Genomic DNA, 186,341 nt, shown 5'->3' on the forward strand with positions numbered 1-186,341 from the left:
TCCTGGTCCTCGGCGACGCCCGGTATGCGGTCCAGCCCCTCGGAGCCGTCGACGGTGAACCCCTGCACCTCCTCACCGAACTCGGCGCCGTGGCCGACGTAGTACTGGGCCGCGTAGCCGTCGGCGAACTCGGGGAGCACCTCGGTGAGTTCGGGGTGGATCGTGGCGCAGTGGTAGCACTCCATGAAGTTCTCGATGATGAGCTTCCAGTTCGCCTTGACGTCGTACACGATCCGCTTGCCGACCGAGAGGTTCTCGATGTCGTAGTGCTCGATCGATTCGACGTCCCCGAGGCGGCTGACGACATCGCCGACGACGACCTCGTCGAAGGAGGGCGGGTTCTCCGCGAGGCAGACCCAGACATAGCCGAGCCATTCTCGGGTGGCCACGTTCACCAGGCCGTACTCGGTGCGGCCGATGTCGGGCATCTTGGTGAGGTTGGGCGCCGCGACGAGCTTGCCCGTCAGGTCGTACGTCCAGGCGTGGTAGGGGCACTGGAAGGCCCGCTTGACCTCGCCGCTCTCCTCCGTGCAGATCCTGGCTCCGCGGTGCCGGCAGACGTTGAAGTAGGCGCGGACGGAATTGTCCCGGGCGCGGGTGATCAGGATGCTTTCACGGCCCACGTCGACGGTCCGGAAGGCGCCGGGCTTCGCCAGGTCGGACGAGCGCGCGGCACAGAACCACATGGTCTCGAATATGCGCTCCTGCTCCTGGGCGAAGATCGCGGGATCCGTGTAGGCGGTGCCGGGGAGAGTGGCGATCAGGCTGTCCGGCAGGCTGGTCGAGGTCACGGTGCACTCCTCGGGAAACGTCGTGGAGGGGTCATTCACGCGCCGGGAACAGCGACTCCGGACGGCGTTGTGTATGGAGCAACGCTGCGCGTTACGTGCAACCGCAGCATGAGATGCCTCTTGGGTGGCGTCAAGAGGTCGCGACGGCGAGCTGCTTGCGCCAGCGGGTGAACAGCCGCGGCTGGTTCATCCCGAGCACGGCGACCGGATGGCCCGCACGCCGGTAGACGGCCAGGACGTTGCGGTCGTCCGGAGTGCCTTCCTCGACCGTCACGCTGTCGGCGCCCGCCGCGTACCCCGCGAACTGGATCTTCACCCCGTACTGGTCAGACCAGAAGTACGGCGGCCGGGGCACACCCGGTTCCGCCGCGCCGTGGGAGAGCAGCGTCGTGATGGCAGCATCGGGGCGCTCGCGTGCACCGGTCCAGTGCTCGACGCGGCGGTGGGCGCCCGCGCGGGGGTCGTACCAGTTGGCGCAGTCACCGACCGCGACCACGCCGGCCAGGCTGGTGCGGCCGTCCGCGCCGCACTTGACGCCGTTGTCGAGCTCGATGCCGGATCCCTCCAGCCAGTCGACGCACGGCCGCGCGCCCACACCGACCACGACGATGTCGGCCGGGATGCTGCTGCCGTCCTCGAGCAGGACGGCGTCCACCCGGCGCTCTCCGCTCAGCCCCTTGACGCCCACACCGCACTTCAGCCGTACGCCGTGGTCCGCGTGGAGGGCGGAGACGATGGAGCCCATGGTCTCGCCGAGCGGTCCGGCAAGCGGCGTGGGAGCCACCTCGACCACCGTCACGTCGAGCCCGAGGGTGTACGCGGTGGAGGCGACCTCGGCGCCGACGAATCCACCGCCGATCACCACCAGCCGCCCGCCGCGGGCCAGTTCGCCCCGGAGGGCGAGGGCGTCGTCCAGGGTGCGCAGGACGTGCACGCCGGCCAGGCCTTCCGAGCCGGGCAGGGTGCGCGCGGCGGCGCCCGTCGCGATGACGAAGCCGTCGGCGCGGACCTCACGGCCGTCTGCGAGCCGGACGGCACGGTCCGCGTGGTCGAGTCCCGTGGCGCGGACGCCGAGCAGCCACTCCGCCTGGAGGTCCTCGTCGTCCGCCTCCAGAGCGAGCTCCGCCTCGCCGATGGTGCCGGACAGGAACTCCTTGGAGAGCGGGGGCCTGTCGTACGGGCGGTGGAGCTCGTCGCCGATGACGACCAGCCGCCCGTCGTAGCCCTGTTTCCGCAGTGAGCGCGCCGCCGACAGCCCGGCCAGCGAGGCGCCCACCACGGCCACGGTCCTCACGCGAGGGCTCCGGCGAGCCGCGCCGCGACGCAGGGCGGCAGGTTCGGAGCCGCCGTGGACACCCGGACGTAGACCATGCCGTCCTCGACGACGACCTCGTGGGTCCGCACGGGGAGCTTGGCCGGCGGGGCGTCGACCGCACCGGTCTTGAGGTTGAACTTGGAGGCGTGCAGGGGGCATTCCACCTCGCAGCCCTCCAGCCAGCCGTCGGCGAGCGAGGCGTCCTGGTGGGTGCAGGTGTCGTCAATGGCGAAGAGCTCGCCGTCGTCGGTGTGGAACACCGAGACCGGCGGGTCGATGTCGAGCCGGAAGGCCTCTCCTCGCGGGAGGTCCGCGAGACGGCACGCGGGAATCATCATGACACCTCGGTGCGTATAACGAAACGGATTGCGGTGAGCGCAACATCAGTCTGAGGTCGCCCCGAACCCTTGTCAAGGCATTCAGAAGACGAGGAAACCCATCAGCCGGAGTTGCTCACTATGAAACTGTCAGCATGATGCGCAACGTCACACAGGTGTGATCGAACCCGGAATCAGCGCATTCGGCCTGCCCAACGGGGGAATCGAGCCGTCGAGGCCCGCTCAGCGCCGGGCACGTGAACGCATGCCCGCCTCACCGCCCGCAGGACCGGAGAAACGGGCGCGCGGCGTTCGACGGCCGGTGGCCCCGCACAGCGCGCGAGGGCGCCGCCCGCGGGGCCGCCGCCCGCGGTCAGAACCCGCGGTCGATCCACTCCTGAAGGTGCGGCGCCTCGGCGGCGACGGTGGTCGTGTCCCCGTGACCGGTGTGCACGACGGTCTCGCCCGGCAGCGTCAGCAGTCGGTCCCGGATGGAATCGACGATGGTCGGGAAATCGCTGTACGACCTTCCCGTCGCCCCCGGGCCGCCCGCGAAGAGCGTGTCACCGCTGAAGAGGGCCGTCAGTTCCGGCGCGTACAGGCAGACCGCGCCAGGGGCGTGGCCGGGAGTGTGGAGGACGGTCAGCTCGATGCCGGCCACCGTGAGGACCTGGCCGTCGGCAAGGTCACCGTCGGGTGCCCGGTCGGGGTGGGTCTGCTTCCACAGCGGCATGTCGTCGCCGTGGAGGAGGATCGGGGCACCGGTTCGCGCGGCGAGTGCGGGTGCGGCGTCGATGTGGTCGTTGTGGGCGTGGGTGCACACGATGGCCCGCAGGGTGCGCGAGCCGAGGGCGTCGGCGATCGCCTCGGCGTCGTGTGCGGCGTCGATGACGACCGCCTCGGTGTCGTCGCCGACGATCCACACGTTGTTGTCGACGTCCCAGGTGCCGCCGTCCAGCGAGAACGTCCCCGACGTGACGAGATGCTCGATGCGGGCGACGCCCATCAGAGGACCACCACCGAGCGCAGTACGTCGCCGTGGTGCATGCGCTCGAAGGCCTTCTCGACCTCGTCCAGCGCGATGGTCTCCGTGACGAAGGCGTCCAGGTTCAGACGGCCCTGCAGGTAGAGGTCGATGAGCATGGGGAAGTCCCGGCTCGGCAGGCAGTCGCCGTACCAGGAGGACTTCAGCGCGCCACCGCGGCCGAAGACGTCCAGCAGCGGCAGCTCCAGTTTCATCTCCGGGGTCGGCACACCGACGAGGACGACCGTGCCCGCCAGGTCTCGGGCGTAGAACGCCTGCTTGTACGTCTCCGGGCGGCCCACCGCCTCGATGACCACGTCGGCGCCGAAGCCGCCGGTCAGGTCACGGATCGCCTCGACCGGGTCGGCGTTCCTGGAGTTGACGGTGTGGGTCGCGCCCAGCTTCCTGGCGGTGTCCAGCTTGTGGTCGTCGATGTCGACCGCGATGATCTTCGCCGCGCCCGCCAGCTCGGACCCGACGACCGCCGCGGCACCGACGCCGCCGCAGCCGATGACCGCCACGCTGTCACCGCGTCCGACGCTGCCGGTGTTGATGGCCGCGCCGATACCGGCCATCACGCCGCAGCCCAGCAGACCGGCGGCGGCCGCCGAGGCGGCCCGGTCGACCTTCGTGCACTGCCCCGCCGCGACCAGGGTCTTCTCCGCGAACGCGCCGATGCCCAGCGCCGGGGAGAGCTCCGTGCCGTCGGCCAGCGTCATCTTCTGCTTGGCGTTGTGCGTGTTGAAGCAGTACCACGGCCGCCCGCGCCTACAGGCCCGGCACTGGCCGCACACCGCGCGCCAGTTCAGGATGACGAAGTCTCCCGGGGCAACGTCGGTGACCCCTTCTCCCACCGCCTCCACGACACCGGCGGCCTCGTGGCCCAGCAGGAAGGGGAAGCCGTCGTTGATGCCGCCCTCGCGATAGTGCAGATCGGTGTGACAGACCCCGCAGGCCTCGACCTTCACCAACGCCTCTCCCGGCCCCGGGTCGGGCACGTTGATCGTTTCCAGACTGACGGGGGCGCCCTTACCCCGCGCGACAACGGCACGGACCTGGTGCGTCATGGTCACTCCTCGGCTGCTGCGAGACCTGATACTGATGTTGCTCATTACGGCACACATCTCATGAGCCGCAACGAGCAGCATCGGGGAGATGCCGACCCGTGGTCAAGGTTTTGACACCCACCACACCGCGGAGGCCCGCGCCCCGCCGGACAGCGCCGCCTTCGATCGCCGCGCAGGCGAAAGCGGTGCTTTGGACCTACGGTGGTCTGAGACGGACCGACAAGCCGAGCCGGCGTCGCGGAGGAGGCTGCGGTGGAGGAGCACGCGGTGGAGGAGCACTTCGTCTGGGTCACGACACGCCGCGTTCAGCCGGGCGCCCTGAAGGAGTTCGGGCGGGCGTGGCGCCCGGACCCCTATCCGCGGGGGCTGCGCCACGCCTACGCGTACTGGTCCGAGGACGGACAGGAGATCACCGGCGTGTCGTTCTGGGACTCCAAGGAGGCGTGCGACTCCTGGCGGGCCTCCGAGCCGGAGACGCGGCGGCGTGCGGCCATGGCACCGTACGTCGTCGAGGAGCGGGAAGGCTTCTACCGCGGCCGCGAACTCGGGGTTCCCCAGCACTAGCCGTGTCCGTCCCTCACACGCCAGCCGGAGGCGCAAGCCGGTCAGGTGCCGCTCATCCGGCCCGTCGCCGGGTGACACGCCGACCGCGCGGCTCGACGGCCCGGACGCGCCCGTCACCTACCCTCGGGCGCTGTGACGCTGATCGACGGAACATACCGCCTCGGGCCTCCGGCCGGCCGCCTCTTGATCAGGACCGGGCGCGCCGGGCTGGGCCGCAGGGCAGGACACGACCTCACCATCGAGGCCACCCGATGGTCCGGCGAAGCGGTGGTGGCCGTCGGCGAACCGGACAGGTCGTCGGTGAACGTGACGGTCGAAACGGGATCGCTGGAGATCCTGGAGGGAACGGGCGGGCTCAAGGCACTCACCGATGCCGACCGGGCCGAGATCAAACGGACGCTTGCCGGCGCGGCCCTGCTGCACACCGCGGGACACCCCACGATCACCTTCCGCTCCACCCGCGTCACCGGAACGCCGCAGTCCTTCGAGATCACCGGGGACCTCACCGTCAAAGGACGGACCCGCCCTGTGACGGTGCACGGGACGGCGCACGGGAACGGCAGTGACGACGGGCTCCTGCGATGCTGGGCGACCGTCACGCAGTCGACCTGGGGTATCAAGCCCTACACCGCGTTCCTCGGCGCGTTGCGGCTGGCCGACGACGTCCGGATGGAGTTCGAGGCGGTCGGGCTCGAACCGGCGGGCGGGCTCGAAGCAGCGGAAGGGCTCGGGTAGGCACCGCGGGCGCACGTCACGGCGGCCCACCCGAGCCCCGCGCTTCGTCACACGGGCCGCACCACGCTGTGGATCGCCGACTCCCCCGCGTAGAGGATCGGGTCCTCGCGCACGTGGGGTCCCTGACTCGGTGCGTGGACCATCATGCCGTTGCCGACGCAGATGCCGACGTGGCCGGCGTTGTCGGTGAAGAACACCAGGTCGCCGGGCTGAACGTCCGACAGGGCGATCGCACTGCCGGCGTACGCCTGGTCCTGGGCGGTACGCGGGAGCGTCACCCCGGCGGTCTTCCAGGCGGCCCGGGTGAGGCTGGAACAGTCGTACGACCCCGGTCCGGTCGCGCCCCAGACGCATGGCTTGCCGATCTGCGCGCGGGCGAATTCGACTGCCGCCATGGCCTTCCCGCCGGCCCCGGTGACCGGTGCGCCGACAGCGCCGGAGGTTCCAACGGTGCGGAGCGCGCCAGAGGTACCGAGGTCGCCAAGGGCGCCGACGGCAAGACCCGCGCCGAGGGACGGGTCCGTCCCCGCGGGCCAGTCCGTGCCGGGAGACATGACCGTACCGGCAGACGTGGTCGTCCCGGGAGACATGACCGTACTGGTGGACATGGCGGCGCCGGGAGACATGACCGTACCGGTGGACATGACGGCGCCGAAGCCGGACGGGCCCTGTCCCTGCCAGTCGGCCTCGACCTCGGCCACGTGGCGAGCCTGTTGCGCCGTCGCGTGCCAGGCGTCATCGGCCGGCGGCAACTCGATCGACGCCCACGGCGTACTCCACTGCGCGACGTGTCCGGAGAGCAACTCCCGGGCCGCGGCGAGCTTCCTCCGGTTCTTGTCCTTGGCTGCCCTCAGCGAGGACTGCCGGGTCTCATCGGCGGACGCCGGCCGGGCCGCCGAGGCCTTCCGCCCGGTCTCCGGCGCGGCCGGCAGACCGGCCAGGGGTCCCGCGGTGAGTCCCGCCGCGGGAACGGCGGTCAACTCGGTCGCAGGTCCGGCGGGCAGCTCCGCCAGTGGTGCGGCGGGCAGCTCCGCCACTGGTCCCGGGGCCGTCTCCGCGGCAGGTCCCGCCGTCAGCTCCGGAAGGCCCCGGCCTCCAGGTTCCCGCGCACGGTCGGGGCGCACGTCGTCGGGGCGCATGGCCGGGAGCGAGGGCCGGGCCTCGGGCAGGCGGTCCGGCCTGAGTTCCGGTGGCAGCACGGCGGGGACCGTCGGGCCCAGCTTCGCGCGGGCCACGTCGAACCAGGGCTTCACGATGTCGTCGAGGGCGGGATCCATGCGCCCGCGCCCGGCGCCGGGCACGGGCGCGACACGCGTACGCCGCCCCGAGGCCATCGCACGCGTCGCGTTGAAGTTCCCGGTGTCGGTCTCGGCCCGGTCGTAGAGGTTGTGGATCCTCTGCTGGACTTCTGCGCGGCTCGGCTCTTGCGCCATGGGGACGTACTCACTCCTTCCATCCACCGCCTACCGAGTTAGCTGTCGGGTTCGGGCGGATGTCTCCGGAAGGTGTGCCCTACGGTCACCACCCGGTGGGCAGTCGACCGATTCACCCCAATGTCGGTTGGGTCCCCGGTTCCGGCTTCCGCGACGGTGCACCGGATTCGGCGGAGGCCACGCGACCCGACGAGGTTCGCCGGACGGAGTCGTGTGGCCTACCCATTAACTTAGCCAACTTGTGTTCCTTGTGTGAAGATCGGAGCGCGAAATGCCCGTTCCGTCAGTGTGACGTTCACCCCAACACTCCGGGCCGCTCCCGCACTTGACCTGGGCGGCCTGCTTGCCTGGACCACACGACCGGTACGACCACGGTCCCGCCACGGGCCCACCACGGAAAGGACCTGCCCCCATGCGTTACGCCGTCCTCGGCACCGGCATCGTCGGCCGCACGATCACCGCCAAGCTGACCTCCCTGGGTCACGAGGTCACCATCGGCACCCGCGACCCCGCCACCACCCTCGCCCGCACCGAGCCGGACGCCATGGGCAACGAGCCGTTCGCCACCTGGCACTCGGCCCACTCCGACGTGCCGCTGCGGACCTTCGCCGAAGCCGCCGACTTCGGCGAGACGGTGGTCAACACGACCGCGGGCGCCGCCACGCTCGACGCACTCGACGCGGCGGGCGGCGACGCCCTGGCGGGCAAGGTACTCATCGACATCACGAACGCGCTCGACTTCTCCCAGGGCATGCCGCCCACGCTGAACCCGGTCAACACCGACAGCCTCGGAGAGCGGATCCAGCGCGCCTTCCCCGGTGCCCGGGTCGTCAAGACCCTCAACACCGTGAACTGCCTCGTCATGGTCGAGCCCGGCCGGGTCGCGGGAGCGCACAACGTCTTCGTCTCCGGCGACGACACGGGAGCCAAGAGGCAGGTCACCGAGTTGCTGATCTCCTTCGGCTGGCCCGAGGGCGACATCATCGACCTCGGCGGCATCGAGACCGCCCGGGGCGCCGAGATGCTCCTGCCTCTCTGGCTGCGTCTGTACGGGACCCTGGGCCACGCCGACTTCAACTTCCACATCCAGGGCGCCCGCTGACCACCACCGAACCGAACACTCGATCGACTGGACCGGGCGCGAGAGCAGGCGCAGGCTGAGGAGACGGGGAAGGAGACACAGGCAGAGACACACAGACTCAGAGGCAGATCAACCAGGAGTGATCAGGATGGAAGACAAGCAGTGGACCGTCCAGATCCACATCACCGAGGACGGCGACGACACCCAGGCACGCGCCGTGCTGACGACCCCGGACACCTCCACGGTCACGGGACGGGGCGCGGCCAGGCGCAACCCGGTCGACCGGCCCGTCCCGGAGATCGGTGACGAGCTCGCCGCCAGCCGCGCACTGGAGGATCTGGCGATCCGGCTGCACGACGTCGCCTCCGACGACATCGTCCAGCTGACCGGGCCCGTCGAACAGTGACGGCACCCCCTCCCACCGGGGGCTCTCACCCCACGGGCCGCGGGTGATTGTGCCGAGCGGACGCCGCACCGGCCTGCTGGGCACATTGGTCGGCGGGGCCTGGCGGGGGGCCATGAGCGGAGCGCCGCGTCCAGCGCTCAGGCAGCGGCCGCTGCCGGGCGCCGGCCGGCCACGTAGGTCTTCCAGAGCTGGATGAGCAGACGCATGACGATCGCCTCGATCACGGCGACCGCCACCTTGGTGAGGAGCGGGGCGAGCAGGTGCGACACAGCGGGCGGCCTTTCTTGTGCGTGCAGGTCCGTACCGCTCCTTTGTGCGGGCCCGGTGCTTCGTGCGGCCGCTGTTCTGGTGGCGACAGGGTTAACTGTCAGTGACGTCGGGGGGTGACGGCTTCCAGCGCGGCCGGCAGCAGGACGGATCCCGCTGCCGCCGTCAGACCGATGGTCCATCCCGCCGGACCGAGGGGCCGGCTGCCGAAGAAGTGGCTGAGGCCGGGGACGGACACCACGAGGACGAGTGCCACGAGCGACCCCACCGCGGCGAGGGCGACGAGGGGATCGCGGCCCGCGTCCGTGAGCGTCTGCAGGAGCTGGGAGGCCACGAGGGCGACCAGGGCGACCGTGCCGGCCCGCGCCCGTGTGCCCGTCATCCGGGCGACGATCCACGCGCTGCCCGCCGCGGCGGTGGTGATGGTGGCGCGCAGGCGGAGGTGCCGGGTGAGGGCCGCGCCCAGTGAGGCCTCGGGACCTTCCGCGAGCAGCTTCTCGGCGCTGCCCGCCGGGGGCCGGGCGGCGATGGCCATGGCCGGGAGCATGTCGGTGAGGACGTTGACGAGGAGCAGCTGACGAGCGTTCAGCGCGCTGCTCCCGGTGAACACCGTGGTCGCCAGCACGAATGTGATCTCCCCCAGGTTGCCGCCGAGAAGGATGCCGAGCGCCTTGCGGACGGAGGCCCACATGGCCCGGCCCTCCACGATGGCGTCGACGATGGTCTCGATGCGGTCATCGGTGACCACGACGTCGGCGGCGGTACGCGCCGCGGGGGTGGCCCGGGAGCCGATGGCGATGCCGACGTCGGAGATCCTGATGGCCGGGGCGTCGTTGGCGCCGTCGCCGGTGACGGCGACGACGCGCCCGGCCGCGCGCAGCACCGTGACGATCCGTACCTTGTGCGCGGGAGTGACTCTGGCGAAGACCGAGATCCCGGGCAGCGTCCTGGCGAGCTCGGCGTCGTCCAGGGCGTCCAGTTCCGGGCCGGTCATCATCCGCGGTTCCTCGTCGGGCCGCAGTTCCCGGGCGATCGCGGCGGCGGTGCTGGGGTGGTCTCCGGTGAGCATGACGATCCGTACGCCGGCCGACGCCAGCCGGCCGACGCTTTCGGCGGCGGTGGGCCGTACGGGATCCGCGAGTCCCAGCAGGCCCAGCAGGCACAGGCCGCCGACGTCCGCGTCGTCGAGGGACGCGGGAGCCTCCGGGCCGGGAGCCGGGCGGGTGCGTTCGGCGACCACCAGCACGCGCAGGGCCTGCCGGGCGTGCCGGTCGATCTCCCGGTCGATCTCTTCGCGCAGTTCCGCGTCGAAGGGCGTGTCGGTGTCGTTCTGCCGGACTCGGTCGCAGCGGGCCAGGACGACCTCCGGCGCGCCCTTGACGACGAGCAGCGCCCTGCCCGGCTCGCGGTCCCGCTCGGCCGGGGTCTCGCCCGAACCGATCCAACCCAGCACCGCGTGGTAGCCGCGCGCGGGCTCGAACGGCAGTTCCGCCAGCCGCTGCCAGCCGTCCGGCGCCACCAGGTCCGAAGTGGCGGCGGCCTGCTCGGCCCCGTTCGCGATGGCACGGTCCGTGGGGTGGGTGAGCGCCGAGGCCGGGCCCTCCGGAGCCGCGAGGGCCGCCGCCGCCACGACCCGGCGCAGCCGTGGAGTGAGGGCGTCGAGCGGACGCCGTTCACCGCCGTCGGAGACCTGCTGGAGGCTGATCCTTCCCTCGGTGAGGGTGCCGGTCTTGTCGAAGCACAGCACGTCGGTGCGGCCGAGCGCCTCGATGGTCGAGGCGCTGCGCACGAGCGTGTTGCGGGTGGACAGCCGCCGGGCGGCGGCGAGTTCGGCGACCGTGGCGATGAAGGGCAGCCCTTCGGGCACGGCGGCGACACAGAGGCTGACCGCGGCCCCCAGGGCGGCGCCCAGGGGCTGCCGGCGGACCAGGCCGACGACGAACAGGACGACGCCGGACGCGATGGACAGGGGCAGGAACCATCGGCCGAGCGCGTTCAGGCGCCGTTCCACCCCGCTGTCCGGAAGGCCGTCCGACGGGGCCGCCTCCGCGGCGCTGCCGGCCTCGGTGGCGGCTCCGGTGGCGACGACCACGGCGAGCGCGTTGCCCGCCGCCACCGTCGTGCCCTGGTACAGCATGGAGCGGCGGTCCGCGACCGCCCGCGCGGCCGTCGGCGCGGGTGCCTTCACGACGAGTTGCGACTCGCCGGTGAGGCTCGACTCGTCGACCTCCAGACCCGTGGCCTCCACGACGCGGCAGTCGGCCGGGACCGCGTCGCCGGCCCGCAACTCGATCATGTCGCCGCGCACCAGGCGGTCGGCGGCCGCTTCCTTGGTTCTGGGCCGGTCCGCCCTGCGCAGCCGTACTCGGGCGGAGGTCGCTGACACGAGCCGCTCCGCCGCACGGTCGGCACCGAGCCGCTGAGCCCCTCCGACGAGCGCGTCGACCCCGAGTACGCCGCCGATGAGCACCGCGTCCAGTACGGAGCCGAGCGCCGCCGAGATACCGCCGCCGACCGCCAGGATCGGGGTGAGCGGGTTGGCCAGTTCCTCCATCACCCTGCCGATCAGGGTGACGGGAGCGGTCCGTCGTTCGAATCCGTCGAACTGGTGGCGCCGTGCGGCTTCGGCCTCCTCGAGTCCCCTGGACGACGTCCCGAGCCTGCCCATGACCTGACGCACCGTCATGGCGTGCCAGGGCGTCCGCTCCACGGCCACGGGGGCCGGGCGGCTGCGCACCGTCCACCCTTCCCAAGTGCCCATCCCCATCGCGGCGATGGTCATCCCGTCGGTCACCAGACGGGCGCGCGCCCAGGCCCGGGGCAGCGGGACGGCAAGAGCCAGTGCGGTACCCACGAGGGCTCCGGCCGCCTCCACGCGAACGCACTGCCTGCTCAGCCGCAGGGCCTGCGGGGCGGCCGTCAGCAGCAGGTGCGCCACTTCGGGCGGACCGGCGACGTCCGCGTCCCAGGGCACTCGGCGCAACCCCGTGGTCACCCCGATGCCCAGGTCGGCGCGGACGAGGGCGAGGCTGGTCCTGGAGGCGACGACGGCGACCCCGTGGCCTTCCTCCTGGAGGGAGCGGACCAGTGCGGACGTGCGTGTTCCGCCGACGGGAACGGCCTCGTCCAGCTCGAACCGGCGGTGCAGTCCTGGCGGGCCGCCCGCGAGGACGACCCGGCCGCATCCGCGCGCCGCCCGCACCAGGTGGTCGGCGAGGGGGTGCAGCTGAGGGACCAGGTTCGCGACGGCGACGGGTTCGCCGTCGTGGAGCACGAGCAGGACCCTGCCGCCCTGCTCGGCCCATGCCCCGACCAGGGCGGCCGTCTCCCCCGGCAACTCCGTCCCGGCCGCGTGTCCGTCGGCGAGCGGGCGGAGTGCCCAGCCCCCGCGTTCCTGTGGCTGTGAAGGGTCGGCACCGTCGATCAACTCGTGGATCCTGGCGTGGATGTCGTCGACGTCCGAACCCGCGTCCAAATCCGCGTCCAAATCCGAGTACGCAGCCACGTCCGCTGTCCCGTGCGGGCCGGAGGGCGTGTCGCCCACCGCCAGAGGGACCACGGTGCCGACCGTCCAGGTGCCGGTGGCCAGCACGCGAGCGTCGATGACCACCGTGTCGATGCGGTCGAGGCGGCGCAGCGCCGCCGGCCGGAGGACGAGCGCTCCGCGGCCGGAGGCGGCCTGCCCCACCGCGCAGGCGAAGGCCTCGCGGCCGAGCCGGGGACCCCTCGGCGTCCCCCCGATCAGCATGGCCAGAGCGCGGTCATGGCTGCGTGAGAGGGCCGCCATGAGCCCGTAGCTCGTCAGCGCCGAGGGGACGGCCACGTTGGCGTACCGCTCCGCGGGCCCCGGCCTCAGCGGAGTCGGCCGCTCGAGGGCCGGCGCGGCGTCGTGGCGGTACGTACCCTCCCGTTCGCCGAGCCGGTGCGCCCAGTCCTGCCAGGACCGGCGTCCGGCCCTGGCCTCCGTGTACCGGACACGGGACATGAAGGCGGTCACAAGGGGGCCGAGCGGCCGGAACGTCAGCGTGGTGGCGAGCAGATTCGCCATCGCCCAGCCGGTCTCCGCGGCGGCGTCGCCGATGCGCCGGTCGGCCGCGCCGCGCAGCAGCGGTGTGGCCTCCGTGACCTGGATGAGCGCCGGCACGACCGGGGACAGACCAGGGAGCCTGGCGGCCCGGCCCACCACCGCCACGCCTACCGCGGCAAGGCTCGCTCCCAGCTGCGCCGCCGCGCCGGCCTGCCCTTCGGGACCGCCGGGAAAGCCCACGGCGCGTCGGGCCGCTTCCGTCCCCGCGCCGGCCCCGCCCCGCCCCTCCTCGTCGGCCGTATCGCCCGCGGCCACGGCGGCCTCGGCCTCCGCGACGAAGCCGACGACGTGCTCCAGATCCGTTTCGGCGGGATCGCAGCCGACGTACACGCAGCCGAGCGTCCCGTTCACCTCGGCCCGGACCACCCCCGGCACGCCCATCAGCCGTGTCTCCAGATCGCGGGCGGCCCGGGTCGTCCCGGGCCGCCCCAGGTGGTCGACCACGATCTGCACCCCGCCGGGTACCTGCCAGGTCCGCCTCGAACGCGGCAGCAGCCGTCCGAGCTCCGACAAGGCCGTGGGCACTGCGCTCACCGCCTCCCCGGCGGTGCGCGCGGTCCTGGAAAGCAGTGCCCCGATCACATGGCCTCCGCCACGGGTCTTCGGTGGTGCGCGGCGACGCCGCCACGGACGAACCGGGCAAAAGCGTCTTATCCGAGTATGGCCATACCTCTCCGACGCTGTCCTGTCCACGGCGCGGAAGGAGACCTCGCCCGCCTATGCCGTGGGTGTCGGCGTCAGTCCCGCCGTCGGCCGGCTCACCTGCGCCGTCCCGCTCCGGGGCACCGCCTGCGCCAGTCGCCCGCGGATGAGGCGGGCGAGCTGGGTCAGGTTGCCGGAGCTGCAGAGGAGTTCGGCCGGTGAGAGGCGGACGTCGAAGTACTCACGGGCGCGGCTCAGGCCTCCTGCGGGTGCAGCAGCCGGGCCAGCAGGTCGTCGAGGGTGACGAGGCCTGTCAGGCGCCCGGTGTCGTCGCGGACGACGGCCAGGGTGGCGCGGCGTCTGCGCAGCAGTTCGATGGCCTGGCCGACGGTGTCGTGCGGGCTCAGCTCGGGCACGGGGCGGGCGAGTGCGCGTGCGGTGGCGGTGCGGCCCCGGGCACGGGCGATCAGGGCGTCGCGGGCGTGGACCGAGCCGACGACCAGCGGCCCGTCGGCCACCAGCAGGCGGCTGCGGTCGTGCCGTGCGGCGGTGGCCAGGATGCTGTCGAGATCGGCCTCCGCGGGCACCGAGGTGATCTCGGCGGCCGGGATCTGGAGGTCGCGCACCGGCGTCTGCGGTGCGGTGAGCGAGTTGGTGATCAGTTCGGAGTCGTCCTTGCTGATCAGGCCGAGCCGCTCGGACTCCTCGACGAGGTGGGCGAGTTGCTCGCGGTTGTGGACCGAGGCCAGCTCGTCGCGCGGGGTGACCCGGCACAGTCGTACCAGGGCGTTGCTCATCCTGTTGAGCAGCCCGATCAGTGGCCGTACGGTCCTCACGACACCCCGGAAGGGCGGCGAGAGCAGCATGGCCGACCGCTCGGGGTGGGCGATGGCCCATGACTTGGGCGCCATTTCGCCGACGACCATGTGCAGGAACACCACGACGACCATGGCGAACAGGAAGGCCACCACGTAGCTGAGCGCGCTGGGCAGGCCCAACGCGTGGAGCAGCGGGTCGAGTTCGTGCGAGATCGCGGGCTTGGACACCGAGCCGAGGCCCAGGGTGCACACGGTGATGCCGAGCTGGGCGCCGGCCAGCATCAGCGACAGTTCGCGCATGCCGGCGAGGGCAGCCTTGGCACCGCGCCGGCCGTCGGCCGCGGCCTTCTCCATGCGGTGCCGCTTGGCGGCCACCAGGGCGAACTCGGCGGCGACGAAAAAGGCGCTGCCGATCAGGAGCAGCAGGGTGACGAAGAGCGCCATCGGGAAACTCATGCCTGCCCCTCCTCACGCTCGGCCGCGGCGACCGGCTCGATGCGCACCCGCTCGGGCACGTGCCGGTCGAGGGTGCGTACGTCGATCAGCACGCGCCCCGTGCCGGGCAGTTCGACGGTGAGCCGGTCGCCGATGGCGGGGAAGCGGCCGAGGCGGTCGACGACCAGTCCGGCCACCGTGTCGTAGTCGTCGTCCTCGGGCAGCTCGATGCCGGTCGCCTCGGCCACCTCGTCCAGACGGCGCCCGGCGTCGACCAGCCAGCCGTCCCCGTCGGCGACGGCGATCTCGGTGACGATGTCGCTCTCGTCGGCGATGTCGCCCACCAGTTCCTCGGCGATGTCCTCGTAGGTGACGATCCCCGCGACGCCGCCGTGTTCGTCCAGGACGACGGCGAACTCGTCGTCCTGCTCCCGCATCCGGTCGACGGCGTCGGGCAGGGGGAGTGTGTCGGGCAGCAGCAGGGGACGTCGGGCGAGTGCGCCCGCGGTGGTGGCGGCGAGGCGGTCGGCGGGCAGGTGCGTCAGTTCGCGCACGCCGAGCACGCCCGTGATGTCGTCGGGGTGGTCGCCGAGGACGGGGTAGTTGGAGTGGCCGTGCTTGGAGATGAGGTCGACCGCCTCGGCGGCGGTGGCCTCCTTGCGGACGAAGACGGCGTCCGCGCGCGGCACCATCACTTCGTCCAGGATCCGGTCGGAGAACTCCAGGGCGTGGTCGAGCAGGTCGGCGGTGTCCTTGGGCAGTTGACCGTGCTCGTGGGACTCGCCGATCAGGTGGCCGAGCTCTTCGAGGGTGGCGCCGTGGTGGAGTTCCTCGACGGGCTCGATGCCGACCTTGCGCAGCAGCTTGTTGGCCACGTTGTCGAAGACGTGGACGACCGGGCCGACGACCTTCAGATAGGCGAGGGTGGACGCGGCCAGCGACTTCGCCAGCCGCTCGGGGACCGCGATCGCCAGGTTCTTCGGGGCGAGTTCGCCCAGCACCATCTGCACGACCGTGGCCAGCACGAAGGACAGGACGACGGAGATGCCGGAGACCGCGCCGTCGGGGACGCCGAGCCCGCTCAGAGCGGGCTCGAGGAGTGCCGAGACGGACGGCTCGGCGATGAAGCCGACGACCAGGCCGGTGACGGTGATGCCCAGCTGGGCGCCCGACAGCATGAACGACAGCCGTTCCAGCACCGTCAGGGCTCGGGCGGCCCTGCGGTCGCCGGCCTCGGCCTCGCGGGCGAGGGCGAGCCGGTCGGCGGAGACGTACGCGAACTCCTGGGCCACGAAGTAACCGGTCCCGGCGGTCAGGACGAGGACGGCCAGCAGGCCGAGAAGGGCGCTCGCGGCACTCATCGAACGCCACCCCGCTGCGTGCCGCGTTCAGGAAAGACCTGGTGGGGTGGTCGGGGACGGTGCCCCGGGGAGTCCGTCGATCTGGCGGACAAGGTTGGTACTCCTCTGATAGCTCTGGGGCCAGAGAAACGATTCGGGCCGTGTCCGGGTTCCCGGCACGTCCGGGTTCCCCATGCGATCACGGCCGTTTCGCGGCCTTCCTGCCTGGGGGCTGTGCAGAACAACGGAACAACGGGGGATGTTGTGGAACGCACCGGCATGGCCATTCTGACCGTCTTCGGCCTGGTGTGGTGGCTGATGGGTGCGAGCGCCGTCGGTGGGCCGCTGTGGCCGGTGGTGGCTCTCGTCGGATGTGCCGTGGCCGCATGGGTGTGGCGCACGGGACGCAGACCGGGGCACTCCCCCGCCGAGCGGCCTCCTCCGGCCGTGCGCCGTCGCTTCGCCTGGGTCAACGCCGCCCAGTGGCTCGCCATCGTGCTCGCCGGCATCGGTGCGATAAGGAGCGGCGTCCCGGAGCTGATTCCCGCCCTGGTCTCCGTCATCGTCGGGGTTCACTTCCTGCCGCTGGCCTCGCTCTTCCGGCAGCCGCGGTTCCATCTGACCGGGGCCCTGCTCATCGCGGTGGGTGCGGCGGGCTGCGCCATCGGGCTCGCCGGCGGACCGGCGAGCACCGTCCAGATGACCGTGGGCCTCGCGGTGGCGCTCGTCCTGTGGGGCACCGTTTCCCTGGGCCGGCCCAAGAGGGCCGATGGCGCATCTCACCTCGCAAGCTCCTGAGCGCCGCCCCTGGGGGCGAGCGTGGCGGGCCCGGCGTTCGTTCCCGGACACCGCCCGGAACGCCGCCCGGACCGGCGAACTCACCGCGAGCGTGCCAGGTCCTTGGCGTCCCGTTTGAAGGCCCACTCCATCCTGGGTTCCATCGCGAACCGGAAGACGCGCTGCACGGGCGGGGTGCACAGCACGGTGATCACGGCGACGGCGACGACGGTGACGGCGATCTCGCCCAGCGGCTGGTGGATCCAGTCGTGGTCGTACCAGTCCCAGAAGCGGGATCCCTTGGCGAGGAAACCGTGCAGCAGGTAGCCGTACAGCGTGCCTGCCCCGAGCGCCGTGAACCACATCCGGCGCCGGGGCACCCAGGCGAAGAAGCACGCCACCAGGACCACCGAGCAGCCGAACAGGGCCAGGGTCATCACGGCTCCGGTCCAGCCGGGGGCGGCGAGTTCCTGGGCGCTGTCGCGGCGGTAGAACCAGGCCGCGTTCATCTGCGGCGCCACCCAGTACGCGACCGCCAGCGCCCCGGCGAAGACCGGGACGGACAGGAGGCGCACCTCCCGGCGCCGCACCAGCTGGAAGTGCTCCGCCCTCAGGCACAGCCCGAGCACGAAGAACGGCAGGAACTGAAGGACACGCTGGAGATCGAGATCGTCACCGATGTCGGGCGAGACCGAGGCCAGGGCCGCTATCGCGAGGGCCAGCGGCAGTGGCCAGCGGACGGCCTTCCACAGCGGTGTGCTCAGCCGCCAGATGAACAGCGCGCCGAGGAACCACGTCAGGTACCACGGATCCAGCAGGCTGATCGGGTGGCCGGGATCGTCGTCGGCCCACTTCTTGAACAGCGAGTACGCGACCTCGAAGATCACGTACGGGACCGCGATGCCGGTGACCAGACGCCGGACCCGGACCGGGCTCGCGTCGAAGCTGCGTGAGAAGTAACCCGAGATGACGATGAACGCCGGCATGTGGAAGGTGTAGACGGCGATGTACAGGGCTGCCGCGGCCCGGCTGTCACCGCGCAGCGGCTCCCACGCGTGCCCCATGGCGACGAAGACGATCGCCAGGTACTTGGCGTTGTCGAAGAAGGCGTCCCGCCGCTTGTCCGCCGCCCTCGTCTCCTGCGCGGGGACGCGAGCCTCTCCCGCTGGGGGCTGGGGGTGCGGGGACGGTGTCCCGGCCGACCGGTCGGACGCCCGGTTCACCGAGCGCACGCTGTCACTCACAGTCCCTCCCGAGTGAACCCATAACCTCGATTTCGCGTCTTCCCCTGAATGGGGTCGGTGTACCGGCGCTGAACATCCTGAGCACCCTAGCCACACGGACTGGTCACAGCACAATCCCGCAGGGTGTGCGACCGCGCGTATCAGCAGTCCCGCGCCGTCCCGGCCGTCCCCCGCGCCGGTGGGCGCGGGGCAGCCGGGGCGCTCACGCGGCGGCGGGTGCCGGGCCGACGAGTTCGGTCAGAACGTCCTCCATCGTGACGAAGCCGATGACCGCCCCGGTCTCGCCGGTGACCGCGGCGAGGTGGCTGCCGCCGGCGCGCAGCGCGGTGAGGGTGTCGTCCAGCGGGGTGTCGATGCGGACCCGGGTGACCGGGTGGAACGCGCCTTGCGGGAAGGGCCGGTCGCGTTCGGCGACGCCGAGAGTGTCCTTGATGTGCAGGTAGCCCAGCAGGGTGGCGTCGGGGCCGGTGACCGGGAAGCGGGAGTAGCCCGCCTCGGCCGCCGTCCGCTCCAGCTCGGCCGGGGTGACCTCGTGACCGACGGTGCGCATCCTGTAGACCGGGACGAGGATCTCGCCGACCGGGCGCGTGCCCAGTTCCAGCGCGTCGCGCAGCCGTTCGCCGTCGGCGGGCGACAGCAAGCCGGCCTCGCTGGAGTCGACGACCATCCGTGCCAGCTGGTCGTCGGTGAAGACCGCCTCGACCTCGTCCTTCGGCTCCACCTTGAGCAGCCTCAGCAGGGCGTTGGCGAAGGCGTTGATGCCGAACACGACCGGCCGGAGGGCCTGGGTGAGGGCGACCAGGGGCGGGCCGAGCAGCAGCGCGGTGGGCACGGGTGCGGCGAGGGCGATGTTCTTCGGGATCATCTCGCCGATCAGCATGTGCAGGTACGTCGCCACGGTGAGCGCGATGACGAACGCGATCGGGTGCACCAGGGCGTCCGGGATGCGGGCCGCCTCGAAGGCGGGCTCCAGCAGGTGCGCGATGGCCGGTTCGGCGACCGCCCCGAGGACCAGCGAGGAGACGGTGATGCCGAGTTGCGCGGTGGCCATGAGCGCCGAGAGGTGCTCCAGGCCCCACAGCGTCATCCGGGCCCGCTTGTCGCCCTCCTTCGCGCGCGGCTCGATCTGGCTGCGCCGCACGGAGATCAGGGCGAACTCACCGCCCACGAAGAACGCGTTGGTCAGTAGCGTCAGGGCACCGATGGCCAGCTGCAGAACCGTCATCGGGCCACCTCCGGCTGCTCCTCGATCGCCACGGCCGCGGGTTCGGTGATCAGGACGCGGTCGGCGCGGTGGTGGTCGACGTCGAGCACGTCGAGCCGCCAGCCGTCGACGTCGAGCGCGTCGCCCTTGGCCGGGATGCGCGCCAGGCGGGTGGCGACCAGTCCGGCCACGGTCTCGTACGGGCCCTCCGGCGCCGTCAGACCTATCTCGGTGAGCCGGTCGATACGGACGGAGCCGTCCGCCTCCCACGCGGCACGCCCGTCCCCCGCTCTCGGCGCGGGCAGCAGGTCGGGGGCCTCGACGGGGTCGTGCTCGTCGCGCACCTCGCCGACGACCTCCTCGACGATGTCCTCCACGGTGGCGACACCTGCCGTGCCGCCGTACTCGTCGATGACGACGGCCATGGTGCGCATCGCCCGCAGCCGCTCCAGCAGCCGGTCCGCGGTCAGGCTGTCCGGGACCAGCAGCGGCTCCGTGGCCAGCTCGGTCACGGGTGTGAGCTGCCGCTTCTCCGGCTCCAGGGCGAGCACGTCGCGAATGTGGACGGTGCCGACGACCTCGTCGAGGCTGTCGCGGTAGACGGGGAAGCGGGACAGGCCGGTGGCGTACGTCAGGTTCGCCGCGTCGGCCGCCGTCGCGTGGGCCTCCAGCGCCCGGACGTCGACCCTCGGCGTCATCACGTTCTCGGCCGTGAGCTCGCTCAGGTGCAGGGTGCGCACGAACAGTTCGGCGGAGTCCGCCTCCAGCGCGCCCTCGGCGGCCGAGTGCTGGGCCAGCGCGACGAGTTCCTCGGGCGCGCGGGCGGAGGCCAACTCCTCGGCCGGTTCCAGGCCGAAGCGGCGCAGGCACCGGTTCGCGGTGTTGTTGAGGTGCTGGATGAACGGTCCGAACGCGGCCGTGAAGCCACGCTGCGGCGCCGCGACCACCTTGGCCACGGCCAGCGGCCGCGAGATCGCCCAGTTCTTCGGCACCAGCTCACCGACCACCATCAGCACGACCGTGGAGGCGGCCACCCCCAGCACGGTCGCCACCGACGAGGCGGCACCGCCCAGGCCGGCCCCTTCCAACGGGCCGCGCAGCAGCGTCGCGAGCGACGGCTCGGCGAGCATGCCGATCACCAACGACGTGACGGTGATGCCGAGCTGAGCGCCCGACAGCTGGAACGTCAGACGGCGTACGGCCTTCAGCGCCCCCTCGGCACCGCGCTCACCGGCCTCGGCGGCACGCTCCAGCTCGCCGCGCTCGACGGTGGTCAGGGAGAACTCGGCGGCGACGAACACGGCGCAGGCCAGCGTGAGGAGCAGGGCCGCCAGGAGCAGCAGGACCTCGGTCACCGGGCCACCCCCGCTCCCTCACACGCGGGCGGCGCAGGCTGTGGACCGGGCATGGCACGGCTGGTACTGGGAGGTTCACCCATGGCGGGACCGTGACTCCTTCTCAGTTCGGCGGGTCGGGTGGACCCATGGTGGTGGGAGGGCGTCGACACCCCCCTCTCACGGTAAAGGGAGAGTAAAGCATCCCGGTCAAGCCCATGGCAGCCCATGCGTTGCGGCAGTTTTCGGACTTTCCCGGGCGGACGGCCGGGACTCCCGCGTCAACGGGCTCATCACCCCTATGCTTCTACTCGTTTGTAGAGAACGGCCGGGCGATCCCGGTTGTTCCCGCGCGCCGTGACCCCCTCCGGGACCGCTGCGCGGCACGACAAGACGGACGCACGCAGACGACACACGCACGTAAAGGAGTGGACGCCGCAATGGTGTTCAAACGACTGCTCGGCTCGCTCGGCGTGGGCGGCCCCACGGTCGACACGGTCCTCGATCCGGGCGCGGCCCGCCCAGGCGGCAGCCTGACCGGCCAGGTCCATCTCAAGGGCGGCGACTCCGACTTCGACATCGAGCACATCACGCTGGAGCTGGTGGCACGGGTCGAGGCCGAGCACGACGAGGGCGAGAGCGAGGGCGCCGTCGCCTTCGACCGGTTCACCGCGGGGGGCGGCTTCCGGCTGGCGGCCGGCGAGCAGCGCAGCGTGCCCTTCACCGTGACGCTGCCCTGGGAGACCCCGATCACCGAGTTGTACGGCCAGCCGCTGGGCATCGCGCTCGGCGTGCGCACCGAGCTGGCGGTGGCCGGCGCGAAGGACAAGGGCGACCTCGACCAGCTGACCGTGGCCCCACTGCCCGTCCAGGAGGCGATCCTGGAGGCTCTCGGCCGGCTCGGCTTCGGCTTCAGGTCGGCCGACCTGGAGTACGGCCGCATCGGCGGCACTGGTCAGCAACTGCCCTTCTACCAGGAGATCGAGCTCACTCCGGCACCCCAGCACGCCCACCAGGTCAACGAGATCGAGTTGACCTTCCTCGCCACGCCGGGCGGCATGGAGGTCGTCCTGGAGGCCGACAAGCGCGGCGGCCTGTTCTCCTCCGGCCACGACGCGCTCACCCGCTTCACGGTCTCGCACGACCAGATCGAGCACCAGGACTGGAACACCCTGGTCGACGGCTGGATCCGCCAGCTCGTCGAGCACCGTTCGGCGTACGGCTCGCACGCCGCGTACGGACACGAGGGCCACCACGGCCGCGCTCACGACGAGCACCACCACGACGGCCACCGCTCCGGCCCCGGCATGGGTACGGCCGTCGCGGCAGGTGCGGCCGGGCTCGCGGTCGGTGTCGTCGGCGGCATGGTCGCGGCCGAAGTCGTCGACGAGGTCGGTGACTTCTTCGAGGGCGAGGAAGAGGAAGAGGAAGAGGGCTGAGATGGCAACGTCCGGGCGAGCCGGTGAGGCCGGTCGGCTGCCGACCGCGCAAGAAGCGATCCGCCTCCGGCCCGCTCGGACGGCCGGGCCCCCAGGGGCCGTCCGCGACCCGACCCCGCACAGCCGCCGGCACCCAGCAGCGACCCACCCGCCGAGACATTCATTTCTACATTGATGTAGAACTTGATGAGGCATCGGACCGCCGCAGGGGTGGCCGGGCCTTCGATCGACGCATGGAGTTCTCATGGCCCTGTGGGACCGCATCAAGGAGTCCGCATCGACGATGCAGACCCAGCTGACGGCGAAGAAGAACGACCTCAAGAGCGGAGCGTTCCGCGACGCGAGCATGGCGATGTGCGCGCTCGTCGCCGCCGCCGACGGCACCATCGACCCCTCCGAACGACAGCGGGTGGCCCAGCTCATCGCCGGCAACGAAGTGCTGCAGAACTTCGACGCCCTGGACCTGCGGCGCCGTTTCGAGGACAACCTCGACAAGCTCACCGCCGACTTCGACTTCGGCAAGGTCAGCGTCCTGCAGGAGATCGCCAAGGCGAGGAAGAAGCCCGCCGAGGCCCGCGCCGTCATCCAGATCGGCATCGTCATCGGCGGCGCCGACGGCGACTTCGACAAGACCGAGCGGGCCGTCGTCCGCGAGGCCTGCTTCGCCCTCGACCTGCCGCCGCACGAGTTCGACCTCTGATCACCGCCCACAGCGCTCGTGCCGGGCCGCTGCGGCGAGGGGCCCGGCATGCCGCCTCACCCGGGCGGCCCGGGGCCGCGGCATCAGTGAGGATCCGCCCCCGCCCTCGCCCCCGCGACAGCGACAGCGACAGCGACAGCGACAGCGACAGCGACAGCGACACCAACACGAAGGAGAACCGCTCCCCATGTCGGTCAACATGGCCAAGGGCCAGCAGATCAGCCTGAGCAAGGACGACGGCAGTGCCCTGACCTCCGTCCGCATGGGCCTGGGCTGGCAGGCAGCGCCGCGCAAGGGCTTCCTCGCCAAGCTCACCGGATCCGGCAACGACATCGACCTGGACGCCTCGGCCGTGCTCTTCGCCGCCGGGCAACCCACGGACGTCGTGTTCTTCCGTCACCTCACCAGCGACGACGGATCCGTCCGGCACACCGGCGACAACCTCACCGGTGGGGCCGGCGCCGGAGGCGACGACGAGACCATCCTCGTCGACCTGGCCCGCGTTCCCTCCCACATCGATCAGATCGTCTTCACGGTCAACTCCTTCACCGGCCAGACGTTCACCGAAGTGCAGAACGCCTTCTGCCGCCTGGTCGACGAGACCACGGGAACCGAACTGGCCCGCTACACCCTCACCGGGGGCGGCGACCACACGGCCCAGATCATGGCCAAGGTCCAGCGCTCCGGCAGCGGCTGGCAGATGAAGGCGATCGGCGAACCCGCCACCGGCCGCACCTTCCAGGACCTGCTGCCCTCCATCGCACCGCACCTGTGATCACGGGCCGGGACGGCGACACCGCCGTCCCGCTCCTCCCCGATACACTCGGCCCCGCCCGGCCGGGACAACACAAGACAGGACTCGCATGTTCGGACTGAGCGAACTCGCCGTCATCCTCATCGTCGTCATAGCCGTCCTCGCCGCCAAGAAGCTTCCCGACCTCGCCCGTTCAGCAGGCAAGTCGGCCCGCATTCTCAAGGCCGAGGCCCGCGCCATGAAGGACGAGGAGGACAAGTCCGGCGCGGCTCCGCACGTCGTCCAGGGCGAGATCGTCACTCCGGGCGGCAACCAGGCCCCGGGCACGGCCCGGCCGACCGCACGCGAAGCCGAACAGCCCGGCCGCACGGCGGGACCGGCCGGACCGACGGGACCGGCCGGACCGACGGGACCGGCCGGACCGACGGGCGACGGAAACCGGCCCTAGCCGGCCTTCCGCCAGCGGGCGCGCAGGCTGAATGCCGCGCCCTTCGGCCGACGTTCGCGGGTGAACACTCCCTTCTTGTTGCCATCGACACGGAAGACACCGGGCGCCGTGGCGAAGTCGGAGAAGTTCCAGATCTGCTCGCCGACGACCGCGTCGACGCGGTCGAACACGCGGTGGTACACGTCGAGCAGTTCGGTCTGGTACTCCTCGGTCCAGGGGCTGGGCACGACGCTGTGCAGTCCTGGGTAGGTGTCCGCTCCGTACTCGGTGATGACGATGGGCTTGTCGTGCGCGGCCCACTGCCGCAGTTCCGCCTCCAGCTCCGTCTCGGCCGCCGCCAGGTCGTTGGGGCCGAAGTACCAGCCGTAGTAACGGTTGAGGAGCACGACGTCGAACAGGTCGGTGACCACGCACTGCTCCGGTTTCCCCATGAGCGCGTTGACGTAGGCGACCGGCCGTGTGGGATCCAGCCGGCGTGCCTCGGCCGCCAGCGGTGCGAAATAGTCGCGCGCCTCCGGTTGGACATTGTCCGGCTCGTTGGCGATGGACCACAGCACGACACTCGGATGGTTCTTGTCGCGGGCCACCAGCTCCCTGATCGCCTGCAGGTGCGTGCGGTGGGTGCTCTCCCCCACCGTGTCGGGTGAGAACGTGGACACCTTCCGGCCGGAGCCGAAAACGCCTCCCGCGATGTTCAGGTTCAGGCCGACGGCCGCGGTCTCGTCGATGACCACCACCCCCTGCCGGTCCGCGTAGTCGAGCACCTCCTCGGCGTAGGGGTAGTGCGAGGTGCGGAACGAGTTCGCGCCGGTCCACTCCAGCAGGGCGAAGTCGTGCACCATCAGGATGTCGTCGTGCCCCCTGCCGCGCACGGCGGCATCCTCGTGTTTGCCGAATCCCTTGAAGTAGAACGGGGTCCCGTTGATCAGGAACTCCTTGCCCCGTACCTCCACGGTGCGCACGCCCACGGACTGCCGGTAACTGTCGACGAGGTCGCCGGCGCTGCTCCAGAGCGTGGCCTCGAGTTCGTAGAGGTAGCCGTCGCCGGGTGCCCAGGGGTGCACGTCCGGGATCCTGAGGGTCCCCGCCGCCCCTGTGGCGGCATGGACCTCGACTCCGGAGGCATCGCGCAGCGACACACGCACCACGTGCTCTTCGGCCTGCACGGTGCTGTCCACGCGGTAGTCCACGAGGCCGGTCGTGTCCTCGAGGCTCGTTGTCACGGTGATGTCGCTGATATGGACGAGGGGCGTGGTGTACAGCCAGACGGGCCGGTGCAGGCCCGCGTAGTTGAAGAAGTCGTGGAAGTAGTGCTGTACCCGGCGGCCGTCCGCGCGTTCCTCCACGCGGCCGGGCGGTATCGACTCCCAGGTCAGTTCGTTGTTGACCACGACGGTGACGCGGTTCTCGGCACCGGGCCGCAGGTGCCTTGTCACGTCGGCCTCGAAGGGGGTGTAACCGCCTTCGTGCCGGGCGACCTCCACATCGTTGACCCAGGCGGTGGCGCGATGCGTGGCGGCGTCGAAGCGGAGTACCGTCCGTTCCCCGGCCCACCGGGCGGGAACCCACACATGCGTCTGGTACCAGACGTCGCCGACGTGGTCACGGACGGTCGTGTCGGGGAAGATGTCGTTGTAGCTGGCCGGCACCGGGATGTCCACGGCGCCCGCGAGCGGTGAGCGCCACCAGCCGGCGGCACGGCCGGCCCCTTCCGCGTCCAGGCGGAAGCTCCACAGGCCGGCCAGGGAGCGGCGTTCACGAGTGGGACCGTCCTGCGGACGAAGCATGGGTTGGTTCTCCTGTTCGGTGTGCGCGTGGCGGCGCGGCGGTCGAGAAGGCAGGTGTGCGGCGGTCGAAAGGGCGCTATTTGATGCCGGTGTTGGCGATGCCCTGGATGAAGTGCCGTTGCAGGACGAGGAAGAGCAGGATGATCGGTGTGACGACCGTGACCGCTCCGGCCAGCAGCAGGCCGTAGTTGGTGCCGTTGGCTCCCACGGAGAAGAGGGCGAGGGCGACGGGCAGCGTGTAGTGGTCCTCGGTCTGCGCGATGACGAGCGGCCAGAGGAAGTTGTTCCACTGCGCGAGGAAGGTGAGGATCGCCAGTGTCGCCAGCGCGGGCCGTGTCAGGGGAAGGACCACCCTGAGGAAGATCCGGGACTCGCCCGCGCCGTCGAGGCGCGCCGCCTCCACGAGGGCGTCCGGGATGTCCCGGACGAACTGCCGCATGATGAACACGCCGAACGGTGTCACGAGGAAGGGCAGGATGAGCCCGAGGTAGGAGTTGCCCAGGCCCATGTTGCTGACGAGCACGAACAGCGGGACGAAGGTCGTGACTCCGGGGATGATCAGCATGGTGAGGACGAGGGCGAACAGCAGACGCTTCCCCGCGAACTCCATCTTCGCGAAGGCGTATCCGGCCATCGAGCAGAACAGCAGATTTCCCAGAACACAGGCCGTCGCGACGAGTGTGCTGTTCAGGAAGTAGAGCCCGAAGTTCTGCCTCGACAGCAGTTGTTCGAAGTTGGCGATGGTCGGGGACCGGGGGATCCAGGAGCTCGGATGGGCGACGATCTCACCCGTCGGTTTCACCGAGCCGAGGAACATCCAGGCGAACGGCGCCAGCGTCGCGAGGAGACCCAGTACGAGGGCGCAGTAGAGCGCGATACGAGCCGGTGGGACGCGCCTGGACGGTCGCCGCTCCCGGAGGGCCGGTCCTGTCGTCGTGGTGGTGGCGGCGGTCATGTCAGGCCTTCGCTCGGAAGATGCGGAACTGCAGAAGGCTCAGCAGCGCGATCGCGGCGACCAGCACATAGGACGCGGCCGAGGCCGTTCCGTAGTTCCCGAAGCCGAACTGCTCGTAGGCGTAGTAGCTGATCGACGTCGTGCTGTCCAAGGGGCCGCCGCTCGTCATGACGAACGGTTCCTCGAAGAACTGGAGGTAGCTGATGCTGAGCAGCACGGCGACGACCAGCGTGGTGGGCCGGAGCAGCGGCAGGGTCACGCTGCGGAAGACGCGCCAGCGGGACGCGCCGTCCACCACGGCCGCCTCGTGCAGTTCGGGAGGAATCGACTGCAGCCCCGCCAGGAAGATCACCATGGGGATGCCGAAGTGCCGCCAGACCGCCATCAGGATGAGGGCGGGCATGGACCAGTTCGGATCGTTCAGCCAGTCCGGCCCCGAGATTCCTACGACGGACAGGACCGAGTTGATCATCCCGTCAGGCTTGTAGAGGTACCGCCACACGACCGCTATCGCCACGATGCTCGTCACGACCGGAGCGAAGTAGGCGACCCGGAAGAAGCCCTTCGCACGCTGGATCCCGGAGTTGAGTGCGACGGCGACGGCGAGAGAGAGCACCATGGTCAGCGGGATGCCCACAGCGACGAAATAGAGCGTGTTCAGAGCAGCGCGGACGAACGTGGGATCGGAGAACAGGCGGGTGTAGTTCTCCAGGCCGACGAAGTTGACGCTGAAGGGCGTCGCCACGTCCTTGCTGGTGATGTCGGTGACGCTCATCGACAGCGACGAGAAGACCGGCCAGATGCCGAACGTGGCGAACAGCAGGACGAAGGGCGAGCAGAAGCCCCAGGCGATCAGCGTGCGCCGGAGGCGTCCGGCACCGCCCTTCGACCGCTGACTCCTCTGCCTGGTGGAAGACCTCTCGCGTACGGGTTCCACGGAGGTGGTCGTGGTCATCGGGGCTGACCCGTGCCGATCGTGGACGCCTTCGCCTGGACCCGCTCCAGAGCCGCCTTCGGGGACGAGACACCCTTGGCCACCTTCTCGATCTCGGCATCGAGGACCGCGGTGATCTGCTTCCACGTGGTGACGTTCGGGCCGGGCAGGGCGGTCTCCAACTGGGACTCGAAGACGGACAGCAGCGGATCCGACTTGAGCTTCCCCTCACCCCAGGCCGACTGCACGGCGGGAAGATCTCCGGACAGCTCGTACCAGTCCTGCTGGACGTCGGGCCGGGCCAGCCACCGGATGAACTTCCAGGCACCGTCCCGGTTCTTCGCGCCCTTGAACACCGCCCAGTGCCCACCCCCGATGTAGCCGGCGTTGGACTTCGGGCCCTTCGGGAGCGGGGCGATCCCCACCTTGTCCTTGACGAAGTCCCCTCCGCCCGCCTCCTTCAGCAGTGCCGTCTCCCAGGGGCCCGAGACGAGTGCGGCGGTGGAACCGGCGACGAACTGCGGTTCGATCTCCCCGAGGGCCACCGGCCCGTTGCGGGTCGAGAACTTCGAGGTGAAGAACGACTGGTAGAACTCCAGTCCCTTGAGCGCCTCGGGTGTGTCGAAGGTGAATTCGGTGCCGTTCTTGTTCATGAGGTCCGCGCCGGCCTGCCACATGAAGGGCAGGACGCCCTGCCAGCTCGCCGCCACACCGGTGGGCAGCGACAGGCCCCACTTCGCGCCCTGCCTCTGGAGGGCCTTGAGGAACGGCTGGTACTCCTTCCAGGTCCTCGGCGCGGAGACCCCGGCAGCCTCTGCCAGGTCCTTGCGGTAGAAGAGGGAGCGTGTCTCCACATACCAGGGGACGCCGTACGTGCCTCCGTCGTAGATGGTGCTCCGGGCGGCGCCCTGGTAGAAGGACGAGGTGTCGACGAGGTCGGCCGGCACCTGCTCGAGTCCGCCCGTCGAGGCGAAGTTCGTCAGGTCGGCGGCTCCGACGAGGGTGGCGTCCGGCGTGTCCTTGGAAGCGATCGCCGTTTCGACCTTCTTGGCGTAGTCCTGCCACGGAATGGCTGTGACCTTCACCTTCGCGTCCGGGTTGGCCTTCCTGAAGCGCGCGGCCAGCTCGGGCAGGCGCTCACCCTCGGTGCCCATGGCCCAGACGTTGATGGTGCCCTTGGCCGGTGAGGTGTCGACGGGAGCGCCCTTGGCGCCCCCGCCTCCTTGTGTATCGGACCGGCCGCAACCGGCCAGGAGCAGTGCGGCGGTCAGACCGCCGACGAGCGCTCTCGAAGAATGCGAGGTGAACATGGTTGTCCGTCTCCTCTCCACCGAGTGGACGCGCGAGCGGCTCTACCGCACGTCGCGGTGTGGATGAGCGAGACCGTACTCTGAAAACAGAACAGGTGCCATACTTTCATCGGGGTCAGTGATGACGAGCGGATGGCCGGACGCTGTTGCGTACCGCCCACTTAGGCTGGGGGACATGACCGAGAAGACGACGGCACGGCCGGCCACTCGCCGAGGCCCCTACGCCAAGAGCGCACAGCGCAGGGCCGAGATCGTCGCCTCGGCGACCGCCGTGTTCGCGGCGCGCGGCTACCGCGGAGGGTCCCTGAGGGAGATCGCCAAGCAGCTCGACCTCAGCCTGACCGCCGTCGTGCACCACTTTCCCAGCAAGGACGCGCTCCTTGTGGCCGTCCTCGAGAACGCCGATTCCGCGAACACCGACACCTTCGAGGCGGACAGCCGGGACAAGGGGGTGGCCTACGCGGTGCTGCGGTACGTCCGCCGCAATCTGGAACGACAGGAGATGCTGCGGCTCCTCGCCCTGATGGCCGCGGAGGCCTCGACTCCCGATCATCCGGCGCACGAGTGGTTCCGTGACAGGTACGAGCGGGTCGTCAGCGGTCTCACGACCGCGGTACGCAGGGACCAGGACGAGGGTCGCATCTCGAACGGGAGGCATCCCGAGCTGATCGCGGCGGCCCTTGTCGCGCTGTGGGACGGGCTCCAGCTCCAGTGGCTCATCGACCCGCGGCGTGATCTCGTGGCCGGGGTATCGGCCGGGTTGGAGGATCTGCTGGGCGATCCCGCCATCGGCAGTCTGCAGCAGTAGCGGTACCCGTAGTTGGTCCCTCAGGACGCGAGCTGTCCGCACACCTCGGCGGTCAGCCCGTCGGCGGCGTCGAGCGCGGCGCCGAGTGTGTCCGGGGTCGTTCCGGGGGTGGCGAACAGCTGGTGGGCCCGCTCGGTGAAATTCTCGGGCGCGGCCGGGAGTTCGCCCGCCCCCTGGACCGCGCCCTTCTCGTTCACCACCCAGCGCCCGGCGTGAGCGTGCAGGGCCTGAACGAGAAGCCCGACCGCGCGGAAGAGGCAGCCGGCGACATAGAAGGTGTCGCCGCGAGCCGCACCCTTGCGGGCGGCGGCCAGGATGAAGGGAGCCTCCCACCGCGCGTTGGCGATCAGTGTCTCGCGCAGGGGCTCCGGATAGTGGCGGGTCTCCTGCCGCAGGGCGTGCAACTCGTCCCCGGGGTCGGTGAGAACGCGCCCGAGAGCCAGCTCACCGACGTACGCGTGGGAGTACACCCCCAGAGGGTGACCAGCCTGAACGCCGATCTCGAAGTGCCCCTTCCGGCACTGCTGCCAGATCCTGTGCACCCGGTCCAGATCACGGTAGATCCAGTCGACGCGGTGGCCGTCCACGGTCAGCCACGCACCGCCGTCGACCCACGGCCCCCAGCCACCCGGCTCCGTCACCTCGACCGGCCCGCCCGTCAGCTCGGAGGCGAGGAGGCGCAGAGCAGCCGTGTCCAGCGGTGGCCGGTAGTACAGGCCCAGGTCGACATCGGAGTCGGGGTGGTGCCGGCCTCTCGCCCGGCTTCCGCCCAGGCACACCCCGACGATGCCGCTGACCTCGGTCAACCTGTCCGCGATCTCCGTAACCCGATCCACGGCCCCGAGTCTGCAGAACTCCCGCAGCTGCCGCGACCGGATTTCCAGCGCCACGGCGGTCAGAGCTCGCTGTACGCGGTCAGGGCTCGTCGTACCAGGAGACCGCTGCGATGCGCCAGCCCTCCGTGGTGCGGACGAACTGCAGGGTCTTGGTTCCGCCGCCCTCGAACGGTTCACCGTCCAGGGTCCCGGACTTGCGGTACTCGGCGAACCGTGACGCGATGTCTCCCGCGATCTCGGTTCGTTCGGAGGTCTCCCACTCGGAGAACTCGACCAGCCGGCCGTCGGCCAGCAGCCGCCGGCGAGGCTCGATGAACTCGTCCACGGTGTAGACCGTGAACTCCGGGCCGGTCTTGACGATCACGCCCGTGGGAAGAACCAGCCTCTTGATACGTGCCACATCGGCGGTCCGGCCGCCCCGGTTGTCGAAGGCGCCGAAGAACTCGGCGGTCACCAAGTCGATCTCGCTCTTGGACATCGCGCGACAGTAACACGCTGTCCCAGAGCGCGTCTTCGGCTCGGTGGGAAGGTGGCCCGGGCGAGATGCACGGTACGCGGCGCAGGCGGTCAGGGCCGGGTCGCCTCGTCGAGGAGTTCGAGGAGGTGCCGGTAGGGATGACCGGTGGCGCGGGTCATACCGAGTTCGCAGGTGCGGTTGACCGAGGCGTGGGCCGTGGCCGGGTGGGCAAGGACGGCGCGGGACTCGGCCGCGGTGGCGGAGGCCGTCAGCTCGGGGTGCAGCAGCCCGCGGTCGCCGGCGAAGGCGCAGCAGCTCCAGTCCTCCGGCTGTACGACGTCCTCGGCGATCGCCGCGGCCACCCGCAGAAGCGCCGTGTTGAGGCCGAGTTGGGTGGAGGAGCAGGTGGGGTGCACCACGAGCGAGGGAATGCGCCGGGCGGCGGGCAGCCGTGGCAGGACCGTCGAGTCGACGAACGCCACCGCGTCCACCACCCGGATGTCCTCCTCACCCATCATGCGCGCCAGGCCCTCGGTACAGGACGCCGCGTCGACCACGACCGGCAGCGCCCCGTCCTCGGTCGCCGACCGGAGCACGGGAACGACCCGCTCGCGCATGACCGCGTGGCCGGCGGTGAGTCCCTTGGACTTCCACGGTGTGCCGCAGCAGAGGGCGGCGATCCTCTCCGGCACCCGGACCTCGACTCCGGCCCGTTCGCACAGTGCCAGGAAGGCGTCGCGGACTCCGGGGCCCGCGTCCGGGTCGGCGGGCCCGAACACGGTCGACACGCAGGAGGGGAAGTAGACCGCCCGTGGTGTCCGGGCCGCGCGGGGCCGGCGTCGGGCCCCGCCGCGCGGAAGTTCCGGGGACCAGGCGGGCACCACGTCCGGGCCGAGCAGCGCCCTCCCGGCGGCCGTGGCCGCGGAGGGCAGGGCGCCGGGGGTGGTCCGGGCGAGGGTGAGCGCACCGGACGCCGCTCTCGTGAAACCGTCCCAGCGCCGGGCGGCCGAGGCCCACGCCTTCTGTTCGGTCCGGCCTCGTCGTCCGGCGCGCAGCCGCCGGGTGAGGTCGCCGGTGTCGATGAGTACGGGGCAGGCCGTCCGGCACATGCCGTCGACCGCGCAGGTGTCGACGGCGTCGTACTGGTACTCGCGCTCCAGCCGGTCGAGCAGGCCGGTGTCGCCGGCCGCCCGGGCGCGGGCGATCTCGCGGCGCAGCACGATCCGGCGGCGGGGCGTGGTGGTCAGGTCCTGGCTGGGACAGACCGGTTCGCAGTAGCCGCACTCCACACAGCGGTCCACCTCCTCTTCGACGGTGGGGGTCGACTTGAGGTGACGGATGTGGACGCGCGGGTCCTCGGTGAGCAGGACTCCGGGATTGAGCAGTCCGTGCGGGTCGAGCAGGTGTTTGACCTCGCGCATCACGTCGTGGAGCTCGTCGCCGTACTGACGGCGGACGTACGGCGCCATGATGCGCCCGGTGCCGTGTTCGGCCTTGAGGGTGCCGCCCTGGCCGAGGACGAGATCGGCCATGTCCTCGGTGAACGCCAGGTAGCGCTCGACGAGTCGGGGGTTGTCGAAGTCCTCGTTGAGCAGGAAGTGGACGTTGCCGTCCTTGGCGTGGCCGAAGATGACGCTGCCGGTGTAGCCGTGGCGGTCGAACAGCTCGGTGAGGTCCGTGCAGGTGGGCAGCAACGCCTCGACGGGGACGGCGATGTCCTCCAGCAGGGCCGTCGTGCCCGAGGGACGCGCCCCCGCGACCGCTGCGTAGAGGCCCTTGCGGATGTGCCACAGGGCGGCACGGGTGTCCGGCTCGGAACTCAGCGCGCCGTGGGCGGTCAGGGGCAGTGCGCCGAGGACGGGAGCCGCCCGCGCGACACAGACGCGGAGTGCTTCGGCGGTCGGCTCCTGGTACTCGACGAGGAGTGCCGTGTGGTCGCGGACCTCCAGCTCCCGCAGTGCGGCAGTGGCCCCGGGGTCCTGCTGGGCGACCCGCAGGCTGGTGGCGTCGAGGAGTTCCACGGTCGCGAACCCCGCTGCCACGAGCTCGGGCAGGGCGCCGGTCGCCGCCGCGAGGTCGGGGAAGAGGAGCAGTCCGGTGGCCGCGTGCGGGTGGGCGGGAACGGTGCGGAAGGTCGCCTCGGCGACGAAGGCGAGGGTGCCCTCGCTGCCGATGACCAGGTGGGTCAGGATGTCGACCGGGCGGGTGTGGTCGACGAAGGAGTTCACGCCGTAGCCCATGGTGTTCTTGATGGCGTACAGGCGGCGGATCGTCTCGACCGACGCGGGGTTGCCGCGCACCCGGTCCCGCAGTCGCACGAGCCCCTCGTGGATACGTGGTTCGAGCGTGCGCAGGCGGTCGTCCGCGTCCGTGGCGCCGGTGTCGACGACGGTGCCGCTCGGCAGGACGAGGACGGCCGACTCCAGGGTGCGGTAGGTGTTGAGTTCGGTGCCGCAGGCCATGCCGCTGGAGTTGTTGGCGACGACACCGCCGATCGTGCAGGCACTCTCGCTGGCCGGATCGGGGCCGAGTTTGCGGCCGTACCGGGCGAGGCGGGTGTTGACCGCCCGTACGGTGGCGCCCGGCTGGACCCGTACACGGGCGCCCTCGTCGAGGATCTCGACGCCGCGGAAGTGACGGCGGGTGTCGACCAGGATTCCGTCGTTGGTGGCCTGGCCGGAGAGGCTGGTGCCGCCGGAGCGAAACGTCAGGGTCAGCCCGTGTGCGGCACTCGCGCGCAGCAGTCCGGCGACCTGGGTCGCGTCCTTCGGCGTGACCACGGCGTCGGGCACCAGCAGGTAGTGCGAGGCGTCGTGGGCGAAGGAGAGCCGGTCCGAGGCGCGGGCGGCGACCGCGCCCGGTGCCACCGCCTCCAGGCGCGCGAGCAGCGCGGCGTCGGCGGTGAGGAGTCCACCGGCGCGGTCAGTGCGACTCACGGGTCACCTCGGAGCCGCTGGAGCTGACGAGGAAGTCCAGGTCGGCGCCGGTGTCGGCTTGCAGGACGTGATCGACGTAGAGCCGTTCCCAGCCGCGGCGGGGGGTGGCGAAGCCGTCGACCGTGGCCTGATTGGGCTTGCGGGCCGCGAGTTCGTCGGCGGGTACGTCGACGTCGATACGGCGGGCCTCCACGTCGAGGCTGATGACGTCCCCGGTCCGTACGAGGGAGAGGGGGCCGCCCGCCGCGGCCTCCGGGGCCACGTGCAGGACGACGGTGCCGTAGGCGGTACCGCTCATCCGGCCGTCGCAGACGCGGACCATGTCGCGCACACCCTGCTCCAGCAGCTTCTTCGGCAGCGGCATGTTGGACACCTCGGGCATGCCCGGGTAGCCCTTGGGGCCGCAGCCGCGCAGGACGAGGACGGAGTCGGCGTCCACGTCCAGGTCGGGGTCGTCGACGCGGGCGTGGAAGTCCTCGATGCTGTCGAAGACCACGGCCCGGCCCCGGTGCTGGAGGAGGTGCGGGGAGGCGGCGGCCGGTTTGATCAACGCCCCGGCGGGGGCGAGGTTGCCGCGCAGGACGGCTATCCCGCCCTCGGCGACCAGTGGTTCCGCGCGGGTGCGGATGACCTCGCCGTCCCAGATCGGCGCGTCGTCCAGGTGGCTCGCCAGTGGCTCACCGGTGACGGTCAGCGCGTCGGGGTCGAGCAGGTCGCGCACCTCGCGCAGCACGGCGAGCAGGCCGCCGGCGCGGTGGAAGTCCTCCATGAGGAAGCGGCCGGCCGGCTGGAGGTCCACCAGGACCGGCACGCGGGAGCCGATGCGGTCGAAGTCGTCCAGCGTCAGGTCGACGCCCAACCGGCCTGCGATGGCCAGGAGATGGACGACGGCGTTGGTCGAGCCGCCGATCGCGGCCAGCGCGACGATCGCGTTGTGGAAGGACGCCTTGGTCAGGAAGGTCGCGGGCCGGCGGTCGGCGCCCACCATGTCCACCGCCAGGCGGCCGGTGTGGTGCGCGGCCTCCAGCAGACGGCTGTCGGGAGCGGGCGTTCCGGCCACGCCGGGGATCACCGTGCCCAGCGCCTCCGCCACCAGCGCCATCGTCGAAGCAGTACCCATGGTGTTGCAATGCCCGCGGCTGCGGATCATCGCCGACTCCGACCGGGTGAACTGCTCCTGCGAGAGCGTGCCCGCCCGCACCTCCTCCGACAGCTGCCACACACCGGTGCCACAGCCCAACAGGCCGCCTCGGAAGGTGCCGTTGAGCATCGGACCACCGGGCACGACGACCGCGGGCAGGTCCACCGAGGCGGCGGCCATGAGCAGCGACGGGATCGTCTTGTCACAGCCGCCCAGCAGCACCACGCCGTCGATGGGGTTGGCCCGCAGCATCTCCTCCGTGGCCATCGCGGCCATGTTGCGCCAGAGCATGGCGGTGGGCCGTACGTTCGTCTCGCCCAGCGACACCACGGGCAGGTCCAGCGGGATGCCGCCCGCCTCGTACACACCGTTGCGCACCGAGGCCGCCACCTCGTTCAGATGCGCGTTGCAGGGGGTCAGGTCGGAGGCGGTGTTGGCGATGGCGATCTGCGGCCGGCCGGTGAAGGCGTCGCCCGGCACACCGCGCCGCATCCATGCCCGGTGTATGTAGGCGTTGCGGTCCTGACCCGCGTACCACTGTGCGCTGCGGAGCGTCACCCTTGAGCCCCTTCCAATAGTCGGTACGGCGGTCTACTGTTCGGAACGTCATGAAGCGTACGCAGACCTCCGGCGGATCGACAGACCCCGGCGAGGACGGCGCGCCAGGAGCCGGCAACGAGCGTCTCGTGGGCTCCGACCGGGTCCTCGCGGTTCTCAAGGAGCTGTCCCGGTATCCCGACGGTGTGGGGCTGGAAGAGCTGACCCGCGTGATCGGCAGTCCCAAGCCGACCGTGCACCGTGCGCTCGGTGCGCTGCGCCGTGCCGGCCTGGCCGATCAGGACGCCCACGGTCGCTATGTGCTCGGCGACGAGTTCCTGCGCATGGCGTTCGCCCACCACGAGGCCCGTCCCGACCACGTCCGGATCCGTCCCGTACTCGAGGCACTGGCGCACCGGTTCGGCGAGACCGCGCACTACGCGGTGCTCGACGGCCACGAGGTCGTCTACCGTGCCAAGGTCGACCCTCCCACCGGTGCCGTACGGCTGACGTCGGCGATCGGCGGCCGCAACCCCGCCCACACGACCGCCGTCGGCAAGCTGCTGCTCACCCGGCGGCTCACTTCCCTGGAGGAGGTCGAGGCATGGGTCGGCCAGTCCCCGCTGGAGCGCCGGACGTCATGGACCCGGTGCACGCCCGCCGATCTGCACGGGGACCTGACGGCCACACGCGAACGGGGTTACGGCGTCGACGACCAGGAGAACGAGAAGGGGGTCAACTGCCTCGCCCTGCCGGTGTACCTCACCTCGCCGGCCACGCCCTCGGGAGCCGTGAGCATCAGTGCGCTGGCCTACCGGACGCCCGTCGCGACCCTGGTCGACGCGCTCGACGAGATCCGCGTGCTCCTCGGCCCCCTCGGTGAGCCACATCGCTGAGGCCCCGCCGCCCCCTCTTCTCTCACCCGTCACAGTCACCCCGCCGACCGACCTGGAGAAAGACCCGTGTACCTCATGCGCATCGGTGCCCCCGGCGCCGAGAAGCCCGTCGCCCGCATCGACGACGAGACGTACGTCGACCTCTCCGACGTCGTCACCGACTTCGACGAGGCGTTCTTCGGGTCGGGCGGACTCGACCGCGTACGCCCCCTCGTGACCGAGCGAGCGGAGGCGGGCCGCGTGTCCCGCTTCGCCGGGGAGCGCGTCGGTGCCCCCGTCGCCCGCCCGCACCAGATCCTGTGCATCGGGCTCAACTACCGCGACCACGCGGCCGAGAGCGGCATGCCCGTCCCCGACGAGCCGATCCTGTTCACCAAGTCGCCCAACACCCTGGTCGGCCCCGATGACGACGTGCGCGTCCCGCGTGGGTCCACCAAGACCGACTGGGAGGTGGAACTCGGCATAGTGATCGGCCGCCGCACCAGCTACCTGGGCTCGGTGGAGGCGGCACGCGACGCCATCGCCGGGTACGTCGTCGTCAACGACGTCAGCGAGCGCGCCTTCCAGCTGGAGCGGGGCGGGCAGTGGGCCAAGGGCAAGTCCGCCGAGACCTTCAACCCCGCCGGGCCGTGGCTCGCCACCACCGACGAGATCGACGACGTCCTCGCCCTCGACATGTGGCTCGACGTCAACGGGGTGCGCCGGCAGACCGGCAGCACCAAGACGATGATCTTCGACCCGTACTTCATCGTGCACTACCTCAGCCAGTTCCTCGTCCTGGAACCCGGCGACCTGATCAACACGGGCACGCCGCCCGGCGTCGGCATGGGCCTCACCCCGCCCGTGTATCTCCAGCCGGGTGACGTGATGGAGCTGGGCATCAAGCACCTCGGCACCCAGCGCCAGCACGTCCTCGGGCCCCGTTGAGCAGCCCTTTCGTGCGCGCGTTCGTACTGACCGCCCCCGGCGCCTACGAGGTCCAGGACCTCCCGGCGCCGGTGGCCGGCCCCGGCGAAGTCGTCGTCGACGTCGAGCGGGTCGGCGTGTGCGGCACCGACATGGAGTTCTTCACGGGCGAGATGGCCTACCTCCACCAAGGGCACTCCCTCTACCCGATGCGCCCCGGTCATGAGTGGTCCGGCCGTGTGACGGCGGTCGGGGACGGCGTCGACCCCGTCTGGCTCGGCCGCCGGGTCATGGGGGACACGATGCTCGGCTGCGGCACCTGCCGCCGTTGTCTGCGCGATCATCAGCACGTGTGCGAGCGGCGGCAGGAGGTCGGCATCCGTGGTGGCCGGGCCGGCGCCCTGGCGGAGCAACTCGCCGTACCCGCCTCCTCGTTGCACACCCTGCCCGACTCCGTCGACGCCGTGCTCGGCGCGCTCGTGGAGCCGGGCGGCAACGCGCTGCGCGCGGCGCAGGCCGCCGCACCACTCCCCGGGGACCGCGTTCTGGTCCTCGGCCCGGGAACGATCGGGCTGCTGGTCGCGATGTTCCTCCGCGCCGCCGGTGCGGACGTCCACCTCATGGGCGCCCTTGAAGGCTCCCTCGTCTTCGCCCGTTCCCTGGGCTTCGCGCACGCGTGGACGGAGGACACCGTTCCGGACCTGCCGTTCGACGCGGTCGTCGACGCCTCGAACGCGGCCCATCTGCCCAACCGGGCCCTGGAGTTGGTCGAGCCGGCCGGACGCGTCGTGTACGTCGGGCTGGCCGGCGGGCCCAGCCGCATCGACACCCGCACGCTCGCCCTCAAGGACGTCACCGCGGTCGGCGTCCTGTCCGCCTCCCCCGGCCTGGACGCCACCATCCAGGCGTACGCCGCCGGATCGGTCGACCCCAGGCCGCTCGTCGCCGCCACCGTGGGTCTGGACGAGGTGGGCCCCGTCCTCGCCGGCGAACGCCCGGCAGGGGCCGGCCCCGGCCCCAAGATCCATGTGAGTCCCCACGCGGGCGGGTGAGGGCGGGCCGTCCGCGCAGGCGCCGACCCTCGCCACGGGCGCGGTCCGCGGCGACTGTCCGCAGCGGCGGCGGTCTGCGGCGAGCCTCGGAAGCGGCGGCGGTCTGCGGCGATCCTCGCTCGGCATCCGCCCGCCCACGCGCTGATGGCGCCGTCGCACCCTCACCGCGGGCGCGCGCCGCGGCCTAGCGACGTACCACGTGGCGACGTCCCACGCCGCCGGTTCACTGGGTCGCGGACGTCCGTCGCCGCGGGTCGGTCTCTCGCGGGTCCGGTTCGGCCGTGCCCCGCCCGCGCCGTCCCCTCTCCACGGCGACGGCGACGAGACCCGCGGCCAGTGAGGCGAGCCCTCCCACCCAGAGCCCCGAACGCGCGCCCGCCTCCTCGGCGAGCCGGCCGACGAACAGGGCACCCAGCGGAGTGGAGCCCTGGAGGATCAGCGTGTACAGGGCCATGACGCGACCGCGGTACCGCGGATCGGTGCCGAGCTGTACCCGGTGGTTGGTCGCCTGGGCGAACCAGACGGTGGCGAAGCCGGTGGGCACGAGGAGGACCACCGCGGCGGCGAACGTGGGCGCGCACCCCGCCGCGGCCTCCAGCGCGCCGAAGACGAGGGCCGCCACCAGGACCGTACGGGTCGAGGGGCGCCCGCGGCGTGCGGTGGTGGCGAACGCGGCGAAGAGCGAGCCGACGGCCAGCGCGACCGTGAGCAGCCCGAAGGACCCCGCGTCGGCATGGAACTCGGTCTTCGCGATCAGGGGCAGCGTCAGCTGGAAGTTGAACCCGAATGTCCCGATGATCACCAGGAGCGCCAACGGCATGACCAGGTCCCGCCGGGCCGACAGATAGCGCAGCCCGTCGACCACCCGGGCGCGTTCCGGTGTCCCCTCGGCACGGTGGAGTTCCTCCGGCCGCATGCGGGACAGCGCCGCCACGGTCGCGAGATAGCTCACCGCGTTGAGCAGCATCACGGCACCGGTGTCGAACACGCTGAGGAGAAGTCCGGCGAGTGCCGGGCCCACGATCCGGGCGGTGTTGAAGTACGCGGCGCTCAGAGCGGACGCGTTCGGCAGGAGTTCCGCGCCGACCATCTCACTCACGAAGGCGATGCGGGTCGGCGCCTCGACGGCGTTGACCACGCCCAGCCCCAGCGCGCACAGGCACACGTGCCACAGCTGCGCCCGGCCGGCCAGGATCAGGGCGCCGAGCAGGAGCGCCAGCAGGGCCGACACGAGGTTCGCCACGGTCAGCAGGCGCCGCTTGTCGAAGCGGTCGGCGAGCCGCCCGCCGTGCAGTGTCAGCAGGAGCACGGGCGTGAACTGCAGCGCTGTGACCAGGCCCAGCGCGGTGCCGGAGTCCCGGGTCAGGGACAGCACGAGCCAGTCCTGGGCCACCACCATCATCCAGGTGCCCGAGACGGACACCACTTGTCCCACCGTGAAGAGCCTGAAGTTCCGCACCCGCAGGGACAGGAAGGCGGTGGCGAGGGCGCGTCTGATGTGGTCGGGTCGCATCTCACGTCTCGTAGGCCGTCGGCGGGGTGGGCCGTGGGGCCGCCGGAGTCGGCGCCGGGGCCCTGACACGGCCCGTCCGGCGAGGCCCGGCCGAGGCTGACATTGTGTCCGGGGTCCGGGACCGGCCGACGGGGACACGCGGTGCGGCGGGGGGTGTGCGGCAGCTGATTCACCTGGATGACGAGCGTCACCCCGGAGTGTGATTCCGGCGGCCCGCCGTGCCGTGCGCCGCGGCAGAACGGGCGGGCGTGGGCATCGTTGCGGGTTCGTAGAGGGCTTCGGAGCGACGGCCCCGCGGGGCCGCAGGAGGCGCGCATGCTCGGCACAGACTTCACCCATGGATCACCCTGCTGGATCGACCTCGGCAGTCCGGACACCAAGGAGGCGACCGCCTTCTACGGCGGCGTCTTCGGCTGGCGGTTCGTCTCCGCGGGGCCCGAGGCCGGTGGGTACGGGTTCTTCCAGAAGGACGGCAGCACCGTCGCCGCTCTGGGCCCGCTCACCGAGGAGGGCGCGAGCCCCGCCTGGACGGTGTACTTCCGGACCGACAACGCCCGGGTCACCGCCGATGCCGTCGAGCGGGGCGGCGGAACGGTGCGGGTGGCACCCACGGACGTCATGGGCGAGGGGTGGATGGCCCAGTTCACCGACCAGCAGGGGGCCCGGTTCGCGGTGCTGCAGCCGGGCACGACGCCGGGTGGGCTGGACAGGACGTCCGAGGACAACGCCCTGCTGTGGGTGGAGCTCCACGTACCCGACCCGGTGGCCGGAATCGAGTTCTACCGCGGCCTCTTCGGCTGGCGCGCGGAGGAGATGCAGGCGCCCGGGATGACGTACCGCGTGCTCAGTCTCAAGGAGGGCGACCAGCAGGCCACGTCCTTCGGCGGGGCCGCCCCGCTCCAGGAGGGCGGCCACGGGGCGAGCTGGATTCCGTACTTCGCCGTCGCGGACGCGGACGACATCGTGCGCAGGGCGCGGGAGAACGGCGGCTCGGTGCTGATGCCGGCGTCCGACGTGCCGGACGTCGGCAGGATCGCGTGGCTGGCGGACACCTCGGGCGCGGTCTTCGCCGTGCTCAAGCCGAACCCACGGCAGGAGTAGGCGGAAGCGACGGCACGGGGCGGGGACGTTCCTTTGGCGCTTCCCCGGCGGTGGTCGTCGGGACCTTGACACTGCTTTGACGCGCCCGGACCGGTTAAGGTGAAGCCGGTGTGCCGGGAAGTCTGGTCGGCGGGGAGTCAGGGTGGCTTCCACGTGGCCCCAGGGGGACGGCATGCGCGGCGTCGGTACGGTTCTCGCTCTCGTGGTGCTCGCCACGCTGGTCGCGACGTTCGCTCGCCGGTGGCGCATCCCCGCCCCCTCCCTGCTCGTGGTCGCGGGCCTCGGTGTGGCGCTGCTGCCGGGCACCCCGCGGATCGAGATCAGCCCCGAGATCATCGGGCTGGTGGTACTGCCGCCGCTGCTGTACGCGAGCGCCGAGGACATGTCCTGGCGGGAGCTGAGGGCGGTGTGGAAACCGGTCGGCATCCTCGCGATCGGGCTGGTGCTCGCCTCGGCTGCCGCCGTCGGCGCGGTGGCGGCGCTGCTGACGCCCCTGTCGTGGCAGATGGCGTTCGTCCTGGGCGCGGTGCTGGCCAGCACCGACCCGGTGGCCGTCACCGCGCTCGGCCGGCGGCTCGCCCTGCCGCCCAGGGTCCAGGTCCTGGTGCAGGCGGAGAGCCTGTTCAACGACGCGACCTCGCTGGTGCTGGTGCGGGTGGCGGCGGGTGTCGCCGTGGCCTCCGCCGCCGCGAACTGGGGGGCCGCGGGAGGAGAGTTCCTGCTCCTCGCGGGCGGCGGCACCGTGATCGGGGCCGCGGTGGCCGGCGCGATCGCCCTGATCCGGCGCCGCACCGAGGACCCGGTCCTGGAGACGGTGATCGCGCTGGTCACCCCATACGCCGCCTACCTGCTGGCCGAGGCCGCGCACACCTCAGGAGTGACGTCCTGTGTGGTCGCCGGCGTGGTCCTCGGCGGCCGGGGCGAGCAGCTCACCAACGCCCGCATCCGCCTTCAGCTCCACGCCGTCTACGGCACCGTGGTCTTCCTCCTGGAGAGCGTGGTGTTCAGCCTCATCGGGCTGGCCCTGCCCGCCCAGGTGCGGGCCCTGGACGACGGCGACGGGGCCTGGCCGCTGTACGCCCTCGCCATCGCCGCCACCCTCGTCGCCGTACGCATGCTGTGGCTCGCGCCCCTGTCGGCGGTCGTCCAGCGCAAGGGCGGGATCGGCCGCGTGAACTGGCGGGTGCCGCTGGTGCTGACCTGGGCGGGCACCCGAGGGGTGATGCCGCTGGCCGCCGCCCTGTCCGTCCCGGAGGTCATGAAGGACGGCTCGTCTCTCGCCGACCGGCCGCTGGTGCTGGTCCTGACCACCTCGGTCGTGGTCGTCACGCTCGTCGTCCAGGGCTTCACCCTGGCCCCGGTCGTGCGCCGCTCCGGCATCGCCCTGGAACCCGCCCACACCGCGCGCGAGGAGGCCGAGGCCCGCTCCCACCTCGCCAACGCCGGGCTCGCCCGTCTGGACGAGCTCGCGGAGCTGGAGGTCGTACCGGACGTGGTCCTCGACCGGCTCCGCCGTGGCCTGACCGCCCGTCTGGACGACGCCCGCGACCGCCTCACGGAGCAGAACGGCGACGGAGCCTCCACCAAGTCCGCCGACCGGGTCTACCGCCAGCTGCGCCGTGACCTGATCACCGTGGAGACGGTCGAGCTGCAGCGCCTCTACGACGACCACACCATCAGCGACACCACGCGCCGCCGCCTGCAGCGCTCACTCGACCTGGAGGAGGCGCGGCTGACGGACGTCTGACGGAACCAGTGGGGCCGTCCCCTCTGCCGGGCGGTCAGGTGGTCCTCGGGGGCAGACGATGCAGCCGCACCTCTTCGAGCCGGCCGTCCGTCACCAGGGCCGTCATGTACGTGCAGTGGGGCTGGCGTCGGCGGTCGGTCGGTGAGCCGGGGTTGAGCAGGCGCAGGCCGGTGTCCGTGGTGGTGTCCCAGGGGATGTGGCTGTGGCCGAAGACGAGGATGTCGAGGTCGGGGAAGCGTGCGGCGCAGCGGCGTTCGCGGCCCTGGGCGGGGCCCGTCTCGTGGATGACGCCGAGGCGCAGGCCGCCGAGGTCGGCGTACGCCACCTCGGGGAGCCGGGCGCGCAGGGGCGGGCCGTCGTTGTTGCCGTACACGCCGACCAGACGGCGGGCCCGGCTCTCCAGCAGGTCGAGCGTGGCGGTGTCCACCCAGTCGCCGGCGTGCACGACCACGTCGGCGCGCGGGATTTCGTCGAGGAGCGGCGCGGGCAGGGCCCCCGCGCGCTTGGGGAGGTGGGTGTCGGACATCAGGAGCAGACGCACGTCTTCAGGGTGTCATGCGAGGCGGGGGTCCTCCCGGATGGGGATCTCGGCCCACACCTGCTTGCCGCCGCCGGCCGGTACGGTCCCCCAGGCCGACGACATGGCCTCGACGAGGAGGATGCCTCGGCCGCCGGTCGCCTCCCAGGCCATGCTGGTCGGTCTGACCGGGGTGCGCGGGGAGGCGTCGGCGACGGCGATGCGCAGGCGGTTGTCGACGAGCGTGAGGTCGAGGCGGACTTGGCCGTCGGTGTGGACGAGCGCGTTGGTGACGAGTTCGGAGACCGCGAGGAGTATGGCGTCCGCCTCGAAGCGCACACCCCAGGCGCGCAGGGTGCGCCGGGTGAAGCGGCGGGCGTGCCCGACGGCCTGGGGGACCCGCCACACGGTCCAGGTCTCCCGGAGCGGTCGCAGGTCCATGCCGTCGTAGCGCATGAGGAGCAGCGCCACGTCGTCGGCGCGGTTGGCGCCGCCGAGCAGCGCGTCGGCCACGAGCCCCAGGTTCGCGGGGTCGGCGCCGGCCAGGTCCCCGGCGAGCCGGTCGAGTCCGTCCTCGACGTCGGTGTCGGCCGACTCGACGAGGCCGTCCGTGGTCAGAGCGAGCACGGTGCCGGGCGGCAGGCTCAGCGGGGTCATGGGGAAGTCGGCCTGGGTGAGGACGCCGAGCGGTGGGCCGCCCTCCGACTCGACGATCTCGGTGGTGCCGTCCGGGTGGCGCAGGACCGGGGGCAGGTGTCCGGCGCGGACGCACCAGGCGGAGCCCTCCTCCATGTCGACGTCCACGTAGCAGCAGGTGGTGAAGAGGTCGGTCTCCATGTCCATCAGGAGCCGGTTGGCGTGGGAGACCACCACGTCGGGTGGGTGTCCCTCCACGGCGTAGGCGCGCAGGGCGGTGCGCATCTGGCCCATGAGGGTGGCCGCACCGGCGTTGTGTCCCTGGACGTCGCCGATGACGAGGGCGACGTGGTGGTCGGGCAGCGGGATCACGTCGTACCAGTCGCCGCCGACCTCCAGGCCCGCCGTGGTGGGAAGGTAGCGGGCGACGGCCACCGCGCCCGGCAGCGGGGGCAGCCTGCGGGGAAGCAGGCTGCGCTGGAGCATGCCGACCAGTTCGTGTTCGGCGTCGAGGGCGTGGGCGCGCATCAGGGCCTGTCCGGCGAGGCCCGCGGACGCGGTCAGCAGGGCGCGCTCGTCGGGGCCGAAGTCGTGCGGGCTGTCCCAGCCGATGAGGCAGGCCCCGGCCATGCGGTCGCCGGCGGGCAGCGGGAGGACGGCGAGGCCGCCGGGGCCGACGTCGGCGAGCGCGGGTTCCAGGGCGGTCCCGGCGGGCCAGATCGCGGCGCGTCCCTCACGGAGGGCCGCGGCGAGCGTCGGCATGGCGCGTACGGGTGCGTCGGGCCACTCCGAGCGCCATTCCAGGCGCCACAGTTCGGGCCAGGCCTCGGGATCGGGCGGGTCGAGGACGGTGACGACGAGGCGGTCGCCCTCCAGTTCGGCGAGGGCTATGCGGTCGGCCTGGAGGGGTTTGCGGAGGGCGGCGACCACGGCCTGGCTGACGTCACGGACGGTACCGGCGGTGGCGAGTGCGGAGGCGAGGCGCTGGACGCGGGCCACGTCGGTGCGTCCGGAGCGCAGGGTGGAGGCGTCGGCGAGGGTGCCCACGAGGCGGGCCGCGTGGTCCTCCGTCGCGGGCAGCAGCCGGGCGCGCAGCCGCAGCCACGTGGGCTCGCCGGACGGCTGCAGGACTCGGAACTCCAGTTCGCGGTCGCCGAGGGACACCGGCTCCGACTCGACCATGGACATGAGGGAGGGCAGGTCCTCCGGCACGGCCCTGGCGAGCAGGGTCTCGACCCGGCCGTCGAAGTCCTCGGGGCGCAGCCCGAACAGGGCCGGCACCTCGTCGTCGACGGTGACCTTCCCGGTGCCCATGTCCAGGCCGAACGAGGCGCCCGGTGCGGGGCGCGGGCCCGCGATGGCGCCGGAGGCCGCCTCGGCGAGCGGGACGAGGCACTCCCGCTCCTCGGTGTCGAAGCCGTCCGCGCCCTCGCTGACGGCGAGGAGGCAACAGCGGTCTCCCAGCGGCAGCACCCCCAGCGAGAAGACCCCGGCCCCCGTGCGCCGGACATCGGCGTCCTGTCCGAGTTCCGCGGACGTCAGCCACAGGGAGTCACCGGCGCGGCAGGCCTCGGCCACGGGGGACGCTCCGGACGCGGGATAGCTGTCGCGCAGTCCGTACAGCTTTCCGGGCACTCCGGCCGACTCGACCAGACGCAGCAGGTCGCCGTCGTCGTCCGGGGTGTACACGGCGGCGACGGTCGCGCTCGTGTAGGCGAGCGCCAGTTCGAGGACGGAGCGCAGTCGCCCGTGAGGGTCTCCCCTGGTCGAGCGCAGCCGGGAACTCGGAGGAGGGTCGGTTTCGGCGGTCAGGGCCTGAAGGGCGAGTTCGGCGCGCGGCGTTCTCGTTCCGCGCCCCACCATGTCCTCACCCACCACGTCCGCAATTAGAGCGCTTCCCGGGCGGCTGCGCAGCCCTTGTGACAGTTCCGGTGCCTCCGGTGACACAGAACGGTCCGGCCCTCCCGCCGGAGGGCCGGACCGTTGCGCTGCCCGGTCGGAACCGCTGGATACGGCCGGGTCAGCGGCTCATGAGGCCGGGATAGGGATCAGGGGTTGGTGACGCTGATGCCGCCACCGTCCTCGACCTCCACTTCCTGGCCGGCCTGCTCGTTGCCGACGCCCTGCTGCTCATTGCCAGCACCCTGCTGCTCGTCGCCGGCGCCCTGCTGCTCCTGACCGGCACCGGCGTCCTGACCGGCACCGGCCTCCTCGCCCGCACCGGCTTCCTGGCCCGCACCGGCCTCGTCACCAGCACCGGCACCACCGGCACCCGCTTCCTCACCGGCACCGGCGCCGGCCTCGTCACCAGCACCGGCACCACCGGCGCCGGCTTCCTCGCCGCCGGCACCGGCGTCACCGCCGCCGGCCGCACCGCCGTCACCGAGGGTCGCGCCCGTGGCCTCCAGAGCGGTGGTGACCGGCTGGAAGAACGTCTCGCCGCCGGCGGTGCAGTCGCCGCTGCCGCCGGAGGTCAGGCCGATGGCGCTGCCGTCCGCGGTGAACAGGGAGCCACCGCTGTCGCCCGGCTCGGCGCAGACGTTGGTCTGGATGAGCCCGGTGACCGTGCCCTCCGGGTAGTTGACCGTGGCGTTGAGGCCCGTGACCTCGCCCTCGTTGAGGCCGGTGGTGGAGCCCATGCGGGTGACCGCCTGGCCGACCGCGGCCTCCGCGGCCTGGGTTATCTCCACCTGGTTGCCGTCGCCGGTGTCCACGGTGCTGGCCGCCTCGGTGGCCGGGTCGTCGTAGTTGACCAGCGCGAAGTCGCCGTCGCCGGGGAAGGTGGCCGTCTGCGCGTCGACGGTGCCGATCGGCGCGCCGTTCTCCTCCTCCGACCATTCGGCCGCGGCGACACCGCAGTGACCGGCGGTCAGGAACGCCGGGTTGCCCTCGGCGTTGGTGACGTTGAAGCCGAGCGAGCAGCGCGCGCCGCCGCCGAAGATGGCGTCGCCGCCCTCGGCGAACGTCTTGAAGGTGCCCGCGGACTTCTTGACGGTGGCCATGCCCTCACCGAGGGACTTGACCGTCGACTGCACCTTGTCCCACGTGGCACCGGTGACGGTGGAGTCGGCGGTGACCCGGATCTCGTTGGTCTTCGGGTCGACGGCCCAGGCGGTGCCCGGGATCGACGCGTCCGCCTTCAGCGTCTTCTCGGCGGCCTTGATCGCCTCGGTGCTGTTCTCCACCTCGTTCGGAACGGCACCCGCGGACTCGATCTGCTGGATCACCTGGCTGTTGTCGCCGACGACGTTGATGATGATCTGCTGCTTGTCGCCGTCGTAGTACGAACCAGCGAACGCGTCACCGAGCAGTTCTTCGAGCTGACCGGCCACGTCCGGGACGTCGGACGCCGTGAACGTCTTGGGGGCGGCCTTCGTGTCGTCCGACTGCCCAGCCATGGCGTTCGGGATGATAAGTGCCGCCGCTCCGAGCGCCACCACGCTTCCTGCCGCGATGACAGCCTTGCGCTTGGGTGTGCGTTTGTGACTCAACTCTGAACCTCCTGGGGACGGGGGCCAGGGCCACCGTCCGGCAGTGACTGGGGCGCCTGGATGCCTGTTGATACGCACGTGTCGCGTGGGGTGTTCAACGACCGTAAGAATCAGTTGAGAACGCTGACTCGTGCCAGGACAGAGAAGATCATTTCCGGCGACTTCGTCCCACGGGTCCCTGAACTGTGGTTTTCCGCATAGAAGTTGAGTGACCGTCGGGTTGTGGGACGACGGCGGCACAAAGGGACGGCAACCTTCCGTGGGCACGCGCCGAGGACCGCGACCGGCACGGCACCGCGATCGCGGCTCCCACTGGGCGCCGCCCCCGCTCCCACGGCGACGGCCGCGCACCCCGCCCGCTGCACCTGGTTCCAGCACCCCGTCACGGAAGCGAACGTCATGACCGAGATGCCCCGACGGCATTCCGGCCCCCATATGACCGTCATCGGTCCCGAGTTCGCCCCACCCCGGTCTCACTCCGGTCACATCAGCACCCCGAGCGCACTCCGGACCCACCCCACACGATCCGCTACCGATCAGTAGCGATCCGTTCACGACGCGGAGCGGAATCCTGGCTTCAGCGAATCTCCACATCGATTGCGCAACCAAGTCACGGCACGCGGTGAATCGACACACTCCCCCAGGGCGTCGCGCGTCATTGCGTCGGGAGTGTCCTGTTCGTTTTCCCGGTGGCAACGAAGGGGATGCGACGATGCCGCGCCTGGTGTGAAGAAGTCGCCACCGACTCGTGTGCGAGCCTGCACGGTTGAACGCGTCGCGGTCTCAAGTTCCCTGGTGAGGTGCACCGTTGATTGGAAGCACGGAGCGCGACCGTGCTTTGATCCATCGCACCGCGGGAGCCGCCCGAAGGTTCCCCGGGGAACCGACGGGGCCGGCGCCTGCGGGGCGCGGCCGACCGTCTGTTCCAGAAGGGGGCCGCTCTCCCCCTTATGAATATCCATACGAAGGGAAGTTCCAACATGAACTCCACCCCCCAGGTTGAGACCGTCGAGATCTCGGACGCCGACCTCGACACCGTTTCCGGCGGTCTGTCCGTGAACGCGGTCAACAGCGTCACGGGCGCCGTGGACGGCATCGTCCCGCTGTCCTCGACCCTGGACACCGCCGTCGGCACCGTCGAGGGCGTCACCGGCCTGAACACGGCCCCGGTCACCGGCCTGGTTGCCGGTCTCTGATCGCACCTGGTTGCACCTGAGTCCCGGAACCACGCCATGGTTCCGGGGCTCTCGGTTGCCGTAAAACCCGTCCGCCGCACAGGACCCGGTACGTCCCGTCCCGTTCCCGTCGCGCGCGGGCGCCTAACTCCTTCCGAGCAGGTGAGGGAAGTCCCGTGCAGTTCCGCCAACAGGCCCTCGCCAAGCTGCAGTCGCCCGAGGAGCTCGATCTCCCGGTGCGCTTCGCCCGACCCCAGGGCTGGCTGGTGCTGTCGGTGACGGTGGTCGTCATGGCCGCCGCGTCCGTGTGGGCCGTGACCGGATCGGTCGCCTCCACGGTCAGCGCGCCCGCCATCCTGACGCACGGGCAGGGCAGTTACGTCCTCCAGAGCCCCGTCGCGGGCCAGGTCACCGCCGTACTCGCCAAGCAGGGGCAGCGGCTCCCCGCCAAGGCGCCCGTCCTCAAGGTCCGTACGGAGCAGGGCGAGACCGTCGTACGCACCGTCGCCGCGGGCCGGATCACCGCGCTCGCCGCCCAGATCGGCCAGATCATCTCCACCGGCGCCGACGTCGCGGCCGTCGAGAAGGTCGCGGGGGCCGACGACCCGCTGTACGCGACCGTGTACGTGCCCGCCGAGAACGCCGCCACGATCCCCGACAACGCCTCGGTGGACCTCACCGTGCAGTCGGTGCCGACGCAGGAGTACGGCGTGCTGCGCGGCCATGTGAAGTCCGTGGACCGGGCCGCCCAGACCCCGCAGTCGATCACCGCGTTCCTCGGGGACAGCCAGCTGGGCGAGCAGTTCACCAAGAAGGGCCGGCCGGTGGCCGTGCTGGTGCGCCTGGATCCCGAGGCCGCCACCAGGTCCGGCTACCAGTGGTCCTCGCAGGACGGACCGCCGTACAAGCTCACCTCCATGACCATGGCCACGGGTTCGATCCACATGGCCGATCAGCGTCCGATCGATTGGCTGCTGCCGTGAGCCCCTCCAGCGCGTCCCAGGAGACCGCTCCACCCCCCGTACGCGGCCGGAGGAAAGCGGCGCCGAAGCGCCCCGCGCCCAGGCCGAAGCGGAAGCAGAAGACCGTCCGCACCCCGACCGTCCTCCAGATGGAGGCCGTGGAGTGCGGTGCCGCCTCCCTCGCCATGGTGCTCGGCCACTACGGGCGGCACATCCCGCTGGAGGAGCTGCGCATCGCCTGCGGTGTCTCCCGCGACGGCTCACGTGCCAGCAACCTCCTCAAGGCGGCCCGGAGTTACGGCCTGACCGCCAAGGGCATGCAGATGGACCTGGCCGCGCTCGCCGAGGTCAAGGCGCCGGCCATCCTGTTCTGGGAGTTCAACCACTACGTCGTCTACGACGGCATGGGGCGCCGCTTCGGCCGCCGTGGCGTGCACATCAACGACCCTGGCAAGGGCCGCCGGTTCGTGCCCATCGAGGACTTCGACTCCAGCTTCACCGGGGTCGTCCTCGTCATGGAGCCCGGCGCGGACTTCCAGCGCGGCGGACGCAGGCCGGGCGTGCTCGGCGCGATGCCGGCCCGGCTGCGCGGCACCTCGGGCACCATGCCCGCCGCCGTGCTGGCGAGCCTGCTGCTGGTGGCGGTGGGCGCGGCGGTGCCCGCGCTGAGCCGCACGTACATCGACATGTTCCTGATCGGCGGCCAGACCTCCCTGCTGGGCGTGCTGTTCGCGTCGATGGGCGCGTCGGTGGCACTGACGGTCGTGCTGACCTGGCTCCAGCAGACCAACCTGCTGCGTGGCCGCATCATCTCCTCGACGCTCTCCAGCGCCCGTTTCCTTCGCCATCTGCTGCGCCTGCCCGTCACCTTCTTCTCCCAGCGCAGCCCCGCCGACCTGGTCCAGCGGCTCCAGTCGAACGACTCGGTGGCCGAGACGCTCGCCCGTGACCTCGCGGCGGCGGGCGTGGACGCGGTCGTGGTCGTGCTCTACGCGGTGCTGCTCTACACCTACGACCCGCAGCTCACCTTCGTGGGCATCGGCGTGGCCCTGCTCAACGTGGTGGCGATGCGGGTGGTCATCAAGCTGCGCGCGACCCGAACGGCGAAGCTGCGTGCCGACAGCGCCCGGCTCACCAACACCGCTTACACCGGCCTGCAGTTGATCGAGACGATGAAGGCGACCGGCGGCGAGGACGGCTACTTCCGCAAGTGGGCCGGGCAGCACGCCACCACCCTGGAGGAGCAGCAGCGCCTCGGGGTGCCGAGCGCCTGGCTGGGTGTGGTCGCGCCGACGCTGGCCACGCTGAACAGCGCGCTGATCCTGTGGATCGGCGGCATGCGGGCGGTCGAGGGCCACATCTCGGTCGGTCTGCTGGTCGCCTTCCAGGCTCTGGTGACCCGCTTCACCGCGCCGCTCACCCGGCTGAACGGCGTCGCGGGCCGCATCCAGGACTTCGCGGCCGACGTGGCCCGGCTGAAGGACGTGGAGAACTTCCAGGCGGACCCGCTGTACGCCCGCCGGGAGGGGGCGGAGTCCACGCGCCGGCTGCAGGGGCACGTCGAGCTGCAGAACATCTCGTTCGGCTACAGCCCGCTCGACAAGCCGCTGCTCACGGGATTCGACCTGACGGTCGGCCCCGGGCAGCAGGTGGCTCTCGTCGGCGGCTCGGGCAGCGGCAAGTCGACGGTCTCCCGGCTGATCTCCGGCCTCTACACCCCGTGGGAGGGCGTGATCCGCATCGACGGACAGCGCTTGGACGACATCCCGCGCGGCGCGCTGGCCGCCTCGGTGTCCTTCGTCGACCAGGACGTGTTCCTCTTCGAGGGCACGGTCCGCGACAACGTGGCGCTGTGGGACCCCTCGATCCCGGACGACGCGGTCGTGGCCGCGCTGGAGGACGCGGCGCTGTACGACGTCGTGATGCGCAGGCCGGGCGGCATCCACAGCCGGGTCGAGCAGGACGGGCGGAACTTCTCCGGCGGACAGCGCCAGCGCCTGGAGATCGCCCGTGCCCTGGTGCGCAGACCCAGCATCCTGGTCCTCGACGAGGTGACGAGCGCGCTGGACGCGGAGACCGAACTGGTCGTCATGGACAACCTGCGCAAGCGCGGCTGCGCCTGCGTGGTGATCGCGCACCGCCTCAGCACGGTCCGCGACAGCGACGAGATCGTCGTCCTCGACCACGGCACGATCGTGGAACGCGGCCGGCACGACGAGCTGGTGGCGCACGGCGGCGCGTACGCCCAGCTGGTCAGGGAGCGGTGAGATGACGACCGTTCACGAAGGACACCAAGGGCACGAGGGGGACCTCGTCCTCGGCGCGCTCGGCGCCATGGGCACCTACATCGACTGCGCCGGCCTGAGCCGCCTCGACCTGGAGGGCCCGCAGGTCCTGTGGCTGGTGGCGTCGGGCGCGCTCGACCTGTTCGCGGTCGACGCCGTGCAGCAGGGCCACTGGCACCACCTGGGCCGCCTGGAGGCGGGTTCCCTGCTGCTCGGCCCGGTCCCCGGCCCTCAGCACACGCTGGTGGCCCGCCCGTTGCGCGACTGCGTCGTGCGCCGCATCGGCGTGCGCGAGCTGTACCAGCAGCCCGACACCGCGAGCTGGTCGTACGACGAGTACGGCAACCCGCAGTACGTGCCGCCCACGACGAGCCCGCTGGAGTACGCCCTCGCCCTGGGCGTCGGCCGCAGCCTGTCGATCCTCTTCCAGGCGCCGATGGCCACCGAGAACGCGGCCGCGCTCACCGACGACGACGTCTTCTGGATGCAGGTGCCGCCGGGCAGCGTCCAGTACGGCTCGCTGTACGGGGCGGAGGCGGCGGCCGACCTGCTGATGGACCCCGCGGTCTGGCAGGGCATGGTCGACCAGCAGTACCGCCTGCTGTCCACCCTGGACCGGTGGATCGAGCAGATGGAGCGCACCCACGAGGACCGTACTGCCGCCGGTATCAAGGCCGGCGAGGCCGTACGCGCCCAGGCCGACAGAACGCTGCTGGCCTCCATGGGCAAGCCGTCGGGGTCGCGGCGCACGACCTCGGCGGACGCCGACGCCACGTACGCGGCCTGCGAGCTGGCCGCCCGGGCTGCGGGGATCAAGCTCTCCGAGCCCGCGCAGAGCGGCACGGAGAGCGACCGTATCGACCCGGTGGAACGTATCGCGATCGCCTCGCGCGTCCGCACCCGTGCCGTACGGCTCACCGGGCGCTGGTGGCGGGAGAACGTCGGCCCGCTGGTCGGCCACCGTGCCCTGTCGGGCGCACCGGTCGCGCTGCTGTGGCGGCGCGGCGGGTACGTGGCCGTACAGCCGTCCTCGGGCCGCGAGACACCGATCGAGAAGGCGAACGCGGCGGAGTTCGAAGAACGTGCGGTGATGTTCTACCGCCCGCTGCCCGAACGGACGCTGAGCCCATTGCGCCTCATGCGCTTCAGCCTCCAGGGCACGCGCGGCGATCTCGGCAACCTGATGGTCAGCGGCCTGGTGACGGTCGCTCTGGGCGCACTCGTACCGATCGCGACCGGCAAGATCCTCGGCGAGTACGTGCCGAAGGCCCAGGAGAACCTGATCGTGCAGGTGTGCCTGGCCATCTTCATCGCGAGCGTGGTGTCGGCGGCGTTCATGCTGCTGCAGAACCTCACCATCCTCCGCCTGGAGGGTCGTATCGAGGCGACGCTGCAACCCGCCGTCTGGGACCGGCTGCTGAGACTGCCGACGAAGTTCTTCACCTCGCGCTCCACGGGCGAACTCGCCAGCGCCGCCATGGGCATCAGCTCGATCCGCCGCCTGCTCGCGGGAGTCGGTCCGACCGTCGCCCAGTCGGTCACGGTCGGCGCGATGAATCTGGCGTTGCTGCTCTGGTACAGCGTGCCCATGGCGCTGGCGGCGATCGGCATGCTCGTCGTCATCGCCGCCGTGTTCCTCGCCCTGGGTCTGTGGCAGGTGCGCTGGCAACGGCGCCTGGTGGTCCTGAACAACAAGCTCAACAACCAGGCGTTCCAGACCCTGCGGGGCCTGCCGAAGCTGCGGGTCGCGGCGGCGGAGAACTACGCGTACGCGGCCTGGGCGGGCGAGTTCGCGCGCAGCCGGGAGCTCCAGCAGCGGGTGGGCCGCATCAAGAACCTCACCACGGTGCTGGGCGCGGTGTATCTCCCTCTCTGCACGCTGGTGATGTTCATGCTGCTGGCCGGGCCCGCGCGGGGCTCGATGTCGGCGGCCGCCTTCCTCACCTTCAACACCTCGGTGACCATGCTGCTGACCTCGGTCACCCAGCTCACCGGCGCGTTCGTGTCGGCGGTGTCCGCGCTGCCCCTCTTCGAGGAGATCAAGCCGGTGCTGGAGGCCGCGCCCGAGGTGCGGACGGCGAGCACCCGGCCGGGCGTGCTGACCGGGGCGCTGGAGGCCCGGCGGTTGTCGTTCCGGTACGCCGACGACGGCCCGCTGGTCCTGGACGACGTGTCGTTCAAGATCTCACCGGGTGAGTTCGTGGCGATCGTCGGCCCGAGCGGCTGCGGCAAGTCCACCCTGCTCAGGCTGCTCATCGGCTTCGACAAGCCGGTCTCGGGCAGCGTCCTGTACGACGGCCAGGACCTGGCGGCCCTGGACCAGTCGGCGGTGCGCCGCCAGTGCGGAGTGGTGCTCCAGCACGCGCAGCCGTTCTCCGGCTCGATCCTGGACGTCATCTGCGGCACCGAGCCGTACACGCCCGAGGAGGCGATGGCGGCGGCGGAGATGGCGGGGCTCGCCGAGGACATCAAGCGGATGCCGATGGGCCTGCACACGATCGTCCAGGGCAGCGGCGCCGTCTCGGGCGGCCAGCGACAGCGGCTGATGATCGCCCAGGCGCTCATCCGGCGCCCGCGCATCCTCTTCTTCGACGAGGCGACCAGTGCCCTCGACAACGAGACGCAGCGCAAGGTCATCGAGAGCACGCGGGCCCTCAACGCCACCCGCGTCGTCATCGCGCACCGTCTGTCCACGGTGCTGGACGCCGACCGTGTCATCGTGATGGACGACGGCAAGGTGGCCCAGCAGGGCCCGCCCGCGCAACTGCTCGCGGACACGGGCGGGCGACTGCACGAGCTGGTGCGGCGGCAGATGGCGTGACTCAGGTGTCGAGGCCGGGAACGGGGGCGCCGGACGGTACCCCGGCGTCGACGTAACCGCGGTAGATCTCCTGCCAGGGCGCGGTGGCCCCGGCGTGCGGTCCCCCGAGGTCCTCGCCGCGCGCCCACGCGTCCAGGGCGGTCAGGCACACCTCCCAGCCGGCGCCGTTGCGAGCGGCCGTGTCGGTGGCCGCCAGGACGTTGGTGAGTATGAGGCGGGTGCGCTTGTCGTCCAGCGATTCGAGGTCGAAGTGCAGTTCGTCCCCGCCCCAGTCGAAGGAGAGGTGCCGGGGCGGGTCGACCGCGAGGACCGTGCCCGTGGAGTTCTCCATGTTGGGGTCGCCGCTGAACGTGACGGTGCCGCCGGGGCGCAGCTCGATCTCGGCGCGGGACGGGAACCAGTGGGCGAGTTCGTCGGGGTCCGTGACGAACCGCCACACGCGGTCCACGGGGTGGTCGTAGACACGGCTGAAGCGGACGGCGGGGCGGCCGTCGTCGAGGGTGAGATAGGTGCCGGTGAGTTCCGTGGCCATGGTGGATCAGTCCTTCGATGGGGGTTGTTCCGTGGCGTCGGTATCGATATCGGTCTCGTCAGACGTCGCGTCGAGGCGCCGGCCCAGGGCGTCGAGGCGTTCGTTCCACAGTCGGCGGTAGGGGGCCAGCCAGGCGTCGAGTTCGGCGATGGGGACCGGGTCGAGGGCGTAGACGCGGCGCTGGGCTTCCTGGTGTACGCGCACGAGGCCCGCCTCCCGGAGCACCTTGAGGTGCTTCGACGTACTCGGCTGGCTGAGCCCGCACGCCTCCACGATCTCTCCGACCGGGCGCGGCCGCTCCAGCAGCAGGGCGATGATGCTGCGGCGGTGGGGGTCCGCCAGGGCGGTCCAGAGTGAGCCGTCGGGCATGGGTTCAATATGCCTCAGTGGTTATATTCCCGTCAAGGAATACACGGTCTCGTCTGCCGGGTTCTGTTTGTGGCCGGCTGCGGGTGGTGTGTGGCTGGTCGCGCAGTTCCCCGCGCCCCTGAAAGCACTCGGGCGCGCCCGGCATCACGAGGTACCGCGACCGCAACGCACTTTGATGTACCGCACGCCGACCGCGCCCACGACGCACCCTCACCCCACCGCACCCTGACAAACCGCACGCCGACCGTGCCATGACGCACCGGCCCCCCGCATCGCGAGTCGCACGCGCGCCGGAGGCCGTGCTTGACCGCCGGTAGCGCGACGCACCCGCAGTCGCGTACGCGCCGCAGGGGGTGTGTCTGGAGGTGTCCGCCCGCAGCGGCCGGCGTCCGCCGCCGAGAACCTCGCACACCCACCTCAGTCGCCGGACCGAGGACGGAGACCTCCCGGCGCGCCCCCGACCCACGAACCAACCGTGCGCGACGCGCACCCCACCGGCCCGCTACCGCCGCCGTGGCAGAAGCGCCACGGACACGACCGGGATCGTGGCGAGGATGAGCCAGGGCACGGCGGGTGGCAGGCTGGTGTCCAGGAGGGAGCCCGTGGCGGAGCTGCCCACCAGGACGATCAGGCCGGACACCGACGACATCGCGCCCGTGTACAGCCCCAGGCGTCCCTCGTCCGCCAGGTCGGGCACCCAGGCCCGGGCCGCGGGTGCGACGAGCATCTGGCCGAGAGTGAGCAGCACGACGAAACCGGCGGCGGGCAGCAGACCCGCCGTTCCCTTCCAGTCGGCCGGACGCGCCGCCGCCACGACCGCGAAGCCGACCGCGATCAGCAACAGCCCTGCCGCCATGGAGCGCCGCAGGTCCAGCCGGTGTCCCGCCCAGCGGGTGACGGGCAGCTGGGCGGTGACCACGAGCAGCGACGACAGCGCGAACAACCACGCCAGCGCCGCCTGCGAGCCCGTCGCCCGCTCCACCTCGTCGGGGACGATCAGGTACAGCTGGTTGTACGCCAGCAGATACGCGCCGTACGCGCAACACAGCGCGAGGAACCGGCCGTTGCGGGTGAGCGAGCGCAGGCCACCTCTCGCCCGCACGCGTGCCCGGCCGGGTATGTGCTGCGGGAGAAGCCGGAAGTGTCCGGCCAGGACGAGGACGAAGACTCCGGCGCCCGCGAGGCACACCGTGCGGAAGTCCACTTCCAGGAGCAGCGCGCCGAGGAGGGGCCCGACGAAGGCCCCGGCCTGTCCCGCCACCGTGAACAGGGCCAGCACGCTGGTCCGGGAGCCGCCGCCCGTCTCCTCCCAGACCACCGCCTGCCGGGCCACCTCGGACTCGACGGCCGGGGAGAACAACGCGGCCGCGAAGCCGATCAGCAGGACCGCGCCGATGACCGCCCACGACTCCCCCGCGTACCCGAGCCACACGAACCCGGCGATCCGCAGTACGCACCCCGCGAGCACCACGGGCCGTACGCCGTACCGGTCGGCCAGCGCGCCGCCCACGACGAACAGGCCCTGCTGGCTGAACGTCCGCAGCCCGAGGACCAGGCCGACCATCCAGCCCGCCAGGCCGATCGCGGTGCCGAGGTGCTCCGCCAGGAAGGGCAGTACGGCGAAGAAGCCGATGTTGAAGGCGAGTTGGGTGAGGATCAGCAGCCGCAGGAGAGAGCCCAGCCGCGTCCAGGTGCGGGGACGGCGCCCGGTCGCCTTCGTCAGTTGCTCGGTCATCCGGGTTCCCTGACGGTGGTCGTTGCGGGCGCGGCCGCGGCGGTGGCGGTGGCCGGCTTCGGCTGTCGTACGGTCGCGGAGCGCGGACGCGGCAGCCGCACCCCGCCCGCCGACGTGACCGCCAGGACACCGAGAAGGGCGAGCACGGCCGCGGGCGCGAGAACTGCCCAGGGGGCGCGTTCGACGTACGGCTGGTTCTCGGCGAGGAGGAGGCCCCACTCGGGGTCGGGCGGCCGGGTGCCGAGGCCGAGGAAGCCGAGGGCGGTGAGGGCGAGGGCCACCGACGGCAGGCGGAGCAGGGCGTGACGGGTGACCGGCGGGAGGACGGCGGGCAGGAGTTCGTGGCGGAGCAGGTACCACCGGTCCGCGCCGAGTCCCTTCGTGGCCGCCACGTGCGTGGTGGCCCGCTCCTGTTCCAGCAGGGCGGTGGTGTGCGCGGCGAGCGGGGCCCAGGCGACCGCGGCGACGGCGAGGGCGGGCGTCGCCGCGCCGCTTCCGGCGACGCCCGCTGTCAACAGGCCCGCGAGGAGGGGAGGTACGGCGTTGACGGTGTCCACGAGCGGTGCGGACAGCCGGGGCAGCAGTCCGAGGACGACACCGGCGAGCAGGGCGACGGCGCTGATCGCCACCGCGAGGGTGAGCGTGCCGAACGCGCCGTGGCCGATGCGGGCGAGGACGTCACGGCCGAGCGCGTCGGTGCCGAACGGGTGTGTCCAGGAAGGGGATTGGAGGCGGGCGCCGGTGTCCAGGGCGAGTGGGTCGCGGGCCAGGCCGGCCGCGATGACGCCGAGGAGGACTGCCCCGTACAGCAGCGGGGTCGCCTTCGGTGCGCGCGGTGCGGGCCCGTGCAGGGACTGCAGGGCGCCGTCGCGCAGTGCCGGGCCGATGAGGAGGCGGGCCGCGAGACGGGCGAGGGCACCGGCGCCGGCGGCCAGCAGGACGAGGGCGAGCGTCCCGGCCTGGAGGACGGGCAGGTCCTGGGCGATCGCGGCCTGGAGGGTGGTGCGCCCCAGTCCGGGGATGTCGAAGATCTGCTCCACGGCGACCGCGCCGCCGGTGAGGCCGACGACGAACAGGCCGATGTTGGGCAGGAGTCCGGGCACACAGCGGCGCAGTGCCTGCCGGGCGATCGAGCGGGCGGACACGCCCCGGGCGGCGGCGGCCAGGGCCCAGGGCTCGGCGAAGGCGCCGGGCAGCATGTCGTCGAGCATCCGGCCGAGCAGTGCGCCGGCGGGCAGACCGAGGGCGAGGGCGGGGAGCACCGTCCAGCGCGGCCCGTACCAGCCGAGGGCGGGCAGCCAGCCGAGGTGCACGCCCACCACCGCGGCCAGTACGGACGCCGTCAGGAACTCGGGCAGCGCCGCCAGTACCGCCGACGCGCCGCCCCCTCCCCCGCGTTCGTCGAGGCGGCGGCGCGAGCCCAGCCACAGGGTGCGCGCGGTGACGGCCGCCGCGGTGACCGCCGCGACCACGAGCGCGACGCCCATCAGCAGCAGCGAGACTCCGAGGGCCTGAAGGGTTCCGGGGCCCACCTCGTCCCCGGAGATCCACGACCGTCCCGCATCACCGCGCGCGAGCCCGGAGAGCCACTGCCACAGCAGGGGCAACGGGCCCGCGTCCAGGCCGAGTTGGTCTCGTACGGCGGCCAGGACCTCAGGGCTCGGAGTGCGTTCGGCCGAGCGGGCCTTGAGGACGGTGAGCGCCGGGTCGGTGCGGGACAGCCACGGCAGCAGACCTATGCCGCACAGGAGGGAGGCAGCGAGCAGGGCCCGCCAGAGTATCCGGCTCAGCGTCGCGTCCCCGTTCCGACGAGCGTGCGCTCGTACGGGTCGAAGATCACTCCCTGGACGGAGGTGCCGACGCCGGTGATGATCCGCTGGTGGACGAGGGGCACGACGGCGTCCGTGCCGAGGAGCGCGGCCTCCGCGTCCATCGCCGCCTGCTGCCGCTCGGCGTTGTCGGCCAGTCCCTCGGCCTCGCTGACGGCCTTGTCGACCTTCTTGTCGCACAGCAGCGCCAGGTTGTAGGCGCCGTGGCAGGAGTAGTCGCTCGCGAGGACGGACACCGGGTCGCCGGTGTCGAGGAGGCTGTTGCGGGCGCCGACGAACGCGTCGAACCTCCCTGCCAGCGCGTCGCTTTCGAGGCGCGAGTACTCACGCACCTCCAGCTTCACCTTGAACCCGGCCCTCTCCAGCTGCTGCCCGAGTACTTGAGCGACCTCGGGGAGTTCGGGCCGGTTGTTGTACGTGGCCACGGTCACCGAAGCACCGTCCGGATCAGCCGCCTTCGGGCGCCCCGTGGGCTTCACGCGCTTGTCGGCGGCCCAGGTGACCGCGGGCCCGAAGACACCGGCACCCGGGTCGGCGTACCCCTCGTACACGTCCTCGGCGAACACGGAGGTGTCGACGGCCTCGCGTGCGGCGGCCCGGAGCGCCGGGTCCTTGAAGGCACCCTTGTCCGTGTTGAGGAGGAGGCTGGTGGTGCGGGTGGTGGCGGTCTCGTGGCGGGTGCCCTCGTCCAGCGTGGCCGCCTGGGAGACGGGGACCGCCTCGGCGATGTCGACCTGGCGGGTGCGCAGGGCGTTCGTGCGGGCCGTGCCGTCGGATATGAACCTGGCGTCGATGCCGGAGGCCTGGGCGCGTCCGCCCCAGTAGTCGTCGAACCGGTCGAGCGTGGCGGCGGTGGCGCCGGAGACCTTGGTGAGCTCGAAGGGGCCGGTGGCGGTGCCGAGGGGGTCGGGCCTGGTGCCCTTGCCGCTGCTGCCGTCCGTGTCGCCGCTGCCGTGTTCGCTGCCGCCGTCGCCCTTGCCGTAGGCCTTGGGTGAGAGGATCGCGAGGCCGGGGCTCGACAGGCGCAACGGCAGGGCGGGGTCGGGCTCTTCGGTGGTGACGCGCACCTGGTCGCCGTCCGCCCCGGCCGCGCGGGTCGACTTGGTCGCCTTCGTTGCCGCGGCCGCCTTGAGGGTGACGCCGGACAGCGCGGCGGGTACGGGCTTGGCCTCGGTCGCGTGGGTGAGGGCGGCGGCGACGGCGGCCGGGGTGACGTCGGTGCCGTCCTGGAAAGCCGCCTCGCGCAGGGTGAACAGCCAGGTCCGGTCGTCCTCCCGGGTCCACGACTCGGCGAGCGCGGGGGCCGCGGCACCGTTGGCGTCCAGTTTCGTCAGGCCCTCGGTGACGCCGAGGCGGCTGAGGAGGGTGGCGTCGGCGCCGTACGGGGAGAGGTTCTCGGCGGGCGGGAAGGCAAGGGCGACCCGGAGGCGGGAGCCGTCCGCGGAGCCCTGTCCGGCTGTTTCGCCTCCGGAGGCGAAACAGCCGGTCAGCACGGGGGTGAGCAGCAGGCCGGCGAGCAGCCGGCGCCGGGGGACGGAGCGCATGGTCCTCGTGGGGGTGGACGTCATGGGGCAGAGCGTTGTGGGCCGGTGCGTCATAGGGAGGGCAGGGGCTCGGCCCGAAGGTCGCGGACGGTGGCTTCGGGAGGCGAGGCGACGGGCCGGCGGACGGTGGCTTCGGGGTGCGACGCGGCGGGCTGGGAGGAGGCGATCTCGAAGTGCACGACCCGCTGTCCGGTCTCGTGCCGTTCGTCGCACACCACCTCGCCCAGCGACCGCCAGAACGCCTCGGCGCCGGGCACGCCCGGGTCGGTGTGCAGATAGACGGAGCGGTAACCCCCGTCCGCCGCCGCGAAGTCCAGCAGGGCGGCGACCAGCCGACGGGCCAGGCCGCGCCGCCGGTGCTCCGGGCGGACGTAGACGCGCCGAAGTTGCGCGGTCTCACCCGACGGGTAACGCTCCGCCAGCCACCGGGGGTTGGGCGGATGGGCCGGGCCTCTGGAGTCGAGTGCGGCGGTGGCCACCACCTCTCCGTCCCGCTCGTCGACGGCGACCAGCAGGGTGTGGCGCGCGGGCGCCGTGTAGGCACCGTGGAGGTCGATGATGTCGCCGTGCCACCGGGGCACGTAGCCGGTCCCGAAGTCCCGGTAGACGGTGTCGAGCATCACCGTGCGGGCGCCGTCGAGGTCGCCGGGGGTCGCTTCCTTGATGCTGTAATCCTGCACCTGCGCATCATATGCATTAAGGCTCGCGCTTCATGATCGAGGGGGGTGAGTCACCTGGAGGCACCGGTCCGGGGCACGCCCGCGGGACGCACGTGCGGGGTGTGCGCCGTCCGATCGGGGGCGTGCGTCCCGTGCTCGGGGAGTGTGTGGCTCGTATGCGCTGTTGTGCTGCGTGTCCGTGCGCAGCGCACGCGTGTCGTGACCGCTTCCGGGTACTTCGCAGCCATGCGTATCAGCGTGGTGGATGTGGGATCGAACACCGTCCGGCTCGTGGTGGCGGACGCGGAGGGGGGTGTCCCGCTGCCCGTGCACACCGCGAAGTGGCGGCTGAGGCTCTCGGAGCACGTGGCGCACGGGGGCCGTATCCCCGACGAGTCGGTGGAGCGGTTGTGCGAGGCGGTCGCGGCCGCGGGCCGCACGGCCGAACGGTGGGGTGCGGCGGACCCGTTGGCGTACGCCACCGCCGTGGTGCGCAGCGCGCCGAACCGTCCGGAGGTGCTGCGGGCGGTTCGCCAGGAGACCGGGATGGGGCTGTGCACGCTGCCGGGTGAGGTGGAGGCGGAGCTCACGTTCCTCGGAGCGCGGCGCTGGATGGGGTGGCGGTCGGGCCCGCTGGCGCTGCTCGACATCGGCGGGGGCTCGCTGGAAGTGGCGTTCGGGCGGGGGCGGTTGCCCGACTTCGCGGCCTCACTGCCACTGGGGGCCGCTCGGCTGACGCACGAGTTCTTCCAGGGGGAGGACCCGCCCTCGGCGCGGAGCGTGAAGGCGCTGCGGCGGAAGGTCCGCCACCAGCTCCGGGACGTGGCCGCCCGGATCCGGTGGGAGGGGCCGCGCACCGCGGTGGCGACCTCGCGTACGTTCCAGCAGCTCGGACGGCTCTGCGGGGCGCCGCCCGGGCGCCACGGGCCGTTCGTGGAGCGGCTCCTGCACCGGTCGGAGTTGCGCGGGTCGATGGAGAGTCTGGCGGCGCTGCCTTCGACGGAGCGGGCGGCACTGCCCGGGATCTCGGCGCCGCGGTCCGCGCAGAGTCTGGCGGGTGCGGTGATCGCCCACACCGCGATGAAGCTGACCGGGCTGAAGGTGGTCACGATCTGCCCGTGGGCGCTGCGGGAGGGAGTGCTGCTGCGGCACATCGAGGACGGACCGTCGTGGTGGGCGGACGTCAGCCTGCACGACGAGGAGGGGGCGTGGGGCGGCGAGGCGGTGTCGGGGGGCGGTGCGGCCGGGGCCGCGGCGGGGGGCGCGGTGCCGTTGCGGATCGCTACGCCTGCGCGGTGAGCCTCCGGCTGGAACGGATACCCGTGCCGAGAGGTACGAGAGGAAGGAGCCCTCATGACGCAGAACCCCCGGAAGGAACAGAAGGGGCAGCCGGAGACCGCGAGTGAAGAGGTCTTCCGTGAGGCGGAGGACGCCGAGACCCGCGTGGAGGAGACGGATGAGCGCCGCCGGCACCGTGGAGAGGCGGGCGAGGCCATCACGCCCGATCGGCGGGCGCAGGAGGAGTCGCAGGGTGAGCGACGGTGAGTGACTGACGTCAGAGGCCGGGGCGGGGCGGGGCCGGGCCGGGTCGGCGGGGGTGCGCGTCGCGCACGGTTGGTTCGTGGGTCGGGGGTGCGCCGGGAGGTCTCCGTCCTCGGTCCGGCGACTGAGGTGGGTGTGCGAGGTTCTCGGCGGCGGACGCCGGCCGCTGCGGGCGGACACCTCCCGGCACACCCCCTTGCGTGCGTACGCGTACGCGTAGTGCGTACGCGGGTGCGGGTGCGGGTGCGGGTGCGTGGTGATGGCGGGCGGTCACCACTGCCTTCGGCGCGCGTACGGGGCTCGCTGTGCGGTGGGGTGAGGTGCGCGGTGGCACGGTCGGCGCGCAATTCGTCAGGGTGCGGTGCGATGGGTGCGTCGTGGGCGCGGTCGGCGTGCGGTTCGTCAGGGTGCGGTGCGGGCCGGGTACGTCGTGATGCCGGGCGCGCCCGAGTGCTTTCAGGGGCGCGGGGAACTGCGCGACCAGCCACACACCACCCGCAGCCGCCCACAAACAGAACCCGGCACACGCGACCGACCGCCAAACCTCCGGAGGAATTGGGTACCCGAGACGCATGTCAGCCGACCAGCGAGGGCCACGACTGCCGCAGACCCGTGGGAGGCTGTCGGCGGCCGTCGAGGCGTACCTGCGGGGACCCGGGCCCCTCCCCCATGACAGCGACATCCGCGCCGCGGACCCGTACGGCGACGACCTCCAGCTGGCGCTGTACCTCTGCTACGAGCTGCACTACCGCGGCTTCGCAGGGGTGGACCCGGACCGCGAGTGGGATCCGGCACTGCTCGGCGCCCGGGCGGCGCTGGAAGAGCGCTTCCTGGGGGCCCTCCGGGCGGACACCGCGGTGCACGGGACCGTGACCGAGGCGGTGGAGGAACTGCTGGTGGAGCCCGCGAACGGGACCGGTGTCACGCACTACCTGCGGGACGAGGGCAGCTTGGGGCAGGTGCGTGAGTACGCGGCCCAGCGGTCGCTCTACCACCTCAAGGAGGCGGATCCGCACGCCTGGGTGCTGCCCCGGCTGTGGGGGCGGGCCAAGGCCGGGATGGCCGCGGTGGAGTACGACGAGTTCGGCGGCGGTCGCGGAGAGCGGGTCCACGCGCAGCTCTTCGCCGATCTGATGGGTGACCTGGGTCTGGACACGTCGTACGGCCACTATCTGGACGCGAGCCCCGCGCAGATGCTGGCGATCGTGAACATGATGTCCCTGCTGGGGCTGCACCGGCGGCTGCGCGGGGCCCTGGTGGGCCACTTCGCGGCGGTGGAGATCACCTCGTCACCGGGCTCACACCGGCTGGCCGAGGCGATGCGGCGTACGGGCGCGGGGCCGGCCGCGGAGTTCTTCTACGACGAGCACGTCGAGGCGGACGCGGTGCACGAGCAGGTGGTGCGGCACGACGTGATCGGAGGGCTGCTGGCGCAGGAGCCGGAGCTGGCGGACGACGTGGTCTTCGGGCTCGACGTGACCGGGTTTCTTGAGGACCTGCTCGCGGAGTACCTCCTCGCCCGGTGGCGGGCCGGGCAGTCGTCCTTGCGGGCCAGGGCGGATATTCCTCGTATTTCGTGATGATCCGGGTACTTGTCTCACGTGAATCTTCTGGTACTCCCGGGCGTCTACGCCCCACAGGACGACACCGCACTGCTGGCCGGCGCACTGGCCGCCGAACCCCTGCGCCCCGGCGCCCGGGTGCTCGACCTGGGGACGGGCTCGGGCGCCCTGGCCCTGGCGGCGGCGCGTCGGGGTACGCGGGTCACGGCGGTGGACGTGTCATGGCGGGCCGTGTGCACGGCCCGCCTCAACGCCTGGCTGGCCGGACTGCGGATGCGCATCGTCCGGGGGAACCTCTTCCGCCCGGTCTCCGGGCAGTTCTTCGACCTCATCCTGGCCAACCCGCCGTACGTGCCGGCCCCGGCGGCCGAGGCGCGTGGTGCCTCGCGTGCCTGGGACGCTGGTCTGGACGGCCGTCTGGTGCTGGACCGGATCTGCCGGGACGCGCCCGCCCTCCTGGGCGCCGGGGGCGTTCTGCTGGTGGTGCACTCCGTGCTCAGCGGCCCGGGCCACACGGTGGAGCGGCTGCGCTCGGCCGGCCTGAAGGCGGCCGTGGTGGAGCGCCGCTGGGTCGCCTTCGGCCCCGTACTGCGCGCCCGGCAGACCTGGCTGCGGGCGCAGGGGCTGCTGTCCCGTAGCGACGACAAGGAAGAGCTGGTGGTCATCCGTGCCGAACGACCGCGCTGACGCGCCCACCCGGATCACCGTTCAGCGTCCTGGCCCGCTGCTCGTGGAGGGACCGGTGGAGATCGAGCTGGAGGACGGGACCGTCGTCGCCTCGGACCGCTTCCGTGTGGCGCTGTGCACCTGCCGTCGCAGCCGCCGTTACCCCTGGTGCGACACCAGTCACCGGCGGTCGGCGCCCGCTACAGATCGCCGGGGCTAGGAGCCCAGGGCCCCTGCCAGACGACCCACACATACCCGTCGGGTCCGTGGTGGACGCGGAGGTCGCCGGTCACGGACAGGAGCGGGAGGTCGTGGGCCGCGGCTGGGTGAGCCGCCTCCAGGGCGACCGTGGTGTTGTCGGTGGCCGCGAGCGTGACGCCCGACTCGTCCGCGCTGAGGATGACACGGCACAGGTCGGCCGTGGTGCGCTCCAGCAGGCGTCGTGTCACCGCACGGCCCGCGTCGCGTATCGGCTCGAGGAACGATCCGGGGGCGTCGATCACCCCGGTCACCGAGGCCGTGGCGGCCTCCGCGGCGGGCTCGCCGTCCGCACGGGCGAAGTGGGCCGTGAACTCCATCTTCAGCGCGGGCGCCATCAGCCCGCACTCGGTCAGCAGTGACTGGCCCTCGACGGGCGTACGTACCGGCGACACGAGCGCCAACCCCCTGGTTCGACTTGCGTGCGGATCCGTGCGGCCGGGGGCTGGGGCAGCACAGCGACGACTCTATGGCGTCAACGTCCGCTTGACCAGGGCGCCTTGAATCAGCAACTCCTCGCAAAAGTCAATACTTCGGATCGAAGTTCACCTTGTCGAGTGAACTAGATCTTGCGGCCGGTGCGGCAGGGATGGCGCCGCCCGGGCCGGGGTAGCTACCGGGATCCAATGTGCGCCCTACCGTCCCGAGGTGGAGCCGAGATGCCACCGGAAGCCCACGACCGTGCCGCCGACCCGCCCGAGGGCACGGCCGCCGCGTCAGGGCCGGACTCGGCGAGCCCCCACGCGCAGCCCCCACCGGCGAACCCCCACGCCCACAGCCGCCGGGCCGGACCGTTCACCGTGGTCGCGCTCTCGGGCGAGATCGACATGGCGACCGAGGGCTTCGTGTCCGAGCACCTCGACGTCGCCACGGCTCCACCGGAACCCGACGTTCTCGTCGACCTGCGCGGGGTGACGTTCTTCGACTGCTCGGGCCTGCGCCTGCTGTGCCGGGCCGAGACCAGGGCGAGAGAGCGCGGGGGCCGGCTGCGGATCGTCTCCGACCTGCCCCGCATACGGAGCCTGCTGCGCGCCGCCGGACTGCTCAGACGCTTTCCCCCGCTGGAGGAACTTCCTCCACCGCGCCGTCCGGAAAGCGAATCACCACAGCCCCCTCCCCCGTGACCCGCGCGCCCGCCCCGCGCGCCCCCTCCGGATCGGCGCCGAGCATCACCAGGGTGACCATCAGGTGCACGCCTCCGGGGTGAACGGGCAGCACCAGGTGGGGAGTCGCGGAGTACGTCCCGTACGCGTTGGCCTCCCGCGTGTGCGCGACCACCCCTGGAGCCTCGGGGTCCCAGCCGTGCAGGGCGATGACCGTGGAGGCGAGCCCGTCCGTCCGCCGTGTCCACGCCCATCCGGGCCCCGCCGCTTCCTCCAGCGGCCCGGTGTCGTCGGCCGGCGCCCATCCGCCTTCGCGCACGGCGGCCCCGTGCGGTCCCTCCACGCGGTGCACCCGCACCTCCCAGGGGCCGTGCACGACGCTGGTGGTCTCGATCCGGTGCTCCTGTCCCGCCAGGGACGCCGAGTGCCAGGAGGACGCCCGGCGGCCGGTCACCCCGAGCGGGTGGATGCGCCCGCGCCGGGAGGCGGTCCCGTCGGGGGCGATGAGGGCGATGTCGTTGTCGGTCCCCGGTCCCGCGGTGTCGGGGGCCGCCGCGCTCGCGTAGGCGAACCGCGTGTAGTGCGGGTTGTCCTCGGACGCGGCGGGCGGTGGGGGCAGCCGGTCGCTGCCGTGGTTGACGAGCCGTACGATCCCGTCGGCGGCCGTGGAGTGCAGCAGCCAGCCCGGGGCGGGCAGCGCCAGACAGGTGTCCTCGGTGTCGACCGGGCCCGGTTCCTCGGGTGCCGTCCACACGGGGTGGTCCTCGGGCAGCAGCAGACCGAGGAAGGCCTTGCTCGCCCAGTACGGGGAGGCCGGGCCCGAGTACCGCTGGGTGACCGGGAGGAAGGGCCGGTACCAGCCCAGGCTCAGCAGGCCGTGCTCGTCCGGGACTCCGTGGCCGGCGAAGTGCTTGAGCGCCCCGGAGGCGAGGCGGCGGGTGCGGCCCGGAGGCAGGGGTGTCGCGTCCACCAGCGCCCCCGCCCACAGCGGGGCCGTGACCGCGAAACGGTAGGTGAGCGAGCGGCCCTGGTGGACGGGTGCGCCGTCGGAGCCGAAGAAGTGCTGGTAGACGGAGAGGAATTCACGCAGTCGGGCCCGGTACCGGTCCACCTGGACGGGGCTCGCGCGCGGCCCGGCGATGCGGGCCCACAGGATCGGGTAGAGGTGCAGGGCCCAGGCGTTGTAGTAGTCGAACTTGCGGCCGTCGCCGTCGGTGTACCAGCCGCCGCCCCGGTACCAGTCCTCCAGCCGGGCGAGTCCGCCGTCGATCTCGGCCCGGCTGTGCGGGGCGCCCACCGAGGCCAGGAACTCCTCCGTGACGACCTGGAACAGGCGCCAGTTGGAGTCGTTGGCGGTCGCGCCGACGAAGCCGCCCAGCCAGTCGGTCACCCGTTCCCGGACGCCGTCGTCGAGGTGGTCCCACAGCCACGGCCGGGACTCGTGCAGGGCGATCGCGAGGGAGGCGGCCTCGACCATGGGCTGGTCCCGGTCGGTGATCGGCGGCCAGCGTTCGTCGCTGTACGGGTCGGTCCCCGCGGCGAGCCCGGCCGCGTAGCGTTCGATCAGCTCCGGGCCGACGCGCCCCCGGGAGCCCGCGATGCGGAAGGCGGCCAGCAGGAAGGAGCGGGCGTAGCCCTCCAGGCCGTCGGACAAGGGGCCCGAGTAGCTGGCGCGGCCGGGCAGCCGGTACTGGGCGAACCCGGGTGAGGCGTACGGCAGGAGTCCCTCCAGGAGGCGGTCGGCCGTCGCCTCCCAGTGGGCGCGGGTCCAGCCGGTGACCGGTGAGCGGGCGGGGTCGAGGGGCGGCAGGCCGGTGAGCGACACGTGCGGCGCGGTCATACGGGGGCTGGTCCTCCGTCAGTTGGGGGTGGCTGGACGCTGTCGCGGACGACGATGTGGGTGCCGAGCAGGTGGTGCGTGCCCGCGGTGTGGTCCGGGTCGCGCAGCGCGATGCGCACGGCGGCGCGGCCGAGTTCCTCGGCGGGGGTGCGGACGGTGGTGAGCGGCGGGTTGAAGTCCTCGGCGAGCGGGATGTCGTTGTAGCCGACGACGGAGATGTCGTGCGGTACGCGCAGTCCCGCGTCGGCGATGGCGCGCAGGGCTCCGGCGGCCACCATGTCGTCCCCCGCGAAGACGGCGGTGAACTCCCTGGTGGCCTTGAGGAGTTCGGTCATGCCCCGGTGGCCCGCCGCCCGGCCGAGACCGCAGTCGACGACATGGGCGGCCTCGGTCGGCAGCCCGTGTTCGGCGAGCGCGGCCCGGTAGCCGGACACGCGTGCGTCGAGGGCCGTGTTGCCGGGCAGTCCGCCGAGGAAGACGATGCGGCGGTGGCCTGCCGAGAGCAGATGGCCGGTGATGGCGCGGGCACCGGCCTCGTTGTCGAACTCCACGACGAGCGCGGGGATGTCCGGGTCGGGGGCCGGACGGCCGCACAGCACGAGGCGGGCGCCGGTGGCGTCGAGGGCCTGCGCGTAGTGGGCGACGCGCTCGCGGTAGGCGTCGTCCTCCACGACCCCGCCGACGAGGATCACCAGCCGGGCGCCCTCCTCCCGCATCAGTTGCACGAACTCCAGCTCACGCGCCGGGTCCCCGCCGGTGGTGCCGACCAGGCAGAGCCAGCCGCGGGCGGCGGCCTCCGCCTCGACACCTTCGGCGACCTGGGCGTAGAAGGGGCTGGTGACCTGGCGCAGGACGACGGCGACCATCTTGCGGCCGCCGCCGACCAGGGCGCGGGCGTGCGCGTTGGCGACGTAGTCGAGGTCGCGGGCCGCGCGCAGCACCCTGGCCCTCGTCGCGGGCGGGACAGGGTAGTTGCCGCTGAGCACGCGTGAGACGGTGGCCACGGACACGCCCGCCCGCTCGGCGACCTCGCGGATCGTGACCCGTCCCTTCGACACCATGTCGTTTCCCATCCCCCGCGTCTCCCTCCGGCCGTCGGTCGCCGCACGTCAGCTGTTGGCCGCGTGGTCCTCGGCGAATTCCTCGGCCATTCTGTCGCCGCCGCGCTCCCGCCACTTCTTCACGGCCGCGTCGTACTCCGAGAGCGGGACGCGGCCGGCGATGATGCCGGTCGCGGTGTCGGTCATCAGGGCATCCAGGGTGGTGCCCTGGGCGGTGTAGGTGCGGGACTGCAGGCCGTAGCGGGCGTTGCGGATCGCGTGCGGGACGGTTTTCTGCTGCCAGGCGTGCAGGGCCTCTACGGCGTCGGGCATCCCCGGCACGAAGAGTACCTGCGGGCCCTCCGCGAGGTACTTCAGCGGCAGGTTGGTGTTGTTCTCGACCTTGCCCAGCTCGGTGGGTTCGGGTGAGCCGTCCTTGGCGCGGGTGAAGTGGGTGCCCTCGACGCCGTAGTGGACGAGTTCCCACTCCTTCGAACCGAAGGGCGCGGCAAGGTGGTTGAGGATCCGCAGCAACAGCTCGACGCGTTCCTTCTTGGCCTTCTTCACGATGGTGTAGCCGAAGGAACGGCGGGCCGCGACGATGCCGCCCGGCTCGCCGCCGACGCTGTACGGGAGCGCCGCCGCCGGAGTCAGCAGCCCCTTCGAGTCGAGGTACTTGGGCAGGTAGGCGCCGAAGCCGTCCTGCATGGAGCCGACGGTCCCGTTCAGCCAGAGGGTGACCAGGTCGGGCTGGGAGAGCGAGGTGGCGTCGGGGTGGTAGGAGCCGTTCTTGCGCAGTTGGGCCTGGTAGGCGATGGCGGCCTTGTAGCGCTCGTCGGTGAAGTTGGGGTGGAACGTGCCGTCCTTGTCCGCGGCCCAGCCCTGCGGGGCGTTGTGTGCGGCGGAGTGGTAGCCGTTGCCGAAGACGGACCCGGTGGCGGCCCCGAGCGCGTACTTCTTGCCGCCCGTTCCCTTCTTCGCCACAGCGGCGAAGTCCTCCGAGGTCCAGCCCTCCTTCATGCCCGCGTCGGTGAAGAAGCCCTGGTTGACCCAGAGGGTGGAGCCGGGGAGCGGGCGCTCCAGCGGGATGCCGTAGATCTTGCCGCCGATGCGGCCCATGTCGCGCCAGGCGTGGGTGGGGATGTTGGCCAGGTTCGGGTACTTCTTGACGCCGTCGCCGGACAGGAACGGGGTGAGGTCCTCGGCGCGGCGCTGGACGAACTGGGCCTCGCGGGGCAGGACGAAGCCGGAGAAGATGTTGATGATGTCGGGCAGGTCGCCGGCGTCACCGGCCATCACGGTGCCCATCTTCTTCTGGTAGTCGGTCTGCGAGATGATCGTGTACTCGATCTTCACGCCGAGCGCCTTCTCGACGGCCGCCCAGAACTTGTTGGCCGAGGCGGGCTTGGGCGGCACGCCGAAGGACACGGACATGACCCTGATCGTCGAGCCGTCGCCGGGCTTGTCGGGGACGGCGGTCACCAGGTCGGACGGGTACGCGGTGTAGCCGGCCTGGACGCCCGCGTCGGTGGGCGCGAGGTCGGGCTTCGGGCCGGAGAACGGGACGTAGGCGGGCCAGGGGGCCAGCTTCTTGCCCGCGTTGGAGACGTCGCCGTCGTCCGAGCCCGAGGAGCACGCGGTGAGGGTGCCGGGGACGGCGAGTGCGGCTCCGCCGACGGCGATCGAGCGCAGCAGAGTGCGCCGGGACATGGAGGACATGGGCGACCTTTCGTAGCGACTCTTGACGGGTCGTCAGCTCTTGGTGGTCAGCTCTTGATGGCGCCGGTGAGCACGCCCTTGGTGAAGTACTTCTGCAGAAAGGGGTAGACGAGCAGGATCGGCACGGTGGCGATCACGAGAACGGCCATCTGCACGGTCTGCGGCGCGTTGACGGTGGCTTCGCCGGTCGTCGTGTCAGTGATCCCGGAACCGGCCACCACATAGGTGCGCAGCACCTGCTGGAGCGGCCAGTGGTCGCTCTCCAGGTAGAGCGAGGCGTAGAACCAGGAGTTCCAGTACGCCACCGCGTAGAAGAGGCCGACGACGGCGAGCGCCGCCTTGGACAGCGGCAGGACCACCGACCACAGCACGCGCCAGTCGCCCGCGCCGTCGAGCCGGGCCGCCTCGTACAGCTCCTCGGGGATGCCCTGGAAGAAGCCGCGCAGGACCACCAGGTTGAAGACGTTGACGAGGACGGGCAGGACCAGGGAGCCGTACGAGTCGAGCAGTCCGAGTTCCTTGACCACCAGGAAGCCCGGGATCATGCCGGGAGGGAAGAGGAAGGTGAACAGGACCAGCAGCAGGACGGGTTTGCCGCCGAAGACGCCGGGGCGGGAGAGGGCGTAGGCGAGGGTGACCGTGCAGGCGAGGCTGAGCAGGGTGCCGATGACGGTGCCCCCCGCGCTGACACCGAGGGCGTGGGTGACGATGCCGCCGTCGAGGATGTCCTCGTACGCCTTGAGGGTCGGGTCCGTCGGCCACAGCACCCAGCCGCCGTTCGCGATGACCTCGCGCTGGGAGGCGAGCGAGGTGGACAGGATCACGAGGAACGGCACGCAGACCAGCAGGACGACCGCGGCGAGCGCGAGGATCTTGGCCGCCTGGGTGACGGGCTTCGGCTTCTCCATCCAACCAGGGCGGGCCTGAGCACTCACTTGTATACCCCCTGTTCGCCGAGGCGGTGGGCGACCTTGTTGGCCGCGTAGACGAGCAGGGCGCCGACCACGCCCTTGAACAGGCCCGCGGCCGCGGCGAATCCGTAGTCGCCGCCGACGATGCCCTGGTAGTAGACGAAGGTGTCGATGATCTCGGCGGCCTCCGGGCCGACGGCGTCGCGCTGGAGCAGCATCTGCTCGAAGCCGACCGACAGGATGTCGCCGAGCCGCATGATGAGCAGCAGGACGATGACCGGCCGGATCGCGGGCAGGGTGACGTGCCAGAAGCGCCGCCAGGGCCCGGCCCCGTCGATGGCGGCGGCCTCGTAACTCTGCTCGTCGACCTGGGAGAGGGCGGCGAGGAAGATGATCGTGCCCCAGCCGGCGTCCTTCCAGATCACCTGGGCGACGACGAGCGGCTGGAAGGCGTCGGGGTTGCCGATGATGTCGACGGTGCTCAGTCCGGCGTCGCCGAGGTAGCCGTTCACCAGGCCCGTGTCGCCGAGGACCTGCTGGAACAGCGCGACGACGATCACCCAGGAGATGAAGTGCGGCAGGTACGCCACCGACTGTACGAAGCGGCGGACCGTGCTCCAGGTGAGCGTGTGCAGCAGCAGGGCGAGGGCGAGAGGGACGGGGAAGTAGAAGACGATCTGGAGGAGCGCGATCCAGACGGTGTTGAGGGTCGCGTCCCAGAACGCCTCGTCCTCGAACATCCGCTGGAAGTTGCCGAGGCCGACCCACGGGCTGCCCCAGATGCCGTCGAAGGGCACGTAGTCCTTGAAGGCGATGACGTTGCCGACGAGCGCGCCGTAGTGGAACACGAGGAAGTACGCGAGCCCGGGCAGCATGAGCGGGAACAGCGTCCGGCTCTTCCGTCCGTGAAAACCTTTTCGCTTGGTACGAGCGCGGGTCGGGCGGTGTCGTGAAGGAGTCACCGACGTCCTACCTGTGCGCTCCCGCAGCAACGCCGCCACGGAGCCTCCTCACCTCGGGGTGTCGGGTGAGGGGAAGTTAAAACGTTTTCAGAGCTGGGTCAACACTTCTGACAAGACTCGGAGTTGACGGTCCGACAGCACGCGCGCGGCCTGTACCGACACGACTCAAGCCTCAAAGGGCAGTTCAATGAAACGATTGAAGGAGGTGCCGGCAGGCGCCGGGACGATCCGGAGAGGGAGGCGCGTACGTGAAATTCGTTCTCGAAGTCGAGCTGGACGGAGCGGACTGGAACGAGGGCACCACCGTGCAGGAGTTGAGCCGGATCCTGCGGTACTGGGGCGGCAACCTCCACCACTACGACCTCAATCCGGGGGACGGCTCGGCCGTGTACGACTCCGGATACCGCGAGGTCGGGCACTGGACCGTCGCGCCCGAATGACGCAGGGGCCGGCCGACGGCCCCACTCCGTCGGCCGGCCCCCGATGGGAGATCGCATGGTTCCCGTGCCGGGCTCGCACTCCCCATCCGCGAGCCCTCGGTCGCCGCTCACGGGAACCGCGCGACCTCGTTCCTCAGAAGACCCCCGCTTCTCAGAACGAGAAGACGACGCTCCCTGAGGAGTTCTTCACGCACTCGTTGGAGAAGGTGCGTTCATGGGCGACGCGCCGGCCCTGCCAGACACCCTCGACCGTCACGGTCACGGGGTCGTACTGCTTGGTGCAGGCCGCGCCGCCTCTGTCGGCGAGGGCGCCGAAGTCGCCTCCGGCGGCCCGGATTTCGGCGCAGGCGTCAGCCGCGGCCGGGTGCGTGCCGGAGGAGGTCGGAGCACAGGTCAGCGTGACCGCGCGTTCGGGGGCGGCGGTGGTCGCGCTCTGGCCGTGGCCCACGGTGAGCACGAGGGCGGACGGGGCGTAGAGCCCGGCGGCAGCGCCCTGCGGGGAGGCGAGGGCGCTGCCCGTCAGGGGGCCGCAGACGGCCGTGGCCGTCAGGGTGAGAGTCGCTGCCCAGCGCGCGGTGTTCGGCATGGTGTGCATCCTTCCGCTCGGTCGGAATGCCGGGCCGCCCGCGGTCGGGTCACGATCGCGTCGGGCGGTCCGGGCGGGTGCCGGATCGGCGAGCGCGAGTCTGCCGAGTCCCGCCCGTAAAGGCACGTCGACCCCACGGGTTTCAGTAACTTTCAGTATTGAATCAGTGGCGGGATGTCACGGATCTTGATCGCTTGAGGCCCGGAACTGAGCGGCCGCCGATCGCCCGGGGCTCTCACCTGGCTGGATTCGCACGGCTCAGCAATCGGCCTGAAACCTTCCGCTTCCACCCGCTGTGAGCCCTCCGCGAACACCTCCCGCACCTCTTGCGTTCATGTGAAAGCGGAGTAATCGTCATTACATGATTACTACAGAACAGCACGAGAAACTGCGCGGCTGGTTCACCGGCCGCCTGCCGGACGATCTCTTCGAGGGCCTCGTGGAGGTGACGGTCGACCGCGAGGAGATCACGGTCATCGGCCGCGTCCCCGCACCCCGTCTCGCGGAGAACACCTCGGCCGCCGAGAAGGAGGCGGCCGTGCGGGCCCGTGTCCAGGAGTTCCGCGAGCGCACCCGCGAGGAGCGGATGGCGGTGGCGCGCGAGGCGGAGCACCGATTCCGCAGGAAGGTCTCCTGGGGCGTGGAGTGCGCGGGTGAGCGCGCCCTGTTCACGCACATCGCGGCGCCCGTGATGACGCGGCTGCGTCAGTCGGAGCGGCAGGTCCTCGACACGCTCATCGGGGCCGGCGTCGCCCGCAGTCGCAGCGACGCCCTCGCCTGGTGCGTGCGCCTGGTGCAGCGTCACACCGACGACTGGCTCACGGAGTTGCGGGAGTCGCTGGAGCATGTGCAGCGGGTACGGGGGCGGGGGCCTGACCGGGAGGGGGACGCGGCGGAGCCGGAGGACGAATCGCCTGGTGAGGAGTGAGTGAGAACGACGCGCATTCAGTACAGCCCCGCGCCCCTCACGGGGTACGCGTACCAATGATCCTGGGACGAGAGGCGGGACGTACACATGGCCAAGCACTGGGCCGACTTCCAGTACGAGATCTATCTGAACGGCCTCGGGGGTGCCGTGCCGCGGCTGCCCACCGATCTGACGCGGCTGGAGGAGCTCACCGAGCAGCGGCTCGGGCCCGGTCCCGTGGGCTACGTGGCGGGCAGCGCGGGTGACGGCAGCACCGCCCGCGCCAACCGGGCCGCGCTGGAACGGCGCAGGATCGTGCCGCGGATGCTGCGGGACGTGCACGAACGGGACCTGTCCGTCCAGGTGTTGGGCCGTGCGCTGCCCGTGCCCCTGGCACTGGCGCCGGTGGGCGTGCTGTCGATCATGCACCCGGAGGCGGAGTCCGGAGCCGCCCGGGCCGCAGCCGCGCAGGGCGTGCCGTACGTGCTCTCGTCGGCCTCCAGCACGCCCATGGAGCAGGTCGCGGAGGCGATGGGCGACGCGGAGCGCTGGTTCCAGCTGTACTGGTCGAAGGACCGGGAGGTGGCCCGGAGCTTCCTGAACCGGGCGAAGGCGGCGGGGTTCTCCGCTCTGGTCGTCACCCTCGACGCGCCGTTGCTCGCCTGGCGGCCACGCGACCTGGACCGGGGGTACCTGCCGTTCCTGCACGGCGTCGGCACCGCCAACTACTTCTCCGACCCCGCGTTCCAGGCGGGCCTCGCCAAGCCGGTGCACGAGGACCCGAACGCGGCCGTTCTGCACTTCGTGAACCTGTTCGGGGACCCCGGCAAGACCTGGCCGGACCTGCCGTTCCTGCGGGAGAACTGGGACGGCCCGATCGTCCTCAAGGGCATCCTGCACCCGGACGACGCCCGGCTCGCCCTCGACGCCGGGATGGACGGGGTGGTGGTCTCCAACCACGGCGGCCGCCAGGTGGCCGGTTCGGTCGCGGCGGCCGACGCGTTGCCCCGGGTGGCCAAGGCCGTGGGCGACCGGATGACCGTGCTCTTCGACAGCGGCGTCCGCACCGGTGACGACATGTTCAAGGCACTCGCGCTGGGCGCCGACGCCGTCCTCCTGGGGCGCCCGTACGTGTACGGTCTCGCCCTCGACGGGCAGGCGGGCGTGGAGCACGTCATCCGCTGTCTGCTCGCGGAGTTCGACCTGACCCTCGCGCTGTCGGGGCACGCCGGGCCGGGGACGGTCGGCGCCGACGACATCGAGGAGGCCTGAAGCCCTCACGAGACCCGAACCGCCGAGGCGGGACGCTTCCCGCGCACGGCGCCGGACGACGGGCAGAGGCGCCCTGACGGCTGCCAGGGCGCCCCGAAGCCGTCAGGCCAACAGATCGCCGACCGCGACGGCGGGCAGACGCACCGCCGACGGCAGGTCGGGCGCATTGCTCGTGTCATCGGCGCCGGGGGTCGCGTCGCTCGCCGACCCCGTGCCGTCGCCGGCGGACATGACCGTGCCGTCCTCCAGGTGCTCCGACACGCCGGTCACGGCGGGGTCGTCCGCCTGTCCCGGTGCCCGCACCACTCCGCTCTCCCGCTCGGCGAGGGGCTCCCCCGCGGCGGTGGACTCGACCGACGGGGCGTCGGAGCCGGCGATCGACAGCGACTCGGGAGTGGCCGATGTGCCGTCGGTCGCCCAGCGCTGCGTGTCGGAGCCGTCCCGGACCTTGACGACGATGTCGGCCTTCGGGTCCGAGTTGGTGGGCGCGACGGCGAGCTCCTCCTCCCAACGTGGCAGTAACTCGCCCTGCACGGTGAGGTCGTAGCGCACGTCGTCGGCGCGGTCGGACTTCTCCGAGGCGCACTCGCCCAGGACCACGACTCCGGCGTCCACGTGCGAGTCCAGGCAGAATTGCGGGTTGGCGACACTGCGCAGCTGACCGTCGTCCTCGTACGACCACTTCTGCGTCCAGTCGGCCGAGCACACCGCGAGTTCGGTCGCGGCGCCCTTCTTCGCCTTGCCCCCGCGGATGTCGAGGCACAGGTCGGCGGCGACGTTGCGCAGCCGGGTCTGGTCGGGGGTCGTGGGCAGGCCGGCCGAGTCGGGCGGCGGGGACGACGTCGCCGAGGGCGTGCCACCGGGCTCGGGGGCCGTGCTGCGGTCGCCGGTTGCGCTGGTCGACGCTGCGGGGTCGGCGCCGCTGCCGTCGTCCGAGAGCATCGCCACGGCAAGGACGAGCGCGAGCAGGGCGCCCGAGGCGGCACCGACACCGGTGAGCAGGGCCCTGCCGTTGTTGCGCGGTCCGGACGTGCCGCGGTTGCGGCGCTGCGGCGGGATCCGGGACAACAGCCGGTGCCGGCCGCTGTTCGCGGCGCGTCGGCCACCGCCCTGGCGTGAACCGCCGTGCGGGCTGCGGTCCGGCCGCGAGTCGAGGTAGCGGCGCGCGCCCCAGCCGAGCACGGCCTCGGCGAGCAGACCGCCCAGGGAACCCTCGAAATGGCTGAGTTGCTCGGCGGCGTAGCGGCAGTAACGGCACTCCAGGAGATGCTGCTGCACATCGGGGAGCAGAGCGCCGCCTCGCCGAATGGGGACATCCAGCAGCCGGTTGTAGAAGCGGCAATCCTTGGTCGGCGCCAGTTCCCGGTGGGCGCGTACACAGCCCTGGCGGAATTGCTCGCGGGCCTGCTCCAGCGTCGCCGCCGCGGTGTCGGGGCCCATGCCCAGCAGACCGGCGGGAATGGTTATCGGTTCCGCCTCCACCTCGGTGTGCCACAGCAGACACTGGGCGAGCCCGGGCAGGGCCTGGAAAGAGCGTTCCGCGAGCTTGCGATTTTCCGGGGTCATGGACTTCGCGGCACGCATACCGCGGCCCCCGGCGGGTTTTCTCAGGTCCGGCAGAACGCTGGAGAGCTCGTCCTCCGCGGACCACTCCTTGACCATGTCCCGCACGGTCACCAGGAGGCGGGGCCGCAGGGCGACGCCCGATTCCCCCCGTATCAGCCCCTCCAGCACCCGGTGGAAGGAGGCGGCCGTGACCATCGAGGCTACGTTCGCCGAAGAAGCGAGGCAGATGACCGCGTAGTCGTGCGTCGACTGCCAGTGCCGTGACATCAGCACCGCGACGGGATCGCCGGCCTCGCTCTCCGGCCGGCCTCTCAGCTGGGCGGCGAGGTTCTCGTCCGATACCCCGGGTACCACGCCCGGGCGGGGCGGATAGGACGGGCGAGGGGGGTGGGGGGTGTGCACAGAGCGGTTTCCTTCCGAGGCTCAAAGGTGGCACACGAAGATGGTTGCCGAAAAGGCGCGTCCCGCTTGGTGCGGACCTTTTTGGCGATGCGCCGGGAAAGCGGCTCCTGGGGACTGACGGAGCCGCACGGTGGCCGTCGGCCGAGGGCCTTTTGAGCCCGTCGACGAACCGAAAGCCGAGTGGCGTTTCAGACCTGGCCAATGCCCGTACGCAGGGAAGTTCACCCTTGCACAAGTTACTCATGGCTAACAAGGCACTTGGGCAACATCAGCCCCACTGAAGGAAAGTCAGAAGGCACCCTGCTGGACACGTTAAAGGTGAGAACGCCCCGAGGCGCTGGTGACCGCCCGTTCGGAACACTTCGACCCCGTCGTCACCCGGGCGTGTCGCGCGGGCAACTCGTCCACCCCGTACGGGTGTTCACGTGTCAGGTGCCCCGTGTGAACCGGACGCACGCACCAGGGTCGCACACACGCTCCCGACGTCCACGCCCTTCGTAGTCGACTGGGGTCCGGCCACTCATCAGGCCCCGCGTGGGACGGCGGCTCTCCCGCGCGAAATGGGCCGCCGACCCTGATCCTCCCGCCCTGGGTCGGCGGCCCCGAGGGCCGGGCCGGACACCGAATCGCTCGAGGTTCGCGGCTGTTGGGGAGCGGCCGGACGGGGCGACGGTGTCCGGCGCCCTCGGGGGGCGGAGACATGGACGGTGACGTGGGCACGCTGGGCGGGGACGCTCAGATCTGCCAGGACCGCAGCCGGTCCGCCGCGCCGTACACGTCCACCTTGCCGGAGATCAGGTCGCGCGCGAGGTCCACGAGAGCTCCGTACGGCGGGTCCATGCCGACGCCGCTCACGAACATGTACGCCACGGCGGTCGCGCAGGCGAAACGGGCATTGGCGGACGGCAGGGGCTTGAGCAGGGCCAGCGTGTGCAGCAGGGCCGCGGCGCGCCAGGCCGGGTCGGAGTCCACGCCGAGGCGCGGCGGGTCGACGCGGTGGCGGGCCACGGCGGCGACGAGGGCGGAGAAGTCGTTGACCGTCGGCTGGTCGGGCAGGACCTCTTCGTGGCGCTGGAGCAGCCAGGGCACGTCGATGTGGATGACGGGAGGAGTCATCGGTCAGACGGCCCGTCCCTCACGCTTGGCGGCCGGTTCGTCCTCTGGGAAGGCGGCGGCGAACTCGTCCGCGTGCGTCGTGAAGAACTGGCGGAAGGCCTCGGCGCCCTCCTTCAGGGCCCGGTGGCGCACTATGTCGGCCGCGGCCGCCTCGCGCACGAGCGCCTTCATGGACGTACCGCGCTCCTTGGCTATCTGCCGCAGGTCCTCTAGCTCGCGGTCGCTGAACTCCACATTCAGGGCTGGCATGCCGCTCACGGTACCTCGCGGGTACTTACTCGTAAATACCCGCAGGTCACGGCGTATGGACTGCGGTACCAGAAGTACCCAGGGCCACGGGCCCGATGTCAGAAATTCCCGTCGGTTCGGGGGCCGGCCGCGCGGCGGACTCGCCGGGCCAGGCCGACTGGCCCGCTCTGGCCGGGGAACTGGACGCGTACGGATGCGCGCTCACACCCTCGCTCCGCACCGTTTCGGCTCCGGCGAGTACCGCTGCTTCACCCATGCCCTGCCCGCGCCTGTCGCCGCGCCGCGCTCCGCCAGGGGCGCGGTCTGCAGTTCTCGGCGCGACAGGTGCGTCGCAGGCGTGGGGCCCACTTGGATGTACCGAGGTAAAGATCACTCCGCTGATCTGGGGCTTTTGCGCTGGTTGGCATTGAAGCGCGCTTTCTTCTGACGATTCCCGCACGTGTTCATGTCACACCATTTGCGGGTGCGGCTCTGGCTCGTGTCGAAGAAGGCGGCTTGGCAGGTTGGTGATGCGCACAAGGCCAATTTTCCGTCTCGTTCGCCTGCGATGATGCTGATCGCGTCGGCGGCGATCACGCTGAGGGCGTCTTCTACGCAGGAAGCCGAGCTGAGCCGCCATCGCCGCTCACCCTCGGGCGTCAGGATCGCCGCGGCCCGCCCCTGAGCGCTGCAGTCGTTGATGACCTGGACAGCGGACGCAGGGAGAGCGTCCTGGATCGCGGCGGCCGTCGCGACGGCATGGATCGACTCCCTCAGTTCCCGAGCGAGGTCGAGCTGGGCAGGGGTGCAGGAGTCCACGGCGAGGCCGTTCACTGCCAGCCAGTCGACGAGTCGGTGCGGCGTGGGAATGCGCTCCACAGCGTCGCCATGACGCTCCGACAGAGTCCCCGTGAAGCTGGTCGCCAGCACCTTGCCGAGGCGGAAGTCAGGGAACGCAGCACGCATGGAACCACCTTAGCCGGTTGCAGCGTGGCTCGGAGAACTGCTAGAACCGTCTTAGCCGGTTCCGCGATGGCCAGGAGGTCTCATGCCCCGTCCAACCAGCGACGTGCAAGCATTCGAAGCCCACGCAACTGACGCCGACCTCGACGATCTGCGCGCCCGACTGGCCGCGGCGCGGCTACCGGAGGCTGAGACGGTCCATCGCGCCGCGCCCGGCCCTCGCCGATGGGAACAGGGCGTTCCTCTCGCCGACCTCGTCGATGTCGTGAACTACTGGCGCACCGGGTACGACTGGCGGTCGTTCGAAGAGCGCCTTGACCGGATCGGTCAGTTCCGCACGACCATTGATGGTCTGGGAATCCACTTTCTGCATCGACGATCCGCGCGCGCGGATGCCACTCCTCTGATCTTGACGCACGGCTGGCCGGACAGCATTGCTCGATTCATCGATGTAGTGGACGAGCTGGCAGATCCGAAAGACGCAGACGCGCCGGCGTTCCACGTCGTGGTTCCATCGCTACCGGGCTTTGGTTACAGCGACAAGCCGGCCACCACCGGGTGGGGAACCGAAAAGATCGCGGCCGCATGGGTGGAACTGATGGGAAGGCTCGGCTACAGCAAGTTCGCAGCCCACGGCGGCGACTGGGGAGGTAATATCACCACGGTTCTCGGCGGCAGGTTCCCGGCGCACGTTCTCGGCATCCACACAACGTTCGCGGAGGGACCACCCGGGTTGACAACGGACGGGCTGACGGCGGTCGAGCGCAAGTGGGCCGAGGAAAGCCGCGATTTCTGGCGCCACCGCGGGGCGTACGCGAAGCAGCAGGCGACCCGACCGCAGACCATCGGCTACTCGCTCGTCGACTCACCGGTCGGGCTTCTTGCCTGGATCCTCGACAAGTTCGCCGAGTGGTCGGACACCGAAGACAGCCCGTTCGAGAGGATTTCCAGGGACCGCGTTCTTGACGACGTCACCCTGTATTGGCTGACGCGGACCGGCGCATCGGCGGCCCGCATCTACTACGAGAGCCACAACTCACTCGATCCCGAACTTCGGGTCGACGTCCCGTCAGCACTCACCATGTATCCCCGCGACGTCGAGAAGTGTCCGCGCCCCTGGGCACAGGAGCGGTACCGACAGATCGTCCGATGGAGGTCGCCCGAAACCGGGGGACATTTCCCGTCGCTGGAGGTCCCCGAGTTTTTCGTCAAAGATCTCCAAGAGGGCCTCGCGGCAGTGCTGGCCGCTCATCGGTGAACGCGGCTGGGTGCCGGCACTCGGTCACCGCCTGATCCGGCTCAAGGCGTTGCCAGACGCATGACTCCGCGGCCGTGCGGCGGGCGTGTGCCGTCCCAAGCCCGCCGCACGGTGAGGACGCCCAGGTCACGCCTGGGTCTGGTCCGCCACGAACGACGCCATCCGGGCCAGCGCCGCGTTCCAGTTGATCGTGTGCTCGTTCGTCGACCAGGACTGGATGTCGTCGATGTAGCAGAACTGGCCGACGCAGCCCTGGAGTTTGCTCTGCGCGTAGGGGTCCTGGATGCTCGAGTTGGGGCCTCCCGCGAGCGTGCCGCGGGGCGGGTTCGGGAGGTCGGGGTCGAGCTGGTGGGCGTACCAACGGCTGTGCTGGTTGTGCGAGTTGGCCTCGCCGTAGCCCGTCACGTAGGACATGTTCAGGGCGTTGCGGCCGAAGATGTAGTCCATGCTCTGGATCGCCCCGTCACGGTACTTCGAGGCGCCGGTGATGTCGTAGGCGCTCGCGATCACGACCGCGTTGTTGAGGACCTGGTGGCTGGAGCCCCAGTCGTACTGGTTCTTGTCGGGTGCGTACGGCATGCCGTACGGATGTGCCTTCAGGGTGGCCAGGTAGCGGTCGGCGCCCTTGGTCACGGACTGGCGCACCTTGTCGCGGCCGGGCAGTTTGCTCGGGACCAGCGCGAGGTCGAGGCGGCCGGCCGCCGCCGTCCTGGACCAGTCGAAGCCGAGGCCGCCGAAGATGTCGGCCGTGTGGACCGGGGAGTTCAGGACGTGGTCGGCGAACTCCTTCTCGCCCGTGGTGAGGTAGAGCTCGGCGGCCGCCCAGTAGAACTCGTCGGTGGCGTTGTCGTCGGCGTAGGTACCGCCGCCGATGCCGTCGTTCGGGTCGGGGTAGGTGGCGGGGTGTGCGAGGGCCGCCGCCCAGGCCGTCCTCGCCGCCTTGAGCGCCTTCGCCGCGAAGGCGCGGTCGTACGGCTTGTACAGGCGGGCCGCCTGGGCGGCGGTGGCCGCGAGGTTCAGGGTCGCCGTCGTCGTCGGCGGGTGCAGCTCACGCTTCTGCGGGTCGGCGTTCGGCATGAGGGGCAGCCCGGTCCACTGCTCGTCGTGGATCTTGTGGTGGGCCATGCCCGCGAGCGGTTGCCCTTCCGGCACCTGCATCCTCAGCAGGAACTCCAGCTCCCAGCGGGCCTCGTCCAGTACGTCCGGCACCTTGTTGCCGCTCTCCGGGAGGGCGAGCGTGCCGTCGCCGAGCTTGTCGGCCTGCCCGGTGCGGGCCACCAGGGAGCGCTCGTACGTGGACAGCAGCTCCCAGGCGGAGATGCCGCCGTTGACCACGTACTTGCCGTGGTCACCGGCGTCGTACCAGCCGCCCGTGACGTCGAGCGTGTAGTCGCAGACGCCCGGCTGGCAGGGCACGTCCTTGTCACCGCGGTTGGGTGCCACGTTCAGGTGGCCGGCCGCGCGGCCGTAGCCGGGGCGCAGGTCGTCGCGGATCTCGGTGCCGCTGCGCTGGGTGTAGTAGTACTTCAGTGAATCGAGCCGCAACTGCTCGTAGGCGGCCGGGTCGACGTCGAACGGGCGGCTCGTCTCCCCGTCGGCGACCAGTGTGAGGTCCTCGGACCGCTTGCGGTACGCGCCGAAGTCAATGGAGTGGACGTTCTGGCCGGAGGAGGCGTCGAGGCCGCGCGGCACGGTCCAGCCGTGTGCGACCGTGGTTCCCGAGGCGCTCTTGAGCTGCCAGGGCAGCTTCTCGGTGGCGTCGGTGACGAGGGTGGCGTTCTTCGGCCCGGCGGGCAGGTAGGCGACCTGGTTGACGCGCACCCGCGGTCCGGTGTCGGGCTCGTAGACCTCGGGCGGCACCCCGCCGAGCAGGGACACGTCGTCCATGCAGAAGCGGAACGGGTCGGCACCGCCGCCGAGTTGGAGGCCGACCTGCCCCTGGGTGGTGTCGACGGGCGAGGTGAACGTGTACGAGTACGCGTTGCCCGAGACGCTCAGCTGCGGGCTCACCTCGAAATAGGTGTCGTACGGCGCCACGGACAGCCCGACGATCGCCCGCAGCACGTTGCCCTCGGGCGCGCCGGAGGCGGTGAAGCTGAAGCGGTACGACTCCCCCTTCACGAGGGTGATGTCGTTCTGGCCGACGGCGGCGTCCCAGCGGTTGGCGGTGCCTCCGGGGATGTCGGCGCAGAGCCGCCCGTCGGACAGGCCGGCGGTGACGTTGCTCGTCGTCCACCAGGGTGCGGTGGTGGTGTCGAAGGTACCGTTCTTGACCTGCTCGACCTCCTCGGCCTGGGCGGGCCCGGCCGGCAGCGCGGTGATCGCCGCCGCGAGGAGGGCCGTCACGGCGAGCAGGGTGGTTCTGCGTCGTTTCACGTCTGGGCTCCTCGGAGAGGTGGGGCGCACAGAGGTGGGGGCGCGATGGAGGTGGCGCAGGGTGTGGGAGCGCTCCCAGATACGGACGCAGGCCATGCTGTTCGAGACGTGACAGCACGTCAACGGTCCGGACAGGACTGGCTCCGGTCCGGACCGCGACGGCATCGCATTCGGTCAGTGTCGGTCAGTGTCGCTCCACTTCGGTCAGCCGGTCGCCGGCACCTCCAGGCGGCTGATCCGTACCGCTCCCTTGGCGTCGCCCGGGTGGGCGCTGGTCATCAGGAGCCGGAGCCGGGTGCCGCGCACCGCGTCGAAGGTGATCACCGTGGAGGCGTCGGACTCCGTGGCCCATTCGGTCTTCACGCCCTCGACGGGCACGTACCGCCTGCCGTCCCAGACCGAGACCTCGACCGACGCGGGCAGGGTGTGCGCGGCGCCGACGGTGAAGGAGACCTCCACCCGGTCGACCGTGCGGGGCCGGCCCCAGTCGACCGAGACCCAGTCCTCGGCGCGGGCACCGTTGAACGCGGGCAGCAGGGCCGTGGCCGCCTTGCTGAACGCGTTGGACCAGCCGGTGGACGGGTCGCCGTCGAGCATGGCGGCCGGGAGGGTGTCGGGGCGGCCCGAGTAACTGGCGTCGGCGAACGGGTAGTTCGGGGATGACGGATGCTCCGCCTCGAACTCGGCCGGTGGCGTGGTCGCCTTCGAGCGGGCCTGGGTGGCGCGGACGGTCACCGCGCCCGTGCGCAGCCCCTCCGCGCGCGCCGTCACCTTCAGGGAACCGGCCTCGGTACCGGAGCGCACGATCGCGAGTGCCTTGCCGTGGAAGGCCGTCCGGGTGGTGGCCTGGTAGCGTTCGGCGCTCTCCTCGCGCCCGTTGTCGAGGCCCGCGAGCGAGCCGCCGTCGACGTCGAAGGTGATCAGGTGCTCGGCGCCGGGGACGACCACTCCCCGGGCGTCGACCACCTCGGCGGTGACGAAGCACAGTGAACGGCCGTCGGCGGCGAGGGACTTGCGGTCGGAGGTGAGACGGACCGCGTGCGGCCTGCCCGCCGTGCGCAGGACGTCCGTGGCGACCGTCCGGCCGTCACGGCGCGCCACCGCCTTCAGCTCACCGGGCTTGAACGGGACCTTCCAGGTGAGGTGGAGCTTGCCCGCGCTGCCGTTCGGGCTGGTGTAACTGCCCGGGTAGGGGCCGGAGGTGACGGTCTTGTCGTCGCCGCTGGCCTCGGTGGTCTCCAGGTACGGGCGCCCGTCGACGGTCTTCTTCCTGTCGAACTTCCCTGCACCGAGAGACTTGCCGTTGAGGTACAGCTCGACGGTGTCGACGTTGGAGTAGGCCCACACCTCGACGGTGTCGCCCTCCGCGTGGTTCCAGGTCATGGGCAGCAGGTGGACCATGGGCTCGTCGGTCCACTGGCTCCTGAAGAGGTGGTACGTGTCCTTGGGGAACCCGGCGGTGTCGACGGCGCCGAAGAAGGACGCCTTCACGGGGAACACGTCGTACGGCGTGGGCTCACCGATGTAGTCGATGCCGGACCACAGGAACTCCCCGGTGAACCACTTGCGGTCCCGGTCCTTCTTCAGCCCGTACTCGCCGCTGTACGTCCATGTGGCGAGGTTGTTGTCGTACGAGGAGGTCGCGCGCTTGCCCGGGGTGTGGTTCTCGCCCGTGTTGAGGCGCTCCGGCTCCTGGTAGGTGCCGCGGGTCGAGGTCTCCGACGAGGACTCCGACTCGAACAGGAACAGCTTCGGGTAGCGGGCGTGCAGGGCGTCGACCGAGGCGGCCGAGTTGTAGTTGACTCCCAGGCCGTCGAGCTTGGCGAGGATCAGGTCGGCCGGGGAGCCCTCGGCGGGCACGCTGCGGTGCCGGTGGGAGCCGATGATGACGGGGCGGGTGGCGTCGTACTTCTTCACCCCCGCGATCAGCCGGTCCGCGATGGTGAGGCCCGCGGTGGAGGTGAACTCGGAGATCTCGTTGCCGATGGACCACATGATGACGGCGGGCGAGTTGCGGTTCGCGAGGACCATCTCCGCGATGTCCCGGTCGGACCACTCGTCGAAGAACCGGCCGTAGTCGTAGCGGGTCTTGCTGCTGCGCCAGCAGTCGAAGGCCTCCACGATCATGACGATGCCGAGCCGCTCACAGGCCGCGAGCACCTCGGGCGCGGGCGGGTTGTGGGAGGTGCGCAGTGCGTTGACGCCCATGCTCTTCATGATGACCAGTTGCCGCTCGACGGCGTCCACGTGGACGGCCGAGCCGAGGGCGCCGAGGTCGTGGTGGAGGTTGACGCCCTGCAGTTTGACGTAACGGCCGTTCAGAGTGAGGCCGTTGTCAGCGTCAAGGGTGAAGTGGCGGATGCCGAAGGGGGTTTCGTACGTGTCGACCGTGTGGCCGTCGACCCGGAGTTCGGTCCGCAGGGTGTAGAGCCGGGGGGTGTCGATGTCCCACACCTTGGGGTCCGGGACGGCGAGTTCGTGGGTCGCGGTCTCCGGATCCGCGGCGGCCGTGACGGTGGACTCCGCGCGGGCGACCGTGCGGCCCTCGGGGTCCACGACCCGGGATCTCACGGTGATCTCTCCGCCGGTGCCCGACTCGTCGACGACGGTGGTCCGGGCCCGTACGAGGGCGCGGTCGTCGGTGAGCTCCTCCGTCGTGACGTACGTGCCCCAGCGCTGGACGTGCAGGGGATCGGTGACGACGAGCCGGGCCGGGCGGTAGATGCCGCTGCCCGAGTACCAGCGGCTGCTGGGGAGCCGGTTCTGGACCTTGACCGCGATGACGTTGGGGGTGGTGCCGTCGGTGTGCAGCAGGTCGGTGACGTCGAGCGCGAACCCGGTGTACCCGTAGGGGTGGCGGCCGGCCTCGGTGCCGTTGCAGTAGACGTACGAGTCCATGTAGACGCCGTCGAACTCCACCGAGACGCGTTTGCCGGCGAGGGCGGGCGGGAGGGTGAAGGAGACGCGGTACCAGCCGAGGCCTCCGGGGAGGAAACCGGTGCCGCTGGTGGCGCCGAGCTCGGTGGTGGGGGTCTGCTCGATGCTCCAGTCGTGGGGCACGGCCACCTGGCGCCACGCCGAGTCGTCGTAGCCGGGTTTCATGGCGTCGGCGTAGCCGCCGGTCGGGTCCGTGATGCCGCCGGGGTTGACCAGCGCGAAGCGCCAGCCGTCGCGGAGGTCGATCGTGTGCCCCGAGGTGGCGCGGCCCGGCCGGGCCCGGGCCTCGGCGGCGACGGCGGTGCCCGCGAGCGCACCCGCCATCGGCGCGGCGGAACCCGCGATCAGTAACGACCTGCGCGTGACCGTCATGGTCATCCCTTCGTCGGACGTGCGGTTGGACGAATCCGTGGCACACAAGAAGCGCAAGAGCCCACAAGCGCTCACACGCAACTGCTCGTGAGCAAACAGATTCTGACGCTGTGACACACAGACGCGTCAAGGGCCCGTCCCGCCACTTCCGTCCGCCCTGGCGCAGCGCCACCACTGATCGATCCACCCGCTCACACCACATCCCGCGTGCACGGCACGGTGACGCACTAGGCTGGATTTCGCCCGTATGCGCGTTCGGCCCTGCGAAATGGAATATGGCTACGATGAGGAGCCGCAAGCTGACAGAAGGTGACGCCCCGGCGTATTCCTTCGACGGCACTGTTACGGCACGAGCGATCGTGGCCGCCGACGGGTCGGTCGTCGAGTGGAACGAGGGCGCGCGTCGGCTGCTCGGCTGGTCGGAGCCGGACGTCCTGGGCCGCTCCGCCGGGCGTCTGCTCGCCCCGGGCGGTTCCGTCCGGCAGCCGCCGTCCGGCAGCCCCGTGTGGAGCGGCACGGTTCCCCTGCGTCACCAGAACGGCCGGACGGTGTCGGTGTGGCTGCTCGCCCACCTCCGCCGGGCGGCGGACGGTGACGGGGACGGCGGCTGGCTGGTTCTCTGCCCCCTGGAGGACCCCGGCCCGCTCAGTCGCGACGAGCCTCTCTCCGCGGCGCTGATGACCCAGTCGCCGTGCGCGGCGGCCGTGTTCGACGAGCGGCTGCGGCTGCGCGGCATCAACGACGTGATGGCGGACGCCGTCGGCATGCCGGAGGAGAACCTTCGGGGGCTGCACATGAACGAGATCGTGGGCGGCCGGCAGGGCGAGAAACTGGAGGAGCAGCTGCGCGAGGTGCTCGGCAGCGGCCGCCGCAAGGACGTGCAGACCTTCCTGCGGGCCGCCGACGAGGACGGGGCGCACGCCTGGTCGGCACGGATCGCCCCGCTGACCGACACCGACGGCCAGGTCATCGGGGTCTGCGTGACCGGCCACGACATCACCGAGCAGTACCAGGCCCGGCAACGGCTGCAGCTGGTGAACGAGGCCAGTATCCGCATCGGCACCACCCTCGACGTGACGCGCACCGCCCAGGAGCTGGCGGACGTGTGCGTGCCCACCCTCGCCGACTTCGTCAGCGTGGACCTCATGGAGTCCCTGGTCCACGGGGACGAGCCGGCCGCGGGACCGCTGTCCGCGCCGTTCACGCTGCGCCGCGCCGCCCACCAGTCGGTGAACCCGGGAAGCCCCGAGGCCGTGGTCGAGCTGGGAGGCGTGGACGTCTACCCGGCCACCTCACCCCAGGCCGCCTCCCTGACGGCCGGGCGGACGGTCGTCGCGACGGACCCGGCCAGCACGCTCGCGAAGTGGCTCGACTGGGACCCGGTGCGCGCGGCGCGGGTCAAGGAGTACGGCATCCACGCCACGATGTCGGTCCCCATCCGGGCCCGAGGCACGACCCTCGGCGTGGCCGTGCTCACCCGGTTCCAGCGCAAGGACCCGTTCACCCCCGACGACGAGATGCTCGCCGAGGAGGTTACGGCCCGCGCCGGTGTCTGTATCGACAACGCCCGCCGCTTCTCCCGCGAGCGTGAGACCGCGCTGGCCCTCCAGCGCAGCCTGCTCCCCCAGACACTGCCCAGCATGCCCGCGCTGGAGGCGGCGTCGCGCTACCAGCCTGCGGCGAAGGCCGGCGTGGGCGGCGACTGGTTCGACGTGATCCCGCTGTCGGGCATGCGGGTCGCCATGGTGGTCGGTGACGTCGTCGGCCACGGAATCGAGGCGTCGGCGACGATGGGACGGCTGCGTACGGCCGTCCGTACGCTCGCGGACGTCGACCTGGCGCCGGACGAGCTGCTCACCCATGTCGACGACCTCGTCGTACGGCTGTCGCAGGAGGCCGGTGCCCAAGGGGTGACCGAGGTGGGGGCCACGTGCCTGTACGCGGTGTACGACCCGGTCAGCCGCCTGTGCAGTTTCGCGCGGGCGGGACATCCGCCGCCGGTGGTGCTCGCGCCGGACGGACGGCGACTGGACGTGCACGTGCCGGCGGGGCCGCCGCTGGGTCTCGGCGGGCTGCCGTTCGAGTCCACCGAGCTGGAGCTGCCCGAGGGCACGATGCTCGCCCTCTACACCGACGGGCTGATCGAGAGCCGTGACCGGGACATCGACGCCGGCCACGAGCTGCTGACCCTGGCCCTGTCCGGCTCGACCGGTTCCCTGGACGAGGTCTGCCAGGACGTCATGGGATCGATGCTGCCGTCGTCCGGGGCGCCGGACGACGTGGCCCTGCTGCTGGCCCGGACCCGCGGGCTGAAGCCCTCCCAGGTCGCGACCTGGGCGCTGCCGGCCAACCCCGCTGTCGTCGCCCGCACCCGCCAGTACGTCCTGGACAAGCTGGCGGCGTGGGAACTGACCGAGATGGCGTTCACCGTGGAGCTCGTGGTGAGCGAGCTGGTCACCAACGCGATCCGGCACGGCGCGCCACCGATCCAGCTGCGGCTCATCCACGACGACTCCACGCTGATCTGTGAGGTGTCCGACTGCAGCGGGACCGCTCCGCACCTGCGCCGTGCGAAGACGTTCGACGAGGGCGGGCGGGGGTTGCTTCTGGTGGCCCAGCTCACCCAGCGGTGGGGCAGCCGCCACACGGGAGAGGGCAAGACGATCTGGGCGGAGCTGAGCCTGGCGGAGAGCTGAGTGACGGTGGGGCCAGGCCGGCGGGGCGCACACCCGCCATGGGGGTTCTGTCGTAGGGCGGCCACCGGATCAGCCACATCAGACCCGCAGCCGCCGAACAACCCCACCCCTACGGCGGCTGCGCAAGCATCGTCAACCGCCCCTCACTCCATCCCGGTAACCCCCCGGAGGGACCCCGTACCGCTGTCTGAACACCCGGCTGAAGTGGAAAGGGCTACGGAAACCCGAGGCGGCAGCCACCCGCTCGACCGGCAGGTCCGTCGCTTCGAGGAGCCGGGCCGCGTGCACCAGCCGGGCATCGAGGAGCGCCCGCATCGGCGAGAGGCCGAGCTGCTCGGTGAACAGGTGCGCGAACCGGGACGGCGAGAGCGAGACGCGCGCGGCGAGGGAGCGGACGGTGTGCGCGGCGCCCGGGTCCGCGGCGATCAGTCCTTCCGCCCGCAGGATCCGGGAATCGACCTCCGACCGGCCCGATCCCTCCACACGGGCCGTGGCGAGCAGCACGACCTCCTCCAGCGAGCACAGGGCCAGCTCACGGGCCGCCGTGCCGTGTGCCACGGCCACCTCACCGACCGCCGGAGACCCCTCGAGGGCCGGTGGTGCGCCCTCCCCCGTCCAGCGTGCGTCGGCGATCATCCGGCCGAACGCGGTGGTGACGCGGTCCCGGACGCCTCCGTGGGTGTGCGTGACGGCGTAGAGGCGGTCGCCGATCCCGTACGGCCGCAACCAGTCGGCCCATGACGTCCGGGACGGGCAGTGGGCCCAGCAGAACGCCCAGTGCTCGGCGCCGGGCAGGACGGCGTAGCGGTGCGGCACACCGGGGCCCAGGACGACGAGATCGCCCGGGCCCGCGACCACCTCGGTCGCGCCCTGGCGCAGCAGTCCTGCGCCGTCCGTCGTCCAGGTGAACAGCCAGTTGTCCGATCCGCCCGGCCGGTTGATCCGGTAGCCGGGTCCCTGGTCGAAGCGCCCGACGGTCACCAGGCCCGCCGGCGGCGACGGGGCAGCGGTCTCGGACAAGTTGTCAGCACGCATGGGCATCCTCCCGGAAGACGCTCCGACCTAGCGTGGAGCAGGAGGGGCGCCGATGAGAAGGGACACACGGATGACAGTCACGGACAGGCTGGACCGCAGGGCCGACTTCGAAGAGAACGGCTGTCTGGTGGTGCGCGGGCTGTTCTCCGCCGCCGAGATCGACGACCTGTGCGCGGAGTTCGCGGCACTGCGGGCGGGCGGCCCCGTCCCGGGGCACTTCCAGCCCCGGACGAGCGGGGTCGACAACCCCGCGGACCCGCTGAACACCTACCCCCGGGTCATGCACCCGCATCGCATCAACGACCTGTCCCTGCGCGTCCTCCTCGACGCGCGGCTGCGGGAGATCCTCGAAGAGCTGCTGGGCGAGGAGGTCCTGGCCGCGCAGAGCATGTTCTACTTCAAGCCGCCGGGCGCCCGCGGTCAGGCGCTGCACCAGGACAACTTCTACCTGCGGGTGGAGCCGGGCACCTGTGTGGCCGCGTGGATCGCGTGCGACGTGATCGACCGGGACAACGGCGGTCTGGAGGTCGTGCCGGGCACGCACCGCATGGACCTGTTCTGCCCGGAGGAGGCGGACGCCGAACTGTCCTTCGTCCGGGAGTACGTGCCGCCGCCGCCCGGCCTGACCGCCGTGCCCGTCGACATGGAGCCGGGTGACGTGCTGTTCTTCAACGGCAGCCTGGTGCACGGTTCCCAGCCCAACCGCACCGCCGACCGCTTCCGCCGCTCCTTCATCGGCCACTACGTCGGCCGCTCCACCGAGCGCATCGGCGCGTTCTACCACGCCCTCACGATGAGCGGCGATCCCGTCGCCCTGGCGGAGAGCGAGGGCGCGGGTCCGTGCGGCACGGAGTTCGAGGCCGCGGGCGCGCACTGATTTTCGTTCAAGGGCGGGCGCTGCGATCGCTGTTACGGCGACGGCACCATCAGGGTGGAGATGAACTTCCTGCCGGACGTGTACGTGCCGTGCGAGGTCTGCCACGGCGCCCAGTACAACCGGGAGACGCTGAAGGTCCACTACAAGGGCCGCTCCATCGCCGACGTCCTCGCCATGACCGTCGAGGAGGGCCTGGCCTTCTTCGACGGACACCGGATCATCTCCCGTCACGACGTCGGGCTCGGTTACCTCAGGCTCGGCCAGCCGGCGACCACGCTGTCCGGCGGCGAGGCTCAGCGCGTCAAGCTCGCCTCCGAGCTCCAGCGCCGAACGCGCGGACGCCCCTTGTACGTCCTCGACTCCCCGAACCGGTGGCGGCCAGTCCGTTCTCGTACACCGGGCAGTTCCTGCGCCCGCTGCTGGAGGTGGGGTGACGTGAGCGTCACGGACAGGGAGCCGTCCCGGGTCACCCGCGCGGCGTGAACTCCTTGAGCCACTTGGTGAACTGCTTCTCCGGGTCCCCGGTGTACGACCACGGTGTGCGTGTGCCGCGGCGGTCGAGCAGCCGGAACAGCGGTGCGGCGGCGTCCTTCAGTCCGGCCAGGCAGGCGGCGTGTGCGAGGTAGTTGACGTCGCGCAGTTCTCCGGGTTCGACCGGACCGTCCACCCGGTGCGCGATCCAGCGTTGCCAGGTGCGCCGTACGTCGCCCGCGGCGCCCTCGTTGTTCCAGTGCTGGCCGAGGCCGAGGGCGGCCTTCCTTCCCTGTACCTCCTCCTGGAGGGAGCGGTACTCCTCGACGCGGGCGTACTGCACGAGCACCGGCAGCGCCGAGCCGGGCGGTGCCACGCCGGCCGCGTCGCGCGCGAAGTCGTACATCAGGCCGTGCGAGCCGTGCCAGCGCGACGAGTAGTAGTGCAGGACCTGGAGGTGGCCCTCCACGCTGTACGGGTCACGGTCGTACACCTCGTCCCACCAGCGGGCCAGTTCCTGGCGGCGCACCCCTCCGGGGTAGAGCCGTGCCACGGAGATCAGGGAGATCCACGGAGTCGGGTCGTCCGGATACGCGTCCGCGGCGTCGAAGCAGGCCATCGCCGCGCTGTCGACGCGTTGCCGGTCGATGGCGGCGCCCCGGCCCGCGGCGATGGCCAGGTGGAAGGCCCGTGCCGTCTCGGTCGCGGCCCGCAGCACCAGGGCGTCGGCGCTGTGCGGTTCCGCGGACAGCCAGGCCTCCGCCGTCGACGTGCCGGCGCAGGCCTGGGCGAGCAGCCGGACGCGGTGGCCCCGGGGCAGCCACGCGGGGGTTGCGCGCAGCAGCTCTCGCAGTCCCTGCCAGCGGCCGATGACGATGTCCTGCCGGGCGCTGGTGAGGGCCGCGTCCCCGCAGTCGGGGTCGAAGTCGGGTGTGAAGCGCTCTCGCGCCATCGGGGGCCCTCTCAGAAGTCGGTGGGGAGACCCTCGTGGACGCGGGACTGTTCGGCCGCCGCGGCGGCGTACCCGTCTGCGGAGTGGTCCAGGTCGACGGCCTGGGCGGCGTCCAGCCTGGCGGGCCGGTAGTAGTCGCTGCCCTGCTTCCAGTACCAGAGCATCGGGATCAGGCCGACGCCGAGCCCGCCGATACCGATGGCGACGGCCGTGGTGCTCAGCTCGCCGAGCGACTCGATGAAGATCCAGAACATGAACAGGGCGCCGAGCAGCGGCCACAGTCCGCCGAAGAGGAAGTTGGACGGTGACTTCAGCAGCATCTTGCGGTAGGCGACGACGACCGCGAGGCCGGCCAGCCCGTAGTAGACGGCGATCTGCAGGCCGATCGCGGAGATGGCGTCGGAGAGGATGTCGCCGACCGAGCCGAGGGCGTTGGAGGCGATGAACAGCACCAGTGCCACCGCGCCGACGACGGCGATGGCCATCCACGGGGTGTTCCACTTCCGGTGCACCCGGCCCAGTGCCCCGGGCATCGTACGGTCGCGGCCCATCGCGAACAGGGAGCGTGTGACCTGGATGAGCGTGGTCTCCAGGGTGGCGATGGTGGACAGCATCACGGCGACGATCAGCAGCTTGCCACCCCAGCCGGGCCATATCTCGTCGCCGAGGACGGCCAGTACGTTGGCGTCGTTGTCCTGGATCTGCTTGTCGCTGAGGATGACGTTCACCGCGATGGTGAAGACCTCGAAGAGCAGGAAGACGATGGCCACACCGATCAGTCCGGCGAGGCCGGTGGTACGGCGGCTGTCGCGGGTCTCCTCGCTGAGGTTGCTGGTGACGTCCCAGCCCCAGTAGTAGAAGGCGGCGATGAGCGCGCCGGACGCGAAGCCGGTCATGCCGTTGAAGTGGGAGAAGCCCAGCCAGGACCAGTCGAAGGCGCGGGCGTGGCCGCTGTGCAGCAGCGCGCCGACGGCGAACGCTGCCAGGATGACGAGTTCGATGCCGGACATGATGATCTGGGCGCGGACGGTGAGGCGGGCGCCGCCGAGGACGACGAACAGCATGACGAGGAACCAGAAGGCGCCGACCGTGGTGGCCAGCGCGGTGTTGTCCGCGAGGTTCTCGTCGAACAGGGACAGCGTCATGGATCCGGCGGGCAGGGAGCCCGCCACCATGAAGATGGTCGCGGAGATCACCAGGGCCCAGCCGCTGATGAACCCGAGGAAGGGGTGAAGCGTGCGGCCCACCCAGGAGTAGCTGGCGCCCGCGTTGACGTCGATGCGGCCAAGGTAGCTGAAGGCCAGGGCGATGCCCAGCATGGGTATCGCGCAGTACAGCAGCGCGGCGGGGCTGGCGAGGCCCACCGCACCCACGAGCACCGCGGTGGTGGCGGCGATGGAGTAGGCCGGCGCGCTGCCCGCGACCGCCATCACCACCGTGTCGAACATGCCGAGGACATTGGCCTGCAGGCCTCTGCCCCTCAAGTTGCTCATGGGTGCGCCGCTTTCGTGCTCGCACGCGCGCAGGCGGCATCGCCCGTCGGCGTGGGGGGTGTCGGGGGATGGCACAGCCTCGGACCCGGAGGGGGAGGGCTTCGGGCCCGGGGCTGGGAACGGTGACGTGACCGCCCCGCACCGTTGGAATGGACGGACGATCTCCGTGTGTGCGAGCGATGATATCCGTGCTTCTTGACCATTCAAGATAAACCAGTGAGTAATGTGATTCCTTGGTCAAGACTTCACACTTGGTCCCATCGGCACGGTTGATGCCAACGGCCGTCGCCGCGGTGTTTCCCCCGAGTTCAGCGTGTGACGGCGGGCCGGTCGCCGTCCGCGTCGGGGGTGAGCAGATCGAGGGCCCGCTCCCAGGCGAACTCGGCGCGTTCGCCGTTCTGCCGGGGTTCGCCGGAGTAGGGGTCTCCGAACCGGACGCCCATCTCGCGCAGCCGGGCGAGGCTCGCGCGGTAGGCGGGGTGGGCCGCCAGCGCGTCGGCCACACAGGGCAGGACGGCGATCGGGACGCCGAGGCCGTACGCCTCGCAGAGGGTGCCGAGGGCGAGGGTGTCGGCCGTGCCCGCCGCCCACTTGTTGATCGTGTTGAAGGTGGCGGGCGCGACGACCACGGCGTCGGGCGCGGGGAAGGGGCGCGGGTCGCCCGGGGACCGCCACGCGGAGCGGATGGGCCGGCCGGTCTGTGCCTCGACGGCGGCGGTGTCGAAGAAGCCGCCCATGGCGACCGGGGTGGCGATCACACCGACGTCCCAGTTCCGCCCCAGCGCCGCGGTGATCAGCCTGCCGACGTCCGCGGCGATTCCGGCCGCGCAGACGACGACGTAGAGGAAGGGCTTCTCGGCCTGTTCGGTCACCCGGGAACCCTACTGAACTCGCAATCCCTACTGAACGGGGAACGACTGCCCATGCTCCGCCTCCGGCCGGGGCCCGAAGACCCGCCGGTCCTTCTCCTCGATCCGTACGTCGTTGATGCTGGCCTCCCGCCGGGTCATCAACCCGTGCTCGTCGAACTCCCACAGCTCGTTGCCGTAGGAACGCCACCACTGGCCGTCGGCATCGCGTGACTCGTACTGGAAGCGGACGGCGATGCGGTTGCCGTCGAAGGCCCACAGGTCCTTGCGCAGCGCGTACTCCCGCTCGCGCTCCCACTTCGCGGTGAGGAACGCGACGATCTCCTCGCGGCCGGCGACGAAGGTGTCGCGGTTGCGCCAGACCGAGTCCTCGGAGTAGGCGAGCGAGACCTTGTGGGGGTCACGGGTGTTCCAGGCGTCCTCGGCGGCCTGGACCTTCCGCGCGGCGGTCTCACGGGTGAAGGGCGGCAGGGGCGGGCGGTCGGTCATGGTCGCGTCCTTCCGGGGCAATCGTGGTGGACAAGACGGGAGAACGAGCGTTCTCCGGTCCGGCTGCTAACGTAGAGAACGCTCGTTCTCCGGTCAAGGAGTGCCCGTACGAGGAGTGCCCGTACATGGACAGCGCGACAGCCCGCGAACGGGCGCTGGACGCCGCCGAGGAGCTGTTCTACGGGCGCGGTGTCCAAAGTGTCGGCATGGACGACGTCCGCAGCGCGTCCGGCGTGTCGCTCAAGCGGCTCTACCAGCTGTTTCCCGCGAAGGAGCAGCTGGTGGTGGCGTATCTGGAACGGCGCGACGTGCGCTGGCGGCAGCGGCTGGCCGAGTTCGTCGACCGGCACGAGGACCCACGGCGGCGGGTCCTGGCGGTCTTCGACTGGCTGGAGACGTGGTTCGGCGAGCCCGGTTTCCGGGGCTGCGCCTGGATCAACTCCTACGGCGAACTGGGCGCCACCTCGGACGGTGTGGTGGCCCAGGTGCGGGCGCACAAGCAGGCGTTCCGGGACTACCTCGACCACGTCGTGGCCGCCGCCGGCCTGCCGGGCCCCCTCACCGACCAGCTGTTCCTGCTGGCCGAGGGCGCCATGGTCACCGCGGGCATCACCGGGAGCACGGAGCCGGCCGGTCAGGCTCGGAGTGCGGCCGGGGTCCTGCTGAAGGCGTGATCGCTCAGCGGGCGGGAGGCGGGGCAGTGCTGTCGCGGACGACCAGGCGCACCGGGACGACCGGGTCGACGCGCGGCTCGGCCGTGCCGTCGAGCCGGTCCAGGAGGAGCCGCAGGGAGCGGGTGCCGATCTCGGTGAAGTCCGTGCGCACCGTGGTCAGCGGGGGCAGCAGATGGGCCGCCTCGGGGATGTCGTCGTAGCCGACGACGCTGACCTCGTCGGGAACGCGGCGGCCCGCCTCGTGGCAGGCGCGCAGGACGCCGAGTGCCATCTGGTCGTTGGAGGCGAACACCGCCGTGACGTCGGGGCGCCGTGCCAGCTCGCGGCCCAGCGCGTAGCCGGAGTCGGCACTCCAGTCACCGAGGAGGGGTTCGGGGACCTCGGCGCCCGCCGCTTCGAGGGTCTCGCGCCAGCTTGCCCGTCTCAGTTCGGCGGATGTCCAGCCCGTGGGGCCGGCGATGTGCCGGACGGTCGCGTGCCCGAGGCCGAGGAGGTGTGCGGTGGCTGCGCGTGCCCCGGCCCGGGAGTCCGCGCTGACCATGGGGGTGCCGTCCGCGAGGGCGTTGTCGAGCGTCACCAGCGGGGTGTCGAGCCGGGCCTCGGCCAGCGCCCGTCCCACCCAGCGCTGCGGGGCGATGGCGATCACGCCGTCCGCGCCCTCGGCCGACAGCCGGTCCACGGCGCGTACCACGGTGTCCTTGTCGGCCGTGTCGAGGGCGATCGAGCTGACCAGGTAGCCGGCTTCCTGGGCCGCTGTGTTGATGGCGGTCAGGGTGGAGGCGGGCCCGTAGCGGGACGCGTCGAAGGAGATCACGCCGAGCATGCGGGTCCTGCCGCTGGCCAGGGACCGGGCGCTGCGGCTGGGCCGGTAGCCGAGCGACCGCATGGCGTCGAGCACGGCCTGACGGGTCTCGGCCCGCACGGCCGGGTGGTCGTTGAGGACCCGGGAGACGGTCTGTTTGGAGACCCCGGCCAGCCGCGCCACGTCGTCCATCACGGGCCGCGATCCGGCGAAGTTGCGCCTGCTGCGGCCTCTGGGGGCGGCGCCGTCCGTGGCGCTTGGGGTCATGACGGCTGCTTCCTTCGACCTCGTTGCGACGGCCCGACGGCTTCCTCCCGCCCGGCAGACCACAGGATAGGCCGGACGGACGGGACAGGACGGTGAGTCAGGGCGGCGGAACAGGACGGCGGTGCAGGGCGGTGCCCGGGCCCTCAGCCCGCCCTGACCGACCAGGACCGTACGGTGATCCACTCCACCCGCTCGACCGCCGCCACTCCCCCGTCACCCGCCCCCTCGGGCACGTACACGCGGGCGTCGGCGTGCCGGGGCAGGACCCGGAGCCGCAGTCCCCCGGCACGCGGGGCTCCGGTGGGCAAGCGGTGCAGGCCGATGTCCCAGACGCGCCCGGAGTGGAACTGGTCGGCGACCAGGGCGTCCCCCACGTACGCGCGCGCCACGTCGCCCGTCCAGTGGACGCGGAGCAGGGTGCCTGCCGGAAGGTCGTCCGGGATGTCGACGCGGTACTCGGCCGCCGTGGTCTCGAAGTGCTTGTCGGCGGGTGCGCTCGCCCGGTCCAGCACTCCCGTCACGGGCTCGGGTGCCGGTCCCGCGGGCCGGATGCGCGTGACCCGCGCACCGGTGACGCCGGGCACGCCGTCGGCCCGCACCGTGTAGCGGGTGAACACCCCGTCCTCCGTGGCCCGTACGTCCGTCCCGGCCACCACCGGTGTCCGGCCGGGTGCGGGCAGCACGGCGAACGACGGTTCCGGGGACGGGCCGTGGAACCGTACCTCGTCGGCCGCCTCGTCGAAGACGACCCCGTCGGCGCACAGCACCAGCCGCTCGGCGCCCCAGGCCACGCCCCGGTAGACAGTACGGGCCGTGGCCGCGTCCAGCACCAGCAGACCGACGCGCCCGCCCTCCTGGGTGTCCACCTCGACCAGGCAGTCGGTGCCCGGACGCAGGCCGGTGACGAGGGTGCGGTCGCCGATCTGCGCGATGTCACCGGAGGGGGTGCTGACTGACGTCAACGTGCTGGATCCCAGGGCGAGTTCGGGGGTGATGCCGTCGGTGGCGGCCAGGGCGAGGACCGTACGGCCGTGGTCGTCGACGGTGCACACGGGCTGAGCGGTGGCCCAGTCGAGCCGCAGGCCGGCGAGGTCGAGGCGCAGCGGCCAGCAGAAGTAGGCGCCCGCGGGGACCGTGACGGGCGTGCTGGGCAGGGTCAACGGGCCCCTGGCTCCCGGGAGTTCGATGGTGAACGTCGTGTCCGCGTGGTCCGGCAGCGGTTCGTGCGGCTGGTGGTTGGTGACGAACAGGAAGCCGGAGGTGCCGTCGCCGCGCACGGCCCAGCGCAGGGTGTCCCGGTCGTACTGGCCCGTCGGCGGGCGCTCGGGAAGGACGGACTCCATGGGTGCGATGCGGTGGCCGAAGTCCGCCAGCAGCAGGTGCTGGAGGCGCAGTTCGTGGTACGAGGCACGGTACTGGCCGTACTCGCCGAGCGGCGCCTGGAAGTCGTAGGTGAGGACGGGCAGGTCGTTGGGGTAGTCGGTGGCGTGGGACTCCTGCAGGGTCGTCAGCTCACCGGCCGGGTTCGTGCCGCCGTGGAACATGTAGTAGCCCTGCCACACCGATCCGCAGCCGATCTTGGTGAGGCCGAGGGCGCCGATGTCGGCGGCGTCGACGCGCGGCCTGCGGTGGTACGCGACGGCCATGCCGCCGCCCAGCTCGCAGGTGGCCCAGGGGAAGCGGTCCGCGAGGGCGGCCGGGTCGGCGCCCCGCACGGTGGTCGGGCGCAGGTCGGCGCCGATTCCCTCGTCGTCGCGGTGGTGGGTGAAGAAGTAGTGCTTGCGGCAGGTGTCGGGCCAGCCGCCGTCGGCCTCGGTCCAGAACGCCTCCGGGTAGCCGCCGTACAGCGGGAGGAGTTCGTCCGGCGGCAACCGCACCCCGCCCCAGGCGGTCGACGTCCACAGGGGTGCGCTCAGGCCGAGTTCCTGGGCCATGCGTTTCAGGGTGAGCAGGTGGCCGGGCTGGTCGTAGAGCTCGTTCTCGATCTGGATGGCCACGACGGGGCCTCCGTGGGCGCGGTCGAGTCCGCGCAGTTGCTCCGCGACGGCCGCGTACCAGCCGCGTACGGGTTCCAGGTAGGCGGGGTCGTCCGTGCGTGGGGTGCGGGCGCGGGCGAGGAGCCAGTCGGGCAGGCCGCCGCCCCGTACCTCCGCGTGGCTCCACGGCCCGATCCGGGGGATGAAGTCCAGTCCGTGGCGTGCGCACAGTTCGGCGAAGCGGCGCAGGTCCAGGTGGCCGTCGAAGCGGACGCGGCCCTCCACCTCCTCGTGGTGGATCCAGATGACGTAACTGGCGACGGCCGTCACCCCGCCCGCCTTCATCTTCAGCAGTTCCTCCTCCCACTCCCCCGCGGGACAGCGGGAGTAGTGGAACTCACCGGAGACCGGGAACCAGGGGCGGCCGCCGCGGGTGAGCCAGCGACTGGTCACCTCGATCGGGTCGGGCACCCCGGGTGCGTCGGCGAAGGGGAGGTGGCCGCTGAGAGGAGGTGCGGAGGGGGCGGGGACACGGAGCCGGTGCGGGGGTGTCATCGGGGCTTCTCCTGGCCGGGGTCGAGGTGCGGGGCAGGGGACGGAACGGGCTCTGGGTCGGCCTCAGTGAGGGGGGCGCGTGGCCCGGATCAGCCACAGCGTGGCGGCCAGGCACAGCGCGGACACGCCGCACAGCAGGAGCGGGACCGCGCGGATCCCCGACCACTCGATGGCCTTGCCGAGCGCCGGGCCCGCCGCGACACCGCCGGCCATCGACGCGGCGATGACCAGCGCGCCCGCCCTGCGGGCCCTCGGGGCGGCCCTGCTCAGCCACGGCAGTCCGGTGGGGAAGATCGGAGCGATGAACAGGCCGACGCCCGCGTACGCGTACGGGGCGAGCCCGGGAACCGCGGCCAGGAGCAGGCAGACCGTCATGCCCGCGCAGGAGACGGTGATGATGGCCTGGGCCGAGTACCGCAGCGCGAGCGGGGCGACCAGGAAGCGGCCCACCGTCATCATCAGCCAGTAGACGGAGGTGGCCGTCGCGGCGACGCCGGCTCCGTACCCGACCGTCTCCAGATGGGTCGGCTCCCAGCCGCCGACGCCCGCCTCGATGCCCACGTGCAGCACGTAGAGCGCGACGAACACGGCGAGCACCGAGCCGAGGCTGCGCCCAAGGACCTGACCACCGGCCTCCGCCGACGCGGCACCCTCCGGCTGTGGGGCCCGCTCGCGCACGCCGCGCAGGCACAGCAGCAGCGGCAGGTTGGCCGCGGCGAAGGCGAGGAAGACCGCCGGGTAGTGCTCCGAGCCCACGGCGCCGATCAGCGCGGGACCGAGGATGGCGCCGATGCCGAAGTGCGCGTTGAGGATGTTGAGCATCGCGGTCGAGCGGTGACCGAAGCCGACGGCGAACAGCTGGTTGAGGCCGTAGTCGATGCCCCCGAAGCCCAGCCCGGCCAGTAGGGCGGCGGTGAGGCCCAGGGGCCAGTTCGGCGCCAGCGCGAAGCCCGCCGCGCCGACGGCCATGAGGACGTACGAGGCGCCGAGGATCCGGCGGTTGTCGACGCGCCCGAAGAGGCGGTCGAAGAGCAGGACTCCGGCGACACCGCCGACGAAGTGGGCGCTCAGCCCCAGCCCCGCGGCCGACGGGGAGAGCCCGTACTCCTCGCGGAAGGCCGGGATCGCGGGGCCGTACAGGGCCTGGAGCGCGCCGATGAGCACGAAGCCCACGCAGGACGCGACCACCGCGGCCGGGCTGAAGAGCACGGCGCCCGTGGCCGCTGTGGCGCCGTCCGCCGATCGTGCTGCTTCCGTGGTCACAGGGCGACACACTCCTTGACTGGGCGCTGGACCGGGGCAAGAAGTGATGTTACCGGTAACATCCAGCGAGCGACACACAGCCGGTCTTGTTCATGTACGGCGATTACGTGTGAGGTACGGCCGGGGCGGAAACCGGAGTGGATGAATCCCGGGGCGGCTGTTGTTGGCCCTGGGGAGAACCACGTTGCGACGATGGGACGGAAGTCATGCCTCTTGAGGGCGAGTACGTGCCCAGCCCCACGGACTGGGTGCGGGAGCAGGTCGAGTTGTACGAGAGCTCGGGCGGAACCGAGGGAACGACGTTGATGGACACGGGCCTCGCCGTCATCATCCTCACCACGCGCGGCACGAAGAGCGGCAAGATCCGCAAGACGCCTCTGATGCGCGTGGAGCACGAGGGCCGGTACGCCGTCGTGGCCTCACAGGGCGGGGCGCCCAAGCATCCGGTCTGGTACCACAATGTCGTCTCCGATCCGCACGTGGAACTCCAGGACGGGCCCGCACGCCAGGACATGAGGGCCCGCGAGGTCACCGGGGACGAGAAGAAGGCGTGGTGGGAGCGCGCGGTCGCGGCGTATCCGCCGTACGCGGACTACCAGAAGAAGACCGAGAGGGAGATCCCGGTCTTCGTGCTGGAGCCGGTGGACGGCGGCTGAGGCCGGAGGCTGACGGAAGGCGCCCCGGAGGAAAGCCCGAAGAAATCTTCGGTCCGGGACGCATGAACCGTCGGCCGCCGGGCACCCGTGCGTCAGGCCCCGCCGCGCTCCCCCGTCGCGGCGGGGCTTTCCGTTGCCCCGAGGTCCGTGTCCCGGAGGGCCGACGCCTCCGTCACGTCGAGGAAGATCTGCTCGGCCTCGGGGATCGTGTCGGCGATGGAGCGCTTGATGCGTACCGAGACCTCCTCGACCTCCTCGCTGTCGAGGCCGGGGACGAGGTCGACGCGGACGGCCACGAGAGCGGATTCGAGGCCGAGTTGCATGGTCTGGATGGTCTCCACGCTGTCGATCTCGGGCTGCGCCCGCAGCAGGGCGCGGACCCTCCGGCTGAGTTCCGGGTCGGCGGCCCGGCCGATGAGCTGGTCCCTGGCGTCCCGGCCGAGCCAGAACGCGACGTACACCAGCAGCGCGCCGATCGCCAGCGACGCGGACGCCTCCCAGACGACCTGGCCCGTGACCATGTGCAGGGCCATTCCCACCATCGCCAGGGTCACGCCGAGCACGGCGGTTCCGTCCTCGGCGACGACCGTCCGCAGCGCGGGGTCCCGCAGGCCGTCGGCGCCACCGCCCTGCCGGCGCACCTGATGGATGGCACGCAGCAGGGAGGCTCCCTCGGACACCAGGGCGACACCGAGCACGATCAGGCCCGCCACATAGCCGTCCCGCGACTCCTCGGCGCCGCTCCTGAGGGCCTCGACGCCCTGGAAGAAGGAGAAGCAGCCGCCCATGACGAAGATGCCGACGGCCGCGAGCAGTGACCAGAAGAAGCGCTCCTTGCCGTAGCCGAAGGGGTGGCGGCTGTCCGCGGGCCGGCGGCTGCGGCGCAGCGCGGCGAGCAGGAACACCTCGTTCATGCTGTCGGCGACCGAGTGCGCCGCCTCGGACAGCAGCGCGGGCGACGCCGCGAGCACGCCTCCCACGGCCTTCGCCACGGCGATCACGAGGTTCGCCCCCAGCGCGACGAGCACGGTGACGCGCGTCCTGCGGTCCGACCGTGCCTTCCGCTCGGCACGGGCCGTCCGTTTCGAGCGCCGGGTGCCCTCCGCACGCGGCTCTTCCGCGGAGCTCTCCTCGCGCTCCGCGTGTGCGGTGCGATCGCCCGGCGGGGGCCCGTCCGGGGGCGTCATCGCCTGCTCCCCCGGCTGCGGTGGGGACTGCCCCGCGTACGCCTCGCGTTCTTGTGGCGACTGACTGTCGCGGCCTCGGTTTCGGTGGTCCTCCGTCCTTTTCACTCCGGCCGACTGCCCCTGTCGGCGGCGTTCACACCGAGGTACTGACCACGCCCGCCAGGGGTACTCGTCCTCGGATCCACCGGGAAGGAAGGGGCTCATGACAGTCGGCGAGGGGAACAGCGCGTACGGACGGAAGGAGTTCACGCGGTCGAAGAGCCATTTCTCCGACCGTGTCACGGCCGACGGCCGGGACGGCTGGCCCGTGGAGCCCGGCCGCTACCGGCTGGTCGTCAGCCGGGCGTGTCCCTGGGCCAGCCGTGCCGTGATCTCGCGGCGCCTGCTGGGACTCGATCACGCGCTGTCACTGGCGATCGCGGACCCGATCCAGGACGACCGGAGCTGGCGGTTCTCCCTGGACCCGGACGGCCGCGATCCCGTGCTCGGCATCCGCTACCTCAAGGAGGCGTACGACGCACGCGAGACCGGCTACCCGGGCGGGGTGAGCGTGCCCGCGCTCGTCGACGAGCCGAGCGGGCGGCTGGTCACCAACGACTACCAGCGGATCACCCTGGACCTGGCCACCGAGTGGACGGAACTGCACCGCGACGGCGCGCCCGACCTGTACCCGGCCGCCCTGCGCGACGAGATCGACGAGGTGATGGCGGACGTCTACGAGGACGTCAACAACGGTGTGTACAAGGCGGGTTTCGCCAACAACCAGAAGGCGTACGACGAGGCGTGCACGGCGGTGTTCAGCCGGCTGGCGCTGCTCTCCAAGCGTCTTTCCGGGCAGCGTTACCTGGTCGGGGACGCGATCACGGAGGCGGACATCCGTCTGTTCACCACGCTCGTCCGGTTCGACGCCGTCTACCACGGCCACTTCAAGTGCAATCGCTGGAAACTGTCGGAGGACCCGGTGCTGTGGGCGTACGCCCGCGACCTGTTCCAGACGCCCGGGTTCGGTGACACGGTCGACTTCGACCACATCAAGCGGCACTACTACCAGGTGCACACGGGCATCAACCCGACCGGCATCGTGCCGATGGGCCCCGACCTGTCCGGCTGGCTCTCCCCGCACGGCCGTCAGGACCTCGGGGGGCGTCCCTTCGGTGACGGTACGCCGCCCGGTCCGGTACGCGAGTCGGAAACGGTGCCGCCCGAGGGACGTCCCTGAGCAGCGAAGGCAGTGAAGAGAGGAGAGATCCAGGTGGGAAAGAAGAAGAAGCTCCCGCTCGCCTACAAACCCGCCGGGTTCGTGCTCGGCTGGCTGAGCGGCGCCCTGGCCGGGATGGCGTTCCGTGCGACGTGGAAGGCCATCCGCGACGAGGACGACGCGCCCGACGCCCTGGACCAGGACCGTGACTGGGGCGAGATACTGCTGGCCGCGGCGGTCCAGGGCGCCATCTTCGCGGTGGTGCGCAGCGCGGTGGACCGCGCGGGCGCGACGGTCATCGAGCACCGGACGGGGGTGTGGCCGTCGTCCGACAACAACGGCCGGGACTGAGGACCGGGACCGCGCGGCGGACCGACGGCCGCGCGGCGTTCCCCCGCCGGGACCGGGCGCAGGTGTCGGACGAGGGGGACTCAGCCCTGTTTCGGCGCCGTGGGCCGGACGCGGCGCAGGGTGAAGGAGTGGCCGGCCGGGTCGGCGTAACCGCGCTCCTCGAACGGCCCGGCCGGCTCCTTCGTGTCCACGGGGCGCCCACCGAGCCCCACGACCCTGCGCTCGGCCTCGTCGAGGTCGTCGACGAGGAAGTCCAGGTGGGCCTGGAGGGAGTTCTCGGGGCGCGGCCAGCTCGGCGGGGTGGCGTTCACGTCGCGGCGGAACGCCATCCGGGTGCCGCCGGCGCCGCAGATCTCGACCCGGTTGGCGGACGCGTCCGTCTCCTCGGCGTCGAGCAGTTCCTTGTAGAAGGCGGCGAGCTTCTCGGGCTCGGCGCAGTCCAGTACCACGACGCCCGTCTCTACGAGTGCCATCGTTCCTCCGTCGGTGTCCCGGGCGCGGGCGGCGGTCCGCCGGCGCCTGTGCGCTGCGGGTACCCCGTACCAGGGAAACAGTCGGGCGTCGGGCGGGGCTGGCGCGAAGTGCGGGTGGGGGGTGGCTGGTTGGAGCGGGTCGGGCCGGTTTGGTCGCTGCGGGGCCGTCCCCGGAGGTTTTCGCCCCCGCCGCCCCTGCCCTCCCCCACTCTCGGCTTCGCTCGAGCGGGGGACCCCCATCATCCCCAGGGGCTGCGCCCCTTCGACCCGCCACGGGGCTCCGCCCCGGACCCCGCTTCGGGGCCGGCCCCCGGACCCCCGCTCCTCAAACGCCGGAGGGGCTGGATGTACGCGGGCGGCAGGGGCGGAACAACCGCCGACGCCTCGCACGCCTCTGGCCACAGCTGTACCACCAGTAATCGACGTCACACCATAGACCGTTCCCCGCGTGGGCAGTCTCGTAGCGCATTTTGAGCCTTCAACTTCCGGCTGAAAATGCGTGGTTGGAGTCTGCGAGAGGATGCGGCATGCCGCAGCACGTCCGGTTCGATCTCCCCTTCGACACCCCCGTCAGTCAGCATCTGGAATACGCCCGTGGCCGCCATCTGCGCTGGGTGTGGGACATGCGCCTGGTGCGCAGCAAGGCCGCGTTCGACGAGTACCGGTCATGGGACCTGCCGCAGGCGGCGGCCCGGACCTACCCCCACGCCTCGGCCGAGGACATGGTCGTCCTCATGAACTGGTTCTCCCTGGCCTTCCTCTTCGACGACCAGTTCGACACCGCACAGCCCGACCGGGCCGACCGCATAGCGGAGGTGGCGCGGGAGCTCATCGCCACTCCGCTGCGTCCGGCGGGTACGGCACCGAGGGTGGTCTGCCCGATCACGCTGGCCTGGGCGGAGGTCTGGGCACACCTCTCGGAGGGCATGTCGCTGACCTGGCGCACCCGGTTCGCGGCCTCCTGGGGCCGGTTCCTGGTGGCGCACACCGAGGAGGTCGACCTGGCGGCCCGGGGCCTGGCCGGGACGCTGAGCCTCGCGGAGTACGCCGAGTTCCGGCGCCGCACGGTGGGCATCCACCACAGCATCGACGCCGGTGAGCGCAGCCGCGGCTTCGAGGTGCCGGCGCAGGTGCAGGCCCACCCACTGATGGTGCGCCTGCGTGATCTGGCCGCCGACACCATAGGGTTCATGAACGACATCCACTCCTTCGAGCGCGAGAAGCGCCGGGGCGACGGCCACAACCTCATCGCCGTCCTGCACCGTGAGCGCGGCTGCTCCTGGGAGGAGGCCGCCGACGAGGCGTACCGGATGACCACGACGTGCCTCGACGAGTACCTCGCGTCGGAGGCCCAGGTGCCCGAGATGTGCACCGAGTTGGGGCTCACCGACGAGCAGGGCGAGCAGGTGCGCATGGGCGTGGAGGCCATCCAGCACTGGATCAACGGCAACTACGAGTGGGCGTTGACCTCGGGCCGGTACACGGCGGCGAAGGAAGGGCCCGCGGCGTCGGCCGAGTTGGCGGGGAAGGGGTCCTTGGACGACCTTCTCGCCGTGTGAGGAGCCCCCGCCCGGCCGTCCGTGTCCGTGCGGCCGGGCAGGGCGTCCTGGGACGGGAACGGGAACGGGAACGGGAACGGGGACGGGGACGGCTCAGGGCGTGAACGCGACCGGCAGGCTGTCCAGCCGTGACTCCCAGGTGGAGGCCGTCGAGGTCAACTCCTCGGCCGGCGCGGTGAGATGAAGGCCCGGCAGCCGGTGCAGCAGTGCGGCCACCGCGCCCTCGATGATGCCCTGGCCGAGGCTCTGGCCTGGGCACTCGTGCGGGCCACCGCTGAAGGCCAGGTGGGACTGGTTGCCCTGCACGGAGACGCCGGTGTCCGGGCGGATCTCCGGGTCCAGGTTGCCGGCGGCGAGCCCCAGCACCAGCAGGTCGCCCTCCTTTATTCCGGTGCCGCCGAGTTCGAGGTCGGCGGTGGCGAACCGGCCCGGCAGCACGGCCAGCGGAGGCGTGTTCCACATGACCTCCTCGACCACCGAGGACACGTTCAGCTCGCCGCTGACGAGCCCGGCCAGCCGTGAGGCGTCGGTGAGGATCAGCTGGAGCACCCGGGCGAGGAGGTTGCTGGTGGTGGTGTGCGCCGCGATCAGCACCAGGCGGAGGTGGCCCAGTACCTCGTCCTCGTCGAGTCCGGCATGGTGCTCCAGGAGCCCGGTGGTGAAGTCGGAGCCGGGCTCCTCCCTTTTGCGCTCGGCGAGTTCACCGAGGATGCGCATGATGCGGTCGTTGTGCGCGAGGGCGTCCGCGCCGCCCTTGATGACATGGGCGCAGGACTCGGCCAGGGTGCGGCCCTCGCTGGCGGCGAGCCCGAAGACACGGGTCAGTACCAGCATGGGCAGGTACTCGGCGAAGTCGGCGACCAGGTCGGCGGTGCCCCGGTCCGCGAACGCGTCGATCTGCTTGTTCGCGAAGTGCGTGACGTGCCTGCGGATGCCCCGGCTCGCGACGGCGTGCAGGTTGTCGGTGACCGCGCCGCGCAGCCTGCGGTGCGGCTCGCCGTCCTGGGACACGCAGTCGGGCCGCCAGCCCACCATCTGGATGAGCGGCGAGGCGGCCTCGATCCGGCCCTCCTTCCAGTCGCGCCAGATACGGGAGTCGCGGCTGAACTGCAGGGGGTTGTCGAGCACGCGCCGGCACTCGCGGTAGCCGAGCACCAGCCAGGCGGGGACGTCCCCTTCGAGCAGGACCGGGGCAACGGCGCCGTACTCCTTGCGCAGCCGGGCGTAGATGCCGTGCGGGTCGACCGACGCGTCGGGGCCGTACAGGCGGGTGACGTCACCGTGGGCGACGGGGCACCCTCGCCCTGCCTCCGGATCCGGTTCGTTTAAGGGGTGTTCGGTGGTCGGAGGCTGGTCGTTCATCGGGGCTCCAGGGCGACGGCAGAGCGATCCTTGAGATGGTGGATCAGGGCGACGAGTACGTCCCGGCTGGACGCGCGGTCGCGGGCGTCGAAGGCCACGACCGGGATGTGCTCCGGGATGTCGAGGGCGTCGCGGATCTCCTCGACCGGGTGCTCGGTGGAGTCGGGGAAGACGTTGAGCGCGATGACAAAGGGGACGTCCTGCCGCTCCATCTCCTCTATGGCCCGGAAGCTGGAGGCGAGGCGCCGGGTGTCGACGATGACGACGGCGCCGAGAGCGCCCTTGAACAGGCCGTTCCACAGGAACCAGAACCGCTCCTGGCCCGGGGTGCCGAACAGGTACAGCACCAGCTCGTCGTTGATGCCGATCTTGCCGAAGTCGAGGCTGACCGTGGTCTCCTGCTTGTCCGTCACCCCTATGAGATGGTCGACGCCGGCGCTGGCCTCGGTCAGGGTCGCCTCCGTGGTGAGCGGCCTGATGTCGCTGACCGAGCGGACCAGGGTGGTCTTCCCCGTACCGAAGCCGCCGGCGATCATGATCTTCACGGACCGGGTGCCCCCGGCCGCCGCCCCGTGGGGGTGGTCAAAGCCTTTCAAGTCCACTGAGTACCTCCTCAAGGAGCGCGAGGTCGGGCCCGCGGTCGGCGTCGGACGCCGGGATGGGGTCACGGGCTTCGATCCGGTCCGCGTCGAGCAGGTCGGCGAGGAGCACCGCGAGAATGTTGAAGGGCAGTCCGAGATGGGCGCCGAGTTCGGCGACCGACAGCGGATCACGGCAGCGCCGGAGGATCTCCTCGTGCTCGTGCTGCATGCCCTGTGCGGGGGCGGAGCGGGCGAGGATGAGGGTCGCCACGTCGAGGCTCGACGCCGAACCGCCGCCCGGTCCGCTGCGGCCGCCCGTGAGGACGTAGTAGCGCTCGAGACCGGGAGGGTCCGTGGGCCGGCGGGGAGCACTCATCCAGAGTGATCCTCCACGCGCGGAGTGGTGCCGAGGAGGTCGCCCATCCTGCGGGCCAGGTCCATCATCTGGTGACCGAGGAGGCCCTGGTCGAGGCCCTCCCTGGCGAGCACTCCCAGGTACGTCTCGACTCCGGCCCGCACCACGAAGAGGTGGCCGCCGTCGACCTCGATCATGGCGAGCCGGAGCTGGCCCGCGTACTTGGGGAACTGCTCGGCGACGGGCTGCGCGAGCGCCTGCAGGCCGGCGACCACGGCGGCGAAGCGGTCGACGTCGTCGGGGTCCTCGGCGCCGAAGGAGGTGATGGCCTTGCCGTCGCTGGAGGCGACGAGGGCGAAGCGGATCTCCTGGATGCTCTCGACGAGGTCGCGGAGCGCCCAGCTCACATCGGTTCCGTGTTGCGTCATGAGGACTGGTCGCTTTCTTCCTTGTGCTGCTCGGTGGACGCGCGGGTGCCGGTGTGCTCGTCGGCGACGGCGCTGTCGCGTCCGGCGGTCGCCCGGCCGGCCGCGGTGTCCGTCTCGGGCCCGTCGGCCGCGCGCTCCGTGGAGATCCCCCGTCCGGCCGTGGCGAAGGCGGCGAGGCCCCGGAAGGACGTGTCCGGCGGTACGGCGGAGGCGGCGGCCTCGGCGCGGTCCGCGGCCCTGGTACGAGCCGCGGCCGGCTCGCCGCGCCTGCTGCGGCGCCGGGGCAGGCCGCCGGGCGTGGTGTCCGGCTCGTCGCCGCCCTCCGCGTCCTCCGTGTGCTCACCGCGCCCGGTGGGCGCCGTCGCAGCCGGTGCGGCCGTCGCACGGTCCGCCGCGGGCGCGGCGGTTCCGGGCCGGTCGGCCGGGGCGGAGGCGGGTGCCGCGGGCAGCGGGCTGAAGTACTTGTGCGGGACCACGACGACCACGGAGGTGCCGAGCCAGGGCGAGTCCGCGAAGGTGACACGGATGCCGTAGCGGCGGGCGAGGGCGCCGACGACACGCAGGCCGAGGTTGGCGTCCTCGGAGATGCCGCCGAGGCCGGGTCCGGCCGCCGTACCGGCGAGGGCGTGCTCGGCCTCTCGCTTCTTCTCCTCGCTCAGGCCCTTGCCCGCGTCCTGGATCTCGATGCCGACGCCGTTCGGGACCTCCTTGCCCGACACGAGCACGGGCTCGGTGGGCGGCGAGTAGCGGGCCGCGTTGTCCAGGAGGTGGGCGAAGACGAGGGTCAGGTGGTCCACCAGGCCGCCGTCGACGCCCAGGTCGGGCAGATGACGGACCTGGACGCGGTCGAAGTCCTTGATGCGGCCGATGCCGCCGCGGACCACGCTGAGCAGGCGCTGCGGCTCCTGCCACTGCCGTCCGGGCCGGTCGGAGCCGCCGAGGACGCCGACACTGGCGGCGAGACAGTCGGCGGGGCCGATCGCCTGGTCGAGCTCCATCAACCCCCGGGCGACGGCCGGCAGCCGACCGTGCTCGCCCTGCAACTCGTGCAGACGGCCACGGAGTTTGCTGGTGAGTACGTGAATACGGTTGCCGATGCTGACGACGGCCTGCTCGGCGGCGGTGGAGCGGTCGAACTCCTCCTCGACGGCGATGAGCGAGGTCCGCAGCACCTTGCGCAGCTCGGCCCGCAGGTCGGCGCTCACCTCCGCGCACTGGGTGATGGTGGGCAGCACGTCGTCGATGGACTCACCCTCGCGCAGTCGCTTCAGGGCGTCGGGCAGCTGCTGTGCGGCGAGTTGGGCCACCGCCGCCTGCTGCTTGTCCAGTTGCTCCTGCCAGGCCTGGTTCCGCTCGGCGAGCCGGGCCTCGTACTCGCGCGTCTGCTCGGTGTGGCGCTCCTCGTACACGGCGCGCTCGGCGGCGAACGACTGTTCCAGTGCGGCCACGTGCTGCTGCCACTGCTGGGCGTGCTCGGCCTGTGCCCCTCGAAAGGCGTCCGCGCTGCTTCTCAGTTGACGCCGCGAACGGATGAGCAGGCGTACACAGACGGCACAGGCGGCCGTCGCGGCTCCACCGGCGGCCACGGCCAGACCGGCCCAGTCGGGGGCGGCGACCGCGGCGGCGACGGTCCCACCCCCTGAGGCCAGTGGCAGCAGCCACCAGCTGTACCAGGCGACGGGCGGCCGTGCCGCCGGAGGCGGAGTGGCGAGTTCCATCTGCATCCTTCGAAGCGACACGATCGTACAAGGGGGTGTGCAAGGGAGTCGCACTCATGAGTACGCACCGAGAGCCGACCCCATTGCGATCGCGTCAACTCACGGCGCCGCAAGGGAGCTTATAGGGTCGGCGAGCGGAATGATCAACCACTCCGCCGCCCACCCGTCAAGGATTCGTCACCCTCCGCAGGAATTCCTCATGTCGACAGGTTCCGCTCCTCACCTTCGCAGTTGTGTACAAGACAACCGCTCCCGCCGTTCCGGGTCGGTGACGCCGAGCCCCACGCGGGGCGCCAGGGCGAGGACGCCGACCTTCCCGAGGTGTGCGTTGTCCTGGACCAGCCGGGCGGCCTCCGCGGTCTCGGCGAGCGGGTAGGTGGCGGTCAGCGCGGGCCGGAGGTGACCGATGTCCAACAGGCGTCCCACCGCGGCCTGTTCCCGCAGGTTGGCGCCGTGGCTGCCGATGACCCGCTTCAGCCGCATCCAGAGGTAGCGGTTGTCGAACTCGTGCTGATAGCCCGAGCTGGAACCGCACGTCACGACGGTCCCGCCGCGCCGTACGACGAAGACGGAGACCCCGAAGGTGGCACGGCCGACGTGCTCGAAGACGATGTGCGGGTCCTCCCCCGTCTCGGCCCGGATCCGCCGGCCCAGCCGCTTGCCCACGGCGATCGGGTCGACGGGGGCATCGCCGGTGAGGCCGATCTCCTCCCGGTTGATCACCACCTGGCAGCCGAGGCCGCGCACGTACTCCGCCTTCTCCTCACTGCTGACGACACCGACCGCGATGCCCCCGCCACCGCGCACGAACTGGATCGCGTACGCGCCGAGTCCGCCGGCCGCGCCCCAGATCAGCACGACGTCGCCCTGGGTCATGCGGGCGCCCCGGTCGCTGACGAGCATGCGGTACGCGGTGCCCGCGCACAGTGGGTTGGCGGCCGCCTCCTCCCAGGTCAGGTGGGCGGGCTTGGGCAGGAGCTGGGTGGTGCGCACCACGGCGTAGTGGGCGAGGCCCCCGTAGTTGGTCTCGAAGCCCCAGGCCACCTGACCGGCGTCCATCATGCCGTCGGCGTGCGTGGCCGGGTCCTCCTCGTCGACGGACACGGGGCTGACGACGACGTGGTCACCGGCCCGCCATCTGCGCACCCCGGCCCCGGTGCGCACGACGACGCCCGACGCGTCGGAGCCGACGACGTGGAACGGCTGGTCGTGCCGGGCGGCCCAGCGGTCCTGGCGCGCGTAGTGCTTCAGGAAGGTGAAGGTCGGGATGGGCTCGAACATGGCCGACCAGACGGTGTTGTAGTTGATGCCGCTCGCCATGACGGCCACGAGCACTTCGTTCGGGGCGAGTTCGGGCATGGGCACCGGCCCGACGTGGATCGTCTTGCGGACGTCCTTGTCGGCGACTCCGGTGAAGCCGCCCACGTCCTCCTCCCTCAGATGGGCGGCGGTGAACCGGTCGGGCAGGGGCAGCTTCTCCAGGTCGGGGCCGGCGGCTCCGGCCACGACGGCCTCGGCCAGGGGATCGAGGTCCATGAGTGTCCTCCTTCGGTCAGCTCAGGCCGAGGCCTGCGGCGAGCGTCGGCCACGATGCCCGGAACTCCTGCTGCCAGTACGGCCAGGCGTGTGCGCCGCCGTTGTAGAAGTGGGTGGTGGCGGGGACGCCGAGCGCGCCCAGCCGCTGGGCGAACCGCTGCGACTGCTCCCACAGCGTCCCTTCGAGGAAGGCCCCTTCGAGGTTGTCGGGGGCGCCGCCGGACAGCCCCCTGCCCTGGGAGAAGTACAGCCCGGTGCCCTTGAGGGCGTTCGCCAGGGCGTAGGGGTTGTGCCGCTCCCAGTTGGTGCGCTGGAGTATCGAGGCCCCCCACAGGGTCAGCGGGATCAGCGACTCGCGGGCGACGATCGCGCTCATGACCAGGGGCATGCTGAGGGCCAGGGTGTCGAGGATGCCACTGTACGAGGCGGCCGCCGAGAAGAGACCGGGGCGCCGGGCGGCGAACGCGAACGCGCCGTAGCCGCCGGTGGACACACCGGCGACGACCCGCCGGGTGCCCGCCCGGTAGGTGGTGCGCAGCAGCTCCATGACCTCGTCGACGTGGAACGTCTCGTAGTCCGGGGAGCCGAGCCCGTAGTTCCACCAGTCGGTGGGGATACCGGTGGGCCCGGAGGACGGCATCACGGCGATGACGTCCTTGTCGGCGAGGAAGGCGGCGATGTCCGTCTCCCGCGTCCAGGACGTGTAGTCGTCGTGCGCGCCCTGGAGGAGGTGCAGGACGGGCCAGGTCCGGGTGGGCTGTGTCGCGTACCCGGTCGGGAGGATCACCCGTACGGGCAGGGAGGCGCCGACGGAGGGGGACGCGACCGTGAGGTCGACGGTCCGCGCGTCGAGCCACCGCTCGCCGGTGATGCGGGCGCCGGCGCCCGAGGCGGGGGTGGCCGCGACGGCCGGGGCGAGCGTCGCGGCCGCCGCCGCGAGGAGGACGGATCTGCGGGTGGGGCGGGGCAGGGGCATGGGGTGGTCCTCGTCTCTTTCCGGGCTTTCCGGGGTCCGTCACGCTCACGCGTCGCGCAGGGCCTTTCTCAGGAGCCGCGCGAGGGTGTCGACGACGGGCGGGTCGAGCAGGGCGAGGTGGTGGCCTGGCAGCGGGGCCACGGTGAGGTCGGCGCAGTGCGCGTCCCAGCCGAGGGCGGCGTCGTCGCGCTCGTAGCGGGTGTCGCGGACGGTGTGCGGGGCCGGTTCGCTCGCCCGGTAGAGCAGGGTCCTGCCGTCGTACGGCCCCGGACGGTGCCGCTCACCGCTGCGCAGGTCCAGGTACGAGGTGCGCTGGTGCTCCAGCACGGACGGCGGCAGGTCGACGGCCTCGGCGAGCAGCTTGAGGACGAGGTCGATGCGCGCGGTGTCGTCCAGGGCGGCGAGCTCGTCGTACGGGAGGGTGAGGGGGGTGCCGTAGGTGCGTTCCACGTACGCGGAGAAGCCCTCGAAGTGGCTTCGCTCGACATCGGCGGTCGTGAGGCCGTCCGGTGCCGGCAGGGGCAGCACCGAGTCGAGCAGGACGAGGGCACGGACGGTGCCGTGGGCGGCGAGTTGCCGGGCGGCCTCCTGGGCCACGAGACCGCCGTACGACCAGCCGCCCACGATCCACGGGCCGTCCGGACGCACGTCCCTGATGCGCCGGGCGAACTCCGTCGCCCTGCCGGGTACGTCGTCGGGGTCGGGCTGCCGGTCGAAGCCGTACACCGGGCGGTCCGGGGCGAGGCGTTCGGCGAGGCGGGTGTAGACGTCGGCGTCGCCGCCCGCCGCGTGGCAGAGGAAGAGGGGGGTGCCGGGGCCGCCGCCCGTGAAGGTACGCAGGTGGGTGGGCGGCTGGAGGAGGTCGGCCACCGCGCGCAGAGTGCCCCGCCGCAGCATCACCCCGGCTTCGAGCGTGACCCCGAACTCCCGTTCCACGGCGGACCGTATGCGCACGGCGGTCAGCGAGTCGAGGCCTAGGTCGGTGAGGGGCGTGTCCGGGTCGAGGCGGTCCGGGCCGAAGCCCATCACTCCGGCCACGCATCGCCGCAGCCGGTCCAGCGGGCCGGCTTCCGCCGACTGCGCGGTGTCGACCGGAGGAGCGTCGGTCCGCTCCCCGAACCAGTGGCGGCGGTGCCTCCAGCGGGGTGCCGGTACGTCCACGACACGGCCGCCCAGCCGCTCGCGCAGTTCCGGCGCCGGGACGCCGTGGACGAGGAGCGTGGCGAGACTCGTGCGGAAGGTGAGGGCGTCGTCGGTGTCCTTGCGGAGCGTGGGGACGACCAGCGCGTCCTCGGGGAGGGTGTCGGTCAGGGGGTGCAACTGCGTGGCATGCGGGGCGACTTCGAGGAAGACGCGGTGCCCGTCCTCGGCGGCGGCGCGCACGGCGTGCAGGAAACGCACCGGGTTGCGCAGGTTGGCGACCCAGTAGGCGGTGTCGTACGGTGCCGGGCCCCGTGGATCGTCCAGCACGGTCGAGTAGCGCGGACAACGGGGCGCCGTCGCGGGCACCTTCCCCAGTGTCCAGGCGAACTCCCCGAGCAGCGGCTCGACTTCCATCGAGTGACCGGCTCCGGAGACCTTCATGGGCCGGGCGAACCCGCCCTCGGCCGTCACCCGCGCGACCAGGGCGGCCACGTCCTCGGCCGAGCCGGTGACGACGCTCTGCACCGGGGACGCGTGCACGGCCACGTCGAGGGTCGCCAAGTCCTCTGCCAGGGCGTGAATCTGCTCTGCCGGGCGGTCCACCACGGCCATCGCCCCGCCCGTCAGCCGGTCGAGGAGCCGGGAGCGCACGGCGACGATCCGCGCCCCGGTGTCCTCGTCCAGCGCTCCGGACACCACGGCGGCGGCGATCTCGCCCAGGGAGTGCCCGATGACGGCGGCGGGCCGCAGGCCGTAGGAGCGCCACAGTTCGGCGAGGGCGACCTGCACGCCGTACAGCACGGGCATGACGGTGGCGGGTGAGGACAGGTCGGCGTCCGGGGAGAGGCCCTCGGTGAGAGAGAGGTCCGCGTGCCGCCGCAGCAGGGGTTCCAGGCGGGCGACGGCGTCCGCGAACGCCGGTTCGGCGGCGAGGAGTCCGCGCGCCATGCCGGGCCACTGGGAGCCGTAGCCGGAGAACACCCAGACGGCGTCGCCGCGTCTTCCCTCGCCGGTGACGACGTGCGGGGAAGGCTCCCCCGCGGCGAGGCGCCGCAGCGCTTCCGTCGTCTCCGCGCGGTCGCGGGTGACGAGGGCGGCCCGGTGGCGTCCGCGAGGAGTGCGGCCGGCGAGGGTGTACGCCACGTCGGTGTCGCTCGCGCGCGGGTACAGCCGGTCGGCGAGTTCGCCGGCGTGGGAGCGGACGCGGTCGCGGGTCGGGCCGTCGAGGAGGAGCAGCGCGGGGGTGGTGGGGCCGGGCCGCCGTGACCGGCGTGACTGTCGTGCTCCCGGCCGGTGTTCGGTGAGCACGACGTGCGCGTTCGTACCGCCGAAGCCGAACGACGACACGCCGGCGGTCGCCGTGCCGCTGTAGCGGGGCCACGGTTCCCGGGAGGTCACCACGCGCAGGCCGAGCGCGTCGAGGTCGGCGTGCGGTCCGGGGCCGGTGAAGTGCAGCTGGGGCGGGATCTCGCCGTGGTGCAGGGCCAGCACGGTCTTGATGAGCCCGGCGATTCCGGCGGCGGCCTCCAGGTGGCCGAGGTTGGTCTTGGCGGAGCCGAGGAGCAGGGGCTGGTCCAGGTCGCGCCCGGTGCCGAGCACGGCGCCGAGGGCGCCCGCCTCGATGGGGTCGCCGAGGGCGGTGCCGGTGCCGTGCGCCTCGACGTAGTCCACGGTCACCGGCTCGGGGTGCGCCTCGGCGAGGAGGGCGCGCTGGGCGTGGGCGTTGGGGGCGGTCAGGCCGTTGGAGCGGCCGTCGGAGTTGACCACCGTGGCACGGACGATCGCCAGTACGCGGTCGCCGTCGCGTTCGGCGTCCGCGAGCCGTTTCAGGACGACGACACCGCAGCCCTCGCCGCGCACGATGCCGTCCGCGCGGGCGTCGAACGCCTTGCACCGGCCGTCCGGGGCGAGCGCGCCCGTCCGGTGGAAGGCGAGTGTGACCGCCGGGGTGAGCAGGAGGTTCGCCCCGGCGGCGAGCGCGGTGTCGCACTCCCCCGACCTCAGGGCCCCCACCGCGTGGTGCGCCGCGACGAGCGACGACGAGCACGCCGTGTCCACGGCCATGCTCGGGCCGCGCAGGTCCAGGGCGTACGACAGCCGGCCGGCGGCGACGCTCAAGGCGCCGCCCGTGGCGGTCCAGGCGTCGGGGGCGGTGCTGGTGAGGTGGGCGTACTCGTTGCCGCTGATGCCGACGAACACTCCGGTGCAGGTGCCCTCGACGCGTACCGCCGCGTGGTCGAGCGCCTCGCGGGAGACCTCCAGGAGCATACGGTGCTGGGGGTCCATGGCGGCGGCCTCGTGCGCGCCGATCCCGAAGAACTCCGCGTCGAAGCCCGCGACATCGGGGAGGAAGGCGCCGTGCCGGGGAGTCTCGGCGGCGCCCGGGAAGGGGTCCCATCGACCGTCCGGGACGGTGCCGACTGCGTCCCGGCCCTCGGTGAGGAGCCGCCAGTACGCGTCGGGAGAGTCGGCGCCGCCGGGGAAGCGGCAGCCGAGGCCGATGACGGCTATGGGCGTGTCGGCCGCGGGATTGTCGGCCGCGGGAGCCTGTGTCGTGGGCAGGCCGGTCGGAGGCCGGTCGGGGGCGGCCCGGCCCGCCTGCTCCTCGCCCAGCCGCGCCGCGAGCGCCTCGATCGTCCCCGCCTCCCACAGCAGCGTGCTGGGCAGCCTCTGTCCGGCGCGATCCCCCAGCAGCGCGGCCAGGGCGACCGCGTCCCGCGAGGTGAGTCCGAGTTCCGTGAGGGGCCGGTCGTCGGCGATCTCGTCCGCGGCGAGCCCGTACCAGGCGCACAGCCGCTCGACGACCACGGTACGGACCTCACCGCGGGTCAGCGCCGTGGCGGTCACCGGGGACCGAACCCGCCGTCGAGGAAGCGGGCCCGGCTGGCGGCGCGTGCCACCTTCCCGCTGCTCGTCCGGGGCACGGCGCCCGGCGGGACGAGCACGAGGGTGCCCAGACGCAGCCCGTGGCGTGCTGACACGGCGCTGCGCACGCTGACTTCGGCCTCGCGGCGTTCCCGCAGGGTGGGTGCGGTGTCCCGGCGGTGTTCGGCGACCACGACGAGTTCCTCACCCGTGTCGTCCGGGCGGGGCACGCCGAAGGCGGCCAGGCGGTCACGGCGGACCATGGGCAGGACGGTCTGGACGGTCTCCTCGACGTCCTGCGGGTAGTGGTTGCGGCCGTCCACGACGAGGAGGTCCTTGAGCCGGCCGGTGACGAGGAGCCGGCCGTCGAGCAGGGCGCCGAGGTCTCCGGAGCGCAGCCATCCCTCCGGGCCGCCGAAGGTGTCGTCCGCGTCGCGTTTCCAGTAGCCGAGTCCGATGTTCGGCCCACGCAGCCGGATCTCCCCGACGTGGCCCTCGGGCAGTTCGCTCCCGTCGGGCCCGGTGATCCGTACCTCCTGTCCGACGGGCGCGCCGCACGCGACCAGCACGGTCGCCCCGGGGTCCGTGGACTCCTCGACGCGCCCGGCCGCCAGCGCGTCCGCGTCGCAGGACACGGTGGACGGCGGTGCGGTGCGCGAGTCCGCCGTCACGAACACGGTGGCCTCGGCGAGACCGTACGCCGGGCAGTGGGCGACCGGGTCGAGCCCGGCCGGGCCGAACGCGGCCTGGAAGCGTTCCATCGTGCCGGGTCGCACGGGCTCGCTGCCGTTGATGAGCACCCGTACGCGGTCGAGGGTGAGTTCCTCGGCCAGGGCCGGATCGGTGCGGGCGACGCAGTAGTCGTACGCGAAGTTGGGGGCGGCGCTGACCGTGCCGTCGTACGAGCCGAGCAGGCGCAGCCAGCGGGAGGGGTCCTCCAGGAACGCCGTGGGGTCCATGAGGACGGACGGGAAACCGCCGACGACGGGCGCGGCGATGCTCAGGACGAGGCCCATGTCGTGGAAGAGGGGCAGCCAGCCGACCGTCGTCGCGCTCTGCGGGTCGGCGATGAAGGCCTCGATGGCCTGGTGGGCGTTGGCGACGACGTTGGCGTGGCTGATCATCACGCCGGCGGGGGTGCGGGTGGATCCGGAGGTGTACTGGAGGTAGGCGATGTCGTCCGGGCCCGGCGAGGGGGCAGCGGGCGCATCCGGAGCGTCGAGCCCGGCCCCTGGGCTGCCTACCGGGCCGCCTGCCGTGCTGCCCACCGGGGTTCGGTCGACGGGAAGTCTGTCGACGGGGACGACCGGTGGCTCGGGGAGGCCGTAGTCCCGTAAGAAGTCCCGTACCGAGTCGGCCGTCGCCGTGTCGGAGAGCAGGCAGGCGGGTTCGCAGTCGGCGAGGACGGCGGCCAGTCGGCCTTCGTGGCCGCGAAGTTGGGGGCCGAAGAGGGGGACGGCGATCACGCGGGCGTACAGGCAGCCGAGGAACGCCGCCACGTAGTCGAGACCCTGGGGCAGGAGGAGGGCGGCGCGGTCACCGGGGGACGCGCCCGCGGCCGTGAGGCCGCCGGCGACGGCGCGGGCGCGCGCGTCGAGGGCCCGCCAGCCGAGGGTGCGGTGCGCTCCCGGCGAGTCGGGGGCGGGGAAGTCCACGTGGGTGTGGGCGCGTTGCTGCGGCCGGTGGCGGGCCCAGTGCCGCAGATGGTCCGTCAGTAAGGCCTGAGGGGTGGGCCGGGCGGAAGGCATGGCGGCTCCAACTGACCGGAGGGGTCGGACGGTTGTCGGGCTTGGCGCGGTGCACCAGGTTCCGCCGTCGGGTGCCGGTGGGGTTAGACGACGTGCTGACAGTTCGTCTCGCCGGTTCTGTCAGCTCCCTGACAAAGACGGGTCTCGATTCGGTGCTCGGGGGCAGAGCCGCGGCACCGTCCCGCCCCCGAGAATCCCTGCGACCACACCCGCGGCGAAGGGGTCGACGGTGGGACGTGCACGGTTGTTCGCGCTGCTGGCGCTGCTCACGCTGACCGGTTTCGTCACGACGCTCGACAACACGGTGATCAACGTGGCGCTGCCGACCGTGCAGCGTGAGCTCGGTCTTTCGGTCACGGATCTGGAGTGGGTGGCCGGCAGTTACGTGCTGAGCTTCGGCGCGCTGCTGCTGCCCGCGGGGCGGCTGACCGATCTGCTCGGCCGCCGCTCGGTGGTGGCCACGGGGATCGTGGTGTTCACGGCGGCCTCGGCCGCGGCGGCGGTCGCGGACAGCGGAGGGACGCTCGTCGCGGCGCGGACGGTGCAGGGCGTGGGCGCGGCGCTGGTCATTCCGGCGTCGCTGGCCGTCGTGGCCGCGGATCTCCCGGCGCACCGGCGGTCCACGGCCGTAGGACTGTGGACGTCGGCCCTGGCGGTGGCGCTGGCGCTCGGCCCGGTGGTCGGCGGGTACGTCACCGAACGGTGGTCCTGGGAGTGGGTGTTCGCGCTGAACGTGCCCTTCGGCCTGCTGGCGCTCCTGCTGGTGCCCTCGGTGCCGGCCAGGTCATCCGGGCCGGTGGATGGCGACTCGGCCCGGCCGAAGGGAGGCGAGTCGGCCGGGACGGCGGGAGGCGAGTCGGCCGGGACGGCGGGAGGCGAGTCGGCCGGGACGGCGGGAGGCGAGTCGGCCGGGACGGCGGGTTATGGAAGGCCGGCCCAGTCGGCGGGAGGCGGTTCGGCCGAGTCGGCGAGTGATGGCAGGCCGCCCAAGTCGACGGGAGGCCAGTCGGCCGGGACTGCGGATGATGGCAGGCCGGCCCAGTCGGCCGGGACTGCGAGTGTTGGCAGGCCCGCCCAGTCGGCGGGTGATGGCAGGCCGGCCCAGTCGGCGGGTGTTGGCGGGCCGGTGCGCGGCGGGATGGATCTGCCCGGCGTGTGGTGGTCCGTGCTGTCGCTGTACCTCCTCACCTACGGTCTGGTGCGCGGCGGCGAGCACGGGTTCACCAGCGCGCCCGTGCGGCTCTGTCTGGGGGTCGCCGCCCTCGCCGCGTGCGTGTTCGTGGTCGTGGAGGCCAGGACCGAGCGCCCGCTGGTCGACCTGCGGCTGCTGCGCGACCGGTTCCTCACCGGCGGAGTGCTCGCGCAGATGCTGTGGGGCATCGGCGTCAACGGCGTGTTCTTCTTCACCGCCCTCTACCTCCAGCGCGTCCTCGGCTTCTCACCGACCAGGGCGGGTCTGGCCTTCCTGCCACTGGCCGGCGCGCTACTGCTGTGCACGCCGCTCGCCGAGCGCGCCGCGCGGACACTGGGCGCGCACGTGTCGATCTCCGTGGGGCTGGGGCTGGTGGCGCTCGGGCTGCTGTACGTGTCGGGGACGGGCCCACGCGCCGGCTACTGGGACGTGCAGCCGGGGTTGCTGCTCATCGGTGTCGGGTCGGCGCTGACCACTCCCCTGACGGTGCGTTCGCTCCTGCGGGTCCCGCAGGCCCGTACCGGGATGGCCACCGGCCTCCTCAGCGCGGCACGCGAGGTGTCGGGCGTCTTCGGCGTGGTCCTGGTGGGCGTGGTGCTCACCCGCCGCGAGCGCTCCGAGCTGCGCGCCGGAGCGGATCCCCGCAGCGCCTTCCTGGAGGGCTACGACCTCGGTCTGCGGCTCGCGGCGGCCTGCGTCCTGGCCGGGGCGGTGGTCACCCTCCTCACCCTGCACCAACGGGGTCGGCATCGACGGGTCCGGCGCCTCCGGGACCGGCATCGCAGTGTGGTGGAGCGGGAACGGCTGCCGGTCGCCGGCAAGTAACCGCACGGGCCCGCGCGCGGCCGCCCGGGTGCGCCTCGTCCATGCCGACCCACGCGGGGAGAAGACCGCATGGTTACCCGCGCCGCCAATGCCGCAACCCGTGAGGTACCAGTGGTCATGGACACGTATGGGACCAGGGAGGAAAAGGGAAGTCATAGACGCGCTGCGATCACCTGAAGAAAGTCGGTGAACAGTCGTGACATCCACCGCGCCTCCCCCCATACCCAGGGCCGCGGGATCACTTCCGCTGCTGGGTCACGCGAAGCCCCTCATACGCGACAACCTCGGCTTCATCGCCTCCCTCCGTGGCTATGGCCGTCTCGTCGAGATCCGTATCCCCAAACCGATGATCGTCGTCAACGACCCCGCCCTGATCCGTACGATGCTGGTGGACCTCGGTCCGACGCTCGACAAGGGCCGCTTCTTCGAGAAGATGGGCCAGCTGCTGGGTGACAGCGTGGTCACCGCGGCCGGTGCCGAACACGTCCGCAAACGGCGCCAGTTGCAGCCCGCGTTCAAGCAGACCGAGATCACCGGGTACGTCGACCTGATGCGCGAGCAGGTCACGCGGACCACGGCCGGCTGGCGGTCGGACCAGGTGCTCGACGTGCGCGAGGTGATGGTCGAGCTGTCCCTCGACATGCTCGCCGCGACGGTGTTCTCGTCCAGCATCGACAAGAGCGCCTTCGACCGACTGCGACGCGACCTGTCCGTGGTGATGAACGGTGTCGGCACCCGCATCATGCTGCCCGACTGGGCGGAACGGCTCCCACTGCCCGCCAACCGACGCTTCATCGCCGCCCGGGACGCCGTGCGCGCGACGATCGGCGAGGCCGTGGACGCGCTGCGCGCCTCCGGCCGCGACACCGGGGACATGCTCTCCCTGCTGCTTCGGGCGACGGACGAGGAGACAGGTGAGCCGCTGACCCCTCATCAGGTCTGTTCGGAGATCCTGACCTTGGCGGTGGCCGGGACCGAGACCACGGCGTCGGTGCTGTCCTGGGTGCTGTACGAGCTGGCGCGCGATCCGGAGGTCGACGAGCGGGTCCGCGCCGAGTTGGAGGAGGTCGTGGGCGAGCACCCCGTGACCTTCGCGGACCTCACCCGGCTTCCCTACCTGGGCCGGGTGATCACGGAGGCCCTGCGGCTGCACCACACCGGCTGGCTGGTCACCCGCCGCACGCTCCGACCGACCCGGCTCGGCGACTGGGACATCCCGGCCGGCACCGAGCTGGCGTACTGCCAGCACGCCCTGCACCGGGATCCGGCGCTCTTCCCCGACCCCCTGAGGTTCGACCCGGACCGCTGGCTCGGCGACAGCCAACCGGCCCTGCCCGACGGGGCGTTCCTGCCTTTCGGCGCCGGCAAGCACAAGTGCATCGGAGACCGGTTCGCCCAGGCCGAGCTGACCACGGCGATCGCCACGATCGTCCGGGACTGGCGCCTGGAGCTCGCTCCGGGCCAGACGATCCGTCCCGTGGCGCGGGCCACCGTACGGCCGAGCACCCTTCTGATGAGGGCCCGGCCACGGGCGACGGCGGACGCCGCGTTACGCCGGGCCCGGCGCCCTGAAGGGCGTACTCCTGTACAAGGCGCGCGACCTCCAGAGCACGCCGTTCTACAGGGCACGCCTCAGAGTGAGCGAGAGCGGTCGAAAGCCCTCACGCTCGTATAACCGGATCGCGTCCGAGTTGGCCGAGTAGGCGGTCACCTCCGCCTGCTCGGCCCCCCACTCCCGGGCCCACACGAAGAAGGCGTCCGCCAGCCGGGCCCCGACCCCGGAACCCCGGTGCTGCGGGCACACGTACATGGCCATCAGCGTGGCGGACCTGAGGGGACGCATGGCCGACGGTTCCGTCAGGGATCCCGACAGATGACCCACCACCTCGCCGCCGTGGACCGCCACCAGCAGCAGCCTCGCCGGGTTCTCCAGGGCTGACGCGAACGCCGCCGCACCGTGCTCGCGGGGCCAGTCGACGTTGACGCCCGGATCCCGTGGACCACCGTCCTCGGCGAACAGCCTGGAACTGGAGACCACGAGCCCCGGTATGTCCTCGACGCGTGCTCGCCGCACGGTCACTTCTTGATCGCCCATGTCCGGAGGTTGACGGCCGGGTCTGACAACGCGACTTCCTGGACAGCCGTCCAGCTATAGTGGACACCTGTCCAAGACATGAACGAACCCACGACGGAGTCCGCAACGATGGAGATACTCGCGAACGTGCTGGTCGCGCTGGTGGCCGCCCTGCACGTGTACATCCTGGTGATGGAGATGTTCCTGTGGCAGAAGAAGCCCGGCTTCGGGTTCCACGGGTTCGATCCGGAGTTCGCGAGGCGGACCGCCGCGATGGCCGCCAACCAGGGGCTCTACAACGGATTCCTCGCGGCCGGCCTGGTGTGGGGGCTGGTCGCCGGGGACCCGACCGGCTTCCGGGCCCAGGTCTTCTTCCTCAGCTGCGTGATCGTCGCGGGCGTGTACGGCGCCGCCACCGCCAACCGCCGCATCCTGGTCGCCCAGGCCCTCCCCGGCGCTCTCGCCCTCGCCGCCGTCCTCGTCGCCCAGTGACCCCGGAGGAGCCTCAGTGACCCCGGAGGACCCTCGGTGACGCCGGACGACCCCCGGGCCGCCCGCACCCGGGCCAGACTGCGGGAGGCCCTGCTCGACGAGTGCGCCAGGCGCCCGCTGGCCGAAGTGAGCGTGGCCGCGCTGGTCCGCCGCGCGGGAGTGGGCCGGGCCACGTTCTACCTGCACTACGCCGACCTGGAGGCACTGGCCGTGGACGCCTGTGCCGACTTCGTGCGCGAGGCCGTGGACGCCCTGCACGCGTGGCGGGGCCGCCCCGACCCGGTGCGGGCGCCGGCGGCCCTGCTGGAGTTCTTCGCCGGTCTCACCCCGCACGCCGACCTGTACCGCGCCCTGCTCACCCCGGGCGGCGGGGGCCCACTCGGGCGCGTCCTGCACCGTGACCTGCGCGCCTACAGCCTCCGCGAGCGCGAACTGGCCGGGGCCGCCGACGCCCCGCTGGTCGCCTCCGCCGTGGCGGCGACCTTCGCGGGGGTCCTCGCGGACTGGCTGCACGGGCTCATCGAGGCGTCCTCGGACGACATCGCCCACCAGTCGTGGCAGCTGCTCGTCGCCCTGCACCGCAGCCGGTGAGAAGGCCCGTCGCGCCCCCGCAGCGAACGGGGCGGCGCAGGGCCGTCAGGCGCAGCCCGTTCCCTCCTTCACCGCGGGCCAGGCCTCCACTCCGTCGGCCGTGCGGACGTACGCCTTCGACTTGTCGCCGGTGAACCACAACTCCCAGTCGTGCAGGCGGTATCCGGTGTCCCGTGCACCCCGCGGCATGGTCACGTCCCCGTCGTACGCGGAGGTGAGCATCTGCCGGGGCAGCACCCTGTCGGGATCGCGGACGTACAGCCTGTCGTCGGCGCCCCCGCCCGGGCCGGTCTGCAGGAAGTGGGCCTTCTGCCAGTCGCAGTGCTCCGGACCCTCGGAGGTGGTCACCTCGGTGATCGGTACCCGGTCGCCCTTCTCGTCGGTCCAGATCTCGTACCACTGGGAGTCGGTGAAGCTCGCCGGGAGTTCGGCCGGGTCACAGGAGGCGCTGGTCTCGGGGCCCCAACCGGGTGCGTTCCTCTGGTCCTTGGCGACGATCACGGCGACCTTGGTCCGGCCCTCGACGTCGTAGGAGAACAGGACCCGGTCCTTCTCCTCGCGCTCCACGCGGTAGCCGTCCTTGGGGACGTCGGGCTGCTCGATCTCGAAGTACGCCTCCAGCCCCTCCTCGGGCGTCCCGCCCCCGTCACCCTCACTCCACGCGCCCGGGCCACCACCGCCCGAGTAGATGTCGCCGTCGCACTCCAGGGCACGCCCGGCCGCCCCCGACTCGATCCTGATCGCCCGCACGCTGTCCTCGTCCACCGCCCGGTGCGGTACGTACAGCGGGCCGTCGTAGGGCGTGGCCGGAGGTGTGCCGGTGATCACGGCGTCTCCGCCGTCACGGACACCGGTGCCGTCCTCCGTGCCGCAGCCCGCCACCGTCACGGCCACCGCCGCCACCACGACCGCCCCCGCGATGATCCTGTCGCGCATCTCCGCTCCCCCGTCCGCCGAACGCCGTGTCCCTCCTCCGACGGGGAAGAGGGCCCGAACGTTCGGCGGCTCGCGGGCCGGACGTGGATCAGAACGTGAGGACCGGCTTGATGGCCTTTCCCGCGCCCATGTCCGCCACCGCCTGGTCGATGTCCTCGAACGTGTAGCGGCTGATCAGGCGGTCCAGCGGCAGCTTGCCCTCCTTGACCAGCTGGACGAGGACCGGGATGGCGGTCTGGGTCTCGTTGTCGCCGAGGGTGAGGCCGACGACGCGCTTGCCTCCGAGCATGCCGTTGACGTCCAGGGACACCTCGGTGCCGAAGGGCGGGGCGCCGACGATGACCAGGGTGCCGCGCAGGGCGAGGGAGTCGACGCCCTTGCGCAGCACCGCCACGCTGCCCGTCGTCTCGACGACGCCGTCCGCGCCCTGGCCACCGGTCGCCTCCATGATGGCCTCGGTGATGTCGGCGACCTCGTCCGCGTTCACGGTGTGGGTGGCGCCCAACTCCTTGGCCAGTGCCAGGCGTTCGCCGACCTTGTCGATGGCGATGACCGTGGTGGCGGGAGTCAGGGCGGCGGCCATCACCGCGGAGAGGCCGACGGCTCCGGCGCCGAGGACGACCAGGGTGCTGCCCGCGCGCGGCTCCAGCACGTTCCAGACGGCGCCGACGCCCGTCTGGACCCCGCAGCCGAGCGGGGCGATGGAGTCGAGCGCTACGTCCGGGTCGACCTTCACGAGACTGCGCTCGTCGACCAGCGCCCGCTCGGCGAAGGAGGACTGGCCGAAGAAGTGGCCGCCGAGGGGCTCGCCACCGCGGCTGATGGTACTGGTGCCGTCGGCGCGACGGCCGGAGAGCAGGTTCAGCGGCAGCCAGGCGGCGCAGTAGGCGGGGTGGCCGTCACGGCAGTTGCGGCAGCCACCGCATGAGGTGAAGGACAGCAGGACGTGGTCGCCTGGGGCGACACCGGTGACGCCGGGGCCCACGGCCTCGACGACTCCGGCTCCCTCGTGGCCGAGGACGCCGGGGAGCGGGAAGGGGAGCCCTCCGCTCGCCACACCGAGATCGGTGTGGCACAGGCCGGCGGCGGCCATGCGGACGAGTGCCTCGCCGTGTCCGGGCTCGTCGAGGACGACCTCGGACAGGGTGAAGGGTGCTCCCCCGGACTCGACCACGGCGGCACGTGTGGTGGTGGACATTCTCGTGAACTCCTCTTGTCCCGGGGATGCGTTCAGTCGAGCGAGACGACGACGGACTTGACCTTGGTGTAGGCCTCCAGGGCCTCGGGGCCGTACTCACGGCCGAAGCCGGAGGCCTTCACGCCGCCGAAGGGCACGGCGGGGTCGAGCATCGCCCAGTCGTTGACCCAGACGATGCCCGCCTGGAGCCGGTCGGCGACGCGGTGGGCGCGGGCGAGGTTGGTGGTCTGGATGCCCGAAGCGAGGCCGTACGGCGTGGAGTTGGCCATGTCCACGGCCTCGTCCTCGGAGTCGAAGGGCTGCACCGTGAGGACCGGGCCGAAGATCTCCTCCTGCACGACCCGGGAGTCGTTGGCGAGGTCGGCGAGGACCGTGGGCTTGTAGTAGAAGCCGCCGTTGAGGTCGAGGCGCTCGCCGCCGCACACCACGCGGGCGCCCTCCTTGCGGGCCAGTTCGACGTACTCCTCGACCTTCTTCAGGTGCTTCTCCCCCGCCATCGGTCCGACGACGGTCTCGGGCTGCCGGGGGTCGCCGACGGGCACGCCGGGCACGGCCTGGGAGAGGATGCCGAGCACGGTCTCGTAGACGGGGCGGGCCACGAGCAGGCGCGGGCCGCCCATGCAGAACTGGCCGGTGTTGAAGACGAAGCCCTTGATGATCGCGCCGATGGCCTTCTCGATGTCGGCGTCGTCGAAGACGATGTGCGCGGCGTTGCCGCCGAGCTCCATGGTGACCGACTTCAGGCCCTCGCCGGCGACGCTCGCGGCGTGCCGGCCGACCTCGGTGGACCCGGTGAACGCGATCTTGTCGACGCCGGGATTGCGCAGCAGCGCCTCGCCGGCTACGGGTCCCGTGCCGGTGACGACGTTGTAGACGCCGTCCGGGACACCGGCCTCCTTGAGCAGCCCCGCCATGTACAGGGCGCTGAGCGGGGTCTCCTCGGCGGGCTTGTGCACGACCGTGTTGCCGGCCGCGAGCGCCGGGCCGATCTTGGAGCCGGCGAGGATCAGCGGGAAGTTGAACGGCGTGATCGCGGCGACCACGCCGATGGGGCCGCGCCGGGTGTAGGCAAGGCCGTTCAGCGGGGTGTCGCGGGTGGCGCCGTCGAGGGTCCAGGCGAGGGAGGCGTAGTACTCGTAGTCGTTGGCCGCGTTGGTGACGTCGACCGCGTGGCACAGCGTGATCGGCTTGCCGACGTCCCGGCTCTCCAGGGCCGCGATCTCGTCGGCGTTCGCCCGGATCAGCTCGGCGACGCGGTGCAGGACGCGCCCGCGCTCGCGCCCGCTCAGCCCGGACCAGGCACCCTTGTCGAACGCGTCGCGTGCGGCCCGTACGGCGGCGTCGACGTCGGCCGCGCCCGCCTCGGCGACGGTCGTGACCACCTGACCCGTGGACGGGTCGATCACGTCCGTGCGTGCCCCGTCAGCTGCCTCGAGCCACTGTCCACCGATGAACAGCCGCCCGGGCCCGCTCTCGAAGGTGGTCGTCATTGCCCACTCCTCCGCCTTGATCAGGCCTCGATCCAGCCTTGATCGCCAAGTCTTCAACAAACAGGATTCCTGTTGGTTCGCAGTTTCATTACACACAGGATTCCTGTCAATGCCTTACGCTGAACCCATGGTCGGCACCAAGGCACCTCCCAACCTCCTCTACATGGTCAAGCAGGTCGAGCTCGTTGTCCGCTCGCATCTCGACGAACTGGTGAAGCCGGCCGGCATCACGGCCCTGCAGTACACGTCGCTCACCGTCCTGGAGCGGCACGACGGGCTGTCCGCGGCCCAGCTCGCGCGCGACTCGTTCGTCACCGCCCAGTCGATCGCGGATCTGGTGCGCAGCCTGGAGAACCGCGGACTGGTACGACGAGAGCGGAATCCCCGCAACCGGCGCGAGTTGCTGATCCTGCTGACCGAGGAGGGGCGCGAACTGCTCACGCGCTTCGCGGAGCCCGTACGGGATCTTGAGGAACGCATGGTCAAGGGCCTCACCGCCCATCAGGCGGACCAGTTCCGCCAGGCCCTGTCCAAGGCCTGGCACGCCCTCTCCTAGCTCCGGCGCACGCCCGGTCGTAGAACGGGCACGCAACTTGCCGGACGGCTCACCCCGCAAATCGAAGACATATGTCAATCGAACATGCTGAAATTCACTCCATCGAGGGTAACTTGCAGGGCAAGGAACGGTTTTGCCCTCACCAAGGCCCCGGTGACATGTCTACGCTCGCTTGACGTCGTCACCCCGGCCCCCGGTGACTTGAGTGCCCTGCCATGAGGGAGCCGGATGGAGGCGATTGTCGGTGCATGACGACCCCGAAACGCCCCTCAGGCATCTGCGCGTCCACAGCGAGCACGGGCACACCGTGCTGGAGTTCCTCGGCGAGATCGACATCGTCGCCGCGATGGAGATCATCCCGTACCTGGACTCCGCGACCGCGCGCCCGGAGCCTCGCCTCGTGATCGACCTGCGGCCCGTCGAGTTCTTCGACTGCTCCGGGCTGCGCCTGCTGTACCGGGCCCGGCGCCGGGTCCTCGCCCAGGGCGGGCGGCTGCACCTGCTGTGCACCCACGAGCTGACCCTGCGCGTCCTCAGGACGACCGGCCTCGCCCGCCTCCTGCCGCCGTCGGCGTCCCTGGAGGAGGCGCTGGCCCGGCCGGAGGCCACGTCCGGGACCTTATGACCGGGGCCCCGCGACCGCATGCCGCGGCGCGAGGCCCCGTGCCCCGCCGATCCCGTCCCACCGTCGCGGTGGCCCCGCTCCCTGCCTATTCGCCCGCGGGCGCGTCGAACAAGGCACTCACCGACTCACCGTTGTGAATGCGGCGTACGGCCTCGGCGAGCGCCGGGGCGATCGAGAGCACGCGCAGCTTCTCGGTGCGCTCCTCGGCCCGGATGGGAACGGTGTTGGTGCACACGATCTCCAGGACGTCGGACTGTTCACCGATCCGCTTCAGGGCGCCGGCCGCGAACAGGCCGTGCGTGCACGCCACCCGGATGGAACGCGGCCCCAACTCCCGCAGCCGCTCCAGCAGTTCGATGACGGTGCTGCCCTTGGCGATCTCGTCGTCCAGGATGATCACGTCCCGCCCGGCGACCTCGCCGATCACCGAGCTGATGCTGACCCGGTCGTCCGCGAACCGCTGCTTGGCTCCCGCGGCGACCTGCGCGCCGATCATCCGGGCGAACGCCGCCGCCTCCTTGGCGTTGCCCAGGTCCGGCGAGACGACCGTCGTGCGTGACAGGTCGTACTGCCGGAAGTGCGCGGCCAGTTCCCGCAGGGCGTGCAGGTGGTCGACCGGCACCGAGAAGAAGCCGTGCACCTGCGGCGAGTGCAGCGTCATGGCGAGCACGCGGCTCGCGCCCGCCGCCACCAGCAGGTCGGCCACCAGCCGGCCGCCTATCGAGATCCGCGGCGCGTCCTTCTTGTCGGACCGGGCGTACGAGTAGTGCGGCATCACCACGTTGATGCGCCCCGCGGACGCGCCGCGCGCGGCGTCGCACATCAGCAGCAGCTCGACCAGGTGCTCCTGCACGGGGGCCACGAGCGGCTGCACCAGGAAGACGTCACGCTCCCTGCAGTTGGCCTGGAGCTGGACCTCCAGGCAGTCGTTCGCGAACCGGCTGACCCGGGTGGGCCGGAGCGGCACTCCCAGATGTGCGCAGACCTCCTCCGCCAGCTCGGGATGGGCACTACCGCTGAACACGGCGATGTCACGCACGATCCGCTCCTCGCATGAACATGATCATTACGGGCTGCGCGCCTCATGCTACTGGCCGCGCCTCTCACCTCCCGGGCCGGGAAATTCGGTTGCGGAGGGGCACCAGGGGCACGCCATGATGGCCGCGACCGTACTGCCGAACCTCGGGAGACCCCGAATGCGCCGACTCCTCGGAACGACCCAGCGCCCCCACTGGCTCACGGTTACCGAGGATTCGACCACGCATGCATATCCCGCACCTCCCGCACCTCCCGCACACCCTGAACATCGGCATCCTGGCCCACGTCGACGCCGGTAAGACCAGCCTCACCGAGCGGCTCCTCTTCGACGGCGGCGCGATCGACCGGCTCGGCAGCGTCGACACCGGAGACACCCGCACCGACGACGGGGAGATCGAGCGCCGGCGCGGCATCACGATCCGCTCGGCCGTCGCCGCCTTCACCGCCGGCGACGTCCAGATCAACCTCATCGACACCCCCGGGCACTCCGACTTCGTCGCCGAGGTCGAGCGCGCCCTGGAGGTCCTCGACGGCGCGGTGCTGCTGCTCTCCGCCGTGGAGGGCGTCCAGGCCCGCACCCGGGTCCTGCTGAAGACCCTGCGGCGGCTTCGCCTGCCCACGCTCGTGTTCGTCAACAAGATCGACCGGGCGGGCGCCCGCGAGGAGGGCCTGCTCGACGACGTCCGGCGCCTGCTCACGCCGTGCGTCGTGCCGCTCACCGGTGTCGAGGACATCGGCACCGCGCACGCCCGCGTCGTACGGCGCCCCCTCACCGCCCCCGACGTGGCCTCCACACTCGCCGAGGTCGACACGGGCGTCCTCACCGCGCTCGTGGACGGCCCCGCGCCGACCGAGCACGACCTGCGGACCGCGCTCGCCGCCCGCACCGCCGACGGCTCGGCGCACCCGCTGTTCTTCGGATGTGCGCTGGACGGCCAAGGGGTCACCGAGCTCGTCGAGAACATTGTCCGGTTCGTCCCCCACCCTGCGCGGAGCGGGACCGCTGACGCCCCTCGGGGCACGGTCTTCGCCGTCCGACCCGGCTCCGGCGGCGAGCGGACGGCGTATCTTCGCCTGTACGAGGGTGAGGTGACGCTCCGTCAGCGTCTGGCCTTCCTGCGGCGCGAGGCCGACGGACGCATCACGCGGGTGCCGGGCCGGGCCCTGGACCTCACCGTGGTCGGGCGGCCCGGAGCTCCCTACCTCACCGCGGGGAACATCGCCGAGCTGCGCGGTGTGCCCGGCATCCGCGTCGGCGACCGGCTCGGCGAGGTCACCGACCGTGCCCCGCAGTTCGCCCCTCCGACCCTGGAGACCCTCGTTCGGGCGCGGCGCGACGAGCAGGCGGCCTCCCTGCGGTCCGCGCTGCTCACCCTCGCCGACCAGGACCCGCTGCTGCACGCCCGGCCCGCGGGGGCCGGTACCACCGCCCTGCTCCTGTACGGCGAGGTGCAGAAGGAGGTTCTCGCGGCGACGCTCCTCCAGGACTTCGGGATCGAGGCGGAGTTCGAGCCGAGCCGTGTGCGGTTCCTGGAGCGCCCGGCGGGCACCGGTGAGGCGTACGAGGAGATGCCGTGGCTCGACCACACGCGCCACTGGGCCACGATCGGCCTGCGCGTGGAGCCCGGACCACGCGGCTCGGGCACGGTCTTCACGTACGAGACCGAGCTCGGCGCCCTTCCCCGCGCCTTCCACCAGGCCATCGAGGACACGGTCCACGCGACGCTGTCCTCGGGCCCGCACGGCTGGGCGGTGGCCGACTGCCGGGTCACGCTCGTCCGGTCCGGTTTCTGCGCACCGATCAGCACGGCGGCCGACTTCCGCGGACTCACCCCCGTCGTGCTGCGCCGGGCCCTGGAGCGGGCGGGCACCCGCGTGTACGAGCCCTGCCACGCCTTCGAGGTGGAACTCCCCCTCGACGCGCTGGCCCCGGTGACGGCCCGGCTCGCCGCGTACGGCACCGAGTTCGGAGAGACGACGGGCGGCCGCACCTCGTGGCTGGTCACCGGCGAGCTCCCGGCCCGGCACGTGCGGGAGGTGGAGCTGGCCCTGCCGGGGCTGACGCACGGCGAGGGCGTGTGGTGGTCACGGCCGTCGGGTGACCGGCCGCTGAGGGCCGAGCGGTAGGGCGCAGGCCGCCTCGGCCGGATCCCGTACGGCGGGCGGACGCGGTGCGTTATCGCCATACGCCGAACAGAGGGTGCCGCAGGCGTCCCGTGCCCCGGACCGGCGCCCTCAAACAGCCAACTCCGCGTTCTGTCAAGGAATTTGGCGGGCACTCGTTGAAGCAGGAAGGAGGACCGTCGACATGACGACGACGTCCATCAAACGCGCCCGCCAGATGCCCGGCTGGGCGAAGCTCCTCACCATCCTCGTGGTACTCCTCGTGGTCGTGTTCGCCGCCGTACGACTGCTCTTCTTCGGCGCGATCAAGGACGTGTTCGGCGAGGAGACACACGACCGGTCCGGCCCCGCGCTCCTGAAGTCCATCCAGGACATGAGCCGTTACGACGCCGCCTCGGGCAACTTCCAGGTGGTCGTGGACCTGGAGAAGGACGCCAAGTACCTGCCGGACGCGCTCCGCGGCACCCGCACCCTGTACGTGGGGGCGGGCACCGTCGACGCCTACGTCGACCTGGGCAAGGTGGGCGAGAGGGACGTGACGGTGAACAAGGACCGCACGTCCGCCACGCTCCACCTGCCGCACGCGGCGCTCGGCAAGCCCGCCCTCGACCCCGAACGCTCCTACGCCGTCTCCAAGCAGCGCGGTCTGCTCGACCGGATCGGCGACCTCTTCTCGGACAACCCCAACAGCGAACAGGCCGTCCAGAAGCTGGCGTCGAAGCACATCGGTGACGCCGCCAAGGACAGCCGCCTCACCGACCGCGCCGAGTCCAACACCACCGGCATGCTCGAAGGACTGCTCCGCTCCCTCGGCTTCAAGGAGGTGAAGGTGACGTACGGCGACGCCTGAGCACGCGCCGGTTCACGCGCCCAGCATTCCGGGCCAGGCCAGCACCGCCAGCAGTACCGCCCCGAGCAGCAGCCACGCCACGTAGTCCCCGATGTGCCCGGACTGCAGACGGCGCAGCGGGGCGGCCCAGCCCGGCTCGCCCAGCAGGGCGGGCCGGGTCACCGCGAGGGTCGCCAGGCCCACCGCGAGCAGGGTCGAGACGATTCCGAGGAGCACGCCCGGCAGGGCCCAGTGCGCCGGGGTGAGGGCACCTCCGGCGCCGGCCTCGTTCACGGCGTGGCTCACGGCGACGGCCAGGCCCGGTGCCGCACCGACGGCCAGTGCCCCGGCGAGGAGCAGCGCGGGCACCGCGGTCATCGTGCCCGGCACCCGGCCGAGCCGGGCCCGCGTCTCGGGCTCCTCACCGGCACCGGTCGTCTCGTACTCCGACGAGGGCGGCTCCCCCGGCCGGGGGCCCAGACCGAGGAACACATGGGCGGCGACGCGCAGCACCGCGCCGGCGGTGACCGCGGAGACGGCGACGTACAGCGCGGTCAGCCCTCCTCCCACGGCCTCCTCCGTCACCGCCTTGCCCAGGGCGGTGCCGAAGGGCGGCAGACCGCTGAGGGCGAGTGCGCCGGCGAAGTACAGCACGGCGACTCCGCGCAGTTCGCGGGCCCGGCCGTACAGGGCGTGCTCGTCGACGGTGCCGTACCGGTCGAGCAGGATGCCCGTGCACGCGAACATGGCCGCCTTCACCCCGGCGTGCCCGAGGATGTAGAGCGCGATCCCGTCGTCGGCTTCCGGTGTCAGCGTGCCGATGCCGATGAGGAACAGCCCCGTGTGGGCGACCGTCGAGTAGGCCAGCAGCCGTTTGACGTGCCGCTGGTACCAGCACATGACGGCGCCGATCGCCGCGGTCAGCACGCCGAGCACGACGAGGACGCGTTCCACGTCGGTGGGCGCGATGCCGCCAGGGCCGGAGAAGACCGTGTCGTACACGCGCCAGACGCCGTAGGCCCCGAATTCCACCATGGCACCGGACAGCAGCATGCACACCGGGGTCGGGGCGACGGCGTGCGCGTCGGGCAGCCAGAAGTGGAAGGGGACGGCCGCCGCCTTCACCAGCAGCCCGGTCAGGACGAGCACGAAGGCGGCGAGGACGAGCGCGTCGGGGCCGCCGTGCCGGTCGAGGCCCCGTCCGATCTCCGTCATCGCGAGTTCGCCGGTGCGCGCGTACAGCAGCGCGATGCCCATCAGCATCGCGTACGCGCCGAGGGAGGTGACGACGCCGAAGGTCAGAGCTCCCTGCACGGCCTTGGCCTCCTCCACGCGGTGGCCGGTCAGGGCGTACGCGACGACACTCATCAACTCGAAGAACACGAACGCGTTGAACAGGTCGCCCGCGACGGCGAATCCGCACATGCCGGCCTGGAAGAGCAGGACGAGCGCGGGGAAGGAGCCGGCGTGACGACGGGGTGGTTCGTCGAAGTAGTGCCAGGAGTACACCAGTGCCGCCACGGTCAGCAGGGAGGCGAGCGCGGCCATGCCGAGCCCTGGCCCGTCCCCGACGAGCACGATGCCCACGCTGCGGCCGTTCTCCGGGGTCCACCCGCCGACCCACTCGACCATCGGCGGGGAGGAGTCGGCCAGGAGCAGCAGGGTGAGTGCGGCGTTGCCGGCGGCGACGGCGACGCCCACGGTCTCGGCCGCGGCGCGGGGCAGGCGGCGACCTCCGGCGACCAGCAGGGCGGCCCCGAGGAGCGGTACGGCGACGACGAGCGGCAGCAGGTGGTTCATCGGCGGGTCAGCCGCGCAACTCGGAGAGTTCGTCGGGGTCGACGGTGCCGTGACGCTTGACGATCTGCATGACGAGGGCCAGCAGGAGGGCGGTGACGGTGGCGCCCACGACGACGTCGGTGAGGGCGAGTGCCTGCACGACCGGGTCGACCACCGGGCGCGAGCCGGGCTTCACGTCGGAGTACACGGGGGCGGTCGCGCCGTCGCGGTAGCCGACCGCCAGCAGCAGCACGTACGTGCCGGACTGACACACGGCGAGGCAGCCGACGGCGTGGATGAGGTTGCGACTGGTGGCCAGGCCGTAGGCACCTGCGAGGAAGACCCACACGGCCACGAGGTACGGCAGTACGGACATCACGCCTCCTCCGTCATGTCCCGCTCTCCTCCATCGCGTCCGCTCTCCTTCTCGATCTCGACGGCCTGGTCCAGGAAGCGCGCCAGCAGCACGACGACCGCGCAGGCGACCTCCATGCCGATGGCCGCGTTCAGCAGCGGCACGGTTCCGCCGGACGACAGGGTGTTGAACGTGCCGTACGGCAGCAGGGTGTTGGCGAGGAACGCCGTCCCGGCGAGGACCCCGGCGAGGCCGAGCACGAGGTAGGCGGAGGCCGCGAGGGCGTCGCCCACCTCGTAGCGGCCGACCGGGCGGATCCGTTCCAGCGCGTGGTAGTCGGCGCCGAGGTAGAGCAGGTGCAGCGCGGTCACCGCGACGACTCCGCCCTGGAAGCCGCCGCCGGGGCTGAGCTGTCCGTGGGCGATGACGTACAGGCCGGTGAGGACGGCCACGGGCAGCACGGCGAGCGCGTATCGGCGGACGGGAGGCGCGACGGCCACGGGGCGCGGGGTCGCGCGCCGTTCGTCGCGGGTCTGACGCAGCAGGACGACCGTGCCGAGGACGGAGGCGAAGAGGATGCCCATCTCGCCGAGGGTGTCGAAGGCGCGCTGGTCGAAGTTGACGGAGGAGATGGTGTTGGCGGTGTGCCGGGCGAGGGACGCGCGCACCGACCGGTCGCCGTAGGGATGCCGGTCGCCGCCGAAGCCGGGCAGGTCCAGGCAGGCGGCGACGAGGAGCGCCGCGAGGCCGGCGCCGCCCACGAGCACGATCCACAGCCGTACGCGCCGGTTCACCCGTGTCCGCCCCTCCGCTCGTCCTTCTCGCGCCGTTTGACCTTGCGGACGGAGAGCAGGAGCAGCAGGGGCGTGAGGGCCGAGCCGACGGCGAGCTGGGACAGGGCGACGTCGGGCGCCTGGAGCACCGTGAACAGAATGGCGAGGGCGAGTCCGAGGACGGCCAGGACGAGGGCCTGGCGCACGGGGTCGCGCACGGCCACGGCCGCGGTCGCCAGGGCCGCGACGAGGAGCAGGGCCACGACGATCAGTGCGTCATCCACGGTGGCTCCCCGGGAAGCCGCCGGCCAGCGCCCGGGAGGCGACGAGGTTGCCGCCCACCAACAGGACGCCGATCACGAGGAGTTTGACCATCGCCCGGCCCGGTCCGGTGGCCGCGCACAGGACCAGCACGACGACCGCGCCGAACCCGGCGGCGCACCACGTGGCCAACAGCGCGCGCGGCGGGTCCTCGTGGAGTTCGTCGGCGAGGAGGCGGGCGAAGACGAGTGTGCCGATGGGGCCGAGGAGGGCGAGGACGAGGGCCAGGTCGACGTAGGAGGGGCGGTCGTATCCCTGGGCGAGCAGCAGCAGTCCGGGGCAGGCGAGCGCGCTGGAGAGGTTCTGCGCCACGACCCGGCGGCGCAGCGGTCCGGTGGCCACGCCCCACACGGTGGCGCCGACTCCCCCGGCGAAGGTGACCGTCGCGGCAGTGGTCCAGCCGTTCACCGGCCGCTCACCGCCCGTCGCGCTCCCCATGCCGATGCGGTACCGACTCCGGCGACGGCACCGCCCACGAGGAGTTCCAGGGGGTCGACGGTGCTGATGAACACCAGCCACAGCGCGGCCAGCAGGGCCCACCAGCCCAGGAAGCCGAGCGCGGTGAGAAGCGCTGTACGCCGGTTCACCCGTCACCTCCGTGGGCCTGCACGTATCACGCCAACTTGCCCGCTTCGACCAGAAATATTCCGTTGCGTCGTCCAAGCACGCTCCGGCTCCGTGGAGTGGCTGCCCTCGACGGGTCGCTGCCCGGGGTGCCCCCTGAGAGCGAGAAGAAACCGGTCACCACGGTGGCCGACACCACGCGCACGGCGGCATCGGAGCCGTTATCGGGGGTAACCACCTTACGGAAAAGGGAAGTTGAAAATGGGAGGGTTACATGGCCCGTACCACGTCACGTTCCCGCACTTCGACCTCCGGCCACCGACGGCAGGCGACCCCGCGCGACGGTCGGCCGCTTCCGTTCCCGCTGCGTCTGCTGGCGATGGTGCTGGCCTTCGCCGCCATGGTCGGGTTCGCCGCGGTGCTGGCACGGCTGACGCTCCAGCCGTCACCGGCCTCGGAGTCGCTGACCCACAGCAACCTGCACCCCGGCCGCTCGCTGGAGGCCTATCTGAACCAGCCCGCGCTGCGTGACGCCGTCAAGCAGATCGGCGGGAACATCGTGCTCGGCGTGCCGTTCGGTGTGCTGCTGCCCATGCTGGCGCCGGGGACCCGGGGCATCCTGCGTGTGCCGCTGCTGACCGCCCTGGTCATGCTCCTCGTCGAGCTGGCGCAGGGGGCGGTCATCACGGGGCGCGCCTTCGACATCGACGACGTCATCCTCAACACGGCGGGCGCACTGCTGGGGTACGTGCTGCTGGGGCGGCGACTGGGTCGCGCGGTGCACCCGCCCGAGCAGAGGAAACCCGCGAGCGCCAAGGGCACCACGACCGGGAAGGCCGGCAGGGCAGGGAAGAGCAGCACCGCCTGGAAGAGCGGCAAGCGCGAGAAAGTCAGTGCGGCCGGCAAGGGCGTCAGGGACAGCAAGGGCGGCAAGGGCGGCAAGGGCGTCAAGCTCCCTCGCCTCCCCCTCCTGCGCCGCAAGGTCTAGCGGGTCGACCAGGTGAACTTGTCGCCACCGACCCAGCGGACCACGTCCGGGTCGTCGAGGTCGTGGACCCTGATGCCGGCCGCCGAGGCGGCGAGCAGGACGTCGGTGATGGCCGTGGCCTCACCGACGACCTGTCCGTCGATCTCCACGATCCGGAACGGGGGCCTGCCGGGTTGTACCCCGAGCACCATGATCCGCGGGTTGGGCAGGTAGGGACTCGCGCTTTCGGTCATACAACCGAGAGTAGATCTTATCGGGTCAATAGAACCCAAAGCGGACCCCATCTCCTGGGCGGGTGGATCAGGTGCGTCGCCACTCGTCGCTCTCCAGATGGGAGCCCGCCTGGGGGCCCATCCGGAGCATGCCGCCGTCCACGGTCCAGGAGGCGCCGGTGACGTACGAGGCGTCGGGACCTGCCAGGAAGGCGATCAGGGCCGCGACCTCGCGGGCGTCGCCCGGGCGCCCGAGCGGGATGCCAGGGCGGCTTCGTGTGTGCACGTCGGCGTCCTCCTGCACGGTCATGGGCGTGGCGATCTCGCCGGGTGCCACCGCGTTGACGGTGATGCCGTGCTCGGCGAGCTCCAGCGCCATGACCTGGGTGAGCAGGCCGAGGCCCGCCTTGGCCGCGCAGTACGGGGCGGCGCCGACGCGGGGCTGGTGCTCGTGCACGGAGGTCACGTTGACGATCCGGCCGCCTCCGCCCTGCTGGATCATGTGCCGCGCGGCCCGCTGGCCGCACAGGAAGGGCCCGACGAGATCGACGTCGAGGACCTGGCGCACGTCGTCGAGCTCCAGGTCCATGAAGGGGGTCATCGTCCCCGTACCGGCGTTGTTGACGAGCACGTCCACGCGGCCGAGCCGGTCGCACAGCTCGTCCACGGTGCCCGCGGCGACGGGCAGGCGGGTGAGGTCCATCTGCGCGACAGCGGCGCGCCTGCCCTTGGCGCGCACCTCCTCGGCCGTCTCCTCGGCACCCTTCAGGTCGCTGTTCCAGGTGATGCCCACGTCCATCCCCTCCTCCGCGAGCCGGACCGCGGTGGCCCGGCCGATCCCGGAGTCCGAGCCGGTGATGACGGCCACCTCGCTGCGTTCGCGCGCGGACATCGCGCCTCCTCGACTGCGTGCTCGACTGCCTGACGACTGCGACGTGCGGAGTGCGGTGATTCCTCGCAGTACCCGGGGGCGGGATGGACAAACCGGCCCCCGTGTGCGGTCCCGGTGCGGTTGGTCAACCCTGGACGAGGAGGTGCCCATGGATCCCGTGGAGGCACTGGAGAGGATCGCGTTCCTGCTGGAGCGGTCCCAGGAGCCGACCTATCGCGTACGGGCGTTCCGCACCGCGGCCGCCGTGGTGGACGCGCTGCCCGGGGAGGAGGTGGCGGAGCGCGCGGCCGACGGCTCGCTGGAGTCGCTGCGCGGGGTCGCCCCGAAGACCGCGCAGGTGGTGCGGGAGGCGCTGGCCGGCGAGGTGCCCGGTTATCTGCGGAAGCTGGAGGGCGGGGCCGGGGAGCCGGTGGCGCCGGGTGGCGAGGGGCTGAGGGCGCTGTTGCGCGGTGACTGCCACGTGCACTCCGACTGGTCGGACGGCGGAAGCCCGATCGAGGAGATGGGGCGGACGGCGGCCCGCCTCGGGCACGAGTGGACGGCGCTCACGGACCACTCGCCCCGGCTGACGGTGGCACGGGGGCTGTCCGCGGACCGGCTGCGCGAGCAGCTCGACGTGGTGGCCGGGCTCAACGAGCGGTGGGCCCCGTTCCGGCTGCTCACCGGCATCGAGTGCGACATCCTCGACGACGGGTCGCTCGACCAGGAGCCGGAGCTGCTGGAGCGGCTCGACGTGGTGGTGGTCTCCGTGCACTCGAAGCTGCGCATGGACGCGCCGGCGATGACCCGCCGCATGGTCACCGCCGTCCGCAGCCCCCACGCCGACATCCTCGGGCACTGCACCGGGCGGCTGCTGTCCGGGCGGGGGCGGCCGGAGTCGGAGTTCGACGCGGACGAGGTCTTCGCGGCCTGCGCCGAGTCCGGTACGGCCGTGGAGATCAACAGCCGCCCCGAGCGGCTCGACCCGCCCGGACGGCTGCTGCGCCGGGCGCTCGGCGCGGGCGTGCTGTTCTCGATCGACACCGACGCCCACGCCCCCGGCCAGCTGGACTGGCAGATCAACGGCTGCGCCCGGGCCGAGGAGTGCGGGGTGCCCGCCGATCGGGTGATCACGACGTGGGCCGCGGACGAGCTGCTGGCCTGGACACGGGAAGGCGTGGTGCCGTCGCGCGTGGGGAGCGCGTGACGCGGTACCCGGGGGCGCACAGGACCTGCGACGACGGATTCAGGCGTGGCCGCGGTGAAAGCCATGGCAACGGTGAAAGCCATGGCAATGGTGAAGGCCGTGACAGCCATGAGAGCCGTGACAGCCATGAGAAAGGAGCACATGTACATGGGCCGAGCAGCCGTGTTCGACGTCGACGGGACGCTGGTCGACACCAATCATCTCCATGTGACGACCTGGTGGGAGGCGTTCCGGCAGGCCGGTCACGACGTGGAGATGCACGCCATCCACCGGGCCGTGGGGCTCCCCTCGGGCGATCTGATCACCCACGTCCTGGGCGAGAACCGGGATCCCGACGAGGTGTCCGCGCTCAGCGCCGCCCACAAGACCCTGTACGGCACGTACTTCGATCGGCTGCCCGCGCTGCGGGGTGCCGGGCGGCTGCTGCGGCGCCTGGACCACGACGGCTGGAGCGTCGTCCTCGCCACCTCGGCCGGCGGTTCGGAACTGTCCGCGCTGCGCCGGGCGATCGACGCCGACGACGCGATCACGGCCACGGCGAGCGCCGACGACGTGGACGCCGGCAAGCCCGCCCCCGATCCGGTCGAGCACGCCCTGGACCTGGCGGGGGTGCCCGCCGAGCGCGCGGTCTTCGTCGGTGACACGGTGTGGGACATGCGCGCCGGCACCCGCGCCGGGGTGCGCTGCCTGGGCGTGCTGAGCGGCGGCATCCCCCGCGGAGACCTGGAGGCGGCGGGCGCCGAGGCTGTCTACCGTGACCCGGCGCATCTGCTGGCGTCCCTGGAGGAGAGTCCGCTGGCGGCGGATGGGTGAGGCGGTGCGCTCCCCGGACACCCGTACCGCATGAGTGTCCAGCCACCTGCGCCTTCGGCGCCCCGCACCGTATGACCTCCCCGGCCCGAGCCCTCCGCTGCGAAGCCCATGCCCTGTTCTGCGCCGCCCACAACGCCGTGCACGGCCCCGGTCGCGAGCGGGATCTCGTCATCCAGTCGCTCAAGGCCGCGGCGGCGGCGCTGCTCGCGTGGGTGATCGCGCGGAACTGGCTGGGGGACCCGATGGCGATGATGGCGCCCTGGGTGGCCGTGGTGCTGGTGCAGGCCACGGTGTACAGCTCGCTTCGGCAGGCGGCGCAGCAGTTCGCGGCGATCTGCCTGGGCGCGTTACTGGCTTCGGGGGCGCAGGCGCTGACCGGGGACATCACCGCCGCGCTCGCCCTGTGCCTGCCGGTGCTGATGCTGCTCGCCAACTGGTCCCGCTTCGGCGCCCAGGGTGTCTACGCCGCGACGACGGCCCTGTTCACGCTCACCGCCGGCCCGGTCACGGCGTCGGCGGTGACCCACCGCATGGGCCAGGCGGCGCTGGGCGCGGTGATAGGCGTCGCCGTGAACGCGTTCGTGCTGCCGCCGATCCACCTGCGGGACGTACGGGAGAACCTCGCGGCCCTGGCACACGAGACGGGCGACGTCCTGCACGCCGCCGCGGGTCATCTGCGGGAGGACGAGTGGGACGCCCGCACGGCCGTCCGCTGGTCACGGACCGCGTCGGACCTGGAGCGGCGGCTCGACGGGCTGCGCTCGGCACGGCGGTGGAGCGAGGAGAGCCTGCGGCTGACCACGGGCCGGCTGCGGGCCATGCACCGGGTCCCGCTCGACGTGCCGCCGGCCGACGAGGACGAGCGCTGGGGCCGGATCACCGGGCACGTGATGACCCTGTCCCGCACTCTGGCCGTCGCGGCCGACACCGACCGGACGCCGAGCCCGCCCGACCTCGCGGCACTGGGCTCGTACGCGCGTCTGCTGGAGCTGATCGGGGAAGCGTGCCACGCGGAGGGCAGCCGCATCAGGGGCTCGTCGGGTGACGGCCCCGGACAGGAGGGGCGGGCCACGATGGACGAGTTGCACGGCGAACTCCAGGCCCGGCTGCGCGAGCACGCGAGCGACAGCGCCCCACGGACCGCCGTACTGGGCGCCCTGCTGCTCCAGGCGGAGAACGTGTGGGCCGAAATCGCATGGCCGAAGTGACCGAAACAATGCGCTTCCCGTGACGCAGATCACCCTGAATGCACCCATCTCACAGGAACACCCACTGGTACTTTCCCGTTGAACCAGCCGTGGGTGCGGATGGGACAGTGTCCCCGGGCCTCACCATCCGCCCACAGGGACGATCGTTCGGCTGAAGCCCTGTGGAGCCTTTCGCCGAGAGGCGACCGCCATTCGCTCCCACCACAGACCGCCCCGACCGTGAATCCCCCGTCCGGTCGGGGCTTCTTCCTGTGCGGTTGACTTCGAGCGCTCTTCAATTCGTAGCGTGCGCCACATGAGCACCGCACACACCGCTGCACAGACCAGCGCACAGCACAGGGTCGGTTCGGGATTCGGCGCGCGGAGCACCACGGACGACGTCCTGCGGGGCATCGATCTCACCGGAAGGCTCGCGCTCGTCACGGGCGGCTACTCGGGACTCGGCCTGGAGACCACCCGGTCGCTCGCGTCGGCGGGTGCCCGGGTCCTCGTCCCCGCCCGGCGCGTCGACGTGGCCCGCGAGGCGCTGAAGGGCATCGCCGGAACCGAGGTGGACGAACTTGACCTCGGTGACCTGGAGAGCGTCCGCGGCTTCGCCGAGCGCTTCCTGGCCTCGGGGCGCACACTCGACATCGTCGTCAACAGCGCCGGAATCGCCGTCTGCCCCGAGACACGGGTCGGACCCGGCTGGGAGACCCAGTTCGCGACCAACCACCTGGGCCACTACGCCCTCGTGAACCGGCTCTGGCCCGCCATCGAGCGGGGCGGCGGCCGGGTCGTCACCGTGTCGTCCTCCGGGCACCGCCTGTCGGACATCCGCTGGGACGACCCGCACTTCACGCACGGCGCGTACGACAAGTGGGAGGCGTACGGCCAGTCGAAGACCGCCAACGTCCTGTTCACCGTCCACCTCGACACCCTCGCCCGGAAGGCCGGGGTACGGGCGTTCTCCCTGCATCCCGGTGAGATCCTCACCGAGCTGGTGCGCCATCTGACCCGCGAGGAGATGATCGAGCGCGGTTGGATCGACGCGGACGGCACCGTGAGCGACAGCTTCAGGACCCCGCGGGAGGGTGCGGCCACACAGGTGTGGGCCGCGACCTCACCACAGCTCGACGGTCTGGGCGGGCTGTACTGCGAGGACTGCGAGATCGCCGGGCTCGCCCCGGCGGAGGACGAGCGGGGCGGTGTACAGGCCTACGCGATCGACCCGGGGAGTGCCGCCCGGCTCTGGACCCTGTCGGCGGACCTCACGGGGGTGAACGCGTTCGCGGGGCGCCGCTGAGCGGAGAACGCCCGAGTGAGCGGACAACGCCCGAACGGAAATCGCCGGCGCGTCGCGTGCACCCTCGTGGGGCCGGGTACTCGGACCTCCCGCCCCCGGGAGGAGCGGGGTTCCCCTCTGAGAGGAGCCAGCGGTGAGCAGTGAAACCGGCGGCAGGATGGTCGTCACGGGTGCCACCGGCAACGTGGGCACCAGTCTCGTACGTCTGCTCGCGGAGGACGACCGGGTCGCATCCGTACGGGGACTGGCCCGGCGGACTCCCGACTGGTCACCCGCGAAGACGGAGTGGTCGGCGGTGGACCTGGCGGTCGAGGAGACCGACCTGGTGGAGGAGTTCGAGGGCGCCGACGCCGTCGTACACCTCGCCTGGGCCTTCCAGCCCACCCACGATCCGGCCGTCACCTGGCGCACCAACGTCCTCGGCAGCATCCGCGTCTTCGAGGCGGTGGCGGCGGCGAAGGTACCCACCCTCGTGCACGCCTCCTCGGTGGGCGCGTACTCGCCCGGCCCCAAGGACCGCTCGGTGGACGAGTCGTGGCCCACGCACGGGTGGCCGGACGCCGCGTACTGCCGGGAGAAGGCGTATCTGGAACGCGCCCTGGACGCGTTCGAGCACCAGCACCCCTCGATCCGGGTGGTGCGGATGCGGCCCGCGTTCCTGTTCAAACAGGAGTCGGCGAGCGAACAGCGGCGCATCTTCGGGGGGCGTTTCCTGCCCGGACAACTCGTCCGTCCCGATCTGTTGCCCGTCCTGCCCGACGTCCCCGGGCTGCGGGTGCAGGCCCTGCACACGGACGACGCGGCCGAGGCGTACCGGCTCGCGCTGCACAGCGACGCGCGCGGCGCGTTCAACATCGCGGCCGAGCCGCCCCTCGACGCGTCCGTCCTGAGCGAGATGCTCGGTGCCCGTCCGGTACGACTGCCCCGCGCGGCCGCCCGCTCGGCGCTCGCCGCCGCCTGGGGGCTGCATCTGCTGCCCGCGTCGCCGCACCTGTTCGACGCCGTCCTGCGGCTGCCCCTGATGGACTGCACACGTGCCCGTCACGAACTGGGCTGGCGCCCCGAGCGCACGGCGGTCGAGGTGCTGCAGGAGTTCCTGGACGGCGTGCGGCGCGGGGAGGGGGCCGAGACGGAGCCGATGCGGGGGCGGAAGGTGGGCTGAACGCCACGGGACGGCACCAGTGAAGTCCCGAACTGCCCCTGTGGGAACGGCACCGCGTGGTGCCGCTCCCACAGGGGCTGCGTCAATCGGTGGACGTCAGTCGGTGGACTCGTTCGGTACGGGTTGCTCGGGGTGGACGCCGGCCGGGTCGGGGGCGCCTCGCCTGCCCGAGCCCGCCTCGTCGGTGTCCGGTACGTCGGTGGCGGGTTCGTCCTCCGCGTCGGGGTCGGCGCTCTCGGGGGCGACCTCCCAGGGGTCGTCGCCCTCGTGGGCCTGCTGGTCGGGCATGTCCCGGGGTACGGGCTCCCCGTTCTCGCCGGGACCCTCCGAACGGTGATCGGTCACGGCGCACTCCCTTCGTCTCGTGCCCGCCCGCGAGTACCTCGGGCGGGCACGCCGAAACCATTCGCCGCTGCCGGTCCGCTGTCAGCCGCCGAGCTCGTCCAGGGCCGCCGTGAGCTGCGGTGCCACCGTCTCCCGCACCCAGTTGACGTGCTCCGCGTCCGTGGCGCGCGGCACCGTCTCGATGAGCATGATCAGATAGAGGTAGCTGCGGTAGAGGGCGAGACGCTGCCGGGCCGCCGACGTGAACTCCGTTCGGCCGCCCTCCTCTTGGTAGCCCGTCAGGAAGTCCGGGTCCTCCTCGATGTTCCCGAGCAGCGCGAGCGACACGAAGTCCGCCAGCGGATCCCCCCAGAACATGCGCTCGCCGTCGATCAGTCCGCCGATACGCGGAGCGCCGTCTCGCTCCACGAGGATGTTGCCCTCCCACAGGTCGAAGTGGACGAGGCGCGGAACGGTGACCTCGTCGAGGGCGTCGTACGCGGACTTGGCCTGTCGCGCCACCTCCTCCACGGGACGCGGCAGCCAGGCACCGTAGCGGCGGGCGTCGGCGAGCACGGCGTCGTAGATGGCGGTGAAGGCGGTGCGCCAGTCGGGGGCGAGGGGCCCCACGGCGCCGGACGGGTAGCCGAAGCCGGGGCCGGTCACGCGATGGAGGCGGGCCACGAGGCCACCCAGCTCCCGGCGCAGCGTCCGCCGTTCGGCTGCCTCCAGGGAGGCGAGGTGCCAGGGCGTGCCGGGGCAGGCGGTCATCAGGAGCCGGCCGTCCGCCACGACGACCACGCGAGGGGCGGGTACGCCGACGGTGGCGGCTCCTCGGTAGAACTCGGCTTCTTGGCCGAGGAGTTCGTGTTCGTAGCGCAGGATCGGCGTCTCCGGCGGCGGGGGTGTCTTCAGGATCAGCCGCCGATCGCCGGTGAGCAGGAGTTCCTCGACGGTGTTGTAGGTGCCACCGTCGAGTGACCGCACCGTGACGAGGTCGTCCTCGCCGAGCCCGGCCGAGGCCAGGATCCGCCGTACCCGCTCCCCCGCGTCCGCCACCGTGCGCCTCCCTGTCGTCCGTGCCTGCCGGGCCGACCACACTCTGGCAGGTCGGCCCGGCAGGCACACCCCGTTTGGAGGCACACCCCGTTTATCCGGCCGCGTACACGTCCTCCACGTAACGCCCCTCGGCGACGAGGGAGTCGAGCCACGCACGCGAGTCGCCCCCTGCGCGCTCCCCGTGCAGGGCGAGGAACGCCTCGCGCACCCCCGGCGCCATGCGGGAGCCGTCACCGCACACGTACACACGGGCACCCGCCTCCAGCAGGTCCCACACCTCGTCCGCCTCGGCGGCGATCCGGTGCTGGACGAACGCGGCACCGTCGACGGGAGCCGCGCTGAAGGCGGGGCGCAGCAGGACCGCTCCGGCGGCCTCGGCGGCGGCGAGCTCGTCGGCGTGGAGGAAGTCGGCGTCGGGGGCGTCGCAACCGAAGTAGCAGACGGCGGGGGCGATGCGCGCCCCGGAGGCGAGCCTCGCGACACGGTCGGCGATCGCTCCACGGAACGGGGCGAGTCCCGTGCCCGCCGCGACCATGATGACCGGAGCGGGGTCGTCGTGGACGATACGGAAGGCCTCGCGGCAGGGCTGGATCCGGGCGAGCACCGTCTCTCCGGGCTTGACCGAGTTCAGGTAGCCGGAGCCGACACCGGTGAAGGTGCCGTTCCCCATGGGGGTCCCCCCGCTCGAGCGCAGCCGAGAGTGGGGGAGGGCAGGGGCCTCCAGCAGCGAGACCATGAGGTCGACGTGACCGGGGTCGGCGGCGGGCGACGAGGACACCGAGTAGTGGCGCGGGCGCAGCGGCGTGAGGAGGGCCAGGAGGTCCGGCCAGTCCAGCGCGCCCCGCAGGGCGGGGTACGCCTCGACGATCTCGACGAGGGTGCGCGGGGCGTCGGTACCGGACGCCAGGCGGTCGAGGGCGGCGCGCTCCGGCGGGCACGGGTTGGCGGCCGCGAGGGCGGACAGCTGGGCGGCGGTGGGCCGCTCCTGCAGCTCCACGTGGTGGGTGAGGAGCCTGCGTACGGTCAGCGGCCGGTCCACGGCGATGCCGTCGCGCCGCCTGGACCGGATGTCGAGGACCTCGTCCAGGTCCAGGCCCAGCGCGGTGGCGGCCCGCTCGACGAGGGCGGGTTCGTTCACCGGCAGGACGGTCAGGTGGTCACCGGTGCGGTAGGTGGTGCCGTCGGGGAGGGCGAGCCGGACGAGCCGCTTGGTGCGCGGGTGGCCGGGCGCGGTCAGGTCGTACGCCTCCGTGACGGTCATGGGGACGAGGTCGTGCCGGGCCGCGACGGCGTCGAGGGGCCCGCCGGTGAGCGTGCGGACCTCGTACGCGGCCGTGGGCTCGTCGGTGGGCGTGGTGGCGTCGGGGTCGCCGTAGCGCTCCAGCAGGACGGTGCGCAGGCCCGCGGTGAAGGCGCGCACCGTGCCGCTCAGGTCGCCGGAGGCGTCGGCGGCGGCACGGTCCGTCAGGCGGGTGCCGCCGAGTTCCGCGAGGCGGTCGTCGAAGCGGGTGGGGACGTGCTGGTAGGTGGCGGCCCAGTTGCGGTCGCCGACACCGAGCACGGCGTACGTGCCGTCGAAGGCCGCCGTGTCGCTGTCGAGCCAGGCGGCGAAGGCGGTGGCGTCGTCCGTGGGGCGGCCGTTGTAGGAGGCGGCCGTGATGATCACCGGACGGTCGGCGGGCAGTCCGCCGGCGTAGGCGTCCAGGGGCGCGACCTCGGTCTCGGCGCCGAGCGCGGCGGCCTCGTCGGCGAGGGAGGCGGCGAAGTCGCGGCAGGTGCCGTAGTTGCTGCCGTGCAGGAAGAGGGCGCGGGTGCCGGGGCGTACGCGGACGGGGAGGGCGCCTTGCGCGGCGTCCGTCTCCGACTGAGCCACCGCGACCGCACCCGGCAGGGGCGCGTGCGACCGGTCGGCGGCGGTGCGCGGTGAGAGCGTCAGGGTGAACCCGTCGGGCTTGAGGGTGAGGGTCTCCTTGATGCTGAGCTCGTAGCCGGCGGGGTCGTGCAACCGGTAGCGGTGCACGAGCAGCGCGAGCAGCATGGTCGCCTCGTGCAGCGCGAACTGCCGCCCGATGCAAGCACGTTCGCCGGTGCCGAACGGCTTGAACGCGTGCGCCGAGCGGGCCGCCTCCGCCTCCGGTGTGAAACGGGAGGGGTCGAACAGCTCCGGGTTGTCGCCCCACACCGGCTCGCGGTGCAGCATCGGTGCCACGACCAGGGCCGCCTGGCCGGCGCGCAGGGGGATACGGCCGCCGAGGAGGGTGTCCTCGCGGGCCTCCCGGCTGAACGCGGCGGCGGTCGGCCACAGCCGCAGCGCCTCGTTGAGGACCTGCCGGGTGTAGGTGAGGTGCCCGATGTCGTCGAACGTCGGGTCGGGGTCGGCGTCGTCGCCCCACAGGGCGTCCACCTCGCGCTGCACCAGCTGCAACACCGCCGGGTGCTTGGCCAGGTAGTACAGCGCGAAGGACATCGCGCCGGACGTCGTCTCGTGGCCCGCGATGAGGAAGGTGATGACCTGGTTGCGGATGTTGGCGGTGTCGAGCGTGGTGCCGTCGGTGGGGTGGGCGGCGGTGAGCATCAGCTGGAGGAGGTCCTCGGCGTCGCTCTCCCCCGCGTCCACGCGGGCGGTGATCACGTCGTCCACGACCTGGGCGAGATAGTCGGCGTCGGCGCGGAAGGCGGCGTCGGCCGCCGAGTAGTCGCCGCCCGGCAGCCGGCCCAGCCGGTTCATGCTCCACTCCAGGCAGCGGACCATGGCCTCCACGAAGGGGTGCGGCTGGTCCCGCTCGAAGGAGCCGAAGTCGTAGCCGAACCCGGCGAGCCCGATGGTGTCGAGGGTCATCCGGGTCATGTCGTCCGCCACGTCGACGGGCCGCTCGTCACGGGCGGCCCCGTCCCACGCGTCGATCAGCCTGCGCGCCACCCGCAGCATGACGGGGTGGTACGTGCGCATCGAGCCCAGCGCGAACGCGGGCATCAGGATGTCGTGCGCCTTGGCCCAGTTCGGTTCGTCGTTGTACGCGGTGAAGAGGCCGTCGGCGGCGAACTCCCGCACGTTGTGCAGCGCGGGCCCGATCGCCTTCGCGAACCGCTGCTCGTCGGCCAGTTCGGTGACCAGGTCCAGGTCGCTGACGAACAGCGTGTCCCGCCCGTGCAGCCGGCGCACGACCACGGGGCCGTGCTCGCGCATGAGGTCCATGACCTGCTGGAGCGGGGTGCTGCCGGGGCCGGTGGCGGAGATGTCGACGACGGGGACGCCGTACGGGCTCTCCGTACCCCGGGAGCGCGGGGCTCCGGTGTCCTGGGGGTCCGGAGTCCCGGTGTCCTGGGGGTCCGGAGTCCCGGCGTCCAGGGGGTCCGGGGTCCCGGTGTCCTGGGGGTTCGGCGCGGTGGGGGACATGGCGCGACAACTGCCTTTCGCGGTACGGGAGTACTGCGTTCCAGCTTGCGCGGCCGGGGTCGGCCGCCCAGGCCACGCGGCTACATGATTGTGTAGTTGTTGCAGGGCAGGAGGTACTTGCCCCGGCCCGCCGGACGTGGCATGCGCGACGGGCGGGCGGCGGATCGGGAGGTGCGAGGTGGTCCCGCTCCGGCTGGACGGTGTCGTGTGGCGCAACCGCGCCATACTGCTCTTCGACCGCATCCCGATGCCGGTCGCGGTGTGCGACGTGTACGGGACCGTCGTGATCGCCAATCCCGCGATGGCGGCCGAGTGGGGGACGACGCCGGGGAGTCTGCGCGGTCGTGAGGTGCTGGAGCTGTTCCGGCCGCAGGAGGCCGCCCAGGTCGAGCGGATCGCCCAGGCACTGAGACTGGGGCATCGCTCGCGTTACCCGGTGTCGGTGCGGTGGGACGCGGCCGATGGTGTGCGCCGGCACGGTGAGCTGACCGCCGACCCGGTCGGTGACAGTCCTGACGGTACGACGACGCTGCTGGTCCTGGTGCGGGTGCTGGGCGACGCCCAAGAGCAGGCCGAGCCCCCGCCCCCTCCCCCGGTGAGCCCGGCCGAGGCCCGCGTCCTGGAACTCGTCGCCGGCGGTGCCACCACCGCGCGGGCGGCCCGCGAGACGTCCCTGACCGTGGACGGCGTCAACTACCACCTGCGGCGCCTGTCCGCCCGGCTGGGTGCGGCCAACCGCACGGAACTCGTCGCCCGTGCGTACGCACTGGGGGTGCTGGCGCCCGGGGTGTGGCCGCCGAGGGTCTCTCGGGCGGAGTAGCGGCCCCTCGTGCGGGCGGCACTCCGGTAGAGGGTTTCGCCCCCGCCGCCCCTACCCGTCCCATCCCTGGGGGCTGCGCCCCCAGACCCCCGAATCGGCCTGAACGGCCTCGTCCTCAAACGCCGGACGGGCTGGTTGTGCCTGGCCTCGGCTGAACATCCAAGCCGCAGCAGGGAGAGCCCAGCCCCGCCGCACCATCAAGCCCCGCCCCACACCCGCGAGTGAGCCGGCCCGGGCCGCCGCCCGGCCGCCCTACTGGTCCCGCAACCGCGCCGCCTCCACCTGGTGCAGGTGGATCAGGACGTCATGGGTGCGGGCCAGCGCGATGTCGTACTCCCGGTCGGGGTAACCCGTGCCGATGCTGCGGGTCGGACGGGTCCGGTCCAGCCAGCCCCGGCCGGGCGCGGGCACGCTCCGCAGGTCGACGAGGTAGTCGCGGTAGCGGACCCGGTCGAGCGTGTGCTCGTTGGTGCCCGCACCGGCCGGGCCGACGGTGAAGCGCTGCACCTTCCCGTCGGGCCCGGTCGCGTTGAACGAGCCCCGGTCGAAGGTGAACCCGACGCTCACATACGCGCCGCCGAGCCGGTCACGCAGGAACGCGCCCTGCATTCTGGGGTAGTTGGCGGGATCGGGCGTCTCGTACCCGAGGTGGGCGTTGTGCGCGGACACGAGGACCTTGGTGCCCGTGTGCTCCTGCCACCAGGCCGTGTTGTCCGCCATGGCCTGGTCGCGGTAGCGCATGGCGGCGGCCGACTGCGCCTGGTCCGTGCCGGCGTCGAAGGAGTAGAAGCGCGCGACCTGGTCGATGACCGTCGCGCTCTGCACCGCCCAGTCGTACGCCGTCCTGTCCGTCCCCGCCTTCCCGTCCGTCCCTGCCTTCCCGTCCGTCCCCGCGGACTGCTTCCGCAGCAGTTTCAGGGCCTCGCCGGTCCGGGCGGCCATCTCCTGGCGCTCGGCGAGTGGTTTGTTCATGTACTGCTCCATGTACACGCCGGTCGCCACGGTGGGCCGCAGGCCCTGGTACAGCTCGGTGAAGCGCGCCTCGAGCTCCGGGTGGGCACGGGCGACGTAGTCGGTGACCTCGTCGTAGACCTCCGGTCCGGCCCAGCCGAGGTCGTCGCCCATGAACTGGACGGGATCGTTCGGGTGCTGCCGGTTGTAGGCGCGCATCCACTCGACGAGCGTCAGGTAGTCGGTGTTGTTCCACCAGGAGTAGGCGAACTGGAACTCGTCCCGCATGATGCGCCGCGGGTCGCCCTTGCCGTGGACGACGTAGTCGTTGAGACGCCGGCCGGTGCTCCAGCTCACCTCCAGGCCGAAGGTGCGGAAGCCCTTGGCCTCCACCAGATGCCGGAAGACGCGGTGCTTCATGGCGAAGAAGTCGTGCGAGCTGTGCGTGGCCTCGCCGACGCCCACGACACGTGCGTCGCCGATCATGCGGTCGAGGGGGCGCAGATCGCCGGTGTCGCCCCACGGTTCGACGGACCGCAGGGGATGTGCGGCCCGTTCGACGGCGGTGACGACCTGTTCCTCGGTCGCGGGCCGTACGGTGACGGTCCGCTCCTTGGGCGTCGCGGACGCGGGTAACGTCCCGGCGGCCGTGGTGCCGAGGCACACGAGCAGGGCGGACGCGATTGCGGATCGATGCCATGTCATGATCCCAGACTTTCGGTCCGTACGGGCGCGGCACCATCCGGTGCGCCTCCGTCCGGGAGTGGAGGTAGGTGCACGGCCTCGTCGGGGGCTGCCCCCAGGGGTGCCCGGTGACCCACCCTCACTCCCGCCTCGCTCCCGGCCCACCTCTGTCTCATCCCTTGACGCACCTCCTCGCGACCGGTGAGTACGGCTTACTCTCCCGTGGCGGACGATCGAGGTCCGTGGAGAAACGTTCCGGGCAGCGGTGGAAGGGGAACAGCCCAAGGATGCGAGACGTACGTGGCGCGTGGGCCGTGGTCGGCACGCAGGTGGCGAAGTGGCGCCAGGATCCCGTGATCGTGCAGTCGGTGCGGTCGGCGGCGGCCGCGACGCTGGCGTACGTGGTCGCTCTGCAGTTCAGCCCCGAGGCGGCGCCCCTGACCGCCCCGCTGACCGCCCTCCTCGTCGTGCAGGTCACCCTCTACGCGACGCTCACCGCCGGCATCCGCCGTGTGAACGCGGTCGTGGCCGGCGTCGTCATCGCCATCTCGTTCAGCGTCCTGGTGGGGCTCACCTGGTGGAGCCTCGCGCTGATCATCCTCGCCTCGCTCGCGGTCGGGCACCTCGTGCGGGTCAGCGAGTTCGTGCCCGAGGTGGCGATCAGCGCCATGCTCGTGCTCGGCGTCACCCGCGTCGGGGACACGGCGTGGGCGCGCGTGCTGGAGACGCTGATCGGCGCCGCCGTGGGCCTCGCCTTCAACCTCCTGCTCGCTCCCCCGGTGTGGGTGGAGGCGGCCGGCGACTCCATCGAGGACATGGCCCGCCGGATGCGGCAGTTGATGCTGCGGGTCGGCGAGGAGGCCGCGGGCCGCACCGCCGTCGAGGAGGCCGCCGCACAGCTCCACGAGGCGCGGGAGCTCGACCACGACATCGTCGAGGTGGACGCGGCCCTCAAGCAGGCCGAGGACAGCCTGAGGCTCAACCCACGGGTACGGGAGGGTCTGCTGCACCGGGTCGTGCTGCGGACCGGCCTCGACACCCTGGAGATCTGCACGGTGGTCCTGCGGGTCATCGCCCGCACCCTCACCGACCTCGCCCGGGAACGGGAGCCCGAGCCGCTGTTCGAGCCCCAGACGGGAGCGGTCCTGGAGCAGCTGCTCGCCGAGATCGCGGACGCGGTCGTGAGCTTCGCGGTGCTGGTCACCACCGACGTCAGCCGTAACGCCGAGTCCGCCGAGGCCCGGCTCACCGCCGAGCTGACCTCGGCGTCGGCGACCCGGGACAAGCTGGCCCAGCTCCTGCTGGAGGACGTACAGCGGGACGCCCGCCAGTGGCAGCTGCGCGGTGCCGTTCTCACGGAGGTCAACCGGATCCTGGACGAGCTCGACACCGAGCACCGCTCCCGCCGGCTGCTGGAGGAACTGGACCGCTGCACCCGCGAGGAGCGCGAGCGCAGTCCTCGCCTCACCCGCGTGCGCGACCGCGTGCGCCGTGTCCGCAAGTCCCTGCGGAACCGGCCGGCCCTCGTCCGGCGTTCCAAGTGACGGACGGGCGTACAGAGCGCCGAGGTGAGACGGCACCACAGCGAGGGGGCGTACGGAATGGCCGAGGGCACCGTGCGGATCGACGGCACCACACTGCACCTGCCGGGAGGTGTCCAGGTGCGGTTCAAGCGGACCCTGCGTCTGCCCGAGACGGGGACGCACCAGCTGCCGCCGGGGCTCGGCGACTTCCCGGTCCGCCGCGTCGAGGACTACCCGGACACAGCTCCGGAGCGGATGCGGGCGCGGGGCGGCGTGATGCTGCCGGTGTACCTGCGTGAGGCGATGTGGCTGCACTTCGGGGGTACGACGGAGCCGGCCGCGCTCCAGGTCGGCGTCGGCAAGGTGTGCGCGGTCTCCGGCAAGCCGTGGAGCAGCCTGCTGAGCCGTGATCCGCAGAACTACGTGGTGCTGCCGCGGCAGCCGTGGCTGGACGGCATCAACTCCGGGAAGGGCACGGTCCGCCAGTTCGTGGCCGTCCCGCTGGGCCTGGGCGCCACGGTCGAGGGCCAGGTCACCGGCGAGGAGGTGTGGGGCGGCGTACAGCTGCAGTCGTTCCCGCTGAACGGTGAGCGGCTGGCCGAGTGGCGGGAGGCGCAGCGGCGGCTCGCCGCCGAGGACCATCTCGTCACGCGGTCGGTGAAGACGGCCGGAGGCTATGGCGCCGCGTTCCCCATGGCGGCCCCGCCCGCGCCGGGCGCCGCACCCGGGGCCCCGCAGGGCGGAGCTCCCGCCGGTCCGCCGCGTGCTCCCGCCGCGATGGGGCTCGGCGTCGGCGGCTCGATGCGCCAGGAGGTCTACCGGGACGCGTGGCCGCGCGGCAGCTGGGCCGAGGAGCCCGCAGGGCGGGTCTTCGTGCACCTCGTGACCCCGCCGGAGTGGCGCCGGATCACCGGCGAGGCGCCCCCGCCGTCACCCGTGGACCGCGCGGCGTACACCCGGGCCGGGCTGCCCTGGTTCGACTACTACGACCAGGACGCCCACGACCTCGCGCCCACGGACGCCCTCGGCGAGGTGAAGCCGGTCGGTGACTGGCTCGGCGACGACCACGAGCCCTGGCAGCAGCCCTCGCCCCACCAGGTGAAACCGCTGGGGGACGCGCCGGGCAAGCCGATCGGGGACGGCGACTGGTAGCCGGGCCTCGGGAGGGACACGCCAGACGGTGGGGGCCCGCGCGCACGCTTCGCCGGACAGATGGCGGGCTGCGGCTCGTTCGTCGACCGCGGGTCCGTCGTGGCTTGTCGCGCAGTTCCCCGCGCCCCGGTGGGGGGGGTCGCGTGGCGTGCGCCCACCGCTCTGTTTTGCGCTTCGGTGGCCTCGCGGGTGAAGGTGGATCACTGACGGGACTTCGACCGACAGACCGAGGTGCGGGTAGTGACGAGTGAACCGGCGCGGGACCGACACGGCTGGACCAGGCGCCGTTTCATGACGGCGCTCACGGCGTCGGCCGTCCCGGCGTCGCTGGCGGGATGCTCCGAGTCCTCCACGCCGGCCGACCCCGAGCCGTCGGCCACACCGAGCACCTCCACGTCCACCTCCCCGCAGACCACCTCTCCCTCCCCCCGCCCGACCGGCCCGCGCCCCCTCTACATCGGTACGTACACCTCGGTCGAGGGCGGCGGCGACGGAATCCGCGTGGCCACGTACGACGCGGAGTCCGGCAGTATCAAGGGCGGGAAGACCATCACCGGGGTCGCCGACCCGTCGTACCTCGCGCTACATCCGGACGGCCGCACCCTGTACGCCGTGAACGAGCGGACCCAGGGCACGGTGACCGCCGTACGGCTCTCCGACCGCCGTGTCCTCGGCGCGCGGAGCACCGGTGGCGCGGCCCCGTGCCATCTGTCGGTGCATCCGAGCGGGCGGTGGCTGCTGAGCGCCGACTACGGCTCGGGCAGCGTGGCCGTGCACCCCATCGACTCCTCGGGCGCGCTCGGCGAGCGCACGGACCGCGTCGTGCACGACAGCCCGGAGCCCGGACCCGGTCAGGACGGCCCGCACGCGCACCAGTTCGTCACCAGCCCCGACGGCGGTCACGTCCTCGCCGTGGACCTGGGCACGGACACCGTGTACACGTACCGGCTGGACCAGTCGAAGGGCACGCTCGAGGAGGTCTCACGGGCGCGGACACGGCCGGGTGCCGGGCCCCGGCACCTGACGTTCCATCCCGGGGGCCGTTACGCGTACCTCGCCAACGAGGTCGACAACACGGTCGTGGTGTGCGCCTACGACCCGGACAGCGGCCGGCTGACGCCGGGCGACCCGCAGTCCACGGGGACGGGTTCCGGCACGAACTATCCCGCACAGCTCCTGGTGACGGCGGACGGGGCGTACGCCTACCTCGCCAACCGCGGCCACGACAGCCTGACGCGCTACGCGGTCGAGGCGGGCGGGGCGCGGCTGAAACCGCTGGACACGGTGCCGGTGGGCGGGGACTTCCCGCGTCAGATCGCGTTCTCCCCCGACGGGACGCTGCTGTTCGCCTCACTCCAGAAGTCGAGCGCGGTCAGCGTGTTCCACGTGGACCGTGAGAGCGGCGAACTGCGGCGCGCGGGCGAGCCGTTCGCGTCACCCGTCGCCGTCTGTGCGCTGCCGCTGTAGGGCGCGGGGGCGGCGGGCGGCGCCGGCCTGGGCCAGGAGGATGTGCATGCGCTCGGTGAGCTGTGCCAGGTCGTCGGCGGGCTTGTGGAACGTCAGGCGCACATCGCCGTTGCCGCGTGCCCGCTCGATGCGCAGGGTCAGCCCGTGCCGGTCGACGGCGAGCGGCTGGACTCGGACGGCGCCCTGCAGGCTGTCGGGGTCGACGAGGCGGGTGAGCCGCTCGACCGCGTCGGGGTGGGCCTCGGCGAGGTGGGTGAGCAGCTGGAACTCGGCCGTGGCGAGCGGGTCGGGCGCGGCGGCGGCGTACTCGTCGAGGTCGACGACGACCGCGCCGGACGGCCGGCGCAGCACGACCCGGGTGGGCCGGAACGCGAGCTGCCCCTCCTCGGAGGCGAACCAGCCGGCCATCCAGAGCCGGCCGCGGATGCGGTTGCGCATGGCGACGGGCGCCACGTCGGCGAACTCCAGCACGGCGGACGGCTCGCCGCGCGGCGCGCAGATCGCGGCCGTGACGAGTGCGCTGTCCTCCGGTACGTGCAGCAGCACACGGCCGTCCTCGGCCACGGTGTGCGCGCCGACGAACTCCTCCCTGCCGCCCTCCGCGGTCACCGCGCAGGACCAGGCCGCGGTGAGCACGGAACGGGCGCGCTCGGCCGCGGCGGGTGCGGCCGTCCAGGTGTGACGGTCAGCCATCCGAACCTCCCTTAGGTAAGCCTTGCCTAACCTATCCAAGATCGGTCCGTAAGCCAACCCTGGCGCTCCGCTGGATTGGGCGGGGCGCCCATTCGCCGTTGAGAGTCTCCGCCGCGTGCGTGTGCGGGTCGTCGTGGGCTGGTCGCGCCCGCGCGGCGGAGCCGCATATTGGCGCAGCCCCGAGGCACAGGGACCCCTCAGGGCGCGATGGCGCCCAGTAGCGCCCTGGCGCACAGGTCCCGTACCTGGTCTCGGGACAGTTCCGCGCCGCCCGCCCACTCCAGACAGACGGCCCTGGTGAAGGCCAGCCAGCCGCGGACGGCGATGCCCAGGTCCGGACGCTCCTCGACGGTCCAGCCGAACTCGGCGTCCGCGGCGACGGCGGCCAGTATCCGTCGCTCCTGTTCCGCCATCGCGCGCCGGTAGGTCGTCCGCACGGCCGGGTCGCCCGCCGCGGCGGCGCGGTGGAAGGCGCGGTAGCCGTGCCCGTGCACCTCCACGTACTCCAGGTACGCGTCGAGTCCCGCGCCCAGCTGCTCACGCGCCGGAACCCCGGGCACCGGGGCCGTCATCCGCAGCATCTGATCGCTCTCGCGCTCCATGACGGCCGCGAAGAAGTCCCGCTTGGTCGGGAAGTAGTGGTACAGCAGCCCGCGCGACACTCCGGCGATCTCGGCGACCTGCTCGATCCACACGTCGTCGTACGGGCTCTCCGAGAAGAGCCGCGCCCCGACCGTCAGGAGCTGCTCCCTGCGCTCCTCGGTGCTGAGCCGACGGCGCGTGCGCTCTGACTGCTGACCGGCCATGCCGTCACTTTACTTGACATGGGTTCAACAACCGGATGAGGCTGGGGCCACTATTGAATCCACGTACAACAGATGCGCCGCGGCACGGGCGCAGGGGAGTTGGCGTCATGGCGGAGACGACTCGGGCCGCACAGGCCACGGTCGCGAAGGGGTTCCGCGGGGCGGAGCTGGGCTGGCCGGAGCTGCGGCGCATCCCTCATCCGCCGCACCGGCTCCCGGTCCTCGGGGACGCTCTGGGCGCGCGGCTCCGGTCGCCCGTACAGGACTCGATGCGGATCGGCCGTGAGCTCGGGCCGATCTTCCGGCGCAAGGGGTTCGGCAAGGAGATCGTCTTCGTGTGGGGCGCGGACCTCGCCGCCGAGCTGGCCGACGAGTCGCGGTTCGCCAAGCACGTGGGCCTCGGCGTCGCCAATCTGCGGCCGATCGCCGGGGACGGGCTGTTCACCGCGTACAACGACGAGCCGAACTGGCAGCTCGCGCACGACGTCCTGGCCCCGGGCTTCAGCCGCGAGGCCATGGAGGGCTACCACCCGATGATGCTCGACGTGGCCGAACGGTTGATGGGCCGCTGGGACCGGGAGCGGGCGGCCGGCCGGGCCGTGGACGTGCCCGGCGACATGACCAAGCTGACGCTGGAGACGATCGCCCGCACCGGCTTCGGCCATGACTTCGGCTCCTTCGAGCGCGCCCGGCCACACCCCTTCATCACGGCGATGGTGGGCACCCTGTCGTTCGCGCAGCGCCGCAACCAGGTGCCCGAGCAGTTGGCTCCGCTGCTGCTGCGCCGCGCCGCCCGGCGCAACGAGGCGGACATGGCGTACCTGAACCGCGCGGTGGACGAGGTGGTCGAGGCCCGGCGCGGCTCCACGAAGAGCGACGGCGACCTGCTCGACCGCATGCTGGAGACCGTGCACCCGGAGACCGGCGAGCGGCTGTCCCCGGAGAACGTCCGCCGCCAGGTCATCACCTTCCTGGTCGCGGGGCACGAGACCACCTCGGGTGCCCTGTCCTTCGCCCTGCACTACCTGTCCCGGCACCCCGAGGTCGCCGACCGCGCCCGCGCCGAGGTGGACCGCGTGTGGGGCGACACTCCCCGGCCCGGCTACGAGCAGGTGGCCCGGCTGCGCTACGTCCGGCGGGTCCTCGACGAGTCGCTGCGGCTGTGGCCGACCGCGCCCGCCTTCGCCCGCGAGGCCAGGGAGGAGACCGTGCTCGGCGGTGTCCATCCGATGCTGCGGAGCGCGTGGGCGCTGGTGCTGACGGTGATGCTGCACCGGGACCCGGCCGTGTGGGGCGCCGACGCCGAGCGGTTCGACCCGGAGCGCTTCGACGCGAAGGCCGTACGGGCCCGGCCCGCGCACACCTTCAAGCCGTTCGGCACGGGGGCGCGGGCCTGCATAGGCCGCCAGTTCGCCCTCCACGAGGCGACGCTGGTGCTGGGTCTGCTGCTGCGCCGCTACGCGCTGCGGCCGGACCCCGCGTACCGGCTGCGGGTGGCCGAGCGGCTGACGCTCATGCCGGAGGGGCTGACCCTGCACCTGGACCACCGCGACCGGACGCCCGCCGCACCGGATCCCGACGACCACACGGCGGACGCCCCGTCAGGGCCCCGCTGTCCAGTGACCGGGACGGCTGACTGAACTTGGCAGCTTCGTGCCGTCGCTCCCCCGGGCCGCGTTCACCTGGGGCTGGGTGAGGAAGAAGGCCCCGGTCAGGTCGGCGTCGGTGAGGTCGGCGTCGCGCAGGTCGGCGCCGATCAGGTCCGCGCCCCGCAGGTCGGCCCCCGTCAGGTCGGCCGCGATGAGGTACGCGCCGCGGAGATTGGCCCGGCGCAGGTCGGCGCCCTTGAGGCGGGCACCGATCAGGTCGGCACCCCTGCGCTCCTTGCGGCGCCCCGCGCCCGCCCGCGTCAGCTCGCTCGCCCGCAGCAGCAGGACGTTGACGCGCTGCCGGTGTGCGGGGACGTCCAGCTCCGCCAGCTCGTCCGCGGTGAGGAGCGTGAGCCGTTCCGTCTCGGCGAGGAGGGCGCGTACGTCCGCGTGGACCGGGCGGGCGGCGGGCAGGGTCAGGGCCTCGGTCAGGTACCGGAGCAGTTCGTGGAGCTGGCGGACGACGGGGAACACCTCGAACATCCGCCGGGCGTCCTCGCGGGACACCGACCGCCAGTCGCGCCCACCGAAGGTGACCTGCGAGACCTTCTGACCGGCGCCGAGGCAGTCGTAGACCGTGCAGCCGGTGAAGCCCTTCTGGCGCAGCTGGCTGTGGATGCCGCAGCGGAAGTCCTCCCGCAGGTTGCCGCACGGCTCACCGGCCGCCTTGTCGGTCGCGAAGTCCGCCGAGGCGGTGAAGGGCAGGGCCACGCAGCACAGCCCGAAGCACCGGGAGCAGTCGGCCCGCAGCTCCGACGGAGGGGCAGCGATGTTCTGTTGCATGCGGTTCAGCCTAACGACGGCGGGATCTCACCCGGCCGGCTCCCTGGCGGGGAACGAGTTCACCGATGAGTTCTCGGCACCGGAGAGGTCCTTCATACAGCCGAAAACAAACTCCGCTACCACTTGAGACAGGCGCCGAAGGAGCGCTCCCGAAGGGGGAGGAACATCATGTGCACCCACTGGCCTCCGTGCCCCACCGCCGACCGCCCCGACCACCAAGCGGCCGTGATCGTCTCCGCTCACCCGGAACAGGGCTGGAGCCTGCTCTGCAACGGCACCATCGCCTTCGACGACACCGGTGAACTCCTGCCGGACGGCCGGATCGTGAAGCCGAGGCGGACGTTCGACCGGGGAGCCCTGGCCGCCGTCTGATCCGGCCGGCGACGGCCAGGAGACCCGCAGGTCCCTGCTTCTAGCCGTCCAGCGCCACCAGATCGAGCCGCGCGAGCCGCTCGGGGTCCGACAGGATGTACATTCCTGTGATCCTGCCGTCCGCCACCGTGAACCCCGTGACCGAGAACGGCTTGCCATCGGCGACCGTGAGCAGGCCCACCGATCCGTTGACGAGCACCGGACGGGCGTACAGCGCGTACTGCCGGAACATGAAGGCACCTTCGGCCACCGACTGACGGCCACGGACCACCTTGGACGCGGCCACTCCCACGGCCAGGGCCCCGGCGTCGGCGCGCAGCACCACCTCGGGATCGAGCACCGACAGCAGCGCCTCGAAGTCCCCGCCGCGCGAGGCGGCGAGGAAGGCGTCGACCGCCTGCTTCTGCCGCGTCAGGTCGGGGTCCGGGGCGGGCGCGGAGCTCTGCACGCGACGCCGGGCGCGGCTGGCGAGCTGCCGGGTCGCGGCCGTGGAGCGGTCCACGATCGGAGCGATGTCGTCGAAGGGCACCGCGAACATGTCGTGCAGCACGAACGCGAGCCGCTCCGGGGGCTCCAGCGTCTCCAGCACCACCAGCAGGGCCAGCCCGACGGCGTCCGCCTGCAGCACCTCCTGCTCGGGGTCCACACGGTCCAGGGACCCGACGACCGGATCGGGTACGAACGTCTCGTACGCGTCCATGGACTCCTCGCGCCGGGTGCGGCGCGAGCGCAGCAGGTCCAGGCACACCCGGCCGGTCACGGTCGTCAGCCAGCCCCCGAGGTTCCGCACCTCGCTCATGTCGGAGCGGCTGAGGCGCAGCCACGTCTCCTGCACGGCGTCCTCGGCCTCGCTGAGCGAGCCGAGCATCCGGTAGGCCACCGCCCGCAGATGACTTCGGTGCTCCTCGAACCGCTCGGCCAGCAGTTCCTTCTCCCCCATCGTCTCCCCGTCCCCCCCTCATCGGTTGAAGAGCTCGAACGCCACCGCCGGCTTCCCGCCGAAGCGCTCCCCCACGCTCTGCGCGAACCCCGTCAAAAATCCCCGGACGTAGGTCTCCGGGTCCTCGTCCGTCAACGCCTCTATGTACGTGCGGTGTTCCAGCAGCGAGCGCACCGCGCGCTCCAGGCCCGGTGTCGCGTCCACCGCGTGGGTGGGCGTGGCGGAACCGGCGACGGCGACCCAGCGGACGCCGTTCCAGGGCTCGAGGCCCTGTTCGGTCAGCTCCGGGAAGATCCACCGGTTTCCGGCGTCCGCGGCCGCGTCAAGGGTGGCGCGGCCGACGGCGACATGGTCCGGGGTGTTCCAGCCGACGCCGCCCCAGGTGTCCCGGTGATTGAGCGTGACCACCAGCTCGGGCCGGTGCCGGCGGATCGCGGCCGCGATGTCCCGGCGCAGCGCGGGGCCGTACTCGATCACTCCGTCCTCGTGGTCGAGGAACTCCACCACCGACACTCCGACGACGGCCGCGCTGGCCCGCTGTTCCCGCTCCCGCAGCGGACCGCACGTGGCGGGGTCCAGCGTGTCGATGCCCGCCTCCCCGCGGGTCGCCAGGACGTACGCCACGTCCCTGCCCGTGTCGGTCCACGCGGCGATCGCCGCCGAGCATCCGTACTCGAGGTCGTCCGGGTGCGCCACGACGGCGAGGGCGCGCTGCCAGTCGTCGGGCATGGGGGCGAGCTGGTCGGTCCGCGGCTCGGTCATGCCGTCACACTAGCCCGCGCCGCTGACATCACCGGGGTACGGCACCGCCTCACACCTCGTCCCGCGTCAGCGCCAGCAGCCGGTCCAGGACACGGGGCCCGGAGGCGCGTACGCCGTCGTGCTCGTACTCGTCGGTGACCCAGGTACGCAAGCCCCGGATCGCGCGGGCGGTGCGCAGCGAGTGGGTGGTGTCGACGTACATGTCGTCGTGGTAGACGGCCGCCGCGACCGGTACCTCGTTGACGGCGAGCCGGGCGGGGTCGTACAGGGGCTTCCAGTCGGTGCGGGCGGCCAGTTCCTCCGCTGTCTCGCGCAGGGGGCGCAGCGCCGGGTCGGTGTCGAACGTCCACGGGTGGACGGACTCGCCGGTGAACAGCAGCGGGCCGTCCCCGGTGAGCGTCTTGGCCGCGTCGAACTGCGGGAACTCGGCGCGCACCCGCTCCGCCGCCCAGGCCGTGGGCCGCTCGCCCTGGCCGTAGCAGGCCTCGTGGACGAGCGCGTACAGCGGATGGCCCGCGAACGACAGCAGCCCGAGGACCTCCTCCTGGAAGGCGTCGGAGAGCGCGGGGCCCTGCGCGGTGCGGACGAAGGCGTCCTCCAGGAGGTAGTGCAGGCGGTGGCTGCCGTCGCTCCTGCCGAGGACGATGCCGAGGGACTGGAAGGCCTCGACGGTGAGCCGGAAGCCGTTCGGCAGGACGACATCGTCGGCCAGCAGGTGCTCGGCGATCCGCCGGGCCCGCTCGACGTCCTGCGGATAGCGCTCGTAGTGGGCGGCGACCTTGCGTTCGATGCGCGGGTAGGCGGCCCGGTACACGTCGTCCGCGTGTGCGTCGAGGGAGGGCAGGCCGCCGGTGATGACGGCGGCCTGCAGTCCTTCGGGCGCGGTGGACAGGTAGGTGACCGTGCAGAAGCCGCCGAAGCTCTGGCCGAGCACGGTCCAGGGGGCGCCGCCGGTGACCTCGGGGCGGATGGCCTCGCAGTCGCGGACGATGGAGTCGGCGCGGAAGTGGGCCAGGTAGTCGGCCTGTTCGCGGGGTCCGCCGCGAAGCGGGAGGGTCTGCCGGCCGGCGGTGGTGGAGGCGCCGGTGCCGCGCTGGTCGAGGAGCAGGACGCGGAACTCCTTCAGGGCCCGGCCGAGCCAGGCGGGCTTGCCGACGAACCGGTTCGCGCCGAAGCCGGGGCCGCCCTGGAGGTAGACCAGCCAGGGCAGGTCCTTGTCCGTCCTGTCGCTCGCGACGACCTCCCGCGCGTAGAGCTCGATCCGCTCCCCGGCCGGGTCGTCGTGGTCGAGGGGCACGGTGAACCGGCGGTCGGTGAGGACGACTCCGGGCTGGCGGTAGCTGGCGGTCAACAGGGCTCCCGAGGCTGACGGTTTCCAGGCCGCCCACCAGTCCACCACAGATTCTTCGAACGGCCGAGGCCGTGGATCAAGAAAATCCACTGAATGAGGGGTCAGTTCCTGCTGAACAGAGGGTCAGCGCGCCGACAGGCTGGAGTTGCGCACCACCAGCTCCGGCTGGAGGACGACCCTCTTGTGTTCGTGCGGCGTGGGTGCCGTCTCCGCCTCGGTCTCCTCCAGGAGGAGTTCCGCGGCCAGCGCGCCCATGGTCACGGCGGGCTGCCGTACGGAGGTGAGGGGGACGGCCGCGGCGGCGGCGAACTCGATGTCGTCGTAGCCGACGATCGCGAGGTCGTCGGGCACGCTCACCCCGGCGGCGAACATGGCCTGCAGGACGCCGAGGGCGAGCAGGTCGTTGGCGCAGAACACGGCGGTCGGACGGTCGGCGAGGCCGAGCAGCCGGGCGCCGGCGTCACGGCCCGCGGCCACGTCGAGCCGCTCGGTGGGCAGCTCACGCAGGGAGTCGGGGCCGAGACCCGCCTCGGCCAGTGCGCTCAGGGCGCCGGTGCGGCGGTCGCGGACCTGGTTGAGGCCGGGTGGACCGCTGACGTACGCGATGGAGCGGTGCCCGGCGTCGATCAGGTGCCGTACGGCGAGCGCGCCGCCCGCCACGTCGTCGACGGACACCGAGCACTCGGTGGTGCCCTCGGCGACCCGGTCGACGAGGACGAAGGGGATGCCGTGGCGTCGGAACGTCTTGATGTTGCGGCCCGTGGCGTCGGCGGGCGTGAGCAGGACGCCCCTGACCCGCTGCTCGGCGAAGAGCGACAGGTACTCGGCCTCCTCGCCCGCGCTCTGCGCGCTGTTGCAGACCATCACGCCGAGTCCGGCCTCGCGTGCGGCCCGCTCGGCGCCGCGCGCGACGTCCACGAAGAAGGGGTTGCCCATGTCGAGCACGAGCAGCCCCATGATGCGGCTGCGGCCGGCCCTCAGTTGGCGCGCCGACTCGCTGCGGACGTAGCCGAGGCGGTCTATCGCCGACAGCACACGGGCACGGGTCTCGGACGCGACCGTGTCCGGGCGGTTGATCACGTTGGAAACCGTGCCGACGGAGACTCCGGCGGCACGGGCGACGTCCTTGATACCCACCGACTGGGTCATCGGTCGAGGACCTCCAGGAAGATGCGGAGCGGCGGGTGCGGGTTCACATTACCTTCAGGGGCCGTGACCAGCGCACCCGTCGCCGTCGCGCCGTTCGCGGTTTCCCGGTCGCGGCGCCGTGGATCAGGCGGGCAGGCGGAAGTTGAGGTTGCGCAGCGCCGAGGGCGTCGTACCGCTGGACTTCTCCTGGTACATGATCGACAGGAAGTTGTCCTGTGCGATGCGCGTCTCGTCGACCACGACCTCGCCGAAGGCGTTCAGCCCGGCGCCGACGCCGTCGTACAGGATCGCCCAGTCCGTGTACCCGGAGGCCTTGGAGGCCCCGGCGACACGACAGAACGGGAAGATCGCGTACGCGTTGTCGTACTTGTCGAGGATCAACTTGGTGCGCTGGCTGGAGTTCAGCGGGACCGGGATCTCGGTCTTCTGCCAGGTGCCGGAGGAGTTCTTGCGGACGTGGAAGGCACGGCCGTTGTTCGTCCGGTCGGTGACGTAGTTCGTGGTGCACTGGCCGAAGCGGCCGGGCACATAGCTGATGATGGCGTGCGGCAGGCCGGCCGAGTCGGTGAACTGGCTCTCCTGGTTCATCAGCGAGTGGTCCGGGTTGAGCGGGTCCACGACCAGTCCGGAGTCCGTGACGGCGACCTTGTCGGAGCCGCCGGTGGTGCCGACGACGGTGCCCGCGTTGTTGCGCCAGGTGCGGCCGCGATCGTCCGAGTAGACGTAGCCCGTGTCGTGGTTGGTGATGCCACCGCTGTTGCACATCACGGCGCCGTTCTGCTCGCGCCAGGTGAAGAACGAGTGCAGCCGCCCGTTCCTGTCGTAGTCGATGCCGTGCAGGTACATGTTGCGGGCCGTCGAGGAGCCGTGCTCGCTGGTGTACGTGCCGGTGGAGCTGGACCACTCGCCGAGGCCGGTCCAGGACGTGCCGTCGTACTCGGCCAGCGCGTTGCGGCCGTTACCGGAGATGGCGGCGCGGTAGCTCAGCTGGAGCTTGCCCTCGGGTGTCGAGACGAACTGCGGGTAGGTGAACTGCGAGGTGAGCGCGAGGCCGTCGAGCGTGGACTGGGGGGCGCCGAAGCGGCTGGCGGTCCAGCTCAGCCCGGCGGGGTTGTCCATGAGCCCGGCCACCGACTTGACGTAGGTGAAGCCGTCGCTGTGGGAGTCCATGTTGAGGTGGAGGCGGCCGTCGACCTTGGAGACGCCCATGGAGATGACGTTGTGGGAGTCGTTGGCCTTGAGGGTGTGGCCGACCTGGACCGTGGACCAGGTGGTCCCGCCGAGGACGCGGCGGCCGACGACGGCGTTGCGGTCGGCGGTGTACCAGACGGCGTACTGGTAGCCCTTGTAGCTCAGCAGCCCGTTCTTCTGGAACGAGTTGTTGTTGACCAGGCCGTCGTAGGAGACGAAGTAGATGGCCTGGAGGTCGAGGAGTGTGCTGCCGGTCAGGGTGACGGACGGACCCGGATCGGCGGCCCGGGCGGTACCGGAGGCGAGGGCGGGGGTCACTACGGCTCCTGCGAGGGCGGCACCCAGCAGCGTGCGTCTCTTCATCTCGGGGGACTCCATTGTCGAGCGAGGTGGGGAGGGTGCGAACGGGGTGGGGGGTCAGTCGAGGTGGAACACCTCGGTGAGCGGTTTCATGGCCTCGTCGGGCCGGGCGCCGTCCAGCGACTCGAAGAACGGCGCCATCTCCGCCTGCCAGCGGGCGTTGACATCGGTGGCCTCCATGCCGGCCTGCGCGGCCTCGAAGTCCTCGGTCTCCAGGTAGCCGACCAGCAGACCGTCCTCGCGCAGGAAGAGCGAGTAGTTGTGCCAGCCGGTGGCCGAGAGCGCCTGAAGCATCTCGGGCCACACGGCGGCGTGCCGCTCGCGGTACTCGTCGAGGCGGTCCGCACGGACCTTCAGCAGGAAGCACACGCGCTTCATCAACGACCCTCCGGGGATCAGAAGTTGAACTGGTCGATGTTCTTCTTGTCGAACACGGTCGGCTTGCCGAGGCTGATCACGCCGTCCTTGCCGATGGTGTACTCGCCCATGTCACCGGCCTTGAACGTCTCGCCCTCCTTACCGGTGATCTGGCCCGAGGACAGCGCCACGGCCGTGCGCGCGGCCAGCTCGCCGAGCTTCGCCGGGTCCCACAGCTCGAAGGCGTCGACGGTGCCGTTCTTGACGTACTTGCGCATGTCGTTGGGGGTGCCGAGCCCGGTCAGCTTGACCTTGCCCTTGTACTTGGAGCCCGACAGGTACTGGGCGGCCGCCTTGATGCCGACCGTGGTCGGGGAGATGATCCCCTTCAGGTTCGGGTACTCCTGGAGCAGGCCCTGGGTCTGCTGGAAGGACTTCTGGGCGTCGTCGTCACCGTAGGCGACCTTGACGAGCTTCATGTCCTTGTACTTGGGGTCCTTGAGCTCGTCCTTCATGTAGTCGATCCAGGTGTTCTGGTTCGTCGCGGTCTGCGCGGCGGACAGGATCGCGATCTCGCCCTTGTAGCCGATCTGCTCGGCGAGCAGCTGCACCTCGGTGCGGCCGAGGTCCTCGGCGCTGGCCTGCGAGACGAAGGCGTTGCGGCAGTCGGGCTTGGTGTCGGAGTCGTAGGTGACGACCTTGATGTCGTTCTTCATGGCCTGCTTGAGCGCGGTGCACAGGGCGCCCGGGTCCTGCGCGGACACGGCCATCGCGTCGACCTGCTGCTGGGTGAGCGTGTTGACGTAGCTCACCTGGCCGGCGGTGTCGGTGGCGCTGGAGGGCCCGACCTCCTTGTACTTGCTGCCCAGTTCGGTGAGCGCCTTCTCGCCGCCCTTGTCGGCGGAGGTGAAGTACGGGTTGTTGACCTGCTTGGGCAGGAAACCGACGGTCAGGCCCTTCTTCAGCTCGGCGTTGGGGTTGGCCTTGGCGTCCGAGGCGGCGGAGGCGTTCTCGTCGCTGACGTCCTTCTTGGTGGTGCCGCCGCAGGCGGTGGCGGCGAGCGCGAGGGTGGTGACGGCGGCGAGGGCCGCGCAGGCACGGCGGATCGATGACTTGCGCATGGTGGGTTCCTTTGACGGAGCGGAGGGGCTGTGGAGTGCGCGGGGGGAGGTACGGCGTGGGGGTGGGCCGGAGGTCAGGGCGTAGGCGTGGGCGGTGCCTTGGACACCGGCACCGAGGCGGCTCGTCGGCCGGCCCGTGCCACCGCGATCTGCCGGGCGACCCGAGGGCCGAGCACGGAGAGAACAAGCAGGACGCCGGTGACGACGATCTGCGACTGTGCGGAAACGTCCTGCAGACTCATCACGTTCTGCAGAGCGCCGAGCAGGAACACCCCGGCGACGGCGCCGCCCAACGTGCCCTTGCCTCCGTCGAAGTCGATGCCGCCGAGCAACACGGCGGCCACGACGGAGAGTTCGAGTCCCGTGGCGTTGTCGTAGCGGGCGCTGGCGTAGTGCAGCGCCCAGAAGATCCCGGTGAGGGAGGCCATCAGGCCGGTCAGCGTGAACAGGATCAGCTTCTGCCGCTTGACGCGGATGCCCGCGAACCGTGCGGCCTCCTCGCTCGCGCCGATCGCGAACAACGACCGCCCGAACGGGGTGGCGTGCAGCGCGACCACGGCGATCGCGAGCAGCACCAGGAAGGGCAGGAAGGCGTACGGGATGAAGGTGTCCCCGACGCGTCCGGCCGCGAAGTCCAGGTACTGGGTGGGGAAGTCGGTCACCGCGTCGGAGCCGAGCACGATCTGTGCGATGCCCCGGTAGGCGGCGAGGGTACCGATGGTGACGGCGAGGGAGGGCAGCCCGAGCCGGGTGACGAGGAGGCCGTTGACCAAGCCGCACACCACGCCGAGGAGAAGGCAGATCGGGATGATCGTCTCGATGGCCATGCCCTGGTTCCACAGGGCTCCCATCACCGCGCCGGACAGACCGGCGGTGGAGGCGACCGAGAGGTCGATCTCGCCGGCGACGACGAGCAGGGTCATCGGCAGGGCGATCAGCGCGATCGGCAGGGTGTTGCCGATCAGGAACGACAGGTTGAGGGCGTTGCCGAAGCCGTCGACGGTGCCGAAGGACAGCAGCAGGACCACGATGAGGAGGGCGCCGACGACCGTGTCCCAGCGGACGGCGCGCGCGAGGGCGGAGTCAGCCATTGCGGGCGTTCCTCTTCTTCAGGGCGGACGCCACACGCAGGGCGACGATCCGGTCGACGGCGATGGCGAGGATGAGCAGGATGCCGTTGATGGCGAGCACCCAGACCGAGCTGACGCCGAGGGCGGGCAGCACGCTGTTGATGGAGGTCAGCAGCAGCGCGCCGAGCGCGGCGCCGTAGACGCTGCCGGAGCCGCCGGTGAAGACGACGCCACCGACCACCACGGCGCTGACGACGGTGAGTTCGTAGCCGTTGCCGGTGCCGGAGTCGACGTTGCCGAACCGGGCCAGGTACATCGCGCCGGCGAGTCCGGCGAGGGCGCCGCAGAAGGTGTACGCGGCGAGGATGCGCTTGCGGACGGGGATGCCGGCGAGCCGCGCGGCCTCCGGGTTCGAGCCGAGCGCGTACAGCTCGCGTCCGCTGCCGAAGTGCTTGAGGTAGTACGCCGTCGCCACGAGCACCGCGACCGCGATCAGCGCCAGCCACGGCACGGCGGAGATGCCGCCGGAGCCGAAGTTCACGAAGCCGTCCGGGAGGTCGGCCGCCGTGATCTGACGTGAGCCGACCCAGATGGAGTCGATGCCCCGGATGATGTACATGCTGCCGAGCGTGACGACGAGCGCGGGCACCTGACCGAGGCTGACGAGAAGCCCGTTGAGCAGGCCGAAGCCGATGCCCATCAGAACCGCCAGGAGGATGGCGACGACCGGGTTGCCGCCGCCCTGGAGGTAGGTGCCGGCGGCGAAGGCGCTGATGCCGAGCGTGGAGCCGACCGACAGGTCGACGTTGCGGGTGATGACGACCAGCGACTGACCGGTGGCGACCAGTACGAGGATGGTCGCGTTGAGCAGCAGGTCCTTGATGCCCTGCTCGGTGAGGAACTCGCTGTTGCCCAGCTGGGTGATGACGATCATCACCAGGAAGACGACCAGGATGGCGAGTTCACGCATCTTGAAGACGCGGTCGACCAGCCGGGTGCCGCTGGACTTGGGCACCTCGGCGGCGGGGGCTGGGTTGGGGGCGGTGACCGTCACGCGGCGGCCCTCCCCGTGGCTGCGGCCATCACGGATTCCTCGGTGGCTTCGGAGCGAGGGATCTCGGCGGTGAGGCGGCCCTCGTGCATCACGAGCACGCGGTCGGCCATGCCGAGGATCTCGGGCAGGTCGGAGGAGATCATCAGCACGGCCACCCCGTCGGCGGCCAACTCGCTGAGCAGACGGTGCACTTCGGCCTTCGTACCGACGTCGATGCCGCGGGTGGGCTCGTCGACGATCAACACCTTGGGGCCGGTGGCGAGCCACTTGGCGAGGACGACCTTCTGCTGGTTGCCGCCGGACAGCGTGTTGACGGTGTCGGCGATGCGCGCGTACTTGACCTGGAGCTTGACGGCCCAGTCGAGGGAGCGGCTGCGTTCGGCGCCGCGGTCCATCAGGCCGGCCTTCACGGTCGTCCGCAGGCCGGTCAGGCCGATGTTGCGCTCGATGGACATGTCCATCACCAGGCCCTGGGCGCGGCGGTCCTCGGGGACGAGGGCGAGCCCGGCGGCCATGGCGGTGGAGGGGGCGCCGTTCGTCAGCGCCTTCCCGTCGACCTCGACCTCGCCCGCGTCCCAGCGGTCGACGCCGAAGACGGCCCGGGCGACCTCCGTGCGCCCGGCGCCGACGAGTCCGGCAAGGCCCACGATCTCGCCGCACCGCACGTCGAAGGAGACGTCGGTGAAGACACCCTCGCGGGTCAACCGGCGTACGCTGAGCGCCACTTCGCCTGCCTCGACCTCCTGCTTCGGGTAGAGCTCGTCGAGGTCGCGGCCGACCATGCGGCGTACGAGGTCGTCCTCGGTCATGCCGTCGATCGGCTCGCTGGAGATCCAGGCGCCGTCGCGCAGGGTCGTGACCCGCTGGCAGATCTGGAAGATCTCCTCCAGGCGGTGCGAGATGAACAGCACCGCGGCGCCCTGCTCGCGCAGCGTGCGCACGACGCCGAAGAGGCGGGCGACCTCGCTGCCGGTGAGGGCGGCGGTCGGCTCGTCCATAATGAGGACGCGGGCGTCGAAGGAGAGTGCCTTGGCGATCTCGACGATCTGCTGGTCGGCGATGGACAGTCCGCGGGCCGGACGGTCGGGATCGAGTTCGACGCCGAGGCGCCGCATCAGGGCGAGGGTGGCGGCGTGCGTGGCCTTGTGGTCGATACGGCCGAGGGAACGCCTGGGCCGGCGGCCCATGAAGATGTTCTCGGCGATCGACAGGTCGGGGAAGAGCGTGGGCTCCTGGTAGATCACGGCGATGCCGGCGTCACGGGCGTCGGCCGGGCCGTGGAAGACGGTCGGCTCGCCGTCCAGCAGCACCTGGCCGGCGTCCGGACGGTGTACCCCGGCGAGCGCCTTGATGAGGGTCGACTTGCCCGCGCCGTTCTCACCGGCGAGGGCGTGCACCTCTCCGGGGAACAGCTCCAGGGACACGTCCCGCAGGGCGCGCACGGCTCCGAAGGACTTCGAGATGTCCCTGAGCGCCAGCACCGGGGCCGGACCCGTGTCGGACGGGTGGGTCATGGGGGCTCCTCGACAACGCCCGTGGGTCGGGCCTCACGGCGTCGTGAAAGGTTTCAACTGGGTTGCCGGGACGTTAGGCACGACTAGCAGGTGGCGTCAATGGGTACGGATCGAAATTCTTTCGATAGGGATTCGATAGGGCGAGGTCACATCCTGGTCACGACGTGCAGGCTGCGTCAGAGGGGTTGACAGGCATTCCGGGGGCTCTTAGCTTCACCTTCTGAATCGTTTCAGGCGGGCGCCCTTCCGGGCGACCGTCGCCCGTTGTCCGGACCCCGATGTCACAGGAGCCCTGAAGTGACCGAGCTCGCCGCGGTAAAGGCCGCGCTCAAGACCCAGGCCGTCGAGACGCCGTCGTGGGCGTACGGGAACTCGGGGACCCGCTTCAAGGTGTTCGCGCAGGCGGGTGTCCCCCGCACTCCGCAGGAGAAGCTGGACGACGCCTCGAAGGTGCACGAGTACACCGGTGTCGCGCCGACCGTGGCGCTGCACATCCCGTGGGACAAGGTCGACGACTACGCGGCGCTCGCGAAGCACGCCGAGGACCGGGGCGTGAAGCTGGGCGCGATCAACTCCAACACCTTCCAGGACGACGACTACAAGCTGGGCAGCATCTGCCACCCCGACGCGGCGGTGCGACGCAAGGCCGTCGATCATCTGCTCGAGTGCGTCGACATCATGGACGCCACGGGTTCGAGCGATCTGAAGCTGTGGTTCGCCGACGGGACGAACTATCCCGGTCAGGACGATGTGCGGGGCCGCCAGGACCGGCTCGCCGAAGGACTCGCCGAGGTGTACGAGCGGCTCGGCGAGGGGCAGCGGATGCTGCTGGAGTACAAGTTCTTCGAGCCCGCCTTCTACACGACGGACGTCCCGGACTGGGGCACCGCCTATGCCCACTGCCTGAAGCTCGGGCCCAAGGCGCAGGTCGTGGTCGACACGGGGCACCACGCGCCGGGCACGAACATCGAGTTCATCGTGGCGACGCTGCTGCGGGAGGGGAAGCTCGGCGGGTTCGACTTCAACTCGCGCTTCTACGCGGACGACGACCTGATGGTGGGGGCCGCGGACCCCTTCCAGCTGTTCCGGATCATGTACGAGGTGGTGCGCGGGGGCGGGTTCACGCCCGAGGTCGCGTTCATGCTCGACCAGTGCCACAACATCGAGGCGAAGATTCCGGCGATCATCCGGTCGGTGATGAACGTGCAGGAGGCCACCGCCAAGGCTCTGCTGGTGGACCGGGAGGCGTTGGGTGCGGCTCAGAGGTCCGGTGATGTGCTCGGGGCGAATGCCGTGCTCATGGACGCCTACAACACCGATGTGCGGCCATTGCTTCGTGAGGTGCGGTCGGAGATGGGGTTGGACCCCGACCCCGTTGCGGCGTACGCCGCGTCCGGGTGGGCGGCGAAGATCGTTGAGGAGCGGGTTGGTGGGGAGCAGGCGGGCTGGGGGGCGTGATCGCTGGATCCCGTCTGCCGAGTAAGGCCGGCTGCAGACCGCGGGTTGGTTGTGGCTGGTCGCGCAGTTCCCCGCGCCCCTGAAAGGGGCGCCCCCAGCACCCCACGCCCCTTCGGGGCTCTGTATGACGTACGCACTCTTCTTGAAGGACTGATCACCACATGGCACCCCACCCCGAAGCCGCCGCCCTCCTCGCACGCTCGCACCGGCTGGGCGCCGATCCCCGTAACACCAACTACGCCGGCGGCAACACGTCCGCGAAGGGCAGCGAGACCGATCCCGTGACCGGGGGTGACGTCGAGCTGATGTGGGTGAAGGGGTCCGGTGGTGACCTCGGGACGCTCACCGAGGCCGGGCTCGCCGTGTTGCGGCTCGATCGGCTGCGGGCGCTCACCGAGGTGTATCCCGGTGTGGAGCGCGAGGACGAGATGGTGGCCGCGTTCGACTACTGCCTGCACGGGAAGGGTGGTGCGGCTCCCTCCATCGACACCGCCATGCACGGGCTGGTGGACGCGGCCCACGTCGATCATCTGCACCCCGACTCCGGTATCGCGCTCGCCTGTGCGGCCGACGGGGAGAAGCTGACCGCGGAGTGCTTCGGGGACAGCGTGGTGTGGGTGCCGTGGCGGAGGCCGGGGTTCCAGCTCGGGCTGGACATCGCCGCGGTGAAGGCCGACAACCCGCAGGCCATCGGGTGCGTCCTCGGTGGGCACGGGATCACGGCGTGGGGTGACACCGCCGAGGAGTGCGAGCGGAACTCGCTGCACATCATCCGGACCGCGGAGACCTTCCTCGCCGAGCGGGGCAGGCCCGAGCCCTTCGGGCCCGTCATCGAGGGGTACGGCGCGCTGCCCGAGGCCGAGCGCCGGGAGCGGGCCGCCGCGCTCGCGCCTTACGTCCGGGCGATCGCCTCGCAGGACAAGCCGCAGGTGGGGCACTTCACCGACTCGGACGTGGTGCTGGACTTCGTGGCCCGAGCCGAGCACCCGCGGCTCGCGGCGCTGGGGACGTCCTGCCCCGACCACTTCCTGCGGACCAAGGTGCGGCCGCTGGTGCTGGACCTGCCGCCGGGCGCACCGCTCGACGAGGCGATCGCCCGGCTGGCCGAGCTGCACGCCGAGTACCGCGAGGAGTACGCCGCGTACTACAAGGGCCACGCTCTGCCCGACTCCCCCGCCATGCGCGGCGCCGACCCGGCGATCGTGCTGATCCCCGGCGTGGGCATGTTCTCGTACGGCAAGGACAAGCAGACCGCCCGGGTGGCCGGCGAGTTCTACGTCAACGCGATCAACGTGATGCGCGGGGCCGAGGCCGTGTCGACGTACGCGCCGATCGAGGAGTCGGAGAAGTTCCGCATCGAGTACTGGGCCCTGGAGGAGGCCAAGCTCCAGCGGATGCCGAAGCCCAAGCCGCTCGCGACGCGGGTCGCGCTGGTGACGGGTGCGGGCAGCGGGATCGGCAAGGCCATCGCGCACCGGCTCGTGGCCGAGGGGGCGTGTGTCGTCGTCGCCGATCTGAACGCGGAGAACGCCGCCGCCGTGGCCGAGGAGCTGGGCGGGCCCGACAAGGCCGTCTCCGTCACCGTGGACGTCACGGACGAGGAGCAGATCGCCGCCGCCTTCAAGGCGGCGGTGCTCGCCTTCGGCGGTGTCGACCTGGTCGTGAACAACGCCGGCATCTCCGTCTCCAAGCCGTTGCTGGAGACGACCGCGAAGGACTGGGACCTCCAGCACGACATCATGGCCCGCGGTTCCTTCCTCGTCTCGCGCGAGGCGGCCAGGGTGATGATCCAGCAGAAGCTCGGCGGTGACATCGTCTACATCGCCTCGAAGAACGCCGTCTTCGCCGGTCCCAACAACATCGCCTACTCCGCCACCAAGGCCGACCAGGCCCACCAGGTGCGACTGCTGGCCGCCGAGCTGGGCGAGCACGGCATCCGCGTCAACGGGGTGAACCCGGACGGCGTCGTGCGCGGCTCCGGGATCTTCGCCGGAGGGTGGGGCGCCAAGCGCGCCGCGGTGTACGGGGTCGAGGAGGAGAAGCTGGGCGAGTTCTACGCCCAGCGGACCATCCTCAAGCGGGAGGTGCTGCCGGAGCACGTCGCGAACGCCGTGTTCGCGCTGACGGGCGGGGACCTGACGCACACCACGGGGCTGCACGTCCCGGTCGACGCCGGCGTGGCCGCCGCGTTCCTGCGGTGAGTACGCCCATGAGTACGGCTGTGAAGGCCTTCGCCGCGGTGGACCTCGGCGCGTCCAGCGGGCGCGTCATGGTCGGCCGGGTGGGGGCCGACTCCCTCGCGCTGACCGAGGCCCACCGCTTCCCGAACCGGCCGGTGCGGGTGCCGGAGGGGCTGCGGTGGGACGTCCTCGCGCTGTACGGGGGCGTGCTCGACGGGCTGCGGGCCGCCGGTGCCCACTGCGGCGGGCGGCTCGACTCCGTCGGCATCGACAGCTGGGCCGTGGACTACGGTCTGCTGGACGCCGACGACGCCCTCCTCGGCAACCCGGTCCACTACCGCGACACGCGCACCGAGGGCGTCGCGGAGAAGGTGTGGGCCACGCTGCCCGCCACCGAGCTGTACGCGGCGACCGGGCTGCAGTACGCGCCCTTCAACACCCTGTACCAGCTCGTGGCCGCCCGCTCCTCGGCCCAACTCGCCCATGCCAAGCGCCTGTTGCTCATCCCCGACCTGCTGACGTACTGGCTGACGGGCGAGCCCGGCACCGAGCTCACCAACGCCTCGACGACCCAGCTGATCGACCCGCGGACCCGTGACTGGGCGTACGACGTGGCGGCCCGCCTCGGCATCGACCTGGAGTTGTTCGCACCGCTGCGGCGCCCCGGGGACCCGGCGGGGTTGTTGCAGCAGCGAGTGCTGGAGGAGACGGGGCTGACCGGTCCGGTGCCGGTGACGACGGTCGGCTCGCACGACACGGCGTCCGCGGTGGCCGCCGTCCCCGCGACCGGTGAGCGCTTCGCCTACATCTGCACGGGCACCTGGTCCCTGGCGGGCCTGGAGCTGGACACGCCGGTCCTCACGGAGGAGAGCCGGGCGGCCAACTTCACCAACGAGCTGGGCCTGGACGGCACGGTCCGCTACCTGCGGAACATCATGGGGCTGTGGCTCCTCCAGGAGTGCCTGCGCGAATGGGGTGAGACGGATCTCGGTGAGCTGCTGCGGGCGGCGGGCGAGGTGCCCGCGCTGCGGTCGGTCGTGGACGCGGGGGACGACTCGTTCCTGGCGCCCGGCCGGATGCCCGAGCGGATCGCCGAGGCGTGCCGGGAGTCGGGGCAGCCCGTGCCGGGGACTCCCGCCGAGATCACCCGCTGCATCCTCGACTCACTCGCCCTGGCCCACCGCCGGGCGGTCGCCGAGGCCCAGGAACTCGCCGACCACCCGGTCGACGTGGTCCACGTCGTCGGCGGCGGCACCCGCAACGCGCTGCTCTGCCAGCTCACCGCCGACGCCTGCGGGCTCCCGGTGGTGGCGGGCCCGGCGGAGGCGGCCGCGCTCGGCAACGTCCTCGTCCAGGCCCGGGCCCAGGGGCTGGTCGGCGACCGTGCGGCGATGCGGCGGCTGCTGGCCGATACGCAGCCGCTGGAGCGGTACGAACCCCGGGGCGACACGGCGGTGTGGCGCGCGGCGGAGGCCCGGCTCACCGGCCGGTGAACGGGCCTCCATGACGGGCCGCCCATGACCGGGGCCCCGCCCACCGTCGCCCGAATCCGGTGGGCGGGGCCCCCTCCAACACGCCGGACGCCGACGCTCGCGGCCCGACCCGCGGGAGGACCCACGGCGGACGCATCGGGGACGCACGGGCGGGCCCCCTCCCCGTCGGCGCGCGCACGTCGTAACCTGCACTCATCCGATGATCGACCTCAAGGAGCCGCGATGCGTGTCGCCCTGTTCCTGACCTGTGTCAACGACACGCTTTATCCGGACACCGGCCGGGCCGTGGTGAAACTGCTGACCAGGCTGGGCGTCGACGTCGACTTCCCGATGGGCCAGACATGCTGCGGGCAGGCGCACTACAACACGGGCTACCGGCATGAGGCGGAGCCGCTGGCGCGGCAGTTCTCCGATGTCTTTCGCGACTACGAGGCGATCGTGACACCGTCCGGGTCGTGCGGGGCGATGGTGCGGGAGCTGTATCCGCGCATGGGTGAGCGGGCGCGCGCGGAGGGGCGCGGGGACACCCTCGCGCGCACGCTGGCGCCGGTCGTGCCGAAGACGTACGAGCTCACCGAGTTCCTGGTGGACGTGCTGGGGGTGACGGACGTGGGCGCGTACTACCCGCACACGGTGACGTACCACCCGACCTGCCACGGGCTGCGGAGCCTGGGTCTGGGCGACCGGCCGCGCCGGCTCCTGAAGGCGGTCAAGGGGCTCGAACTGCGCGAGCTGCCCGGCGCCGACGAGTGCTGTGGCTTCGGCGGCACGTTCGCGGTGAAGAACTCCGATGTCTCGGCGGCCATGGGAACGGACAAGGTGCGCAACGCGGAGTCCACCGGCGCCGAGGTGCTGTGCGCGGCCGACAACTCCTGCCTGATGCACATCGGCGGCACGATGACCCGGCTTCGGACCGGGATGCGTCCGGTCCACATCGCCGAGATCCTGGCGAGTACGGAAGAGGAGCCCCTGGGATGAGCGGGACGTTCGTCGGGATGCCGGCGTTCCCGAAGGCGGCCCACGAGGCCGTCAACAACACGACGTTGCGCGGCAACCTCCGCCACGCCACCCACACCATCCGCGCCAAGCGGGCCAAGGCGGTGACCGAGGTCTCCGACTGGGCGGAGCTGCGCGAGGCGGGCAAGCGGATCAAGGACCACACGCTCCGTCATCTCGACCGCTATCTCGTGCAGTTGGAGGAGTCGGTCACCCGGGCGGGCGGTACGGTCCACTGGGCGGCCGACGCCGACGAGGCCAACCGGATCGTGGCGGACCTGGTGAAGGCGACCGGCGAGAGCGAGGTCGTCAAGGTCAAGTCGATGGCCACACAGGAGATCGGGCTGAACGAAGCCCTGGAGGCCGAGGGCATCCACGCCTACGAGACCGATCTCGCCGAGCTCATCGTGCAGTTGGGCAAGGACCGGCCCTCCCACATCCTCGTCCCGGCGATCCATCGCAACCGCGGCGAGATCCGCGACATCTTCGCCCGCGAGATGGGCGAGTGGGGCCGCCCGGCGCCGGAGGGCCTCACCGACACGCCCGCCGAACTCGCCGAGGCCGCCCGGCTGCACCTGCGGGAGAAGTTCCTGCGCGCGAAGGTGGGCATCTCGGGCGCCAACTTCATGATCGCGGAGACGGGCACGCTGGTCGTCGTGGAGTCCGAGGGCAACGGCCGCATGTGTCTGACCCTCCCCGAGACCCTGATCTCGGTCGTCGGCATCGAGAAGATTCTGCCCACCTGGCAGGACCTGGAAGTGTTCCTGCAGACCCTCCCTCGCTCGTCGACGGCCGAGCGCATGAACCCGTACACGTCGATGTGGACGGGCACCACGGACTCGGAGCAGGCCGACGGCCCGCGCACCTTCCACCTGGTCCTGCTGGACAACGGCCGCACCGACACCCTCGCCGACGAGGTCGGACGCCAGGCCCTGCGCTGCATCCGCTGCTCGGCGTGCCTGAACGTGTGCCCGGTGTACGAGCGGGCGGGCGGCCACGCGTACGGCTCGGTCTACCCCGGCCCGATCGGCGCCATCCTGAGCCCCCAACTCCGGGGCACGGCCAGCGAGATCGACGCCTCGCTCCCGTACGCGTCGTCGCTGTGCGGTGCCTGCTACGAGGTGTGCCCGGTCGCCATCGACATTCCCGAGGTGCTGGTGCACCTGCGGGAGCGGGTCGCGCAGGGCGGCCTGGTCACCGAGCGGGGCAACAAGGTGGTGCTCAAGCCCGCGAAGGGGCACGCCGCCGAGCGTGCGGCGATGCGTGCGGCCCGCTGGGCGTTCAGCCGCCCGGGCGCCCTGCGCACCGGTCAGCGGCTCGCGTCCCGCACCCGACGCTTCCATCCGCGCGCGCTGCCGGGCCCTGGCAAGGCGTGGAGCGGGAGCCGCGACCTCCCCGCCGTACCCGCGGAACCGTTCCGCGACTGGTGGCAGCGCACGAACGGCGGAAAGGAGAGCGGCAAGTGAGCAGCAGGGAAGCGATCCTGGGCCGCGTCCGGCGCGCGCTCGCGGACGTACGACAGGACGACACGCCGTACAACCAGGCGGTGCAACGCGACTATCTCCGTGAGCACGGCGAGCGGAGTGCGGCGGATACTGTGGATCTGCTGGCCGAGAACCTGGCCGACTACCGGGCCCTCGTGCACCGTTGCACGGACGGGGAACTGCCGGGCGTGATCGGGCGGCTGCTGGCCGAGCGGGGCTCGCGGAGTGTGCTCGTGCCGCCGGAGCTGCCGACGTCGTGGCTCGCGGGCGTCGACGCCCCGCTAGTTGAGGACCGTGCGGAGAGCACCCCGCACGAACTGGACCGGGTCGACAGCGTGGTGACGGCCTGTGCCGTCGCGATCGCCGAGACCGGCACCATCGTCCTGGACGGCTCCCCCGACCAGGGCCGCCGCCGCATCACCCTCGTCCCCGACCACCACATCTGCGTCGTACGCGTCCCCGACCAGGTCGTCTCCTCGGTCCCGCAGGCCCTCGAACGCCTCGACCCGGCCCGCCCGTTGACCTGGATCTCCGGCCCGTCGGCGACCAGCGACATCGAGCTGGACCGGGTCGAGGGGGTGCACGGGCCGCGCACCCTGGAGGTGGTTCTCGTGACCGGGAGCGCCGACTAGGACGTCAGCCGTCTTTCCGACCGAGCACTACGGCTTGCGCGCCACCCCGCCGAAGTGCGTCACGTCGACGATCCCGCTCCCGTCGCCCGACGGTTCCGGACGCCACCGTGAGCAGGAGACGAGACCCGGATCGACCAGGTCGACGCCCTCGAACAGGGTGAGCAGTTCCTCGCGCGTCCTGAGGGTCATGGGCGCCGAGCCCTGGCTGTTCCAGTAGCGCACCGCCTCCGTCATCGCCTCGCCGTCCACCTCGGTGGTGGGGTGGGAGATCACCAGATGGCTGCCGGACGGGACGGCGTCCAGGAGCCGGCGTACGACGGCGCGGGCTTCGTCGTCGTCGATGATGAAGTTGACGACGCCGAGCATCGTGATGGCGACCGGGCGGCTGAGATCCAGGGTCCGGGCGGCGCGTTCCAGGATGGTGTCCGGGTCGTGCGCGTCTGCCTCGATGTAGGCCGTGGCTCCCTCGGGTGTGCTGGTGAGCAGGGCGTTGGCGTGCCGGAGGACGATCGGGTCGTTGTCCACGTACACGATCCGGCAGGCGGGGTCGGCCCGTTGAGCGACCTCATGGGTGTTGTCGACGGTGGGCAGCCCCGAGCCGATGTCGAGGAACTGCCGGATGCCGGCCTCGCCCGCGAGGTACCGCACGGCGCGTGCGAGGAACTTCCGGTCGGCCACGGCGGAGCGGGGCAGGGCGGGCACGAAACTCAGGATCTGGTCGCCGACTTCCTGGTCGACCGGGTAGTTGTCCTTGCCGCCGAGCCAGTAGTTCCAGATCCGGGCGGAGTGCGACACGTCCGTGCGGAGCCCTGAGGGGTTCGTGGGGCGTTCGTCCGTGGGTGACGTGTGATCTGCCATGCCGTCGGCCTCCGTACGGTCGTCGCGATCAGTACGTGCCCAACGTAGACGCCCGCTCACCGGGGGGTGACCGGTTCGCCTGGACAGGGTTTGTCGCCCCCGCCGCCCCTACCCGTCCCATCCCCAGGGCTCCGCCCCGGACCCCGCTCCTCAAACGCCGGAGGGGCTGAATTGTGCGGGCAACTGCACGGTCTTCAGGGGCGCGGGGAACCGCGCGACCAGCCACACCCAACCCGCACCAACCCACCCACCCCGACCATCCCCCACCCGGGGACCTGGGGGCGGGGCCCCCAGGGAAGGAATGGGACGGGTAGGGGCGGCGGGGGCGAAAGATGCCGTTGCGGTGGCCCCCGGCGGGCCCCCGCCAGGGTGTCGCTGACTACACCCCCCGATACGGGTTCTGCGCCCAATGTGCCTGCTTCCCGTCCTCCGTAGCTTCGTTGGCGAGGCACAGGGCGTGCCGGGACGGGGAGGAACGAGATGTTTCGGCGAAGGCGCAACGGGCGGGGCACGCCCGGCACGGGACCCGCCGCGGAGGCGCTCCGGCTGGTCAAGGTCAGCAGGACGTACGGCAGCGACGACAGTGCCGTGACGGCGCTGGACGAGGTGACGCTCAGTCTGGCGAGGGGAACCTTCACCGCGGTGATGGGGCCTTCGGGGTCCGGCAAGTCCACGCTGCTCCAGTGCGCGGCGGGACTGGACCGGCCCGACCGCGGCATCGTGGTGGTCGACGGCACGGAGATGACGGGAGACAGCGAGGCCGCGCTGACCCGGTTCCGTCGGGAGCGGATCGGGTTCGTCTTCCAGCAGTACAACCTGTTGCCGACGCTGACGGTGGCCCAGAACACGGTCCTGCCGCTGAAGCTGGCCGGGCGCCGGGTCGACCGGGCGCGGGCGAAGGAGGTCCTGGCGTCCGTCGGCCTGGGTGACCGGCTCGGGCACCGGCCCGACCAGCTCTCCGGCGGGCAGCGGCAGCGGGTGGCGATCGCCCGGGCACTGGTCACCGATCCTCGGGTGATCTTCGCGGACGAGCCGACCGGCGCGCTGGACACACGGAGCGCGCGCGAGGTGCTGGGGCTGCTGCGGGATGCCGTACGGACGCACGGGCGGACGGTGGTGATGGTGACGCACGACCCGGTGGCCGCCTCGTACGCGGACTCCGTGGTGTTCCTCGCCGACGGGCGTCTCGTGGGCGAGATGCGGGCGCCGACGGTGGACGCGGTCGCGGAGCGGCTGGCGCACCTGGGCGACGACGTGGCGTTGGGGGTCTGAGCGATGTTCGTGCTGGCGATGCGTTCGATCCGGCAGCGGCCGGGGCGCTTCATGGCGACACTGCTGTCCGCGTTCCTGGGCGCGGCGATCATCATGACCTTCAACTCGTTGCACGACACGGCCGGGCAGCGGGGTGTCGACTCCGTGAGCGCGGAGACGCTGTCCACGGCGGCGGGAGTCGTCGGCGGGTACGGCACGCTGCTGGTGTTCTTCGCGGTGGCGTCCACACTGACGGTGAACGTCCGTCAACGGGCCGCCGAGATCGAGCTGTTGCGCTGCTCCGGGGCAACTCCGGGGCAGATCAAGCGGATGGTGGTCGGGGAGTCCGTGGCGGTCGCCCTGATCGGGGCGGTCCTCGCGGTCGCGCCCGCGATGCTCGGCGGGCGGCTGCTGCTGGACGTGTTCCAGGACAGCGGGCAGGTCGCCGACTCGGTCTCGTACTCCTTCGGTCCCGTCGCCCTGATGACGGGTTTCGACATCACGCTGCTCGCGACGGCGGGCGCGGCCTTCCTCGCCGTACGGCGGGCGACGCGCCGGCGGCAGCCTCGGGGCAGGGCGCGGACGCTGCTCGCGTACGCCGCGCTGGTCGCCGGTGGTCTGGGGGTGTGCTCCACGTTCGCGTTCTCCGCGACGGACGCCGCGCTGATGGCGCCTGCCGCGTACGGGGCGATCCTGCTGTCGGTGGGGTTCGCGCTGCTCTCGCCGCGGCTGCTGTCGGGCCTGCTGGGCCTGCTGCCCCTGACGGGCGCGAGCGGCTGGCTGGCCGTCCGGCAGCTCCGGGAGCGCGCGGGGCAACTCTCCGGTGTGCTCATGCCGTTGATCCTCTTCATCGGCATGGCGACAGCAACGCTGTACATGCAGGGAGTCGAGAGCGACGCCATCGAGGCGTCCGGTGTGCCCAAGTCGGTCGACGCGAAGAACCTGGAGACCCTCAACCTCACGGTCGTCGGCATCATCGTGGTCTTCGCCTGCGTCATGCTGATCAACTCGCTGTACGCGGCGACGACGTACCGCCGCCGTGAGTTCGGACAGCAGCGGCTGGCGGGGGCGACGCCCGGTCAGGTGCTGGGCACGGTCGGTGTGGAGGGGCTGGCGCTGACGGCGACCGGTGTCCTCCTCGGCACGGTGGCCGGGCTCGCCGGGATCCTGCCCTTCACGATCGTCCGCACCGACATGGTGTGGCCGCATCAGGGCCTGGGTGTCTGGCTCGGCATCGTCGCGGTCGCGGCGGCTGCGACGCTGGGCACCAGCCTCGGCACGGCCCGGCGGACACTGCGGGCTCCGGCGGTGGAGGCGGTGGCGGTGGTCGCGTGAGCGAGTGGTCGCGTACGGCAGAGGGCGGTCGCATCCGGCGGCCGCCCGTTGCCCACTGCTCGTTGCTCGTTGCTCGTTGCTCGTGACGCGACAATGATGGTGACCGTCACACCGTCAAGATCATCAAATCTCTCGCCAGTCAACAGGTTGTGCGATTAGGTTGGTTGATGTTCGCTACGGCCGACCCGGGGAGAACCCATGCGACATGACCGCCCGTTGATCAACAGCAGCGTGCCGCACTCGGCCCGGATCTGGAACTACTGGCTCGGCGGCAAGGACTGCTACGAGATCGACCGGCAGGTCGGCGACGAGATCCGCAAGGTGAACCCGGAGATCGTCGACATCGCCCGCGCCCAGCGGGCGTTCCTGCGCCGTACGGTCACGCACCTCACCACCGAGGTCGGCATACGCCAGTTCCTCGACGTCGGCACCGGCCTGCCGACGCTGGACAACACCCATGAGGTCGCCCAGCGGATCGCACCGGACGCGCGGATCGTGTACGTGGACCACGACCCGGTCGTGCTCGCGCATGCCACTGCCCTGCTCAACAGCACGCCCGAGGGCGCCACCGCCTACGTGGACGCCGACTTGCGCGACCCGGACGTCATCCTGCGGAGCGCGGCCGACACCCTGGACTTCGAGAAGCCGATCGCGCTGGTGATGCTGGGGATCGCCGCGCACGTCCCGGACGACGGTGTGTACGGGATCGTCGGGCAGCTCTTGGACGCGCTGCCGTCCGGCAGCCACCTCGTGTTCTGCGACAGCACGGAAGTGTTCCAGCCGGAGGCCATGCGAGCGATGATCGAGCGCTGGAACGAGGCGAGCGACAACCCGCGCACGAATCGCACCCCTGAGCAGCTGGCCCGTTTCTTCGACGGTCTCGATCTGCTGGACCCCGGCCTGCTCTCCGTCGCCCAGTGGCGCCCGGAGCCGGTCGACGCCCATCTGCCGACCGAGGTGGACAGCTTCGGCGCGGTGGCCCGCAAGCCGTAGACAAGACCGTAGAGCGGTGCGCGTGCGGCTGGTCACGCCGTCGGTTCGCTCTCCGCGAGGGCCTTCGCGGCGACGCCCAGGTCGGACACCAGCCCCGCGTACGCGGCCTCCCGGTCCTCGTCGGAGGCGCGCAGGATCGCCGACGGATGGAGGGTCGCCACGACGTACGCGCCCTCCTCCTCGCCGGGCATCCGGAGCAGGGCGCCACGGTCCTTCGTGACCCGGAAGGAGCTGCCCATCAGGGCCTTGCCGGCGGTCGCCCCCAGGGCCACCACGACGTCGGGCCGCAGCAGGTGCAGTTCGGCCCGCAGCCAGGGGCGGCAGGCGGAGACCTCGTGCAGGTCCGGCGCCTTGTGGATACGGCGTTTGCCGCCCGGGGCCACGGTGAACTTGAAGTGCTTGACCGCGTTGGTCACGTACGCCTCGTCGCGGTCGATGCCGGCGTCCTCCAGCGCCTTGCCGAGGAGCCGCCCTGCCGGTCCGACGAAGGGCTCGCCCCGCTTGTCCTCCTGGTCCCCGGGCTGCTCGCCGACCAGCACGATGCGGGCGGAGTCGGAGCCCTGGCCGAAGACGGTCTGGGTGGCGTTCTCGTACAGGGGACAGCCCTGGCACTGCGCGGCGGCACGCCGGTGCGCGGCGAGGCCACCGCTGCGGGGCAGATACGGCCCGGCATCGTAGGCCTGGCTGTCCCTCATCGGCGCCTTCGTGGTCTTCGAGGGACACATGCGCCGTCACCTCCATCCGCCCGAGTACCCCCTCCGGCCCGGCGAAAGCGTCGGGACGGCCCCCCGAGATGCGGACAGACGCTCGGCGCAGTGCCATGGAGACAAGAGACGGCTCGCGTCACCCGGGAGGGACGATGCCCTCACAGATCCATCCGGAAGGCAATGGACTCCCGGAGGCGGCGACCGACGCCACCGAGCGGATCTTCGAGCTCGAGGAGGAGGTCCACCAGCTCAAGGAGGCCGTCACCTCGCACGCCGTCGTGGACCAGGCGATCGGCATGATGGTCGCCTGGGGCCGGGTCACGCCCGACCAGGGCTGGTCGGTGCTGCGGGAGGTCTCTCAGCACACGAACATCAAGCTGCGCAACATCGCCGAGATGATCATCATCTGGGGCCGCAACGGGGAACTGCCGCCGGACATCCGGGCCGAGCTGGAGGACACCCTCGACCGCTACGGACCGACCCATTTCCCGGAGGAGCCGACCACGCGCCAGGTCTAGTGATCGGGGCCCCCTGAAACGCGTCGGAGTCGCCCGGGCGACGCCCCCCCCGCTGGGGAGAGGACAACGCGGTAAAACACTAACAATGATAATGTTTGGGGTTGG

At 71.6% G+C, this 186,341-nt stretch carries 161 protein-coding genes, 1 pseudogene and 1 riboswitch; of the genes and pseudogenes, 67 read left to right on the plus strand and 95 right to left on the minus strand.

Annotated elements, in window-relative coordinates:
- The 5 genes from AB0959_RS22570 to AB0959_RS22590 form a co-directional block, all read right to left on the minus strand.
- The coding region (locus tag AB0959_RS22570; protein WP_366828245.1) for an aromatic ring-hydroxylating dioxygenase subunit alpha at nt 1-791 on the minus strand (791 nt) is incomplete at its 3' end.
- A 130-nt stretch (nt 792-921) separates the two neighbouring features.
- A complete protein-coding gene (locus AB0959_RS22575; protein ID WP_366828246.1) occupies nt 922-2,085 on the minus strand; it encodes an FAD-dependent oxidoreductase in 1,164 nt (387 codons plus the stop codon).
- The gene (locus AB0959_RS22580; protein WP_366828247.1) at nt 2,082-2,444 is read right to left on the minus strand and encodes a bifunctional 3-phenylpropionate/cinnamic acid dioxygenase ferredoxin subunit; all 363 of its coding nucleotides are present in this window, start codon (nt 2,442-2,444) and stop codon (nt 2,082-2,084) included. Before AB0959_RS22580 ends, AB0959_RS22575 begins: the two co-directional genes overlap by 4 nt.
- A 352-nt stretch (nt 2,445-2,796) precedes the next feature.
- Nucleotides 2,797-3,429, minus strand: coding sequence for an MBL fold metallo-hydrolase (locus tag AB0959_RS22585; protein ID WP_366828249.1), 633 nt, complete (start codon nt 3,427-3,429; stop codon nt 2,797-2,799).
- Nucleotides 3,429-4,514, minus strand: coding sequence for an S-(hydroxymethyl)mycothiol dehydrogenase (locus tag AB0959_RS22590; protein WP_366828250.1), 1,086 nt, complete (start codon nt 4,512-4,514; stop codon nt 3,429-3,431). The genes AB0959_RS22585 and AB0959_RS22590 overlap by 1 nt, the downstream gene beginning before the upstream one ends.
- 252 nt (nt 4,515-4,766) lie before the next feature.
- Between AB0959_RS22590 and AB0959_RS22595 the strand changes: the two genes are divergently transcribed.
- Both AB0959_RS22595 and AB0959_RS22600 read left to right on the plus strand, forming a co-directional pair.
- Nucleotides 4,767-5,078 (plus strand): hypothetical protein, encoded by a 312-nt coding sequence (locus AB0959_RS22595; RefSeq protein WP_366828251.1) that lies wholly within the window; start codon nt 4,767-4,769, stop codon nt 5,076-5,078.
- 132 nt (nt 5,079-5,210) lie between these two features.
- Nucleotides 5,211-5,813 (plus strand): YceI family protein, encoded by a 603-nt coding sequence (locus AB0959_RS22600; RefSeq protein WP_366828252.1) that lies wholly within the window; start codon nt 5,211-5,213, stop codon nt 5,811-5,813.
- A 47-nt stretch (nt 5,814-5,860) separates the two neighbouring features.
- Here the strand turns inward: AB0959_RS22600 and AB0959_RS22605 are convergent, their stop codons facing one another.
- Nucleotides 5,861-7,246, minus strand: coding sequence for an NlpC/P60 family protein (locus tag AB0959_RS22605; RefSeq protein WP_366828253.1), 1,386 nt, complete (start codon nt 7,244-7,246; stop codon nt 5,861-5,863).
- Nucleotides 7,247-7,257: 11 nt separating this feature from the next.
- A riboswitch (cyclic di-AMP (ydaO/yuaA leader) is annotated at nt 7,258-7,429 on the minus strand.
- Nucleotides 7,430-7,658: 229 nt separating this feature from the next.
- Between AB0959_RS22605 and AB0959_RS22610 the strand changes: the two genes are divergently transcribed.
- The gene (locus AB0959_RS22610) at nt 7,659-8,348 is read left to right on the plus strand and encodes an NAD(P)-binding domain-containing protein (protein WP_366828254.1); all 690 of its coding nucleotides are present in this window, start codon (nt 7,659-7,661) and stop codon (nt 8,346-8,348) included.
- Between the two features lie 127 nt (nt 8,349-8,475).
- Nucleotides 8,476-8,733 carry a DUF1876 domain-containing protein gene (locus tag AB0959_RS22615; RefSeq protein WP_366828255.1) on the plus strand — a complete coding sequence of 86 codons (258 nt, stop codon included), beginning with the start codon at nt 8,476-8,478 and terminating at the stop codon, nt 8,731-8,733.
- 137 nt (nt 8,734-8,870) lie between these two features.
- On the opposite strand, the gene AB0959_RS22620 is transcribed toward AB0959_RS22615, so the two are convergent.
- From AB0959_RS22620 to AB0959_RS22635, 4 genes are all read right to left on the minus strand, one after another.
- Complete coding sequence (locus AB0959_RS22620) at nt 8,871-9,002, minus strand: hypothetical protein (RefSeq protein WP_366828256.1); 132 nt, start codon at nt 9,000-9,002, stop codon at nt 8,871-8,873.
- A 98-nt stretch (nt 9,003-9,100) separates the two neighbouring features.
- Nucleotides 9,101-13,621, minus strand: a complete 4,521-nt coding sequence (locus tag AB0959_RS22625) for an HAD-IC family P-type ATPase (protein ID WP_366828257.1) — start codon at nt 13,619-13,621, stop codon at nt 9,101-9,103.
- A 362-nt stretch (nt 13,622-13,983) separates the two neighbouring features.
- Entirely contained in the window at nt 13,984-15,003 is a 1,020-nt protein-coding gene (locus AB0959_RS22630; RefSeq protein WP_366828258.1) for a hemolysin family protein, read from the minus strand.
- Nucleotides 15,000-16,343 carry a hemolysin family protein gene (locus AB0959_RS22635; RefSeq protein WP_366828259.1) on the minus strand — a complete coding sequence of 448 codons (1,344 nt, stop codon included), beginning with the start codon at nt 16,341-16,343 and terminating at the stop codon, nt 15,000-15,002. Before AB0959_RS22635 ends, AB0959_RS22630 begins: the two co-directional genes overlap by 4 nt.
- Nucleotides 16,344-16,601: 258 nt before the next feature.
- Between AB0959_RS22635 and AB0959_RS22640 the strand changes: the two genes are divergently transcribed.
- Nucleotides 16,602-17,120, plus strand: coding sequence for a hypothetical protein (locus AB0959_RS22640; protein WP_366828261.1), 519 nt, complete (start codon nt 16,602-16,604; stop codon nt 17,118-17,120).
- A gap of 80 nt (nt 17,121-17,200) precedes the next feature.
- On the opposite strand, the gene AB0959_RS22645 is transcribed toward AB0959_RS22640, so the two are convergent.
- From AB0959_RS22645 to AB0959_RS22655, 3 genes are all read right to left on the minus strand, one after another.
- Entirely contained in the window at nt 17,201-18,343 is a 1,143-nt protein-coding gene (locus AB0959_RS22645; protein WP_366828263.1) for an acyltransferase family protein, read from the minus strand.
- A 202-nt stretch (nt 18,344-18,545) separates the two neighbouring features.
- Nucleotides 18,546-19,568, minus strand: a complete 1,023-nt coding sequence (locus tag AB0959_RS22650) for a hemolysin family protein (protein ID WP_366828264.1) — start codon at nt 19,566-19,568, stop codon at nt 18,546-18,548.
- Nucleotides 19,565-20,902 carry a hemolysin family protein gene (locus AB0959_RS22655; protein ID WP_366828265.1) on the minus strand — a complete coding sequence of 446 codons (1,338 nt, stop codon included), beginning with the start codon at nt 20,900-20,902 and terminating at the stop codon, nt 19,565-19,567. Before AB0959_RS22655 ends, AB0959_RS22650 begins: the two co-directional genes overlap by 4 nt.
- A gap of 419 nt (nt 20,903-21,321) precedes the next feature.
- Between AB0959_RS22655 and AB0959_RS22660 the strand changes: the two genes are divergently transcribed.
- The 4 genes from AB0959_RS22660 (at nt 21,322) to AB0959_RS22675 (ending at nt 24,222) form a co-directional block, all read left to right on the plus strand.
- Nucleotides 21,322-22,320 carry a sporulation protein gene (locus AB0959_RS22660; RefSeq protein ID WP_366828266.1) on the plus strand — a complete coding sequence of 333 codons (999 nt, stop codon included), beginning with the start codon at nt 21,322-21,324 and terminating at the stop codon, nt 22,318-22,320.
- A gap of 244 nt (nt 22,321-22,564) precedes the next feature.
- Entirely contained in the window at nt 22,565-23,020 is a 456-nt protein-coding gene (locus tag AB0959_RS22665) for a TerB family tellurite resistance protein (protein ID WP_366828267.1), read from the plus strand.
- A gap of 187 nt (nt 23,021-23,207) precedes the next feature.
- On the plus strand, nt 23,208-23,795 hold the full coding sequence (locus AB0959_RS22670) for a TerD family protein (RefSeq protein WP_366828268.1): 588 nt from the start codon (nt 23,208-23,210) through the stop codon (nt 23,793-23,795).
- An 88-nt stretch (nt 23,796-23,883) separates the two neighbouring features.
- A complete protein-coding gene (locus AB0959_RS22675) occupies nt 23,884-24,222 on the plus strand; it encodes a twin-arginine translocase TatA/TatE family subunit (RefSeq protein ID WP_366828269.1) in 339 nt (112 codons plus the stop codon).
- Here the strand turns inward: AB0959_RS22675 and uidA are convergent.
- The 4 genes from uidA to AB0959_RS22695 all read right to left on the minus strand — a co-directional run bounded on the left by uidA (nt 24,219) and on the right by AB0959_RS22695 (nt 29,208).
- Nucleotides 24,219-26,009 carry a beta-glucuronidase gene (uidA, locus tag AB0959_RS22680; RefSeq protein ID WP_366828270.1) on the minus strand — a complete coding sequence of 597 codons (1,791 nt, stop codon included), beginning with the start codon at nt 26,007-26,009 and terminating at the stop codon, nt 24,219-24,221. The genes AB0959_RS22675 and uidA overlap by 4 nt on opposite strands.
- Before the next feature lie 76 nt (nt 26,010-26,085).
- The gene (locus AB0959_RS22685; RefSeq protein WP_366828271.1) at nt 26,086-26,964 is read right to left on the minus strand and encodes a carbohydrate ABC transporter permease; all 879 of its coding nucleotides are present in this window, start codon (nt 26,962-26,964) and stop codon (nt 26,086-26,088) included.
- A 1-nt stretch (nt 26,965) separates the two neighbouring features.
- A complete protein-coding gene (locus AB0959_RS22690; protein ID WP_366828272.1) occupies nt 26,966-27,919 on the minus strand; it encodes a sugar ABC transporter permease in 954 nt (317 codons plus the stop codon).
- Complete coding sequence (locus tag AB0959_RS22695) at nt 27,916-29,208, minus strand: sugar ABC transporter substrate-binding protein (RefSeq protein ID WP_366828273.1); 1,293 nt, start codon at nt 29,206-29,208, stop codon at nt 27,916-27,918. Before AB0959_RS22695 ends, AB0959_RS22690 begins: the two co-directional genes overlap by 4 nt.
- A gap of 175 nt (nt 29,209-29,383) precedes the next feature.
- On the opposite strand from AB0959_RS22695, the gene AB0959_RS22700 reads away from it, so the two are divergent.
- Entirely contained in the window at nt 29,384-30,016 is a 633-nt protein-coding gene (locus AB0959_RS22700) for a TetR/AcrR family transcriptional regulator (RefSeq protein ID WP_366828274.1), read from the plus strand.
- Nucleotides 30,017-30,036: 20 nt separating this feature from the next.
- On the opposite strand, the gene AB0959_RS22705 is transcribed toward AB0959_RS22700, so the two are convergent.
- The 4 genes from AB0959_RS22705 to AB0959_RS22720 form a co-directional block, all read right to left on the minus strand.
- A complete protein-coding gene (locus tag AB0959_RS22705; protein ID WP_366828276.1) occupies nt 30,037-30,852 on the minus strand; it encodes a nucleotidyltransferase domain-containing protein in 816 nt (271 codons plus the stop codon).
- 79 nt (nt 30,853-30,931) lie between these two features.
- Complete coding sequence (locus AB0959_RS22710) at nt 30,932-31,330, minus strand: nuclear transport factor 2 family protein (protein ID WP_366828277.1); 399 nt, start codon at nt 31,328-31,330, stop codon at nt 30,932-30,934.
- A gap of 89 nt (nt 31,331-31,419) precedes the next feature.
- Entirely contained in the window at nt 31,420-34,245 is a 2,826-nt protein-coding gene (locus tag AB0959_RS22715) for an FAD-binding and (Fe-S)-binding domain-containing protein (protein ID WP_366828278.1), read from the minus strand.
- A complete protein-coding gene (locus AB0959_RS22720; RefSeq protein WP_366828279.1) occupies nt 34,232-35,944 on the minus strand; it encodes an IlvD/Edd family dehydratase in 1,713 nt (570 codons plus the stop codon). Before AB0959_RS22720 ends, AB0959_RS22715 begins: the two co-directional genes overlap by 14 nt.
- Nucleotides 35,945-35,994: 50 nt before the next feature.
- Here AB0959_RS22720 and AB0959_RS22725 point away from each other — a divergent pair, with 50 nt between their 5' ends.
- The 3 genes from AB0959_RS22725 (at nt 35,995) to AB0959_RS22735 (ending at nt 38,777) form a co-directional block, all read left to right on the plus strand.
- On the plus strand, nt 35,995-36,819 hold the full coding sequence (locus AB0959_RS22725; RefSeq protein ID WP_366828280.1) for an IclR family transcriptional regulator: 825 nt from the start codon (nt 35,995-35,997) through the stop codon (nt 36,817-36,819).
- Between the two features lie 66 nt (nt 36,820-36,885).
- Complete coding sequence (locus AB0959_RS22730) at nt 36,886-37,746, plus strand: fumarylacetoacetate hydrolase family protein (RefSeq protein WP_366828281.1); 861 nt, start codon at nt 36,886-36,888, stop codon at nt 37,744-37,746.
- A gap of 11 nt (nt 37,747-37,757) precedes the next feature.
- Nucleotides 37,758-38,777, plus strand: coding sequence for an alcohol dehydrogenase catalytic domain-containing protein (locus AB0959_RS22735; RefSeq protein WP_366828282.1), 1,020 nt, complete (start codon nt 37,758-37,760; stop codon nt 38,775-38,777).
- A 223-nt stretch (nt 38,778-39,000) separates the two neighbouring features.
- Here the strand turns inward: AB0959_RS22735 and AB0959_RS22740 are convergent, their stop codons facing one another.
- Nucleotides 39,001-40,290 (minus strand): MFS transporter, encoded by a 1,290-nt coding sequence (locus AB0959_RS22740; protein ID WP_366828283.1) that lies wholly within the window; start codon nt 40,288-40,290, stop codon nt 39,001-39,003.
- Between the two features lie 315 nt (nt 40,291-40,605).
- On the opposite strand from AB0959_RS22740, the gene AB0959_RS22745 reads away from it, so the two are divergent.
- Both AB0959_RS22745 and AB0959_RS22750 read left to right on the plus strand, forming a co-directional pair.
- Complete coding sequence (locus AB0959_RS22745) at nt 40,606-41,391, plus strand: VOC family protein (RefSeq protein WP_366828284.1); 786 nt, start codon at nt 40,606-40,608, stop codon at nt 41,389-41,391.
- A gap of 172 nt (nt 41,392-41,563) precedes the next feature.
- Nucleotides 41,564-43,138 carry a Na+/H+ antiporter gene (locus AB0959_RS22750; protein WP_366828408.1) on the plus strand — a complete coding sequence of 525 codons (1,575 nt, stop codon included), beginning with the start codon at nt 41,564-41,566 and terminating at the stop codon, nt 43,136-43,138.
- 34 nt (nt 43,139-43,172) lie between these two features.
- Here AB0959_RS22750 and AB0959_RS22755 read toward each other — a convergent pair whose 3' ends face one another.
- The 3 genes from AB0959_RS22755 to AB0959_RS22765 all read right to left on the minus strand — a co-directional run bounded on the left by AB0959_RS22755 (nt 43,173) and on the right by AB0959_RS22765 (nt 47,782).
- Complete coding sequence (locus tag AB0959_RS22755; RefSeq protein ID WP_366828286.1) at nt 43,173-43,679, minus strand: metallophosphoesterase; 507 nt, start codon at nt 43,677-43,679, stop codon at nt 43,173-43,175.
- A 12-nt stretch (nt 43,680-43,691) separates the two neighbouring features.
- Entirely contained in the window at nt 43,692-46,154 is a 2,463-nt protein-coding gene (locus AB0959_RS22760) for a SpoIIE family protein phosphatase (protein ID WP_366828409.1), read from the minus strand.
- Nucleotides 46,155-46,339: 185 nt separating this feature from the next.
- Complete coding sequence (locus tag AB0959_RS22765) at nt 46,340-47,782, minus strand: S1 family peptidase (RefSeq protein ID WP_366828287.1); 1,443 nt, start codon at nt 47,780-47,782, stop codon at nt 46,340-46,342.
- Nucleotides 47,783-48,762: 980 nt separating this feature from the next.
- Between AB0959_RS22765 and AB0959_RS22770 the strand changes: the two genes are divergently transcribed.
- From AB0959_RS22770 to AB0959_RS22785, 4 genes are all read left to right on the plus strand, one after another.
- On the plus strand, nt 48,763-48,978 hold the full coding sequence (locus tag AB0959_RS22770) for a type A2 lantipeptide (RefSeq protein ID WP_366828288.1): 216 nt from the start codon (nt 48,763-48,765) through the stop codon (nt 48,976-48,978).
- Between the two features lie 155 nt (nt 48,979-49,133).
- Nucleotides 49,134-49,940: an HlyD family efflux transporter periplasmic adaptor subunit gene (locus tag AB0959_RS22775; RefSeq protein WP_366828289.1), complete on the plus strand. Its 807-nt coding sequence runs from the start codon at nt 49,134-49,136 to the stop codon at nt 49,938-49,940.
- The gene (locus AB0959_RS22780; RefSeq protein ID WP_366828290.1) at nt 49,937-52,186 is read left to right on the plus strand and encodes an NHLP family bacteriocin export ABC transporter peptidase/permease/ATPase subunit; all 2,250 of its coding nucleotides are present in this window, start codon (nt 49,937-49,939) and stop codon (nt 52,184-52,186) included. The genes AB0959_RS22775 and AB0959_RS22780 overlap by 4 nt, the downstream gene beginning before the upstream one ends.
- Nucleotide 52,187: 1 nt before the next feature.
- Nucleotides 52,188-55,025, plus strand: coding sequence for an NHLP bacteriocin export ABC transporter permease/ATPase subunit (locus AB0959_RS22785; RefSeq protein ID WP_366828291.1), 2,838 nt, complete (start codon nt 52,188-52,190; stop codon nt 55,023-55,025).
- 1 nt (nt 55,026) lies between these two features.
- Here the strand turns inward: AB0959_RS22785 and AB0959_RS22790 are convergent, their stop codons facing one another.
- The 6 genes from AB0959_RS22790 to AB0959_RS22815 all read right to left on the minus strand — a co-directional run bounded on the left by AB0959_RS22790 (nt 55,027) and on the right by AB0959_RS22815 (nt 61,714).
- A complete protein-coding gene (locus AB0959_RS22790) occupies nt 55,027-55,557 on the minus strand; it encodes an SRPBCC family protein (protein WP_366828292.1) in 531 nt (176 codons plus the stop codon).
- A 6-nt stretch (nt 55,558-55,563) separates the two neighbouring features.
- Nucleotides 55,564-55,926: a metalloregulator ArsR/SmtB family transcription factor gene (locus tag AB0959_RS22795; protein ID WP_366828293.1), complete on the minus strand. Its 363-nt coding sequence runs from the start codon at nt 55,924-55,926 to the stop codon at nt 55,564-55,566.
- Nucleotides 55,927-56,428: 502 nt separating this feature from the next.
- On the minus strand, nt 56,429-57,661 hold the full coding sequence (locus AB0959_RS22800; RefSeq protein WP_366828294.1) for an MFS transporter: 1,233 nt from the start codon (nt 57,659-57,661) through the stop codon (nt 56,429-56,431).
- Nucleotides 57,658-59,451 carry an ABC transporter permease subunit gene (locus AB0959_RS22805; protein WP_366828410.1) on the minus strand — a complete coding sequence of 598 codons (1,794 nt, stop codon included), beginning with the start codon at nt 59,449-59,451 and terminating at the stop codon, nt 57,658-57,660. Before AB0959_RS22805 ends, AB0959_RS22800 begins: the two co-directional genes overlap by 4 nt.
- The gene (locus AB0959_RS22810; protein WP_366828411.1) at nt 59,448-61,034 is read right to left on the minus strand and encodes an ABC transporter substrate-binding protein; all 1,587 of its coding nucleotides are present in this window, start codon (nt 61,032-61,034) and stop codon (nt 59,448-59,450) included. The genes AB0959_RS22805 and AB0959_RS22810 overlap by 4 nt, the downstream gene beginning before the upstream one ends.
- A gap of 50 nt (nt 61,035-61,084) precedes the next feature.
- The gene (locus AB0959_RS22815) at nt 61,085-61,714 is read right to left on the minus strand and encodes a GNAT family N-acetyltransferase (protein WP_366828295.1); all 630 of its coding nucleotides are present in this window, start codon (nt 61,712-61,714) and stop codon (nt 61,085-61,087) included.
- Between the two features lie 225 nt (nt 61,715-61,939).
- Here AB0959_RS22815 and AB0959_RS22820 point away from each other — a divergent pair, with 225 nt between their 5' ends.
- From AB0959_RS22820 to AB0959_RS22840, 5 genes are all read left to right on the plus strand, one after another.
- Nucleotides 61,940-62,992 carry a Ppx/GppA family phosphatase gene (locus AB0959_RS22820; RefSeq protein ID WP_366828296.1) on the plus strand — a complete coding sequence of 351 codons (1,053 nt, stop codon included), beginning with the start codon at nt 61,940-61,942 and terminating at the stop codon, nt 62,990-62,992.
- Between the two features lie 54 nt (nt 62,993-63,046).
- Entirely contained in the window at nt 63,047-63,238 is a 192-nt protein-coding gene (locus AB0959_RS22825; RefSeq protein ID WP_366828297.1) for a hypothetical protein, read from the plus strand.
- Between the two features lie 569 nt (nt 63,239-63,807).
- Nucleotides 63,808-64,815, plus strand: coding sequence for an iron-containing redox enzyme family protein (locus AB0959_RS22830; protein ID WP_366828298.1), 1,008 nt, complete (start codon nt 63,808-63,810; stop codon nt 64,813-64,815).
- Between the two features lie 21 nt (nt 64,816-64,836).
- On the plus strand, nt 64,837-65,484 hold the full coding sequence (locus tag AB0959_RS22835; RefSeq protein ID WP_366828299.1) for a HemK2/MTQ2 family protein methyltransferase: 648 nt from the start codon (nt 64,837-64,839) through the stop codon (nt 65,482-65,484).
- Nucleotides 65,465-65,683 carry a CDGSH iron-sulfur domain-containing protein gene (locus AB0959_RS22840; protein ID WP_366828300.1) on the plus strand — a complete coding sequence of 73 codons (219 nt, stop codon included), beginning with the start codon at nt 65,465-65,467 and terminating at the stop codon, nt 65,681-65,683. The genes AB0959_RS22835 and AB0959_RS22840 overlap by 20 nt, the downstream gene beginning before the upstream one ends.
- On the opposite strand, the gene AB0959_RS22845 is transcribed toward AB0959_RS22840, so the two are convergent.
- A complete protein-coding gene (locus tag AB0959_RS22845; RefSeq protein ID WP_366828301.1) occupies nt 65,664-66,116 on the minus strand; it encodes a hypothetical protein in 453 nt (150 codons plus the stop codon). The genes AB0959_RS22840 and AB0959_RS22845 overlap by 20 nt on opposite strands.
- A 264-nt stretch (nt 66,117-66,380) precedes the next feature.
- Here AB0959_RS22845 and AB0959_RS22850 point away from each other — a divergent pair, with 264 nt between their 5' ends.
- On the plus strand, nt 66,381-66,845 hold the full coding sequence (locus AB0959_RS22850) for an STAS domain-containing protein (RefSeq protein WP_366828302.1): 465 nt from the start codon (nt 66,381-66,383) through the stop codon (nt 66,843-66,845).
- Here the strand turns inward: AB0959_RS22850 and AB0959_RS22855 are convergent.
- Genes AB0959_RS22855 through AB0959_RS22875 form a run of 5 tightly spaced genes read right to left on the minus strand, consistent with a single transcriptional unit; the run spans nt 66,766 to nt 73,209 of the window.
- Nucleotides 66,766-68,664, minus strand: a complete 1,899-nt coding sequence (locus AB0959_RS22855; RefSeq protein WP_366828303.1) for a DUF2264 domain-containing protein — start codon at nt 68,662-68,664, stop codon at nt 66,766-66,768. The two genes, AB0959_RS22850 and AB0959_RS22855, sit on opposite strands and share 80 nt — an antisense overlap.
- On the minus strand, nt 68,661-69,725 hold the full coding sequence (locus tag AB0959_RS22860; protein ID WP_366828412.1) for a LacI family DNA-binding transcriptional regulator: 1,065 nt from the start codon (nt 69,723-69,725) through the stop codon (nt 68,661-68,663). The genes AB0959_RS22855 and AB0959_RS22860 overlap by 4 nt, the downstream gene beginning before the upstream one ends.
- Nucleotides 69,726-69,773: 48 nt before the next feature.
- Nucleotides 69,774-71,423, minus strand: a complete 1,650-nt coding sequence (locus tag AB0959_RS22865; RefSeq protein ID WP_366828304.1) for an extracellular solute-binding protein — start codon at nt 71,421-71,423, stop codon at nt 69,774-69,776.
- A gap of 47 nt (nt 71,424-71,470) precedes the next feature.
- The gene (locus AB0959_RS22870; protein ID WP_366828306.1) at nt 71,471-72,358 is read right to left on the minus strand and encodes a carbohydrate ABC transporter permease; all 888 of its coding nucleotides are present in this window, start codon (nt 72,356-72,358) and stop codon (nt 71,471-71,473) included.
- A complete protein-coding gene (locus AB0959_RS22875; protein WP_366828307.1) occupies nt 72,355-73,209 on the minus strand; it encodes an ABC transporter permease subunit in 855 nt (284 codons plus the stop codon). Before AB0959_RS22875 ends, AB0959_RS22870 begins: the two co-directional genes overlap by 4 nt.
- A gap of 335 nt (nt 73,210-73,544) precedes the next feature.
- Between AB0959_RS22875 and AB0959_RS22880 the strand changes: the two genes are divergently transcribed.
- Nucleotides 73,545-73,736, plus strand: coding sequence for a hypothetical protein (locus tag AB0959_RS22880; RefSeq protein WP_322726490.1), 192 nt, complete (start codon nt 73,545-73,547; stop codon nt 73,734-73,736).
- 151 nt (nt 73,737-73,887) lie between these two features.
- On the opposite strand, the gene AB0959_RS22885 is transcribed toward AB0959_RS22880, so the two are convergent.
- Nucleotides 73,888-74,322 carry a protease inhibitor gene (locus tag AB0959_RS22885; RefSeq protein ID WP_366828308.1) on the minus strand — a complete coding sequence of 145 codons (435 nt, stop codon included), beginning with the start codon at nt 74,320-74,322 and terminating at the stop codon, nt 73,888-73,890.
- A gap of 361 nt (nt 74,323-74,683) precedes the next feature.
- Here AB0959_RS22885 and AB0959_RS22890 point away from each other — a divergent pair, with 361 nt between their 5' ends.
- Nucleotides 74,684-75,250: a hypothetical protein gene (locus AB0959_RS22890; protein ID WP_366828309.1), complete on the plus strand. Its 567-nt coding sequence runs from the start codon at nt 74,684-74,686 to the stop codon at nt 75,248-75,250.
- 87 nt (nt 75,251-75,337) lie between these two features.
- A complete protein-coding gene (locus tag AB0959_RS22895; protein WP_366828310.1) occupies nt 75,338-76,501 on the plus strand; it encodes a lactate 2-monooxygenase in 1,164 nt (387 codons plus the stop codon).
- A gap of 102 nt (nt 76,502-76,603) precedes the next feature.
- Here the strand turns inward: AB0959_RS22895 and AB0959_RS22900 are convergent, their stop codons facing one another.
- The 4 genes from AB0959_RS22900 to AB0959_RS22915 form a co-directional block, all read right to left on the minus strand.
- The gene (locus AB0959_RS22900; protein WP_366828312.1) at nt 76,604-78,469 is read right to left on the minus strand and encodes an RICIN domain-containing protein; all 1,866 of its coding nucleotides are present in this window, start codon (nt 78,467-78,469) and stop codon (nt 76,604-76,606) included.
- A 735-nt stretch (nt 78,470-79,204) separates the two neighbouring features.
- Nucleotides 79,205-79,585: a toxin Doc gene (locus AB0959_RS22905; RefSeq protein WP_366828313.1), complete on the minus strand. Its 381-nt coding sequence runs from the start codon at nt 79,583-79,585 to the stop codon at nt 79,205-79,207.
- A 3-nt stretch (nt 79,586-79,588) separates the two neighbouring features.
- On the minus strand, nt 79,589-79,834 hold the full coding sequence (locus AB0959_RS22910) for a hypothetical protein (protein ID WP_366828314.1): 246 nt from the start codon (nt 79,832-79,834) through the stop codon (nt 79,589-79,591).
- A 369-nt stretch (nt 79,835-80,203) separates the two neighbouring features.
- Nucleotides 80,204-80,779 (minus strand): CGNR zinc finger domain-containing protein, encoded by a 576-nt coding sequence (locus tag AB0959_RS22915; protein WP_366828315.1) that lies wholly within the window; start codon nt 80,777-80,779, stop codon nt 80,204-80,206.
- 82 nt (nt 80,780-80,861) lie between these two features.
- On the opposite strand from AB0959_RS22915, the gene AB0959_RS22920 reads away from it, so the two are divergent.
- Nucleotides 80,862-82,034 carry an epoxide hydrolase family protein gene (locus tag AB0959_RS22920; RefSeq protein ID WP_366828316.1) on the plus strand — a complete coding sequence of 391 codons (1,173 nt, stop codon included), beginning with the start codon at nt 80,862-80,864 and terminating at the stop codon, nt 82,032-82,034.
- A gap of 126 nt (nt 82,035-82,160) precedes the next feature.
- On the opposite strand, the gene AB0959_RS22925 is transcribed toward AB0959_RS22920, so the two are convergent.
- Both AB0959_RS22925 and AB0959_RS22930 read right to left on the minus strand, forming a co-directional pair.
- The gene (locus AB0959_RS22925) at nt 82,161-84,410 is read right to left on the minus strand and encodes a glycoside hydrolase family 9 protein (RefSeq protein WP_366828317.1); all 2,250 of its coding nucleotides are present in this window, start codon (nt 84,408-84,410) and stop codon (nt 82,161-82,163) included.
- Nucleotides 84,411-84,614: 204 nt separating this feature from the next.
- A complete protein-coding gene (locus AB0959_RS22930; protein ID WP_366828318.1) occupies nt 84,615-87,719 on the minus strand; it encodes a glycoside hydrolase family 2 TIM barrel-domain containing protein in 3,105 nt (1,034 codons plus the stop codon).
- 284 nt (nt 87,720-88,003) lie between these two features.
- Here AB0959_RS22930 and AB0959_RS22935 point away from each other — a divergent pair, with 284 nt between their 5' ends.
- Nucleotides 88,004-90,415 carry a SpoIIE family protein phosphatase gene (locus AB0959_RS22935; RefSeq protein WP_366828319.1) on the plus strand — a complete coding sequence of 804 codons (2,412 nt, stop codon included), beginning with the start codon at nt 88,004-88,006 and terminating at the stop codon, nt 90,413-90,415.
- A gap of 132 nt (nt 90,416-90,547) precedes the next feature.
- Here AB0959_RS22935 and AB0959_RS22940 read toward each other — a convergent pair whose 3' ends face one another.
- Nucleotides 90,548-91,450 carry a helix-turn-helix domain-containing protein gene (locus AB0959_RS22940; protein ID WP_366828320.1) on the minus strand — a complete coding sequence of 301 codons (903 nt, stop codon included), beginning with the start codon at nt 91,448-91,450 and terminating at the stop codon, nt 90,548-90,550.
- Nucleotides 91,451-91,520: 70 nt separating this feature from the next.
- Between AB0959_RS22940 and AB0959_RS22945 the strand changes: the two genes are divergently transcribed.
- Both AB0959_RS22945 and AB0959_RS22950 read left to right on the plus strand, forming a co-directional pair.
- A complete protein-coding gene (locus AB0959_RS22945; protein WP_366828321.1) occupies nt 91,521-92,327 on the plus strand; it encodes a phytanoyl-CoA dioxygenase family protein in 807 nt (268 codons plus the stop codon).
- Nucleotides 92,328-92,693: pseudogene (locus AB0959_RS22950) on the plus strand (excinuclease ABC subunit A); the annotation flags it as partial.
- Between the two features lie 100 nt (nt 92,694-92,793).
- Here the strand turns inward: AB0959_RS22950 and AB0959_RS22955 are convergent.
- From AB0959_RS22955 to AB0959_RS22970, 4 genes are all read right to left on the minus strand, one after another.
- A complete protein-coding gene (locus AB0959_RS22955; RefSeq protein WP_366828322.1) occupies nt 92,794-93,750 on the minus strand; it encodes a hypothetical protein in 957 nt (318 codons plus the stop codon).
- An 11-nt stretch (nt 93,751-93,761) separates the two neighbouring features.
- On the minus strand, nt 93,762-95,243 hold the full coding sequence (locus AB0959_RS22960; RefSeq protein ID WP_366828323.1) for an APC family permease: 1,482 nt from the start codon (nt 95,241-95,243) through the stop codon (nt 93,762-93,764).
- A gap of 308 nt (nt 95,244-95,551) precedes the next feature.
- Entirely contained in the window at nt 95,552-96,115 is a 564-nt protein-coding gene (locus AB0959_RS22965) for a flavoprotein (protein WP_366828324.1), read from the minus strand.
- Between the two features lie 27 nt (nt 96,116-96,142).
- Nucleotides 96,143-96,601 (minus strand): nuclear transport factor 2 family protein, encoded by a 459-nt coding sequence (locus tag AB0959_RS22970; RefSeq protein ID WP_366828325.1) that lies wholly within the window; start codon nt 96,599-96,601, stop codon nt 96,143-96,145.
- Nucleotides 96,602-96,726: 125 nt separating this feature from the next.
- On the opposite strand from AB0959_RS22970, the gene AB0959_RS22975 reads away from it, so the two are divergent.
- Nucleotides 96,727-97,275: a TetR/AcrR family transcriptional regulator gene (locus AB0959_RS22975; protein WP_366828326.1), complete on the plus strand. Its 549-nt coding sequence runs from the start codon at nt 96,727-96,729 to the stop codon at nt 97,273-97,275.
- A 4-nt stretch (nt 97,276-97,279) separates the two neighbouring features.
- Here AB0959_RS22975 and AB0959_RS22980 read toward each other — a convergent pair whose 3' ends face one another.
- The 3 genes from AB0959_RS22980 to AB0959_RS22990 all read right to left on the minus strand — a co-directional run bounded on the left by AB0959_RS22980 (nt 97,280) and on the right by AB0959_RS22990 (nt 102,138).
- The gene (locus AB0959_RS22980; RefSeq protein ID WP_366828327.1) at nt 97,280-98,344 is read right to left on the minus strand and encodes a LacI family DNA-binding transcriptional regulator; all 1,065 of its coding nucleotides are present in this window, start codon (nt 98,342-98,344) and stop codon (nt 97,280-97,282) included.
- 143 nt (nt 98,345-98,487) lie between these two features.
- Entirely contained in the window at nt 98,488-100,875 is a 2,388-nt protein-coding gene (locus tag AB0959_RS22985; RefSeq protein WP_366828328.1) for a beta-galactosidase, read from the minus strand.
- 63 nt (nt 100,876-100,938) lie between these two features.
- Nucleotides 100,939-102,138, minus strand: coding sequence for an MFS transporter (locus tag AB0959_RS22990; protein ID WP_366828329.1), 1,200 nt, complete (start codon nt 102,136-102,138; stop codon nt 100,939-100,941).
- Between the two features lie 206 nt (nt 102,139-102,344).
- Here AB0959_RS22990 and AB0959_RS22995 point away from each other — a divergent pair, with 206 nt between their 5' ends.
- On the plus strand, nt 102,345-102,794 hold the full coding sequence (locus AB0959_RS22995; RefSeq protein ID WP_366828330.1) for a nitroreductase family deazaflavin-dependent oxidoreductase: 450 nt from the start codon (nt 102,345-102,347) through the stop codon (nt 102,792-102,794).
- Between the two features lie 92 nt (nt 102,795-102,886).
- Here the strand turns inward: AB0959_RS22995 and AB0959_RS23000 are convergent, their stop codons facing one another.
- Entirely contained in the window at nt 102,887-103,981 is a 1,095-nt protein-coding gene (locus AB0959_RS23000) for a cation diffusion facilitator family transporter (RefSeq protein WP_366828331.1), read from the minus strand.
- A gap of 202 nt (nt 103,982-104,183) precedes the next feature.
- On the opposite strand from AB0959_RS23000, the gene AB0959_RS23005 reads away from it, so the two are divergent.
- Nucleotides 104,184-105,200, plus strand: a complete 1,017-nt coding sequence (locus AB0959_RS23005) for a glutathione S-transferase C-terminal domain-containing protein (protein ID WP_366828332.1) — start codon at nt 104,184-104,186, stop codon at nt 105,198-105,200.
- Nucleotides 105,201-105,233: 33 nt separating this feature from the next.
- Complete coding sequence (locus AB0959_RS23010; protein WP_366828333.1) at nt 105,234-105,530, plus strand: DUF4235 domain-containing protein; 297 nt, start codon at nt 105,234-105,236, stop codon at nt 105,528-105,530.
- Nucleotides 105,531-105,610: 80 nt separating this feature from the next.
- Here AB0959_RS23010 and AB0959_RS23015 read toward each other — a convergent pair whose 3' ends face one another.
- On the minus strand, nt 105,611-106,003 hold the full coding sequence (locus tag AB0959_RS23015; protein WP_366828334.1) for a VOC family protein: 393 nt from the start codon (nt 106,001-106,003) through the stop codon (nt 105,611-105,613).
- 527 nt (nt 106,004-106,530) lie between these two features.
- Between AB0959_RS23015 and AB0959_RS23020 the strand changes: the two genes are divergently transcribed.
- Nucleotides 106,531-107,562, plus strand: coding sequence for a 7-epi-alpha-eudesmol synthase (locus tag AB0959_RS23020; RefSeq protein ID WP_366828335.1), 1,032 nt, complete (start codon nt 106,531-106,533; stop codon nt 107,560-107,562).
- A 93-nt stretch (nt 107,563-107,655) separates the two neighbouring features.
- Here the strand turns inward: AB0959_RS23020 and AB0959_RS23025 are convergent, their stop codons facing one another.
- The 9 genes from AB0959_RS23025 to AB0959_RS23065 all read right to left on the minus strand — a co-directional run bounded on the left by AB0959_RS23025 (nt 107,656) and on the right by AB0959_RS23065 (nt 120,274).
- Nucleotides 107,656-108,924: a cytochrome P450 gene (locus AB0959_RS23025; RefSeq protein WP_366828336.1), complete on the minus strand. Its 1,269-nt coding sequence runs from the start codon at nt 108,922-108,924 to the stop codon at nt 107,656-107,658.
- On the minus strand, nt 108,921-109,526 hold the full coding sequence (locus tag AB0959_RS23030; protein ID WP_366828337.1) for an ATP/GTP-binding protein: 606 nt from the start codon (nt 109,524-109,526) through the stop codon (nt 108,921-108,923). Before AB0959_RS23030 ends, AB0959_RS23025 begins: the two co-directional genes overlap by 4 nt.
- A complete protein-coding gene (locus tag AB0959_RS23035) occupies nt 109,507-109,881 on the minus strand; it encodes a DUF742 domain-containing protein (protein ID WP_366828338.1) in 375 nt (124 codons plus the stop codon). The genes AB0959_RS23030 and AB0959_RS23035 overlap by 20 nt, the downstream gene beginning before the upstream one ends.
- Nucleotides 109,878-110,288, minus strand: coding sequence for a roadblock/LC7 domain-containing protein (locus tag AB0959_RS23040; protein ID WP_366828339.1), 411 nt, complete (start codon nt 110,286-110,288; stop codon nt 109,878-109,880). The genes AB0959_RS23035 and AB0959_RS23040 overlap by 4 nt, the downstream gene beginning before the upstream one ends.
- Nucleotides 110,285-112,006 (minus strand): ATP-binding protein, encoded by a 1,722-nt coding sequence (locus AB0959_RS23045; RefSeq protein WP_366828340.1) that lies wholly within the window; start codon nt 112,004-112,006, stop codon nt 110,285-110,287. The genes AB0959_RS23040 and AB0959_RS23045 overlap by 4 nt, the downstream gene beginning before the upstream one ends.
- A 219-nt stretch (nt 112,007-112,225) precedes the next feature.
- Nucleotides 112,226-113,542 carry a crotonyl-CoA carboxylase/reductase gene (ccrA, locus tag AB0959_RS23050; protein ID WP_366828341.1) on the minus strand — a complete coding sequence of 439 codons (1,317 nt, stop codon included), beginning with the start codon at nt 113,540-113,542 and terminating at the stop codon, nt 112,226-112,228.
- Between the two features lie 16 nt (nt 113,543-113,558).
- A complete protein-coding gene (locus AB0959_RS23055) occupies nt 113,559-114,518 on the minus strand; it encodes an alpha/beta hydrolase family protein (protein ID WP_366828342.1) in 960 nt (319 codons plus the stop codon).
- Between the two features lie 45 nt (nt 114,519-114,563).
- Nucleotides 114,564-118,508 (minus strand): type I polyketide synthase, encoded by a 3,945-nt coding sequence (locus tag AB0959_RS23060; RefSeq protein ID WP_366828343.1) that lies wholly within the window; start codon nt 118,506-118,508, stop codon nt 114,564-114,566.
- Nucleotides 118,505-120,274 carry a fatty acyl-AMP ligase gene (locus tag AB0959_RS23065; RefSeq protein ID WP_366828344.1) on the minus strand — a complete coding sequence of 590 codons (1,770 nt, stop codon included), beginning with the start codon at nt 120,272-120,274 and terminating at the stop codon, nt 118,505-118,507. The genes AB0959_RS23060 and AB0959_RS23065 overlap by 4 nt, the downstream gene beginning before the upstream one ends.
- A 229-nt stretch (nt 120,275-120,503) precedes the next feature.
- Between AB0959_RS23065 and AB0959_RS23070 the strand changes: the two genes are divergently transcribed.
- Both AB0959_RS23070 and AB0959_RS23075 read left to right on the plus strand, forming a co-directional pair.
- Nucleotides 120,504-122,291, plus strand: a complete 1,788-nt coding sequence (locus AB0959_RS23070) for an MFS transporter (RefSeq protein WP_366828345.1) — start codon at nt 120,504-120,506, stop codon at nt 122,289-122,291.
- 196 nt (nt 122,292-122,487) lie between these two features.
- Nucleotides 122,488-123,966 carry a cytochrome P450 gene (locus AB0959_RS23075; protein WP_366828346.1) on the plus strand — a complete coding sequence of 493 codons (1,479 nt, stop codon included), beginning with the start codon at nt 122,488-122,490 and terminating at the stop codon, nt 123,964-123,966.
- Here the strand turns inward: AB0959_RS23075 and AB0959_RS23080 are convergent.
- Nucleotides 123,910-124,386: a GNAT family N-acetyltransferase gene (locus AB0959_RS23080; RefSeq protein ID WP_366828347.1), complete on the minus strand. Its 477-nt coding sequence runs from the start codon at nt 124,384-124,386 to the stop codon at nt 123,910-123,912. The two genes, AB0959_RS23075 and AB0959_RS23080, sit on opposite strands and share 57 nt — an antisense overlap.
- A 108-nt stretch (nt 124,387-124,494) precedes the next feature.
- On the opposite strand from AB0959_RS23080, the gene AB0959_RS23085 reads away from it, so the two are divergent.
- Complete coding sequence (locus tag AB0959_RS23085) at nt 124,495-124,857, plus strand: DUF1304 domain-containing protein (RefSeq protein WP_366828348.1); 363 nt, start codon at nt 124,495-124,497, stop codon at nt 124,855-124,857.
- A gap of 36 nt (nt 124,858-124,893) precedes the next feature.
- Nucleotides 124,894-125,448 (plus strand): TetR/AcrR family transcriptional regulator, encoded by a 555-nt coding sequence (locus AB0959_RS23090; RefSeq protein ID WP_366828349.1) that lies wholly within the window; start codon nt 124,894-124,896, stop codon nt 125,446-125,448.
- A 45-nt stretch (nt 125,449-125,493) separates the two neighbouring features.
- Here AB0959_RS23090 and AB0959_RS23095 read toward each other — a convergent pair whose 3' ends face one another.
- The 3 genes from AB0959_RS23095 to AB0959_RS23105 all read right to left on the minus strand — a co-directional run bounded on the left by AB0959_RS23095 (nt 125,494) and on the right by AB0959_RS23105 (nt 129,072).
- Nucleotides 125,494-126,384: a hypothetical protein gene (locus AB0959_RS23095; protein ID WP_366828350.1), complete on the minus strand. Its 891-nt coding sequence runs from the start codon at nt 126,382-126,384 to the stop codon at nt 125,494-125,496.
- A gap of 88 nt (nt 126,385-126,472) precedes the next feature.
- Nucleotides 126,473-127,582, minus strand: coding sequence for an NAD(P)-dependent alcohol dehydrogenase (locus AB0959_RS23100; RefSeq protein ID WP_366828351.1), 1,110 nt, complete (start codon nt 127,580-127,582; stop codon nt 126,473-126,475).
- Nucleotides 127,583-127,614: 32 nt separating this feature from the next.
- Nucleotides 127,615-129,072 carry an aldehyde dehydrogenase family protein gene (locus AB0959_RS23105; RefSeq protein WP_366828352.1) on the minus strand — a complete coding sequence of 486 codons (1,458 nt, stop codon included), beginning with the start codon at nt 129,070-129,072 and terminating at the stop codon, nt 127,615-127,617.
- 127 nt (nt 129,073-129,199) lie between these two features.
- On the opposite strand from AB0959_RS23105, the gene AB0959_RS23110 reads away from it, so the two are divergent.
- Both AB0959_RS23110 and AB0959_RS23115 read left to right on the plus strand, forming a co-directional pair.
- On the plus strand, nt 129,200-129,628 hold the full coding sequence (locus AB0959_RS23110) for a MarR family transcriptional regulator (RefSeq protein WP_366828353.1): 429 nt from the start codon (nt 129,200-129,202) through the stop codon (nt 129,626-129,628).
- Nucleotides 129,629-129,872: 244 nt separating this feature from the next.
- Complete coding sequence (locus AB0959_RS23115) at nt 129,873-130,253, plus strand: anti-sigma factor antagonist (protein WP_366828354.1); 381 nt, start codon at nt 129,873-129,875, stop codon at nt 130,251-130,253.
- Nucleotides 130,254-130,338: 85 nt separating this feature from the next.
- Here the strand turns inward: AB0959_RS23115 and AB0959_RS23120 are convergent, their stop codons facing one another.
- Nucleotides 130,339-131,292, minus strand: a complete 954-nt coding sequence (locus tag AB0959_RS23120) for a ribose-phosphate diphosphokinase (protein WP_366828355.1) — start codon at nt 131,290-131,292, stop codon at nt 130,339-130,341.
- Between the two features lie 224 nt (nt 131,293-131,516).
- Here AB0959_RS23120 and otr(A) point away from each other — a divergent pair, with 224 nt between their 5' ends.
- The gene (gene otr(A) / locus AB0959_RS23125; protein ID WP_366828356.1) at nt 131,517-133,418 is read left to right on the plus strand and encodes a tetracycline resistance ribosomal protection protein Otr(A); all 1,902 of its coding nucleotides are present in this window, start codon (nt 131,517-131,519) and stop codon (nt 133,416-133,418) included.
- 181 nt (nt 133,419-133,599) lie between these two features.
- On the plus strand, nt 133,600-134,265 hold the full coding sequence (locus AB0959_RS23130; RefSeq protein ID WP_366828358.1) for a DUF4230 domain-containing protein: 666 nt from the start codon (nt 133,600-133,602) through the stop codon (nt 134,263-134,265).
- 12 nt (nt 134,266-134,277) lie between these two features.
- On the opposite strand, the gene AB0959_RS23135 is transcribed toward AB0959_RS23130, so the two are convergent.
- The 6 genes from AB0959_RS23135 to AB0959_RS23160 are packed head-to-tail and all read right to left on the minus strand — an operon-like array spanning nt 134,278 to nt 138,059.
- Entirely contained in the window at nt 134,278-136,044 is a 1,767-nt protein-coding gene (locus tag AB0959_RS23135; protein WP_366828359.1) for a complex I subunit 5 family protein, read from the minus strand.
- Nucleotides 136,045-136,051: 7 nt separating this feature from the next.
- Complete coding sequence (locus AB0959_RS23140; protein ID WP_366828360.1) at nt 136,052-136,399, minus strand: sodium:proton antiporter; 348 nt, start codon at nt 136,397-136,399, stop codon at nt 136,052-136,054.
- Entirely contained in the window at nt 136,399-137,172 is a 774-nt protein-coding gene (locus tag AB0959_RS23145; RefSeq protein ID WP_366828361.1) for an MnhB domain-containing protein, read from the minus strand. The genes AB0959_RS23140 and AB0959_RS23145 overlap by 1 nt, the downstream gene beginning before the upstream one ends.
- On the minus strand, nt 137,169-137,435 hold the full coding sequence (locus AB0959_RS23150; RefSeq protein ID WP_366828362.1) for a DUF4040 domain-containing protein: 267 nt from the start codon (nt 137,433-137,435) through the stop codon (nt 137,169-137,171). The genes AB0959_RS23145 and AB0959_RS23150 overlap by 4 nt, the downstream gene beginning before the upstream one ends.
- Nucleotides 137,428-137,880 carry a monovalent cation/H+ antiporter complex subunit F gene (locus tag AB0959_RS23155; protein ID WP_366828413.1) on the minus strand — a complete coding sequence of 151 codons (453 nt, stop codon included), beginning with the start codon at nt 137,878-137,880 and terminating at the stop codon, nt 137,428-137,430. Before AB0959_RS23155 ends, AB0959_RS23150 begins: the two co-directional genes overlap by 8 nt.
- Complete coding sequence (locus tag AB0959_RS23160) at nt 137,877-138,059, minus strand: hypothetical protein (RefSeq protein WP_366828363.1); 183 nt, start codon at nt 138,057-138,059, stop codon at nt 137,877-137,879. Before AB0959_RS23160 ends, AB0959_RS23155 begins: the two co-directional genes overlap by 4 nt.
- A gap of 251 nt (nt 138,060-138,310) precedes the next feature.
- Between AB0959_RS23160 and AB0959_RS23165 the strand changes: the two genes are divergently transcribed.
- The gene (locus AB0959_RS23165; protein ID WP_366828364.1) at nt 138,311-139,024 is read left to right on the plus strand and encodes a VanZ family protein; all 714 of its coding nucleotides are present in this window, start codon (nt 138,311-138,313) and stop codon (nt 139,022-139,024) included.
- Here the strand turns inward: AB0959_RS23165 and AB0959_RS23170 are convergent.
- The gene (locus tag AB0959_RS23170; RefSeq protein ID WP_366828365.1) at nt 139,021-139,257 is read right to left on the minus strand and encodes a hypothetical protein; all 237 of its coding nucleotides are present in this window, start codon (nt 139,255-139,257) and stop codon (nt 139,021-139,023) included. The genes AB0959_RS23165 and AB0959_RS23170 overlap by 4 nt on opposite strands.
- A 67-nt stretch (nt 139,258-139,324) precedes the next feature.
- Nucleotides 139,325-140,128 carry an SDR family oxidoreductase gene (locus AB0959_RS23175; RefSeq protein WP_366828366.1) on the minus strand — a complete coding sequence of 268 codons (804 nt, stop codon included), beginning with the start codon at nt 140,126-140,128 and terminating at the stop codon, nt 139,325-139,327.
- A gap of 148 nt (nt 140,129-140,276) precedes the next feature.
- On the opposite strand from AB0959_RS23175, the gene AB0959_RS23180 reads away from it, so the two are divergent.
- From AB0959_RS23180 to AB0959_RS23200, 5 genes are all read left to right on the plus strand, one after another.
- Complete coding sequence (locus AB0959_RS23180) at nt 140,277-141,314, plus strand: PHP domain-containing protein (protein ID WP_366828367.1); 1,038 nt, start codon at nt 140,277-140,279, stop codon at nt 141,312-141,314.
- 147 nt (nt 141,315-141,461) lie between these two features.
- Nucleotides 141,462-142,127 (plus strand): HAD family hydrolase, encoded by a 666-nt coding sequence (locus AB0959_RS23185; RefSeq protein WP_366828368.1) that lies wholly within the window; start codon nt 141,462-141,464, stop codon nt 142,125-142,127.
- A gap of 71 nt (nt 142,128-142,198) precedes the next feature.
- Nucleotides 142,199-143,335, plus strand: a complete 1,137-nt coding sequence (locus AB0959_RS23190) for an aromatic acid exporter family protein (RefSeq protein WP_366828369.1) — start codon at nt 142,199-142,201, stop codon at nt 143,333-143,335.
- 295 nt (nt 143,336-143,630) lie between these two features.
- Nucleotides 143,631-144,620 carry an SDR family NAD(P)-dependent oxidoreductase gene (locus tag AB0959_RS23195; protein ID WP_366828370.1) on the plus strand — a complete coding sequence of 330 codons (990 nt, stop codon included), beginning with the start codon at nt 143,631-143,633 and terminating at the stop codon, nt 144,618-144,620.
- Nucleotides 144,621-144,753: 133 nt separating this feature from the next.
- Nucleotides 144,754-145,782 (plus strand): SDR family oxidoreductase, encoded by a 1,029-nt coding sequence (locus AB0959_RS23200; RefSeq protein WP_366828371.1) that lies wholly within the window; start codon nt 144,754-144,756, stop codon nt 145,780-145,782.
- A gap of 96 nt (nt 145,783-145,878) precedes the next feature.
- Here AB0959_RS23200 and AB0959_RS23205 read toward each other — a convergent pair whose 3' ends face one another.
- The 3 genes from AB0959_RS23205 to AB0959_RS23215 all read right to left on the minus strand — a co-directional run bounded on the left by AB0959_RS23205 (nt 145,879) and on the right by AB0959_RS23215 (nt 150,562).
- The gene (locus AB0959_RS23205) at nt 145,879-146,127 is read right to left on the minus strand and encodes a hypothetical protein (protein WP_366828372.1); all 249 of its coding nucleotides are present in this window, start codon (nt 146,125-146,127) and stop codon (nt 145,879-145,881) included.
- Between the two features lie 81 nt (nt 146,128-146,208).
- Entirely contained in the window at nt 146,209-147,165 is a 957-nt protein-coding gene (locus AB0959_RS23210) for an aminoglycoside phosphotransferase family protein (RefSeq protein ID WP_366828373.1), read from the minus strand.
- Nucleotides 147,166-147,256: 91 nt separating this feature from the next.
- On the minus strand, nt 147,257-150,562 hold the full coding sequence (locus AB0959_RS23215) for a cytochrome P450 (RefSeq protein ID WP_366828374.1): 3,306 nt from the start codon (nt 150,560-150,562) through the stop codon (nt 147,257-147,259).
- 178 nt (nt 150,563-150,740) lie between these two features.
- Here AB0959_RS23215 and AB0959_RS23220 point away from each other — a divergent pair, with 178 nt between their 5' ends.
- Nucleotides 150,741-151,382 carry a PAS domain-containing protein gene (locus AB0959_RS23220; RefSeq protein WP_366828375.1) on the plus strand — a complete coding sequence of 214 codons (642 nt, stop codon included), beginning with the start codon at nt 150,741-150,743 and terminating at the stop codon, nt 151,380-151,382.
- Nucleotides 151,383-151,634: 252 nt separating this feature from the next.
- Here the strand turns inward: AB0959_RS23220 and AB0959_RS23225 are convergent, their stop codons facing one another.
- Nucleotides 151,635-153,038, minus strand: a complete 1,404-nt coding sequence (locus AB0959_RS23225) for an erythromycin esterase family protein (protein WP_366828376.1) — start codon at nt 153,036-153,038, stop codon at nt 151,635-151,637.
- A gap of 266 nt (nt 153,039-153,304) precedes the next feature.
- Between AB0959_RS23225 and AB0959_RS23230 the strand changes: the two genes are divergently transcribed.
- The 3 genes from AB0959_RS23230 (at nt 153,305) to AB0959_RS23240 (ending at nt 157,159) form a co-directional block, all read left to right on the plus strand.
- Nucleotides 153,305-154,561: an aromatic acid exporter family protein gene (locus AB0959_RS23230; protein WP_366828377.1), complete on the plus strand. Its 1,257-nt coding sequence runs from the start codon at nt 153,305-153,307 to the stop codon at nt 154,559-154,561.
- 57 nt (nt 154,562-154,618) lie between these two features.
- A complete protein-coding gene (locus AB0959_RS23235; protein WP_366828414.1) occupies nt 154,619-155,692 on the plus strand; it encodes a hypothetical protein in 1,074 nt (357 codons plus the stop codon).
- Between the two features lie 291 nt (nt 155,693-155,983).
- Nucleotides 155,984-157,159: a lactonase family protein gene (locus AB0959_RS23240; protein WP_366828379.1), complete on the plus strand. Its 1,176-nt coding sequence runs from the start codon at nt 155,984-155,986 to the stop codon at nt 157,157-157,159.
- On the opposite strand, the gene AB0959_RS23245 is transcribed toward AB0959_RS23240, so the two are convergent.
- Nucleotides 157,127-157,852: a DUF2470 domain-containing protein gene (locus tag AB0959_RS23245; protein WP_366828380.1), complete on the minus strand. Its 726-nt coding sequence runs from the start codon at nt 157,850-157,852 to the stop codon at nt 157,127-157,129. The two genes, AB0959_RS23240 and AB0959_RS23245, sit on opposite strands and share 33 nt — an antisense overlap.
- Nucleotides 157,853-158,049: 197 nt before the next feature.
- Nucleotides 158,050-158,658, minus strand: coding sequence for a TetR/AcrR family transcriptional regulator (locus AB0959_RS23250; RefSeq protein WP_366828381.1), 609 nt, complete (start codon nt 158,656-158,658; stop codon nt 158,050-158,052).
- Between the two features lie 107 nt (nt 158,659-158,765).
- On the opposite strand from AB0959_RS23250, the gene AB0959_RS23255 reads away from it, so the two are divergent.
- Entirely contained in the window at nt 158,766-160,298 is a 1,533-nt protein-coding gene (locus AB0959_RS23255) for a cytochrome P450 (protein ID WP_366828382.1), read from the plus strand.
- Here AB0959_RS23255 and AB0959_RS23260 read toward each other — a convergent pair.
- Nucleotides 160,260-161,090: a pentapeptide repeat-containing protein gene (locus AB0959_RS23260; RefSeq protein ID WP_366828383.1), complete on the minus strand. Its 831-nt coding sequence runs from the start codon at nt 161,088-161,090 to the stop codon at nt 160,260-160,262. The two genes, AB0959_RS23255 and AB0959_RS23260, sit on opposite strands and share 39 nt — an antisense overlap.
- Nucleotides 161,091-161,258: 168 nt before the next feature.
- Here AB0959_RS23260 and AB0959_RS23265 point away from each other — a divergent pair, with 168 nt between their 5' ends.
- Nucleotides 161,259-161,462 (plus strand): DUF5999 family protein, encoded by a 204-nt coding sequence (locus tag AB0959_RS23265; protein WP_366828384.1) that lies wholly within the window; start codon nt 161,259-161,261, stop codon nt 161,460-161,462.
- 40 nt (nt 161,463-161,502) lie between these two features.
- Here AB0959_RS23265 and sigJ read toward each other — a convergent pair whose 3' ends face one another.
- The 10 genes from sigJ to AB0959_RS23315 form a co-directional block, all read right to left on the minus strand.
- Nucleotides 161,503-162,402: an RNA polymerase sigma factor SigJ gene (gene sigJ, locus AB0959_RS23270; protein WP_366828385.1), complete on the minus strand. Its 900-nt coding sequence runs from the start codon at nt 162,400-162,402 to the stop codon at nt 161,503-161,505.
- Between the two features lie 18 nt (nt 162,403-162,420).
- Nucleotides 162,421-163,164, minus strand: coding sequence for a PIG-L deacetylase family protein (locus AB0959_RS23275; protein WP_366828386.1), 744 nt, complete (start codon nt 163,162-163,164; stop codon nt 162,421-162,423).
- Nucleotides 163,165-163,213: 49 nt separating this feature from the next.
- On the minus strand, nt 163,214-164,515 hold the full coding sequence (locus AB0959_RS23280; protein WP_366828387.1) for an alpha/beta fold hydrolase: 1,302 nt from the start codon (nt 164,513-164,515) through the stop codon (nt 163,214-163,216).
- Between the two features lie 123 nt (nt 164,516-164,638).
- Entirely contained in the window at nt 164,639-165,664 is a 1,026-nt protein-coding gene (locus AB0959_RS23285) for a LacI family DNA-binding transcriptional regulator (protein WP_366828389.1), read from the minus strand.
- Between the two features lie 123 nt (nt 165,665-165,787).
- Complete coding sequence (locus tag AB0959_RS23290; RefSeq protein ID WP_366828390.1) at nt 165,788-167,218, minus strand: BNR repeat-containing protein; 1,431 nt, start codon at nt 167,216-167,218, stop codon at nt 165,788-165,790.
- 54 nt (nt 167,219-167,272) lie between these two features.
- Nucleotides 167,273-167,593 carry an L-rhamnose mutarotase gene (locus AB0959_RS23295; RefSeq protein ID WP_366828391.1) on the minus strand — a complete coding sequence of 107 codons (321 nt, stop codon included), beginning with the start codon at nt 167,591-167,593 and terminating at the stop codon, nt 167,273-167,275.
- 17 nt (nt 167,594-167,610) lie between these two features.
- The gene (gene rhaS, locus AB0959_RS23300) at nt 167,611-168,693 is read right to left on the minus strand and encodes a rhamnose ABC transporter substrate-binding protein (RefSeq protein ID WP_366828392.1); all 1,083 of its coding nucleotides are present in this window, start codon (nt 168,691-168,693) and stop codon (nt 167,611-167,613) included.
- A gap of 74 nt (nt 168,694-168,767) precedes the next feature.
- Nucleotides 168,768-169,784 (minus strand): ABC transporter permease, encoded by a 1,017-nt coding sequence (locus tag AB0959_RS23305; protein WP_366828393.1) that lies wholly within the window; start codon nt 169,782-169,784, stop codon nt 168,768-168,770.
- Complete coding sequence (locus AB0959_RS23310) at nt 169,777-170,817, minus strand: ABC transporter permease (protein WP_366828394.1); 1,041 nt, start codon at nt 170,815-170,817, stop codon at nt 169,777-169,779. The genes AB0959_RS23305 and AB0959_RS23310 overlap by 8 nt, the downstream gene beginning before the upstream one ends.
- Nucleotides 170,814-172,331 carry a sugar ABC transporter ATP-binding protein gene (locus AB0959_RS23315; protein ID WP_366828395.1) on the minus strand — a complete coding sequence of 506 codons (1,518 nt, stop codon included), beginning with the start codon at nt 172,329-172,331 and terminating at the stop codon, nt 170,814-170,816. Before AB0959_RS23315 ends, AB0959_RS23310 begins: the two co-directional genes overlap by 4 nt.
- A 297-nt stretch (nt 172,332-172,628) precedes the next feature.
- Here AB0959_RS23315 and rhaI point away from each other — a divergent pair, with 297 nt between their 5' ends.
- The 6 genes from rhaI (at nt 172,629) to AB0959_RS23345 (ending at nt 180,574) form a co-directional block, all read left to right on the plus strand.
- Complete coding sequence (rhaI, locus tag AB0959_RS23320; protein ID WP_366828396.1) at nt 172,629-173,789, plus strand: L-rhamnose isomerase; 1,161 nt, start codon at nt 172,629-172,631, stop codon at nt 173,787-173,789.
- Nucleotides 173,790-173,950: 161 nt separating this feature from the next.
- Nucleotides 173,951-175,990: a bifunctional aldolase/short-chain dehydrogenase gene (locus tag AB0959_RS23325; protein ID WP_366828397.1), complete on the plus strand. Its 2,040-nt coding sequence runs from the start codon at nt 173,951-173,953 to the stop codon at nt 175,988-175,990.
- An 8-nt stretch (nt 175,991-175,998) separates the two neighbouring features.
- Nucleotides 175,999-177,462 carry a rhamnulokinase family protein gene (locus tag AB0959_RS23330; RefSeq protein WP_366828398.1) on the plus strand — a complete coding sequence of 488 codons (1,464 nt, stop codon included), beginning with the start codon at nt 175,999-176,001 and terminating at the stop codon, nt 177,460-177,462.
- Between the two features lie 222 nt (nt 177,463-177,684).
- Complete coding sequence (locus AB0959_RS23335; protein ID WP_366828399.1) at nt 177,685-178,440, plus strand: (Fe-S)-binding protein; 756 nt, start codon at nt 177,685-177,687, stop codon at nt 178,438-178,440.
- Nucleotides 178,437-179,924 carry a LutB/LldF family L-lactate oxidation iron-sulfur protein gene (locus AB0959_RS23340; protein ID WP_366828400.1) on the plus strand — a complete coding sequence of 496 codons (1,488 nt, stop codon included), beginning with the start codon at nt 178,437-178,439 and terminating at the stop codon, nt 179,922-179,924. Before AB0959_RS23335 ends, AB0959_RS23340 begins: the two co-directional genes overlap by 4 nt.
- Complete coding sequence (locus AB0959_RS23345) at nt 179,921-180,574, plus strand: lactate utilization protein C (RefSeq protein WP_366828401.1); 654 nt, start codon at nt 179,921-179,923, stop codon at nt 180,572-180,574. The genes AB0959_RS23340 and AB0959_RS23345 overlap by 4 nt, the downstream gene beginning before the upstream one ends.
- Nucleotides 180,575-180,601: 27 nt before the next feature.
- On the opposite strand, the gene AB0959_RS23350 is transcribed toward AB0959_RS23345, so the two are convergent.
- Nucleotides 180,602-181,432 (minus strand): SAM-dependent methyltransferase, encoded by an 831-nt coding sequence (locus AB0959_RS23350; RefSeq protein ID WP_366828402.1) that lies wholly within the window; start codon nt 181,430-181,432, stop codon nt 180,602-180,604.
- A 480-nt stretch (nt 181,433-181,912) separates the two neighbouring features.
- Between AB0959_RS23350 and AB0959_RS23355 the strand changes: the two genes are divergently transcribed.
- The 3 genes from AB0959_RS23355 to AB0959_RS23365 all read left to right on the plus strand — a co-directional run bounded on the left by AB0959_RS23355 (nt 181,913) and on the right by AB0959_RS23365 (nt 185,011).
- A complete protein-coding gene (locus tag AB0959_RS23355; RefSeq protein WP_366828403.1) occupies nt 181,913-182,704 on the plus strand; it encodes an ABC transporter ATP-binding protein in 792 nt (263 codons plus the stop codon).
- 3 nt (nt 182,705-182,707) lie between these two features.
- Complete coding sequence (locus AB0959_RS23360) at nt 182,708-184,018, plus strand: FtsX-like permease family protein (protein ID WP_366828404.1); 1,311 nt, start codon at nt 182,708-182,710, stop codon at nt 184,016-184,018.
- A gap of 198 nt (nt 184,019-184,216) precedes the next feature.
- A complete protein-coding gene (locus tag AB0959_RS23365) occupies nt 184,217-185,011 on the plus strand; it encodes an SAM-dependent methyltransferase (RefSeq protein ID WP_366828405.1) in 795 nt (264 codons plus the stop codon).
- Between the two features lie 32 nt (nt 185,012-185,043).
- Here AB0959_RS23365 and AB0959_RS23370 read toward each other — a convergent pair whose 3' ends face one another.
- A complete protein-coding gene (locus tag AB0959_RS23370) occupies nt 185,044-185,706 on the minus strand; it encodes a UdgX family uracil-DNA binding protein (protein WP_366828406.1) in 663 nt (220 codons plus the stop codon).
- Between the two features lie 164 nt (nt 185,707-185,870).
- Between AB0959_RS23370 and AB0959_RS23375 the strand changes: the two genes are divergently transcribed.
- The gene (locus AB0959_RS23375) at nt 185,871-186,236 is read left to right on the plus strand and encodes an ANTAR domain-containing protein (RefSeq protein WP_366828407.1); all 366 of its coding nucleotides are present in this window, start codon (nt 185,871-185,873) and stop codon (nt 186,234-186,236) included.
- Nucleotides 186,237-186,341: the final 105 nt, after the last annotated feature.

Origin of the sequence: Streptomyces sp. NPDC046862 (assembly GCF_040704615.1) — a bacterium.
In the GTDB taxonomy this organism is placed as follows: Bacteria; Actinomycetota; Actinomycetes; order Streptomycetales; family Streptomycetaceae; genus Streptomyces.

Excerpts from the sequence above, each read along its gene's own strand:
- AB0959_RS23040 (WP_366828339.1), bottom strand. The coding sequence starts at position 110,288 with ATGACGCAACACGGAACCGATGTGAGCTGGGCGCTCCGCGACCTCGTC.
- AB0959_RS23260 (WP_366828383.1), bottom strand. The coding sequence starts at position 161,090 with ATGCAACAGAACATCGCTGCCCCTCCGTCGGAGCTGCGGGCCGACTGC.
- AB0959_RS22745 (WP_366828284.1), top strand. The coding sequence starts at position 40,606 with ATGCTCGGCACAGACTTCACCCATGGATCACCCTGCTGGATCGACCTC.
- AB0959_RS23365 (WP_366828405.1), top strand. The coding sequence starts at position 184,217 with ATGCGACATGACCGCCCGTTGATCAACAGCAGCGTGCCGCACTCGGCC.
- AB0959_RS22760 (WP_366828409.1), bottom strand. The coding sequence starts at position 46,154 with ATGGTGGGGCGCGGAACGAGAACGCCGCGCGCCGAACTCGCCCTTCAG.
- AB0959_RS23295 (WP_366828391.1), bottom strand. The coding sequence starts at position 167,593 with ATGAAGCGCGTGTGCTTCCTGCTGAAGGTCCGTGCGGACCGCCTCGAC.
- AB0959_RS22650 (WP_366828264.1), bottom strand. The coding sequence starts at position 19,568 with ATGACGGTTCTGCAGCTGGCCATCGGTGCCCTGACGCTACTGACCAAC.
- AB0959_RS22875 (WP_366828307.1), bottom strand. The coding sequence starts at position 73,209 with ATGCTGCCCGGGCTCGCGTACTTCCTCGTGTTCCACTACGGCGCGCTC.
- AB0959_RS23350 (WP_366828402.1), bottom strand. The coding sequence starts at position 181,432 with ATGGCAGATCACACGTCACCCACGGACGAACGCCCCACGAACCCCTCA.
- AB0959_RS22660 (WP_366828266.1), top strand. The coding sequence starts at position 21,322 with ATGGTGTTCAAACGACTGCTCGGCTCGCTCGGCGTGGGCGGCCCCACG.
- AB0959_RS22690 (WP_366828272.1), bottom strand. The coding sequence starts at position 27,919 with ATGACCACGACCACCTCCGTGGAACCCGTACGCGAGAGGTCTTCCACC.
- AB0959_RS23095 (WP_366828350.1), bottom strand. The coding sequence starts at position 126,384 with ATGCGCGACAGGATCATCGCGGGGGCGGTCGTGGTGGCGGCGGTGGCC.
- AB0959_RS23285 (WP_366828389.1), bottom strand. The coding sequence starts at position 165,664 with ATGACCCAGTCGGTGGGTATCAAGGACGTCGCCCGTGCCGCCGGAGTC.
- AB0959_RS23250 (WP_366828381.1), bottom strand. The coding sequence starts at position 158,658 with ATGGCCGGTCAGCAGTCAGAGCGCACGCGCCGTCGGCTCAGCACCGAG.
- AB0959_RS22980 (WP_366828327.1), bottom strand. The coding sequence starts at position 98,344 with ATGACCCCAAGCGCCACGGACGGCGCCGCCCCCAGAGGCCGCAGCAGG.
- AB0959_RS22940 (WP_366828320.1), bottom strand. The coding sequence starts at position 91,450 with ATGCGTGCTGACAACTTGTCCGAGACCGCTGCCCCGTCGCCGCCGGCG.
- sigJ (WP_366828385.1), bottom strand. The coding sequence starts at position 162,402 with ATGGGGGAGAAGGAACTGCTGGCCGAGCGGTTCGAGGAGCACCGAAGT.
- AB0959_RS23165 (WP_366828364.1), top strand. The coding sequence starts at position 138,311 with ATGGCCCGTACCACGTCACGTTCCCGCACTTCGACCTCCGGCCACCGA.
- AB0959_RS23020 (WP_366828335.1), top strand. The coding sequence starts at position 106,531 with ATGCCGCAGCACGTCCGGTTCGATCTCCCCTTCGACACCCCCGTCAGT.
- AB0959_RS22675 (WP_366828269.1), top strand. The coding sequence starts at position 23,884 with ATGTTCGGACTGAGCGAACTCGCCGTCATCCTCATCGTCGTCATAGCC.
- AB0959_RS23085 (WP_366828348.1), top strand. The coding sequence starts at position 124,495 with ATGGAGATACTCGCGAACGTGCTGGTCGCGCTGGTGGCCGCCCTGCAC.
- AB0959_RS22960 (WP_366828323.1), bottom strand. The coding sequence starts at position 95,243 with ATGAGCAACTTGAGGGGCAGAGGCCTGCAGGCCAATGTCCTCGGCATG.
- AB0959_RS22970 (WP_366828325.1), bottom strand. The coding sequence starts at position 96,601 with ATGACCGACCGCCCGCCCCTGCCGCCCTTCACCCGTGAGACCGCCGCG.
- AB0959_RS22905 (WP_366828313.1), bottom strand. The coding sequence starts at position 79,585 with ATGACTCCTCCCGTCATCCACATCGACGTGCCCTGGCTGCTCCAGCGC.
- AB0959_RS23375 (WP_366828407.1), top strand. The coding sequence starts at position 185,871 with ATGCCCTCACAGATCCATCCGGAAGGCAATGGACTCCCGGAGGCGGCG.
- AB0959_RS23325 (WP_366828397.1), top strand. The coding sequence starts at position 173,951 with ATGGCACCCCACCCCGAAGCCGCCGCCCTCCTCGCACGCTCGCACCGG.
- AB0959_RS23340 (WP_366828400.1), top strand. The coding sequence starts at position 178,437 with ATGAGCGGGACGTTCGTCGGGATGCCGGCGTTCCCGAAGGCGGCCCAC.
- AB0959_RS22800 (WP_366828294.1), bottom strand. The coding sequence starts at position 57,661 with ATGACCGAGCAACTGACGAAGGCGACCGGGCGCCGTCCCCGCACCTGG.
- AB0959_RS22770 (WP_366828288.1), top strand. The coding sequence starts at position 48,763 with ATGAACTCCACCCCCCAGGTTGAGACCGTCGAGATCTCGGACGCCGAC.
- AB0959_RS22710 (WP_366828277.1), bottom strand. The coding sequence starts at position 31,330 with ATGTCCAAGAGCGAGATCGACTTGGTGACCGCCGAGTTCTTCGGCGCC.
- AB0959_RS22750 (WP_366828408.1), top strand. The coding sequence starts at position 41,564 with ATGCGCGGCGTCGGTACGGTTCTCGCTCTCGTGGTGCTCGCCACGCTG.
- AB0959_RS22885 (WP_366828308.1), bottom strand. The coding sequence starts at position 74,322 with ATGCCGAACACCGCGCGCTGGGCAGCGACTCTCACCCTGACGGCCACG.
- AB0959_RS23305 (WP_366828393.1), bottom strand. The coding sequence starts at position 169,784 with ATGGCTGACTCCGCCCTCGCGCGCGCCGTCCGCTGGGACACGGTCGTC.
- AB0959_RS23360 (WP_366828404.1), top strand. The coding sequence starts at position 182,708 with ATGTTCGTGCTGGCGATGCGTTCGATCCGGCAGCGGCCGGGGCGCTTC.
- AB0959_RS22635 (WP_366828259.1), bottom strand. The coding sequence starts at position 16,343 with ATGAGTGCCGCGAGCGCCCTTCTCGGCCTGCTGGCCGTCCTCGTCCTG.
- AB0959_RS22725 (WP_366828280.1), top strand. The coding sequence starts at position 35,995 with ATGAAGCGTACGCAGACCTCCGGCGGATCGACAGACCCCGGCGAGGAC.
- AB0959_RS23105 (WP_366828352.1), bottom strand. The coding sequence starts at position 129,072 with ATGACGACCACCTTCGAGAGCGGGCCCGGGCGGCTGTTCATCGGTGGA.
- AB0959_RS23015 (WP_366828334.1), bottom strand. The coding sequence starts at position 106,003 with ATGGCACTCGTAGAGACGGGCGTCGTGGTACTGGACTGCGCCGAGCCC.
- AB0959_RS22890 (WP_366828309.1), top strand. The coding sequence starts at position 74,684 with ATGATTACTACAGAACAGCACGAGAAACTGCGCGGCTGGTTCACCGGC.
- AB0959_RS22685 (WP_366828271.1), bottom strand. The coding sequence starts at position 26,964 with ATGACCGCCGCCACCACCACGACGACAGGACCGGCCCTCCGGGAGCGG.
- AB0959_RS22605 (WP_366828253.1), bottom strand. The coding sequence starts at position 7,246 with ATGGCGCAAGAGCCGAGCCGCGCAGAAGTCCAGCAGAGGATCCACAAC.
- AB0959_RS23190 (WP_366828369.1), top strand. The coding sequence starts at position 142,199 with ATGACCTCCCCGGCCCGAGCCCTCCGCTGCGAAGCCCATGCCCTGTTC.
- AB0959_RS22610 (WP_366828254.1), top strand. The coding sequence starts at position 7,659 with ATGCGTTACGCCGTCCTCGGCACCGGCATCGTCGGCCGCACGATCACC.
- AB0959_RS23230 (WP_366828377.1), top strand. The coding sequence starts at position 153,305 with ATGCGAGACGTACGTGGCGCGTGGGCCGTGGTCGGCACGCAGGTGGCG.
- AB0959_RS23195 (WP_366828370.1), top strand. The coding sequence starts at position 143,631 with ATGAGCACCGCACACACCGCTGCACAGACCAGCGCACAGCACAGGGTC.
- AB0959_RS22955 (WP_366828322.1), bottom strand. The coding sequence starts at position 93,750 with ATGGCGCGAGAGCGCTTCACACCCGACTTCGACCCCGACTGCGGGGAC.
- AB0959_RS23000 (WP_366828331.1), bottom strand. The coding sequence starts at position 103,981 with ATGACGCCCCCGGACGGGCCCCCGCCGGGCGATCGCACCGCACACGCG.
- AB0959_RS23005 (WP_366828332.1), top strand. The coding sequence starts at position 104,184 with ATGACAGTCGGCGAGGGGAACAGCGCGTACGGACGGAAGGAGTTCACG.
- AB0959_RS23235 (WP_366828414.1), top strand. The coding sequence starts at position 154,619 with ATGGCCGAGGGCACCGTGCGGATCGACGGCACCACACTGCACCTGCCG.
- AB0959_RS22930 (WP_366828318.1), bottom strand. The coding sequence starts at position 87,719 with ATGACGGTCACGCGCAGGTCGTTACTGATCGCGGGTTCCGCCGCGCCG.
- AB0959_RS22665 (WP_366828267.1), top strand. The coding sequence starts at position 22,565 with ATGGCCCTGTGGGACCGCATCAAGGAGTCCGCATCGACGATGCAGACC.
- AB0959_RS22740 (WP_366828283.1), bottom strand. The coding sequence starts at position 40,290 with ATGCGACCCGACCACATCAGACGCGCCCTCGCCACCGCCTTCCTGTCC.
- AB0959_RS22915 (WP_366828315.1), bottom strand. The coding sequence starts at position 80,779 with ATGCGTGCTGCGTTCCCTGACTTCCGCCTCGGCAAGGTGCTGGCGACC.
- AB0959_RS22585 (WP_366828249.1), bottom strand. The coding sequence starts at position 3,429 with ATGGGCGTCGCCCGCATCGAGCATCTCGTCACGTCGGGGACGTTCTCG.
- AB0959_RS22630 (WP_366828258.1), bottom strand. The coding sequence starts at position 15,003 with ATGAGTTTCCCGATGGCGCTCTTCGTCACCCTGCTGCTCCTGATCGGC.
- AB0959_RS23255 (WP_366828382.1), top strand. The coding sequence starts at position 158,766 with ATGGCGGAGACGACTCGGGCCGCACAGGCCACGGTCGCGAAGGGGTTC.
- AB0959_RS22865 (WP_366828304.1), bottom strand. The coding sequence starts at position 71,423 with ATGTCCTCCATGTCCCGGCGCACTCTGCTGCGCTCGATCGCCGTCGGC.
- AB0959_RS23330 (WP_366828398.1), top strand. The coding sequence starts at position 175,999 with ATGAGTACGGCTGTGAAGGCCTTCGCCGCGGTGGACCTCGGCGCGTCC.
- AB0959_RS22995 (WP_366828330.1), top strand. The coding sequence starts at position 102,345 with ATGCCTCTTGAGGGCGAGTACGTGCCCAGCCCCACGGACTGGGTGCGG.
- AB0959_RS23290 (WP_366828390.1), bottom strand. The coding sequence starts at position 167,218 with ATGAAGAGACGCACGCTGCTGGGTGCCGCCCTCGCAGGAGCCGTAGTG.
- AB0959_RS23245 (WP_366828380.1), bottom strand. The coding sequence starts at position 157,852 with ATGGCTGACCGTCACACCTGGACGGCCGCACCCGCCGCGGCCGAGCGC.
- AB0959_RS23080 (WP_366828347.1), bottom strand. The coding sequence starts at position 124,386 with ATGGGCGATCAAGAAGTGACCGTGCGGCGAGCACGCGTCGAGGACATA.
- AB0959_RS22590 (WP_366828250.1), bottom strand. The coding sequence starts at position 4,514 with ATGACGCACCAGGTCCGTGCCGTTGTCGCGCGGGGTAAGGGCGCCCCC.
- AB0959_RS23035 (WP_366828338.1), bottom strand. The coding sequence starts at position 109,881 with ATGAGTGCTCCCCGCCGGCCCACGGACCCTCCCGGTCTCGAGCGCTAC.
- AB0959_RS22945 (WP_366828321.1), top strand. The coding sequence starts at position 91,521 with ATGACAGTCACGGACAGGCTGGACCGCAGGGCCGACTTCGAAGAGAAC.
- AB0959_RS22830 (WP_366828298.1), top strand. The coding sequence starts at position 63,808 with ATGTCAGCCGACCAGCGAGGGCCACGACTGCCGCAGACCCGTGGGAGG.
- AB0959_RS23065 (WP_366828344.1), bottom strand. The coding sequence starts at position 120,274 with ATGCCTTCCGCCCGGCCCACCCCTCAGGCCTTACTGACGGACCATCTG.
- AB0959_RS22920 (WP_366828316.1), top strand. The coding sequence starts at position 80,862 with ATGCCCCGTCCAACCAGCGACGTGCAAGCATTCGAAGCCCACGCAACT.
- AB0959_RS22850 (WP_366828302.1), top strand. The coding sequence starts at position 66,381 with ATGCCACCGGAAGCCCACGACCGTGCCGCCGACCCGCCCGAGGGCACG.
- AB0959_RS23240 (WP_366828379.1), top strand. The coding sequence starts at position 155,984 with ATGACGGCGCTCACGGCGTCGGCCGTCCCGGCGTCGCTGGCGGGATGC.
- AB0959_RS22790 (WP_366828292.1), bottom strand. The coding sequence starts at position 55,557 with ATGGCCACGGAACTCACCGGCACCTATCTCACCCTCGACGACGGCCGC.
- ccrA (WP_366828341.1), bottom strand. The coding sequence starts at position 113,542 with ATGGACCTCGATCCCCTGGCCGAGGCCGTCGTGGCCGGAGCCGCCGGC.
- AB0959_RS23335 (WP_366828399.1), top strand. The coding sequence starts at position 177,685 with ATGCGTGTCGCCCTGTTCCTGACCTGTGTCAACGACACGCTTTATCCG.
- AB0959_RS22985 (WP_366828328.1), bottom strand. The coding sequence starts at position 100,875 with ATGACACCCCCGCACCGGCTCCGTGTCCCCGCCCCCTCCGCACCTCCT.
- AB0959_RS22820 (WP_366828296.1), top strand. The coding sequence starts at position 61,940 with ATGCGTATCAGCGTGGTGGATGTGGGATCGAACACCGTCCGGCTCGTG.
- AB0959_RS22580 (WP_366828247.1), bottom strand. The coding sequence starts at position 2,444 with ATGATGATTCCCGCGTGCCGTCTCGCGGACCTCCCGCGAGGAGAGGCC.
- AB0959_RS23130 (WP_366828358.1), top strand. The coding sequence starts at position 133,600 with ATGACGACGACGTCCATCAAACGCGCCCGCCAGATGCCCGGCTGGGCG.
- AB0959_RS22670 (WP_366828268.1), top strand. The coding sequence starts at position 23,208 with ATGTCGGTCAACATGGCCAAGGGCCAGCAGATCAGCCTGAGCAAGGAC.
- AB0959_RS23275 (WP_366828386.1), bottom strand. The coding sequence starts at position 163,164 with ATGACCGAGCCGCGGACCGACCAGCTCGCCCCCATGCCCGACGACTGG.
- AB0959_RS22695 (WP_366828273.1), bottom strand. The coding sequence starts at position 29,208 with ATGTTCACCTCGCATTCTTCGAGAGCGCTCGTCGGCGGTCTGACCGCC.
- AB0959_RS22860 (WP_366828412.1), bottom strand. The coding sequence starts at position 69,725 with ATGGTGTCGAAGGGACGGGTCACGATCCGCGAGGTCGCCGAGCGGGCG.
- AB0959_RS22895 (WP_366828310.1), top strand. The coding sequence starts at position 75,338 with ATGGCCAAGCACTGGGCCGACTTCCAGTACGAGATCTATCTGAACGGC.
- AB0959_RS23265 (WP_366828384.1), top strand. The coding sequence starts at position 161,259 with ATGTGCACCCACTGGCCTCCGTGCCCCACCGCCGACCGCCCCGACCAC.
- AB0959_RS23140 (WP_366828360.1), bottom strand. The coding sequence starts at position 136,399 with ATGTCCGTACTGCCGTACCTCGTGGCCGTGTGGGTCTTCCTCGCAGGT.
- AB0959_RS23180 (WP_366828367.1), top strand. The coding sequence starts at position 140,277 with ATGGATCCCGTGGAGGCACTGGAGAGGATCGCGTTCCTGCTGGAGCGG.
- AB0959_RS23370 (WP_366828406.1), bottom strand. The coding sequence starts at position 185,706 with ATGAGGGACAGCCAGGCCTACGATGCCGGGCCGTATCTGCCCCGCAGC.
- AB0959_RS22855 (WP_366828303.1), bottom strand. The coding sequence starts at position 68,664 with ATGACCGCGCCGCACGTGTCGCTCACCGGCCTGCCGCCCCTCGACCCC.
- AB0959_RS22975 (WP_366828326.1), top strand. The coding sequence starts at position 96,727 with ATGGACAGCGCGACAGCCCGCGAACGGGCGCTGGACGCCGCCGAGGAG.
- AB0959_RS23170 (WP_366828365.1), bottom strand. The coding sequence starts at position 139,257 with ATGACCGAAAGCGCGAGTCCCTACCTGCCCAACCCGCGGATCATGGTG.
- AB0959_RS23025 (WP_366828336.1), bottom strand. The coding sequence starts at position 108,924 with ATGAACGACCAGCCTCCGACCACCGAACACCCCTTAAACGAACCGGAT.
- AB0959_RS22910 (WP_366828314.1), bottom strand. The coding sequence starts at position 79,834 with ATGCCAGCCCTGAATGTGGAGTTCAGCGACCGCGAGCTAGAGGACCTG.
- AB0959_RS23045 (WP_366828340.1), bottom strand. The coding sequence starts at position 112,006 with ATGGAACTCGCCACTCCGCCTCCGGCGGCACGGCCGCCCGTCGCCTGG.
- AB0959_RS22810 (WP_366828411.1), bottom strand. The coding sequence starts at position 61,034 with ATGCGCTCCGTCCCCCGGCGCCGGCTGCTCGCCGGCCTGCTGCTCACC.
- AB0959_RS23315 (WP_366828395.1), bottom strand. The coding sequence starts at position 172,331 with ATGACCCACCCGTCCGACACGGGTCCGGCCCCGGTGCTGGCGCTCAGG.
- AB0959_RS23225 (WP_366828376.1), bottom strand. The coding sequence starts at position 153,038 with ATGACATGGCATCGATCCGCAATCGCGTCCGCCCTGCTCGTGTGCCTC.
- AB0959_RS22700 (WP_366828274.1), top strand. The coding sequence starts at position 29,384 with ATGACCGAGAAGACGACGGCACGGCCGGCCACTCGCCGAGGCCCCTAC.
- AB0959_RS23185 (WP_366828368.1), top strand. The coding sequence starts at position 141,462 with ATGGGCCGAGCAGCCGTGTTCGACGTCGACGGGACGCTGGTCGACACC.
- AB0959_RS22935 (WP_366828319.1), top strand. The coding sequence starts at position 88,004 with ATGAGGAGCCGCAAGCTGACAGAAGGTGACGCCCCGGCGTATTCCTTC.
- AB0959_RS23135 (WP_366828359.1), bottom strand. The coding sequence starts at position 136,044 with ATGAACCACCTGCTGCCGCTCGTCGTCGCCGTACCGCTCCTCGGGGCC.
- AB0959_RS23055 (WP_366828342.1), bottom strand. The coding sequence starts at position 114,518 with ATGCCCCTGCCCCGCCCCACCCGCAGATCCGTCCTCCTCGCGGCGGCG.
- AB0959_RS23355 (WP_366828403.1), top strand. The coding sequence starts at position 181,913 with ATGTTTCGGCGAAGGCGCAACGGGCGGGGCACGCCCGGCACGGGACCC.
- AB0959_RS22825 (WP_366828297.1), top strand. The coding sequence starts at position 63,047 with ATGACGCAGAACCCCCGGAAGGAACAGAAGGGGCAGCCGGAGACCGCG.
- AB0959_RS23175 (WP_366828366.1), bottom strand. The coding sequence starts at position 140,128 with ATGTCCGCGCGCGAACGCAGCGAGGTGGCCGTCATCACCGGCTCGGAC.
- AB0959_RS23110 (WP_366828353.1), top strand. The coding sequence starts at position 129,200 with ATGGTCGGCACCAAGGCACCTCCCAACCTCCTCTACATGGTCAAGCAG.
- AB0959_RS23100 (WP_366828351.1), bottom strand. The coding sequence starts at position 127,582 with ATGTCCACCACCACACGTGCCGCCGTGGTCGAGTCCGGGGGAGCACCC.
- rhaS (WP_366828392.1), bottom strand. The coding sequence starts at position 168,693 with ATGCGCAAGTCATCGATCCGCCGTGCCTGCGCGGCCCTCGCCGCCGTC.
- AB0959_RS22785 (WP_366828291.1), top strand. The coding sequence starts at position 52,188 with ATGACGACCGTTCACGAAGGACACCAAGGGCACGAGGGGGACCTCGTC.
- AB0959_RS22640 (WP_366828261.1), top strand. The coding sequence starts at position 16,602 with ATGGCCATTCTGACCGTCTTCGGCCTGGTGTGGTGGCTGATGGGTGCG.
- AB0959_RS22615 (WP_366828255.1), top strand. The coding sequence starts at position 8,476 with ATGGAAGACAAGCAGTGGACCGTCCAGATCCACATCACCGAGGACGGC.
- AB0959_RS23215 (WP_366828374.1), bottom strand. The coding sequence starts at position 150,562 with ATGTCCCCCACCGCGCCGAACCCCCAGGACACCGGGACCCCGGACCCC.
- uidA (WP_366828270.1), bottom strand. The coding sequence starts at position 26,009 with ATGCTTCGTCCGCAGGACGGTCCCACTCGTGAACGCCGCTCCCTGGCC.
- AB0959_RS22795 (WP_366828293.1), bottom strand. The coding sequence starts at position 55,926 with ATGCCCGACGGCTCACTCTGGACCGCCCTGGCGGACCCCCACCGCCGC.